Source organism: Streptomyces sp. D2-8, from assembly GCF_023184515.1.
Classification (GTDB): Bacteria; Actinomycetota; Actinomycetes; order Streptomycetales; family Streptomycetaceae; genus Streptomyces.
On record NZ_JAAHBP010000015.1, the window covers coordinates 56,506 to 242,245 of the forward strand.

General features: G+C 71.8%; 164 protein-coding genes, 1 tRNA gene and 5 pseudogenes (1 of these 170 cut by a window edge). 72 read left to right on the plus strand and 98 right to left on the minus strand.

What is annotated here, in order from left to right:
- The 5 genes from prcB to arc form a co-directional block, all read right to left on the minus strand.
- A protein-coding gene (gene prcB / locus G3I77_RS25405) for a proteasome subunit beta (RefSeq protein ID WP_248507433.1) crosses the window boundary here: on the minus strand, positions 1 to 221 show its 5' portion. It extends 625 nt beyond the left edge of the window; 221 of the gene's 846 nt are visible here — the first part of the coding sequence; the start codon lies at positions 219 to 221; its stop codon lies off the left edge, out of view.
- A complete protein-coding gene (locus G3I77_RS25410) occupies positions 173 to 784 on the minus strand; it encodes an endonuclease VII domain-containing protein (RefSeq protein WP_248507435.1) in 612 nt (203 codons plus the stop codon). The genes prcB and G3I77_RS25410 overlap by 49 nt, the downstream gene beginning before the upstream one ends.
- Positions 785 to 827: 43 nt before the next feature.
- Entirely contained in the window at positions 828 to 1,046 is a 219-nt protein-coding gene (locus tag G3I77_RS25415) for a ubiquitin-like protein Pup (protein WP_248507437.1), read from the minus strand.
- Between the two features lie 178 nt (positions 1,047 to 1,224).
- Positions 1,225 to 2,736: a depupylase/deamidase Dop gene (gene dop, locus G3I77_RS25420; RefSeq protein WP_374386641.1), complete on the minus strand. Its 1,512-nt coding sequence runs from the start codon at positions 2,734 to 2,736 to the stop codon at positions 1,225 to 1,227.
- 234 nt (positions 2,737 to 2,970) lie between these two features.
- Positions 2,971 to 4,737, minus strand: a complete 1,767-nt coding sequence (gene arc, locus G3I77_RS25425) for a proteasome ATPase (protein ID WP_062925901.1) — start codon at positions 4,735 to 4,737, stop codon at positions 2,971 to 2,973.
- A gap of 245 nt (positions 4,738 to 4,982) precedes the next feature.
- Here arc and G3I77_RS25430 point away from each other — a divergent pair, with 245 nt between their 5' ends.
- Positions 4,983 to 5,288: a ferredoxin gene (locus G3I77_RS25430; RefSeq protein ID WP_248507439.1), complete on the plus strand. Its 306-nt coding sequence runs from the start codon at positions 4,983 to 4,985 to the stop codon at positions 5,286 to 5,288.
- A gap of 59 nt (positions 5,289 to 5,347) precedes the next feature.
- On the opposite strand, the gene G3I77_RS25435 is transcribed toward G3I77_RS25430, so the two are convergent.
- The 3 genes from G3I77_RS25435 to G3I77_RS25445 all read right to left on the minus strand — a co-directional run bounded on the left by G3I77_RS25435 (position 5,348) and on the right by G3I77_RS25445 (position 8,922).
- Positions 5,348 to 5,926 (minus strand): hypothetical protein, encoded by a 579-nt coding sequence (locus tag G3I77_RS25435; RefSeq protein WP_248507441.1) that lies wholly within the window; start codon positions 5,924 to 5,926, stop codon positions 5,348 to 5,350.
- Between the two features lie 318 nt (positions 5,927 to 6,244).
- Positions 6,245 to 7,147: a tRNA (adenine-N1)-methyltransferase gene (locus G3I77_RS25440; protein ID WP_031141913.1), complete on the minus strand. Its 903-nt coding sequence runs from the start codon at positions 7,145 to 7,147 to the stop codon at positions 6,245 to 6,247.
- Between the two features lie 38 nt (positions 7,148 to 7,185).
- A complete protein-coding gene (locus tag G3I77_RS25445) occupies positions 7,186 to 8,922 on the minus strand; it encodes a site-2 protease family protein (RefSeq protein ID WP_248507443.1) in 1,737 nt (578 codons plus the stop codon).
- Between the two features lie 198 nt (positions 8,923 to 9,120).
- On the opposite strand from G3I77_RS25445, the gene G3I77_RS25450 reads away from it, so the two are divergent.
- On the plus strand, positions 9,121 to 10,104 hold the full coding sequence (locus tag G3I77_RS25450) for a RecB family exonuclease (protein WP_248507445.1): 984 nt from the start codon (positions 9,121 to 9,123) through the stop codon (positions 10,102 to 10,104).
- A 54-nt stretch (positions 10,105 to 10,158) separates the two neighbouring features.
- Positions 10,159 to 10,830: a response regulator transcription factor gene (locus G3I77_RS25455; protein WP_037670515.1), complete on the plus strand. Its 672-nt coding sequence runs from the start codon at positions 10,159 to 10,161 to the stop codon at positions 10,828 to 10,830.
- A 70-nt stretch (positions 10,831 to 10,900) separates the two neighbouring features.
- Here G3I77_RS25455 and G3I77_RS25460 read toward each other — a convergent pair whose 3' ends face one another.
- The 4 genes from G3I77_RS25460 to metH all read right to left on the minus strand — a co-directional run bounded on the left by G3I77_RS25460 (position 10,901) and on the right by metH (position 18,996).
- Positions 10,901 to 12,487: an ABC transporter substrate-binding protein gene (locus tag G3I77_RS25460; protein ID WP_248507447.1), complete on the minus strand. Its 1,587-nt coding sequence runs from the start codon at positions 12,485 to 12,487 to the stop codon at positions 10,901 to 10,903.
- A gap of 107 nt (positions 12,488 to 12,594) precedes the next feature.
- Positions 12,595 to 14,199, minus strand: coding sequence for an ABC transporter substrate-binding protein (locus G3I77_RS25465; protein ID WP_248507449.1), 1,605 nt, complete (start codon positions 14,197 to 14,199; stop codon positions 12,595 to 12,597).
- A gap of 409 nt (positions 14,200 to 14,608) precedes the next feature.
- The gene (locus G3I77_RS25470) at positions 14,609 to 15,310 is read right to left on the minus strand and encodes an HAD family phosphatase (protein ID WP_248507451.1); all 702 of its coding nucleotides are present in this window, start codon (positions 15,308 to 15,310) and stop codon (positions 14,609 to 14,611) included.
- A gap of 170 nt (positions 15,311 to 15,480) precedes the next feature.
- Positions 15,481 to 18,996 carry a methionine synthase gene (metH, locus tag G3I77_RS25475; protein ID WP_248507453.1) on the minus strand — a complete coding sequence of 1,172 codons (3,516 nt, stop codon included), beginning with the start codon at positions 18,994 to 18,996 and terminating at the stop codon, positions 15,481 to 15,483.
- Positions 18,997 to 19,299: 303 nt separating this feature from the next.
- On the opposite strand from metH, the gene G3I77_RS25480 reads away from it, so the two are divergent.
- From G3I77_RS25480 to G3I77_RS25505, 6 genes are all read left to right on the plus strand, one after another.
- A complete protein-coding gene (locus G3I77_RS25480; protein ID WP_248507455.1) occupies positions 19,300 to 20,073 on the plus strand; it encodes an IclR family transcriptional regulator in 774 nt (257 codons plus the stop codon).
- 262 nt (positions 20,074 to 20,335) lie between these two features.
- Positions 20,336 to 21,130: an MIP/aquaporin family protein gene (locus tag G3I77_RS25485; RefSeq protein WP_248507457.1), complete on the plus strand. Its 795-nt coding sequence runs from the start codon at positions 20,336 to 20,338 to the stop codon at positions 21,128 to 21,130.
- A gap of 85 nt (positions 21,131 to 21,215) precedes the next feature.
- Entirely contained in the window at positions 21,216 to 22,754 is a 1,539-nt protein-coding gene (gene glpK / locus G3I77_RS25490; RefSeq protein WP_248507459.1) for a glycerol kinase GlpK, read from the plus strand.
- A gap of 8 nt (positions 22,755 to 22,762) precedes the next feature.
- On the plus strand, positions 22,763 to 24,379 hold the full coding sequence (locus tag G3I77_RS25495) for a glycerol-3-phosphate dehydrogenase/oxidase (protein WP_248507462.1): 1,617 nt from the start codon (positions 22,763 to 22,765) through the stop codon (positions 24,377 to 24,379).
- A 128-nt stretch (positions 24,380 to 24,507) separates the two neighbouring features.
- Positions 24,508 to 25,179, plus strand: a complete 672-nt coding sequence (locus G3I77_RS25500) for a FadR/GntR family transcriptional regulator (RefSeq protein WP_248507464.1) — start codon at positions 24,508 to 24,510, stop codon at positions 25,177 to 25,179.
- 158 nt (positions 25,180 to 25,337) lie between these two features.
- Positions 25,338 to 26,321 (plus strand): PAC2 family protein, encoded by a 984-nt coding sequence (locus G3I77_RS25505; RefSeq protein WP_031141885.1) that lies wholly within the window; start codon positions 25,338 to 25,340, stop codon positions 26,319 to 26,321.
- Between the two features lie 65 nt (positions 26,322 to 26,386).
- Here the strand turns inward: G3I77_RS25505 and mshC are convergent, their stop codons facing one another.
- From mshC to G3I77_RS25525, 4 genes are all read right to left on the minus strand, one after another.
- Positions 26,387 to 27,616: a cysteine--1-D-myo-inosityl 2-amino-2-deoxy-alpha-D-glucopyranoside ligase gene (gene mshC / locus G3I77_RS25510; RefSeq protein WP_248507467.1), complete on the minus strand. Its 1,230-nt coding sequence runs from the start codon at positions 27,614 to 27,616 to the stop codon at positions 26,387 to 26,389.
- Between the two features lie 94 nt (positions 27,617 to 27,710).
- Positions 27,711 to 28,541 carry an SCO1664 family protein gene (locus G3I77_RS25515; RefSeq protein WP_248507469.1) on the minus strand — a complete coding sequence of 277 codons (831 nt, stop codon included), beginning with the start codon at positions 28,539 to 28,541 and terminating at the stop codon, positions 27,711 to 27,713.
- Positions 28,505 to 29,092, minus strand: a complete 588-nt coding sequence (locus tag G3I77_RS25520; RefSeq protein ID WP_248507471.1) for a DUF3090 domain-containing protein — start codon at positions 29,090 to 29,092, stop codon at positions 28,505 to 28,507. Before G3I77_RS25520 ends, G3I77_RS25515 begins: the two co-directional genes overlap by 37 nt.
- A 78-nt stretch (positions 29,093 to 29,170) precedes the next feature.
- Complete coding sequence (locus G3I77_RS25525; protein WP_248507473.1) at positions 29,171 to 29,857, minus strand: histidine phosphatase family protein; 687 nt, start codon at positions 29,855 to 29,857, stop codon at positions 29,171 to 29,173.
- Between the two features lie 61 nt (positions 29,858 to 29,918).
- Between G3I77_RS25525 and corA the strand changes: the two genes are divergently transcribed.
- Entirely contained in the window at positions 29,919 to 30,914 is a 996-nt protein-coding gene (corA, locus tag G3I77_RS25530) for a magnesium/cobalt transporter CorA (protein ID WP_248507475.1), read from the plus strand.
- An 11-nt stretch (positions 30,915 to 30,925) separates the two neighbouring features.
- On the opposite strand, the gene G3I77_RS25535 is transcribed toward corA, so the two are convergent.
- Both G3I77_RS25535 and G3I77_RS25540 read right to left on the minus strand, forming a co-directional pair.
- On the minus strand, positions 30,926 to 31,714 hold the full coding sequence (locus G3I77_RS25535) for a ferritin-like domain-containing protein (RefSeq protein ID WP_248507477.1): 789 nt from the start codon (positions 31,712 to 31,714) through the stop codon (positions 30,926 to 30,928).
- Between the two features lie 262 nt (positions 31,715 to 31,976).
- Positions 31,977 to 33,032 carry an LLM class F420-dependent oxidoreductase gene (locus tag G3I77_RS25540; protein ID WP_248507479.1) on the minus strand — a complete coding sequence of 352 codons (1,056 nt, stop codon included), beginning with the start codon at positions 33,030 to 33,032 and terminating at the stop codon, positions 31,977 to 31,979.
- 209 nt (positions 33,033 to 33,241) lie between these two features.
- Here G3I77_RS25540 and G3I77_RS25545 point away from each other — a divergent pair.
- The 3 genes and pseudogenes from G3I77_RS25545 to G3I77_RS25555 form a co-directional block, all read left to right on the plus strand.
- Positions 33,242 to 34,342: pseudogene (locus G3I77_RS25545) on the plus strand (polysaccharide lyase family 1 protein); the annotation flags it as partial.
- 112 nt (positions 34,343 to 34,454) lie between these two features.
- A complete protein-coding gene (locus tag G3I77_RS25550) occupies positions 34,455 to 35,441 on the plus strand; it encodes an aldo/keto reductase (protein ID WP_248507482.1) in 987 nt (328 codons plus the stop codon).
- Entirely contained in the window at positions 35,438 to 37,690 is a 2,253-nt protein-coding gene (locus G3I77_RS25555; protein WP_248507483.1) for an ATP-dependent RecD-like DNA helicase, read from the plus strand. The genes G3I77_RS25550 and G3I77_RS25555 overlap by 4 nt, the downstream gene beginning before the upstream one ends.
- A 63-nt stretch (positions 37,691 to 37,753) precedes the next feature.
- Here the strand turns inward: G3I77_RS25555 and G3I77_RS25560 are convergent, their stop codons facing one another.
- A complete protein-coding gene (locus G3I77_RS25560) occupies positions 37,754 to 38,452 on the minus strand; it encodes a hypothetical protein (RefSeq protein WP_248507484.1) in 699 nt (232 codons plus the stop codon).
- Between the two features lie 47 nt (positions 38,453 to 38,499).
- Between G3I77_RS25560 and G3I77_RS25565 the strand changes: the two genes are divergently transcribed.
- Positions 38,500 to 38,688: a DUF5703 family protein gene (locus G3I77_RS25565; RefSeq protein ID WP_010045410.1), complete on the plus strand. Its 189-nt coding sequence runs from the start codon at positions 38,500 to 38,502 to the stop codon at positions 38,686 to 38,688.
- 76 nt (positions 38,689 to 38,764) lie between these two features.
- On the opposite strand, the gene G3I77_RS25570 is transcribed toward G3I77_RS25565, so the two are convergent.
- From G3I77_RS25570 to G3I77_RS25580, 3 genes are all read right to left on the minus strand, one after another.
- Positions 38,765 to 39,643, minus strand: a complete 879-nt coding sequence (locus G3I77_RS25570) for a chaplin (RefSeq protein WP_248507485.1) — start codon at positions 39,641 to 39,643, stop codon at positions 38,765 to 38,767.
- A 131-nt stretch (positions 39,644 to 39,774) separates the two neighbouring features.
- Positions 39,775 to 40,008, minus strand: coding sequence for a chaplin ChpH (gene chpH, locus G3I77_RS25575; RefSeq protein ID WP_248507486.1), 234 nt, complete (start codon positions 40,006 to 40,008; stop codon positions 39,775 to 39,777).
- A 150-nt stretch (positions 40,009 to 40,158) separates the two neighbouring features.
- Positions 40,159 to 41,484 (minus strand): M20/M25/M40 family metallo-hydrolase, encoded by a 1,326-nt coding sequence (locus tag G3I77_RS25580; RefSeq protein WP_248507487.1) that lies wholly within the window; start codon positions 41,482 to 41,484, stop codon positions 40,159 to 40,161.
- A gap of 195 nt (positions 41,485 to 41,679) precedes the next feature.
- Between G3I77_RS25580 and G3I77_RS25585 the strand changes: the two genes are divergently transcribed.
- Both G3I77_RS25585 and G3I77_RS25590 read left to right on the plus strand, forming a co-directional pair.
- Positions 41,680 to 41,764: transfer RNA gene (locus G3I77_RS25585), tRNA-Leu, on the plus strand.
- Positions 41,765 to 41,989: 225 nt separating this feature from the next.
- Positions 41,990 to 42,190, plus strand: coding sequence for a hypothetical protein (locus G3I77_RS25590; protein ID WP_142164887.1), 201 nt, complete (start codon positions 41,990 to 41,992; stop codon positions 42,188 to 42,190).
- Positions 42,191 to 42,220: 30 nt separating this feature from the next.
- On the opposite strand, the gene G3I77_RS25595 is transcribed toward G3I77_RS25590, so the two are convergent.
- Positions 42,221 to 45,934: an AAA family ATPase gene (locus G3I77_RS25595; protein ID WP_248507488.1), complete on the minus strand. Its 3,714-nt coding sequence runs from the start codon at positions 45,932 to 45,934 to the stop codon at positions 42,221 to 42,223.
- Positions 45,935 to 46,025: 91 nt separating this feature from the next.
- Between G3I77_RS25595 and G3I77_RS25600 the strand changes: the two genes are divergently transcribed.
- On the plus strand, positions 46,026 to 46,433 hold the full coding sequence (locus tag G3I77_RS25600) for a YchJ family protein (RefSeq protein ID WP_248507489.1): 408 nt from the start codon (positions 46,026 to 46,028) through the stop codon (positions 46,431 to 46,433).
- 3 nt (positions 46,434 to 46,436) lie between these two features.
- Here G3I77_RS25600 and G3I77_RS25605 read toward each other — a convergent pair whose 3' ends face one another.
- Complete coding sequence (locus G3I77_RS25605) at positions 46,437 to 47,138, minus strand: FadR/GntR family transcriptional regulator (RefSeq protein ID WP_248507491.1); 702 nt, start codon at positions 47,136 to 47,138, stop codon at positions 46,437 to 46,439.
- Positions 47,139 to 47,276: 138 nt separating this feature from the next.
- Here G3I77_RS25605 and G3I77_RS25610 point away from each other — a divergent pair, with 138 nt between their 5' ends.
- The 4 genes from G3I77_RS25610 to G3I77_RS25625 are packed head-to-tail and all read left to right on the plus strand — an operon-like array spanning position 47,277 to position 51,068.
- On the plus strand, positions 47,277 to 47,795 hold the full coding sequence (locus G3I77_RS25610; RefSeq protein WP_248507493.1) for a gluconokinase: 519 nt from the start codon (positions 47,277 to 47,279) through the stop codon (positions 47,793 to 47,795).
- Positions 47,796 to 47,843: 48 nt separating this feature from the next.
- Positions 47,844 to 49,241, plus strand: a complete 1,398-nt coding sequence (locus G3I77_RS25615; protein WP_248507495.1) for a gluconate:H+ symporter — start codon at positions 47,844 to 47,846, stop codon at positions 49,239 to 49,241.
- 13 nt (positions 49,242 to 49,254) lie between these two features.
- The gene (locus tag G3I77_RS25620) at positions 49,255 to 50,019 is read left to right on the plus strand and encodes an SDR family oxidoreductase (protein ID WP_248507497.1); all 765 of its coding nucleotides are present in this window, start codon (positions 49,255 to 49,257) and stop codon (positions 50,017 to 50,019) included.
- A gap of 17 nt (positions 50,020 to 50,036) precedes the next feature.
- Positions 50,037 to 51,068, plus strand: coding sequence for an L-idonate 5-dehydrogenase (locus tag G3I77_RS25625; protein WP_248507499.1), 1,032 nt, complete (start codon positions 50,037 to 50,039; stop codon positions 51,066 to 51,068).
- A 79-nt stretch (positions 51,069 to 51,147) separates the two neighbouring features.
- On the opposite strand, the gene G3I77_RS25630 is transcribed toward G3I77_RS25625, so the two are convergent.
- The 4 genes from G3I77_RS25630 to G3I77_RS25645 form a co-directional block, all read right to left on the minus strand.
- On the minus strand, positions 51,148 to 51,771 hold the full coding sequence (locus G3I77_RS25630; RefSeq protein WP_248507501.1) for a cytochrome b/b6 domain-containing protein: 624 nt from the start codon (positions 51,769 to 51,771) through the stop codon (positions 51,148 to 51,150).
- Entirely contained in the window at positions 51,755 to 52,504 is a 750-nt protein-coding gene (locus G3I77_RS25635; protein ID WP_248507503.1) for a molybdopterin-dependent oxidoreductase, read from the minus strand. The genes G3I77_RS25630 and G3I77_RS25635 overlap by 17 nt, the downstream gene beginning before the upstream one ends.
- Before the next feature lie 87 nt (positions 52,505 to 52,591).
- A complete protein-coding gene (locus G3I77_RS25640) occupies positions 52,592 to 54,127 on the minus strand; it encodes an APC family permease (RefSeq protein WP_248507505.1) in 1,536 nt (511 codons plus the stop codon).
- 34 nt (positions 54,128 to 54,161) lie between these two features.
- Positions 54,162 to 55,112, minus strand: a complete 951-nt coding sequence (locus G3I77_RS25645) for a hypothetical protein (RefSeq protein WP_248507508.1) — start codon at positions 55,110 to 55,112, stop codon at positions 54,162 to 54,164.
- A gap of 365 nt (positions 55,113 to 55,477) precedes the next feature.
- Between G3I77_RS25645 and G3I77_RS25650 the strand changes: the two genes are divergently transcribed.
- The 4 genes from G3I77_RS25650 to G3I77_RS25665 are packed head-to-tail and all read left to right on the plus strand — an operon-like array spanning position 55,478 to position 57,707.
- The gene (locus G3I77_RS25650; protein WP_248507510.1) at positions 55,478 to 56,383 is read left to right on the plus strand and encodes a DMT family transporter; all 906 of its coding nucleotides are present in this window, start codon (positions 55,478 to 55,480) and stop codon (positions 56,381 to 56,383) included.
- A 45-nt stretch (positions 56,384 to 56,428) separates the two neighbouring features.
- Positions 56,429 to 56,944: an NUDIX hydrolase gene (locus G3I77_RS25655; RefSeq protein ID WP_248507512.1), complete on the plus strand. Its 516-nt coding sequence runs from the start codon at positions 56,429 to 56,431 to the stop codon at positions 56,942 to 56,944.
- Positions 56,945 to 56,982: 38 nt separating this feature from the next.
- The gene (locus G3I77_RS25660; protein WP_248507513.1) at positions 56,983 to 57,375 is read left to right on the plus strand and encodes a DUF202 domain-containing protein; all 393 of its coding nucleotides are present in this window, start codon (positions 56,983 to 56,985) and stop codon (positions 57,373 to 57,375) included.
- Complete coding sequence (locus G3I77_RS25665) at positions 57,372 to 57,707, plus strand: DUF202 domain-containing protein (RefSeq protein WP_248507514.1); 336 nt, start codon at positions 57,372 to 57,374, stop codon at positions 57,705 to 57,707. Before G3I77_RS25660 ends, G3I77_RS25665 begins: the two co-directional genes overlap by 4 nt.
- A 39-nt stretch (positions 57,708 to 57,746) precedes the next feature.
- Here the strand turns inward: G3I77_RS25665 and G3I77_RS25670 are convergent, their stop codons facing one another.
- On the minus strand, positions 57,747 to 58,691 hold the full coding sequence (locus tag G3I77_RS25670; RefSeq protein ID WP_248507515.1) for an NADP-dependent oxidoreductase: 945 nt from the start codon (positions 58,689 to 58,691) through the stop codon (positions 57,747 to 57,749).
- A gap of 199 nt (positions 58,692 to 58,890) precedes the next feature.
- On the opposite strand from G3I77_RS25670, the gene G3I77_RS25675 reads away from it, so the two are divergent.
- From G3I77_RS25675 to G3I77_RS25690, 4 genes are all read left to right on the plus strand, one after another.
- Positions 58,891 to 59,925, plus strand: coding sequence for a phosphotransferase family protein (locus tag G3I77_RS25675; RefSeq protein ID WP_248507516.1), 1,035 nt, complete (start codon positions 58,891 to 58,893; stop codon positions 59,923 to 59,925).
- 5 nt (positions 59,926 to 59,930) lie between these two features.
- Positions 59,931 to 61,154 carry an acyl-CoA dehydrogenase family protein gene (locus tag G3I77_RS25680; protein WP_248507518.1) on the plus strand — a complete coding sequence of 408 codons (1,224 nt, stop codon included), beginning with the start codon at positions 59,931 to 59,933 and terminating at the stop codon, positions 61,152 to 61,154.
- A 289-nt stretch (positions 61,155 to 61,443) separates the two neighbouring features.
- Positions 61,444 to 63,060, plus strand: a complete 1,617-nt coding sequence (locus tag G3I77_RS25685) for a PP2C family protein-serine/threonine phosphatase (protein WP_248507520.1) — start codon at positions 61,444 to 61,446, stop codon at positions 63,058 to 63,060.
- Positions 63,057 to 64,163, plus strand: a complete 1,107-nt coding sequence (locus G3I77_RS25690; RefSeq protein ID WP_248507522.1) for a B12-binding domain-containing protein — start codon at positions 63,057 to 63,059, stop codon at positions 64,161 to 64,163. Before G3I77_RS25685 ends, G3I77_RS25690 begins: the two co-directional genes overlap by 4 nt.
- Positions 64,164 to 64,338: 175 nt before the next feature.
- Here the strand turns inward: G3I77_RS25690 and G3I77_RS25695 are convergent, their stop codons facing one another.
- Genes G3I77_RS25695 through G3I77_RS25705 form a run of 3 tightly spaced genes read right to left on the minus strand, consistent with a single transcriptional unit; the run spans position 64,339 to position 67,395 of the window.
- Complete coding sequence (locus tag G3I77_RS25695) at positions 64,339 to 64,932, minus strand: TetR/AcrR family transcriptional regulator (protein WP_248507524.1); 594 nt, start codon at positions 64,930 to 64,932, stop codon at positions 64,339 to 64,341.
- Between the two features lie 28 nt (positions 64,933 to 64,960).
- Positions 64,961 to 66,625 carry a class I adenylate-forming enzyme family protein gene (locus G3I77_RS25700; protein ID WP_248507526.1) on the minus strand — a complete coding sequence of 555 codons (1,665 nt, stop codon included), beginning with the start codon at positions 66,623 to 66,625 and terminating at the stop codon, positions 64,961 to 64,963.
- Positions 66,622 to 67,395, minus strand: coding sequence for an SDR family oxidoreductase (locus tag G3I77_RS25705; protein ID WP_248507528.1), 774 nt, complete (start codon positions 67,393 to 67,395; stop codon positions 66,622 to 66,624). Before G3I77_RS25705 ends, G3I77_RS25700 begins: the two co-directional genes overlap by 4 nt.
- Positions 67,396 to 67,567: 172 nt before the next feature.
- On the opposite strand from G3I77_RS25705, the gene G3I77_RS25710 reads away from it, so the two are divergent.
- Positions 67,568 to 68,803, plus strand: a complete 1,236-nt coding sequence (locus tag G3I77_RS25710) for an exo-beta-N-acetylmuramidase NamZ domain-containing protein (protein ID WP_248507531.1) — start codon at positions 67,568 to 67,570, stop codon at positions 68,801 to 68,803.
- Positions 68,804 to 68,896: 93 nt separating this feature from the next.
- On the plus strand, positions 68,897 to 70,213 hold the full coding sequence (locus G3I77_RS25715) for a serine-threonine protein kinase (RefSeq protein ID WP_248507533.1): 1,317 nt from the start codon (positions 68,897 to 68,899) through the stop codon (positions 70,211 to 70,213).
- Positions 70,214 to 70,232: 19 nt separating this feature from the next.
- Here G3I77_RS25715 and G3I77_RS25720 read toward each other — a convergent pair whose 3' ends face one another.
- Positions 70,233 to 73,031: a penicillin acylase family protein gene (locus tag G3I77_RS25720; protein ID WP_248507535.1), complete on the minus strand. Its 2,799-nt coding sequence runs from the start codon at positions 73,029 to 73,031 to the stop codon at positions 70,233 to 70,235.
- Between the two features lie 264 nt (positions 73,032 to 73,295).
- Between G3I77_RS25720 and G3I77_RS25725 the strand changes: the two genes are divergently transcribed.
- On the plus strand, positions 73,296 to 73,898 hold the full coding sequence (locus tag G3I77_RS25725; RefSeq protein WP_248507536.1) for a hypothetical protein: 603 nt from the start codon (positions 73,296 to 73,298) through the stop codon (positions 73,896 to 73,898).
- A gap of 75 nt (positions 73,899 to 73,973) precedes the next feature.
- Positions 73,974 to 74,741, plus strand: a complete 768-nt coding sequence (locus G3I77_RS25730) for a 3-keto-5-aminohexanoate cleavage protein (RefSeq protein ID WP_248507697.1) — start codon at positions 73,974 to 73,976, stop codon at positions 74,739 to 74,741.
- Here G3I77_RS25730 and soxR read toward each other — a convergent pair.
- Entirely contained in the window at positions 74,698 to 75,165 is a 468-nt protein-coding gene (gene soxR, locus G3I77_RS25735) for a redox-sensitive transcriptional activator SoxR (protein WP_248507539.1), read from the minus strand. The genes G3I77_RS25730 and soxR overlap by 44 nt on opposite strands.
- Positions 75,166 to 75,274: 109 nt before the next feature.
- Here soxR and G3I77_RS25740 point away from each other — a divergent pair, with 109 nt between their 5' ends.
- Entirely contained in the window at positions 75,275 to 75,736 is a 462-nt protein-coding gene (locus G3I77_RS25740; RefSeq protein ID WP_184913200.1) for a MaoC family dehydratase, read from the plus strand.
- An 18-nt stretch (positions 75,737 to 75,754) separates the two neighbouring features.
- On the opposite strand, the gene G3I77_RS25745 is transcribed toward G3I77_RS25740, so the two are convergent.
- From G3I77_RS25745 to G3I77_RS25755, 3 genes are all read right to left on the minus strand, one after another.
- Entirely contained in the window at positions 75,755 to 76,390 is a 636-nt protein-coding gene (locus tag G3I77_RS25745; RefSeq protein ID WP_248507540.1) for a TetR/AcrR family transcriptional regulator, read from the minus strand.
- Between the two features lie 70 nt (positions 76,391 to 76,460).
- Complete coding sequence (locus tag G3I77_RS25750; protein WP_248507541.1) at positions 76,461 to 76,727, minus strand: YiaA/YiaB family inner membrane protein; 267 nt, start codon at positions 76,725 to 76,727, stop codon at positions 76,461 to 76,463.
- 59 nt (positions 76,728 to 76,786) lie between these two features.
- Positions 76,787 to 77,938 carry an acyl-CoA dehydrogenase family protein gene (locus G3I77_RS25755; protein WP_248507542.1) on the minus strand — a complete coding sequence of 384 codons (1,152 nt, stop codon included), beginning with the start codon at positions 77,936 to 77,938 and terminating at the stop codon, positions 76,787 to 76,789.
- Between the two features lie 78 nt (positions 77,939 to 78,016).
- Between G3I77_RS25755 and G3I77_RS25760 the strand changes: the two genes are divergently transcribed.
- The 3 genes from G3I77_RS25760 (at position 78,017) to G3I77_RS25770 (ending at position 80,484) form a co-directional block, all read left to right on the plus strand.
- On the plus strand, positions 78,017 to 78,658 hold the full coding sequence (locus G3I77_RS25760; RefSeq protein ID WP_248507543.1) for a TetR/AcrR family transcriptional regulator: 642 nt from the start codon (positions 78,017 to 78,019) through the stop codon (positions 78,656 to 78,658).
- An 85-nt stretch (positions 78,659 to 78,743) separates the two neighbouring features.
- Complete coding sequence (locus G3I77_RS25765; RefSeq protein WP_248507544.1) at positions 78,744 to 79,454, plus strand: helix-turn-helix transcriptional regulator; 711 nt, start codon at positions 78,744 to 78,746, stop codon at positions 79,452 to 79,454.
- A 70-nt stretch (positions 79,455 to 79,524) separates the two neighbouring features.
- Positions 79,525 to 80,484, plus strand: coding sequence for a DMT family transporter (locus G3I77_RS25770; protein ID WP_248507698.1), 960 nt, complete (start codon positions 79,525 to 79,527; stop codon positions 80,482 to 80,484).
- On the opposite strand, the gene G3I77_RS25775 is transcribed toward G3I77_RS25770, so the two are convergent.
- The 10 genes from G3I77_RS25775 to G3I77_RS25820 all read right to left on the minus strand — a co-directional run bounded on the left by G3I77_RS25775 (position 80,473) and on the right by G3I77_RS25820 (position 92,949).
- Positions 80,473 to 81,852: an MFS transporter gene (locus G3I77_RS25775; RefSeq protein ID WP_248507546.1), complete on the minus strand. Its 1,380-nt coding sequence runs from the start codon at positions 81,850 to 81,852 to the stop codon at positions 80,473 to 80,475. The two genes, G3I77_RS25770 and G3I77_RS25775, sit on opposite strands and share 12 nt — an antisense overlap.
- 192 nt (positions 81,853 to 82,044) lie before the next feature.
- Positions 82,045 to 83,127, minus strand: coding sequence for a Zn-dependent alcohol dehydrogenase (locus tag G3I77_RS25780; protein ID WP_248507548.1), 1,083 nt, complete (start codon positions 83,125 to 83,127; stop codon positions 82,045 to 82,047).
- A gap of 22 nt (positions 83,128 to 83,149) precedes the next feature.
- The gene (locus G3I77_RS25785; RefSeq protein WP_248507550.1) at positions 83,150 to 84,538 is read right to left on the minus strand and encodes an aldehyde dehydrogenase family protein; all 1,389 of its coding nucleotides are present in this window, start codon (positions 84,536 to 84,538) and stop codon (positions 83,150 to 83,152) included.
- Between the two features lie 144 nt (positions 84,539 to 84,682).
- Positions 84,683 to 86,023, minus strand: coding sequence for an ABC transporter ATP-binding protein (locus tag G3I77_RS25790; protein ID WP_248507552.1), 1,341 nt, complete (start codon positions 86,021 to 86,023; stop codon positions 84,683 to 84,685).
- 197 nt (positions 86,024 to 86,220) lie between these two features.
- Positions 86,221 to 86,574, minus strand: coding sequence for a sortase domain-bontaining protein (locus G3I77_RS25795; protein ID WP_374386768.1), 354 nt, complete (start codon positions 86,572 to 86,574; stop codon positions 86,221 to 86,223).
- Positions 86,567 to 87,862 (minus strand): MFS transporter, encoded by a 1,296-nt coding sequence (locus G3I77_RS25800; RefSeq protein WP_248507553.1) that lies wholly within the window; start codon positions 87,860 to 87,862, stop codon positions 86,567 to 86,569. Before G3I77_RS25800 ends, G3I77_RS25795 begins: the two co-directional genes overlap by 8 nt.
- A gap of 23 nt (positions 87,863 to 87,885) precedes the next feature.
- Positions 87,886 to 89,337, minus strand: coding sequence for a CitMHS family transporter (locus tag G3I77_RS25805; RefSeq protein WP_248507555.1), 1,452 nt, complete (start codon positions 89,335 to 89,337; stop codon positions 87,886 to 87,888).
- A 135-nt stretch (positions 89,338 to 89,472) separates the two neighbouring features.
- Positions 89,473 to 91,740 (minus strand): molybdopterin oxidoreductase family protein, encoded by a 2,268-nt coding sequence (locus G3I77_RS25810; RefSeq protein WP_248507557.1) that lies wholly within the window; start codon positions 91,738 to 91,740, stop codon positions 89,473 to 89,475.
- 109 nt (positions 91,741 to 91,849) lie between these two features.
- A complete protein-coding gene (locus G3I77_RS25815; protein WP_248507559.1) occupies positions 91,850 to 92,470 on the minus strand; it encodes a TetR/AcrR family transcriptional regulator in 621 nt (206 codons plus the stop codon).
- Positions 92,467 to 92,949 carry a hypothetical protein gene (locus tag G3I77_RS25820; RefSeq protein WP_308311417.1) on the minus strand — a complete coding sequence of 161 codons (483 nt, stop codon included), beginning with the start codon at positions 92,947 to 92,949 and terminating at the stop codon, positions 92,467 to 92,469. Before G3I77_RS25820 ends, G3I77_RS25815 begins: the two co-directional genes overlap by 4 nt.
- Positions 92,950 to 93,217: 268 nt before the next feature.
- Here G3I77_RS25820 and hmgA point away from each other — a divergent pair, with 268 nt between their 5' ends.
- The 3 genes from hmgA (at position 93,218) to G3I77_RS25835 (ending at position 96,585) form a co-directional block, all read left to right on the plus strand.
- A complete protein-coding gene (hmgA, locus tag G3I77_RS25825; RefSeq protein ID WP_248507563.1) occupies positions 93,218 to 94,564 on the plus strand; it encodes a homogentisate 1,2-dioxygenase in 1,347 nt (448 codons plus the stop codon).
- A gap of 90 nt (positions 94,565 to 94,654) precedes the next feature.
- Positions 94,655 to 95,404 carry a GntR family transcriptional regulator gene (locus tag G3I77_RS25830; RefSeq protein ID WP_248507565.1) on the plus strand — a complete coding sequence of 250 codons (750 nt, stop codon included), beginning with the start codon at positions 94,655 to 94,657 and terminating at the stop codon, positions 95,402 to 95,404.
- A 26-nt stretch (positions 95,405 to 95,430) separates the two neighbouring features.
- Positions 95,431 to 96,585, plus strand: coding sequence for a type ISP restriction/modification enzyme (locus tag G3I77_RS25835; protein WP_248507567.1), 1,155 nt, complete (start codon positions 95,431 to 95,433; stop codon positions 96,583 to 96,585).
- On the opposite strand, the gene G3I77_RS25840 is transcribed toward G3I77_RS25835, so the two are convergent.
- A complete protein-coding gene (locus tag G3I77_RS25840; RefSeq protein ID WP_248507569.1) occupies positions 96,582 to 97,298 on the minus strand; it encodes a TetR/AcrR family transcriptional regulator in 717 nt (238 codons plus the stop codon). The genes G3I77_RS25835 and G3I77_RS25840 overlap by 4 nt on opposite strands.
- A 63-nt stretch (positions 97,299 to 97,361) precedes the next feature.
- Between G3I77_RS25840 and G3I77_RS25845 the strand changes: the two genes are divergently transcribed.
- Together G3I77_RS25845 and G3I77_RS25850 are read left to right on the plus strand one after the other, a co-directional pair.
- Positions 97,362 to 98,327 carry an ATP-binding cassette domain-containing protein gene (locus G3I77_RS25845; RefSeq protein ID WP_248507572.1) on the plus strand — a complete coding sequence of 322 codons (966 nt, stop codon included), beginning with the start codon at positions 97,362 to 97,364 and terminating at the stop codon, positions 98,325 to 98,327.
- Between the two features lies 1 nt (position 98,328).
- Positions 98,329 to 98,859: pseudogene (locus G3I77_RS25850) on the plus strand (ABC transporter permease); the annotation flags it as partial.
- A gap of 178 nt (positions 98,860 to 99,037) precedes the next feature.
- On the opposite strand, the gene G3I77_RS25855 reads toward G3I77_RS25850, so the two are convergent.
- The 3 genes from G3I77_RS25855 to G3I77_RS25865 form a co-directional block, all read right to left on the minus strand.
- Positions 99,038 to 99,304, minus strand: a complete 267-nt coding sequence (locus G3I77_RS25855) for a hypothetical protein (RefSeq protein ID WP_184844402.1) — start codon at positions 99,302 to 99,304, stop codon at positions 99,038 to 99,040.
- A gap of 126 nt (positions 99,305 to 99,430) precedes the next feature.
- A complete protein-coding gene (locus G3I77_RS25860) occupies positions 99,431 to 100,249 on the minus strand; it encodes an anti-sigma factor domain-containing protein (protein WP_248507576.1) in 819 nt (272 codons plus the stop codon).
- A complete protein-coding gene (locus tag G3I77_RS25865) occupies positions 100,246 to 100,788 on the minus strand; it encodes a sigma-70 family RNA polymerase sigma factor (RefSeq protein ID WP_033312815.1) in 543 nt (180 codons plus the stop codon). Before G3I77_RS25865 ends, G3I77_RS25860 begins: the two co-directional genes overlap by 4 nt.
- A gap of 227 nt (positions 100,789 to 101,015) precedes the next feature.
- Here G3I77_RS25865 and G3I77_RS25870 point away from each other — a divergent pair, with 227 nt between their 5' ends.
- The 4 genes from G3I77_RS25870 (at position 101,016) to G3I77_RS25885 (ending at position 107,488) form a co-directional block, all read left to right on the plus strand.
- Positions 101,016 to 102,548: a DUF4331 domain-containing protein gene (locus G3I77_RS25870; protein ID WP_248507579.1), complete on the plus strand. Its 1,533-nt coding sequence runs from the start codon at positions 101,016 to 101,018 to the stop codon at positions 102,546 to 102,548.
- A 102-nt stretch (positions 102,549 to 102,650) separates the two neighbouring features.
- Positions 102,651 to 104,159, plus strand: a complete 1,509-nt coding sequence (locus tag G3I77_RS25875; protein ID WP_248507581.1) for a lipopolysaccharide assembly protein LapB — start codon at positions 102,651 to 102,653, stop codon at positions 104,157 to 104,159.
- Positions 104,156 to 105,742, plus strand: coding sequence for a nickel transporter (locus G3I77_RS25880; protein WP_248507582.1), 1,587 nt, complete (start codon positions 104,156 to 104,158; stop codon positions 105,740 to 105,742). Before G3I77_RS25875 ends, G3I77_RS25880 begins: the two co-directional genes overlap by 4 nt.
- 114 nt (positions 105,743 to 105,856) lie before the next feature.
- Complete coding sequence (locus tag G3I77_RS25885; RefSeq protein ID WP_248507584.1) at positions 105,857 to 107,488, plus strand: serine/threonine-protein kinase; 1,632 nt, start codon at positions 105,857 to 105,859, stop codon at positions 107,486 to 107,488.
- 4 nt (positions 107,489 to 107,492) lie between these two features.
- On the opposite strand, the gene G3I77_RS25890 is transcribed toward G3I77_RS25885, so the two are convergent.
- Positions 107,493 to 108,299 carry an SGNH/GDSL hydrolase family protein gene (locus tag G3I77_RS25890; RefSeq protein WP_248507586.1) on the minus strand — a complete coding sequence of 269 codons (807 nt, stop codon included), beginning with the start codon at positions 108,297 to 108,299 and terminating at the stop codon, positions 107,493 to 107,495.
- A gap of 338 nt (positions 108,300 to 108,637) precedes the next feature.
- On the opposite strand from G3I77_RS25890, the gene G3I77_RS25895 reads away from it, so the two are divergent.
- From G3I77_RS25895 to G3I77_RS25920, 6 genes are all read left to right on the plus strand, one after another.
- Positions 108,638 to 109,843, plus strand: coding sequence for a S8 family peptidase (locus G3I77_RS25895; protein ID WP_248507588.1), 1,206 nt, complete (start codon positions 108,638 to 108,640; stop codon positions 109,841 to 109,843).
- Between the two features lie 479 nt (positions 109,844 to 110,322).
- Complete coding sequence (locus tag G3I77_RS25900; RefSeq protein ID WP_248507590.1) at positions 110,323 to 111,144, plus strand: glycosyltransferase family 2 protein; 822 nt, start codon at positions 110,323 to 110,325, stop codon at positions 111,142 to 111,144.
- Positions 111,141 to 112,208, plus strand: coding sequence for a glycosyltransferase family 2 protein (locus tag G3I77_RS25905; protein WP_248507592.1), 1,068 nt, complete (start codon positions 111,141 to 111,143; stop codon positions 112,206 to 112,208). Before G3I77_RS25900 ends, G3I77_RS25905 begins: the two co-directional genes overlap by 4 nt.
- The gene (locus tag G3I77_RS25910) at positions 112,205 to 113,005 is read left to right on the plus strand and encodes a polysaccharide deacetylase family protein (protein WP_374386705.1); all 801 of its coding nucleotides are present in this window, start codon (positions 112,205 to 112,207) and stop codon (positions 113,003 to 113,005) included. Before G3I77_RS25905 ends, G3I77_RS25910 begins: the two co-directional genes overlap by 4 nt.
- Positions 113,006 to 113,080: 75 nt before the next feature.
- On the plus strand, positions 113,081 to 114,175 hold the full coding sequence (locus G3I77_RS25915) for a DUF5925 domain-containing protein (protein WP_248507594.1): 1,095 nt from the start codon (positions 113,081 to 113,083) through the stop codon (positions 114,173 to 114,175).
- Between the two features lie 50 nt (positions 114,176 to 114,225).
- The gene (locus G3I77_RS25920; RefSeq protein ID WP_248507595.1) at positions 114,226 to 115,002 is read left to right on the plus strand and encodes a DUF72 domain-containing protein; all 777 of its coding nucleotides are present in this window, start codon (positions 114,226 to 114,228) and stop codon (positions 115,000 to 115,002) included.
- 6 nt (positions 115,003 to 115,008) lie between these two features.
- Here G3I77_RS25920 and G3I77_RS25925 read toward each other — a convergent pair whose 3' ends face one another.
- Positions 115,009 to 115,377, minus strand: coding sequence for a GntR family transcriptional regulator (locus G3I77_RS25925; RefSeq protein WP_248507596.1), 369 nt, complete (start codon positions 115,375 to 115,377; stop codon positions 115,009 to 115,011).
- A gap of 71 nt (positions 115,378 to 115,448) precedes the next feature.
- Here G3I77_RS25925 and G3I77_RS25930 point away from each other — a divergent pair, with 71 nt between their 5' ends.
- Entirely contained in the window at positions 115,449 to 116,378 is a 930-nt protein-coding gene (locus G3I77_RS25930; RefSeq protein ID WP_248507597.1) for a GNAT family N-acetyltransferase, read from the plus strand.
- The gene (locus G3I77_RS25935) at positions 116,359 to 116,859 is read left to right on the plus strand and encodes a DUF402 domain-containing protein (RefSeq protein ID WP_248507598.1); all 501 of its coding nucleotides are present in this window, start codon (positions 116,359 to 116,361) and stop codon (positions 116,857 to 116,859) included. The genes G3I77_RS25930 and G3I77_RS25935 overlap by 20 nt, the downstream gene beginning before the upstream one ends.
- On the opposite strand, the gene G3I77_RS25940 is transcribed toward G3I77_RS25935, so the two are convergent.
- Positions 116,818 to 117,450, minus strand: a complete 633-nt coding sequence (locus tag G3I77_RS25940) for a bifunctional 2-polyprenyl-6-hydroxyphenol methylase/3-demethylubiquinol 3-O-methyltransferase UbiG (RefSeq protein WP_248507599.1) — start codon at positions 117,448 to 117,450, stop codon at positions 116,818 to 116,820. The two genes, G3I77_RS25935 and G3I77_RS25940, sit on opposite strands and share 42 nt — an antisense overlap.
- 139 nt (positions 117,451 to 117,589) lie before the next feature.
- Here G3I77_RS25940 and G3I77_RS40700 point away from each other — a divergent pair, with 139 nt between their 5' ends.
- Positions 117,590 to 117,724 carry a hypothetical protein gene (locus tag G3I77_RS40700; protein WP_282573930.1) on the plus strand — a complete coding sequence of 45 codons (135 nt, stop codon included), beginning with the start codon at positions 117,590 to 117,592 and terminating at the stop codon, positions 117,722 to 117,724.
- A 48-nt stretch (positions 117,725 to 117,772) separates the two neighbouring features.
- Here G3I77_RS40700 and G3I77_RS25945 read toward each other — a convergent pair.
- Positions 117,773 to 118,054: pseudogene (locus G3I77_RS25945) on the minus strand (GNAT family N-acetyltransferase); the annotation flags it as partial.
- Positions 118,055 to 118,237: 183 nt separating this feature from the next.
- Here G3I77_RS25945 and G3I77_RS25950 point away from each other — a divergent pair.
- Positions 118,238 to 119,239, plus strand: a complete 1,002-nt coding sequence (locus G3I77_RS25950) for a lytic polysaccharide monooxygenase (RefSeq protein WP_248507600.1) — start codon at positions 118,238 to 118,240, stop codon at positions 119,237 to 119,239.
- A gap of 141 nt (positions 119,240 to 119,380) precedes the next feature.
- On the opposite strand, the gene G3I77_RS25955 is transcribed toward G3I77_RS25950, so the two are convergent.
- Both G3I77_RS25955 and G3I77_RS25960 read right to left on the minus strand, forming a co-directional pair.
- Positions 119,381 to 120,241, minus strand: a complete 861-nt coding sequence (locus G3I77_RS25955) for a triacylglycerol lipase (RefSeq protein ID WP_248507601.1) — start codon at positions 120,239 to 120,241, stop codon at positions 119,381 to 119,383.
- Positions 120,242 to 120,413: 172 nt separating this feature from the next.
- The gene (locus G3I77_RS25960) at positions 120,414 to 120,860 is read right to left on the minus strand and encodes a MarR family winged helix-turn-helix transcriptional regulator (protein WP_248507602.1); all 447 of its coding nucleotides are present in this window, start codon (positions 120,858 to 120,860) and stop codon (positions 120,414 to 120,416) included.
- Positions 120,861 to 120,939: 79 nt separating this feature from the next.
- On the opposite strand from G3I77_RS25960, the gene G3I77_RS25965 reads away from it, so the two are divergent.
- On the plus strand, positions 120,940 to 121,314 hold the full coding sequence (locus G3I77_RS25965; protein ID WP_248507603.1) for a cupin domain-containing protein: 375 nt from the start codon (positions 120,940 to 120,942) through the stop codon (positions 121,312 to 121,314).
- Between the two features lie 16 nt (positions 121,315 to 121,330).
- On the opposite strand, the gene G3I77_RS25970 is transcribed toward G3I77_RS25965, so the two are convergent.
- Positions 121,331 to 122,314 (minus strand): hypothetical protein, encoded by a 984-nt coding sequence (locus G3I77_RS25970; protein WP_248507604.1) that lies wholly within the window; start codon positions 122,312 to 122,314, stop codon positions 121,331 to 121,333.
- The gene (locus G3I77_RS25975; protein ID WP_248507605.1) at positions 122,311 to 125,805 is read right to left on the minus strand and encodes a DNA polymerase III subunit alpha; all 3,495 of its coding nucleotides are present in this window, start codon (positions 125,803 to 125,805) and stop codon (positions 122,311 to 122,313) included. The genes G3I77_RS25970 and G3I77_RS25975 overlap by 4 nt, the downstream gene beginning before the upstream one ends.
- Before the next feature lie 154 nt (positions 125,806 to 125,959).
- Here G3I77_RS25975 and G3I77_RS25980 point away from each other — a divergent pair, with 154 nt between their 5' ends.
- Positions 125,960 to 126,964, plus strand: a complete 1,005-nt coding sequence (locus G3I77_RS25980) for a DUF3533 domain-containing protein (protein WP_248507606.1) — start codon at positions 125,960 to 125,962, stop codon at positions 126,962 to 126,964.
- A gap of 256 nt (positions 126,965 to 127,220) precedes the next feature.
- Here G3I77_RS25980 and G3I77_RS25985 read toward each other — a convergent pair whose 3' ends face one another.
- The 4 genes from G3I77_RS25985 to G3I77_RS26000 form a co-directional block, all read right to left on the minus strand.
- Complete coding sequence (locus G3I77_RS25985) at positions 127,221 to 128,303, minus strand: S1 family peptidase (protein WP_248507608.1); 1,083 nt, start codon at positions 128,301 to 128,303, stop codon at positions 127,221 to 127,223.
- Between the two features lie 366 nt (positions 128,304 to 128,669).
- Entirely contained in the window at positions 128,670 to 129,575 is a 906-nt protein-coding gene (locus tag G3I77_RS25990) for a S1 family peptidase (protein ID WP_248507610.1), read from the minus strand.
- 299 nt (positions 129,576 to 129,874) lie between these two features.
- A complete protein-coding gene (locus G3I77_RS25995; RefSeq protein ID WP_374386725.1) occupies positions 129,875 to 130,192 on the minus strand; it encodes a hypothetical protein in 318 nt (105 codons plus the stop codon).
- A 29-nt stretch (positions 130,193 to 130,221) separates the two neighbouring features.
- Positions 130,222 to 131,463 (minus strand): DUF5685 family protein, encoded by a 1,242-nt coding sequence (locus G3I77_RS26000; protein ID WP_248507612.1) that lies wholly within the window; start codon positions 131,461 to 131,463, stop codon positions 130,222 to 130,224.
- Positions 131,464 to 131,753: 290 nt separating this feature from the next.
- On the opposite strand from G3I77_RS26000, the gene G3I77_RS26005 reads away from it, so the two are divergent.
- A complete protein-coding gene (locus G3I77_RS26005) occupies positions 131,754 to 132,191 on the plus strand; it encodes a cell division protein SepF (protein WP_248507614.1) in 438 nt (145 codons plus the stop codon).
- A gap of 49 nt (positions 132,192 to 132,240) precedes the next feature.
- On the opposite strand, the gene G3I77_RS26010 is transcribed toward G3I77_RS26005, so the two are convergent.
- Both G3I77_RS26010 and G3I77_RS26015 read right to left on the minus strand, forming a co-directional pair.
- Positions 132,241 to 133,431, minus strand: a complete 1,191-nt coding sequence (locus tag G3I77_RS26010; RefSeq protein WP_248507616.1) for an acyl-CoA dehydrogenase family protein — start codon at positions 133,429 to 133,431, stop codon at positions 132,241 to 132,243.
- A gap of 240 nt (positions 133,432 to 133,671) precedes the next feature.
- On the minus strand, positions 133,672 to 135,273 hold the full coding sequence (locus tag G3I77_RS26015; protein WP_248507618.1) for an MFS transporter: 1,602 nt from the start codon (positions 135,271 to 135,273) through the stop codon (positions 133,672 to 133,674).
- Positions 135,274 to 135,537: 264 nt separating this feature from the next.
- Here G3I77_RS26015 and G3I77_RS26020 point away from each other — a divergent pair, with 264 nt between their 5' ends.
- On the plus strand, positions 135,538 to 136,725 hold the full coding sequence (locus tag G3I77_RS26020) for a hypothetical protein (protein WP_248507620.1): 1,188 nt from the start codon (positions 135,538 to 135,540) through the stop codon (positions 136,723 to 136,725).
- A 227-nt stretch (positions 136,726 to 136,952) separates the two neighbouring features.
- Entirely contained in the window at positions 136,953 to 137,948 is a 996-nt protein-coding gene (locus tag G3I77_RS26025) for a phosphatase PAP2 family protein (protein WP_248507622.1), read from the plus strand.
- Positions 137,949 to 138,024: 76 nt separating this feature from the next.
- Here G3I77_RS26025 and G3I77_RS26030 read toward each other — a convergent pair whose 3' ends face one another.
- On the minus strand, positions 138,025 to 138,240 hold the full coding sequence (locus G3I77_RS26030) for an I78 family peptidase inhibitor (protein WP_248507624.1): 216 nt from the start codon (positions 138,238 to 138,240) through the stop codon (positions 138,025 to 138,027).
- A gap of 425 nt (positions 138,241 to 138,665) precedes the next feature.
- Between G3I77_RS26030 and ctaD the strand changes: the two are divergent.
- A pseudogene (ctaD, locus tag G3I77_RS26035) lies at positions 138,666 to 140,351 on the plus strand (cytochrome c oxidase subunit I); the annotation flags it as partial.
- On the opposite strand, the gene G3I77_RS26040 reads toward ctaD, so the two are convergent.
- Genes G3I77_RS26040 through G3I77_RS26050 form a run of 3 tightly spaced genes read right to left on the minus strand, consistent with a single transcriptional unit; the run spans position 140,236 to position 143,139 of the window.
- Positions 140,236 to 141,276, minus strand: coding sequence for a YafY family protein (locus G3I77_RS26040; protein WP_308311418.1), 1,041 nt, complete (start codon positions 141,274 to 141,276; stop codon positions 140,236 to 140,238). The pseudogene ctaD and the gene G3I77_RS26040 overlap by 116 nt on opposite strands.
- Positions 141,277 to 141,314: 38 nt before the next feature.
- Positions 141,315 to 142,601 carry an ABC transporter substrate-binding protein gene (locus G3I77_RS26045; protein WP_248507628.1) on the minus strand — a complete coding sequence of 429 codons (1,287 nt, stop codon included), beginning with the start codon at positions 142,599 to 142,601 and terminating at the stop codon, positions 141,315 to 141,317.
- Positions 142,576 to 143,139, minus strand: a complete 564-nt coding sequence (locus G3I77_RS26050) for a hypothetical protein (protein WP_248507629.1) — start codon at positions 143,137 to 143,139, stop codon at positions 142,576 to 142,578. Before G3I77_RS26050 ends, G3I77_RS26045 begins: the two co-directional genes overlap by 26 nt.
- A 145-nt stretch (positions 143,140 to 143,284) precedes the next feature.
- Between G3I77_RS26050 and G3I77_RS26055 the strand changes: the two genes are divergently transcribed.
- Genes G3I77_RS26055 through G3I77_RS26065 form a run of 3 tightly spaced genes read left to right on the plus strand, consistent with a single transcriptional unit; the run spans position 143,285 to position 147,128 of the window.
- Positions 143,285 to 143,761 carry a hypothetical protein gene (locus G3I77_RS26055; protein WP_248507630.1) on the plus strand — a complete coding sequence of 159 codons (477 nt, stop codon included), beginning with the start codon at positions 143,285 to 143,287 and terminating at the stop codon, positions 143,759 to 143,761.
- Positions 143,761 to 146,490 carry a branched-chain amino acid ABC transporter permease/ATP-binding protein gene (locus tag G3I77_RS26060; protein WP_248507631.1) on the plus strand — a complete coding sequence of 910 codons (2,730 nt, stop codon included), beginning with the start codon at positions 143,761 to 143,763 and terminating at the stop codon, positions 146,488 to 146,490. Before G3I77_RS26055 ends, G3I77_RS26060 begins: the two co-directional genes overlap by 1 nt.
- Positions 146,487 to 147,128: an ABC transporter ATP-binding protein gene (locus tag G3I77_RS26065; protein ID WP_248507632.1), complete on the plus strand. Its 642-nt coding sequence runs from the start codon at positions 146,487 to 146,489 to the stop codon at positions 147,126 to 147,128. Before G3I77_RS26060 ends, G3I77_RS26065 begins: the two co-directional genes overlap by 4 nt.
- 72 nt (positions 147,129 to 147,200) lie before the next feature.
- Here the strand turns inward: G3I77_RS26065 and G3I77_RS26070 are convergent, their stop codons facing one another.
- Positions 147,201 to 147,833 (minus strand): transglycosylase family protein, encoded by a 633-nt coding sequence (locus G3I77_RS26070; protein ID WP_248507633.1) that lies wholly within the window; start codon positions 147,831 to 147,833, stop codon positions 147,201 to 147,203.
- A 545-nt stretch (positions 147,834 to 148,378) separates the two neighbouring features.
- Between G3I77_RS26070 and G3I77_RS26075 the strand changes: the two genes are divergently transcribed.
- Both G3I77_RS26075 and G3I77_RS26080 read left to right on the plus strand, forming a co-directional pair.
- Positions 148,379 to 149,161 carry a hypothetical protein gene (locus G3I77_RS26075; RefSeq protein ID WP_248507634.1) on the plus strand — a complete coding sequence of 261 codons (783 nt, stop codon included), beginning with the start codon at positions 148,379 to 148,381 and terminating at the stop codon, positions 149,159 to 149,161.
- An 85-nt stretch (positions 149,162 to 149,246) separates the two neighbouring features.
- On the plus strand, positions 149,247 to 149,624 hold the full coding sequence (locus G3I77_RS26080; RefSeq protein WP_248507636.1) for a hypothetical protein: 378 nt from the start codon (positions 149,247 to 149,249) through the stop codon (positions 149,622 to 149,624).
- 60 nt (positions 149,625 to 149,684) lie between these two features.
- Here the strand turns inward: G3I77_RS26080 and der are convergent, their stop codons facing one another.
- The 5 genes from der to aroH form a co-directional block, all read right to left on the minus strand.
- Positions 149,685 to 151,178 (minus strand): ribosome biogenesis GTPase Der, encoded by a 1,494-nt coding sequence (gene der, locus G3I77_RS26085; protein ID WP_248507638.1) that lies wholly within the window; start codon positions 151,176 to 151,178, stop codon positions 149,685 to 149,687.
- 78 nt (positions 151,179 to 151,256) lie between these two features.
- Positions 151,257 to 151,904, minus strand: coding sequence for a lysophospholipid acyltransferase family protein (locus G3I77_RS26090; protein ID WP_248507640.1), 648 nt, complete (start codon positions 151,902 to 151,904; stop codon positions 151,257 to 151,259).
- Complete coding sequence (cmk, locus tag G3I77_RS26095) at positions 151,901 to 152,563, minus strand: (d)CMP kinase (protein ID WP_374386740.1); 663 nt, start codon at positions 152,561 to 152,563, stop codon at positions 151,901 to 151,903. The genes G3I77_RS26090 and cmk overlap by 4 nt, the downstream gene beginning before the upstream one ends.
- Before the next feature lie 180 nt (positions 152,564 to 152,743).
- The gene (locus G3I77_RS26100) at positions 152,744 to 153,829 is read right to left on the minus strand and encodes a prephenate dehydrogenase (protein WP_248507644.1); all 1,086 of its coding nucleotides are present in this window, start codon (positions 153,827 to 153,829) and stop codon (positions 152,744 to 152,746) included.
- Entirely contained in the window at positions 153,826 to 154,188 is a 363-nt protein-coding gene (aroH, locus tag G3I77_RS26105; protein ID WP_031106761.1) for a chorismate mutase, read from the minus strand. The genes G3I77_RS26100 and aroH overlap by 4 nt, the downstream gene beginning before the upstream one ends.
- A 179-nt stretch (positions 154,189 to 154,367) precedes the next feature.
- On the opposite strand from aroH, the gene G3I77_RS26110 reads away from it, so the two are divergent.
- The gene (locus G3I77_RS26110) at positions 154,368 to 154,781 is read left to right on the plus strand and encodes a Rieske (2Fe-2S) protein (RefSeq protein WP_248507645.1); all 414 of its coding nucleotides are present in this window, start codon (positions 154,368 to 154,370) and stop codon (positions 154,779 to 154,781) included.
- A gap of 24 nt (positions 154,782 to 154,805) precedes the next feature.
- Here G3I77_RS26110 and G3I77_RS26115 read toward each other — a convergent pair whose 3' ends face one another.
- The 11 genes from G3I77_RS26115 to G3I77_RS26165 all read right to left on the minus strand — a co-directional run bounded on the left by G3I77_RS26115 (position 154,806) and on the right by G3I77_RS26165 (position 167,917).
- Positions 154,806 to 155,825: an ADP-ribosylglycohydrolase family protein gene (locus tag G3I77_RS26115; RefSeq protein WP_248507646.1), complete on the minus strand. Its 1,020-nt coding sequence runs from the start codon at positions 155,823 to 155,825 to the stop codon at positions 154,806 to 154,808.
- The gene (locus G3I77_RS26120) at positions 155,822 to 156,541 is read right to left on the minus strand and encodes an NUDIX domain-containing protein (RefSeq protein ID WP_248507647.1); all 720 of its coding nucleotides are present in this window, start codon (positions 156,539 to 156,541) and stop codon (positions 155,822 to 155,824) included. The genes G3I77_RS26115 and G3I77_RS26120 overlap by 4 nt, the downstream gene beginning before the upstream one ends.
- Positions 156,542 to 156,622: 81 nt before the next feature.
- Positions 156,623 to 157,684, minus strand: a complete 1,062-nt coding sequence (locus G3I77_RS26125) for a pseudouridine synthase (protein WP_248507657.1) — start codon at positions 157,682 to 157,684, stop codon at positions 156,623 to 156,625.
- Positions 157,684 to 158,370 (minus strand): SMC-Scp complex subunit ScpB, encoded by a 687-nt coding sequence (scpB, locus tag G3I77_RS26130; RefSeq protein WP_248507659.1) that lies wholly within the window; start codon positions 158,368 to 158,370, stop codon positions 157,684 to 157,686. Before scpB ends, G3I77_RS26125 begins: the two co-directional genes overlap by 1 nt.
- The gene (locus G3I77_RS26135; RefSeq protein ID WP_374386747.1) at positions 158,367 to 159,347 is read right to left on the minus strand and encodes a ScpA family protein; all 981 of its coding nucleotides are present in this window, start codon (positions 159,345 to 159,347) and stop codon (positions 158,367 to 158,369) included. The genes scpB and G3I77_RS26135 overlap by 4 nt, the downstream gene beginning before the upstream one ends.
- 510 nt (positions 159,348 to 159,857) lie before the next feature.
- Positions 159,858 to 160,439 carry a hypothetical protein gene (locus G3I77_RS26140; protein ID WP_248507663.1) on the minus strand — a complete coding sequence of 194 codons (582 nt, stop codon included), beginning with the start codon at positions 160,437 to 160,439 and terminating at the stop codon, positions 159,858 to 159,860.
- Positions 160,424 to 161,551 carry a ParA family protein gene (locus G3I77_RS26145; RefSeq protein WP_248507665.1) on the minus strand — a complete coding sequence of 376 codons (1,128 nt, stop codon included), beginning with the start codon at positions 161,549 to 161,551 and terminating at the stop codon, positions 160,424 to 160,426. The genes G3I77_RS26140 and G3I77_RS26145 overlap by 16 nt, the downstream gene beginning before the upstream one ends.
- Before the next feature lie 413 nt (positions 161,552 to 161,964).
- A complete protein-coding gene (gene ald, locus G3I77_RS26150) occupies positions 161,965 to 163,089 on the minus strand; it encodes an alanine dehydrogenase (protein ID WP_248507667.1) in 1,125 nt (374 codons plus the stop codon).
- Positions 163,090 to 163,227: 138 nt separating this feature from the next.
- Positions 163,228 to 165,267, minus strand: coding sequence for a tetratricopeptide repeat protein (locus G3I77_RS26155; protein ID WP_248507669.1), 2,040 nt, complete (start codon positions 165,265 to 165,267; stop codon positions 163,228 to 163,230).
- A gap of 270 nt (positions 165,268 to 165,537) precedes the next feature.
- Positions 165,538 to 166,164: an NUDIX hydrolase gene (locus G3I77_RS26160; RefSeq protein WP_248507671.1), complete on the minus strand. Its 627-nt coding sequence runs from the start codon at positions 166,162 to 166,164 to the stop codon at positions 165,538 to 165,540.
- A 94-nt stretch (positions 166,165 to 166,258) separates the two neighbouring features.
- A complete protein-coding gene (locus G3I77_RS26165; protein WP_248507700.1) occupies positions 166,259 to 167,917 on the minus strand; it encodes a CTP synthase in 1,659 nt (552 codons plus the stop codon).
- A gap of 526 nt (positions 167,918 to 168,443) precedes the next feature.
- On the opposite strand from G3I77_RS26165, the gene G3I77_RS26170 reads away from it, so the two are divergent.
- Entirely contained in the window at positions 168,444 to 170,246 is a 1,803-nt protein-coding gene (locus G3I77_RS26170; RefSeq protein WP_248507673.1) for a glycoside hydrolase family 15 protein, read from the plus strand.
- Positions 170,247 to 170,270: 24 nt separating this feature from the next.
- On the opposite strand, the gene G3I77_RS26175 is transcribed toward G3I77_RS26170, so the two are convergent.
- Entirely contained in the window at positions 170,271 to 171,227 is a 957-nt protein-coding gene (locus G3I77_RS26175) for an LLM class F420-dependent oxidoreductase (RefSeq protein WP_248507675.1), read from the minus strand.
- A gap of 126 nt (positions 171,228 to 171,353) precedes the next feature.
- Here G3I77_RS26175 and G3I77_RS26180 point away from each other — a divergent pair, with 126 nt between their 5' ends.
- The gene (locus G3I77_RS26180; protein WP_248507676.1) at positions 171,354 to 172,997 is read left to right on the plus strand and encodes a PucR family transcriptional regulator; all 1,644 of its coding nucleotides are present in this window, start codon (positions 171,354 to 171,356) and stop codon (positions 172,995 to 172,997) included.
- A 7-nt stretch (positions 172,998 to 173,004) separates the two neighbouring features.
- On the opposite strand, the gene G3I77_RS26185 is transcribed toward G3I77_RS26180, so the two are convergent.
- The 5 genes from G3I77_RS26185 to G3I77_RS26205 form a co-directional block, all read right to left on the minus strand.
- On the minus strand, positions 173,005 to 174,147 hold the full coding sequence (locus tag G3I77_RS26185; RefSeq protein WP_248507677.1) for a glycosyltransferase family 4 protein: 1,143 nt from the start codon (positions 174,145 to 174,147) through the stop codon (positions 173,005 to 173,007).
- Positions 174,148 to 174,351: 204 nt separating this feature from the next.
- Positions 174,352 to 176,070 carry a DNA repair protein RecN gene (recN, locus tag G3I77_RS26190; RefSeq protein WP_248507701.1) on the minus strand — a complete coding sequence of 573 codons (1,719 nt, stop codon included), beginning with the start codon at positions 176,068 to 176,070 and terminating at the stop codon, positions 174,352 to 174,354.
- A gap of 171 nt (positions 176,071 to 176,241) precedes the next feature.
- The gene (locus G3I77_RS26195; protein WP_030850991.1) at positions 176,242 to 177,147 is read right to left on the minus strand and encodes an NAD kinase; all 906 of its coding nucleotides are present in this window, start codon (positions 177,145 to 177,147) and stop codon (positions 176,242 to 176,244) included.
- On the minus strand, positions 177,144 to 177,959 hold the full coding sequence (locus G3I77_RS26200) for a TlyA family RNA methyltransferase (protein WP_248507678.1): 816 nt from the start codon (positions 177,957 to 177,959) through the stop codon (positions 177,144 to 177,146). Before G3I77_RS26200 ends, G3I77_RS26195 begins: the two co-directional genes overlap by 4 nt.
- 55 nt (positions 177,960 to 178,014) lie before the next feature.
- Complete coding sequence (locus tag G3I77_RS26205) at positions 178,015 to 178,293, minus strand: hypothetical protein (RefSeq protein ID WP_248507679.1); 279 nt, start codon at positions 178,291 to 178,293, stop codon at positions 178,015 to 178,017.
- Between the two features lie 42 nt (positions 178,294 to 178,335).
- Here G3I77_RS26205 and G3I77_RS26210 point away from each other — a divergent pair, with 42 nt between their 5' ends.
- Positions 178,336 to 178,683, plus strand: a complete 348-nt coding sequence (locus G3I77_RS26210) for a sterol-binding protein (RefSeq protein ID WP_248507680.1) — start codon at positions 178,336 to 178,338, stop codon at positions 178,681 to 178,683.
- On the opposite strand, the gene G3I77_RS26215 is transcribed toward G3I77_RS26210, so the two are convergent.
- From G3I77_RS26215 to G3I77_RS26230, 4 genes are all read right to left on the minus strand, one after another.
- On the minus strand, positions 178,667 to 179,551 hold the full coding sequence (locus tag G3I77_RS26215; protein WP_248507682.1) for an ABC transporter ATP-binding protein: 885 nt from the start codon (positions 179,549 to 179,551) through the stop codon (positions 178,667 to 178,669). The genes G3I77_RS26210 and G3I77_RS26215 overlap by 17 nt on opposite strands.
- The gene (locus tag G3I77_RS26220; RefSeq protein WP_248507684.1) at positions 179,548 to 180,588 is read right to left on the minus strand and encodes an iron chelate uptake ABC transporter family permease subunit; all 1,041 of its coding nucleotides are present in this window, start codon (positions 180,586 to 180,588) and stop codon (positions 179,548 to 179,550) included. Before G3I77_RS26220 ends, G3I77_RS26215 begins: the two co-directional genes overlap by 4 nt.
- Entirely contained in the window at positions 180,585 to 181,628 is a 1,044-nt protein-coding gene (locus tag G3I77_RS26225; protein ID WP_248507686.1) for an iron ABC transporter permease, read from the minus strand. Before G3I77_RS26225 ends, G3I77_RS26220 begins: the two co-directional genes overlap by 4 nt.
- Positions 181,629 to 181,722: 94 nt before the next feature.
- On the minus strand, positions 181,723 to 182,754 hold the full coding sequence (locus G3I77_RS26230; RefSeq protein ID WP_248507688.1) for an HAD hydrolase-like protein: 1,032 nt from the start codon (positions 182,752 to 182,754) through the stop codon (positions 181,723 to 181,725).
- A 72-nt stretch (positions 182,755 to 182,826) separates the two neighbouring features.
- On the opposite strand from G3I77_RS26230, the gene G3I77_RS26235 reads away from it, so the two are divergent.
- Positions 182,827 to 184,119, plus strand: a complete 1,293-nt coding sequence (locus G3I77_RS26235; RefSeq protein WP_248507690.1) for a DUF1015 domain-containing protein — start codon at positions 182,827 to 182,829, stop codon at positions 184,117 to 184,119.
- 104 nt (positions 184,120 to 184,223) lie between these two features.
- On the opposite strand, the gene G3I77_RS26240 is transcribed toward G3I77_RS26235, so the two are convergent.
- Complete coding sequence (locus G3I77_RS26240) at positions 184,224 to 185,030, minus strand: tetratricopeptide repeat protein (RefSeq protein WP_248507702.1); 807 nt, start codon at positions 185,028 to 185,030, stop codon at positions 184,224 to 184,226.
- Positions 184,967 to 185,740 (minus strand): annotated as a pseudogene (locus G3I77_RS26245) (hypothetical protein); the annotation flags it as partial. The gene G3I77_RS26240 and the pseudogene G3I77_RS26245, both read right to left, overlap by 64 nt.

The window sequence follows — 185,740 nt, forward strand, 5'->3', positions numbered from 1 at the left end:
GTGGCCCGGCGGTCACCGGCGAGGACCACACCGCCGGGGAACGTCACAGCGACGATCGTGGTCCCGTGCGGTGCCTCGATCACGCCCTGGGTGGGGGGCAGTTGCCGATTGCCGGGCAGGATCTCCGGCTGGTGCTCGGACAGGAAGTCCATGAAGGAGGAAGACCCTGGCGTCAGGAAGGCAGCTGGTAGACGCCCGGTGCTACGAGTGTTGGCTTCCACGCGATTCCTTCCACGTATGCGGCAGCCCGCCTTATGGCATCGGGCCGATCCTTGAACTGCCCCAGTGCAGCGTTGCAGCTGAAGCACAGTACGCCTCGGACCCTACCCGTCTTGTGGCAGTGATCCACATGCTCGGGCACGGCCGACAGACAAATACAACACACGCCCGCTTGAGAGGCGATCAGACCTTCGCGTTCGGCTTCCGTGATGCCGTACTGGCGCTTCAGATGCCCCTGCCGACCCTGCACCGCCCGACATGCCTTGCAGCGCGTCGACAGACCGTCGGAAGCGGTCGCGTTGCGGTGCCACTCGCTGTGAGGCTTGATCTCGCCACACATCCGACAGAGCTTGTATCCAGCCGGAACGTCCACCCGCTCCCGGACCGGCTTCCCCAGAGCCTCCCGGCGGCGCCGGTAGCGCGCGGCGCTGTATTTCGCCACGCACTCCCGGCAGTGCACCTGGAGGCCGTCGCGCCGATTCTTGTCACGGGCAAATGCAGCAAGAGGCAGACCCCGCCGACACTTCCTGCATTGCTTCACGTTCGGCTCGCTGGCCGCTTCCATCCCCCGCCACCTTCAGATCAAAGGCTAGAGCGCGCCATACCCTTTACTGTCCACCTTTTTGCACGAAGCTCCGAACGAAATCCTCTGCGTTCTCCTCAAGTACGTCGTCGATCTCGTCCAGAACCGAGTCCACGTCGTCGCTCAGCTTCTCCTGACGCTCCTTGAGGTCCTCGGAAGCCTGCGTCTCCGCCGACTGCTCCTCGACCTCCTCGGTGGACCGGGTGGCCTTCTGCTGTCCGCCGCCGGTGTCCTTGGTCGCCATATCCCTCACCCCGCTCGGTTCGCCCGACACAGTTGCTCGGTCAAGATCAGACCCTACTCGCCGGGTCTGACAATGGCCCCGCAGTTGCTCCAACGTACGGGGACCACCTCGATGATTCCCGGACCAGGGACTTTCCACCCTGTCCGGCCGGCTCCCGACGAGTACCCGCTCAACGCGGTCACCCGCCCGACAGCACCCTGACCAGGTCTTCCGCGGTGCGGCAGCGGTCCAGGAGCTCCTTGACGTGATTACGCGTTCCGCGAAGCGGTTCCAGGGTTGGAACGCGCTGCAGCGAGTCCCGGCCCGGCAGGTCGAAGATCACCGAGTCCCAGGAGGCCGCCGCGACATCGTCCGCGTACTGCTCCAGGCAGCGGCCGCGGAAGTACGCCCGGGTGTCCTCCGGCGGCACCGTACGGGCCCGCTCCACGTCCGCGTCGGTCAGCAGCCGCTTCATGCGCCCGCGGGCCACCAGACGGTTGTACAGGCCCTTCTCGGGCCGTACGTCGGCGTACTGGAGGTCGACCAGGTGCAGCCGCGCCGCGTCCCAGTCGAGGCTGTCCCGGCGCCGGTAGCCCTCCATGAGCTCCCGCTTGGCGACCCAGTCCAGCTCTCCGGCCAGACTCATCGGGTCGTGCTCCAGACGGGTGAGGGTGTCCTCCCAGCGGGACAGGACGTCCTTGGTCTGGTCGTCGGCGTCGGCCCCGAACCGCTCCTCCACGTACTTGCGCGCCAGCTCGTAGTACTCCATCTGCAGCTGGACCGCCGTGAGCGTACGGCCGCTGCGCAGCGTGACCAGGCGCTTCAGGGAGGGGTCGTGCGAGACCTGGTGGAGCGTGCGGACGGGTTGGTCGACGGCGAGGTCGACGGCGATGAACCCGTCCTCGATCATCGACAGCACCAGCGCGGTCGTGCCCAGCTTGAGGTAGGTCGAGATCTCCGACAGGTTCGCGTCACCGATGATCACGTGCAGGCGCCGGTACTTCTCGGCGTCCGCGTGCGGTTCGTCGCGGGTGTTGATGATCGGGCGCTTGAGCGTCGTCTCGAGGCCGACCTCGACCTCGAAGTAGTCGGCTCGCTGGCTGAGCTGGAAGCCGTGCTCGTGCCCGTCCTGGCCGATGCCGACGCGGCCGGCACCGGCGAAGACCTGGCGGGAGACGAAGAACGGCGTCAGATGGCGCACGATGTCCGAGAAGGGGGTCTCCCGCTTCATCAGGTAGTTCTCGTGCGTGCCGTAGGACGCGCCCTTGTTGTCGGTGTTGTTCTTGTACAGGTGGATCGGCTGGGCACCGGGAAGCTGGGCGGCCCGTTCCGCGGCCTCGGCCATGATCCGCTCGCCGGCCTTGTCCCAGAGGACGGCGTCCCGGGGGTTGGTCACCTCGGGGGAGCTGTACTCGGGGTGTGCGTGGTCGACGTAGAGCCGTGCACCGTTGGTGAGGATCACGTTGGCCAGGCCGATGTCCTCGTCGGTGAGCTGGCTGGAGTCGGCGGCCTCGCGGGCGAGGTCGAAGCCTCGCGCGTCCCGCAGCGGGTTCTCCTCCTCGAAGTCCCATCGGGCCCGGCGGGCCCGGTGCATCGCCGCCGCGTAGGCGTTCACGATCTGGGACGAGGTGAGCATGGCATTGGCGTTGGGGTGGCCGGGGACGGAGATCCCGTACTCCGTCTCGATGCCCATTACTCGCCGTACGGTCATGCGGCCCTCCTTGCCCGGCGGCACCCTCGGTCGTGGGCGCCACTCAGATACCGCTGGCGCTCGGTTGCGTGTGCGGTGCCCGTCCCCGCACTGCGCGACGTGGCGGTACGCAAGAGCCTAGAACGCCTTTGCGCTGGTGGGGAGATCATTTGCGTCATTGCGTTGCTCCAGCCGTGGCCTGAAAAACAGTCGGCTGCGGGTACCCGCCGAGGGCACCCGCAGCCGCCCTGCCTTTTACAGGTACTGACCGGTGTTCGCCACCGTGTCGATGGAGCGTCCGGTGTCCGCGCCCTGCTTTCCGGTGATGAGCGTACGGATGTACACGATCCGTTCGCCCTTCTTTCCGGAGATGCGGGCCCAGTCGTCCGGGTTGGTGGTGTTCGGCAGGTCCTCGTTCTCCTTGAACTCGTCCACGCAGGCCTGGAGGAGGTGGGAGACGCGGAGGCCCTTCTGGTTCTTCTCGAGGAAGTCCTTGATTGCCATCTTCTTGGCGCGGCCGACGATGTTCTCGATCATGGCGCCGGAGTTGAAGTCCTTGAAGTAGAGGACTTCCTTGTCACCGTTGGCGTAGGTGACCTCCAGGAAGCGGTTCTCCTCGGACTCGGTGTACATGTGTTCCACCGCCGTCTGGATCATGCTCTGGACGGTGGTGGCCTTGCTGCCGCCGTGCTCACCGAGGTCGTCGGAGTGCAGCGGGAGGCGCTCGGTGAGGTACTTGCCGAAGATGTCCTTGGCCGCCTCGGCGTCGGGACGCTCGATCTTGATCTTCACGTCCAGGCGGCCGGGCCGCAGGATGGCGGGGTCGATCATGTCCTCACGGTTGGAGGCGCCGATCACGACCACGTTCTGCAGGCCCTCCACACCGTCGATCTCGGCGAGCAGCTGCGGGACGATGGTGTTCTCCACGTCCGAGCTGACACCGGAGCCACGGGTGCGGAACAGGGACTCCATCTCGTCGAAGAAGACGATGACGGGGGTGCCCTCGCTGGCCTTCTCCCGGGCGCGCTGGAAGACCAGGCGGATCTGCCGCTCGGTCTCGCCGACGTACTTGTTCAGGAGCTCGGGGCCCTTGATGTTGAGGAAGAAGCTCTTGCCGGCGGCCTGGCCGGTGACCTCGGCGACCTTCTTGGCCAGCGAGTTGGCGACGGCCTTGGCGATGAGCGTCTTACCGCATCCGGGAGGCCCGTAGAGCAGGACACCCTTGGGCGGGCGCAGCTCATGCTCCTTGAACAGGTCCGGGTAGAGGTACGGCAGCTCGACCGCGTCGCGGATGGCCTCGATCTGGCCGCCGAGACCGCCGATCTGCTCGTAGCCGATGTCGGGGACCTCTTCGAGGACGAGTTCCTCGACCTCGCTCTTGGGGACGACCTCGTAGACGTATCCGGAGCGGGGCTCCAGGAGCAGGGCGTCGCCGGGGCGGATGGTGACGTCCAGCAGCGGCTCGGCGAGCCGCACCACCCGCTCCTCGTCGGTGTGCCCGAGCACCAGGGCCCGCTCGCCGTCTTCGAGGATCTCCTTGAGGGTGACGATGTCACCTACGCGCTCGAACTCCATGGCCTCGACCACGTTGAGCGCTTCGTTGAGCATCAGTTCCTGGCCGCGCCGGAGCTCCTCGAGCTCGACGCTGGGGCTGACGTTCACCCTGAGCTTGCGGCCGCCGGTGAAGATGTCGGCGGTGCCGTCCTCGTTGGCCGTCAGGAAGACGCCGAAGCCGGCCGGCGGCTGCGCGAGCCGGTCGACCTCCTCCTTGAGGGCCACGATCTGGTCGCGGGCCTCACGGAGCGTGTTGGCGAGTCGCTCGTTCTGCGCGGACACGCCGGCCAGATTGGTCTGCAGCTCGACGATCCGCTCTTCGAGAATCCTCGTGTGTCGCGGAGAGTCGGCGAGCTTGCGTCGCAGGACGGCGATCTCCTGCTCAAGGTAGGCAATCTGCCCGGCCGGGTCGTCGGACCCGCGTCCCGGGCGGATGCCGCGGTTCATGTCGTCGTCGTGGGCTGCCACGGTCCTCACCTCCTCCAAGGGGAGCTGGACGCTTCCAGACCCTACCTGGGCGGGTGTCGATTGAAACCCCTAGATCACAAAGACGGTCGGGGTGTGTCCGATCTTCACCCTTGCGCTCTCCCTCACGCCAGGGGAATACCCAGCGAACATGATTGGAACCCAGCCGCAGGTAGGGTCGAACTGTTCAACACCCGCCAGAGCTGGCCGGATTCCCGATACGGCTCTGCGGAGAAACGGCAGGAGAGATGAGCGTGCAGCAGGTGGCCGGGGCGGACGGCGAGGAGCTGGAGGTCTGGATCGACCAGGACCTGTGTACCGGCGACGGCATCTGCGCCCAGTACGCGCCCGAGGTGTTCGAGCTGGACATCGACGGTCTGGCCTATGTGAAGAGCACCGACGACGAGTTGCTCCAGGACAAGGGAGCGACAACGCCCGTTCCGCTGCCGCTCCTCACGGACGTGATCGACTCCGCGAAGGAGTGTCCGGGCGAGTGCATCCACGTACGTCGGGTTTCGGACAGGGCCGAGGTCTACGGACCGGACGCGGAGTGACTATTTCTCTACGTTCCGTTACTACTGTCTGACATCTCACACGCGCCGTCGCTCGCGCTTCACACGCTGCGAGCTTCGGACGGCGTCGAGCGGACGAAAGAGCCGCCGCGCCAACGCCATTTCGCGTCACTCTTCTCGTCGGGGCAGCAACGCGGCACGTCGGCCGACGAGTAGCCGAGGACCGTGGCCGTGACGGCCCCGTCGCGAACGGCGAAGTCGGTGACGGTGGTGCTGTCCTTGGGGTCGAGCAGGGTGGCCACGACGCGCGGCTTGCCGCCGTCGGCGTCGCGCGTGAGGACGTACACGCCGTCCGGCGGCGTGCCCATCGGGGAGTCGCAGTGGACCACGGCCACCGTCTCGGGCCGGCCGTCGCCGTCGAGGTCTCCGGAAGCCCGCTTCTTCACCACGGCCTTCACCGGGCCGCATTCGATCGGGAACGTCACCGCGGCCGGGTCGGGCGGAGTCATGGGCGCCGGAGCGCTCTTGGTCTCGGGGGCAGCGGGCTGGGCCGCCGTCGCCGCGCCGGGCTGCAGGACCGAGGAGAAGGCCAAGACGCCCGCGACGGCCGTCGCGGTGGCGAGCCAGTGGATGGGGCGGGTGTGGGTGTGGGCGAGCTCCGGGACGGCGGAAGACTGCACTAGGAGTGTCTCCTGAGGCTGTGCCGGTGGGGTGGCCAGCATGGTGCCACACGTCACACCGCGAGGGAACGGCGGGGTGTGCACGTCCTGTGCCGGGGCAGTCAGAAGGGTTACGGTTCCTGCCGTTGTGTCAGCGGGCCTGTGCGGCCCTGCTCCCGCCGCACCACGACATGGGCCTACACGGCCTCCGCGGCAGGTCACCGCCGTTGGGCGAGGGTTCACCCGGGGCGGCAACGGAAAGGCGCCGTGGCGGAGTTCCGGTACGGATCCGGGAACTCCGCCACGGCGCCGGTGCGTTGGACGCGGTGACGGGCTGCCTCAGCGGGCGGTGCCGCCGTCGGCGTTGGGACCTGCGTAGTCCTCGCCGTAGGCGCCCTTGGCGGGGCGGCGGCGGCGCATGGGCGGCTCGACGCCGTCCGCGAGGCGGCGGGCGGTGAGCAGGAAGCCGGTGTGGCCGATCATCCGGTGGTCCGGGCGGACGGCCAGGCCCTCGATGTGCCAGTTGCGGATCATCGTCTCCCAGGAGGTCGGCTCGTTGAAGCAGCCGATCTCGCGGATGGACTCGACGGTCCGGGCGAGCTGGGTGGTCGTCGCCACGTAGCAGCACAGGATGCCGCCGGGGACGAGCGCCTTGGAGACGGCTTCCAGGCACTCCCAGGGGGCGAGCATGTCGAGGATGACGCGGTCGACGTCGGCGTCGGACAGGTTGTCCTGGAGGTCACCGACGGTGAGCTGCCAGGCGGGGTGCGGGCCGCCGAAGTAGCGCTCCACGTTCGCCTGGGCGATCTCGGCGAAGTCCGCCCGGCGCTCGTAGCTGTGCAGCATGCCCTGGTCGCCGATGGCCCGGAGCAGGAAGCTGCTGAGCGATCCGGAGCCGACACCCGCTTCGACGACGCGGGCGCCGGGGAAGATGTCGGCGAAGGCGAGGATCTGCCCCGCGTCCTTGGGATAGACCACGGCGGCGCCGCGGGGCATGGACAGGACATAGTCGGGGAGCAGGGGGCGCAGCGCGAGGTAGGCGACGTTCCCCGTGGTGCGGACAACGCTGCCCTCGGGAGCGCCGATCAGTTCGTCGTGGGGGAAGGAACCCTTGTGGGTGTGGAAGTTCTTCCCGGCCTCGAGCGTGAACGTGTAGTGGCGGCCCTTGGGGTCGGTCAGCTGAACCTGGTCCCCGACCTTGAAGGGCCCGCGCCTGCGGGCGGCACCGGTCGGTTCGGACATGTGACCAGCCTACCGGCCCCGGAGAGGGCCACCGACCACTAGGACGGCCTCGCCATCGCCTTCACGAAGGCGCGCTCCACGTCGGCCGCCGACAGGACGCCGTAGATCTCGCCGGTGTCCTCCACCACCAGGTACTCGGTGGCCGGGGTGGCGCGCAGGGCGTCCAGCAGCTCCTCGCCCGACAGTTCCGCCGAGACGCGCATGCCGTCGGTGAGGTCCTGCGCGAGGCCGCTGACGGCGACCCAGGGGCGGCGGTGCTCGGGTACGCCGACGATGGCGGCCTCGCGGACGAGGGAGAGGGGCTTGCCGTCGGTGTCGACCACGACCAGGGCGCGGGCTCCGGCGGCGTTGGCGCGGCGCAGGGCCTCCGAGAGCGGGGTGCCGGTCTCGACGGGGACCGCGCGGCGGGTGAGGCTCCGGGCGCGCAGCTCGGGGAGGTGCTCGCGCAGGCGGGCCATGCGCAGGCTGTTGCCGGCGCCGGTCCAGATGATCGCGGCGAGGATGGCGGCGAGCAGGGCGTCGAGGACGGTGTCCATGCCGACGCTGTCGGTGGCGTTGGTGCCGAGGGCGCCGGACTGGGTCAGCAGGGGCAGTCCGATGAGCACGGAGACGGCGAGGGCGCGGCCGACCCAGGCGGCGGCGATGGTGCCCTTCATGGGCTTGCCGGTGATCTTCCAGACGACGGCGCGGAGCATCCGGCCGCCGTCGAGGGGCAGGCCGGGCAGGAGGTTGAACGCGGCCACGATGAGGTTGGAGATCATCAGGCCCGCGAGCAGGACGCCGGGGACGGTGCCGGGTTCCACGGCCTGCACGGCGGCGTAGAAGACGCCGGCGAGGACGAGGGAGAGCAGGGGCCCGACGAAGGCGAGCACGAACTCCCGGCCGGGGGTCTCGGCCTCCTTCTCGATCTCGGAGACGCCGCCGAAGAACTGGAGCCGGATGCGGCGGACCGGGAGCTTGAAGCGGAGGGCGGCGACCGTGTGGGCCAGTTCGTGGACGAGCACGGAGGCGTAGAAGGCGACCGCGAAGAAGAGGGAGACCAGGTAGCGGGCGGCACCGAGCTCGGGCAGCACGCGCTCCAGCTGGCCGCCGAACACCCAGGTGATCAGCGCGGCCACGAGGAACCAGCTCGGCGCGACGTACACGGGCACCCCGAAGGGCCGCCCCATGAGCAGCCCGCCGCGGGGCTCGGGCCGCTGGGGGGCGGGGCCCTTGCCGTCGGCGGAGTGGGCGAGGGGGCGGTCGCCGTGGTCGGGGACGGAAGGGCCGGGGTGATGCTTCGCGCGGCCGGGATCCGGGGCGGGGGCCGAGGGCGGGCCGCTGGCGTAGCCGCGGTCGGGGTGCGTGTCGCTCTCCGGTGAACCGCCGCCGCCGCGCTCGCCGGGGGCGGGGGCGGCCTGCGGTCCGTCGGCGTCGGCGCGGGCCGGGGCCGGGTGCGGGCCGTCGGCGTAGCCGCGGTCGGGGTGCGGGTCCGGACGGCTCGCGTCGCGCTCGGTGGGGGCGGATGCCGCGTCGTCCGGAGTCCGCGGGGGGTGCGAGGCGCCGGCGGCGGAGTCCCGGTCCGCTGCCGAGTCGCCCCTCGTGGTGTCTGCGGGTGCGGCCGGACCGGTCGGCTCGGGGCCGGGGGTGGGCTGCTCGGGGGTGAAACCGTGCTCGTCCGTGGGCTGTTGGTCGGCTGGGGTCGGGTCGGTGGCCCGGGCCGGAGGCCCCGCGTGACGCTCGGCCGGCTCGTCGTTGCCGGACTGCGGCCGCCCGCGCCCGCCGCTCTCGTCCACCGGTGTCCCCTCGATCGAAGCGTCTCCCGCGCCTGGCGGACGGGAGGGTCTCGAGTCGATGGTATGCGTCCGTCGCGGTGCGTTCCGCCCCGGCACCCCTGTGTTTCCCGTACCTCCTCTCCCCTCACGGCTTCTGACGTCGCACGCGGCGCGACCGCGGCTGGGTCACTGTCAGTGGCGGGCCGTATGGTCTGGGGCATGGAGACGAGCACCGAGGGCGAAGCGCAGCCCGAGAGCAGCCCTGCCGCGGCGGTGGATCCGCCGGTCCCGGCAGGGCCCGCGGCGACGGCAGTGGAGACGGCCACCCCGAGCGGCACCGCGACCGAGTCCACCGCCATAGCGCCCGCCTCGCTGTCCCCCTCGCGTGCCAGTGACTTCATGCAGTGCCCGCTGCTGTACCGCTTCCGGGTCATCGACCGGCTGCCGGAGAAGCCGAGCGAGGCGGCGACCAGGGGCACGCTGGTGCACGCCGTCCTGGAGCGGCTCTTCGACGCCCCGGCCGCCGAGCGCACGGCGCCCCGGGCGAAGTCGCTGATCCCCGGCCAGTGGGACCGGCTGCGCGAGACGCGGCCGGAGGTCGTGGAGCTGTTCGCCGACGATCCGCAGGGCGAGCGGCTGGCGCGCTGGCTGGGCGAGGCGGAGCAGCTCGTCGAGCGCTGGTTCACCCTGGAGGACCCCAGCCGGCTGGAGCCTGCCGAGCGGGAGCTGTTCGTCGAGGCCGAGCTGGAGTCCGGGCTGCGGCTGCGCGGCATCATCGACCGGGTCGACGTGGCTCCCACGGGCGAGGTCCGGATCGTCGACTACAAGACGGGGAAGGCGCCCAGGCCCGAGTACTCCGAGGGCGCGCTGTTCCAGATGAAGTTCTACGCCCTGGTGGTGTGGCGGCTGAAGAACGTGGTCCCCCGGCGGCTCCAGCTGGTCTACCTCGGCAGCGGCCAGGTGCTGACGTACGACCCGGTCCTCGCCGACCTGGAGCGGGTCGAGCGCAAGCTGCTGGCGCTGTGGGAGGCGATCCGGCTGGCCACCGAGACGGGCGACTGGCGGCCGCGCCCCACGAAGCTGTGCGGCTGGTGCGACCACCAGGCCCACTGCCCGGAGTTCGGCGGCACTCCCCCGCCCTATCCCCTGCCTGTGGGCGCGGCGGAGCTGCCGGTGCAACCCGTCGCCGGTGAGGGCGGCTGAGTCCGGCGAGCCCGCGCAGGGCAGAATGTGGCCGGACTAGCGAAGGAGACTTACGTGGCCATCCGCGTCCTACTGGTCGACGACCAGCCGCTGCTCCGTACCGGCTTCCGGATGATCCTGGAGGCCGAGCAGGACATCGCGGTCGTCGGCGAGGCCGGAGACGGCCTCCAGGCGCTCGACCAGGTGCGGGCCCTGCAGCCCGACGTGGTCCTGATGGACATCCGCATGCCGCGGATGGACGGTGTGGAGGCGACCCGGCAGATCACCGGGCCCGGGCGGGACGGCCCGGCGAAGGTGCTGGTGCTGACGACCTTCGACCTCGACGAGTACGTGGTGGAGGCGCTGCGCGCCGGTGCCAGCGGGTTCCTGCTGAAGGACGCGCCCGCCAACGAGCTGGTGCAGGCCATCAGGGTCGTGGCCGCCGGGGAGGCGCTGCTCGCGCCGAGCATCACCCGCCGGCTGCTCGACAAGTACGCCACGCATCTGCCGTCGGGTGACGAGCCGGTGCCGGACACGCTGCACACGCTCACCGACCGCGAGGTCGAGGTGCTGAAGCTGGTGGCGCGCGGGTTGTCCAACGCGGAGATCGCCGCCGATCTGTTCGTCAGCGAGACCACCGTCAAGACGCACGTCGGGCATGTGCTGACCAAGCTGGGCCTGCGCGACCGCGTGCAGGCGGCGGTGTACGCGTACGAGAGCGGACTGGTGCGCCCCGGGGCGCAGTAGCGACCGCGAGCCGATACGCGAGAGGGCGCCCCCCGCCAAGGCGGGGGGCGCCCTTCTTCACACCGGTGTGTCAGGAGGCGTCCTTGCTGAGCTCCCAGAAGCGGAACACCGTCGACGCGTCGAGGCAGTACTCCAGGCCGTAGACGCCGTCGCGGACGACCGCGTACTGCTTGGCCTGCCACACCGGCAGGACGGGGAGTTCGTCGGCGACGATGTCCTGCAGCTCCCCGAACTCCTTGTCCGTGGCGGCCCGGTTGGTCAGCGCGGCGGTGCGCGGGATGAGCGAGCCGGTGATCGTGTCGTTGTCGTAGTTGTTGCTCAGCACGTTGCCCTCGCCGAAGAAGGGGGCCGTGAAGTTGTCGGCGTCCGGGTAGTCCGGCACCCAGCCCTTCACGTAGACGCCGTACTTGCCCGCGGCGATGTCCTTCTCGTACTGGCCGAAGGAGACGGACTTGACGTTGGCGTCGAACAGGCCGCTGGCGTTGAGCTGGCCGGCGATGGCGTTCAGCTCCTGGTCGGTCGCGGGGCCGTAGCGGGACGGGGTCGACCAGAGGGTCAGCTTCACCTTGCCGGTGATGCCGTCCTTGCGCAGCGCGGCCTGGGCCTTGGACTTGGAGGGGCGGGCGCCGTAGGTGTCGAAGAAGGCCGTGTTGTGGCCCGCGATACCGGCCGGGATGATCGAGTACAACGGGGTCGCGGTGCCCTGGTAGACGTCCTTGATGAGGGCTTCGCGGTCGAGCAGGTGGGCGATGGCCTTGCGGACGCCGAGCTTTCCGGCGACCGGGTCGTCCATGTTGAACACCAGGTGCTGGACCTCGGCGCTGCTGCCCTCGACGACCTCGACGCCGGTGCCGTCGTCGGCCTTCTCGGTGTCGGCGATGTCGCCCGCGGTGAGACCGCGGTAGGCGATGTCGACGTCCCCGTTCTGGATGGCCTGCTTCAGGGCCGTCTGGTCGCCGTTGAAGAACTTGAGCGTCACGCCGGTGTTGCTCACCTTGGCGGTGCCCTTGTAGTTCTCGTTGACGGAGAAGACCGCCTGCCCGTCCTCGAAGGAGTCGAGCTGGTAGGGGCCGGAGCCGACCGCCTTGCCGTCCTTGCGGAGCCCGTCCGCGTCGTACTGGCCGTGGTCGACGATGGAGCCGGCGCCGGAGGCGATCTTGCTCGGGAAGGTGGCGTCGGCCGTGTTGAGGCGGAAGACGACCGTCTTCTCGTCGGGCGTCTCGACCTTCTCCAGCGTGGGGAACATGATCGCGGGCCCGTCGGGGTCGTTGATCTTCAGCATGCGGTCGAAGGAGAACTTGACGTCCTCGGAGGTGAGCTCGTCACCGTTGCTGAACTTGAGGCCGTCCTTCAGCGTGCACTTGTAGACCGTGGTCTGCGAGTCGGTGAACACACAGCTCTCCGCGGCCTCCGGCTGCGGTTCCGTGGCGCCCTTGGGGAAGCTGAGCAGGGACTGGAAGACGTTGTTGAACAACAGCCAGGAGCCGGGGTCGTAGCCGGAGGCCGGGTCCGTGGCCAGGACGTCGTCGGACATCCCCACCACCACGTTGGAGCCGTCCCCCGCGGAGTCACCGCTCTCCGTGCCGCAGCCGGTCAGCAGTCCGGAGGCGAGCCCCACCACGAGGGGAAGGACCGGCCACTGGTTGCGTATGTTCACGTGTGTGCCTTGTCGTCGGTTCTCGAGAACACCCGGAGCATGTCCCTGGCTCCGGGGCACGGATCCCCGGGGCCGCGGTCAGGGGCTCCGGGTTTCCAGCGGGTCCGTCAGTTGCTCACACCGCGGCCGAGCTCCCACAGCTGGAGAGTCGAGGCGGAGTTGAGCGCGTAGGCGGTACCCGTGATGTCATCGCGCGCGGCGACGTACTGCTTGCCCTGCCACAGCGGCAGCACCGGAACGTCGCCGGCGACGATGTCCTGAATGTCCGTCAGGCTGGTGGAGGCGGACAGCCGGTCCGCCTCACGGCGGGATTCCGGGATCAGGGTGTTGCGGATCTGGCTGTTGTCGTACGGCGAGCCGAGGGTGTTGTCCGTGTCGAGGAACGGCGCGAGGAAGTTGTCGGCGTCCGGGAAGTCCGGGAACCAGCCCATGCCGTAGACGTCGTAGTCGCCCTTCTTCTCGGCCGGGCGGAACGTGTCCCAGGGGGTGCCCTTGATGCCGACGTCGAACAGGCCGCTGGAGTTCAGCTGGTCGCGCAGGACCTCGAACTCCTTCTTGGTGGCCGGACCGTAGTGGTCGGTGGTGTAGTGCAGCGTCAGCTTCACCGGGGTGGCGATGTTCGCCTGGTTGAGCAGGGAACGGGCCTTGGTGACGTTCGGCTCGCCGTACTTGTTGAAGAACGAGTTGGAGTGGCCGGTGACGCTGGCCGGGACCAGCGAGTACAGCGGCTCGGCCTGGGAGCCGTAGACCTTGGAGACCAGTTCGCCGCGGTTGACGATCTGGGCCATCGCCTGGCGCACGGCCTTGGACTTCACCGTCGGGGCGTCGGTGTTGAAGCCCAGGTAGCGGATCTCGAGACCGGGCATCTCGACGAGGTCGATGTCGGTGTCGGCGTCGCCCGAGAGCTCGCGGATCTGATCCGGCGACATGGCGCGGGTCATCAGGTCGATGTCGCCCTCGTCCAGCGCCGCGCCCATGGCGTCGGCGTCCTTGAAGGAGACCATGTCGACCTTGTCGTTGTTCACCTCGATGGTCCCCTTGTAGTCGGGGTTCCTGGTGAACTCGGCCTTGACCAGCTCGCCGTCCTCGACGTCGGCCTTGAGGGTGTACGGGCCGGAGCCCTCCAGGTCGAAGCCGTCGCGCAGCTTGTTCTTCGGGTAGTCGTCGGGGTCGACGATGCCGGCGACCGGGGTCGACAGCTTGTACGGGAAGGTCGCGTCGGCGGTCTTGAGGTGGAAGATGACCTCGCGGTCACCCTGCGTCTCGACGGTGTCGATGGTGGACAGCAGCGCGAACACACCGCTGTCGGCCTTGAGGGAGCGGGCGCGGTCGATGGAGTACTTCACGTCGGCCGCGGTGACGGCGTCGCCGTTGGCGAACGTCAGGCCGTCGCGCAGGGTGCAGGCGTAGCGCTCGTTGCCGGTGTCGGTGAAGCCGCAGCGCTCGGCGGCCTCCGGCACCGGCTCGCCCTCGCCGCGCGGCTGGATCATCAGGGTCTGCACGGTCTGGCGCAGGATGTTCCAGGTGCCGACGTCGTAGGCGTACGCCGGATCGAGGGGCGCGGGAGCGTCCTTCGAGGCGGTGAACCGGTCCGTGGTGCCGACGACGATCGCGCCGCTGCCGCCGCTCCCGCCGTCGGACCCGCCGCAGGCGGCGAGCACCGGCGCGAGCAGACCGATCACGGCCGGCAGCGCCAAGGTCTTGCGGTTCATGCTCGAGTTTCTCCAGAGCTGTCGACTCCGTGTACCCGGCATGCAGGGGTGGCGCAGCGGATCACGGGGGTGGGGCGAGGTTCTCGCGACGAGATTAGTCGCGGCCGACAGGAAGCTTCGCAGCCACCGGAGTTGAGCGCCCATCACGCTGCGGAACCGGGCGTGGACAGACCGAAAACCCGACAGTGGAAGCTTTGGTACAGCATTCCATCAATCGGGACACAAGGGCACACCGGCGACCCCCCGAAGGGGGTGCGCAGCACACGCCGGTTCGACTGTCGACCCCGGATCGCGTGGGGAACGTCACATGCGTAAACGGGTTCGAAGGTACGGGAATTCGCTCATCCGGAGGGGCTCGAATTCACCTTCGGAATTACCGCCCTAACGCCGCTGCACGCTGGGTGAACGCCTAGCGCATTTCCGTCATCAGGCCGTGCAGAAATGTCAGGTCCACCTCTTCGAGGGAGGTGACGACCGTGCGGCGCAGGGACGGGGCGATGGGCGCGACGGAGGGCACGGCCACGACGTGGCAGCCCGCGGCCTCGGCGGCGGCGACTCCGGTCGCGGTGTCCTCGATGACGGCGCACCGAACCGGGTCCGCGCCGAGTCCGGCGGCGGCGGCGAGGTACGGGTCGGGGTGCGGCTTGGTGCGCGGCACCTCGTCACCGGCCACCGTCAGGCTGAAGTGGTGGGCGCCCAGCGAGGTCAGCACCCGGTCGATGATGCGCCGGTGCGAGGCGGAGACCAGGGCCGTGGGGATCTCGTACGCGTACAGCTCGGCCAGCAGCCGGCCGGCGCCCGGCATCAGCGGCAGGGCGCGGTCGATGCGCTCCTCGAAACCGTCGTTCAGGAGCACCGTGAGCTCGTCGAGGGCGATGTCGGCGCCGGTGGCCTCGATGAGGAACCCCGCACTGCGGGTCATGGGGCCGCCGACCACGACATGCCGCCAGGACTCGTCGAGCGTGTGGCCGAGGGAGGCGAAGACCTCGGCCTCGACCTCCCACCAGAAGCCCTCCGTGTCCACCAGGGTGCCGTCCATGTCGAGGAGCACGGCCTGCAGGGCCGACCCTTCGGCCGACCGGGTACCGAGCGCGGGGACCGTACTGGTCATCCACCTACCTCCTTGAGGGACGATCAGGCCGGTTCCCACGTGGGAACCGGCCTGCAGTGGACCGACCAGTCTACGTCGTCCGTGGGCGAAGTGCCTCGTTTAGCGGCTGTGCCGGAGGGCACACCGTGTATACGCCGGGGGTCGCCGTGACGTGCACCGGGAAGCGCCCCTCAGCGGGCGTTGAAGTACTTCGCCTCCGGGTGGTGGATCACGATGGCGTCCGTGGACTGCTCGGGGTGCAGCTGGAACTCCTCGGACAGCTCGACGCCGATGCGCTCCGGCTGGAGCAGGTCGGCGATCTTGGCGCGGTCCTCCAGGTTGGGGCAGGCGCCGTAGCCGAGGGAGAAGCGGGCGCCCCGGTACTTCAGCTCGAACATGCCCTGCATCTCGTCCGGGTCCTCGCCGGCGAAGCCGAGTTCGGAGCGCACGCGCGCGTGCCAGTACTCGGCGAGCGCCTCCGCCAACTGCACGGACAGCCCGTGCAGTTCGAGGTAGTCACGGTAGGCGTTGGCCTCGAAGAGCCGCGCGGTCTCCTCGCCGATGCGCGAGCCGACGGTGACGACCTGGAGGCCGACGACGTCCGTCTCGCCGGACTCCTCCGGGCGGAAGAAGTCGGCCAGGCACAGGCGGCGGCCCCGGCGCTGGCGCGGGAAGGTGAAGCGGGTGCGCTCGTTGCCCTGCTCGTCGAGGATGATCAGGTCGTCGTCCTTGGAGACGCACGGGAAGTAGCCGTAGACCACGGCCGCCTCCAGCATGTTCTCCGTCTGGAGCCGGTCCAGCAGGCCGCGCAGCCGGGGCCGGCCCTCGCTCTCGACGAGTTCCTCGTAGGACGGGCCCTCGCCGGTGCGGGCCTGCTTCAGGCCCCACTGGCCCTTGAACAGAGCGCCCTCGTCGAGCCAGCTCGCGTACTCCTTGAGCTGGATGCCCTTGATCACGCGGGTGCCGCGGAAGGGCGGCTCGGGGACGGGGTTGTCGGTGGCGACGTCGGAGCGGACGTGCCCCTCCTCGGGGCTCTCCTCCGCGGCGGCCGGGGCCGCGGCCCTGACCCGGCGCTGCTTGAGCTCGGGCAGCTTCGCTCCGGGCACGCCCCGCTTGACGCCGATGAGGGCGTCCATCAGGCGCAGCCCCTCGAAGGCGTCGCGGGCGTAGCGGACTTCACCCTCGTAGATCTCGTGCAGGTCCTGCTCGACGTAGGCGCGGGTGAGGGCGGCGCCGCCGAGGATGACCGGGTAGCCGGAGGCCAGGCCGCGCTGGTTGAGCTCCTCCAGGTTCTCCTTCATGATCACCGTGGACTTCACCAGCAGTCCGGACATGCCGATGACGTCGGCCTTGTGTTCCTCGGCGGCTTCCAGGATCGCGGAGACCGGCTGCTTGATGCCGAGGTTGACGACGTTGTAGCCGTTGTTGGACAGGATGATGTCGACGAGGTTCTTGCCGATGTCGTGCACGTCGCCGCGCACGGTGGCGAGCACGATGGTGCCCTTGCCGGCCTCGTCGGTCTTCTCCATGTGCGGTTCGAGGTGGGCGACGGCCGTCTTCATGACCTCGGCGGACTGCAGGACGAACGGCAGCTGCATCTGACCGGAGCCGAACAGCTCGCCGACGACCTTCATGCCGTCCAGCAGGGTCTCGTTGACGATGTCGAGCGCGGGCCGCTCCTGGAGGGCCTCGTCGAGGTCCGCTTCGAGGCCGTTGCGCTCGCCGTCGATGATGCGCCGCTTCAGGCGCTCGTCCAGGGGCAGGGCGGCCAGTTCCTCGGCCTTGCCGGCCTTGAGGGACTTGGCGGTGGCGCCCTCGAACAGCTGCATGAGCTTCTGCAGTGGGTCGTAGCCCTCGGCGCGGCGGTCGTGGATGAGGTCCAGGGCCGTCTGGACCTCCTCCTCGCTGAAGCGGGCGATCGGCAGGATCTTCGACGCGTGCACGATCGCCGAGTCCAGGCCCGCCTTGACGCACTCGTCGAGGAAGACGGAGTTCAGCAGGATGCGGGCGGCCGGGTTGAGGCCGAAGGAGATGTTGGACAGGCCGAGCGTGGTCTGCACCTTCGGGTGGCGCCGCTTCAGCTCGCGGATGCCCTCGATGGTGGCGATGCCGTCCCCCCGGGACTCCTCCTGGCCGGTACAGATGGTGAAGGTCAGGCAGTCCACGAGGATGTCCTCCTCGTGGATGCCCCAGTTGCCGGTCAGGTCGTCGATGAGCCGTTCGGCGATCTCGACCTTCTTCTCGGCGGTGCGGGCCTGGCCCTCTTCGTCGATGGTGAGCGCGATGAGGGCGGCGCCGTGCTCCCGGGCGAGCGCAGTGACCTTGGCGAAGCGGGACTCGGGGCCGTCGCCGTCCTCGTAGTTGACCGAGTTGATCACCGCACGGCCGCCGAGCTTCTCCAGGCCGGCCCGGATGACGTCGACCTCGGTGGAGTCCAGCACGATCGGCAGGGTGGAGGCGGTGGCGAAGCGGCCGGCCAGCTCCTCCATGTCGGCCACGCCGTCGCGGCCGACGTAGTCCACGCACAGGTCGAGCATGTGCGCGCCCTCGCGGATCTGGTCGCGGACCATCTCCACGCAGTCGTCCCAGCGGCCTTCCAGCATGGCCTCGCGGAACTTCTTCGAGCCGTTGGCGTTGGTGCGCTCGCCGATGGCCAGGTAGGAGGTGTCCTGCCGGAACGGCACGGACTGGTAGAGGGAGGCCGCGCCCGGCTCGGGCTGCGGGCCGCGCTCGGTCGGGGCGGCGTCCCGGACGCGCTCGACCAGCTGGCGCAGGTGCTCCGGGGTGGTGCCGCAGCAGCCGCCGACGAGGGAGAGGCCGTAGTCCCGGACGAAGGTGTCCTGCGCGTCGGCCAGCTCGGGCGCGGTCAGCGGGTAGTGCGCGCCGTCCTTGGTCAGCACCGGCAGGCCCGCGTTGGGCATGCAGGACAGCGGGATGCGCGAGTGCCGGGACAGGAAGCGCAGGTGCTCGCTCATCTCGGCAGGGCCCGTGGCGCAGTTCAGGCCGATCATGTCGATGCCGAGCGGCTCCAGCGCGGTCAGGGCCGCGCCGATCTCGGAGCCGAGCAGCATGGTGCCGGTGGTCTCGACGGTCACCGAGACGATCAGCGGCACGGACTGGCCGGTGGCCTCCATGGCCCGGCGGGCGGCGATGACGGAGGCCTTGGTCTGGAGCAGGTCCTGCGTGGTCTCCACGAGCAGCGCGTCGGCGCCGCCGGCGAGCAGCCCCTCGGCGTTCTGCTGGTAGGCGTCCCGGATGGCGCCGAAGGTGGTGTGGCCGAGGGTGGGCAGCTTGGTGCCGGGTCCCATCGAGCCGAGCACCCAGCGCTGCTGCCCGGTGCTGCGGGTGAACTCGTCGGCCACCTCGCGGGCGATCCGGGCACCGGCCTCGGACAGCTCGGTGACGCGCTCGGGGATGTCGTACTCGCCGAGGGCGGTGAGGTTGGCGCCGAAGGTGTTGGTCTCCACGCAGTCCACACCGACGTCGAAGTATGCGGAGTGGACCGAACGGACGATGTCCGGGCGCGTCTGGTTGAGGATCTCGGTGCAGCCCTCGAGATTCTCGAAGTCCTCGAGCGTGGGGTCCTGCGCCTGGAGCATGGTGCCCATCGCTCCGTCGGCCACGACCACGCGGGTGGCCAGGGCTTCTCGGAGCGCGGACACACGGGCCCGGCTGTCTGCGGAAGGGGTCGGCGGCAACGAGGCCATGAAAAGGGCTCCCTCGGATGCGACGGCTGTCGGCTTTGCGGCTTCCCGGACAGCGGAGGGCATCCGGGATGGGCGCACCGCGCCAGCGTAACCGGGAGTGGGCTTGGATGGGCAGCGCGTCCACGGGACGGACTGCGAGGGCACCGGAACGGCCGCCCGGGCGACGCGGCGGCCCCCGGCGGAGTAACAAATGGCGACCGGCCATTAGCGAGAGGTCGGCATCGACCGGTAGTGTTCGACATTGCCGAACGAGGGCTGTGGTGCCGCTTGTCGGCGGTCGAAGGGGACGGAGGCAGTACGGCGATGGCACGGAACATCCAGTCGCTCGAACGGGCGGCCGCGATGCTGCGGCTGCTCGCGGGCGGCGAGCGGCGGCTCGGCCTGTCGGACATCGCCTCGTCGCTGGGCCTGGCCAAAGGCACCGCCCACGGCATACTGCGCACCCTCCAGCAGGAGGGCTTCGTGGAACAGGACGACACCTCCGGGCGCTACCAGCTGGGCGCGGAGCTGCTGCGCCTGGGCACCACCTACCTCGATGTGCACGAGCTGCGGGCGCGCGCCCTGGTGTGGGCCGACGACCTGGCCCGCTCCAGCGGCGAGAGCGTCTACCTCGGCGTCCTGCACCAGCAGGGCGTGCTGATCGTGCACCACGTCTTCCGGCCCGACGACAGCCGGCAGGTCCTGGAGATCGGGGCCATGCAGCCGCTGCACTCCACGGCCCTGGGCAAGGTGCTGTCCGCCTACGACCCGGTGGCGCACAGCGAGGCCCTGGAAGCCGACCGCAAGGCGTTCACCGACCGGACGGTGTGCGAGCCCGAGGATTTCGAGCACCTCCTCGACGTGACCCGCGCGCGGGGGTACGCGGCGGACGTCGAGGAGACCTGGGAGGGCGTGGCCTCGCTCGCCGCTCCCATCCACGACCGGCGGCGCATGCCGGTCGGCGCGGTCGGCATCACCGGCGCCGTGGAGCGGCTGTGCCGGTCCGACGAGGAGGGCGCGCTCCGGCCCGAGCTCATCGCGGCGGTCCGCGACTGCGCCCGCGCGGTCTCGCGGGACCTGGGCGCCGGGCGGTTCTGACGGCACACGAGCGGACCGGGGCGCCGTACGGCGTTCCGGTCCTCGGCATGTCCGCGCTCACCTGCGGCGAAGATCCTTCAGCCCGCGGCGATCAGTAACGATCGTGTTATCGACTACACAGCTCTTGACGTGCTCGTAACCCCGAAGCAAGACTCCCGTCCATCGGTCGACATTGTCGAACAGCTACCGGCAATACGCGCTAGAGTGTGACAACGCCAGGCCGGTATCGAACTTCCCTGGACGTAGGACAAAGGAGTCGCGGGTGTCCAGCTCCGACATCTTCATCGGCGAGACCATCGGTACCGCCATACTCATCCTCCTCGGCGGCGGCGTCTGTGCCGCCGTCACGCTGAAGGCTTCCAAGGCCCGCAACGCCGGCTGGCTCGCCATCACCTTCGGGTGGGGCTTCGCGGTGCTCACGGCCGTCTACACTGCGGCGCCGCTGTCCGGCGCCCATCTGAACCCGGCCGTCACCATCGCGATCGCGATCAAGGACGGCGACTGGAAGAACGTCCCGGTCTACTGGGCCGGACAGATCCTCGGCGCCATGATCGGCGCGGCCCTGGTCTGGGTCGCCTATTACGGCCAGTTCCACGCACACCTCACCGACCGCGAGATAGTCGGCGGTCCGGGTGCGCAGGACACGGCGGTCAAGGCCGTCGAGGCGCAGGAGAAGGGCGCCGGCCCCGTGCTGGGCGTCTTCTCCACCGGCCCCGAGATCCGGGTCGCCTGGCAGAACATCGCGACGGAGGTCATCGGCACCATCGTGCTGGTGCTCGCCGTGCTCACGCAGGGCCTGAACGACAAGGGCAACGGCCTGGGCACCCTGGGCGCCCTGATCACCGCGCTCGTCGTGGTCTCCATCGGCCTGTCCCTCGGCGGCCCGACGGGGTACGCGATCAACCCGGCCCGTGACCTCGGTCCGCGCATCGTGCACGCCCTGCTGCCGCTGCCCAACAAGGGCGGCTCCGACTGGGGCTACGCCTGGGTTCCGGTGGTCGGCCCGCTCCTCGGCGGGGCCATCGCCGCAGGCATCTACAACGTCGCGTTCGCCTAGGAGCGGCATTTCCCGCCGCTTCGCGAAACTCTCGGCACGCGCCGTACGTAAAGCCCCATAAACACGGAACTTCCAGGAGCACACAGTGACCGACGCGCACACCGCCGGCCCCTTCATCGCCGCCATCGACCAGGGCACCACCTCCAGCCGCTGCATCGTCTTCGACCGGGACGGCCGGATCGTCTCCGTCGACCAGAAGGAGCACGAGCAGATCTTCCCGAAGCCGGGCTGGGTCGAGCACAACGCCACGGAGATCTGGACCAACGTCCAGGAGGTCGTGGCCGGAGCGATCGCCAAGGCCGGCATCACCCGTGACGACATCAAGGCCATCGGCATCACCAACCAGCGCGAGACGACCGTGCTGTGGGACAAGAACACCGGTGAGCCCGTCCACAACGCCATCGTCTGGCAGGACACCCGCACCGACGCCCTCTGCCGCGAGCTCGGCCGCAACGTCGGCCAGGACCGCTTCCGCCGCGAGACGGGCCTGCCGCTGGCCTCCTACTTCGCCGGCCCGAAGGCCCGCTGGCTGCTCGACAACGTCGACGGCCTGAAGGAGCGCGCCGCGGCGGGCGACATCCTCTTCGGCACCATGGACACCTGGGTCATCTGGAACCTGACCGGTGGTGTCGACGGCGGCAAGCACGTCACGGACGTCACCAACGCCTCGCGCACGATGCTCATGAACCTGCACACCATGGAGTGGGACGACAAGATCTGCGAGTCGATCGGCGTCCCGAAGCAGATCCTGCCCGAGATCCGCTCCTCCGCCGAGGTCTACGGCGAGATCACCGGCGGAAAGCTGGGCGACCTGCTCGGTGGCATCCCGGTCGCCTCCGCGCTCGGCGACCAGCAGGCGGCCCTGTTCGGCCAGACCTGCTTCGCCGAGGGCGAGACCAAGTCGACCTACGGCACCGGCACCTTCATGGTGATGAACACCGGTGACAAGATCATCAACTCCTACAGCGGCCTGCTGACCACGGTCGGCTACAAGATCGGCGACCAGAGGACGGTCTACGCCCTGGAGGGCTCGATCGCGGTCACCGGTTCGCTGGTGCAGTGGATGCGCGACCAGATGGGCCTGATCTCCACCGCCGCGGAGATCGAGACCCTCGCCCTGTCGGTCGAGGACAACGGCGGCGCCTACTTCGTGCCGGCCTTCTCCGGCCTGTTCGCCCCGTACTGGCGCTCCGACGCCCGCGGTGTGATCGCCGGCCTGACCCGGTACGTCACCAAGGCGCACCTCGCGCGTGCCGTCCTGGAGGCCACCGCCTGGCAGACCCGCGAGATCGCCGACGCCATGACGAAGGACTCCGGCGTCGAGCTGGCCACCCTCAAGGTCGACGGCGGCATGACCTCCAACAATCTGCTGATGCAGACCCTCGCCGACTTCGTGGACGCCCCCGTGGTGCGCCCGATGGTCGCCGAGACCACCTGCCTCGGCGCCGCCTACGCCGCCGGTCTCGCCGTCGGCTTCTGGAACAGCACCGACGACCTGCGCGCCAACTGGCGCCGGGCCGCCGAGTGGACCCCCCGCATGGACGCGGAGACCCGCGCCCATGAGTACAAGAACTGGCTCAAGGCCGTCGAGCGGACCATGGGCTGGCTCGAGGACGAGGAGTAAGAAACAGCATGACCACCAAGTCCACCCTGCAGTCCGTGCCTGCCCTGGGGACGCACCCGGCCTCCGGCTCGAACCCGAGCCGAGCCGAGACCAGGGAGCAGCTCTCCAAGGCGTCGTACGACCTTCTCGTGATCGGCGGCGGCATCCTGGGCATCTCCACCGCCTGGCACGCCGCGCAGTCCGGCCTCAGGGTGGCTCTGGTGGACGCCGGCGACTTCGCCGGTGCCACGTCCTCCGCCTCCTCCAAGCTGCTCCACGGCGGTCTGCGCTACCTGCAGACCGGCGCGGTGAAGCTGGTGGCGGAGAACCACTTCGAGCGCCGTGCGGTCTCCCGCCAGGTGGCTCCCCACCTGGCGAACCCGCTCACGTTCTACCTCCCCGTGTACAAGGGCGGGCCGCACGGCGCGGCGAAGCTCGGCGCGGGCGTCTTCGCCTACTCCGCGCTCTCCGCGTTCGGTGACGGCGTCGGGCACCTGCTCTCGCCGGCCAAGGCCGCGCAGGACGTGCCCGAGCTGCGCACCGAGAACCTCAAGGCCGTGGCCGTCTACGGCGACGACCAGATGAACGACGCCCGCATGGCGCTGATGACGGTCCGCGGGGCCGCCGAGGCGGGTGCGGTCGTCCTCAACCACGCCGAGGTGACGGGCCTGCGCTTCACGCAGGGCCGCGTCACCGGCGCCGAGCTGAAGGACCGGCTGTCCGGCGACGAGTTCGGCGTCAGCGCCCGGCTCGTGCTGAACGCGACCGGCCCGTGGGTCGACCACCTGCGGAAGATGGAGGACCCGAACGCGGCGCCGTCCATCCGCCTGTCGAAGGGCGCGCACCTGGTCCTCAAGCGCACCTCCCCCTGGAAGGCCGCGCTCGCGACCCCGATCGACAAGTACCGCATCACCTTCGCCCTCCCCTGGGAGGACATGCTGCTGCTCGGCACCACCGACGAGGAGTTCGAGGGCGACCCGGCGGACGTCTCGGTCACCGACCAGGACATATCCCAGATCCTCGACGAGGCCGCCTTCTCGGTCCGCGACCAGCAGCTGAGCCGCGACCTCATCACCTACTCCTTCGCGGGCCTGCGGGTGCTGCCGGGCGGCCCCGGCGACACCTCCAAGGCCAAGCGGGAGACGGTCGTCACCGAGGGCCGGGGCGGCATGCTGTCCGTCGCGGGCGGCAAGTGGACCACCTTCCGGCACATCGGCCGTACGATCATGAAGAAGCTGGAGGCGCTGCCGGGCCACCCGCTGGGCGACGACTTCGAGCCGATCAGCGCGCTGCCGAAGAAGCTTCCGCTGCCCGGCATCGCCAACCCGCGTGCGGTCGCCCACCGGCTGCTCACCGACCGGCCGGCGCCCGGCCCGCGCATGGCGGCCGACACGGCCAGGCACCTGGCCACCCACTACGGCTCGCTGGCGTTCGACATCGCCCGGCTGGCCAACGAGAGCCCCGAGCTCGCCGAGCGCGTCCACCCCGACGCCCCGGAGATCTGGGCGCAGGTCGTCTGGGCCCGGGACCACGAGTGGGCCGAGACGCAGGACGACGTGCTGCGCCGCCGCACGACGCTGACGATCCGCGGCCTCGCCACGGACGACGTGCGGGCCAAGGTGCAGGACGTGCTCGACAAGAAGTAGGCACGGGTACGGATGACCCCGCTTCCGGAAGGGGCGGCTCCACGCCGACGGAGCCGCCCCTTCCGCGTTCCCGCGCACGCATAATGACCTGATACGTCGGAGGTTTTGAGCACACTGGGAGGCCTGCCATGGCAGTCACCGACGAGGCGATCGAGAAGATCAAGGGAATGATCGTCTCCGGCGCGCTGCGCCCGGGCGACCGGCTGCCCAAGGAGAGCGAACTCGCCGCCGACCTCGGGCTGTCCCGCAACTCCCTGCGGGAGGCCGTGCGTGCCCTGTCGCTGATCCGGATCCTGGACGTACGGCAGGGCGACGGCACCTACGTCACCAGCCTCGACCCGCAACTCCTGCTGGAGGCGATGAGTTTCGTCGTCGACTTCCACCGTGACGACACGGTCCTGGAGTTCCTGGCCGTACGCCGCATCCTGGAGCCGGCCGCGACCGCGATGGCGGCCGCGCGGATCAGCGAGCAGCAGCTGGACGCGCTGTCGGCCCAGCTGGACCAGCTCGGCGAGTCCCCGTCCGTGGAGGATCTCGTCGCCTGCGACCTGGAGTTCCACCGGGGCATCGTGCACAGCTCCGGCAACTCCGTGCTGTGCTCGCTGCTCGACGGTCTTTCGGGTCCCACCACCCGGGCCCGGATCTGGCGCGGCCTCACCCAGGAGGACGCCGTCGCCCGCACCCTGCGCGAGCACCGCGCGATCCTCGCCGCCCTGCGCGACCGGGACGCCGAGGCGGCCCGCTCGTGGGCGACCGTGCACATCGCGAGTGTGGAGCAGTGGCTGCGCTCCACGCTGTGACCAGGGCGTCACGGACTGCTCGGATGAATCCGGGGTGTTCAGGGGTGGATCGCGGGGCAGTGATGGGGTCACTCCCCCTGCAAGGGGGCTGCGGGCGCCCCCGCGGCACGCCGTAAGGTTGGGTGGTCAAGCGAGGGCACGTCGGAAGGAGGCGCTGGGTGATCGAGCTCGAGGGGGTTCCCGAGCTGATCGACCCGGTCATGGTGGCCGCGTTCGAGGGCTGGAACGATGCCGGCGACGCCGCCTCCACCGCGGTCGCGCATCTGGACAGGGAATGGAAGGGCGAGGTGTTCGCGGCGCTGGACGCCGAGGACTACTACGACTTCCAGGTGAACCGCCCCACGGTGTTCATGGAAGCGGGCGTCCGCAAGATCACCTGGCCCACGACCAGGCTGTCGGTGGTCCGGGTCGGAGGCGAGAAGCCGCGCGACCTCGTCCTCGTCCGGGGCATCGAACCGTCCATGCGGTGGCGGTCGTTCTGCAACGAACTGCTCGGCTTCGCGCACGAACTGGGCGTGGAGCTGGTGGTGGTCCTGGGCGCCCTGCTGGGCGATACCCCGCACACCCGTCCGGTGCCGATCAGCGGGACGACGTCCGACCCGGACCTGGCCCGCCGCATGGACCTGGAGGAGACCAAGTACGAGGGCCCCACGGGCATCGTCGGCGTTCTCCAGGAGGCGTGCACGCACGCGGGCGTGCCGGCCGTGTCCCTGTGGGCGGCGGTGCCGCACTACGTGTCGCAGCCGCCGAACCCGAAGGCCACGCTGGCCCTGCTGAACCGGCTGGAGGACCTGATCGACGTGCGGATCCCGCTGGGCGAGCTGCCCGAGGACGCCCGCGCCTGGCAGGTCGGCGTGGACCAGCTGGCCGCCGAGGACAGCGAGGTCGCCGAGTACGTCCAGTCGCTGGAGGAGGCCCGGGACACCGCCGAGCTGCCGGAGGCGTCCGGCGAGGCCATCGCCCGGGAGTTCGAGCGCTATCTGCGGCGCCACGACGGCGGCGGGCCGCCCGCGGCCGGCGGTCACGCCACGGCGGACGGCAGCGACAGCACGTCGTACCTGCGCGACAACCCCAGCGGCCGCACCCGCCCGCCGAAGCCGCCCAAGCCGGGCACGGACGACGACGAGTCGTCGGAGGACTGAGGCACCGCACGAACGCTTCAGGGGCGTCTCCCGGCCGGGAGACGCCCCTGAAGTCTGCTTCTCGGCTACAGCGCCACGCCCAGCAGCGCGTCCACCGCCCGGGAGACCACCCCGGGCGCGCCGATGTCCGTGCCGCCGCTCCGTTCCTGGAGCGCGACCCAGCGGTCGACCGCGCCGAGCGCGGCCGGGGCGTCCAGGTCGGCGGCGAGGGCCTCGCGGATCTCGTCGACGAGCGCCTCCGCAGGCGGCCCGTCGGGCCGGGACACGGCGGCCCGCCAGCGGCCGAGCCGTGCGACGGCGTCCTGGAGGACCTGGTCGGTCCACTCCCAGTCGGCACGGTAGTGGTGGGCGAGCAGCGCGAGCCGGATGGCGGCCGGGTCGACGCCGTCGTGCCGCAGCGTGGAGACGAAGACCAGATTGCCCTTGGACTTGGACATCTTCTCGCCGTTCAGGGCGACCATACCGGCGTGCACATACGCCTTGGCCATGGGGAACTCGCCGGTGAGCGCCTGGGCGTGCGAGGCGCCCATCTCGTGGTGCGGGAAGGCGAGGTCGGAGCCGCCGCCCTGGATGTCGAAGCCCATGCCGAGGTGGTCGAGGGCGATGGCCACACACTCGATGTGCCAGCCGGGCCGTCCGCGCCCGAGCGATGCGCCGTCCCAGCTGGGCTCGCCCTCACGGGCCGCCATCCACAGCATCGGGTCGAGCGGGTTCTTCTTGCCCGGGCGGTCCGGATCGCCGCCGCGCTCGGCGGACAGCAGCCGCATCGCCGCGGCGTCGAGGTTCGAGACCTTGCCGAAGTGCGGGTCGGACTCGACGGAGAAGTAGACGTCCCCCTCCAGTTCATAGGCCGCGCCGGCGTCCCGGAGCCGCTCGACGAGCGGAACGATCCCCGGTATGGCCTCGACGGCGCCTATGTACTGCCGCGGCGGCAGCATGCGCAGGGCCGTCATGTCCTCGCGGAAGAGGGCCGTCTCCTTCTCGGCGAGCGCGGCCCAGTCGAGGCCGTCGCGCTGCGCCCGCTCCAGGAGCGGATCGTCGACGTCGGTGACGTTCTGGACGTAGTGAACCTGCCGCTTGGTGTCGAGCCACACGCGCTGCACGAGGTCGAACGCGTTGTAGGTCGCCGCGTGTCCCAGGTGCGTGGCGTCGTACGGGGTGATGCCGCAGACGTAGAGACGGGCGACGGGACCGGGGTCGAGGGTGACCAGACCGCCGGTCGCGGTGTCGTGGATCCTCAGGTCGCGGCCCTGACCAGGCAGGGCGGGGACCTCGGAAGCGGGCCAGGCATGCATGCCTTGAGCCTAACCGGACTGAAGTTCCATATACGAATGGGAGCGGGCCGGACGGCCGAGAAGGCGCTCTTGCGGCAAGCCGGCGACTGTGCTGCTACACGGGCGGCCAGGGAATCGCCGGCCACTCCCCGCTCGGCTCCGGGTGGGTCCCCGAGGCGAGCAGCGCGCCGACTCGCGCGCGGGTGGCGTCGATCTCGGCGCCGGTGATCAGCGGTTCGAGCCGCGCGGCCAGCGTCCCGCCCTCGGCCAGGCCCTCCCTGAGGCCTTCGAGGACGTCGACGGCCTCCTGGGTCAGGGGCTCCCCGGCCCAGCCCCACAGCAGGGTCCGCAGTTTGTTCTCGGCGTTGAACGTGACCCCGTGGTCGATGCCGTACAGCCGTCCTTCGCCGGTGGGCAGCAGGTGCCCGCCCTTGCGGTCGGCGTTGTTGATGACCGCGTCGAGGACCGCGAGCCGCCGCAGCCGCTCGTCGTCGGCGTGCACGAGCAGCGCGGTGCGTCCCTCGCCGACCTCGGCGAAGCCGATCGCCTTCCAGCCCGGCTCGGGCTCCTCGCCGTCGACCAGGGCGAGCAGTTCCGCCTCCGGCGTCACCTCGACCCACAGCTGGCACATGCCCTCGCCGTAGGGGCCGTCGCGCAGCACGGTGGGCGGCACGAGGCCCCAGCCGGTCGCCTCGGAGACCTCGTGCGCGCCGACCTCGCGCTGGGCCAGCGTCCCGTCGGGGAAGTCCCACAGGGGCCGCTCCCCCGCGACCGGCTTGTAGATGCAGGCCGCGTCCTCGCCGTCGTACGACACCGTGCAGTACAGGGCCGCGTTGGAGGCCTCACGGATGCGTCCGCGTACGGTCAGTTCGCCCCGGGCGAGCAGCCCGGCGGCGTCCGTGGGAGGCGTCACGCTCCGCGGCGGTATCCGTTCTGGCGCGGACATACGTGTCCTTCCGGGTCGAGCGGGAGGCTGCACAGCGGGCACGGCGGCCGCCCGGCGTTGACGACGTCGAGTGCGCGCTTGGCGAAGGCCCTGGCCTGCGTGCCGGTGAGCCGGACCCGCAGCATCGGGGGCCCGTTCTCCTCGTCCTGGAGCAGCCGCTCCTCGGCCTCGGCGAGGTCCTCCTCGGATTCCGCGTCGAGCTCCACGAGCGCCTGCGCCTCGACGATCATGAGCTGCTCGTCGCCGTCCCAGGCGAGCGCCATGGTGCCGACCCGGAACTCCTCCTCGATGGGGGTGTCCAGCGGGGCGGTGTCGGTGTCCGACGGCGCGACGGCCGGGACATGGGCGCTGCCGCCGCTACGGCGTACGACCTCGTCGAGCAGTTCGTCCATGCGTTCGGCGAGCGCGGCGACCTGGGTCTTCTCCAGGGCCACACTGGTCACCCGGGAGCCGGCGGAGGCCTGGAGGAAGAACGAACGGCGCCCGGGCAGTCCGACCGTACCGGCCACGAAACGCTCCGGATGGTCGTAGAGGAACACCTGACGGGACACGTCCTGTCTCCATTGAAATCGTGGGAACCGTGTGACCACGGCACTGCTGCGACCGCTTCACCCTACTGCGGCGAACGATCACGGTGCGCCCGCACCACCCCCGACTTCGGCCTCGCCGCCCGGCGGTTCCTCGCGCGGCGCCAGGGACGTGAAGTCGCCGGTGTCGCCGAGCCGGACGAGAAACGGCCGCAGTCGTGTGTAGCGGATCGCGGTGATGGAACACGGTTCAACGGAAATCCGCTGGAAGAGGTCCAGGTGAAGTCCGAGTGCGTCCGCGATGAGCGACTTGATGATGTCGCCGTGCGAGCACATGAGATAGACGGCGTCGGCGCCGTGGTCGCGCTCCACGCGCGCGTTCCACTCGCGTACGGCCTCGGCCGCGCGCGTCTGCATGGCCCGCATGGACTCCCCGCCGGGGAACGCCGCCGCGGAGGGGTGCGACTGCACCACCTCCATCAGGGGCTCGTCCTTGAGCTCGGCGAGCTTGCGTCCGGACCAGTCGCCGTAGTGGCACTCGCCGATGCGCTCGTCGGTGTGCGCGCTCAGCTCCGGCCTTGCCTCCAGCAGGGGGCGCATCGTTTCCTGACAGCGCTGGAGGGGGCTGGTGACGATCTCGGCGAGGGGCAGTTCGGCGAGCCGTCCGGGCAGCGCGGCGGCCTGCGCGGCGCCGCGCTCGTCGAGGGCGACACCGGGCGTCCAGCCGGCGAGCAGTCCCTCGGTGTTGGCGGTGGAGCGTCCGTGCCTGACCAGGATCAACGTGGGCATGCGGTCCAGCGTAGGCGCACGCGCGCGTGCGGTGTCGTTCGAGTGACGGGAGACTCGCTTCGTGATCGTCGACTGTGCCATCTACCGCGACGGACAGCGGACGGAAGGGCCCGGGGACCTCTCCGACGCCCTGGGTGAAGCCCGCACCGCGGGCGGATTCGTGTGGATCGGGCTGCACGAGCCGACCGAAGACGAATTCGACCATGTGACCCGGGAGTTCGGGCTGCACCCGCTGGCCGTCGAGGACGCCCTCAAGGCCCACCAGCGGCCCAAGCTGGAGGTGTACGACGACTCGCTCTTCGTGGTGCTCAAGCCGGTGGCGTACGAGCCGCAGAGCGACACCGTCTCCTCCGGCGAGATCATGATCTTCCTCGGCGACTCGTTCGTGGTGACCGTCCGGCATGGCGAGGGCGCCCCGCTCAAGGCCGTACGCCACCGGCTGGAGCACGAGCCGGAGCTGCTGGGCAAAGGTCCCACGTCCGTGCTGTACGCGGTCGCCGACGCCACCGTCGACCACTACCTGGACGTGGCGACCGAGTTGCAGACCGACCTGGAGGGGCTGGAGGCGGAGGTCTTCTCGCCGGACGGCGGGGGCTCACGGAACACGGCGTCCCGCATCTACGACTTCAAGCGGCAGGTCCTGGAGTTCCGCCGGGCGACCGGGCCGCTGGCCCCGCCGATGAGCCGGCTGGCGGGCACGGCGTCGACCGGCGTGGCCGTTCCGTTCGTGGACGACCGGGCCCGGCCCTTCTTCCGCGACGTCAGCGACCACCTCACACGCGTGAACGAGTCCGTGGAGAACCTGGACCGGCTGGTGTCGGACATCCTCTCGGCGCATCTGGCGCAGATGAGCGTCCGGCAGAACGACGACATGCGGAAGATCTCCGCGTGGGCCGCCATGGCCGCGATCCCCACGATGCTGGCGGGGATCTACGGCATGAACTTCGAGCACATGCCCGAGCTGCGGTGGAGCTGGTCCTATCCGGCGCTGATCGCCCTGATGGCCGTCCTGGAGATGATGGTCTTCCGGCTGTTCAAGCGCCGGGGCTGGCTGTAGGGCGGGTCGGCTCAGGCGAACTCGGGTTCCGGGGTCGCGGGGCCGCCGAGGGCGTTGCGGCGCTCGGGCGTCGTCAGCGACACCATCCGGCGCCACCCGACGGTGCGTTCATAGGCGTACGCCGCGTGGATGCCCGCCGCGAGCACCGCAGACTTCGCCCTGGACCAGCCGAGGATGCGGCCCATGTGTGCCATGACCGCGAGGCTGACGTCCCGGTAGATCCGGATCTCGGCGAGCGCGCACTCGCGCAGGGTGCGCTGGATGGCCCGGCCGTGGCCCGCGTAGGCGAAGCGCAGCAGTTCCTCGTGGCAGTAGGCGAGGTGGTTGTCCTCGTCGTTGGAGATCTGCTTGACCGCGCGGCCGATGCCGGGGTGGTCGGCGAAGTGCTTGCGGAGCAGGACCATCTGATCGGTGGCGCGCTGCTCGGTGACCCTGCTGTGCGAGAGGTAGGTGACGATGTCCTGGACCGTGAGCCGCTCGTCGCGCTTCAGCTTCTCGTGGGCGAGACCGATGCCGTTCTTCTCCAGGAGCATGGTGTAGTCGGTCTCCGGCGGGACCGGGACGGGGTCGAGGCCGCGCTTCTTCATCAGGGCGTCGAAGATCCGGCCGTGCTTGTCCTCGTCGGCGCCGTGCCGGCTGATCTTGGGGGCGAGTTCGCGCTCGGACTCGGGCACGAGCGCGGCGATACGGGCGTTCTCCCAGCCGCCCTGGGACTCGCCGCTCGCGGCGATGGAGCAGAACAGGGCGAAGGACTCGTCGTTGTCGAGGATCTCCTGGAACAGACTCTTGGCCGAAAGCATCGTGGGCACCTCTCCCGCGCGCGTGGGCGTCCTGCGGTATTCCGCAGGTTTCCGCGAAGAACGAGTCAAGTGCGGGACGGAGGGTGCTGCAACAGGTGTGAGGGACAACTCCGCCGAATGGAGGACGCGGGGGGAGGCATGCCGGGCCGGGCGAGGGCGCTGTGCCGTAACCGCCGGCGGCCCTGCGCGTTGTTCTGCGTGACGGCCGTGGCGGGGAAGACCCCCGAGCCCCCACCACGGCCGCTGAAAACTCCCGGTCGGTTCAGGCGAGCCCGGCGCGCTCCAGGGCCTCCGTGCCGGCCCTCAGGGACGCGAGCCGCTCGTCGAGCGTGAAGCCCGCCGGGGCGAGGGACAGGGTGGTGACTCCGGCCGCGGCGTAGGCCTTCATCCGGTCCGCGATCCGGTCCACGGAGCCGAGCAGGGTCGTCTTGTCGATGAGGTCGTGCGGCACGGCGGCCGCGGCGCCCTGCTTGTCGCCGGAGAGGTACTTGGTCTGGATCTCGGCGGCTTCCTTCTCGTAGCCCATGCGCTGGGCGAGCTGGTTGTAGAAGTTCTGCTTGGGGCTGCCCATGCCGCCGACGTACAGCGCGGTGTAGGGGCGGAAGGTGTCGGCCAGCGTGGTCACGTCCTTGTCGTCGCCGACGGCGAGCGGCAGGGTCGGGCAGACGTCGAACCCGTCGAGGGTCTTGCCGGCCTTCTCGCGCCCGGCGCGCAGGTGCTTGATCGTCGTGTCCTCGAGGTGCTCGGCGGACGGGAAGATCAGCAGGGCGCCGTCGGCGATCTCGCCGGTCTGCTCGAGGTTCTTCGGGCCGATCGCGGCGATGTACAGCGGGATGTGCTCGCGCTGCGGGTGCACGGTCAGCTTGATCGGCTTGCCCGGGCCGCCGGGCAGCGGCAGGGTCCAGTGCCGGCCCTCGTAGCTCAGGCGCTCGCGGGTCATGGCCTTGCGGACGATCTCGACGTACTCGCGGGTGCGGGCGAGCGGCTTGTCGAACTTGACGCCGTACCAGCCCTCGGAGACCTGCGGGCCGGAGACGCCGAGGCCGAGGCGGAAGCGGCCGCCGGAGAGGGAGTCGAGGGTGGCGGCGGTCATCGCCGTCATCGCGGGCTGGCGGGCCGGGATCTGGAAGATGGCGGAGCCGACGTCGATGCGCTCGGTCTGGGCGGCGACCCAGCTCAGCACGGTGGCGGCGTCGGACCCGTAGGCCTCGGCGGCCCAGCAGACGGCGTATCCGAGCCGGTCGGCCTCCTGGGCGACGGCCAGATTGTCCGCGTCCATTCCGGCACCCCAGTAGCCGAGGTTGATACCGAGCTGCATGCCGCATCCCCTTACTGATCAGTAACGTTCCTTGTGCGGAGACCTTAGCGCGGAGGCCCTGGCGAGGTACACGGCCGCAGCCGTCCCGTGGTTTAGATGAGTGAACAGAAATCATGGACGCGACCATTGACGCGTCCACGGCAAGTTCGTACCTTTCGCTGGAAAGCGCTTTCCATCACCACCTTCCGAGGACGAACGGAGAGGCAAGGATGAAGCGAGCACTCCCTCTGGGACTCCCCGCGGCACTGGCCACGATGGCCCTCGCCGTCGCGACCGGCACGCTCGTGTCGATGCCCGAGGCGTCGGCCGCGACCGGCAGCGCCACCGGCTACGCGACCCAGAACGGCGGCACCACCGGCGGCGCCGGCGGTCAGACGGTCCGGGCGACGACGGGAACGGCGATCCATCAGGCCCTGTGCGGCCGGGCGAGCACGAGCACCCCGATCACCATCGAGGTCACGGGAACCGTCAACCACGCCAACACCAAGAAGGTGTCGGGGGACAGCTGCGACACCGCCGACGGCGTGATCGAGCTCAAGAAGGTCAGCAACGTGACCATCATCGGAGTCGGCAGCGGCGCCCTCTTCGATCAACTGGGCATCCACATCCGCGAATCGAAGAACATCATCATCCAGAACGTCACCGTCCGGAACGTCAAGAAGTCGGGCTCCCCCACGTCCAACGGCGGGGACGCCATCGGCATCGAGCGCAACGTCCGCAACGTCTGGATCGATCACACCACCCTGGAGGCATCGGGCGGCGAGTCGGAGGGCTTCGACGGCCTGTTCGACCTCAAGGACAACACCCAGTACGTGACCCTGTCCTACAGCGTGCTGCGCAACTCCGGGCGGGGCGGTCTGGTCGGGAACAGCGAGAGCGACCGGACGAACGGCTACATCACGTACCACCACAACCGGTACGAGAACATCGACTCCCGCGCCCCACTGCTGCGCGGCGGCATCGCACACATCTACAACAACCACTACGTGCGCCTCAACGAGTCCGGCATCAACTCCCGGGCCGGCGCCCGCGCCAAGGTGGACAACAACTACTTCGAGGACTCCAAGGACGTCCTCGGCACCTTCTACACCGACGAGGCCGGCTACTGGCAGGTCGGCGGCAACGTCTTCGACAACGTGACCTGGTCCAGCCCCGGCAGCGAGAACCATCCGGCGGGCCCCGACCCGAAGTCGAACACCACCGTGAGCATCCCGTACGCGTTCAGTCCGGACGCCGCCAACTGCGTGCCGGACGTCGTCAACCGAACCGCGGGCGCCAACAAGGGCCTTCAGGTGTCGGACGGCAGGTGCTAGCCCAGGGCTCCGGGCACCATCGGATCGGGGCACCTCATGGTCCCGCCCCCGGAAATCCGTGGTCCACAGCCACCCACACCGTAGGTTCTGGCCAGTAATCTCGGCGTTCATGGAGCAGAGGCATCTCGGCCGCACCGGCCTTCGTGTGTCCCGGATCGGTCTCGGCACCCTGACCTGGGGTCGGGACACGGACGAGCACGACGCCGCGGACCTCATGAAGACGTTCTGGGAAGCGGGCGGGACCCTCGTCGACACCGCGGACGTCTACGGCGACGGTGAGGCCGAGTACCTGCTGGGCAAGCTCATGGACGGCCTGGTGCCCCGCCGCGACCTGGTCATCTCGACCAAGGCCGGCAGCGTGCCGGACCCCGACCGCCGCTTCGACGGCTCCCGCGGCCATCTGCTCTCCGCGCTGGACGGCTCGCTGTCCCGGCTCGGCACCGACCACGTCGACCTGTGGCATGTGCACGCGTTCGACCCGGACACCCCGCTGGAGGAGACCCTCCAGGCTCTCGACCTGGCGGTCTCCAGCGGGCGTGCCCGCTATGCCGCCGTCTCCAACTTCTGCGGCTGGCAGCTGGCCAAGGCCGCGACCTGGCAGCTGGCGGCCCCCGGCACCCGGACCCGGCTGGCAGGTACACAGCTCGAGTACTCCCTGCTCCAGCGCGGTGTCGAGCGCGAGGTGCTGCCGGCCGCGCTGGACCTGGGCATAGGCCTGCTCCCGTCCTCGCCGCTCGGGCGCGGGGTGCTGACGGGCAAGTACCGGGGCGACACGATGCCGCCGGACTCACGCGGGGCCTCGGAGCACCTCGCGCCCTTCGTCGCGCCGTACCTCGACGACACCGCGAGCCGCATCGTGGACGCCGTGGCAACCGCGGCCGACGGGCTGGCGGTGACGCCGCTCCAGGTGGCCCTGGCGTGGGTCCGCGACCGGCCCGGCGTGGCCGCCCCGATCGTCGGCGCGCGCAACGCGCAGCAGCTCACGGCGGCATTGTCAGTGGAGACCCTTAGTCTTCCTGACGAGATCTGCCGGGCGCTCGACGATGTGTCGGCGCCCGTGCACCGCTATCCCGATCACGACTGGAGCACGCTGTGAGCACGGAGCCCGAGACCACGGAGGACACCGAGCCGGGGACGCCGGGCGCCGAGAGCACACCGGCCGGCGGGGCCGGGGCCGGCGGTGGTGAGGCCGGCACCGAGCAGGTGGCCGACGAGGCCGAGGGAGGTGACGCGGGAGTCGGGCAGGTGTCCGAGGCGGAGAGCGCTGAAGCGGACGCCGGGCAGGTGTCCGAGGCCGAGGCCGAGTTGCGGGCCCAGCAGGCCGAGCGGGAGCGCATCGAGCAGCGCAAGGCCGAGAAGAAGACGCCCATCGAGGCGGGCGCCAAGCTGAGCGGCAAGGCCGCCGATCTGCTGGCGGCCGTACGGGCCGTGGAGAGCGGCGAGAAGCCTGCGGCCACGGTGTTCGAAGAGCCCCGGCCCGCCCCCCGGCGCTCCGCCCCGGAACCGGAACGGCGGCCCCAGCCGGTGGCGCCCGAGCCTCTCGCCGCGCCGGCGGCTCCCGCGCCGGCGGCGGTTCAGGCCGTGCGGCAGGTGCTCGGCGAAGGCGGTGCCCCGGAGGTGCTCGCGCAGCAGGTCGCCGGGACTCTCGGCGAGGGCGCGGCCGACCAGTTGCGCGCCGACCCCTGGCAGTTGCTGCGGATCCCCGGCGTGCGTCCCGAGCAGGCCGACGGTTTCGCGCGGGCCCTGCTCGGCGCCGAGTGCGGCCCGGACGACGAGCGGCGGGGCCGGGCCGTCACCGGCTGGCTCCTGGAGCAGGCGGCGCTGGCCGGGCACACCGCCCTGGAGATGCCGGCGCTCCTCGCGGCCCTGGCCCAGCGGGGCGTTCCCGATCCCGACAGTGCCGTGCAGGACGCGATCGCGGAGGGTGAGGCGCTCGTCTTCCAGGACGCCCTGGAGGAGCAGGCCGGTGCCCCGGCCCGGACCGACGAGGACGACACGGAGGGGGACGAGGAGCGTCCGGTCCGTGTCCTGGTCGGGCTGGAACGCTATGCGCTGGCGGAGGAGAGCCTGGCCGACGGTCTGGCCCGGCTGGTCAACTCGGTGCCCAAGCAGGACGGTTCGGCCGAGGACTGGGAGCGGGTCGCCGCCGCGGTCCAGGGATCGACGGCGGACCTGATCCGCGCCGTCGCCGGTCAGGGGCTGGTGCTGCACACCGGCGGGGAGGCGTCCCTGGCCGAGCCTGCGGCCCTGCTGAACGCCGCGCGGTCCCTCGGGCTGCGGGCCTGGGCGGCCGCGCACGGCCCGATCGGCCGCAACCGTTTCGCGGCTCTGGTGCGGCGGTCCGGCCCGGCGGCGGACGTCTCCGAGCGAGCCGACGAGACACCCGCGGGCTTTCCCGTCGCCACCGTCTCCGGGCTGCTCGCCGGCCTCGAAGGTCCGGGCCGGGACGCGGACGGGGCTCTCGATCTCGATCTGCTCGTCGTGCTCGACGCGCCCCAGCTGGATGTCGAGACGGCGGCTCTGCTGACGGAGTCGCTGCCCGACGGGGCGCGGCTGGTACTGGCGGGGGATCCGGCGGTGCTGTGGTCCGTGGGGCCGGGTCGGGTGTTCGCGGATCTGCTCGCGGCGCGGATCTGCCCCCAAGTGGCCTCGCGGCGGCCGGATCCGGGGCCGCTGGGCGAGCTGGTCTCCGGTATCGGCATCGGCGAGCTGAACCAGGTCGAGGCCCCCGGCAAGGAGGTCGTGATCGTGCCGGTGCGGGACGCGGGCGAGGCCGTGCACCGGACGGTGCAGCTCGTCGTGGACTCGGTGCCGCGGGCGATCGGTGTACCGGCCGAGGAGACACAGGTGATCACCCCCGGGCACGGCGGGGCCGTCGGGACGCGAGCGCTCAACGCGGCGCTGAAGGAACGGCTCAATCCCGGCCCGGGCCGCTTCGGCGGCTTCGACCCCGGTGACCGGATCGTCTACTCCCCCGTCCCGGGGCGGGCGCTGCCCGGTCGTGTGGTGACGGCGGACGCCGAGGGGCTGCACCTGTCGTGCGAGGGCGAGGCCGTCGTCGTGCCGAAGGAGCGAGTGGAGCAGTCCGTGCGACCCGGGTGGGCGCTGACCGCACACCAGGCCGTGGGGGGCCGGTGGCCGGCGGTGGTCGTGGTGCTGCCCGGCGATGCGGCGCAGGCGCTGAGCCGACCGTGGGTGTACACGGCGTTCGGGCGGGCCGACCGGCATCTGTCGGTGGTGCACGGGGTGGAACAGGCGCTGCCCCGAGCCGTGGCCGAGGTTGCCGCGAAGCCGCGGACGACCCGGCTTCCGGTGCTGCTCGCGCCGCAGATCAGCGGCACGTGACGGGGGTGGTGGTCACAGGCCCGGGCCTGTGACCACCACCCCCGTGGCCGCCCGCGTGTGAGCTCAGCGGCGGTCCGCGTCCAGCGGCTCCAGATCCTCGTCCTCGTCCAGGTCGCTGTCGAGATCGTCCCCGTCTTCGTCCTCGTCGTCGACGTCGTCGATCTCGTCGTCGAAGACGGCACTGACGTCGAAGCGGCAGACCACCTGCTGCGGATCGACCTGCTCGAACGGCGCCTCCAGCCACTCGCCGGGGTCGGCCGGTTCGTCCGCCGCCGTCACCCAGAGCGTGGAGTCGCCCTCCTCCAGCCCGAACTCCTTGTGCCGGGAAGCGATCTCGTCGGGCTCGAACTCGCCGAACAGCAGCCCGAGCGCGCCGTGCACCGTCCCGGAGGCAGAGGCGCCGTCATCGCCCTCCGCCGCCTCGATCCGCTGTGCGTGCGCCAGCAGGCGCTGCGGTTCGACGACGGCGTAGTCGCGGCGGATCAGTACGCTCAGCGCGTTCGGTTCCTCGGGGCCCGTGTACGGCGGCAGCGCGTCCTCCGCACCAGGGATCTCGAAGGGCGTGACCTCGTCGTAGCGGTCGTAGAGCAGTTCGTCGTACACCTCTGCGGCCGCGGCCAGCTGGTTGAACGCCTCGAACACGGCCGGGTCGTCCTCCCCCGACCTGCGTTCGACCGCGGCCAGGTGGCGGTCGAGCGCGGTCTTGACCGCCTCGGCGGCGGCGCGTACCTCGGCAGCGGTGGGCTGCGCAGCATCAGACATAGTGCAGACGCTATCCGTACCAGGCCCCAGCCCGCACAATAGATGCGATGCCGGAATACGAATTTGTCGACGTGTACGTACCGCGCGGGGTCTCCCGCAAGGAAACGGCACGTCTGCTGACGGACCACGCGGAGTACGGACACTGGGAGTTGCACCGTCTGAGCCTGCTGCGCGACGGCAGCCGCAAGGTGCGGTTGCGTCGGCGGATCATCCGCCAGGTGCGGGCTACGTGGTGAGCTGAGACGGCGCACTGGGAGAAGGCACACACGGGAGCGGGCCCCGCATCGGCGGGGCCCGCTCCGTTTGCGGGTGTCAGGCCGAGGCGCGCGCCCTGCGGTAGAGGATCGCGCCCGCGAGCAGCGCGCCCGCGCCGGCCGGGAGGACGAGGCCGAGCGGCAGGTCGCTGCCGGTGCTGGCGAGCTGCGACTCGCCCTTGGGCTGGGTGACGAACTGGCCGCCCGGCTGGTTGCCGTGCGAGGAGCCGCCCGGGTTCTCGCCGCCGGTGGAGGGCGGGGTGCCCGGGGTGGGGTGACCGGGATCGCCGGGCTCGCCGGGGTGACCAGGGTTGCCGGGGTCACCAGGGTTTCCAGGGTCCCCCGGGTTTCCAGGGTCCCCCGGGTTTCCAGGGTCCCCGGGGTTGCCGGGGTTGCCGGGGTTCCCCGGATTGCCAGGGTTCCCCGGATTGCCGGGGCCGCCCGGATAACCCGGGGTCTCGTGGCCGCCGCCCGGCGTGGTGCCGTGGTGGCCGCCGCCCCCGTTCGCGCAGTCGTTGCCCGTGCTGGGGTTGCCGACGCCGATGACGTCGACGCTGTTGCCGCAGACGTTCACCGGCACGTGGACCGGCGCCTGGACGTGGTTGCCCGAGCCGACACCGGGCGAGTCGGTGGCGTGCCCGCCCGCGTGCGAGCCGCCGCCGTGTTCGCCGTATCCCCCCGACGACGATCCACCGCCCTTGTTGGCGCACGAGTTGCCCACCGACGGGTTGAGCACACCGACGACGTTGACCGTGTTCCCGCACACGTTGACCGGCGCGTACACCGGCGCCTGCACCGAGTTCCCGGACAGTACGCCGGGCGAGCCCGACGCCGAGCTCTGGGCGCCCGAGTCGGCGTGAGCGGAGCCGCCCGCGGCGGCGATCACGCCGGTCGCGGCCGCCACGGTCATCAGACCCTTGCGGGTGACCTGTCGCATTTACTGAATACCTGCCTTCGACCCTGTCTCGAATTCTTCTCGAATTCCCCGAAAGAAGCGTTCGGTCCCGGCGCGCATGGCACGCACTCCGGGACCGATGGCTTTGTACTCCCCTCAGTGAGGGGAAAGCATCAATTGTTGATGCAGGTGTTGCCGAAGGCGGGGTTCAGCAGCCCGATCACGGAGACCGTGTTGCCGCAGACGTTCACCGGGACGTGAACGGGCACCTGGACAACGTTGCCGGACAGGACGCCCGGGGAGTGCACGGCGGCACCCTGAGCACCCGAATCGGCGACGGCGAGACCCGCGCTCGCGAGAACCAGCCCACCGGTGGCAGCCGCAGCAGCGACGACCTTCTTGATCATTATTCCTCCTAGTTGGCAAAGCGACCCATCTTGCGATCGCATTACCTGTAACGAGGAGGGAGTAATGAGGCTACGAGCTTATGGTCGCATTCACTCTTCCCAGTCGGTTCCGTACGCGCGACCGAATACCAGCGTTTCGCAGGGCTGGTTTCAGGACGCGTCGATGAAGCGGTCGAGCACGCGCACGCCGAACTGCAGGCCCTCCACCGGCACACGCTCGTCCACGCCGTGGAACATGCCGGCGAAGTCCAGCTCCGGCGGCAGCTTCAGCGGCACGAAGCCGAAGCCGCGGATGCCCAGGTCGTCGAAGGACTTGGCGTCCGTCCCGCCGGAGAGCATGTAGGGGATCGCCTTGGCGGTCGGGTCCTCGGCCAGCAGCGCGGACTGCATCGCCGCCACGAGCGCCCCGTCGAAGGTGGTCTCGACGGCCTTGTCGGCGTGAACGTCCTCGCGCCGCACCTTCGGGCCGAGGATCCGGTCGAGGTCGGTGAGGAACTCCTCCTCGTGTCCGGGCAGGAACCGTCCGTCGACGTGAGCGGTCGCCTCGCCCGGAATGACGTTGACCTTGTAACCGGCACCGAGCTGCGTGGGGTTGGCCGTGTTGCTCAGGGTCGCGCCGATGAGCTTGGCGATGCCGCCGAGCTTCTCGAGGGTCGGCTCCATGTCCTCCGGGTCGAGCTCGGTGCCGAGCGCGTCACCGAGCTCGTCGAGGAAGGCACGGGTGGTCTTGGTGACCCGCACCGGGAACTTGTGCCGCCCCAGGCGCGCGACGGCCTCGGACAGCTCGGTGATCGCGTTGTCCCGGTGGATCATCGACCCGTGCCCGGCCGTGCCGGCCACGGTGAGCTTCATCCAGTGCATGCCCTTCTCGGCCGTCTGGATCAGATAGAGCCGCCGCTGCTCGCTCACGGTGAACGAGAATCCGCCCACCTCACTGATCGCCTCGGTGACGCCCTCGAACAGGTCGGGGTGGTTGCGCACGAGGTGCTTGGCGCCGTACGTGCCGCCGGCCTCCTCGTCCGCGAGGAACGCGAGGACGATGTCGCGCGGGGGCTTGCGCCCGCTGCGCAGCCGGTCGCGGACGACCGCGAGGGTCATCGCGTCCATGTCCTTCATGTCGACGGCCCCGCGGCCCCACACGCAGCCGTCGGCGACCTCGCCGGAGAAGGGGTGGTGGGTCCAGTCGTCCGCGTTGGCCGGCACGACGTCGGTGTGGCCGTGGATGAGGAGCGCGGGCCGGGAGGGGTCCTCGCCCTCGATCCGGGCCACCGTGGAGGCGCGGCCCGGGTGGGACTCGAAGATCTGCGGCTCGAGCCCGACCTCGGCGAGCTTCTCGGCGACGTACTCGGCCGCCTTGCGCTCGCCCGGACCCGAGTGGTCGCCGTAGTTGCTGGTGTCGATCTGGATCAGCTCGCGGCAGAGGTCCACGACCTCGTCCTCGCCGGTGACGCTCCTGGCCGTGTCCGTCTCGCTCACGTGCTTCCTCCCGGTGTCACTGCTGGTGGGTCCCCCTCATCCTCCCTCTCCCCGGCGCGCACCCCAAGAGCGCTCCCGGCCCGTCACACGCCGTTCACGCCCCGCCGGGGTGCGGACGGGGGTGATCGGCCACCCCGGAAAGCCTGGTAATGTTTACGTCGTCGCCGCGGGGAGAACCCGCGCGACAGACACCTTGTCCGGGTGGCGGAATGGCAGACGCGCTAGCTTGAGGTGCTAGTGCCCTTTATCGGGCGTGGGGGTTCAAGTCCCCCCTCGGACACATGAAACTGAGGGCCGTGACCGCGAGGTCACGGCCCTCAGCTGTTGTCCCCCGTCGCCGAGGCGTGGCGTCCGGCGTTCGGGACGGTTCGGCGAACCGGTGCCGGGCATCCTTCCCACCTGCGGTTTTGCGTCCGGCTTCGGAGCAGTTCGGGGTTCGGCCACCCGGGGACCGCGCGGAGTCACGGTGATGTCACCAACCAGTCGCGGAATCCGGGAGGACGGCATGCGGAAGATCATCACCTTGAGGAGCGCGGTCATCATGGGCGTGGCGGTGGCCACCGGCGCGGCCGCGGGCGGAGCGGTGGAGGCCGTGGCCGGGATCGGGGAGGCGGGGCCCGTGGTGACCGGAGCGGTGGCGCTCTGGTTCGCGGAGAAGCTGGACCGGATCATCGGCGACGACAGCGGCGAGGAGTCCCAGGGCTGAGAACCGGCCGGAGCGCCGAGGGGGTGCCCGTCAGGGGTGCGCTGCTCGGCGCTCCGCGTCCAGTCGGACGGTCAGTGACGAACCGAGATAGTCGGCCTCGAAGGGCAGCAGGCGGCGCCGGAGGTCGGGTCTGAGGCCCCGCAGACCCCGTTCCGCGTACTGGCGGCACCAGGAGCCCAGGTCGAGAGCCACCGCGAGTTTGAGGAGCCTGAGCAGGGCGACGTCCCTCGTCTCCTCCTCGGCCGCGTGGATCAGGAGGTGGAAGAAGGCCTCGATGAGCGGCCGGGTGATGCCCGCCTCGTTCGTCCGACGCTTCTGCCAGTCCCCGTGGAGAAGCTGCTCCTCCACAGCAAGGAGATCCAGCGAGGAGCCGTCCGCTCCCAGGAGCGTCGCGATACGGCCGACCAGTCCCTTGCTCCGCGTCCGGTCGAGTAGGCGGCAACTGATCACCAGCAGGGAGATCCGAGTCCTGTCGAAGGCGTCGCCCTCGTGCTGACCGGCGCAGATGATGCCGCGCCGCGTCAGTTCCTGGACGATCTCGTCCACGGTGTCGGTCGGCAACGATTCACTCTCCGTCGCCAGCCGCCGGCTGACCAGGTCCACCATGCGCGTACCGGGTTCACCACCCACTGCCCCGAGCACGGACATGCACGTCTCGTAGCGGGCGAGCACATCCTGGTGCGGAGCGGGCGGGCAGATCAGGAGGGCGATCAAGGCATGAGCCGCTGAGACATGGCGTCCGTGGCCGTCGAGGGCGAAGCTCGACGTGAGAGAGGTGAGTTCGTCGAACACGGGCAGCGCGGGCTCGACGAGACGTTCGGCGTCCCGGTCGTGCAGCGGGCGCGTGCGGCGCAGCGCACTCAGCGGTTCGTCGTCCTTCACCAGCGGCATGTCCACCCCCAGCAGCCACGACATGTTGTGCGCTGCCGGGTCGGCATCGTGCTGCCCCAGCCGGAGAACGATGTCCGGGGGCCCGTCGCGCTCCCTGGCCCTCGACACCGGCATCGTGCCCACGGCGCTGACGAAGGCGTCCCAGGAGGCCTGGGACAGCTGGGACTTCCAGAGCGTCGCGTGAGTGCGCCAGACCTCCGCTGGGAGCCCATCGCCGGTGACCAGCTCGGAGAACCTCAGGAGCCGGCCGGCGGCCAGAGCCACCAGCAGCAGGTTGGCGCTGTAGCAGGCGTGGCGGAAGGTGACCGGTGTCGGGCCCATCGTGTAGCCGGTGTCGCTGCCGGGCGGCAGTGCGTGTGTGGCCGTCGGAAAGAGATGGGCGACCGGGTCGGTGCCGGGCAGCAGGTCGCCGAGGTAGTCGATGATCTGGGCCCGGTCGGTGAGCGGCGTGAACGACAACAGGGCGAACAGCAGTCCGTCGTGCGGCCCTTGATCGGGGCAGTGCCGCAGCGTGAGGGCGATCTTGCGGGCCACGAGGTACTCGCCGAACGTGGCGTGCAGGAACTCGTACCAGATACGGTCCTCGGCGCCCTCGAATGTCGCCTTGGCTTCGTGAATGAAGAAGAAGAACTCCCCGAAGAGGAGTCGTGTGGGTCTGCGGGTCCGCCTGCGACCAGGGGCGCGCAGGAAGGCCAGGTCGTGATCGGCCTCCTCGGCGGTCGCTCCCTGGCTGCCCCGGTTGAACATGCCGACGGCTATCACGGAGAGAAGATCGAGTTCTTCCTCGACCCTCTCCTCCACGGCTTCGGGGCGCATTTTGCAGTGGTGCTTGCGAATCTGCCGACGGACGAACAGGGTGAGCAGGCGTTCGTAGAGGGTGGTGACCCTGCTCATCGGCGCCGCCGGTTCGGCATCCCCTTCGTCGCGCATGGCGTAGTAGAGCGTCAGCATGAGCAGCAGCAGTGGCTGGGGCGCCAGATCGGGGTGGAGGGAGCCCAGGTCACGGGGGAGCGGGGGGATGCCGCGGCCCGCGTTGAGGGTGTTCCAGACGTCCGACCAGCGGGCGATGCGGGCTGCGTCGAACGGCTCCAGACGGATGATGACGGTCTCGTCCGGGATCTTGGCCTGGTCGGCGACCACGGTGCGGCTGGTGACCACGGCGGCCACCGGGAGTCCGGCTTCGGCCGACCTCTCCTGGAAGTCGGCGATCTCCTCGAGGTAGTACCAGTGGTCGGCCCCGCCTGCCTGGAGGAGTTCATCGAAGCCGTCGAAAATCAGGACGGGCAGCACACCTGCGCTGGAGGAGGTGACGGTGTCCCAGGTGATGTCCTTGTGTGTGACGTGGCGCAGGGCCTGAGCGATCTGGTCGAGGATCTCGGCGTCGGCCGTCACGTTGCGCAGTTCGATCCTGATGGGCAGGTAGTCGGTGGGAGGGAGGCGCGCGGCCAGCAGACGGGTGAGCAGCGACTTGCCCGCGCCCGGGTCGCCCAGGATGAGCAGCGGCCGGTTGACCGTGGGGAACCCGCTGAAGTGCCCGGCCAGGAAGCCCTGAATCTCCTGCCTCAGCGGTCTGGTGCTCCACCAGGCTTCGACGTGGGGTCTGCTGTCGGAGTGGTGGACGGCCGTCCGGAAGGCCGGATTCACGTATCCCCTGGACAGCGACGGGACGCGGGGGACGAAGTTCGACCGGCCCTGGTGCGCTTCGCTGATCGGTGAGACGGGGTGGCTGAGCGCACTGCGGTGGATCTCTGACAGCCGGGCGGACCAGGCCGGCGCCGGTACCTGTCGGGCCAGGGCCTTCAGCAGCGTTTCCAGGCCGTCGAGTCCTCTCTTCTGGGTGTGCAGATCGCGGTACAGCTCCTGGAGCCGGTCGCGTGCCTCACCGTCGACACAGGCACCGAGTGCCCCCGCCGCGTCCGAGCCGTCCTGCATCCCCGCCCAGACGAACAACTCCGGGCATTCGGCCGCCAGTTCCGCCAGTCGGCTCTCGTAGATCGAGGCGCAGCGGACGGTCTCCTGTCGGGTCGGCGGCTGTCCCCTCAGACCCGCCCAAACCCTGGCGTAGTGGTCGACGACACGGCCGTGATGGTCGTCGTAGCGGGTGTTGGCGACCGGCAGCGGTGCGGCGGCGAAGGTACCGTCGTCCAGACCGTTCTCGAAGACGAGGTCAAGGTCGATGGTGACGCCGGGGGCGAGGACGGCGTCCAGCAGGGGGCCCTTGACGCACCCCTCGATCACCACGATCGTGTGCGCGGCATGCAACAGGCGGATGCGGTGGGGGTGGCAGGCGCGGCGCACTCTGCGTCCGAGGCCTGCCATCAGGCCTCGGGTGAGGTCATCGAACTGGTCCCGGAAGGCGGACAGCCCCTCCGCGGATTCCAGGAGGCCCACTCCCAGGGCCTGCATCTCACCCCGTAATTCACCATTCCGTCCGGCGAGCACCTCGGCCGCACCGTAGGGCATCGCCGGATCCCATTCGTCACCCAGCCCGACGGCGTACTCCTCGAAGCGCTCCGCCTCGTAAGCGTCCTGGCAGACCGGACAGCCCGCCTGCTCTCCGGGATCCTTGCGTTCGCGGCCGGAGCGCCCTTTCAGGGCCCGCTGTGCGTCGAGTTCGCGCGCCAGCTCGTCGAGTCGCCGTCGCCAGTAGGCGAGGGACCCACCGCAAGCGGTCACGACGGCTCGTACGACATCCCAGTCGGGAGCCTTCGCCCGCTTGCCGTTCAGCAACTCGGAGAGGGCCGACGCGCTCAGGTCGAGCCGGTCACAGAGTTCCTGCCGGCTGATGCCGCTTCTGGTGACCTCCTCCTTCAGCGGGCGCCAGAAGGCAGCCACCGGGTCGCTGCCCGCCACGTCGCGCTCCCCCTCGTCGTGCAACTCGTCCCTGCGACGGAGGATAAGGGCGCCAGGGACCGCGGGGGGCCCTGTCGGCACAATGGGGACCATGACCCACCGCATCACCCGCCCCACTCGCCCCGCACAGCCGGCCGCCTGCCCCTGCGGGCTCCCCGAGTCCTACGAGGCGTGCTGTGGCCGGTTCCACTCGGGATCCGTGGCCGCGCCGACCGCCGAGGCGTTGATGCGGTCGCGGTACTGCGCCTTCGTGAAGGGGGACGCCGGGTATCTGCTGCGGACCTGGCATCCGCGCACGCGGCCGGCCCGGCTGGAGCTTGATCCGGGGATGCGGTGGACCGGGCTGGAGATCCTGGGCGCGAGCGACGGGTCGGCGTTCCACTCCACCGGGACCGTGGAGTTCCGGGCGTCGTACCGGGGCGGGTCTCTGCACGAGCGGAGCCGGTTCGAGCGGGTCGACGGGGCCTGGGTGTACGTGGACGGGGAGTTTCCCGCGTAGCCGCTACGGCGCCAGGATGTCGAGTTCCTGGAGGGCGCCGACCGTGATCTCGCGGGTCAGTTCCTCCGCACGGGTGGCGTCGCCCGCGCGGACCGCCTCGGCGACCTGGACGTGCAGGGTGACGGCGGCCGGGTCGGGGTCCTCGAACATCACGTCGTGCTGGGTGCGGCCGGTCAGGACCTCGGCGACGACATCGCCGAGGCGGGCGAACATCTCATTGCCCGACGCGGTCAGGATGACGCGGTGGAAGGCGACGTCGTGGAGGAGGTACCCCTCCAGCTTGTGACCGCGTGAGTGGGCGACCATGCCGAGGGCGCACTCGGTGAGTTCGGCGCACTGCTCGGACGTGGCGTGCCGGGCGGCGAGGCCGGCCGCGACCGGTTCGACCGCCGAGCGCAGCACCGTGAGCGAACGCAGCTGCCGGGGGCGGTCGGCGCCGGCCAGACGCCAGCGGATGACCTGCGGGTCGTAGACGTTCCACTCGGACTTCGGGCGGACCGTCACGCCGACGCGGCGGCGGGACTCGACCAGGTACATGGACTCCAGGACGCGGACCGCCTCGCGCATCACGGAGCGCGACACGTCGAAACGCTGGGCGAGTTCGTCGGTGCGCAGGACACTTCCCGGCGGGTACTCCCCTGCCGTGATCTCGGGGCCGAGGGTGTCCAGTACATGGCCGTGCAGCCCCCGGCCCGGTGTGCTCATGCACTCAGCGTACGGGGTAGATCACGGAGACAAAAAGTCAGACTTATTCATGACGGCCTCTTGAATTCGTCATACCTAATGGGTTTCAGTTGCGTCGACATCACGTGTCGACCTCGGACAGCAGACAGTGAGGCAGCGATGAACACCCCCCATGTCGTCGTGGTCATGGGCGTTGCGGGCACCGGCAAGACCACCATCGGTCCCCTGCTCGCGGCCCGGCTCGGCGTTCCGTACGCCGAGGGCGACGACTTCCACCCGCAGGCCAACATCGCCAAGATGTCGGCCGGAACTCCGCTCACCGACGAGGACCGCCTGCCCTGGCTCGACGCCATCGGCGCGTGGGCGCACGGGCGGGCCGGGCTCGGCGGAGTGGTCAGCTGCTCGGCACTGAAGCGGTCGTACCGCGACCGGCTGCGGGCCGCCGCGCCCGGCGTGGTCTTCGTGCACCTCACGGGTGACCGCGCGCTGATCGAGGACCGGATGTCGCACCGGCAGGGGCACTTCATGCCCACGGCGCTGCTCGACTCCCAGTTCGCCACGCTCCAGCCCCTCGCGGCGGACGAGGCGGGGGTCGGGGTGGACGTCGCGGGCAGCCCGGAGGAGATCACCGAGCGGGCGGCGCACGCCCTGCGGGACCTCCCCGAGCCCGTCCAGTAGCCCCTGGCGGCTTCCCCTCCCCCGCTCCCCAACGCAAGGGAACCCACCGTGACCAGACTCAGCGTCGAGATGCTGGCAGCGGACGCACCCGAGCCGATCACCTCGGCCGGCCACGCTCAGCTGGGCATCGCCGTCCTGGCGGGCATCGCCGTCATCGTCCTGCTCATCACCAAGTTCAAACTGCACGCCTTCCTGTCCCTGACCATCGGGTCGCTGGCGCTCGGCGCGATCGCCGGGGCGCCGCTGGACAAGGTGCTCCTCAGCTTCAGCACCGGACTCGGCTCCACGGTCGCCGGCGTCGGTGTGCTCATCGCCCTCGGGGCGATCCTCGGCAAGATGCTCGCGGACTCCGGCGGCGCCGACCAGATCGTCGACACCATCCTCGCCAAGGCCGGCGGGCGGTCGATGCCGTGGGCGATGGTGCTGATCGCCTCCGTGATCGGACTTCCGCTGTTCTTCGAGGTCGGCATCGTGCTGCTGATCCCGGTCGTGCTGATGGTCGCCAAGCGCGGCAACTACTCGCTGATGCGCATCGGCATCCCGGCGCTCGCGGGCCTGTCCGTGATGCACGGCCTGGTGCCTCCGCACCCCGGTCCGCTGGTCGCGATCGACGCGGTCGGGGCGGACCTCGGTATCACGCTGGCCCTCGGTGTCCTCGTCGCCATACCCACGGTGATCATCGCCGGTCCGGTGTTCTCGAAGTACGCGGCCCGCTGGGTCGACGTCCCGCCCCCCGAGAAGATGATCCCGCAGCGGGCCTCCGACGAGCTCGACAGGCGCCCCGGCGTCGGTGCCACCCTCTTCACGGTGCTGCTCCCGGTGATCCTCATGCTCGCCAAGGCGCTGGTCGACATCGTCGTGGACGATCCCGAGAACCCGGTGCAGCGCGTCTTCGACGTCATCGGCGCCCCGATGATCGCCCTGCTCGCCTCGGTGCTGGTCGGCATCTTCACGCTGCTGCGGCCCGCCGGGTTCTCCAAGGAGCGGATCTCACCGCTCGTCGAGAAGAGCCTCATGCCGATCGCGGGCATCCTGCTGATCGTCGGTGCGGGCGGCGGTTTCAAGCAGACGCTGATCGACACGGGCGTGGGCCAGATGGTCCTGGACATCTCCGAGGACTGGGCCATTCCCGCGCTGCTGCTGGCCTGGCTGATCGCGGTGGTGATCCGGCTCGCGACAGGTTCGGCGACGGTGGCCACGGTCTCGGCGGCCGGGCTGGTCGCCCCGCTCGCGGCCGACATGTCGAGCACGCACACCGCTCTCCTCGTCCTGGCCATCGGCGCCGGCTCGCTCTTCTTCAGCCATGTCAACGACGCCGGGTTCTGGATGGTGAAGGAGTACTTCGGGCTGAGCGTCGGCCAGAACATCAAGACCTGGTCCGTCATGGAGACGATCATCTCGGTGGTCGCCGGTGGCCTGGTCCTGCTGCTGTCCCTCGTGATCTAGGAGTGCCGCGGCGATGACGGCTCATCCCCTCTTCGACATCGGCGGCCGTACGGCCCTGGTCACCGGCTCCATCCGGGGCATCGGACTCGCCCTCGCGCGCGGTCTGGCGGAGGCCGGCTGCACGGTCGTGCTGAACGGACGCGACAAGGACCGGCTCGCCGAGGCCGCCGCCGGACTGCCCGGTGACCGGGTGCACACGGCCGCGTTCGACGTGACCGACGGACCCTCGGTGGCCTCGGGGGTCGCCGAGGTCGAGGAGCGGGTGGGCCCGCTCGACATCCTCGTCAACAACGCGGGCATGCAACTGCGCGCCCCGCTGCTGGAGTTCGCCGACTCCGACTGGCACCGGATCCTGGACACCAACCTGACCAGTGCCTTCCTGGTCGGGCGTGAGGCGGCGCGCCGGATGACGGAACGCGGCCACGGGAAGATCATCAACATCTGCTCGCTGCAGAGCGAGGTGGTACGGCCCGGGATCGCGCCGTACGCCGCCACCAAGGGCGCGCTGAAGATGCTCACCAAGGGCATGTGCGCGGACTGGGGGCCGTACGGGGTGCAGGTCAACGGCCTCGGCCCGGGCTACATCGAGACCGAGCTGACCAAGCCGCTCGTCGACGACGAGGAGTTCAGCGCCTGGGTGCGGCGGCGTACCCCGGCCGGGCGCTGGGGCCGTACGCAGGACCTGGTGGGCGGGGTGCTGTTCCTCGCCTCCCCCGCGGCGGACTTCGTCAGCGGGCAGGTGCTGTATGTCGACGGCGGTATGACGAGCGTGCTGTGACCTGCCGGGAGGCTGTGATGCGGGGTTGTGTGATCCACGGTCAGGGCGACCTGCGGGTGGCGGAGCTGCCGGTGCCGGAGCCCGGGCCGGGGCAGGCGCTGATCGCCGTGCGGTACGGCGGGGTGTGCGGGTCCGATCTGCACTACTGGCGGCACGGCGGGGTCGGTGACTTCCGGCTGCGGGAGCCGATGGTGCTCGGGCACGAGGTGGTGGGGACCGTCGTGGCGTACGGTGCCGGCGCGTCGGGACCGGCACCGGGCAGCGCCGTCGCCGTGCATCCGGCCACTCCGTGCGGGGTGTGCCCGGAGTGCGCGGCCGGACGGCGGAACGTCTGCCGGGACACCCGGTATCTCGGGAGTGCGGCGCGGTTTCCGCATGTCCAGGGGGGGTTCTCGGCTCGGGTGACCGTGCCGTGTGAGCAGGTGCGGGCGTTGCCGGACGGGCTGGAGCTGCGGCGGGCCGTGCTGGCCGAGCCCTTGTCGGTCGCTCTGCACGCGGTGCGGCGGGCCGGGGAGGTGGCGGGGCGGCAGGTGCTGGTGACGGGCGCCGGGCCCATCGGGTGTCTGGTGGTCGCGGCGGCGAAGGCGGCCGGGGCCGCGCACGTCACGGTCTCGGATCTGCTGCCCGAGGCGCTGGAGTACGGGCGGATCGCAGGGGCCGGGACGGTCGTACGGGCCGATGATCCGGATGACCGTGGGTGGCCCGACGAGGTCGATGTGGCCGTCGAGGCGTCCGGGGTGGCCGCGGGGCTCGACACGTGTCTGCGGCGGGTGCGGCGGGGTGGGGTCGTCGTGCAGCTGGGGATGTTGCCGGCGGGGCACAGTCCGTTCGCGGGGAACCTGGTGGTGAGCCGGGAGATCGAGCTGCGGGGGGCGTTTCGCTTCGACGGTGAGTTCGACGAGGCGTTGGCGCTGCTGGCCGGGGAGCCGGCGTTCGACGGGCTGATCAGTGCGGTGGTTCCTGTGGGGGACGCCGCGTCCGCGTTCGCGCTGGCCGCTGATCGGAGTCGGTCGTGCAAGGTGCTGTTGGATTTCGCCCCCGCGCCGTAGACCTGCCCGTCGGTACGTGCGTGCGGGTGCGTCGTGGTGCGTCGTCGTGTGTCGCGCAGTTCCCCGCGCCCCTGAAAACTCAAGGGCGCCACAGAGGGTGCTCCCGGTCTGCCCAGTCTCTGCTGACGTTGCCCGTGCGCATGCCCCTTCTCGATTCCGGGTCCGCCAGGGCCATGCCGATGTGGCCGGCCAGGACGATGCCGATGGTGAGGGCCAGCCAGTCGTGGACGAAGGTCGCGCTGGTGCGCCAGAGCAGGGGGGTGAGATGGGTGAACCACATCATCAGACCCGTGGCGAGCATGACCAGCGTGGCGCCGGCGATCCAGGCCGCGTAGAGCTTCTGGCCGGCGTTGAACTTGGCCGCGGGGCGGGACGCGTGGCGCTTGTCGCGGTGCAGGGCGGCGCGCAGCCAGGTGCGGTCGTGCGGGCCGAAGCGGTTGAGGCGGCCGAGGTCGGCGCGGAAGGCCCGGGAGGCGAGGCCGGCCAGGGCGGGGACGGGCAGGGCGAGACCCGACCACTGGTGCAGGGTGACGACCAGGGCGCGGCGGCCGACGAGTTCGGCGAGCTGGGGGATGTAGAGGCAGGCCGCCGTGACGACGCAGAGGCCCATCAGCGCGGCCGTGGTGCGGTGGATCCAGCGCTGCGGTGGGGTGAAGCGGCGCACTTCGGCCGTGGCCGGCGGCGTGTCAGCTCGTAGGGTCATCGTCCCGTCCGTTCGAGCGGCCCACCCAGGCGTCGACGTCGTAGCCGCGCTCCTCCCAGTAGCCGGGCCGGACCTTGTCGGTGACGGTGATGCCGGAGAGCCACTTGGCGGACTTGTAGAAGTACATGGGCGCCACGTAGAGGCGGACCGGGCCGCCGTGGGAGTGGCCGAGGTCCTTGTCCTGCATGCGCAGGGCGACCAGGACGTCCGCGCGGCGGGCCTGGTCGAGGGTGAGGCTCTCGGTGTACGTGCCGTCGAAGCAGGTGAAGCGGATGGCCTTGGCCGTGGGGCGGACCCGGGCGGCGTCCAGGAGCCGGGACAGGCGGACCCCCTCGAAGGGGGTGTCGGGGACGCGCCAGCCCGTGACGCACTGGACGTCGCGGACCATGCGGGTCTGGGGCAGGGCCCTGAGGTCGTCGAGGGTGTAGGTGGTGGGGCGGTCGACCAGGCCGTCCACGGTGAGGCGGTAGTTGCCGGCGTTCTTGCGCGGGACGGACGAGGCGACCGAGTAGTAGCGGAAGCCGCCGCCGTTGGGGAGCAGGCCGGTCAGGCCGGTGGGGTCGTTGTCGGCCGCGCCGCCGAGGAAGGCCTCCAGGCCGCGTTGCAGCGGGGGCGCGGCGACGACGCCGGCGGCGCCCAGGGCGAGGGTGCCGAGGAAGACGCGGCGGCCGATCGGGGTGCCCCGCTCTTCGGGGTGGTCGTCGTCCACACCCTTGGGTTGGTCCTCGTTCACGTCCTCATTCGAACACCCGCGGCCCCGGCAGGACAGGGATCGCGGGTGCTCGTCAGATTTCCGTAACCACTTCTTACGCGGGCCGCCTCAGGAGGAGGCCGCCTTGTCCAGCTGGAACGCCTCGTTGCCGAGGCCGATCCGGGCGTGCTTCTCGGGGGCGCGGGCGCGCAGCACCAGGCCGAGGACCACGCCGGCGAGCGCGGCGAGGCCGATGATGCCGGGCAGCACCCAGCTCAGCGAGGAGTCGGGTCCGGCGCCGACCAGCACCTCGAAGTCCTTCACCGTGTAGCCGGCGATCACCAGCAGGGCGATGCCCGCCAGCGCGGACGTGACGAGTCGCCAGGCCTGGGCGCCCGCGGCGCCGCGGCGGAGGAAGAAGACGACGACGGACAGGGACGCCGCCGCCATCAGCACGATCACGCCGAGGGCGCCGATGTTGCCGAACCAGGTGAACAGCTGCAGGACGGGCGCGGTCGGGTCGCCGGCCGGCTTGTCGTCGGCGATCGCGAAGGCGACCACGACCACCACGGCCACGACGGTCTGGAGCAGCGAGCCGGTGCCCGGGGCGCCGCTGCTGCCGCTGGTGCGGCCGAAGGCGGCGGGCAGCAGGCCCTCGCGGCCCATGGCGAAGGCGTAGCGGGCGACGACGTTGTGGAAGCTGAGCAGCGCGGCGAACATGCCGGTGACGAACAGGACGTGCAGGACGTCCGTGAAGGTGCCGCCGAGGCGGGACTCCGTGAGGAAGAACAGCAGCCCGGCGCTCTGCTTCTGGGCCGTGCCGACGATGGCGGAGGGGCCGGTGGCCACGGTGAGGGCCCAGCTGCTCAGCGCGAAGAAGACGGCGACCCCGCCGACGGCGAGGAACATCACGCGCGGCACCAGCACGTGCGGGCGGCTGGTCTCCTCGGCGTACACCGGGGCCTGCTCGAAGCCGAGGAACGCGGCGATGCAGAAGCACAGCGCGGTGCCGACACCGGCGCCGGTGAGGGTGTCGGGGTTGAAGGCGTGCAGCGACAGGCCCTCCTTCCCGGGGTCGGCGAGGGCGGCCACGTCGAAGACGACGACCAGGAGCACCTCGATGACCAGCAGCACGCCGAGCACGCGGGCGTTGACGTCGATCTTGAGCCAGCCCAGCAGACCGACGGCGAGCGCGGCCACGAGTGACGGTATCCACCAGGCGATCTCCACGTCGGCGTAGGTGGCGAGGAGCCCGGAGACCTCGAAGCCGAAGATGCCGTAGATGCCGACCTGGAGCGCGTTGTAGGCGACGAGGGCCACCAGGGCGGCGCCCGCGCCGGCGGTGCCTCCGAGGCCCCGGGAGATGTAGGCGTAGAAGGCGCCCGCGTTGTGGACGTGGCGGCTCATCTCGGCGTATCCGACGCTGAACAGGATCAGGACGATGCCGAGGACGACGAACAGCAGCGGCTGGCCGACGATGCCCATCACCGCGAATGTGGTGGGCATGACACCCGCGACGACCATGAGCGGGGCGGTCGCGGCGAGGACGGAGAGCAGCAGCCCCCCGGTGCCGAGCCGGTCGGCGCGCAGGGCGCGCTCCTGCCCCTTGAACGTACTGATGCCGCCGGCGGCGGGTGTGCTCGTTCTCGAACTGTCCGTGGTCATCGGGAGAGCGTCCTCACTCTTCGGGTCGGAGGTGTCAGGCCGTGCCGAGCGCCCCGGCGCGGGCGGCGGCGAAGGCGGTGTGCGGATCGCGGTCCGGGTACGACCAGGGCGCCGGAGTGGCGTGGCGGCCGATCCGGTGGAACAGGGCGGCGGCCTCGGCGCCCCGCCCCTCGCAGAACTTGGCGTGGGCGAGGAAGTTCAGATCGATCAGCCGCCGCGGATGCCCCTCCAGTTCCCATTCCAGCCACCAGTCGAAGGCGGCCTTCATGACCTGCCGGGCACGGCGGCCCGTCCAGTGGCCGGAGGCGGCCGGATCGGCGGGTTCGTGACCGGCGGCGGCCAGGACGCGGTAACGCTCGGCGTGCGCGATGACCGGCAGGATCGCGAGCGGGGAGTCGGCGGGTGCCTGTTCGGCGGCCCAGTTGGCGAAGTCGTAGACCTCGTGCAGCGGGTCCGGGCCGGCCTCGGTGCGGCGGCCGGCGAGCCGGGCGACCATCAGATGGTGGGCGTGGTGGTGGTCGGCGTAGCGGCCGCGTACCGACTCGAAGCCGCGGACCACGTCCTGGTCGCTGCCGACCGCGCACTCCAGCATGAGCAGGCCGAGCCACGGGGTGGGGTCGGCCGGGGCACGGGACACGGCGGCCTGGCAGGCCTCGCGGGCGTGGACCGGCTTGGCCTTGCCGTGCAGGGCGCGCCGGACCTGGGCGAGGGCGAGCAGCACGGAGGCGTCGGCGGACTCGGGTTCGGCGAGCAGCCACTCCCTGGCCCACGCGGCGCAGTAGGACTCCCGGGCGAGGACGGTGACGCGGTGGCCGCGCCGGTCCCAGTCGTCCCCGGTGCGCACCAGCAGGGAACGGGCGTTCTGCCAGCGGCCCTGCGCCAGTGCGGCACGCGCGGCCACGAGCTCGGCGTCGTCGAGGGCCTCGTCGAAGGCCTGCGCCGCACGTCTGCGGCCACGGCCGAGGGGAGGCGGGGGTGGGGACACCGCGGAACTTCCTCACGCGCTCTTCTTGTGTTTCGGCTCACGGCGGTGAAGGAAGCACGGGTGTGCGCATTGCCATGAACTGATCACACACAGCAAACCCCCAGCCAAGGGTTGGCGTCAAGGGCCGCCTGAGCGTTACACGCGTCAACTGCCGTTACTTGCGCGGGTCTTGTGATTCAGGTGACAGCAGAGGCAGGTGTGACCGGCATCCGATTTTTCCGTTTCGCCCTTTGTGACGTACGTCATAGCGTGGGCTGCCGTCGCCCCCGACGATGGCATGACGTACGGGCGCGCCGGGCGGAGCCGGCCGGTACAGTCGGCCCCTACGCAATCGTGAACCCGACCTGACGATCGAGGTACACCGCGTGTCGGTTCTAGTTCTGGCGCTCGCCCTGGGTGCCGCCTGCTGTCTGGGCTTCGGCTTCGTCCTCCAGCAGAACGCGGCTCAGCGGGCCCCGCTGAGCGACTTTCTCTCCTTTCGCCTGCTGATCGACCTGGTGAAGGTGCCGCGCTGGCTCGGCGGCATCGCGCTGATGGTGGTCGGCATGGGGCTGGGCGCCGCCGCGCTCGGGCAGGGCGAGCTGTCGCTGGTGGAGCCGCTGCTGGCGACGAACCTGCTCTTCGCGCTCGCACTCTCCCGCAAACAGACCCGGCAGCCGCTGGGCCGCCAGGGCTGGGCGGGCCTCTTCCTGCTGGCGGGCGGCGTGACCGCGTTCATCGTGGCGGGTCGGCCGGAGGGCGGCGCCGCGACGGCCGACCCGATGCGGCAGTGGCTGATCATCGGGGTCATGATCGGCCTCGCCCTGCTGCTCACGACGCACGGCAAGAGGTCCCGGCTGAGCTCCGGTCCGGTGCTGCTGGCACTGGCTGCCGGGCTGCTCTACGGCGTGCAGGACGCGCTGACCCGGGTCAGCGGGCAGAAGGTCGCCGAGGGCGGCTTCGCCGACCTGCTCACCGGCTGGGAGCCGTACGCGGTGCTCGCGCTGGGCGTGACGGGGCTGGTCCTCGTGCAGAGCGCGTTCGAGACCGCGTCCCTGCGCAAGTCACTGCCCGCCCTGACCGCGGCGCAGCCGCTGGCCGGGATCGTCTGCGGCGTCGGCTTCCTGGGCGACCGGCTGCGCACCGACGCGGCGGCCCTGAGCTGGGAGGCCGGTGGCCTGCTGGCCGTGGTCGCCGGGATCGTGCTGCTGGGTCTGCACCCGGCGATGCCGCAGGGGGCACCGGAGCGGGCACGGGTGGCCGCGCCCGCGGTGAGCCCGGCCTCGTCCTGACGGGCCCTGCCCTGCCCGGGGCGCCTGCCCTGCTTGGATGAGGGCATGAGCGCTGCTGACGAGATCCTCGACATCGTCGACGAGAACGACCAGGTCATCGGGCAGTCCCCCCGCGGCGAGGCCTACGCCCGGGGTCTGCGCCACCGCTGTGTGTTCATCCAGGCCCGGGACGCCGAGGACCGCGTGTTCGTGCACCGACGCACCCCGGCCAAGCTGGTCTTCCCCTCCCTCTACGACATGTTCGTCGGCGGAGTGGTCGGCGCGGGCGAGTCCTACGACACGGCGGCCCTGCGCGAGGCCGAGGAGGAACTCGGCGTGAGCGGCCTGCCGCAGCCACAGCACCTCTTCACGTTCCTCTACGACAACGGCGCGGGCCGGACCTGGTGGTCGGCCGTCTACGAGGTCCGCTGCGAGCTCCCCGTGCGACCGCAGGTCGAGGAGGTGGCCTGGTACGACTTCCTGGCCGACGCCGAGGTCGAGCGACGCCTGGGCGACTGGGAGTGGGTGCCGGACGGACTGGCCGCGTACGAGCGGCTCAAGGCGTTCCGGTCGGCCGGCTGAAGCGGAGCCGGACCGGGGGCCCGGGTAGGGTCGCGCACGTGATCGAGTTCGTACGGAACGTCCGGTTGTGGTTCGCGCCCGCCGAGGTCCGGGAGGACGGCGAGACGCCCGACTACCGGTTCTCGCTGGCGAACGAACGCACCTTCCTGGCCTGGCTGCGCACCGCGCTCGCACTGATCGGCGGCGGCTTCGCCGTGGACCAGTTCCTGCCGGACCTGCGCTGGGCCTGGCGGGTCGGACTGGCGCTCGCGCTGCTGGCCGCGGGCGTGCTGTGCTCCCTGCGGGCCGTCAACCACTGGCTGCGCTGCGAGCGGGCCATGCGGCGGGGCGAGGACCTGCCGGTGTCCCGGTTCCCGGCGCTGCTGAGCCTGGTCGTCGCGGTCGTGGCGGTCGCCATGGTCCTGGTCGTGCTCGTGGGGTGGGAGGGGTGAGCGCGCCGGCCGCCCGGCAGCGCGACCCCGACCGCGATCCCGGACTGCAACCCGAGCGGACCCGGCTCGCCTGGCGGCGGACGACACTGTCGGGGACCGTCGTCGCCGTGCTCGCGGTGAAGACCGTGCTGCACGGCGGGGCGTCGGCGGCCGGGGTCGTCGCGGGTGCCCTGTGCTGTGTGCTCTGGCTGGGCTTCCTGAGCGTCGCCCACCGGCGTATCCGCACCCTCGCGGCCACCGCGCGCCCCGCGGCGTTCGCGCCCCGGCACGCGGCGGCCGCGGTGCTGTGCACGGTGGCGATGGCGGCGTGCGGGGCCGCCCTCGTGCTCTAGGGCACCCGGACACCCCGTTCCTCACTCGCACCCCGTTCCTCACTCGCCGTCGCTCCCCCAGTCCACCGTCACGACGATCTTGCCGCGGGTGCGGCCCTGGTGGTTCAGCCGGTGGGCGTCCGCCGCCCGCTCCAGGGGGAACGTCTCGTCGACGTGCACGCTCACCACGCCCTGCTCCGCCAGGTCGGCCAGGCGCTCGAGGTCCTGCGCGTCGGGGCGGACGAAGTAGTAGCGGCCGCCGTAGGTCACGACGTCGTTGTCGGCGATCGACACCAGGCGGCCCTCGGGGGCCAGCAGGTTCGCCGACACCTTCAGCGCCTCTCCGCCGACCGTGTCGAACACCGCGTCCACGCCCTCCGGAGCCAGTCCGCGCACCCGCTCGCCCAGGCCCTCGCCGTACACCACCGGCTCCCCGCCGAGCCCCCGCACGAAATCGTGGTTGGACTCGCTCGCCGTACCGATCACCCGGGCGCCGAGGTGGGTGCCGAGCTGCACGGCGATCGAGCCGACGCCGCCGGCCGCGGCGTGCACCAGCACGGTCTCGCCCCGCTTCACCTGGAGCATCTTGACCAGCACCTGAAAGGCGGTGAGCCCGACCAGCGGCAGCCCGGCCGCCTCCTCGAAGGAGAGATTGCGCGGCTTGCGCGCGAGGGTGCGCAGCGGCGCGGCCACGTACTCGGCGAAGGTGCCGCGGGAGAGGAAGTCCTCGCGCACGTACCCGATGACCTCGTCCCCGACGTCGAACTCCGACACGGCCACACCGGGCCGTACGACGACGCCCGAGACGTCCCAGCCGGGCACCACGGGGAAGACGGGGGCGAGGGTCCCGTCGAGGTATCCCTCACGGGCCTTCCAGTCGACGGGGTTCACGGCCGCCGCCCGCACCTTCACCAGCACCGCGTCCGGGCCGACCTTCGGATCGCGGACCTCCCCGAACGCCAGCACCTCGGGTCCGCCGTACCGTGAGTAGCTGATGGCCTTCATGGCTTTGACCTTCCGGGCTCGTCGCGGGGCACGCAAGCCGGATGGCCTGAACGAAGCGGCCGAAACCTCCCCGTTCGCCCCGTGGGAGGAGTCGTCGGCCTATCGTGGCTCCGATCACGTTTCGGCCCCGCTCTGGACGACATACCGACCGGTCGGCATCATGAGTCGGGAACTGTTCACCTGCCCGTAGGAGCGACGCATGAGCCCCGACCACCCGCCCGGACTCGATCTCGACCGGTTGCGCGGCCTGCTCGACCGCGAGCGGCCCGGCCTGGTGAACGGCCCGCTGTCCGGCCGACTGATCGAGGGCGGACGGTCGAACCTCACCTACGCGGTCTCCGACGGCACCTCCCGGTGGGTCGTGCGCCGGCCCCCGCTCGGCCACGTCCTGGCCACCGCGCACGACATGAAGCGCGAGCACCGGGTGATCAGCGCGCTGCACCCGACCGCCGTGCCGGTGCCGGAGCCGGTGCTGCTGTGCGAGGACGAGGAGGTGCTCGGCTCGCCGTTCTACGTCATGGAGTTCGTCGACGGCACCCCCTACCGCACGGCCGACCAGCTCGCCCCGCTCGGTCCGGAGCGGACCCGGGGCGCGGTGCTGAACCTGGTCGACACACTGGTGGAGCTGCACGCGGTCGACCCGGGCGAGGTGGGTCTGGCCGACTTCGGCCGGCCCGAGGGCTTCCTGGACCGGCAGCTGCGCCGCTGGGGCAAGCAGCTGGACGCCTCCCGCAACCGCGACCTGGACGGCATCGACGAGCTGCACGCCGCCCTCGGGCGCGAGCTGCCCCCGTCCCCCGCCCCGGCCGTCGTGCACGGCGACTACCGGCTCGACAACGTCCTCATCGGCGAGGACGACCGGATCAAGGCCATCCTCGACTGGGAGATGTCGACGCTGGGCGACCCGCTCACCGACCTCGGCCTGCTGGTGATGTACAGCATGCCGCTGAGCATGCCCGACTCCCCCGTCTCCACGACCGCCGAGGCCCCCGGGCATCCGGCGCCGTCGGAACTCATCGAGCGGTACGCCGCGCGCTCGGGGCGCGACGTCTCCGCGGTCTCCTGGTACACGGCGTTCGCCTGGTTCAAGCTCGCCGTGATCCTCGAGGGCATCCACTACCGCTACACGCTGGGCCAGACGGTCGGACGCGGCTTCGACCGCATCGGCGACCTCGTCCCCGTCTTCGTCCGGCACGGACTGACCACGCTTCACGAAGGCCTCCAGGAGGGCTGATCCGTATGGACTTCGCTTTCGACGCGCGCACCGAAGAGCTGCGCGCCAAACTCCTCGCCTTCATGGACGAGTACGTCTACCCGGCCGAGGCCGTCGCGGACGAGCAGCGTGAGCGGCTCGCCTCGCCGTGGGAGACCGTGCCCGTGGTCGAGGAGCTCAAGGCCGAGGCCCGCAGGCAGGGCCTGTGGAACCTCTTCCTGCCGGACTCCGAGTACGGGGCCGGGCTCACCAACCTCCAGTACGCGCCGCTCGCCGAGATCATGGGCCGCTCCCCGCAGCTGGCGCCGACGGTGACGAACTGTGCGGCGCCCGACACCGGGAACATGGAGGTGCTCACCCAGTTCGGCGACGAGCGGCAGCGCAAGCAGTGGCTGGAGCCGCTGCTGGCCGGCGAGATCCGCTCGGCGTTCGCGATGACCGAGCCGGAGGTGGCCTCCTCGGACGCCACGAACATCACCACGCACATCGAGCGAGCCTCCGATGGCACAGACGAGTACGTCATCACCGGCCGCAAGTGGTACATCTCCGGTGCGATGCACCCCGACTGCAAGATCTTCATCGTGATGGGCAAGACCGACCCGGACGGGGCGGACATCCGCCGTCAGCAGTCGATGGTGCTGGTGCCGCGGGACACCCCGGGCGTCACCGTCAAGCGGGCCATGCGGGTGTTCGGGTACGAGGACCACTACCACGGCGGTCACGCCGAGGTGATCTTCGACCACGCGCGCGTGCCGGTGTCGAACCTGGTCGGTGAGGAGGGCGGCGGTTTCGCCATCGCGCAGGCGCGGCTCGGCCCCGGGCGGATCCACCACTGCATGCGGCTGATCGGCATGGCGGAGCGGGCGATCGAGCTGATGTGCCGGCGGGCCGTGTCGCGGACCGCGTTCGGGAAGGCGCTGGCGCAGCAGGGTGTGGTGCACAACTGGATCGCGGACGCGCGGGTGACGGTGGAGCAGTTGCGGCTGCTCGTGCTGAAGACCGCGTGGCTGATGGACACGGTGGGCAACCGCGGTGCGCACACCGAGATCCAGTCCATCAAGATCGCCACGCCCCGGGCGGTCGTGGACATTCTCGACCGGGCGATTCAGCTGCACGGCGCCGGCGGGGTGAGCCAGGACTTCCCGCTGGCGGAGCTGTACGCGGGGGCGCGGACGCTGATGATCGCGGACGGGCCGGACGAGGTGCATCAGCGGTCGCTGGCGCGGCGGGAGCTGAAGCGGTACGTGTGACGCGGTGCGGGCGGCGGGGGTTCCGGCCCCGCCGCGCCGTGCGTCCCGGTGGGCGGATGCGCCCGCCCCGGGTTGCGGACGGGATGTGAACCTTCGCACGGTCTCGTGTCCGGCCGTCTGGGTAGGGAGACGGTTTCCGGGGGGACTCGCGCCCCGGACTCGCTCGTCGTGGGGCCGTAGGCGAGTCCGGTGCTTGCACCACGCACCCGGACTGCGGGACTGTGCATCGAGAACAGTTCTCTTCCGTCTTCGCAGAGTGAGGTGTGGGTCACGCGTAGGGACCCCGTACATGACTTCTTCCCCGACCAGGCCCCGAACCGGTGCGGTGAGCACGGTGAGCGTCGCTTCCGCCCCCTGCCCGGTGGTGGTCCTGGACGCGGACGGGCACCTCGCGGAACTCAACGACGCGGCCTGCGCTCTGCTGCCCGCCGCGCAGGTCGGGCAGCCGCTGTCCTTCCCCACCTGGCTCGCCACAGCTGACCGGACGCGGCCGGTCCCCGTCAGCGGGGAGGTGGGCGATCGGTCGTTCGCGGCGCGGCCATCCGTCCTGGCCGGTGGCGGCACGGTCTGGTGGCTGATGGAGGACACCGCCTACCGCTCAGCGGTGGGAGAGCTCCAGGCCGAGCGCGGACGCAGCCGGTTCCTCACCGAGGCCTCCACCGCTCTGCTGGCCTCGCTGAACCTCGAGCGGTGCATGGAGGTCACGGCGCGCCTCGCCACCGAGCATCTGGCCGATGCCGCGCTGGTCATCGCGCCCTCCGCCGCCAGGACACTGCCGGTGGTCGCCTGCGACCACCGGGGCGAACTCACCCGCCGCGCCGTGTCCGAGGCGCCGGATTCCGTGCCGGGGCTCACCGAAGCGCTGCGGGGCTTTCCGCCGGTGCCCTCGCGGTGGATAGACCCCGCGACAGCCCCGGACTGGCTGATTCCGGCAGGGTTCGGCGAGGTCGGCTCGCTGGTGATCACACCGCTTCCGGGTCTCGGCGTACCGGCCGGGGCGCTGATCCTGCTGCGCCGGGCCCAGCAGGACGCGTTCACGGAGGCGGAGGAGTCGCTGGCCAGGCTGTTCGCCGCCCGGGCCGGCGCGGCCATGTCGGCCGCCCGCCTCTACGCGGAACAGAACTCGATCTCCGACACCCTCATGCGGGAACTCCTGCCGCCCACCCTGCGGCAGGTGGAGGGCGTGGAGTTCGCGGGCGGCTACCGGGCCAGCCAGGACACGGAGCGCATCGGCGGCGACTTCTACGACGTGCACCCGCCCGGCGAGGACTCCCCCGAGACCCTCGTCGTACTCGGGGACGTGGCCGGCAAGGGGCTGGAAGCCGCGGTCCTCACCGGCAAGATCCGCAACACGCTGCACGCTCTGCTGCCCATGGCCGACGACCACGCCAGGATGCTGCGTCTGGTGAACAACGCCATGCGGACCAGCCGCCACACGCGTTTCGCCACCCTCGTGATGGCCTCGGTCCGCCGGGAGGAGCGCGAGGTGGTGCTGAGGCTCACGTCGGCCGGGCATCCCGCGCCGCTGATCATCCGGCGGGACGGCACCGTGGAGGAGGCCGACACGGGCGGCACCCTGATCGGCGTCCTGCCGTCCATCACCTCTCGCACCGCGCAGGTCCGGCTGGCGCCCGGGGAAACCTGTCTGCTGTTCACCGACGGCGTCACCGAAGCCAGGGGCGGCCCGCTGGGCGACACCCTGTTCGGCGACCTGCGCCTCAGGCGCGCGGCGGCCGAGTGCGCCGGCATGCCGGCGGAGGCGGTCGTGGAGCGCGTCCAGATGGTCACCTCACAGTGGATCGGCAGCGGGCGGCACGACGACATCGCCGTCCTGGCCATCACCGCCCCCCGCGGTGCCCACCTCAGTGCCGTGGACGGCGCGACCCGGGGCAGATGCACGGCATGACCGGACGCGTCACCGACCTCGACGACGGGCCGGGCCGCCACAGCGTCGGCGCCCGCCTCTCCCCGCCGCACGGCGACGGCGATTCCGCACCGTGGGCGGACAAGCTGTGGGCCGCTGCCCGGGCGGGAGACGAGTACGCGGCCCTCGACGTCGTCACCGACGCCCTGGCCGCGGGGCTGGAGCCCGAGTCGATGCTGCTGGACGTCATCGGCGCCGTTCAGCACAAGGTCGGCATCGAGTGGGCGGCCAACCGCATGAGCGTGGCCGACGAGCACGCCGCCACCGCCATCAACGACCGTGTCATCGCCGTCCTGCCGGCCCGGCGTCCGGCGCACAGCCGGGGCCGGATCACCGTCGCCTGCGTGGACCAGGAGTGGCACGCCCTGCCCGCGCGCCTGGTGTCCGAGACGCTGCGGCTGCGCGGCTGGCAGGTGGACTACCTCGGCGCACAGGTCCCCACCGCTCACCTGATCAGCCACATCCACCGCACCGGCCCGGACGCGGTGTGCCTGTCCAGCTCGCTGCCCACCCGGCTGCCCCTCGCGCACAGCACGATCACCGCCGTCCAGGCCGCCGGCACCCCGGTCATGGCCGGGGGGCTCGCCTTCGGTGCGGACGGCCGCTACGCGCGCCTGCTGGGCACCGACGCCTGGGCACCCGACGCACGCGCGGCCGCTGACCGGCTCGCGGCCGGTCCCCTGACCCGGCCGGTGCCCGCCCACCAGACGATCGACGATCTGCCGCATCTGGGCGACCAGGAGTACACGCTGGTCGCCAAGTCCTCCACCCGGCTGGTACGCGACACCTTCCAGCGTCTCGAGCAGCGCTTCCCCGCGATGCGGGACTACAGCGACGAGCAGCGGGAGCGCACGGCCGAGGACATCGCCCACATCGTCGACTTCCTGACGGCCGCCCTCTACGTCGACGCCGACGACGTCTTCACCGGCTTCCTCCTCTGGACCGCCGAGGTACTCACCGCCCGCCACGTCCCGGCGCGCTCGCTGCTGCCGTGCCTGGATCTGCTGGAAGAGCGGCTGCACGACTTTCCGCGCGCCTGCCGGCTCCTCGCCGCCGGGCGCACCGCGCTCGCCTCCTGCCCCTGACCCCAGGGACGCCTGCCGCGACGGCATCGCCTTCCACCCGGACGGCGTCGGACCGGCACGAAGGCGCCTGCTCGAACTCACCGGCGCCTACGAGGCCCTGACGACTCCCCAGCACTCCGGGCAGCCCGTCGAGAGCCGCCGCGGCCTCACCTGAACCGAGGGGGTGCGACGGCTGCTACGGGCGCAGGGCGCGCAGCAGCAGGTCGGCCAGGTGGTCCGCGACCTGCTGGGGTGTGAGGGGGCCGTCGGGGCGGTACCACGTCGACAGGTGGTGCACCGAGCCGAAGTGGTAGTCGACCACCAGGTCCGCGGGGGTCGCCCTGGAGAAGATGCCCGACTCCTGGCCCTCCTCCACGAGCGCGCGGAAGCGTTCGTGGTAGCGGCGGCGTTCGGCGCGGACCTGCTTGTTCTTCTCGGGGCTGAGGTGGTGCATGGAGCGCCAGAAGATCATCGCGTCGTCGAGGTTGTCGATGGTCGTCACCACGACGTCCGCGGCCGCGGCCCGAAGCCGCTTCTCGACCGGCTCGTCGGCACCGGCCACGGCGTCCAGCCGCTCCTGCTGGATGCGCAGCACGCGTGCGTACACCTCGTGCAGCAGGTCGTCCTTGGAACCGAAGTAGTGGTACAGCGCCCCCTTGGTGACGCCGGCCGCCTCGACGATCTCCTGCACCGAGGTTCGGTCGTAGCCCTGCTCGGCGAAGAGCCGGGTGGCGGCGGCCAGGAGCCGCTGAGGCACGGGCGTGCCGTCCGAGTCCGTGGTCCTGGGCACTGCCGCCACCTGCCTTTCCGTTCTGCTGTCAGTTGCCTTGCGTACGGGAACGGAGTTCCCGACGGAGGATCTTCCCACTGGCCGTCTTCGGCAAGTCCGGAAGGATCTCCACCTGGCGCGGATATTTGTAGGCGGCCAGTCTCTCCTTGCAGTAGGCGGCGAGTGCATCCGGGTCCGTGTCGGCGTCCGGACGCAGGCTGATGTACGCCTTGACGGTCTCCCCGCGATACCCGTCGGGCACGCCGACGACGGCGGCCTCGCGCACGGCCGGGTGCGTGTAGAGGACGTCCTCGACCTCGCGCGGCCACACCTTGAAGCCGGACGCGTTGATCATGTCCTTCTTGCGGTCGACGACGTACAGCCAGCCCTGCTCGTCCATGAAGCCGATGTCGCCGGTGCGCAGTTCGGCACCGGGGAACGTGGCGGCGGTGGCGTCGGGGCGGCGCCAGTAGCCGGGCACGACCTGCGGGCCGCTGACGACGATCTCGCCCTGCTCGCCGAAGGGGACTTCCTCTCCGGAGTCGTCGACGATCCGCACGACCGTGTCGGGGCCGGGCAGTCCCACGGCGAGGGTCCCGGACACCGGGTCGACCGGCGCCTGATGACCCGGCGGCACGGAGGCGCAGGGCGCGGTGCACTCGGTCAGCCCGTAGCCGTTGCGAATGTAGGGCCCGAACCCGGCCCGGAACTTCTCCACCAGCGCGGGCGGCAGCGGGGCACCGCCGGAGGAGATCACCCGGAAGGAGGAGAAGTGGTCACGGGTGACGGAGGGGTGGGCCGCCAGCGCCATGAAGGCCGTGGACGGCCCGACGGTGTAGTGCGGGCGGTGTTCGGCGAAGGCGTCCAGCACCACGCCCGACTCGAAGCGGTAGGCCAGCACGAGCGTGCCCCCGCTGTTCAGGCAGGCTCCGAACTGGCAGACCATGCCGGTGATGTGGAACAGCGGCGCCATCGCGAAGTACACGGGCCGCTCGGGCAGGCCGAGCCCGGTCCGCTGCCGCTCGGCGTTGTACATGATGTTGCCGTGCGTGTTGGTGGCGCCCTTGGGCGTGCCGCTCGTGCCCGAGGTGTAGCTGATCAGCGCGATGTCGCCGGGGCCGGGGTCCCGGCCCTCGGGCGGCTTGTGCCCGGCCCGTGCCACGGCGGTCAGGTCGTCGGCGTCCGGGGCCTGCGGCAGGCGCTCGAAGGTCAGCACGCGCGTGTCGCCACGGCTCTGGAAGTCCAGCTCGCAGCCGGTGAGCACGATCCGCACGGGCGAGTCGGCAGCCGTCTCGCGCAGATACGAGTCCCAGGCCCGGTCCGAGCAGATCAGCGCGGCCACCTCGCCGTCCCGCAGGACGTGGGCCACCTCGCCCGACTTGTACATCGGATTGACGGGGACGACGACCGCGCCCGCCTTCCACGCGCCCAGCACGGTGAGCACGAAGTGCGGGGAGTTCTGCAGCAGCACCGCGACCCGGTCGCCGCGCCGGAGACCGCGCGCCGCGAGGTGCCCGGCGACGGAGTCGCTGAGTTCGTCGACCTCCCGGTAGGTCAGTCGGCCGTCGAAGTAGGCCAGGAAGTCGCTGTCGGGATTCTCGGCCACGGCAGCGCGCAGGGCGTGCACGAGGGAGCCGGCGGGGCTGATCGCGCCCTTCTGGGCCTCGTTGAGCAGGCCGAGCCAGGGCTTGGCCGCGTAACGGGACTCGGTCATCGGGCCTCCTCCCACTGCTGCTGGATGCGGTTCATCCCGGACAGCCACCGGTCGGGGTCACCGGCCCGGGCCTGGTAGTACGCGGCGACCTCGGGGTGCGGCAGGATCAGGAAGCGGTCCTCCGCGACGCCCTTGAGCAGCGCGTCCGCCACGGCCTCCGGCTCGATCGCGGTCGGCTGGAGCACCAGGTCGCCCGCGCTGCCGGTGGCGGCCAGCATGTCGGTGCGGACGCCCTGCGGGCAGATGGCGTGGACCTTCACGCCGCGGTGCCGGTACGTGAGCGACAGCCATTCGGCGAAGGCGAGCGCGCCGTGCTTGGTGACGGCGTAGGGCGCGGCCCCGATCATGGTGAGCAGCCCGGCTGCGGACACGGTGGAGACGAACCGGCCGCTGCCGCGCTCCAGCCAGCTCGGCAGCAGCTCCTCGGCGGCCCGGACATGAGCCATGACGTTGACGTCCCAGGAGGTCGCCCACGCCTTCTCGTCCAACGCCTGACCGGAGTCGACGCCGTCGAAGGCGACACCGGCGTTGGCGCAGTACACGTCGATGGTCCCACCGAGCGCGTCCCGGGCGTCCCCGACGATCGCCGAGGCATCACCGGGCACGGCGATCCCCCCGACCTCGTCCGCGACGTGCTTGGCCCGCTCGGCGTCCAGGTCGTTGACGACGACCCGGGCCCCCTCGGCGGCGAAGCGCCGGGCGAGCGCGGCTCCGATACCCCCACCGGCCCCCGTGACAACGACTCCGGCCCCCTGAAAGGCTCCCACCATCGGTCTCCTTAGACGCGGCTCAGCAACAGCGCCAGACTAACCGGTCGGTATGTTTCAAGGAAGAGGGAGGAGCAGCACCCTAGGAGCGCGGGGCTGTGCCGATCTGCGGCTCCGCCGCGTGGGCGCGACCAGCCACGACGAGGGGTACAAAACGGACCACGGAGGCCACCGCATGCGCCCTTCCAGACGAGCCGTACTCACAGCGACCACGGCGGCGGCCCTCTCAGCCGCACCCACCGCCGCAGCAGCCCGGCGCCACATGAAACCACGCACCGGCTTCGAACGACTCGCCCACGACGGCTACGCCCTGCTCGACGGCCAGAAGGCCGGCATCGTCACCAACCCCACCGGCGTCACCCGCGACGTCCGCCACATCGTCGACGTCATGCACGCCGACGACCGCGTCGACCTCACCGCCGTCTTCGGCCCGGAGCACGGCTTCCGCGGCACCGCCCAGGCCGGCGGCTCCGAGGGCCGCCACGACGACCCGGCGACCGGCCTGCCGGTCTACGACACGTACCTCAAGAGCGGCCGGCCGCTCGCCGACATCTTCACCGCGTCCGGCGTCGACACGGTCGTCTTCGACATCCAGGACGTCGGCGCCCGCTTCTACACGTACATCTGGACGCTGTACGACTGCATGGAGGCCGCCCGGCTCGCCGGCAAGCGGTTCGTGGTCCTGGACCGGCCCAACCCGGTGACGGGGCGGGCCGCGCTGGGGCCGGTGCTGCACAAGGAGTTCGCCACGTTCATCGGGCGGCAGCCCATCGCCCAGGCCCACGGGATGACCGTCGCCGAGCTGGCGCGGCTGTTCAACGAGGAATTCCTGACCGAGCCCGTACCGCTGGAGACCGTGCCGATGTCGGGCTGGAAGCGCTCGGAGTTCTACGACGCCTCCGGGCTGCCCTGGGTGCCGCCGAGCCCCAACATGCCGACGCCGGAGACGGCGCTGGTGTACTCGGGAACGTGCCTGTTCGAGGGCACGAACCTGTCGGAGGGGCGCGGCACGACCCGGCCGTTCGAGCTGCTGGGCGCGGAGGGCGTCGACCGGCGCTGGGCGGCAGCGGCGAACGAACTCGCCCTGCCCGGGGTGCGGTTCAGGGAGGCGTACTTCGCGCCCACCTTCTCGAAGTTCCAGGGGAAGACGATCGGCGGTGTGCAGGTGCATGTGCACGACCGGGCGGCGTTCGATCCCGTACGGACGGGGATCGCCCTGCTGATCACGGCCAAGCAGGTCTGGAGCGGTTTCGCCTGGCGCCCGGACAACTGGATCGACAAGCTCACCGGCTCCGCACGGGTACGGACGATGATCGACGCGGGTGCGGACACCGACGAGGTGGTGGCCGGGTGGCAGGAGGACCTGGCGGCGTTCCGCAGGACGCGGCGGGCGTACCTCCTCTACCGCTGAGCCCGAATGCGCCCGTGACGTATGGCCAAGCTCCCCCGTTGGCAGGACGATGCGCCCACATCGTGGCGTCACCGGGGGACCAGGGGGCCTGTCATGGCGGATCCGGCGATGAGTGTGACTCCCTACTGGGAGCTGGCCTTCGACGCGGACGGAGACCCGGAGGGCCGTCGGCGCGACCGGCTGCTCGCCGGGGTGACCGAGCGCGGCGTGCGCGACCTGATCGTCTTCGCGCACGGCTGGAACAGCGACCGCTCGGGCGCGACCCGCCTCTGCGACCGCTTCTTCGCCCCCGTGCCGCGGCTGGCTCCGGCGGCCCGGGTCGGGTACGTCGGCGTGCTGTGGCCGGCGATGCGGTTCTCCGACGAGCCGACCCCGGACTTCCCGCGGGCCGTGGCGGCCGAGCCGCCAAGACGCCCGGTGCTGGACAAGGACACTCGGCACGCGCTGCTGGAGACCTTCCCCGGCCGGGCGATCCTGGTCGACCAGATCGCCCGGCTGCTGGAGCAGCAACCCCCGGAGGAGGCCGAGCTGGAGGAGTTCGGCCGGCTGGTGCGGACGCTGGTGGAGGTGGTGGCGCCCGGGCCGCAGGCGCTCTTCGCGGCGGACACGGTCGCGGAGGGCGTGCCGCAGAGCGAGCCGGAGATGTTCGCCGGATCGTCGGCGGCGGCCTGCGAGGAGTTCGCGCGGGCGCTGGCGGAGCTCGAGGCGTCCGGGACGCGGCAGGGGCTCAGGATCCCCAACCCCTGGGACGGTGCGCACGAACTGCTGCGGCAGGCGACGTACTACGCGATGAAGCGGCGCGCGGGGACCGTCGGGGAGCGGGGTCTGGGCCGGGTCGTCGGGCAGCTCGCCGAGGCGGCCCCGGGCGTGCGGGTGCACCTGGTCGGGCACAGCTTCGGCGCGCGTCTGGTGTCGTTCGCGCTGCGGGGCCTTCCCGAGGGCGTGCGCACCGTGAAGTCGGTGACGCTGCTCCAAGGGGCCTTCTCGCACTACGCGTTCGCGGCCCGGCTGCCGCACGACGCCCGGGCCGGAGGGGTGCTCCAGGGGCAGCAGAACCGCATCGACGGGCCCCTGGTGTGCTGCCACTCCCGGCACGACGCCGCCCTGGGCACCATGTATCCGCTGGCCTCGCGGATGGTGGGCGACAGCCGGTCGGCCGGCGGACCGGACCTGGGGCGGGCCCTGGGCGCCAAGTGGGGCGCGATGGGCCACGACGGGGTGCAGGCGGTGCCCGGCACGCGCGCGTACACCCTCGCCAAGGCCCTGGAGGCGAAACTGCCCGCCTCGGGATGCGTGAACGTCGACGCGGCGGCGGTGGTCAGACGCGGGGGGCCACCGGCCGGTGCGCACAGCGACATCCTGCACGCGCAACTGGCCCGGCTGGTCCTGGCGGCGGGCCGCGTGCGCTGACCCGCCGCCGGACGGTGCGTCACCGGTGTGAGGTGAACTCCACGACCTGCTGGTAGGTCGGCCGGTTCTGCCAGCCGATCTTGCCGTGCTTGATGCCGCCGAGGGTGCGGTGGTTGATCGAGTCGGCGCACCACTGGTCGCCCACCGCGCACACCTCGTCGCCGGGGTAGACCTGGGCCGCGGTCCTGCCGGCCGCCTCCTTCAGGGTGCCGATGAGGGTGTCCCGGCAGGCGCCGAGGCTGCCGTCGCCGCAGTACTTCAGGGCCAGCGGCCCCTTCACCTGTTCACCGAGGACGGACCGGATGTCCTTGTCGACGTAGCTCCACCAGCCGTACTGGAAGGAGCTTCCCGCGTGCGAGCCGGTCGGGCCGTGCGCGGCCGACGGGGCCTCGTCGACGGGGAGGTTGGCCGTGACGGCCGTGTACAGCTCGCTGCCGAGGCCCGGTTCGAACTCGGCCTTGACCAGCAGCGGCCACCAGGCGTCCAGGATGCGGACCGCGTCGGCGTCGGCGTACTTCTTCGAGCCGGCGGCGGTCTCCGTGCGCTTGCCACCCGCGGCGACCCAGGCCTGGAGCCTGCTCACGGCGGCCGCGGCGGCGGGGTCGGTGACCGGCGCGCTGGTGACGACCTTCAGGAGCCTGGGCAGGACGTGCTGCGCCCGGAGGTCGGTGAGGCCCGCGTCGGCCATGGCCTTCACCAGGGCGGCCCGGGTCACCCCGCCCTGCTGGACGAGCTTCTTCACCCGGTCCTCCAGGAGGTTGCCGCGGTGCACGGACCCGTTGCCCCAGGGGGCGGTCGTGTAGTCCCTGGCCTGCTTGTTGTTCCAGGAGACGTAGTAGTCCTGGTCGGTGGAGTGGGGGTGGGCGGAGGGCGGGGTGTAGTCGGCGGTGTTGGTCGCCGGGTCCCAGCCGCGCCACTCGTACGCCGGCCGCGCCCACACCGGGAACTCGGCGTCGACGCGGGTCGCGCGCACCGGGTTGTCGCCGCTGTTGTAGTACGCGGTGTGCTCGGAGTCGGCGTAGAACCAGTTGAAGGTGTAGTTGATGTGCTGCACCGCCTTCTGGAAGGAGTCCGGGCCCTTGACGTAGTCCGGGTCGTTCAGCATCTGGAAGCCGATGATCGAGTCGGCCTCGTGCAGGAAGGACGAGCGCAAGGTGGTGTAGGCGACCTTCTTGCCGTCGACCGTCGCGCGGTACTCGACGGGGCCGTACTTGGTGCGCCAGACGCGCATGGTGTACGAGCCCGCCGCGGTGCCGTCGGCGACCGTGGGCTTCCAGGCGTTCTTCTGCTCGATCTTCTCCATCGGCGTGCAGGTGCCGCGGTACAGGTAGTGGTAGTCGTCCCGGCACAGCTCGACGGCGTAGGAGTCGATGATGTCCTGGCCGGAGGTCGTGGCGCTCCACGCGTAGTCCTGGCCGCGGCCGAGCTCGACGTACATGCTCAAGCCCGCGAAGGAGGCGCCGCGGGCGCTGATGCCCGGGCCCTGGATCTCCTGGAGCAGGAGCAGCTGGGGGGCGAAGTAGCCGGTCTGCGGGCCGAACACGGCGACGGGGTGGCCGCTCGCGGTGTGCTTGCCGCTGACGACGAGGGCGTTGGACATGCCGCGCTTGGCGGACGACGTGGCGGTCTTCGCGGCTTCACCGGAGGCGCCGGTCGCACCGGCCGTGGTGGCGCTGCCGGTGCGGTCGTACACGAGCGGCTCCGGTTCCACCGAGCCGGCGTCGGGCAGGGCGGTGCCCTGCGGGTCGTCGGGCTTGGTGCCGTACGGGAAGCTGCCGTCGTGCTGGGTGAGGACGGCCTCCGGGTCGTTGCGCATCCGGAAGGATTCCCAGACCTTTGTACCCTCGGCGACTCCGTACTTCTCCTGGGCGGCCATGAGCGAGAGGGCGTTGTTGACCTCGCCGCCTCCGCCCGCGCCGAACAGCGCGCCGATGACGGAGGCCAGCGCGACCAGGTCGGTGATCTTGAAGTGCTCGATCGTGCCGGCGTTGGTGACTGAGTCCTTGTGCCCGGTGAGTACGTACTCACCGGGGAAGGTGCGTTTGCTGTCGGAGGCGTCGATGTAGGAGTTGATGCCGTCGAGGTAGGCCTTGACGTCGGCGAGGGCTTGGCGTCCGCGCTCGCCGTTGGTGGCGACGGCGTTGTCGATCTGCGCCTGCAGATCGGCCTCGGTGTAGGGGGCGTGCCTCCAGAACTGCTGCTCGAGGCCCTGGTTGGAGGGCGCACCACCCGCGAAGGAGGTCAGCTGACCACGCCCGACGTGCCGGAAGACGTCCATCAGCCACAGCCGGTCCTGGGCTGCCGCGTAGCCGGCGCCGAACTCCGTGCCGTATCTGGTGGTACCGGTGATGTGCGGCACACCGGTCTTCTTGTCCCGGACGATCGTCACGTCACTGCGTCCGGCGGGTCTGACGCTGGAGGCGACCTGGTCGGCGGGGACCCCGAACGACGCGTCGTTGAAGAAGTTGTTGATCTTGTCGTTGGTGAGGCCGGGGTAACCCTTGGCGAGGTTGGCGTAGGGCCCGAGCTGGTCCTCCGCGTGCTCGGGCTGGGTGCCGAAGGCCTGGTTGAGGAGGATCTGGGCGAGGGTGGCGTTGCCGTTCTGACCGGGCGGGAGGATGTCCGAACACTGGTTGCCGCAGTGGTCGTTCGCCGCGGCCGTGACCTGCGCGGCCGCTGTTTCCGATGCGGCGGCCGGGGCAAGCGGCGACAAGAGACCTGCGATCAGGGCGCATACCGAAGCTGTCTTCAGGAACCCGGGGATTCCGCTGGGAGTTCTCATTCTGTCGAGAACGGTGCGTGGGGCACGCCGTGGCATGGGGGCTCCTCCCGACGAGGGATGGGCGGGATGTTACCGCCGGTATCCCCCGGCTTGAAGATGAACAAGCGTCACTTTTTGAAGTCGGCACAACAGACACACGGACCACGGCAGTCGACTCGCGAGCCTCTCGGGGCCGCTTATGGAGGCCATTTGAAATCGGATGGAGCCGATTCGCTTGTCGATACGTCTATTCGGCGACGTCCGTACGACGACGCCGAAGTGACCGGATTACAGGTGCAGGTGTGACGGAGGTGCAGGACGATGGCCGGTTTCCGGAGTCTGGCGAGACAGGTCCGCGATCCGCGGTGCGATCTGGCCTTGCGGCGCTATTCGCTGCGCAAGTGCCTTGAGAGGTTCGCTCCTTACGGACACAGGGCGACCTGGGACCATCTGTGCTCCCGGGCAGGGTTCGGTCCCGAGGACCGCTCCCCCGATCCAGTGCGGCTCGTGGCCGCACTGGACGAACTGGAGGAGGCGCGGGCGGTCTGGCTGGCCTACGAGGTCGAGTTCGCCGAGCGCCGCAAGAAGGAGAAGCACGACGGGCTGCGCAGGCCGGGCAGTGTGGACGACTGGCACCGGCTCACCTGGGGCGGTTTCGGCGTGGCGTGGTGCGACGACCCGGCGGTCCATCCCCGTGAACCGCTGGCCGAGGTGCTGCGCCGACTGATCGCCGCGCTGGAGCGCGAGCCGGGCTCGGAATGCCCGGTGTGCGGCGGAGATCGGCTCGTCTGGAGGTACGACCTGGACCACGAACCCTCGTCCGGTCCGGTCTGCACGGACTGCGGAATCCTGGTGCCGCGTCCGGTGCTCACGCCCGAGTCGCTGGCGTACGCCAGGCGGGCGAGGCTGTTGGTGTCGGCTTGACGGATGCGGGTGCGCGGGGGGTGCGCCGGGGATGCCGCACCCCCACTGTCGGTGGTGACTGGCACCATCGACGCCATGATGCAGGTGTGCCTGAACGGTTCGCGGACGGCCGCTGACGGTGTGGCCGTGCCGCTGACACCCGAGTCGATGGCCGACTCGGCCGCCGGGGCCGTGGCCGCGGGGGCGACGGACATCCATGTCCACCCCAAGACGCCGTGCGGGCGGGACACGTTGTCGCCGCGGGTGCTCGCGATGACGCTGCCGGCGGTCCGGGCGCGGGTGGCGGTGCCGGTCGGTGTGACCACGGGCGCGTGGGCGGAGCCCGACCCCGCCGCCCGGCTGGAGCGGATCCGCGAGTGGACCGTGCTGCCCGACCACGCCTCGGTCAACTGGCACGAGCCGGGGGCGGAGGAGACGGCCGCGCTGCTCATGGAGCGCGGCGTGGCTGTGGAGGCAGGCATCTGGTCCGGGACGGACGGGGCGGAGCGGTTCGCGGCCTCGCCGCTCGGGCCGAAGGTGCTGAGGGTGCTGGCGGAGGTCACGGACACGGACCCGCTGAGCGCCGTTTCCTCCGCGCGTGCGCTGCTGTCCGGCATCGGGGCCGCCCATGGCCGCCCGGTCCTGCTGCACGGCGAGGACGGGGGCGCCTGGCCGGTGCTGCGGCTCGCGGGCCGGCTGGGCCTGGCCACGCGGGTCGGGCTGGAGGACGTCCTGCTCCTGCCGTGCGGGGAGCGGGCGAGGTCGAACGGGGAACTGGTCGCGGCCGGGCTGACGGAGTACGGGGCGGGCCGGGCAGACGCTACCCGCGACCGCCCCGGTCGACCATCAGGCGGGAACCCGTGAGGCGTTCGCCGAAGATGTCGTCGGGGTTGGACAGGACGCAGGTGTCGAGGGAGAGGCAGCCGCAGCCGATGCAGTCGGTGAGGTGATCCCTGAGGCGGTTCAGCTGCTTGATGCGTTCCTCCAGTTCGGCGCGCCAGACCTCGGAGAGGTGCGCCCAGTCCTCCCGGGTCGGCGTGCGCTCCTCGGGGAGTTCCGCGAGCGCGTCGCGAATCGTCGCCAGGGGGATGCCGACCCGTTGCGCGGCCCGGATGAAGGCGACCCGGCGGAGCGTGTCACGGGAGTAGCGGCGCTGGTTGCCCGAGGTCCGGCTGCTGCTGATCAGGCCCTTGGACTCGTAGAAGTGCAGGGCGGAGACGGCGGCGCCGCTTCGCGCCGCGAGCTGGCCGACCGTGAGCTCATGGATCTTCTCTGGAATCTGGGGCACCCCTCGAACCCTACCGAGTCCGTTGACACAGCCCCTGCGGCCGACCATGCTAAGCAGTCGCTTAGAGATTGAGCGCGCAGACCCCCTGCACACGAGAGGCCTGGAAGACATGGCAGAGCCGAGGATCTTCACGTCCGTCGACGACCTGAAGTCGGCGGTGGGCGAACAACTGGGGTACACCGACTGGCTCGACATCGACCAGAAGCGGATCGACCTCTTCGCGGAGGCCACCGGTGACCACCAGTGGATCCACGTCGACCCGGAGAAGGCCGCCGCGGGGCCCTTCGGCACCACCATCGCGCACGGCTATCTGACGCTGTCGCTGCTGCCCCTCTTCGGGCCGCAGCTGATCGCCGTCGAGGGCGTGAAGATGGGCGTCAACTACGGCACGAACAAGGTGCGTTTCCCCGCCCCGGTCCCCGTCAACTCCCGTCTGCGCGCCACCGCGACGATCAGCGCCGTCGACGAGGTGCCGGGCGGCGTGCAGGTGGCCGTCGCCTTCAGCGTCGAGCGCGAGGGCGGCGACAAGCCGGTCTGCGTCGCCGAGTCCGTGGCCCGCTACTACCTCTGAGGCACCGGCTCCCGAACCTCAGGCCGCCGGGCCCTGGGCCCCGACCATCCGCAGCACGAGGTCGGCGTACAACTCGCCGACCTCCTCCGGCGTCCGGGGCCCGTCGACGTTGAACCACCGCGCCACGTCGATGCAGAGCGACAGCACGGCCAGCGTCGTGCCGTGCACGTCGACGACCTCGAACTCGCCCGATGACGCGCCTTCCTCGATGATCCCGCGCACTTCCCCGTCGACCTGGCGCCGCAGCGCGAGGATCTCGGCGCGGGCGTCGGGCCCGAGCGATTCGAGTTCGTACTGCACGACCCGCGCGGTGGTACGCCCGCCCGCGTGCCAGCGCACGAAGGAGCTCACCGCGTCGGCGAGCCGCTGCGTGGGGCTGCCCTCGCGCCGGGCGGCCGTCCGCAGGATCTCCAGGGCCTTCTCGTGCCCGATCCTGCTGATGCGGTGCAGCAGCTCTTCCTTGGTCTTGTAGTGGATGTAGAGCGCGGCCGGGCTCATCCCGGCGCGGCCCGCGATGTCGCGGGTCGTCGTGGCGTGGTAACCACGCTCGGCGAAGGCCTCCACCGCGGCGACCAGCAGCCGCCGCGCCGCGTCGGGCGTGACCTCGCCCCACGCCTGCGCCTCGCCGCCGGCCGTCTCCTCCGCCGTACTCATCACGTGCCCCTCTCCACTGGCAGGAGCAACACCATACCGCCGAAGGTGAGCGGGCGCTTAGTGTGGCCGCTCAGTGCTTCTCGAAGGGGGTGTACGAGGGGGCCGCGGGGGTGTACGAGGAGGCCGCCCCCTCCTGCCGGTCCCGGATCACCTTGGCCAGGGTGAAGGAGGAGGTGACCAGGTACAGGACGGCGATGGCGAGGAAGGCCCGCACCCAGGCGTCGGCGCTCAGCTGGTAGATGCCGATGGCGGTGGCCGCCATGGCGACGGCGAAGGAGGCGACGGCCTGGCCGTAGAAGGCGGCCGTGTTCTGCTGCTTGCCCGGTGTGTCACTCATGGGGAAAGCATCGGCGGACGTGGCCCGCGCCACATCCGCCGAAGTACTCAGGCACGTACTCAGAACGCCGAAACCCCCGTCAGCGCCCGCCCGATGACCAGCTTCTGGATCTGGCTCGTGCCCTCGTAGAGGGTCATCACGCGGGCGTCCCGCAGCAGCTTGCCCGCCGGGTACTCGTCGATGTAGCCGTAGCCGCCGAAGACCTGGAGCGCGTTGTTCGCGGCGCGGACGGCGGCCTCCGAGGCGAACAGCTTGGCCTTGGACGACTCGACGGCGAACGGCTGTCCCCGGTCGATCAGATCGGCGACCCGCCAGGTCAGCAGCCGGGCGGCGTCGACATCCAGGGCGATGTCGCTGATCAGCTCTTGGACGAGCTGGTGGTGGGCGATGGTCCTGCCGAACTGTTCCCGCTCCCCCGCGTAGCGCACGGCCGCGTCGAGGGCGGCCTGGGCTATGCCGACACAGCCCGCGGCGACCGACATCCGGCCCTTGGCGAGAGCCGACATGGCGATCGAGAAGCCCTTGCCCTCCTCTCCGAGCAGTGCGGAGGCCGGTACGCGCACGTCCTCCAGGACGAGTTCGGCGGTGGCCTGGCCGCGCAGCCCGAGCTTGCCGTGGATGGTGCGGCGGGTCAGGCCGGGCGTGTCGGTGGGGACGAGGAAGGCGGAGACGCCCTTGTGGCCGGGGGCGTCCGTGGAGCGGGCGAAGAGCAGGACGACGTCGGCCCAGGTGCCGTTGGTGATGAACATCTTGGTGCCGTTGAGGACGTAGTCGCCGCCGTCCCGTACCGCCCGGGTCGCGAGACTGCCGGCGTCCGAGCCCGTGCCCGGCTCGGTCAGGCCGAAGCAGCCGATCGACGCGCCGGAGGTGAGCCCGGGCAGCCAGCGCCGCTTCTGCTCCTCGCTCCCCCGGGCGGCGACGGTCTTGGCGACCAGTCCGAGGGAGACCGAGACGATGCCGCGCACGGACGAGTCACCCCGGCCCAGTTCCTCCGTGACCAGGCAGTACGCGAGGTGGTCGCCGCCGGAGCCGCCGTACTCCTCGTCGATCGTCAGGCCCAGGAAGCCGACCTCGCCGAGCTTCTTGACGATCGCCCGGTCGACCTCCTCGGCGCGGTCCCAGGCGACGACGTGCGGGGTGATCTCGCGCTCCACGAAGTCCCGCGCGAGCTGCCGGACCGCGCTCTGCTCCTCGCTGAGCTCCAGATTCACCACGAGTCACCCCATTTGAAAAAAGTCTACATTTAAATTAGCACTGCTAGTTTTGTGCCCAGCCCTACTATGTGCGCCATGGCCCGACCGCGCAAGCCCCTGCTCAGCACCGACCGGATCGTCGAGACGGCCCGCGCGCTCGTGGACGCGGAGGGTCTGGCCGCCGTCTCCACGCGGCGGCTCGCCGCCGAACTGGGGGTCAGCGGGCCCTCGCTGTACAACCACTTCCGCACCAAGGACGAGATCCTGGAGGCGGTCGCCGACTCGGTGAGCGGCCAGGTGGACCTGTCGATGTTCCAGGACGTCCGGGACTGGCGGACCGCGCTGCACGACTGGGCCGTCTCCTACCGGACCGCGCTGCGCGACCACCCCAACATCGTGCCGGTCCTGGCCCGCGGCCCCGGCCGCCGCCCGGCCGGACTGCGCCTCGCGGACGCCGTCTACGGCGCGATGGTCGCCGCGGGCTGGCCCCCGGCGCAGGCCACGTCCATCGGCGCGCTGATGCGGTACTTCGTGATGGGCTCCGCGCTCGGCTCCTTCGCCGGGGGCTTCGTGGACGACGCGAGCGCCTACGACCCCGCCGACTACCCCCACCTCCAGCAGGCCCACCTGCTCGCCGAGCAGCAGGAGAAGATCGACGAGCGCGCCTTCGAGACCGGGCTGACAGCGCTGCTGGACGGGCTGGCGCGGCAGTACGAGCAGGTGCGGCGGACCGCGTAGGGACACGCCTGCCGGCCACTTCGGCAGCACTCTTCAGCACGACACTTCGGCGACGGCCGAACCGTCCGTGTTCCATGCTGGGGACATGACGACGAGGGACCCCCGGGCGACGGCCCTGGCTCGGCTCGCCGCGCTGTTCGCGGACGAGACCCGGGCCGCCTGCCTGCTGGCCCTGCTGGACGGACGGGCCTGGACCGCGAGCGAGCTGGCACGGCACGCGGGTGTGGCTGCGTCGACGCTGAGCGAGCACCTGAGCCGGCTCGTCGCGGGCGGTCTGCTCGCCGAGGAGCGGCAGGGCCGTCACCGGTACGTCCGGCTCGCCGACGCCCGCGTCGCACAGCTGGTGGAGGACCTGGCCGCCCAGGTCTCGCCCGGCTCGGCCGTACGGCCGAGGAACCTGCGGGAGTCGAGCGCCGGCTCGGCCATGGTCCGGGGCCGCACCTGCTACGACCATCTCGCCGGGCGGCTCGGCATCGCGGTCACCGACGCGCTGACGGCGCGCGGGCTGCTCCAGCAGGAGACGGGGTTCGCGCTCACCGACGCGGGGCTGGCGTGGTTCGCGTCGGCCGGTATCGACCTCGAACGGCGGGGCCGGCGTCCCCTGGCCCGGGCCTGTCTCGACTGGACCGAACGCCGTCCTCACCTGGCGGGCGTCGCCGGCGCGGCCCTGTGCCGGCACGTCCTGGACACGGGGTGGTGCGTGCGCATCGGCTCGGAGCGGGCCGTGAAGGTGACGGCCGCCGGTGAACGCGCCCTGTTCGACCTGCTGGGCGTGGAGGCGGCGGCGTTGCGGTAGCCGGGTCCGCCCGCCCCGTCCGAAATCCGCGAGCCTCCGGGCCCCTCCCCCTCCTAGCCTCAGGAGCATGATGAACAACTCCCCGTCCCGTCCCGCCCGCCGGGCGGAGCTGCTGGCCGCCGGGGCGGCCGCGGTCACCGTCGTGCTGTGGGCGTCCGCCTTCGTCTCGATCCGCAGCGCGGGGGACGCGTATTCGCCGGGGGCGCTGGCGCTCGGGCGGCTGCTGGCCGGGGCGCTGACGCTGGGGGTGATCTGCCTGCTGCGGCGGGAGGGGCTGCCGCCGCGCTCGGCCTGGCGCGGGATCGCGATATCGGGGCTGCTGTGGTTCGGCTTCTACATGGTCGCCCTCAACTGGGGCGAGCAGCAGGTCGACGCGGGAACGGCCGCCCTGGTCGTGAACACCGGGCCGATCCTCATCGCGCTGCTCGGTGCCCGGCTGCTCGGCGACCCGATGCCGCCGCGGCTGCTGGCGGGCATGGCCGTGTCGTTCGCCGGTGCCGTGACGGTGGGCCTTTCGATGTCGCGCGAGGGCGGTTCCTCGGTGCTCGGGGTGGTGCTGTGCCTGCTGGCGGCGATCGCGTACGCCGGTGGTGTCGTGGCGCAGAAGCCGGCGCTGGGTACGGCGAGTCCGTTGCAGGTGACGACGTTCGGCTGTCTGGTCGGCGCGGTGGTGTGCCTGCCGTTCGCGGGGCAGCTCGTCCAGGAGGCCGCCGCGGCGCCCGCCTCCGCCACGCTCAACATGGTCTATCTGGGCGTCTTCCCGACCGCCCTCGCCTTCACGACGTGGGCGTACGCGCTGTCCCGGACGACCGCGAGCCGGATGGGCGCGACGACGTACGCGGCGCCCGCGCTGGTCGTCCTGATGTCCTGGCTGTTCCTCGGCGAGGTGCCGGGGCTGCTCACGCTGGTGGGCGGTGCGCTGTGCCTGGCGGGTGTGGCGGTGTCGCGGTCGCGGGCGGCGGCCCGGGCCGCGGCTCCGGGAGCGGTTCCGGAGCCGCGGCCCGAGGAGGCCAAGGACTCAGCCCGCTGACCCGGCCTTCGTCTCCGGCTCGGCTCCGGCCTCCGGCTGGGCCTGCGCTTCCGCCGCACGGGCCCGGTCCGCGAGGACCTTGATCGACGCCAGGGCGATCACGGAGAGCACGATGATGTACCCGGACACCGCCATCGACGTGCCCGTCGCCTCCAGCAGCAGCACCATCATGAAGGGCGCGAGCCCGCCGCCCGCCACGGCCGCGATCTGGTAGCCGAGCGAGGCGCCGGTGTAGCGCATCTCGGGCGTGAACAGCTCGGCGAACAGGGCGGCCTGGGGGCCGTACATGATGCTCAGGAAGCAGCTGGCGACGAACGTGCCGACGGCGAGCCACAGCAGCGAGCCGGTGTCGATCAGCAGGAAGAGCGGTACGGCCCACAGGGCGATGCCGACCGCGCCGATGGCGTAGATCCGGATGCGGCCGACGCGGTCGGAGAGCGCGGCGGCGGCCGGGATCAGCACGAGCTGGGTGAGGCTGACGCAGAGGGAGACGGTGAGCACCGCGCTCTTCTTCATGTCCAGCTCGCGGGTCGTGTAGTCGAGGACGCCGGTGATGAGGATGTAGAAGGTCGCGGTGTTGACGGCGAAGGAGCCGCCGGCGAGGAGGACCGTGCCGAGGTGGCCGCGCAGGATCGTGCGCAGCGGCGAGTTCTGCTCGGACTTCTCCTTCTCGGCGAGCGCCCGCTCGGCCTCCCGGAACGCCGGGGTCTCCTCGACGCGCGTGTGGATGTACCAGGCGAGGCCGAGGACCAGCAGGCCCACCAGGAACGGCACCCGCCAGCCCCAGGCCGCGAACGCCGAGTCGGTGGTGAGGGCGCCGGCCAGCAGGAAGACGGTGTTGGCGGTGACCACGCCGATGGGGACGCCGAGCTGGACGACGCTGCCGTAGACCCCGCGCTTGCCCTCCGGGGCGTACTCGGTGGCCAGGAGCATCGCGCCGCCCCACTGGGCGCCGACGGCGACGCCCTGGGCGACCCGGAGCAGGACGAGCAGGATCGGGGCGGCCACACCGATCGTGTCGTACGTCGGCAGCAGGCCGATGCCGGTGGTGGCCACGCCCATCAGTGTGAGCGCGAGGACGAGCATCGGCTTGCGGCCGCGCTTGTCGCCGAGGTGACCGGCGACGATGCCGCCGATGGGGCGGGCGAGGAAGCCGACGGCGAAGGTCGCGAACGAGGCGAGGACGCCTGCCGTGGCGCTGCCGGAGGGGAAGTAGAGGTCGCCGAGCACGAGGGCGGCGGCGATGCCGAAGACGAAGTAGTCGTACCACTCGACGGCCGAGGCGAGCGCCGCCGCGGTGGCCACCCGGCGGCGGCTGCCGGCGCCGGGTGTGGTCGTGACGGGCTGAGCGGAAGGTGCCGTGTCCATGTGGTGCACGCTCCGGGGGTGCGGGGACGGAACGGGGGGGTGGCTCGAGTTCCGGGGAACGTACTGACCGGACGGTATGTGCGTCAACGGGTCGCGCACCAGGACTTTTGCCTGTACTTGGCATCGACCGCCGGCCCGGGCACGCCGAAGACCCCGGCCTCGCGAGGAGGCCGGGGTACCGGAATCTTCGGGCTAGAAGACGACCAGGGCCCGGCCGCCCTTGCCCGCCAGCATGTTCTCGAAGGCCGCCGGAATGCCGTCCAGGGAGATGCGTTCCGTCACCAGCGCGCTCAGGTCGAGGCGGCCGGCCCGGACGTGTTCGGCCAGGACGGGGAGGTCCTGCGCCGGGTCGGAGTTGCCGTAGACGCAGCCGGAGAGGGTGCGGCCCCAGTGGAAGATCTCCAGGGCGTTGAAGGTGACCTGCTGGTCCTTGCCGCCGATGCCGACGACCGTGGTGCGGCCGCCGCGGCGGGTGGAGTCCCAGGCCGTGCGGATGCTGACCGCGCGGCCTGCGCACTCCACGGCGACGTCGACGCCCTGCTTGCCGGTGAGGCCGCGGATCTCGCGGGCGGTGGTGTCGGAGGCGACGACGTAGTCGGTGGCGCCGGCCTCCCTGGCCAGCTCCTCCTTCTCGGCGGACACGTCCACCGCGACGATCTTCGAGGCGCCCGCGATCCGGGCGGCCTGCAGGGCGGAGAGGCCCACTCCCCCGACGCCGAACACCGCGACCGTCTCGCCCCGCCGGACGCGGGCCGAGTGGTGGACGGCGCCGTAGCCGGTGAGGACGGCGCAGCCCAGGAGGGCCGCGTCGGTGAGCGGGACGCCGTCCGGGACGGGCAGCACGCAGGACGCGGAGACGACCGTCTCCTCGGCGAACGCGGCGACGTTCAGGCCGGGGTGGAGGTCGGTGCCCTCGGTGGTGCGGGCGTAGACGTCGGCGGCGCCGTTCAGGGCGTTGGCGCACAGCCACACCTCGCCGAGCGAGCAGGCGTGGCAGGCGCCGCAGGACGGGGCCCAGTTGAGGACGACCCCGTCGCCGGGCGCCACGTGGGTGACGCCCTCGCCGACGGCGACGACCGTACCGGCGCCCTCGTGGCCGAGGACGGCGGGGACGGGCACGCGCATGGTGCCGTCGGACAGGGACAGGTCGGAGTGGCAGACCCCGGCGGCGGCGAGCCGGACGCGGACCTGGCCGGGGCCGGGGTCGGGCAGGTCGATGCCGGTGATCTCCAGCGGGGAGCCGATGGCGGGCAGGACGGCGGCGCGGACAGCCATGACGGAAGGGACTCCCCTGGGACTAGAACTGGAGGGACTTGGTCTGGAGGTACTCGGCCAGGCCGTGCACGCCGAGTTCGCGGCCGACGCCGGACTGCTTGTAGCCGCCGAAGGGCGCGAGAGGGTTGAAGCGGCCGCCGTTGATGTCGACCTGGCCGGTCTCCATCCGGCGCGCGAAGGCCACCGCCTCGGCCTCGTCCCCGGCCCAGACGGCACCGGCCAGGCCGTACACCGTGCCGTTGGCGATGCGCAGGGCGTCCTCCTCGTCCTCGTACCTCAGGATCGACAGGACCGGGCCGAAGATCTCCTCCTGCGCGATGGTCATGTCCGGGGTGACGTCGGCGAAGACGGTCGGGCTGACGAAGTAGCCCGTCTCGCGCGGGGCTTCGGGGCCCCCGGCGACCAGGCGCGCGCCTTCCGCGACGCCCTTCTCGATGTAGCCGCGCACCCGGGCCTGCTGCCCCGCGTTGACGACCGGGCCGATGCGGTCGCCGTACTTGGCGGCGGCGGCCGCGGCGAGCTCGACGGCCTCGTCGTACCGGTCGCGGTGGACCAGCATGCGCGTCCAGGCGCTGCACGTCTGCCCGGAGTTGGACATGACGTTGGCGACGCCGACGTTGACCGCCTTGGCCAGGTCGGCGGTCGGGAGGATGACGTTGGCGGACTTGCCGCCGAGTTCGAGGGCGACCTTCTTGACCTGCCCGGCGGCGATCGCGGCGATCCGCCGGCCGACGGCGGTGGAGCCGGTGAAGGAGACCAGGTCGACACCGGGGTGCTCGGCGAGGGCCTGGCCGGCGACCGGGCCGAGACCGGTGACGAGGTTGAAGACGCCCGCCGGGAACCCGGCCTCGTGCACGGCGTCGGCGAAGAGCCGGGCGACGAGCGGGGTGTCCTCGGCGGGCTTCACGACGACCGTGCAGCCCGCCGCAAGGGCCGGGGCGACCTTGGCGACGATCTGGTGCAGCGGGTAGTTCCAGGGCGTGATCGCGGCCACGACACCGACCGGCTCCTGGTGCACGACCGAGTTGCCGGTCTTCTCCTCGAAGGCGTACGTCGCCGCCAGCTCGGCGTACGAGCCGGTTACCGCGATCGGTACGCCCGCGTGGACGGCCTGCGAGAACTTCAACGGCGAGCCGAGCTCGGCCGTGACGGTCCCGGCGATCTCGTCCGCGCGGGTCACGAGCACGTCCCGCAGCGCGGCCAGGCGCGCCGCGCGCTCGGCGGGCGGGGTCGCGGCCCAGTCCGGCAGGGCGGCGCGGGCGGCCCGTACGGCGCTGTCGACGTCCTCGGCGGTACCTGCCGGGACCGTGCCGATGACCTGCTCGTCGACCGGGTTCACGACCTCGATCACGTCCTGGCCGGCGGCGGGACGCCAGGCGCCCCCGATGTACATGCCGTCGTGTGCCTTCATCGCGCTTCCTCCGGGGGCGGGGCGTCGTCGTCCGACACATAAACTAGCGACGATAGTTTTCCGGCGCCAGACGTCCCGGGGTGCCGGGCCCCGGATGCCGGGCCATCACAGCACGGCGCGGGCCCCGCCCGGGTGTGCGGCTCCTCACTCCCCCAGGTCGGGCAGGCGCTCCGGGTGCGGGCAGATGCGGTCGCCCTGCTGGTCGAAGACGAAGAGGTGGGCGAGGTCGACCAGGAGCGGCACCTGCATGCCCTGGCGCAGGGCCAGGTCCGGGGTGGTGCGGACGATGAGGTCCCCGGGCAGGCGGGATTCGGCGGTCACCGCGCTGCTCCCGGCGTCCTCCGGGTGGTCCAGGGTGACGACGGGTCCGGCCCGCCCGGCCGTGGTCCGCTCCCGCAGCCGGGTCAGGACCGAACCGTCGCGGCGGCGCCGCCGGGCGGGGCGGCCGGGGCGGGGGCGCGGGGCCTCCAGGTCGGGGACGACGGCGGGGCTGGAGCCGGTGTTGAAGTGGACGAGGATCTCGTGCCCCTGGAACTCCACGTGCTCGACCAGGCCGGTGATCGGCACCTCGCCGGGGCGGGCGGAGCTGTGCTTGGCGATCCGGACGGCTTCCGAGCGCAGGCCGACGATGACCTCGCGGCCCTGCTGGACGCGCAGCAGCTGGTGGTCCAGGGAGAGCGGCTCGGGCAGGCGCAGGAACTGCTTGCCCAGGCTGATGGTCATCGCCCCGTCGAGCGGAGCGCGCACCAGGCCGCGCAGCAGGTTGATGCGCGGGGTGCCGATGAAGGCCGCGACGAAGACGTTGCTGGGCAGCGCGTAGACCACGCGGGGGCTGTCGACCTGTTGCAGCACACCGCCGCGCAGCACCGCGACCCGGTCGCCGAGCGACATGGCCTCGGCCTGGTCGTGGGTGACGTAGATCGTGGTGACGCCCAACTCCGCGGTGAGCCGGGAGATCTCGGCCCGCAGATGGGTGCGGAGCTTGGCGTCGAGGTTGGACAGCGGCTCGTCCATCAGGAAGGCGGAGGGGTGCCGGGCGATGGCCCGGCCCATGGCGACCCGCTGGCGTTCGCCGCCGGAGAGCTGGCCGGGCAGGCGGTCGAGGAGGTCCTCGATGCCGAGCATGCGGGCGGTGGCGTCGACGCGGGGACGGGGGTCCGTGCCCGGGTCCTCGATGCGCAGCGGGAAGCCGATGTTGGCGCGGCTGGTCATGTTCGGGTAGAGGGCGAAGTTCTGGAAGACCATCGCCATGTCCCGGCCGGACGGCGGCAGGTCGTTGGCGTACTCGCCGTCGAGCAGCAGTCGGCCCTCGTCGATCTCCTCCAGCCCGGCGATCATTCTGAGCACGGTCGACTTGCCGCAGCCGGACGGGCCGAGCAGCACGAGGAACTCGCCGGGCGTGATGTCCAGCGACAGCCGGTCCACCACGCGGGCGCCCCGCGTGTAGGCCTTGCTCACGTCGTGCAGGGAGATGGCGCGTGTCATGGGGTGCCCCCGAGGGGTCATCAGGGCGCTGGTGCTCCGCGGTCGGAAGCCCCGTGCGGGTCGTACGGGGCTGTGGGTCACGGAAGTTAACGGAATGTGTGCGGCCTGGGGAAGACACCGGGCAGGATCGGAGGCTTCCGTCCATCTGGTGAGAAGGCGGACGGCCCGGTTCAGCCGACGAACGGGACCGGTCCGGGTCAGCGGATGCCGGTCAGGTGGGCGAAGACGACCACGTTCCCGGAGTAGCCCTTCCTGCGGTCGTAGCTGCCGCCGCAGGTGATCGGACGCAGCTCGGGGCGGCCCCGGGCGCCGTACACCTCCTGGCTCGGGAAGTGCGCCTTCTCGTACGACTTGATCTGGTCGACCGTGTGGACGGCGATCCGCCCGTCGGCCCGGCGGGCCTTGACGATCCGGCCCCGCTTCAGTTCGGTCAGCCCCGCGAAGACGGCGGGCCCCTTGTCCGTGTCGAGATGTCCGACGGCCACGGCGGTGCCCTGCTCGCCGGGCGAGGCGCCGAGGAGTGCAGCACCGCCCTGCGACCCGTCAGATATCGCTCTTCCGGCGCAGCGGAACCCGGCGCCCGAGGCCCCTGCGCTCCCTGCGGACCTCGCCGCCCGCCTCCTCCGAGCAGCCCGCCTCCTCCGACCCGCCCTCGCCGTCCGGCTCGTCCCCCTCACGTGGTGACCGCACCGCGACCCCGGAGGACAGCAGCAACAGCACCCCCAGCATCACGAACGGCGCCGCCACGCCCGCGGCTCCGGCGATCAGCCCGGCCGCGGCGGGTGCGGCGACCTGGCCGAGCCGGTTGCCGGTCAGGCGCAGCGCCAGGGCCGTGGAACGGGCGTCGTCGGGAGCGGCCTGGACGACCGTCGTCATGGACAGCGGCTGACCGACCCCGAGGCAGAAGCCCAGCGCGGCCAGCAGCAGTCCGAGCACCCACACCGGCACCGGCAGGGCGATGCCCGCGCACAGCAGGGCCGCCAGCAGACAGGTGAGGGTCAGCAGCAGGGTCCGGCCGAGCAGCCGCAGCAGGGGCGTGAGCACCAGACGGCAGGCGATCGTCGCCGCCGCGCGCAGACTGAGCAGGATGCCGATCACGGACGGCGCGATGCCCCGGTGCTCGCCGACCACCGGCAGGTACGCGGTCAGGATGTCGGTCGCGGACAGCACGGCGAGGCTGATGAAGATGCCCGCCGGCACCCCCCGGGTGCGCAGGATGCCCCGGACCGGGACCCGGTCGCCCTTGTCCGGGCGGGACGTGGAGGTCGTACGGCGATCCTCGATGCGCCACAGCGAGGTGAACGCGACCGCCGCCGTCACGCCCGCCACGATCAGGGCGAGCGCGCTGCTGCCGGCCATGTCCTCGCCGCCGATCAGCGCGCCCGCGGCGACCGGGCCGACCAGCTGGCCGAGGGCGGCGCCGATGGTGAAGTGGCCGAAGTTGCGGTCCTGTTCGTGCGGCGCGGACTGGCGGGCGACGAGGGACTGGGAGCCGATGACGAAGCAGAGGTGCCCGAGGCCCATCACCCCGCTCCACAGGGCCATCGTCCACAGGGAGCCGGCGACGCCGCTGAGGGCGCAGCCGCCGGCGATGAGCACCACGCCGACCGGCAGCAGGGGCGCGCAGCGGCCGTGGTCGGTGCGGCGGCCCAGGGGGACTGCGGCGAACAGGGGCAGCAGCGCGTACACACCGGCGATCACACCGACAGCGCGCTCGTCCGCGCCCAGCGCGAGGGCCCGGTAGGAGACGGCGGGCCGGGCCATCGACACCGCCCCCTGCGCGAAGCTGAAGGCGATGACGAGGCGGAGCAGCCAGCCGCGGTTCCCACCGGGCCTCACGATGACGTCCTCCAGGTAGGGGCTCAGATGATCCCGAACAGCATGCCCGCACCGAGGATGACCAGGCAGGTGAGGGCGGCCCACTTCACGACGAACTTGGTGTGGTCGCCGAACTCGACCTTGGCCATGCCGACCAGGACGTAGACGGCCGGGACGAGCGGGCTGGACATGTGCAGCGGCTGGCCGACCAGGGAGGCGCGGGCCATCTCCAGCGGGGTGACCCCGTGCGCGGCACCCGCCTCGGCGAGGACGGGCAGGACACCGAAGTAGAAGCCGTCGTTCGACATGAAGTAGGTGAGCGGCAGGCTCAGGATGCCGGTGACCAGGGCCATGTGCGGACCCATGCCGGCGGGGATGACGTCCACCATCCACTTGGCCATGTTGTCGACCATGCCGGTGCCCTGGAGGACGCCGGTGAAGACGGCGGCGGCGAAGACCATGCCGGAGACGTTCAGGACGTTGTCGGCGTGGGCGGCCAGACGGGCCTTCTGGTCGGGGATGTGCGGGAAGTTCACGGACAGGACGAGCGCGGCGCCGATCAGGAACAGCACCGGGATCGGCAGCCACTCCATGATCATGGCGGTGAGCAGGCCGACCGTGAGCAGCGCGTTGAACCAGTAGAGCTTGGGGCGCAGGGTGGACCGGTTCGGGTCGAGGCCCTGGAAGCCGTCGTCGTCCCCGGAGGCCGCGGAGGCCGTGCCTTCCTCGGGAGCGTCCGTGCCGGAGCCCGCGCCACCCGCGACGCCCGCACCGGCGGTGCCGCCCTTGCGCATCGAGACCTTGCCGTCGCCGGAGCCGCCGGAGCCGACGAGGACCGTCTCGGTCTCCTTCTCCTCCTCCAGCACGTCGTCCAGCGTCAGCACGCCCAGCCGCCGGCGCTCGCGCACACCGAGCACGTACGAGAGGACGAAGACGAAGGCCAGGCCCACCAGGAGGGCCGGGATCATCGGGACGAAGATGTCACTGGCGTCGAGCTTCAGCGCGGTCGCGGCGCGGGCGGTCGGGCCACCCCAGGGCAGGGTGTTCATCACGCCGTTGGCCATGGCGGCGACACCGGTCATCACGACCAGGCTCATCTTCAGGCGCTTGTACAGCGGGTACATCGCCGAGACGGTGATCATGAAGGTGGTGGAGCCGTCGCCGTCCAGCGAGACGATCGCCGCGAGCAGGGCGGTGCCCACGACGATCCGCATCGGGTCGGCTTTACAGAATTTGAGGATGCCTCGGACGATCGGGTCGAAGAGACCGACGTCGATCATCACACCGAAGTAGACGATCGCGAACATGAGCATCGCCGCGGTGGGGGCGAGGTCGGTCACGCCGTCGAGGACGTAGTCGCCGAGCTTGGCGCCCTCGCCGACGAACACGCAGAACAGCGCGGGAATCAGCACGAGCGCCGCGATCGGCGACATCTTCTTCATCATGATCAGGACCAGGAAGGTCGCGATCATGGCGAAGCCGAGGATGGTCAGCATGAGTGGATACCTAACGTTCGCCCTTGAACATCCCACCAGGGCCGGCGGTGTCCGAGACGTTAGGTCCCGTCAAGCAGCGTTAACAAGACGTTGACGTGCGAGCAATAAGCGCAAAACTGCTGGTCACAGCTTTGCTCAGGTCAGAGCGGTGAGCTTTTCGGTCAGCGAGGGGTCCTGTGGGGCGGTCCCGGGGGCGATGTCGACCGGCACTCCGTTGAGGACCGCGTTGCCCGACAGCGGGTCGAGCAGGCGGCCGTCGAGGAGCTGGTTGACGTTGACGCCGGGGTCCGTGGAGGCGTGGCTGAGGCGGGTGCCGGGACGGTCGTGGCCCCAGCCGTGCGGCAGGCTCACCACACCCCGGCGGACCGTGTCCGTGACCTCGGCCGGAGCGGTCACCTCTCCCCCGGCGCCCTTGACGCGCACGGCGGCCCCGTCCTCGACGCCCAGCCGCTCGGCGTCCTCGGGGTGGATGTGCAGGGTGCAGCGGTTCGAGCCGCCGGTGAGGGCGGGCACGTTGTGCATCCAGCTGTTGTTGGAGCGCAGGTGGCGGCGGCCGACCAGGACGAACCCGTCGGGGCGTTCGGCCAGGGCCGCGCGCAGCCGGGGCAGGTCGTCCGCGATCGGGCCGGGCAGCAGCTCCACCATGCCGCTGCGGGTCTTCAGCGGCTGCGGCAGGCGGGGCTGGAGCGGGCCGAGGTCGATGCCGTGCGGGAGCGCGAGCAGCTTCGCCAGGCTGAGTCCGTCCGGGCGTGCGCCGAAGCCGTCGCCGTAGGGGCCGAGGCGCAGCATCATGTCGAGCCGTCGCTCGGGGCCGGTGTCGCCGGTGAGCCGGGTGGCGAGCTCGCGCGGGTCGCTGCCGTGGACCGGCGAGTGCGGCTCCTCGACCGCCTTGCCGAGGGTCTGGTCGATGACCATCTGGTCGACGGCCGTCGGATCGGCCCCGTGCATGCCCGTGACGGCCAGGATCAGCCGGGCCAGGATCTCCGTCTCCGCCATGCGGCCGGGTTCCAGGGGGATCGCGGGGCGGGTGTAGCGGACCTGGTTGCGTACGGCGAGGGTGTTGAAGGCGAAGTCGTGGTGGGGGCTCTGGGAGGGCGGGGGCGGGGGCAGGACCACGTCCGCGTGGCGCGAGGTCTCGTTGAGGTACGGGTCGACGCTGACCATGAAGTCGAGCGAGTCGAGCGCCTTGTCGAGCCGGTCGCCGTCGGGCGCGGACAGCACGGGGTTGGCCGCGACGGCGATCAGCGCGCGCACCGGCTCGCCCTCCTCGGTGGCGGTGTCGATCTCCTCCGCGAGGGCCGAGAGGGGCAGTTCGCCCTTCGCCTCGGGGTGCCGGCTCACCCGGGAGTGCCAGCGCCCGAGGGCGAAGCCGCGGCCGGGTCCGGCGGGGCGCGGGGTCTTGTCGGTGGCAGCCTGCGGGAAGAGCGCGCCGCCGGGCCGGTCGAGGTTGCCGGTGAGGATGTTCAGGACGTCGACGAGCCAGCTGGCCAGCGTGCCGTGCGGGACGGTGCAGCTGCCGATACGGCCGTAGACGGCGGCGGTCGGGGCGGCGGCCAGGTCGCGGGCGAGGGTGCGGATGACGCCGGCCTCGACGTCGCAGGCCTCCGCGACCGCCTCGGGCGTGAACTCCCCCAGTTCACAGGCGAGTTCCTCGATGCCCTGGACGTGCGGGGTCGGGCCGACGAGGCCCTCGTCGAGGAGCACCCGCGCCATCGCGGCCAGCAGCAGCGCGTCGGTGCCGGGCCGGACGGCGATGTGCCGGTCGGCGAGCTTCGCGGTGCGGGTGCGCCGCGGGTCGATCACGACGAGGGTGCCGCCCCGGGCCTTGAGGGCCTTCAGCTTGCCCGGGAAGTCGGGGGCGGTGCACAGACTGCCGTTGGACTCCAGCGGGTTGGCGCCGATCAGGAGCAGATGGTCGGTGCGGTCGAGGTCGGGCACGGGGATGGCGTTCGCGTCGCCGAAGAGGAGGCCGCTGGAGACGTGCTTGGGCATCTGGTCGACCGTGGAGGCGGTGAAGACGCTGCGGGTGCCGAGTCCGGCGAGCAGGACGGGCGGGTAGAGGGCGCCGGCCATGGTGTGCACGTTGGGGTTGCCGAGGACGACCCCGACGGAGTTCGGGCCGTGGCGCTCCACGACGGGCCGGATACCGGCGGCGACCGCGTCGAAGGCCTCCTCCCAGGTGGCCTCGCGCAGCTCGCCGTCTCGGCGCACGAGCGGCGTGCGCAGCCGGTCGGGGTCGGAGTCGACGGCCCCGAAGGAGGCGCCCTTGGGGCAGATGAACCCCTGGCTGAACACGTCGTCGCGGTCACCGCGGGCGTGGGTGACGCGCGTTCCCTCGATGGTGAGGGTCAGGCCGCAGGTGGCCTCGCACAAAGGGCAGATACGCAGGGCGGTGCGGGACACGGGTCCTCCCGGGGCGGCGGCTACGGTGACGCACTGACACACCCGAGCATACCGACCGGTATGCACGGCGGGGAGGCCCTGGCGGAATCGAGGTCGATCGGGATCGAGGTCAGTCGAGGGCCCGGGCCAGATAGGCGCGCAGCATCTCCCGGGCCTCGTCGATGATCCGCTCATCCCCCTGGGGCGCGACCCGGAACGCCAGGTGCACGAGGGTGTCGGCGGTCTCGACGGCGATGAGGAAGACGCGGCGAAGATCCTCGTCGGGCTCGCGGTCGAGGTACCCGGAGAGGAGTTCGGTGAGGCGGTCGGCGACCCGGTGGTTGGGTTCGGCGTGCCGGGATCCGACCGGGATCTGGTTGCCGAAGTCGACGAGGGAGAAGCCGGGCGCGGTGCGCTTCATCTCCAGGTACTCGTCGAGCACGGCGTCCATGGCCGTGCGCCAGTCCCCGCCCTCGCCGGCCTGCTGGAGGCGCTGGGTGACGCGCACGGAGTACCGCTCGAGGTTGCGCTGCGCCAGCGCGTCGGCCATCTGCCGCTTGTTGCCGAAGAAGCGGTAGACCGAGCCGATCGGGACCGAGGCCCGCTGGGCGACGGCACGGGTGCTCAGGGCGTCGTAGCCGACCTCGTCGAGGAGGTCGGCGCAGGCGTCGAGGATCCTGGTCAGGCGTTCGGCACTGCGCCTCTGCACGGGCGCGCGGCGGAGCGATGTCGCGTGGGGCACGGGCTTCATGATGCCCCTCCGGCGCCACCCGGTGAACCTCGCCCCCCGGCGTCCGTCCCCTGCGTCCGGGCCTTGCGCCGGGAGGCCGTGTCCGGCGTCGCCCCCGGGCCGGGCTCCGACGCGGTGATGTCGGCCGTGCTCTCCACGGGCTTGCCGTCCACCACCCACACGGTGCCGTCGTCGGCGTAGAGGCGGGCCGTGACGTGGTGTGTGCCGCGCGGCACGAGGCGGGTGTCCAGCCGGTAGGCGGGGGCGCGGAGCCGGGCGACGGGACGGCCGTCGACGAAGAGGTGCGCGAGACCCCGTCCGGCCACCGCGCGGGCTGCCGCGCCGGTCGGCGAGAAGCGGAAGTTCCGCACGGTCAGGCGCACGTCCCAGCCGCCGGCCGCGTCGGGCTGCACCTCGATCCCGACGCCGGGGGCACCCTCCTGGCCGACCTCGCGATAGGGCCGCCCCTCCGGGTCCCGGTCCTCCAGGATCTTGCCCACCGGTGCGGGTGACGCACCGTCTTCCGGGGCATCACCGGAGCCACAACCCGCGGATCCGGCCAGAAGGAGGACACAGACCGCGAGCGCGGCACAACGTCTCCGTGTCCACGACATATCCGGGAGCGTAGAACACACGTCCGGCCCGGCGGATCGTTCTCAAGTCGGGTTCCGGTCATCCGCAGAGAGGATGCCGCGCGCCCCTCTTGCGTCGGGGAAAACGCAATCCTACGGTACTGCAGAGGAATCGGACCGCAAGGGAGCAGCGATCATGGGCGATGGGGGCACCACCCGCGCGAGCGGGTTCGAGCACGGGGGAGCGCGGAAGACCGCCGAAGGGCTGACCTATCTCTCCGGCTTCGGCAACGAGCACAGCTCGGAGGCCGTCCCGGGCGCACTGCCCGAGGGCCGCAACTCACCCCAGCGGGCCCCGCTCGGGCTCTACGCGGAGCAGTTGAGCGGGTCGGCGTTCACCGAGCCGCGGGCGGACAACCGCCGCTCGTGGCTGTACCGGATCCGCCCGTCGGCCGCGCACCCGGCGTTCACCCGGATCCACAACGGCTCGATCCGCACCGCCCCCTTCACCCAGACCGTGCCCGACCCCAACCGCCTGCGCTGGAACCCGCTGCCCGACCCGGCGCCCGAGACCGACTTCCTGGCGGGCCTGTGGACCCTGGGCGGCAACGGCGACGCCACCCAGCGCACCGGCATCGCCGTGCACCTCTACACGGCCAACGCCTCGATGGACCGGGTGTTCAGCGACGCCGACGGTGAGCTGCTGATCGTCCCGGAGCACGGCGGGCTGCTGCTGCACACCGAGTTCGGTCTGCTGCATGTGGAGCCGGGACATGTGGCGCTCGTTCCTCGTGGGGTCCGCTTCCGTGTGGAGCTGCTCGACGAGTCCGCCCGCGGCTATGTGTGCGAGAACTACGGGGCGCCCTTCCGCCTCCCCGACCTGGGCCCGATCGGCGCCAACGGGCTCGCCAATCCCCGGGACTTCCGCGCTCCCGTCGCCGCGTACGAGGACGTCGAGGGACCGGTGGAGGTGGTGAACAAGTTCTGCGGCAACCTGTGGACGGCCACCTACGACCACTCCCCCCTCGACGTGGTGGCCTGGCACGGCAACCACGTGCCCTACGCCTACGACCTGCGCCGGTTCAATGCGCTCGGCACCATCACCTACGACCACCCGGACCCGTCGATCTTCACGGTGCTGACGTCCCCGTCGGACACCCCGGGCCTGGCCGGTGTCGACTTCGTGGTGTTCGCCCCGCGCTGGCTGGTGGGCGAGGACACCTTCCGCCCGCCGTACTTCCACCGGAACGTGATGAGCGAGTACATGGGCCTGATCGAGGGGGCGTACGACGCGAAGGCGGAAGGCTTCGTGCCGGGCGGCGGCTCGCTGCACAACATGATGTCGGCGCACGGCCCGGACCGGGAGACGTTCGACCGCGCGAGCGCCGCCGAGCTGAAGCCGCAGAAGATCGACGACGGTCTGGCGTTCATGTTCGAGACGCGCTGGCCGCTCACCCTCACCCCGCACGCGGCCCGCGCGGAACACCTCCAGCAGCGCTACGACGACGTCTGGCGGGGCATGGAGCGGCACTTCCGCCCCTAGGGGGCTTCTGACGGAACGCCGCTCCTTCTTCCACGGAGATCCGTCAGAAGCCCCCTTGCACTGATCATTTCCTACCGGTACGGATGGCCCGTGACCTCCTTCGCCCCGGACTCCATCGTCCTGAACCGCAAGCTGCCGCTCTGGTACCAGGTGTCGCAGTCGCTGCGCGCCTCGATCCTCGGCCGCTCGCCCCAGGACCCGCTGCGGCTGCCCACCGAGGAGCAGCTGGCCGGGCACTACGGCGTGAGCGTGCTGACGATGCGGCAGGCGCTGAAGGAGCTGGAGGACGAGGGGCTGATCTCGCGCCACCGCCGACGGGGCACGTTCATCGAGCCGCACGCGCGCCGGGGTTCCCCGGTGCGCCTGCTCGGCTCGGTCGACGCGATCGTGGCCCAGCAGTCCGGCATGACGACCGAACTGCTGGAGCACGGCAGCGCACCCGTGCCGGGCGAACTCGCCGAGTTCTTCCCGGATGTGCGGGAGGTCTCGACGTACCACCGGCTGCGGAGCGACGAGAAGACCGGTGAGCCGACGAATCACGCCCGCAACTACGTGCGGCCCGAACTGGCCGCGCGGATCGACCTGGACGACCTCGTCCGGTGGCCCATGACCAAGGTGCTGCGGGACGTGGTGAGGGCGGACATCAGCCGCATCACGGACACGGTGGAGGCGCGGCTGGCCGACCCGGAGACCTCGAAGCTGCTCCAAGTGCCCTTGCTGAGCCCGATCCTGCACTACACGGGCGTGACGTACGACGCCGAGGGACGCCCTCTGGATGTGGCCGTCATTCACTACCGCGGGGACCGGTTCTCCTTCACGGTGACGCTGGACGCCACCTGACCCGCCGGTCGGCGCCAGGTCGTACGATGCCCAGCGTGACGCACGACGACGCTCCGCTGCTGGCGGACCTCATGCCGTGGTCCGTCGCACCGCCGCGGCTCGGCCGGGGCTGGCCGGCGGCGCCCGACGCGGCGTCCCTGAAGGCCCGCTGGGACGCCCTGGTGAAGGCCGAGGGTCCCGACCGCGAGCCCCTGTTCGAGCCGACCCGCTCGCGCACGCTGCACTCGGCGGTCGGCCGGCTGCCCGGCCGGACCGGCAGCGGCACGGAGAAGCTGGTGCGCGCCTCGGGGCCCTGCCCCGAGCCGGTGCGCGTCCTGCTCGCGCCCTACGACGAGCAGTGGCTGATCCCCGACCAGCGGCTGATCGACGCGGCCCGCCCGGAACTGTGGCGGGTGGCGGACGAACGGCAGGCTTTCGTGGTGGAGACACCCGAGGCCACCCCTCCCCTGCTCGTCACCTCGCTGCCCCCGCTGCTCCGCCCCGGCCGGATCCGCCCGCTGTTCCGCCGCCCGGGCGGCCGCGAGCCGAACCTGGCCCCGGGCCTGCTGGAGCACCTCGGCACCCGCCTGGGCAGCGACCCGGCGCCGCTGGACGTCCTGGCCTGGATCACGGCCACGGCCCGCCCGGACCTCACCGTCCCGCTCACCGGGGACGCCGACGCGTGGGAACGCGGCATCGAGCTGGGCCACCGGACGCTGTGGCTGATGCGCCGCGACGGCGAACGCCCGAAGCTCCCCGGCGGCCGCCGCCCCTACGTCCGTGCCCCGCTGCCCTCCCGGCCCGTGACGCTGCGCTACGACCGGGACGAGGAAGCCCTGTTCCTGGACGAGGGCCGCATCTCGCCGGTGCCGCCGGAGGCCTGGGACTTCGAGGTGGGCGGAGTCCGTGTCCTTCAGCAGTGGTTCGAGACCCGCGTCGCCGTCCCCGAGCCGGGCACGCTGGCGGCGATCCGTCCCGCGACCTGGCCGCAGAGCTGGACGTCGGAGCTCCTGGAGCTGATCACCGTCCTCGCGCTCCTGGCCGAGCTGCGCCCCCTGGATGAGCCGGCGCTCCCCGACCCGATCACGGCGACGGACCTGCGCGGGGCCGGCGTCCTGCCGGTGCCGAGAGCGGCCCGCCGGCCGGCGACCGTGCTGGAGGGGCCCGAGGAGGGCCCGGAGGGGCAACTGGCGCTGCTCTAGCGCAGGGCGGGGTCGAAGGCGTCCAGGACGCGTTCGAGTGCCCGTCTGAACACCGCCTCCAGGTCGACCGGCCCGCTCTGCTCCGTGAAGGCCGCGGTCAGCCGCGGATACGCGCCGGTGGCGATCCGGCTGCCCAGATAGGCCATGCGGACCGCGTTCTCCTCTTCAGCCGACCACGGCATGGAGCGGGCGCGTTCGGCGGTCGCGATGTCGTTCCCGGTGTACGTCGTCACAACGCCGTTGAGCAGCGCGATCAGCTCCGTCTTCGTGCCGGCCGGCACGTCGAGCGGTTCGAGGCAGGCCAGGCAGTGCTCCAGGTAGCGCAGGGTGTTGGGGCTGAAGCCGAACACTCCCGGCATCAGGCGCGGCACCCAGGTGTGGCGGTACATGATGGCGCGCGTCTCCTCCGCGTTGCGGAGCATGTCGGCGCGCCAGTCGCCCGTGGGCTCGAACATCTCGTGCTCGGCACCGACGGCGTCGATCATCAGCTCGTACAGGTCCTCCTTGCGGGGGACGTAGTTGTACAGCGACATCGTGCCGCAGCCCAGCTCCGCGGCGACATGCCGCATGGTGACCCCGTCCAGCCCCTGCTCGTCGGCGATCCGCACCGCCGCCGCCGCGATGCCGGCGCGCGTGAACGCCGGTTTCGGCCCACGTCCGGTGCGCTCGGGGCGCGCCCAGATCACTTCGGGTACGGCCGCTCGGCCCGCCATCGCTCATCACCTCGGCCACCATCCTAGTTACGTACAGCGTACGTAGTGCGCTATGGTCATGCCATGACTTCTACGTACGCTGTACTTAGTGAAGGTCTGGCGAAGCGGTTCGGGGAGGTCCATGCCCTGCGCGGGCTGGACCTCGCGGTCGCCGAGGGGACGGTCTGCGGGGTCCTCGGGCCGAACGGGGCGGGGAAGACGACGGCCGTACGACTGTTGACCACGCTGCTGCGGCCGGACGCGGGCTCCGCCCGCATCGCGGGGCACGACCTCGTCCGCGAGGCCGCCGCCGTACGCCGCCGGATCGCCGTCACCGGGCAGGACACCTCGATCGACGGGGACCTCACCGGACGCCAGAACCTCCAGCTGTTCGGCCGGCTGCACCGGGTGCGCGGTCCGGCCGGCCGGACCGCGGAACTCCTCGACCTCTTCGGCCTGACCGAGGCCGCCGACCGCCCCGCGTCCACCTACTCCGGCGGCATGCGCCGCCGCCTGGACCTCGCGGCGAGCCTGGTCCGCCGCCCCGACGTGCTGTTCCTGGACGAGCCGACGACCGGCCTCGACCCGGTCAGCCGCACCCTCATCCGGGACGTGGTGCGCGGCCTCACCACCGAGGGCACGACCGTGCTGCTCACCACGCAGTACCTGGAGGAGGCCGACCAACTGGCCGACGACATCGCCCTGGTGGACCGGGGCCGGGTCACGCACACCGGGTCTCCGGCGCAGCTCAAGTCGCTGGTCGGGGCGCACGCCGAGGTCGTCGTGCCGGACGCGGACATCCTCGCGAAGGCGGCGGGCGTGCTCGACCGGCTGACGGGGGCACAGCCCTCGTTCGACCACGAGCGCAACGCCGTGGGCGCGGTCAGCAGGGACCCGACCCTGACGATCCCGCTGCTGGTGCGCGCCCTGGACACGGCCGGGGTGCCGCTGCTCGACGTGAGCCTGCGCCCGCCGACCCTCGACGACGTGTTCCTGCGCCTGACGGAGACCACGACCGGGACCACCGACGAGAAGGAGCGTGTCGCATGAGCATGCTGGCGTACGACGGGACCGCGATGCTGGGCCGCCAGCTGCTGCGGATGCGGAACAACCCGGGGCGGCGGATGTGGTGGCCGCGGCCGCCGGGGCCGTGCCGTTCCTGCTGGTGGGCCTCGCCGTGGGCTGGCGGGTCGAGGGGAGCCCGCTCGACGCGGCGGGGGCGTTCGCGCTGCTGATGCTGTTCCGCTTCGCGTGCACGTGGGCCGGGATCTACCTCGGCCTGCTCACCCGCAACGAGGAGGCGTCCGGCCAGTTGGGCGGTGCGACGTTCCTGCTGCCGCTGCTCTCCAGCGCGTACATCCCGACGAGCGGACTGCCGGGCTGGCTGCGGACGGTCGCCGAATGGAATCCGATCAGCGCGGTGGCGACGGCCCTGCGGGACCTGCTCGGCAACACTCCGGTGCCCCACGGGGCGGCCTGGCCGGTGGCCCACCCCGTCGCGGGGTCACTCCTGTGGTGCGCCGTGCTGCTCGGGGTGTTCGTGCCGCTCGCCGTGCGTCAGTACGCGCACGGCGAGCGGTGAACGGGCGGCCTCAGCCGCGGGCGTCGCCCCCGGTCACTGCCGGGCGGGGATGTGGCACCGACAGGGGGCGTGCCGCGCTCGGGAACACACCTGGCGCCGCTGCGTGCCGCGGGGATGACGGACGACGGGTGTCGCAGCGCCGGCGCCGGGGGCGGTGCGACCGCCCGAGCGCGGACCCCTACCTGCTGCCGAACAGCGTGCGGCGCAGCCGGCGCAGCGGCGCGAAGAGCGACACACGACGCACGCGCGCGCCCCTGCCACTGCGGTCGTGCGGCTGACGCGCGGTCAGTTCCCGCATCAGCGAGGTCGCCTCGACCGTCTCCCGCTGGGGGACGGCAGGGCCGCCCAGCACCGAGAGGTGGCGGTCGAGGCGCGAACTGGTCGCGCTGCTCCCGCAGGTGATCGCAGGGACCCTGGCCCTGCTGCGCACTGTTATCTGATCCATGTCACTCCCCACCCGTACGAGTCCACCCGGCCCGGGCAGGTTAACCCTATCGCCCCGTCCGGGCACTCGTGTATCTCGGTCACAGGATTCACCTTCCCCATAAGGGGGTTGACGATGTATCTCCGATTACTCTCCGAATCCAACAGATTTCAGGGCGAGTTGGACGATCGGCTGGGTAGTGGGCTGCGGCGATCCCCCGGCGGGCTCGACGGTCACCGCCAGTGACGTCGCGGAGGCGCCCAGACCCGTTGCGACCAGGGGCGTGTCGCCCTCGAAGAGCCCGAGGGAGCGTGGTTGCGCGCCCGGGCGCATGAGCCACAACTGGTGCACGCGACTGCCCGACGGGGCTCCGTATCCGCCGAGGGTGACCACCGCGCTCCCCTCCGTGGCGGAAGCGATCACTCCGATGGTGCGCCCCCGCCCGTCCCGGCCGCTGCTCGCACGGGCGTCCGGAGCCGCCAGAACGTGGGCGATCTCACGTGACCGATCTTGCTCGGCGGTCAGCCGGTCCTGGGTCCGGTTCGCCTGCACGGCGAACAGCGAGGCGACCACGAGGGCCGCGGCGGCGGTGGCCGTCGCGAAGGGCACGAACAGCGGGATCCGGCGCCGTTGCCGCTGCCGTGGCGGCGGCTGGGCACCCCACACGTGCGGCGGCAGCTGCGTCGCACGCGCCCGTACCGGCTCGCGCCCCGCACCCTGCGGCGCCGGGTCCTGCGGAGTCGTCCGTACGGCGAGCATGACCCGGTCGCGCATCGCGGCCGGGGGCGGGGCGGTCGTGGACCAGGCGAGCCGGACGGCGTCCTCGGTCAGGGCGCGCACCTCGGCGGCGCAGCGGTCGCAGTCCCTCAGGTGCTTCTCGAAGCGGACCCGCTCCGGGGGCTCCAGGGCGTCCAGCGCGTAGGGCGCGGCGAGCGAGTGCAGGTCCTCGCGGCCAAAGAGGCTCATGCCACACCTCCCAGGCACTCGCGCATACGGGTCAGTCCGTCCCGCATCCGGGTCTTGACGGTACCCAGCGGCAGGGAGAGCTGCTCGGCCACCTCACGGTACGTGTAGCCCTCGTAGTAGGCGAGGGTGACCGACTGGCGCTGCAGGACGGTGAGCCGGTCGAGGCAGCGGCGCACCCACTCGCGTTCGAGGCCGGCCTCGACCTCCTCGGTGACCTGGTCGAAGGCGGGCTGGTTCGCGCGGAGCGCCTCGCGCTGCTCGCGCTCCCCGGCCGCCCGGGCGCTGCGGACCCGGTCGACGGCGCGGCGGTGGGCGAGGGTGAGGATCCACGACATCGCACTGCCCCTGCCCGGGTCGAACTTCGCTGCGGACCGCCACAGTTCGAGCAGCACCTCCTGAGCCACCTCCTCCGACTGGGCGGGGTCGCGCACCACACGCCGTACGAGACCGAACACGGGACCGGACACCAGTCCGTACAGCTCCTCGAAGGCCTTCTGGTCCCCACCTGCCACGAGCAGCAGCAGCTCGTCCGCCTCCACTCGGTCCCCCTCTCCGAGGCCGCACCGGGCCTGTCCCCTCACACGAGGCATTCGCAACGCACACACCTCCGGACGGTGTTACGGATCAGCGCGTCGAAAACGCGGGTCGCCCGGCGATGAAACAACTTCGCCGCCTCGCCGTAAGAACGTTTGAGATTCGACCAATCCGCTTCGCCGACCGCTCCGAATGGCGTGTGTCAGGCAAGTTGGCACGGAGGACGGACGGCATGACACCTATCTCCAGGACCGGTGCGGGACGCACGAGCATCGCGACCGTGATCTGTGGCGCGCTGGCCGCCGGCGGGCTCGCAGCCGCCGGTGTGACCGCGCTGGAACCTGAGGCGGCCTCCGCCTCCAGCCACCGCGAGGCCCCGCTGATCTCGGGGACCCCCCAGTACGACAACACGGACGTGTACGCGTTCGTCAGCCCGGACAAGCCGGACACGACGACCATCGTCGCGAACTGGATCCCCTTCGAGGAACCGGCCGGAGGGCCCAACTTCTTCACGTTCGCCGAGGACGCCCAGTACGACCTGCGCATCGACAGCAACGGTGACGCGAAGGAAGACCTGCTCTTCCGGTACACGTTCAAGACTCATACGAAGAACGACAAGACGTTCCTGTACAACACGGGCCCGGTCGAGAGCCTCGACGACCCCGACCTGAACATCACGCAGACGTACGACCTCGAACTGATCAAGCTGCGGAACCTGAAGGCCGTCTCGAAGACCAAGGTCGCCGACGACGTGCCGGTGGCGCCGTCGAACGTCGGCAAGGCGTCAATGCCGGACTACAACACCCTGCGCAAGCAGGCGGTCCACAAACTGGCCGGCGGCGCCCAGACGTTCGCCGGGCAGGCCGACGACCCGTTCTTCCTGGACCTGCGCGTCTTCGACCTGCTGTACGGCGGGAACCTCTCCGAGGTCGGCAACGACACCCTCAAGGGCTACAACGTCAACTCGATCGCCCTGCAGGTGCCCAACAGCTTCATCACCGAGTCGCACGAGCAGCCGATCGTCGGCATCTGGTCGACAACCCAGCGCAAGAACGCCAAGGGCTACTTCACGCAGGTCTCGCGCCTCGGCAACCCGCTGGTCAACGAGGTCGTCAACCCGATCAAGGACAAGGACAAGTTCAACGCGTCCACCCCGCGCGACGACGCCCAGTTCCTGGAGAACGTCACCAACCCGGAGCTGCCCAAGCTCATCGAGGCGATCTACAAGATCCCGGCGCCGGCCGAGCCGCGCAACGACCTGGTCGACGTCTTCCTCAAGGGCGTCAAGGACCTCAACCAGCCGCCGCACGTGACGCCGTCGGAGCAGCTGCGGCTCAACACGTCCATCAAGCCGGCCGCCAAGCCCAAGCGGCTGGGCGTCCTGGACGGTGACAACGCGGGCTTCCCGAACGGCCGTCGCCTCACCGACGACGTGATCGACGCCTCGCTCCAGGTCGTCGAGGGCGAACTGCTGGGCGCGAAGAACGACCTCGGTGACGCGGTCGACAAGAACGACAAGAAGTTCGAGAAGGCCTTCCCGTACGTCGCTCTGCCGACGGAGGGTTCGCGCGGTCCGCTCGCCAAGGGCGTGGACGGCGGCAACGACGTCCGCAGCCAGCTGGGCGACGCGCTCCAGCCGGCCGGCGCGCAGGGCTCGGACGACATGCGCCTGATCGCCGCGTCCGCGGGGGCCGGGGCGGGCGGCATCGTCCTGATCGGCGCGGCCCTGATGTGGTGGCGCCGCATGCGGAACCGGGCCTACTAGACCCGCTCCGCTCCCACCGACTGGCGCGGCCCGTTTCCCGTCCCCCACGGCGCGGGCCGCGCCGCCGACTCCCGCACCAGCACATCCGATCGAGGAGAGGTCATGCCTCCGCGTACCACCGACAGCACACCGGCCAGGCGCGACGACGACCGAGCGCCGTCGGCGGACCCGGAGCACCCGGAGCCCGGCACCGCCGGGGAGCGGGACGGTGGTGCGGCTGAGTCCGGCGCCGGTCGGCGGGTCGCCGCCATGCGGCGGGCCGCCGATGGGGGCCGTCGGTGGCGGGCCCTGCATCTGGCCGGTTGTGCCGTGCTGCTGGCGGTCGCGGTGACCGGTGGGGCCATCGCGGTCGGGGGCGTGCAGGACCGCGGGGCCGGTGTCGATGCCGTGTCGGCGTCCGGGGCGTTGTCGCCCGGCGATCTCGCCCGGGGGGATCTCGACGCGGGGATCGCGTCCCTGCAGCAGCATCTCCGGGCCCAGCCGAGGGACTTCGGCAGTTGGACCACCCTCGGGGTCGCCTACGTCGAGCAGGCCCGTACGAAGGGCGACCCCTCCCGGTATCCGCAGGCCGAGCGCGCCCTGAAACGGTCTCTCGCGCTGGAGCCCGGCAACGACCAGGCCCTGGCCGGGCAGGCCGCCCTCGCCGCCGCCCGGCACGACTTCCCCGGCGCCCTGGCCCACGCCGACCGGGCCCTGAAGCAGAACCCCTACAACGAGCGCGCCCTGTGCACCCGTATCGACGCCCTGGTCGAACTCGGCCGGTACGACGAGGCCGCCGAGGCCGCCGAGACCGCCGACGACAGGCGCCCCGGCGTGCCCGTCTTCACTCGGTACGCGTACGTGCACGAGCTGCGCGGCGACGTCCGCACGGCGCGTGAGGTGCTGGAGCGCGCCCTCAGCTCGGCCGCCGCGCCCGCCGACGTCGCGTACGTCGCCACCGCCCTCGGCCAGCTCGCCTGGAACCAGGGTGAGTACAAGACGGCGCTCGGCCACTACGCCCGTGCCCTCGCCGCCGACGACGAGTACCTGCCCGCCTTGGAGGGCCGCGCCCGCGCCCAGGCCGCGAGCGGTGACCGGGCGGCCGCCCTGAAGGGGCTGGAGCAGGTCGTCGCCCGGTTCCCGCTGCCCGGCCCGCTCGTCGCCCTCGGCGAGCTGTACGAGGACCGCGACGCCGACGGCGACCGGGCGAAGGCCGGCGACCAGTACGCCCTCGTCGACGCCTGGACGGCCCTCGCCCGCGCCGGCGGTGTCAACGCCGACCTCGACTCGGCCATGGCCGCCGCAGACCACGGCGACAAGAAGGAGGCCCTGCGCGCCGCCCGCGCCGAGTGGGACCGCCGCCACAGCGTCCACACCGCCGACGCCCTCGCCTGGGCCCTGCACGTCAACGGCCGTGACGAGGAAGCCCTGCCGTACGCCCGCCGGGCGACCGCCACCGGCTATGACAACGCCGTCTTCCTCTTCCACCGCGGTGTCATCGAGCGCGCCACCGGCGACGATCGCGGGGCCCGCGCGCATCTGAAGGCCGCGCTGGACCTGAACCCCGGCTTCTCGCCCCTCGGCGCGCGCGAGGCCCGTACCGCACTCGAGGACCTGGAGGGGAACCGGTGACCCTGCGCCGGCTGTTCGCGTCCGGCGCCGCCGTCCTCACGGCCGCCTGCGCGCTCACCCTGCTGCCCGCCGCCACGGCGAGCGCCCACCCGCTGGGCAACTTCACCGTCAACCGCTACGACGGCCTGGTCGCCGCCCCCGGCGAACTGCGGGTCCACCACGTCGAGGACCTCGCCGAGATCCCGGCGACCCAGGCGGGGCCGGACATCGAGCGGCTGGGCATCGCCATGTGGGCCCGCGAGCGGTGCGCCACGGCCGCCGAGGACAGCCACGCGACCGTCGGCGGACGCCGGGTCACCCTCACCGCCGAGCGCAGCCACGCGCGCGTGCGGCCCGGGCAGGCGGGGCTCGACACCCTCCGTGTGGAGTGCGAGCTGACCGCTCCTCTGCCGTCGGGCGAGAAGACCCTGGCCCTCGGCTTCCGCGGTGCGGGCGCCTCCAGCGGCCCGGGCTGGCGGGAGATCACGGCGCGCGGCGACCGTATGACCCTCGCCGCGTCGGATGTGCCGGAGAAGTCGATATCGGCCGAACTGACCAGCTACCCCGAGGAGTTGCTGTCCTCCCCGGCCGACACCGCGTCGGCCGCCCTGCGGGTGCGCCCCGGCGGCGCCGCCCTGGACGGGGAGGATGCGGACGCCCCCGCGGCCTCCGTGCTCCCGCGCGGCGCGGACCGCTGGACACGGGCCCTGGACGACCTGGTGGCCCGGCAGGACCTCACCGCCGGCTTCGCCGCGCTGGCCCTCCTCATCGCCGTCGTCCTGGGTGCGATGCACGCGCTCGCCCCGGGCCACGGCAAGACCATCATGGCCGCGACGGCGGCGGCCCGGGGCGGCCAGGCCCGGATGAAGGACGTCCTGCCCATGGCCGCCTCGGTGACCGTCACGCACACCCTGGGCGTGGTCGCCCTGGGCCTGCTGGTCACGGCCGGCTCTGCGGCGGCGCCCTCGGTGATCGCCTGGCTCGGCGTCGCCAGCGGCCTCCTGGTGGCCCTGGTGGGCGCGAGCCTGGTCCGACGCGCCCTGCGCAACCGCGCGCACAGCCAGCCGCACGGCCATCATCACGACCACGGAAGCCACACTCACACCCACGACAGCCACACCCACGACCACCACGACCACACCCACGACCACGACCACGACCACCCGCACGGCCACACCCACGACCACGACCACCCCCACTCCCACCCCCACACGATCGAGCACACCCACGGCGGATTCACCCACAGCCATGCCGTCGCCCCCACCCTGCGCGGCACGATCCTCATGGGCTTCGCGGGCGGGCTCGTGCCCAGCCCGTCCGCCGTGGTGGTGCTGGTCGGCGCCGCGGCCCTCGGGCAGGCCTGGTTCGGTCTGCTGCTCGTCGTCGCCTACGGCGTCGGCCTGGCGCTCACCCTCACCGCCGCCGGGTACGCCGTCGTCAAGGCGGGCAGCGGCATGACCCGGCTGCTGGACCGGCGCCCCCGATGGACGGCGGGCCCGATGGCGGCCCTGGTGCGCCGGACCGCCCCGCTCGGTTCGGCCTTCGCCGTGGTGGTTCTCGGGGCCGGACTGGTGTTCAAGGGGGCGGCATCCGCACTCGGCTGAGTTACGTTCGACAGGCATCGGACGTCAGGAGAAAAGCGGACGTCGTGAGGAAAACCGACCTCATGGGGAAAACACTTCCCATGGAGATTTCGCCCGGCTGCGAATGGGGGCGCCGTGTTCGAAGAACCGGGCCATGAGCGTGTGATCGCGGGCCGCTACCGGCTCCTGGCGCCGCTCGGCGAGGGCGGCATGGGGACGGTGTGGCGCGCCCGCGACGAGGTGCTGCACCGCGAGGTCGCCGTCAAGGAGGTGCGCGCCCCCGCCGGACTGGCGGGCGACGACGTGCAGCGGATGTACGCGCGGCTGGAGCGGGAGGCGTGGGCGGCGGCCCGGGTCGCCAACCGCAACGTGGTGACGGTGTACGACGTGGCGACGGATGAGGGCCGGCCCTGGATCGTCATGGAACTGGTCCGCGGCCTCTCCCTGGCGGAGGTCCTGGACGCCGAGGGCCCGATGACACCGCAGCGTGCCGCGCACATCGGCGCCGAGGTGCTGGCCGCGCTGCGGTCCGCGCACGAGGCCGGGGTACTGCACCGGGACGTGAAGCCGGCCAACGTGCTGATCTCGAACGACGGCCGGATCGTGCTCACCGACTTCGGCATCGCCATGGTCGAGGGCAGCTCCGCGCTGACCATGACGGGGGAGGTCATCGGCTCGCCCGAGTTCCTCGCCCCGGAGCGGGCGCTCGGCCGTACGCCGGGCCCGGAGTCGGACCTGTGGTCGCTCGGGGTGCTGCTCTACGCGGCGGTCGAGGGCCACTCCCCCTTCCGTCACGACACCCCGCTGAGCACGCTGCGGGCGATCGTCGACGAGGAGCTGCCGCCGCCGTACCGGGCCGGTCCGCTCGCCCCGGTGATCGAGGGGCTGCTGCGCAAGGATCCCGAGCAGCGGCTGCCGCCCGAGCGGGCCGAGGAGGAGCTGCGGGTCGTCGCCGCGGGCGGTTCGCCGCGCACGGGCACCACGCGGGCGGTTCCGTTCCCTCCGACGGTCGCGGGCCACCCCGCACCCGCTCCCACGCCCCCGATGCCGTTCCCGGGCCGGTCTGCGGCGTCCGGTCCGACCGCGGCCACGACGGCCACGGGCCGGGGCGGGGACCGAAGGGCCGGGCGGGTGCTGGTCGTGGGCGTGATCGCGCTGGCGCTCGCGGTGGGCGGCCTGACGTACGCGCTGCTGAACAACGGGGACGGCTCCGGCGACAACGACCAGGGGGCCGGGGACAGCACGCCCACCGCGACCAAGAGCCCGCCGCGGAACACCGGGACCGAGAAGTCCAGCCCGTCGCCGTCCCCGAGCAGGACGAAGGAGAGCAGTCCGCCGCCGCAGTCGGTGCGGGTCGCCCTGGAGGGCCGGCGCACGGACTACTCGGGCACCTGTCCGCCGCCGAACGCCCAGGCACCCGAGTTCACGGCGACGCTCACGGTGGGGCGGCTGCCGGCCGAGGTGAGCTACCGCTGGGTGACCGAGGACGGCCAAGTGCTCGACGGGGGCTGGAAGACGCTGTCGTTCCCCGACGGCGGTGGCCGTGCGAAGCAGGACACGGTGCGGGTGACGACCGAGGCGGAGAGCGGGACGTTCGAGAACGAGATCAGCGTCGAGGTGCGGGAGCCGGTGCGGGCGACGTCCGAGTCGGTGCCGTTCTCGGTGACGTGCGAGACGGAGACCCCGACGGACGGGGCCTCCCCTTCTCCTTCCGGCACGGACCCGGACCCGGACTCGGGCCCGGACTCGGACTCGGACTCCGGCTGAGCGGTCAGTCGTTGGCGTTGAGCACGGGCAGATAGCCGCCCGACTGGCCGGGTGCCTTCGGGTGGTACGACTCGCCGATGTTGAGCCAGCTGACGCTGTGCAGCCAGGAGTCGCCGGAGCAGATCTCGTGGCCGGTGAAGGTGGTGCGTACGTCGCCGAAGGCGTAGCCGTGGTTCGCGGCGCGCTTGGCGAGGGCGGTGTTGAGGTGGTCGGAGGCGTCGTTGATGGCCTTGCGCTTGGTCTCGGACAGACCGAGGCAGGTGGCGCCGAGCTTGTAGAAGCGGGGGTAGCCGAGGACGACGACCCGGGCGGTGGGGGCCTTGGAGCGGATGGCCGAGTACACGCTGTCGAGCTTGCCGGGCAGCGTGGAGTCGACGTACGCCCGGGCGGTGTTGATGCGGGAGACGCAGGCGCTGTCGGACTGGGTCACACAGGTCGTCATGACGTCGGCGAATCCGGCGTCGTTGCCGCCGACGCTGATCGAGACGAGGGCGGTGGAGGCGCCGAGCGGGGCGAGCTGGTTTGCCAGAACATCACCCGTTCGGGCGCCCGAGCAGGCCGTGAAGTCGAAGGTCGAGGGTGAGTGGGCGGCTGCCCAGAGGTAGGGGTAGGCCTTGGTGCTGCGCTTGCAGTCGCCGCTGGAGCTGATGTAGCTGCCGGCTCCGACTCCGGAGGAGTAGGAGTCACCGAGCGCCACATAGCCGCCAGTTGCGGCGAGTGAGGACGCCTGCGCCGTCGCTGCCCCGGTGAGGGCGGTGCCGACGGCGAGGAGGAGCGAGCTCACGAGGACGACAAATCGGGAACGTCTCATGGAACCTCCCTTTAGCAGGATCTCTGCCATAACCGTCGTAGCAGCTACGCGTGTTGACAGGAAGTGTCCATGCCAAGTCTTTTCGGCCTTCCGTGAATGCCCATGGCTTGTTCACAGCGGGTCGTGTTACACGCCCACCTCCTGTTGTTGCGCGTGCATGACAAATTTGTTGACAGACGCTCAGCTCTCTTGTTCTACGCCGGTAGTTGGCCGACGCTTTACTCCGGCCGGGAGCGGAACACGACACTCCCCGGCCCGTGTGCGCGAGCACGCGCACATCCCCCACAGGACGCGCGCCCCACCCAGGCGTGCGCCGCCTAGAGGAGGAATCCCTCGTCATGGCACAACTGCGCAGCAAGAGACTCGGGTTCGCCGCACTCACCTCGCTGGCCACCGCAGCCCTCGTGGGCGGGCTCACCGCCCTTCCCGCCCAGGCCGCACCCGCCGAGGGCCGGGTGCTCGCCGCGGACTCCCCGACCGCGATCAAGGACAGCTACCTCGTCACGCTCAAGAAGAGCGCGGGCCTGAAGGCGTCCTCGGCCGCGGGCAAGGGGCTGGTGAAGGAGTACGGCGGCTCGGTCGAGAAGACGTTCGGCAAGGCGCTGAACGGCTACTCGGCCACCCTCTCCGCGACCGAGGCCCGGCAGCTCGCCGCCGACCCGGCGGTGGCCTCCGTCGAGCAGAACCAGCGCGTCACGCTGGCCGCCACCCAGACCAGCGCCCCCTGGGGCCTGGACCGCATCGACCAGGCCTCCCTCCCGCTGTCCGGCACCTACACCTACCCGGACAGCGCGGGCGGCGGGGTGACGGTCTATGTGATCGACACCGGTGTGCGCATCACCCACCAGCAGATCAGCGGCCGCGCCTCGTACGGCTACGACGCCGTCGACGGCGACACCACCGCCTCCGACGGCAACGGCCACGGCACCCATGTGGCCACCACGATCGCGGGCTCGACCTACGGCGTCGCCAAGAAGGCGAAGATCGTGGGCGTGCGGGTGCTGAACAACAGCGGCTCCGGCACCACGGCCGGTGTGATCGCGGGCATCGACTGGGTGACGCAGAACCACTCCGGCCCCTCGGTCGCCAACATGTCGCTCGGCGGCGGCGCCTCCGCGACCCTGGACGCGGCGGTCCGCAACTCCATAGCCAGCGGCGTCACCTACGCCGTCGCCGCGGGCAACAGCAGCACCACCGCCTCCTCGTCCTCGCCGGCCCGGGTCGCCGAGGCGATCACGGTCGGGGCCACCACCCGCACGGACGCCAAGGCGAGCTACTCCAACTACGGCTCCGTGCTGGACATCTTCGCGCCCGGGTCCTCCATCACGGCCGGCTGGCACACCGGCGACACCGCGACCAACACCATCTCCGGCACCTCGATGGCGACCCCGCACGTCGCGGGCGCGGCGGCGGTCTACCTGGCGGGCCACACCTCGTCCACCCCGGCCCAGGTCGCCACGGCCCTGGTGAACGGCGCCGTCACCGGCAAGGTCACCAGCGCGGGTTCGGGCTCGCCGAACCGGCTGCTGCAGATCGTGCAGTGACCGGCATCCCCACCGGCACCTGAACATGCGTTCCCCGGAGGCCCTGATCGCCTCCGGGGAACGCATGCTTATGTGACGGGAACTCGCAACTTGGGTCCCACAAGGCGCCTGTCGCAACGTACAAACCAACAAAAACGTGAGAGGCCGTTCCAGGTCTTGCCATACGGGTTCAATCGTCAATACCGTCATACATCTCACCCGCATCGGTCCGTCAGTACGCGGCTCTAGGGGAGGGCTCAAGGACCGCGACGAACCGGCGCGGGGCGCGGTAGGGGGGTGCCGTGCTCGGTGACCGCACCGGTCTCCGGGCCGTGCCGCGCGGTCGGCTGCCGTTTTTCGCTGCCGACCAGCTTTGCCAGCTCACCCGGCGTGCCCGAAGCTCCATCTCGGCGTGCCACGGGTGAGAACCCCCCTTTCGAACCGGACTGGATCCGGACTGCCCTGGGGGGGCGGTCCACCGGACGAGAGGGACCAGACTCATGAGCTCAGTTCTGCAGCCGGCCGCGACGGACCCGTATCCGCCGACCGCCGGGAAGTACCGGCCCGTCTCCTCGCACCTGGCCATAGCGCCGCCGGTGAGCGTGGTCATCCCGGCGATGAACGAGGCGGATAACCTTCCGTACGTCTTCAAGTCCCTGCCCGACTGGATCCACGAAGTGGTCCTGGTCGACGGCAACTCCACCGACAACACCGTTGAGGTGGCCCGCGAGCTGTGGCCCGAGGTGAAGGTCGTCGAGCAGCGCGGCAAGGGCAAGGGCGACGCCCTGATCACCGGGTTCCAGGCCTGCTCCGGCGACATCATCGTGATGGTCGACGCGGACGGCTCGGCGGACGGCGGGGAAATCCTGTCGTACGTCTCCGCCCTGGTCTCCGGCGCGGACTTCGCCAAGGGCTCCCGCTTCGCCAACGGCGGTGGCACCGACGACATGACCTTCATACGCAAGCTCGGCAACTGGGCGCTGTGCACGGTCGTCAACCGCAAGTTCGGCGCCCGTTACACCGACCTCTGCTACGGCTACAACGCGTTCTGGCGCCACTGCCTCGACAAGATCGACCTCGACTGCACCGGCTTCGAGGTCGAGACGCTGATGAACATCCGGGTCGTCAAGGCCGGGCTCAAGGTGCAGGAGATCCCGAGCCACGAGTACCTGCGCATCCACGGCACCAGCAACCTGCGGGCCGTGCGGGACGGGCTGCGCGTCCTGAGGGTGATCCTGCAGGAGCGCTCCAACCGCCGCGCCCTGCGCCGCCGTTCGCCCCAGTCGCCGATGCTGGACGCGATGCGGGGAGAGGTGTCTTGAGCGGTCCCGGCATCTCCGTCGTGATCTGCGCGTACACCGAGGACCGCTGGGAGGACATCCTCGCCGCGGTCTCCTCGGTCCGCGCGCAGTCCCGGCCGGCCCTGGAGACGCTGCTGGTCGTCGATCACAACGAGACGCTCCGGGAGCGTCTGGCCAAGGAGTACAAGGAGTCCTCCGACGGCAGGGAGTCCTCCGACGGCGCTGTGGTGCGGGTGCTCGCCAACGCGGGCCCCCGCGGCCTGTCCGCCGGCCGCAACACCGGCATCGCCGCCGCGCGCGGCGAGGTCGTGGCCTTCCTCGACGACGACGCCGTGGCCGAGCGCGACTGGCTGTGGCACTTCGCCGAGGCGTACGGCGACCCGCGGGTGATGGCGGTCGGCGGGCGTACGGTTCCGGTCTGGGCGTCGGGGCGGCGGCCCGACTGGTTCCCGGAGGAGTTCGACTGGGTGGTGGGCTGCACGTATCTGGGCCTGCCGCGCGGCCGGGTCCGGGTGCGCAACGTGCTCGGCGGCAACGCCTCGTTCCGCCGCAGCGCCTTCGACGCGGCGGGCGGCTTCGCCACCGGCATCGGCCGGGACGGCGACAAACGCCCGCTGGGCTGCGAGGAGACGGAACTGTGCATCCGCCTCAGCCGCGCCCGGCCCGACGCGGTACTGCTGATCGACGACCGGGCGGTGATCCACCACCGGGTGCCCGAGATCCGCGAGCACTTCCGCTACTTCCGCACCCGCGCCTACGCCGAGGGCCTGTCCAAGGCCCTGGTGGCCCGGAGCGTCGGCGCCGAGAAGGGCTTGGAGTCGGAGCGCCGGTACGCCACCCGGGTCCTGCCGGCCGGGGTGGCCCGGGGGCTGCGGGACGCCCTGCTGGCCCGGCCCGGAGGTGCGGGACGGGCCGGCGCGATCGTGGCCGGGGTGCTGACGGCGGCGGGCGGTTACGTCGTCGGCAGCGTCCGGGCACGCCGCGGCGGAACGACGTTCTCGGTGCCCGAGGTGGAGGCGGCGCCGGGTGCGGGACCGTCGCGCGTGCCGGCCGAGGGAGCGGCCAGGGGAGGGGCGAGTCCGTGAGCGACGCCCGCGTACCGATCCTCATGTACCACGCGGTCGCGACCGACCCGAACGAGGCGACCCGCGCCCTGTCGGTCACCCCGGAGGCGTTCGCCGAGCAGATGGCGGTGCTCGCGGACCGGGGTCTCAGGCCGGTCACCACGGCCGGACTGGCGGCGTGCTGGCGCTCCGGCCGCGCACTGCCGGAGCGGCCGGTCCTCATCACCTTCGACGACGGCTACGAGGGCGTGCACCGGCACGCCCTCCCCGCGCTCGCCAAGCACGGCTTCCCGGCCACCCTGTTCGTCTCGACCGGGTGGCTCAGAGGGCCGTACGACACCGGGGGCGGCCTGGACACCATGCTGGACTGGGACCAGGTCCGCGAACTCGCGGCGGGCGGCGTCGAGATCGGCGGGCACAGCCACAGCCACCCGCAGCTCGACCAGGTCTCCGACGCCACCCTGCGGTTCGAGCTGATCCACTGCAAGGAGATCATCGGGGACCAACTGGGCACCGTCCCGGCCTCGTTCGCCTACCCCTACGGCTACTCCAGCCGCCGGGTCCGGCAGACGGTGCGCGAGACGGGCTACGCCCAGGCCCTCGCCGTCGGCAACGGCCTCGCGCGCCGCGCGCAGGGGCCGTACGCGCTGCGGCGGGTGACGGTGCGCCGCAGCACGGGTATCGAGGAGTTCGAGCGGATCGTCGAGGGCCGCGCGATCGCCCGTACGTTCGCCGGGGACCGTGCCCTGACCCAGGGATACGCCCTGGTGCGCAGGGCCCGGCAGGCGCGCGGGCTGGTCTCCCGCTCCGGGGGCTGACCTGCACCGGGGCAACATGCCGCGTGCACCTGGAAACCGGGTGCACGCGGCGTCCCCGTGCCGGATCATGGCGGCATGTCTGGAAACCCGCACGAGGCGCTGCCGATCCGGCTCAACGTCGACGACTCCGACTCCCCGTCCGACGTCGTCGACGCGCTGTTCCTCGGCCGCTTCGCGACGGGCGAGCAGCCGTACTCCCACGCGGTGAACATCGACCGCGTGCGGTCCGGGGCGACGCTGATGCCGTCCGGCGCCCGGGTGCTGCGCGTCGCCCGGGACGACGACCGCAGCGCGACCCTCGCCGAGGGCGACGGCTGGACGCTGCTGGTCTCCCGCTGGAACCGGGGCGCCGACGTCACGGTGACGGCGACCAGCGAGGAACTGGCGAAGAAGGTCCTCGACCAGGCCACGGACGGCGCGGCGGACGAGCCCGAACCGCAGCCGGAGAACGTCACGATGGGCTTCTGGTACGTCTCCCCGCGCCGCGGCCCGCACCGCACCACCCGCCAGATCGCGGCGGGCACCTGGGACGAGGTCCGGCCCAACTACACCGCGCCGGTGGCGGACGCCATGGACCGCCTGATGAAGACGACCCCCGAGGACATCGCGGGCCGTCTGCTGCTGCTGCACGGCCCGCCGGGCACCGGCAAGACGTCGGCGCTGCGGACGCTGGCCCGTTCCTGGCGCGACTGGTGCCAGGTGGACTGCGTCCTGGACCCCGAGCGGCTCTTCTCCGACGTCGGCTATCTCATGGACATCGCCATCGGCGAGGAGGACGCGACGGGCAAGGGCCGCTGGCGGCTGCTGCTCCTGGAGGACTGCGACGAGCTGATCCGCGGCGAGGCCAAGCACACGGCGGGCCAGGCGCTGTCGAGGCTGCTGAATCTGACGGACGGACTGCTCGGCCAGGGCCGCAACGTCCTGGTCGGCGTCACGACCAATGAGGACCTGGAGCGCCTGCACCCCGCCGTGGTCCGGCCCGGCCGCTGCCTCGCCCGGATCGAGGTCGGTCCGCTGACCCGTTCCGAGGCGGTGAGCTGGCTGGGCCACGAGGACGGCGTGGGCCGTGAAGGCGCGACGCTGGCGGAGCTGTACGCGCTGCGCCGGGGCACGTCCCCGACGGCCCTGCCGGAGCCGCGCGGGGGCGTCGACGCGGGGCTGTATCTGTAGGAGCTTCACATCTGTAGGAGCTCCACGCTCGCTGGTGTTTTGATGGGTGTATGACCCTGTTCGTCGGCACGTCCGGGTGGCAGTACAAGGACTGGCGGGACGTCCTGTACCCGTCCGGGCTGCCGATGCGGCTCTGGCTGGAGGAGTACGCGCGGCACTTCGCCACCGTCGAGATCAACAACGCCTTCTACCGGCTGCCGGCCCGGGAGACCTTCGAGGGCTGGCGGGGGCGGGTGCCCGGGGACTTCGTCGTCGCGGTCAAGGCGAGCCGCTATCTGACCCACATCAAGCGGCTCAAGGACCCCGAGGAGCCGGTGCACCGCCTGATGAGCCACGCGGCGGGCCTCGGCGAACGGCTCGGCCCGGTCCTGCTCCAGCTCCCGCCCACCCTGCGCGCCGACCCGGGCCTGCTGGACGCCTGTCTGGCCTGCTTCCCGGCTTCGACCCGGGTCGCGGTCGAGCCGCGCCACGACTCCTGGTGGACACCCGAGGTCCGCCGCGTCCTGGAGTCCCGGCGTGCCGCCCTGTGCTGGGCCGACATCCTGGCCCGCCCCGCGACGCCCCTGTGGCGCACCGCCGACTGGGGCTACGTCCGCTTCCACCAGGGCCGCGCCCGGCCCTGGCCCCGCTACGGCCGCCGCTCCCTCGCCACCTGGCTCGACCGCATCACCACGACCTGGCCCGGCGGCGAGGACGTCTACGCGTACTTCAACAACGACCCGGGCGGCGCGGCGGTGGAGGACGCGATGGCGTTCTCACGGGCGGGGAGGTCGGCGGGACTGGACATCACACGGACACCCGAGCGACTGGCGCAGCAGTCCGGTTAGGACGCCCTACTCCCCGTAGACCGCCCGCAGGGCGTCCCGGACCGCGGCGAGCGCGGCGTCCTCGCCCAGCCCGAGCCTCCTGGCCCGCTCCGCATAGGCCTGTGCGGCCGAGGCCAGCTCGCGGTCCGCCGCCGAGCCGGCGGCGGCCACGAACGTGCCGTTGCGGCCCCGCGTCTCGATCACCCCGTCCGCCTCCAGCGCCCGGTACGCCTTGGCGACCGTGTTCGCGGCGAGTCCCAGTGACTCGGCCAGCCCCCGCACGGTCGGCAGCCGGTACCCCACCGGCAGCGCACCCGACCGCGCCTGCTCGGAGATCCGCGCCCGCACCTGCTCGTAGGGCGGAGCACTGTCGTCGATGTCGATCTTCAAGGTCACAGGCCGATTGTCGCGCACCCGGCGGAAAATGAGAGGCACCCCGGACTTGTCCACGCGTAGCGTGCGCCACCATGACCGTGATCGTGCGCGACCTGCGCCCCGACGTCCGAGCCGACGCCGAGGGCTTCTCCGACACCCGCCGCCTCGCCCTGCCGTACATGCTCTCCACGCCCGAGTCGGTGGTGCACACCCTGACGCACGCCCACCCGGACGCCCGCTTCGGGCAGCTCGTCGCCGAGGAGGACGGCGAGATCATCGGCACGGCCCAGGTGCATGTCGCCCACGACAGCCCGGAACCCGGCCAGGGCTCCGCCAACATCTATGTGCGCCCCGGCCGCAGGAACCGCGGCGCCGGTTCGCTCCTGCTGCGCACCGCCGAGGAGCGCCTGGGACGCCTGGGCGTCACGAAGCTGTTCACCTGGGTGCTGGACGAGCCGGACAACCGCGCCTTCGCCGAGCGGCACGGCTTCCGGGCCAGCCGTTCCGCCTGGTTCCTGCGCCTGGACCTGAAGGCCGGTGCCCTGCCGCCCCGCCAGGACCTCCCGGCGGGCGTCGAGCTGCGCACGGCCGCCGACTTCGCGGACGACCCGCGCCCTGTGTTCGAACTGGACGCGGAGACCACGTCGGACGAACCGAGCGACATCGACGTGGAGTTCACGGACTACGACGCGTGGATCGAGGAGACCTGGAGGCACCCGCTCCTGAACCGCGACCTGACCACGATCGCGGTCGTCGACGGCCGCCCCGCCGCCTTCAGCGTGGCGTACACCGACGGCGACTCCCGCTACGGCACCGCCATGACCGGCACCTCCCGCGCGTTCCGCGGCCGGGGCCTGGCGAAGCTCGCCAAGAACGACTCCCTGCATCGCGCCCGCGCCGCGGGGTACACGGAGGCGTTCACCGGCAACGACACCGGCAACGAGCCGATGATCGCCATCAACAAGTGGTTCGGCTACGAGATCTGCGCGAAGGAAGTGCGTTATGTCCGCGAACTCGGCTGACCTGCCCCCGCAGCTGGAGGTCGTGCTCGTCAAGGCGGGCCGTACGAAGATCCGTTACACCGGAGAGCTGCTGACGGACGACGGCACGCGCGTCGCGGTCCGCGCGCCGTGGGCGGGCTCCGGCGTCCGCGACTTCGGCTTCGTCCGCTTCGAGCCCGGGGACGTCTTCACCGAGTACTACTGGCGCGACCGCTGGTACGCGGTGAAGGAGGTCCGCTCCGCCACGGGCGCGCTGAAGGGCTGGTACTGCGACGTCACCCGACCCGCGCGGCGCTCCGGTCCGGAGCTGGTCGTGGAGGATCTCGACCTGGACCTGTGGCGCTCCGCGGACGGCACGGACGTACGGCGCCTCGACGAGGACGAGTTCGCCGCGAGCGGCCTCGGCGAGTCGGACCCGGAGGCGGCGTCCGCCGCGCTGGCGGCGCTCGACGAGCTGGAGTCACTGGCCCGCGGCGACGGCTTCACCGCGCTCCTGGCCTGACGCCCCGGGCTGCGCGACCACCGCGTACCGCTCGTCCGTCACCGCCCTGCCCCACAGCAGCGGGTCGTCCGAGAGCCGCTCCACGCGCACCCGCCCGGCGATCGGGGCGAGCAGGCCGGTGAGCCGCCCGGCGGATATGCCGACCGGCTCGACGCTCCCCCACACGCCCTCGACCAGCACGAGCCGCCCGCCCGGCCGCAGCAGCCCGCACCAGTACCTGAGGGCGCGGCCGGGGTCGGGCAGGGCCCACAGGACATGCCGGACGAGCACGGCGTCGAAGCGCTGTTCCCCGACCGGGGGTGCCGCGGCGTCACCGACGAGGAACACCGCGTCACGCCCGGCGAGCTTCTCCCTGGCGAGCGTCACCATCGCCGGGGAGAGGTCGACGCCCGTCACCCGGTGCCCTTGCTCGGAGGCGAGGAGTGACAGGCTGCCGGTGCCGCACCCGAGGTCGAGGACGTCGCCCGCCCGTCCGGGCAGCCAGCCCCGCAGTCGCCCGGCCCAGGCGCGGCGCACCTCGGGATCGCGCAGGCCGTGGTCCGGCTCCTCGTCGAAGGAGGCTGCCTCGGCGTCCCAGTCCACGTTCGTCATGGGCCCAAGAGTGACACCCGCCACTGACACTCGAATCGTGACTGCCGCCACTGACAGACCAGGAGCGATGAGTAACTCTCCCCCGAAAGGTCTACCTCCGTGAGAACGCGGAACCCGGTAGACCCTGAAGGAGGCAGCCATGCGCCGTGTGACCGTGCAGAAGCCCCTGAAGAAGACGGACGTCCGCCGGGTCCGCGAAGAGGCCGAGGAGTGCCCCGCGGGGCGCCCCGAGGTGCGCAAGGACATCGCCCGCACCTGGTGGCCGGACGCCTGAACGGCCGGTGCCGGTCATAAGGCGCGCAGGAGCTGCCGCCCGCGGGGGTCGGAGCAGCGGCCGCCCCACTCCCCCGCCGCGCGCGGTGGGGTGGACGGCGATGATGTCGAGGAAGAGATGGTCCTCGAACGCCTCGACCACGACGAGCCCGGTCACGGGCTCTCCCGTCACGAACACCTTGCCCGCGGCCACGTTCGCCTCGTGGTCCTCCTCCATGGGCTGCGGCACCCGCCCGATGCGCTCGACGTAGGGGCGGAGGGCCGCGTCGATCACGTCCTTGGCGACCGGTACGTCGGCGGCACCGGCCGACCGGATCTCCTCGCCTGCCATGCCCGCGACGGTACCTACCTGATGCCAGCCCGAACACTCCCTTAAGCGGGCCATAAGGATCTCCTCCACCCGCCCTCAGCAGGCGATTTCACGGTTCTCAGGGGCTAGCTTCGGACCACCCCACGGGGATCCGGCCCAGTCGGGCCCGGACCTGTCCCATGAACCGTTTCGAGGAGTTCCCGCATGCCCGCACGCCGCAAGGTAGCCACCGTCGCCGCCCTCGGCAGCCTCCCGCTCGCCCTGACCGCGCTGACCGCCGCACCGGCCGCCGCGCACGGTTCGATGGGCGACCCGGTCAGCCGGGTCTCGCAGTGCTACGCCGAGGGCCCCGAGAGCCCGAAGTCGGCCGCGTGCAAGGCGGCGGTCGCGGCGGGCGGCACCCAGGCCCTCTACGACTGGAACGGCATCCGCATCGGCGACGCGGGCGGCCGGCACCAGCAGCTCATCCCGGACGGCAAGCTGTGCAGCGCGAACAGTGAGGAGTTCAAGGGCCTCGACCTGGCCCGCGCCGACTGGCCGGCGACCGGCGTGAGCAGCGGCTCGCACACCTTCAAGTACCGCGTGACGGCCCCTCACAAGGGCACCTTCAAGGTGTACATCACCAAGCCCGGTTACGACCCGGCCAAGCCGCTCGCCTGGAAGGACCTGGATCTCGCGAACCCGGTCGCGACGTCCACCGACCCGGCCGCAGCCGACGGTTTCTACACCTTCTCCGGCACCCTGCCCCAGCGCTCCGGCAAGCACCTGCTGTACGCGGTCTGGCAGCGGTCGGACAGTCCGGAGGCCTTCTACTCCTGCTCGGACGTCAGCTTCGGCGGTGGTGGCGGCCCGGCGGGCGGCGCCGCCCCGGCCCCGTCCGCCTCCGCACCCACCAAGGAGCAGATCGAGGAGGGCAACGACAAGTCGACGGTCGAGCACCACGGGCACGGCGACAACGACCCCAGCACCTCGGCGGAGCCGGCCGCGGCCCCGCAGGAGAGCACGCCGGACCGGCCGAAGGCCGCCGCGCCCGCTCCCAACCGGCCCGAGGCGGCCGGTGCCACCGGGAACCTCGCCGAGACCGGCGGCGACAGCGGCACCACGTACCTCGCGATCGGCGGCGCGGCCACGCTGGCGCTCGGCTCGTCGGCCCTGTTCCTGTCGGCCCGGCGCCGGACGGTGAGCGTCGGGCGGCACGGCCGGTGAACCACGGTCCGGTGAAGAACGGCCCGGTGAAGAACGGGCCAGTCAACCAAGGCCGTTGACTCGGTCCACCACCGCCCCATGACCCGGGGCCTGTCCGGCGGCTCAGGCCGGACAGGCCCCGGAACGTTTCGCTGACACGTGTCAGTCGAACACCGAAGCGCAGGTGGTGGGCCTGGCACGCCCCGGATCAAGGGCGTTGGCCACCTCGTGGAAGACGACCCGGTCCAGCAGTCCGACGGCCACGTGCTCGGACAGGTCGAGGGGGCAGAGGTCCTGGAGCAGGACGTTGCGCACGTCCGGCCCGCTCAGATACTGGCTGCGCCACGGCGTGACCACCTCGTCGTACCGGGTGGCGATGACGGTGTAGCGCACGCCGGGCACGGTGTCGCCGCCCGCGTTGAGCTTGGCGAGGAAGGCGGAGCCGGCTACCTGGTCGGCGAGGGCGGGGGTGTTCTTCGCCAACAGGTCGGCCGCGCCGGGGAAGTACGGCAGCAGGTTGGTGAAGCCGCTCAGGGTGGTCCCGTGGTTGCTGGGCGCGATGCCGACCAGGGCGTTCACCTTGGCGGCTCCGCCGAGGAACTTCAGGTAGTAGCGGGGCATCATGCCGCCCTGCGAGTGCCCGACGATGTCGGTCTCGGCTGCGCCGGTGGCCGCGAGGACCTTGTTCACGAAGTCCTTCAGCTGTCCGGCGGACTTCTCGACGGGTCCGAGGCCGTGGAAGAAGGGGACTCCGTCGAGCTGACCGTAGTCGAGGGAGAAGACGCAGTAGTCGCGGACCTTCAGGTAGGGGGCGAGGCCCAGCCAGTTGTCGACGGAGTTCCCGAGGGTGCCGTGGACGAGGACGACGGGGCGGGGGTGGGCGGCGGAGGGCTTGCAGGAGTAGTTGTTCCAGCCGGAGCTCGGGGCGCCGGCGGCCTGGGCGGTGGTGGCGGGGACGGTGACGGCCGCGACGGTCAGCAGCAGCGCGGCCAGGGGTCTGAGTACTCGTTTCCAGGGCAGCATCGGGTGATCTCCTTGCGGCTCAAGGGAGGTGCGACGGCACGAGGCCCTGTGATCCGGATCACGAGGATGCTGTTCACTCGTCAAGTTACGAGCGAGTAGTCGAACTGGGAAGTTACGCGTCAGTAAAAACTTGCAGCGATAGTTGGCGCCAAGGGCCCCGGCCGACGCCCCCTCACCAGGCGGGCCGAATGGGCCCGTGTGGAGCGATCCGCAGCAACTGCCCCCCGAGCGACCGCACTTCCCGCTCCCCCAGCAGGTCCGCCCATTCCCGCACAGCCTCCGCAGCCGCCTCCTCCGCGGCCCGCGTACAGTCCCGGCCCCGCCCGGTCAGCACGACCAGCCGCGCCCGCGCGTCCCCGGGATGCGGCCGCCGCTCGGCATACCCCTTGCGCACCATCTCGTCGACGAGCTGGCTCGCGGCCTGCTTGGTCACCCCGAGATGGACGGCGAGGTCGGTGACCGTCGCGCCGTCCGGGGCGAGCCGGGCGAAGGCGAACCCGTGCGCGGGCCGCAACCCCTCGAAGCCGCGAGCGATCACGCCCTCGTGGATGCGTTGCGTGAGCCCGCCGGCGACGGCGAGCAGGGCGGCGGACAGGGTCATGGCCTCGGAGTTCTGCACCCCTGCATTGAAACACCCTTGACGCGATGGTCAAGCTGCTTGACTATACCGTCAAGCAGCTTGACCACTTGGAGGCCTCATGCCCATCGTCCGCTCGTCCGAAGCCGTCACCCACGAGATCCACGGCGCCCGTTTCGTCTCGTACGCCACCCCGAGCAGCGGCAGCAAGGAGCTGTGCGCCTGGCGCGGCGAGATCCCGGCCGGCCTCAAGGCACCCGCGCACACGGTCAGCCGGGAGGAGATCTTCCATCTGCTCGACGGCGAGCTGCTGATCACACTCGACGGCCGCACCGAGCGGATCGCCGCGGGCGACACGGTGATCGTCAACCCCGGCGCCACCCTGACCGTCGAGAACCCGACCGACCGGACCGCGTCCTCCTGGGTCACCACCGCGATCGGCCTGGAGGCACGGCTGGCGGACGGCACCCGCATCGTGCCGCCGTGGGCCAACTGACGTCACACGGAAGGCTCTACGCCGCCCGCCCCCCTAGCCCCCCGGGCATCACCGCCCGCGGCCCGAACTTCGCCCGCGCGCGGTCCGCGACCTCCTCGATACGGCGGACCTTCTCGTCCACCGGGTCGAAGGTCAGCTGATGGGAGGCCTGGTCGGCGGGGTCGAGCCCCTCGGCGCGCAGGGCGATCGCGCGGACCCGGGCCCGCTGGAGTCCGAGCGCCTCGTACATGCCGTACGCGGCCCTGGTCAGCACCGGGGAGTGCGCGGTCGGTTCGGGCAGGGTGCGGCTGCGGGTCGTGGCGGACCTGTCGGCGTAGCGCACGGTGAGGGTGAGCGTGCGGCAGACCTTCTCCAGGGCGCGCAGCCGGGCGCCGATCTCCTCGGCGGCGGACAGCAGCGCCCGGCGGTGCCGGTCCGGGTCCAGCTCGTCGCGCCCGAAGGGGCGTTCCGTCGCGAGGGACCGGGAGACCGCGTTCGGTACGACCCGGCCGCGGTCGATGCCGTTCGCCTTCTCGCGCAGCTCGCGGCCGGGCTTCGCGCCGATCAGCCGCTGCAGCGTGGACAGCGGCGCTGCGGCGACCCGGCCGAGGGTGTCGAGGCCGTAGTCGCCCAGCGTGCGGGCGGTCGCGGTGCCCACACCGGGCAGCGCGGCGAGGGGCTTGTCCGCGAGGAACTCCGCGATGGCGTCCGGCTCGTCGGGCACCGTGCACGTCACCCCGGGCACGGCGTCGCGCAGCGCCATCCGGGCCAGCATCGGCCCGGGCCCGGCCCCGATCACACAGTCGACGCCGTGGAGCGCGAGCGACCGCACCCGGATCACCGAGGCCAGTTCGACGGCGTCCCGCCGGAAGTACCGCTCGGCGCCGCGCAGATCGGCCAGCGCCCCGTCCGGTGGCAGGGCCTGGACGACGGGGGTGAACTCCTCGAGCATCCCGAGCAGCTGGGGCAGATCCGCCTCGTTCGCCGGAGGCGGCTGGAAACGTACGCAGAGGATGGTCATCCCGCACTCCCCGGACTCTGGTGCCACAACTTCCTTGTGTTCGCGGGCCCTTCGCCCGCCGGACGCAGATCGGCCCAGGGGTGCATCTCGTACCCCGTGGGCATGCGGATCTTCCGCTGCTCCATCGGATCCTTGGCCGCGGAGCCCGTAGGCGCGGGCACTCCGTCCGACCCGGCGAGCCGCCGACGCGCGGCCCCTTCACCGTCGCCGCCGGAACCGTCATCGCCGGGGCCGGCCAGCCGGGCCGCGACCCCCTCCAGCCCCTCCTCCCGGCGCACTTCCAGCAGGTCCGCGAGGTTCCAGGCGGCGGCACCCACCACGCTGAGGCTGCGCGGGCCGCGGCGCTGCACCACCCCGCGCACCAGCAGCAGCCAGGAGTGGAAGACGGTGTGGGCGCAGGCATCGTGGGAGTCGTCGAAGAAGGCGAGGTCGACCAGGCCCGTGCCGTCGTCCAGGGTGGAGAAGATGACGCGCTTGCCGGACCGGATCGGCGGCGTCTGGGTGGCCGCCTTGGCGCCCGCGACCAGCACCGTCTCCCCGTGCCGGGCCTCGCGCAGGCGCCGCGCCGACACCACGCCCAGCTCGTCGAGGAACTGCCGGTGATCGTCCATCAGATTGCGCGATGCGTCCATGGACAGCACGCCCAGCTCGGCGCTTAGCCGCTCCGAGGAGGTGAGGTCGGGCAGCCCGGCCGGTGCGGTCCTCCGTCCCCCGGCCAGCGGCAACTGGCCACCGCCCCCGCCCCGGGCACCCCGGTGCAGCTCGGTCAGATGCAGTTGCAGATCACGGCGGTTGGCGCCGAACGCGTCCAGCGCTCCCACCTGAGCGAGCCGCTGGGCCAGCGGACGGCTGGGCCGGCCCCGCTCCCAGAAGTCGACCAGCGAGGCGTACGGCTGCCCCTCGGCGATCCGCGCCGCCTCGGCCTCGCGGATGCCGTGCACATCGGAGAGGGCCAACCGCAGCCCCCATTTACCGGACACCAGTTCGATACGATGTGCGACCCCCGACGTGTTCACATCCAACGGCAGCACGGGCACCCCACGCCGCCGCGCGTCCGCCAGCAGCAGCCGCTTCGGGTACATGCCGGGGTCGTGCGTGAGCAGCCCCGCGTAGAAGGCGGCCGGGTGATGCGTTTTCAGCCACGCCGACTGGTACGTCGGCACGGCGAAGGCGACCGCGTGCGCCTTGCAGAAGCCGTACGACCCGAAGGCCTCGACGATCTCCCAGGTCCGCTGAATCGTTTCCGCGTCATAGCCGTTCGCCGCCGCGTGCTGCGCGAACCACACCTTGATGCGCTCCTGCGACTCCGGATCCGACAGCCCGCGCCGCACCCGGTCGGCCTCGCCGCGCCCGCAGCCGGTCATGATGTCGACGATGTCGATGATCTGCTCGTGGAAGACGACGACCCCGCAGGTCTCCTTCAGCGGACCCTCCAGATCCGGGTGCGGATACCGGATCGGCGCCCGTCCGTGCCGTGCCTCGATGAACGGCCGCACCATGTCGGCGGCGACCGGCCCGGGCCGGAACAGCGAGATGTCGACGACGAGATCGTGGAAGGTGGCCGGCTGGAGCCGCCCGACCAGGTCCCGCTGTCCGGGCGACTCGATCTGGAAGCACCCGAGGGTCTCGGTGGACTGGATCAGCCGGTACGTCTCCGGATCCCCCGGCGGCAGCCCGTCCAGATCGACCCCGGCCCCCGTCGCCCGCTCCACTTCCGCCACCGCGTGCGCCATGGCCGACTGCATCCGCACGCCCAGCACGTCCAGCTTGAGCAGCCCGAGGTCCTCGACGTCGTCCTTGTCGAACTGCGACATCGGAAAGCCCTCGCCGCTGGTCGGCATGACCGGCGTACGCGCCAGCAGGGAGGCGTCGGACAGCAGCACCCCGCACGGGTGCATGGCCATCCCGCGCGGCAGGGCGTCCAGTGCCTCGACCAGCTCCCACAGCCTCCCGTACTTCTCCTTCTCCCCCGCCAGGGCCCGCAGCTCGGGCAGCTCCTCCAGCGCGGCGCGGGCGTCCCGCGCCCGGATATGGGGAAAGGACTTGGCGATGCGGTCGATCTCGGCCGGGTCCATGGACAGGGCCGCCCCCACATCCCGGATCGCATGCCGCACGCGATACGTCTCCGGCATCGCGACCGTCGCGACCCGCTCGGTGCCGAACCGGTCGATGATCGCGCGGTAGACCTCCAGCCGCCGCGCGGACTCCACGTCGATGTCGATGTCGGGCAGCACGACCCGCTCCTTCGACAGGAACCGCTCCATCAGCAGCCGGTGCTCGATCGGATCGGCATGCGCGATACCGAGCAGGTGGTTGACGAGCGACCCGGCCCCGGACCCCCGGGCGGCGACCCGGACGCCCATCTTCCGCACGTCCTCCACCACCTGGGAGACGGTCAGGAAGTAGGAGGCGAATCCGTGGTGGGCGATGATGTCCAGCTCGTGGTGCATCCGCTCCCAGTACTCCCGCCGCCGGTCGTATCCGCGCAGCACCATCCCGGCCGCCGCCCGCGAGGCCAGCGTCCGCTGGGCGGTGCGGTGTCCGGCGCCGACCAGATGCGGCTCGGGAAAGTGGACGGTGCCGATCCCGAGATCGTCCTCGGGGTCGACCAGGCACTCGGCAGCCGTGGCCTCCGTCTGCTCCACCAGCCGGTGAGCGGTCTCCCGCCGGAACCCCGCGGCCTCCACGATCCGCTCCGCCGCCCCGAGCATGTCCCCGGCGCCCTTGAGCCAGGCCTCACCGGAGTCCAGCCCCTTGGCCGGGTCGATGGGCACCAGCCGCCGGGCGGCGTCCAGCACGTCGGCGACCGGCCCCAGCCCCGGGTCGGCGTACCGCACCGCGTTGGTGAGCACGGGCCGGATCCGCTGCTCGGCGGCGAACCCGACGGTACGGGCGGCCAGCCGCAGCGACCCGGGCCCCGTGCCCTTCCGGCCGTGCCAGACGGCCTCCAGCCGCAGGTCGTCGCCGTAGACGTCCCGCCAGGGCGCGAGCAGCCGCGCCGCACGGTCGGGCCGCCCCGCGGCCAGGGCACGCCCCACGTCCGACGCAGGCCCGAGCAGCACGGTCAGCCCCTCGGCGTGATTGCGCTCCCAGGGCAGCAGGGGCGTCCCCTCCCCTTCATGGGCGGCCGAGACGAGCCGGCACAGCTCTCCCCACCCCCGGGCACCGTCCCGGGCGAGGAAGACCGCACGAGGAGCCGACTCGTCGACAAAGGCACCACCCCGCACCGGGGTCCGGCGCCGCCCCGGCCGCTCGGTTCCGGCCCCGGGCTCCGCGGCCGCCACGGCCAGATCGGCTCCGAACAGCGGCCGGACCCCCGCCTTGCCGCAGGCCTTCGAGAACCGGACCGCGCCGGCGAGCGTGTCGCGATCGGTCAGCGCCAGAGCGTCCATGCCCCGCTCGGAGGCACGCTCGGCCAGCCGCTCCGGGTGGGAGGCTCCATAGCGCAACGAGAATCCGGAGACGGTGTGCAGATGCGTGAACCCCGGCACACGCACCTCCCGCACTCGTGAGCCACACCAGCTCTCGAACATCTGTTCCCAGTAACCTCACCCCCACCATACCCCCAACCTCGAATGTATGTGCGACATCCGTTCGGCCCCGCCCCACCTGCGGAAACACCGCACACCGCCCGACCGTGGAGGCATGCCGCACAGCTCGTTCCTCGCCGAGGTGAGAGACGCCGTCACGCCCCGGGCCACCCTGCTCATCGTCGGCGTGATCGCGCTCCAGCTGCTGTTCATCGCCTCCTATGTGGGGGCGCTGCACGACCCGAAGCCCAAGGACGTGCCCTTCGGCCTGGTCGCCCCACAGGCCGCCGCCCCACAGGCGGTCACCCGGCTGGAACGCCTTCCCGGCTCCCCCCTGGACCCCCGCGCCCTGCCCGACGAGGCCACAGCCCGCACCCAGCTCGCGAACCGCGACATCGACGCCGCGCTGATCATCGACCCCAGGGGCAGCACCGACACCCTCCTGGTCGCCTCCGGCGGCGGCAGGGTCCTCTCCACCACGCTGACGGCCCTCGTCACCACCCTGGAGAAGTCCGAGCGGCGCACCATCCGGACGATCGACGTGATCCCGTCCGCGCCCCACGACCCCAACGGACTCTCGTCCTTCTACCTGGTGATCGGCTGGTGCGTGGGCGGCTACCTGGGCGCGGCGGCCCTGGCCATCAGCGCCGGGGCGAAACCCTCCAACCCCACCCGCGCCGCGATCCGCCTGGGGGTCATGGCCCTGGTCGCGATCACCGGCGGTCTCGGCGGAGCCCTCATCACCGGCCCGATCCTGGACGCCCTGCCCGGCAGCACCGCGGCCCTCTGGGGCCTGGGCACCCTGATCATCTTCGCGGTGGGAGCAGCCACCCTCGCCCTTCAGGGCGTCTTCGGCACGATCGGCATCGGCCTGGTCATCCTGCTGGTGGTCATCCTCGGCAACCCCAGCGCCGGCGGAGCCCTGCCCCCACCCCTCCTCCCACCCTTCTGGAAGGCGATCGGCCCGGCCCTGCCCCCAGGCGCCGGCACATGGTCGACGCGCTCCATCGCCTACTTCGACAACAACGCGATGACCGGCCCTTTGCTGGTCCTGGCGGCATGGGCGGCGGCGGGAGCGGCGATCACCATGGCATCGGCCGCACGCCGAAAGGCGCCGTAACCCCCGCCCACGGGGCCCGCACCCGCGCACGGCGAGTAGGGGACGGGTCGGGGGGGGTGTCCGCCCGCAGAGGTCGGCGCGTCAACGAACAGTCAGTCGGCACGCGACCCCATCGCGCCGTTCCGAGGACGGACACCCCCCGACGCGGCCCCGACCCACACCCGGCGAAGAGGCGCAGACGACGCGCACCCCCACCGGAGGTACACGCAAAAGTCCCGCCCCTCGCACAAGGGGCGGGACTTCACACACTCACATGTCAGCCGATCTGCGTCCCGGTCGCCGACAGCGCCTCGGTCACCGGCTGGAAGAACGTCTCCCCGCCCGAGGTGCAGTCACCGCTGCCACCGGACGTGAGCCCGACCGCCTTGTCCCCGGAGAACAGCGACCCGCCACTGTCACCCGGCTCCGCGCACACGTCGGTCTGGATCAGCCCGTTCACGATGTCGCCGTTGCCGTAGTTCACGGTGGCGTCCAGCCCGGTGACCTTGCCCTCGTGCACCTGCGTGGTCGACCCGCTCCGGGTGACCGCCATGCCGACGGTCGCGTCCGCGGCGCCCGAGATCGCCTGGGTGGAGCCGTTGTAGAGGTTCACCTCACTCGGGTGAGCGACCTCGGCGGTGTACTTGACCAGCCCGTAGTCGTCGTCCGGGAAGCTGGAGTCCGCGTTGGTGCCGATCTCCTTGCCGCTGGAGTCCGACCACGTGGAGATGCCCTCGGTGCAGTGACCGGCGGTCAGGAAGAACGGCTCGCCGCCCTTGACCACGTTGAAGCCCAGCGAGCAGCGCCCGCTGCCACCGGTGATCGCGTCGCCACCGGCGATGAAGGGCTTGTACTCCCCCTTCGACCGCTTGAGTTCGGCCTTCGCGCCCAGCCCGTCCACGACCTTCGTCAGCGTCGCCCACTCGGCCTTGGAGACCGTGCGGTCGGCGGTCACGACGACCTTGTTCGTCGTCGGGTCGGTCACCCAGGCGGTGCCCGGGATCGTCGCGTCCTGCTTCAGCGTGCTGCGGGCGCTCTTGAGCTCGGCGAGGGAGTTCGCCACGACTCTCGCCTTGGCGCCGGCCTTCTCGACGGCCTGCGCGGCGGCCTCGTCGAGCACGTTCACCACGAGGCTCTTGCTCTTGGTGTCGTAGTACGTCCCGGCGGCGTCGCCGCCCAGGTCCTCGGCCAGCGTCGAGGCGAGCTTTCCGGCCGCGGTGACCGACAGGGTCCGGGGTGCGGACGCCTCAGGGGTCTCACTGGCGTTCGCGGTCTGGAACGTCACTCCCGCGGCGACCAGCGCGGCGATGCCCGCACCTGCCACGGCTGCACGCCGCTTGGGTATGCGTCGGTGCTTCAACTTCTGTCCTCCTGTGGGGGGTCGGCACGCGAGGTTGTGGGGACCTCACTAGCCGGAAGGCTTCGTTGACGAGCGCCCACTATTCCGAGGACAACGGGGAGCACACAAGGGTGAGTTCGAGACGCGCGTAGACAGCGCTTCGCACGCCCTCCCATTCTGACCGTCCACGATCAAATCGGACCCAACTCCCGCGCGTTCACAGTGCAAATATTACGCGTGAGTAATGTGTACCCACTCTGCGAGGTCTGCCCGTGGCTGGATTTCGCCCCTCCGGCGCCCGGTTCAAGAAGGGAGCCGCGCGCAGCGCGAAGCCCCCGCACGCGGCGCGTGCGGGGGCCGGAAGTGCTGCGAACTGCCGCCAGGGGCCTAGTAGACGCTGACGCCGTAGGCGCTCAGGGCCTCCGTGACGGGCTGGAAGAACGTCGTACCACCGGAGGAGCAGTTGCCGCTGCCGCCGGAGGTCAGACCGTATGCCGTGCCGTTGCTGCCGTAGAGCGGGCCGCCGGAGTCACCGGGCTCGGCGCAGACGGTCGTCTGGATCAGGCCGGAGACGATGTCCCCGCCGCCGTAGTTGACGGTGGCGTTGAGGGCGGTGACACGGCCGCTGTGCGTACCGGTCGTGGAGCCGTCACGGATGACGGTGGTGCCCACGCTCGGGGTGGCCGCGCGCGTGATGTCCACGCCGTTCGCGGTGCCGGGGCGGCTGACGGACCCGCTGTAGCGCACGATGCCGTAGTCGTTGCCCGGGAAGCTGGAGCCGGCGGTGGAGCCGATGACCGTGGTGCGGCCGGAGTTGGAGTACCAGGTACCCGCGCCGTCGGTGCAGTGACCGGCGGTCAGGAAGTACTCGGTGCCGTTGCTGGCACGGACGTTGAAGCCGAGCGAGCAGCGCCAGCTACTCGCATAGATGGCGTCGCCGCCCTGGATGAGCTTGTTGAACTTGCCGGGGGTGCGCTTGATCGTGAGCGCGTCGGCGTTGCCGCCGGCCTGCTGCTTGATCTTCGCTATCTCGGCCTGCGTGACCGTGCTGTCCACGGTCAGGAGCACGCGGTTGGTCTTGCTGTCGACGGCCCAGGCGGTGCCCGGGATGTCAGCCTTCAGCAACGAACCGCTGGCGCTCTTGAGCTCCGCGGCGCTGAAGGTGGTGGGGGCGTCGGAGGCGTTCGCGCTGGGGATCGCGATCGCTGCGGCGGCAACGAGGCCGGTGGAAACGGCGATCAGCCGGGTCCGTCTCGAAATGCCACTGCGGGGGGTGGTGCGCTTGATCCTCACTTTTCGTTCCTCCACAAAGGAAGTCGGGGGCCCTCGTGGGGTTTCGGGCCCGTGAGGCGCAGTCAGAGACCAGCTGTCCGGATTCCGAACCCGCCGTGCCCCTGACAAGCGCTGAGGGGGAGTATTCGGCCGAACGGCCGGTCGGCGCAAGAGTGCCTTTCGGACTTCAACCTTTGAGAGGTCTTTACGAAGCCGCCCCGCGGCCGGCATCCGAGCCCGCGCCCGTCGGCGTTCGGCACCCGGGCCGTACGGCCGGTGTCATACGGCGTGAACCGTCCCGGCACCGCCCGACGCGGGTCCTACGGCGTGACCCGGAGGCCGCGGAATGCCCGGCGCGCGGAGGATTCCGGGTCGAAGTCCCGCACGCCCCACGCCCCCTCGCGCATCAGCACGACCAGCCGCCGCTCGCCGTACACCACCCGGGTCCTGCTCGCGAGGCCCGGGTCGCCGTCGGCCCGCCAGGACCCGGGGATGTCCGGAAGTCGACCGTCCGGATAGCTCCCGAGCCAGTGGGCGCCGATGAGCGCGAGCGGCCCGTGCGGCCCGTACGGCACCGACACCGTCGCGAGGCGCCGCTCGTGCCACCGCTGCCGGTCCTCGGATACGTCCGTCGCCATAAAGGCGACCCCTGTCACACGGGGCCGGGTCAGCCGCCGCAGGGGCAGCAGCAGTCGCACCCGTCGCAGTCGCAGTCCCGGCAGACGCCCTCGCGCTTCTTACGGGACCACGGCCCCTCGTACTCCTTGGCGCAGCACAGCTTGCAGGTGCAGCACAGGAGCCAGAACATCCCGCAGCCGGCCCAGAACCCCCGCCGGCGGGGCGGCTGCGGCACCGGTGCGCCCCCGCCGAAAGCGCCGCCGCCGAATCCGCCCCCGCCGAACCCGTCACCGCCGTACGCGCCTCCCCCACCGGCGTACGGATGTCCGCCGCCCGCGTACGGGTGCTGCGGGGAGCCGTAGGGCCCCTGGGGCTGCTGTCCGTGGGGTCCCTGCGGTCCGTAGGGCCCGCCGCCCTGGTGGGAGGCGCACACCGGCACCGTCCCGAATGCCCGGTCCACCGAGCGCCGCAGTTCGTGCACGAGCAGCAGATGCACGAGCCGCGCGTCGGTGAACTCGGCGTCGCGCAGCGCGAGCCGCACCCCGTGCACGGCGTCGTCGGCGAGCCGCCGGACCTCCGGGAGGGAGGCACCGGTCGCCGCGATCGGGTTCCAGGCGCCTGACGCGGCGTCAGCGTGCAGGTCCTCCACGGCGTCCAGGAGGTGCGCGAGGCGGCCGAAGAGCCGCCCGGCCTCGGCGAGCGGCTGGGCGTTGTGCGGCCGGCCGGCGAGGACGGCCGTGTGCGCGAAGGCCGCGGCGGTCGCGGTCTCGGTCGGTTCGGTGACGGTCAGGAGCGGCGTCCCGGGCCCGGCCAGCGCCTCGATCCCGGCCTGCCGGTCCACGGCGTCGACCAGGAGAGCGGTGTCGAATCCCACTGCGGTGCCGGTCCGGGCGCCGGCCGTGTCCCAGCTCGCGGCGACCCGGCGCGCGGCATGCGCCACCGGCCTGCGGGCCAAGAGCCCGTCACCGTCGATGACGTGGTCGCGCACCTTCGCCGAGGCCAGCACCAGGGAGACGGCCGCCGCGAGCCGGGCTCCCTCGCCGTGCGCGACGGAGGCGGTGCGCATGCCCCGCAGCGGGCACGGACCGGCCGTGCGCCGGTAGGTCCCGGCGCTCTCCGCCTGAGCCTCCGTCAAAACAGATATGAGCAGCCCGTCATAGTTCGTCACTATCCGGGCGAACTGTCCGTGGTCACCGCGCAGTGCGAGGCAGAGCCCGCACAAATGCGCCATCCACTGGCTCGCGAGCTTCTCCCCGAGCCGGTGACTACAGGGCCTGACGATTCCGAACACAACGCTCCCCCGAGCTTCGTAACGACGTTGAGCTGCGGCATCGTATCGGCCTCCGCATTCACCCGTACGCCCCGGCCGTCACCCGTACGCCGAGAAGAATCATATTTCACTCACAGTCAGCAGCCGTTTGGGAAACGCCCCTTGGGACACACGGACTCTCGACGGATTCGCTGTGCACCAGTACCGTCACAAACCCCCCGTGCGGCGTCTATCCACTTGGCGCGCCATCCGCATCATGGACGACCATAGGGATGCGGAAAGCAGAAAGACCGCTGTGAGAGGAGGCGTCCATGGGATCGGTACGCAAGGCAAGTGCCTGGCTTGGCCTCGTCGACGACAACGAAGACGAGCGTTACTACGACGACGACTACTCCGACGGGACCGAGCCCGGGGAGGCCTGGGTCACCGATCCGCGTGTCAAGGTGGCCTCGGACGTCGCCGAGGAGAAGGGCCGCCGCATCGGCACGGTGACCCCGGACAGCTTCCGGGACGCGCGCGCCATCGGCGAGCTGTTCCGCGAGGGCGTGCCGGTGATCATGAACCTCACGGCCATGGAGGCCTCCGACGCCAAGCGCGTGGTCGACTTCGCGGCCGGGCTGATCTTCGGCCTGCGCGGTTCGATCGAGAGAGTGTCGACCCGCGTGTTCCTGCTGACCCCGGCCAACACGGAGATCGTCAACGGCGATCCGGCCGCGCACCGCACGGACGGCTTCTTCAACCAGAGCTGAGGCAGGGCCGCTCACCGGCCCTGCCCCCGCGCAGGGTTACCGGACCGGCCTACCGGAAGGCATCGAGTCCGGTGAGCGCCTTGCCCAGCACGAGCTGGTGCATCTCGACGGTGCCCTCATAGGTGAGCACCGACTCGAGGTTCGTCGCGTGCCGCATGACGGGATATTCGAGCGAGATCCCGTTGGCGCCGAGAATGGTCCGGGCCGTGCGGCAGATCTCGATCGCCTCCCGGACGTTGTTGAGCTTGCCGAAGCTGACCTGCTCGGGACGCAGACGGCCGGCGTCCATACGCCGCCCCAGATGATGGGCGAGCAGAATCCCCTTGTGCAGTTCGACCGCCATGTCGGCGAGTTTGGCCTGGGTGAGCTGGAAGCCGCCGATGGGCCGCCCGAACTGCTCCCGTGACTTCGCATAGTCGACCGCGGCCTCGAAACTGCTGCGGGCCGCGCCCATGGCGCCCCAGACGATTCCGTACCGGGCGTGGGACAGACAGCCGAGGGGTCCGCGCAGGCCGGTGACCTCCGGGAGGACGGCGTCGGCGGGCAGCCGTACGTCGTCGAGCACGAGCTCGCTGGTGACCGACGCCCGGAGGGACCACTTGTGCTTGATCTCGGGTGCGGAGAATCCGCCGCTGTCGGTGGGCACCGCGAACCCGCGGATTCCGTCGTCGGTCTGCGCCCATACGACGGCGACGCCGGCGACCGACCCGTTGGTGATCCACATCTTGCGGCCGTTGAGGACCCAGTCGGAGCCGTCGCGCTTGGCGTACGTCCGCATGGAGGCGGGGTCGGAGCCGTGATCGGGCTCGGTGAGCCCGAAGCAGCCGATGACCTCGCCGGCGGCCATGCCCGGCAGCCACTGCTGCTTCTGCTCCTCGCTGCCGAACCGGTGGATCGCGTACATGGCGAGGGAGCCCTGCACGGAGACGAGGGAACGGATGCCGGAGTCGGCGGCCTCCAGCTCCAGGCAGGCGAGCCCGTACTGCACGGCGGACGCACCGGCACAGCCGTACCCGTCCAGGGACATCCCGAGGGCACCGATGCCGCCGAGCTCCTTGGCCAGCTCCCCGATACCCGGCAGCTCCCCCTTCTCGTACCACTCGGCGACATACGGCAGCACCCGGTCCGCGGCCCAGGCCCGCACGGTGTCCCTGATCCCGAGGTCCTCCGGCTCCAGCAGGTCGTCCAGGCCGAGGGGATCGGCAGGATCAAAGGGAGGCAGCTTGGACGAACCGGACATGATCGACACCCTCCGAGACTCTTTAACTAGCACCGCTAGCCAAGACGCTACGGCGTCCACCCACCCACGCACCACCCGTAGTGCCAACTGAGACGTGAACCCGCCCGTCGGGCGCAGCCCAGGAGGGCCCCGTGCCCGAAGACCGCGCCACCGTGAGCCGCCGACGGTGTGGTACCACCACGGGCGCCCCCTGCCCCTCGGCCGACCGTTACGGGCGGCGCGTGGGAGGGCGGAGGGGCGTCACACCGAGACGCGTGAGTCCGCCGCGTCCCTCGGGGCGGGAAGCTCCACCGACTCCGACTCACACTGCATGACCCGCGGCAACCGCAACGCCATCGCCGCCCCCAGCAGCAACAACCCCGCGCTCACCAGCAGCGTCACATGCAGCCCGTGCACGAACGCATCCCGGGCGGCATGCCGCAGAGCGGCACCGGCAGACCCGCCCAGCTGCGCGGCAACCTCGTACGCCTCCCCCAGCGAATGCCCCGCCGAGGAGGACGCCGACGCCGGAACCCCCGCCACACCCGACAGCCCGGGCGCGTACGCCGCGTTCATCACCGTGCCGAGCAGCGCGATCCCGATCCCGGCCCCGAGCTGGTACGACGTCTCCCCGATCGCCGCCGCCCCACCGGCCTGCTCCTGCGGAGCCTCGCTCAGCATCGACTCGTACGCCCCGAACAGCGTCGTCTCCAGCCCGAAGCCGAGCAGCACGAAACCACTCAGCATCAGCGCACAGTCGTCCGTCCGGCCCAGCGCCGTCAGCAGCACCACCGCGAACGCCGTGAGGCAGAACCCGGCGCACACCATCCGCCGCGGCCCGAACCGCCGCAGCATCCGCGCCCCGGCCAGCCCGGCCGCCATCGCCGCGAACGTCAGCGGCAGCAGCCGCAGACCGGTCTCCAGCGGCGACAGCCCGAGCACCAGTTGCAGGTACTGGGCCGCGATCAGCTCCAGCCCCACCAGCGCGAGCATCGCGAGAACGATGCACCCGACAGACGTGCTGAACGCCGGCCGCGCGAACATCCTGAGGTCCACCAGCGGATACGTCCGCCGCCGCTGCCGCCGTACGAAGCCGGCCAGCAGCCCGGCACCCACCACCAGCGGCAGCACCGTGAGCAGACTGCCCACCGACTCCCCGCTGCCGAGCCGCTTCACGCCCAGCACGACACCGAACAGCCCGGCCGCCGCCATCAGCGCACCGACCACGTCCCAGGGGCCCTTGCCGTCACCCTTCGACTCGGGCAGCAGCAGCCGTCCCACCGGGAGGCTGACCAGCATCAACGGAATGTTGACGAGGAACACCGAGCCCCACCAGAAGTGCTCCAGCAGGAAGCCGCCGAGCAGCGGACCGACCGCCGCGCCCACCGCGGCCACGGCACTCCAGATGCCGATCGCGAGCGCCCGCTCGCGCCGGTCCGGAAAGACCTGCCGCAGGATCGACAGGGTCGCGGGCATGATCATCGCGCCGCCCACGCCGAGCAGCGCCCGCGCCACGATCAGCACATGGGCGGTGTCGGCCAGGGCCGCGAGGCCGGAAGCGACGCCGAACAGCGCGTAGCCGAGGAGCAGGACTCTTCGGCGGCCGATGCGGTCGCCCAGCGTGCCGAAAAGGATCAGCAGCGAGGCGCAGACCAGTGGGTAGACGTCGACGATCCAGAGCAGCTCCATCCCGCCGGGCTTCAGGTCCTCCGTGACGGCGGGGACCGCCACGTGCAGCACGGTGGCGTCGACGGCGACCAGCAGCAGGCTGACGCAGAGGACGACGAGAACCACCCAGCGGTTGGCACCGGCCCCGGCCGCCCGACGGCGCAGCGCAGCACCGGCCGTGGTCGTCCCGGACATGTACGTACCTCCCAGATGTTCCCTCGCGATCGGCGGGCTAGCGGGGTGGGGGACGCCCCCGCGACTCGGCCGGAGAGGAGCGGTGGTCTCCGGCCCGCGCAAAACGAAAAGCGAGTGACACGTCAGAGTACGCGAGTCCCGGTGGGAGACCAGTGGCGGACCTCTCACACCTCCGGCGGAAAGATGTGGCGTACGCCACTCTCCCCTACGTCGTCCACGCCCCACCCGGCCGGGTGGTTCCGGACCGGGTCGATAATCGGGCGCGTGACCGATCTTGAGACGCGCGCGGTCCCGTCCCGTGCCGGGGCGCTGCGCCGGGCGGCCCCGGCGCTCGCCGGGTACGCGGCCGTCCGCGCCCTGGGCCTGCTCGCCCTGTTCGTGTGGAGCGCGGCGCGGGACAAGAGCGCGTACACGCTGCTGACCGCTCGCTGGGACGCGCTCTGGTACGCCAGGGTCGCCGATCTCGGCTACGGCTACGAGGTGCGGCTGGCGAACGGAGACGTGCACTCGAACCTGGCGTTCTTCCCGCTGCTGCCCTGGCTGGAGCGGCTGGTGGCGGCGGTGTCGCCGCTGTCGTACGCGGACGGGGGCTTCGTCGTCAGCCTGTTCGCCTCACTCGCCGCGGCCTGGGGGATCTTCGCGGTGGCGGACCAGGTGTACGGCCGCCGGGCCGGGGTGTGCGCGGTGCTGCTGTGGGCCGTCCTGCCGGTCGGAATCGTGCAGTCGATGGCCTACAGCGAGTCCCTGTTCACGGCGCTCGCCGCGTGGTCGCTGTACGCGGTGCTGACCGGCCGCTGGGTGACGGCGGGCACGCTGGCCCTGCTGGCGGGCCTGACCCGTCCGGTGGGACTGGCCGTGGTGGCGGCGGTGTGGGTGGCGGCGGTGGCCTCCTTCGTACGGGAAAGGCGTGCGACCGGCCCGGACGCGCCCGACGCCCCGGTCGGCCCCGGAACCCGGGCCCGGCGAGTCCTCGGCATGCTCCTGGCCCCCCTCGGCACCGCCGGCTACGTGCTCTGGGTCGGCCACCACACCGGCAAGGGCCCGCTGGGCTATCTGGACGTCCAGGCCGGATGGCGCAACGGTTTCGACGGCGGCTACGCCTTCGCCCGGTTCGTCGCCGAGAAGTTCACGTCGTTCCCGGCGGCTCTGGCCGGCGTGGGACTGATCCTCGGGGTCGCGTCAGTCGTCTGGCTGTATGTGACCGGAGTACGTCAGCGCCAGCCGCTGCCACTGCTGGTCTACAGCGGGGTCGTGACCGCGCTCGCCCTGTGCGCGTCGAGCTACTTCGGCTCGAAACCGCGTCTGCTGCTGCCCGCCTTCCCCTTGCTGCTGCCCCTCGCTCTGGCTCTGGCCAGGGCGCGTATCCGCAGGTCAGCGGCGGTGCTCGGGTGCGTGGCGGTGGCCAGTGCGCTGTACGGGGCGTTCTGGCTCAACGGCTCCGGTCCGCCCTGACCCGCTGTGAGCGTCAGGGGAATTCAGCGCCATCCCCCGGTGAACGAATTCAAAAGCGCAATAAAACCCGCTTCCGGAATGATCAAAGGAATTGAAGGCCGCAGCGGCCGACGATTGCGGATTCGCTGGAAATAAACCTCCTCCTGAGAGGAATCCCACATCACATCGTCATCACAAAGCCGTTGATTCGCCCGGGATCCGAGCTCACTCGCTGTAACGTCGATTGGGTGCGTACCGAACCGAAGCTCACCCGTCTGGACCGGGTGTTCGCCCGGCTGGACCGTGAGCCGGAACGACCGGCCCACATCGATGTGCCGAAGATGAGCAGGCACCGCATCGTGCTCTTCGCGGCGACCCTGGCCTTCTACGGCGCGATCGTGTGGGCCGTGGTGATCACGTCCTGGCTGGTCCGGCTCGACTGGCAGGTCATGTTCTTCCGCCCGTACCAGCAGTGGTCGGAGATCCACTGGTTCGTCGACTACTACGTGGTCCTCGGCCAGCGCGGCCCGACGGCGGTGATGGTCGCGGCCTGGCTGGGCTGGCGCTCCTGGCGTCAGCACACCCTGCGGCCGCTGCTCGCGCTCGGCGTCTCGCTGCTGCTGCTCAACATCACGGTCGGCGCCGCCAAGTACGGCATGGGCCGCCTGGGACCGCACTACGCGACCTCGATCGGCTCGAACGAGATGTGGCTCGGCGGCGATATATTTCCGAGCGGTCACACCGCCAACGCCGTGGTGACCTGGGGAATCCTGGCCTATCTGGCCTCCACCGCGAGAGCGCAGCGCTGGCTGTCCGCGGTGTCCGCGGTGACGTCGCTCGGCGTCGGGATGGCCACCGTCTACCTCGGTACGCACTGGCTGAGCGATGTGCTCCTCGGCTGGACCGCGGGTCTGCTGATCCTGCTCGGCCTGCCGTGGTTCGAGCCGCTGATCGCCCGCGCCGAGGACGCCATCTTCGACCTGCGCGACCGTCTGCGGGCCCGCAGGCGCGGCACCCCGGCCGTCCCGGCCGGCGCGCCGCCCGTGGTGGTCACGCCGCTTCCCGCCGACCGTGACGACGTCGCGGCCCGCTCGTCCCGGGCCACGGCCTGCCTGGCGCCGGGGCCGCACACGGTCCGCTCGGAGCGCGTGCCGATCACCCCGGCCGGCAGCTGCCGCACGCCGCACGCGGAGCGCCACCCACGCGGTTCCACCCCGTCGGCCCGGCCTCTGACGGGCGGCTGACCAGGGGCCGGTGCGCGCCCCCGTCCGGCATGGCGAAGGCCCCGGATCCGTTCGGAACCGGGGCCTTCGCCGGGTATCAGCCCTTCCAGGCCCGCGCCACCCGGCCGCCCTTGACCTCGAAGTTCAGCCGGCCCACGCGGTACTCCATCGTGATGATCGCCCCCGGCTGCAGCGCACGCACCGTCGCCCAGCCGCGCTCGCGCGCGAGGCGTTCGGCCCTGCCGGCCTCCAGGCCGACATAGGTGTCCGGGCTGTCGTCGGGTTCCGCGGAAGGTGTCGGAGTCGGTGCCATGCCGCCACGCTATGTCCTGGCCGGCCGACCAGGGAAGTCCGGGTCCGTGGCTGGTCACTGTCCGCCTCCGGTCACGCTTCTGTCACAAGATCACGACAGGAGTTTCGGGCGCTGCCCGTCACACGGACGAGCGGTTCCGTACGCCTTCCGCAGGCATTCGATCGTAATTCCCGCGTGTCACATGAGCTCATGGAAAAGCCCGGCGGAAAATGCCGGGAGAAGGGCCTGCGGGGCTCCGTTCCTTTCCGGTGCCGCACCGACCCGGCGGAGTCGGCGCGGCAGAGAAAATGCATGGCTTCGGCACTCAGAGGCCGGTACGCCCCCTGTCGGAGCGCGCGGCGGCGCGAGCATCATGGCGTGAGCTCGCGGGTAGGGCGCGGGCTGCGGCGGGCCCGGTACGCGATGAGCGAAGGGGCGAGCGAGCGATGGGGACGCAGACCGTACAGGCGGTGGCGCCGCCCGCGCCGCGCAAGCGGCACGGGCGGGTGGTGGTCGACTGGCTGACGACGACGGACCACAAGAAGATCGGCCATCTCTACCTGCTCACGTCGTTCCTGTTCTTCCTGGTCGCCGGGGCGATGGCGCTGCTGATGCGCGCCGAACTGGCCCGCCCCGGCCTGCAGATCATCGACAACCAGCAGTTCAACCAGGCGTTCACGCTGCACGGCACGATCATGCTGCTGCTGTTCGCGACGCCGACCTTCGCGGGCTTCGCCAACGAGCTGATGCCGCTCCAGATCGGCGCGCCCGACGTCGCCTTCCCGCGGCTGAACATGCTCTCGTACTGGCTGTTCCTGTTCGGCGGGCTGATCGTGCTCGGCTCGCTGCTGGTGTCCTCGGGGCCGGCGGACTTCGGCTGGACCGCCTACGCCCCGCTCAACAGCGCGGAGCGCACGCCGGGGATCGGCGCCGATCTGTGGATCATGGGGCTCGCGCTGTCGGGCTTCGGCACGATCCTCGGCGCGGTCAACTTCATCACCACCATCATCGGGATGCGCGCCCCCGGCATGACGATGTTCCGGATGCCGATCTTCGTCTGGAACACCCTGTTCACGTCGATCATGATCCTGATGGCGTTCCCGGTGCTGGCGGCGGCGCTGCTGGTGCTGGAGGCGGACCGGCGGTTCGGCTCGCAGGTCTTCGACGCGGCCAACGGCGGGGCGATCCTGTGGCAGCACCTGTTCTGGTTCTTCGGCCATCCCGAGGTGTACATCATCGCGCTGCCGTTCTTCGGGATCATCACGGAGATCCTCCCGGTCTTCAGCCGCAAGCCGATGTTCGGCTATCTGACGCTGGTCGGCGCGACGATGGCGATCACCGGTCTGTCGATGATCGTATGGGCGCACCACATGTTCGCCACGGGCGCGGTGCTGCTGCCGTTCTTCTCCTTCATGAGCTTCCTGATCGCGGTGCCGACGGGCGTGAAGTTCTTCAACTGGACCGGCACCATGCTCAAGGGCTCGCTGTCCTTCGAGACGCCGATGCTGTGGGCCACGGGGTTCCTGGTGACGTTCCTGTTCGGCGGGCTGACCGGGGTGATCCTGGCATCGCCGCCGATGGACTTCCACGTGACGGACACGTACTTCGTGGTCGCGCACTTCCACTACGTCGTCTTCGGCACCGTCGTCTTCGCGATCTTCGCCGGGTTCTTCTTCTGGTGGCCGAAGTTCACCGGGAAAATGCTCGACGAACGGCTCGGCAAGATCCAGTTCTGGGTGCTCTTCGTCGGCTTCCACACCACGTTCCTGGTGCAGCACTGGCTGGGCGCCGAGGGCATGCCCCGCCGGTACGCCGACTACCTCGCGGCCGACGGGTTCACCGCGCTCAACACGGTGTCGACGATCGGCGCGTTCCTGCTCGGCATGTCGACGCTGCCGTTCCTCTACAACGTGTGGAAGACCGCCAAGTACGGCGAGAAGGTCGAGGTCGACGACCCCTGGGGCTTCGGCCGCTCCCTGGAGTGGGCGACCTCGTGCCCGCCGCCGAGGCACAATTTCACGACGCTGCCCCGGATCCGCTCCGAGTCGCCGGCGTTCGACCTGCACCATCCGCAGTACGCGGAGGTGACTGCGCAGCCCGAGCCAAAGCGCCATCAAGCCGGTCCCGAGTCCTCCTGATCGCGTCGATCAGCCCGTCCGGCTCCAGCACCTCGAACTCGAAGCCCAGCATCACCACGTGGATGACCATCACGTCGAGGCTGCCGGCGCCGCAGCGCAGCAGGCAGCTGTCCGGGCCCTCGGCCTCCAGCACCCCCGCGGAGGGCGAGATGTGTTCGGCGGCCTCCTCCAGTGGCACCAGGAGCCGCACGACGGCGTGGGTGGCGTACGCGCGCGTGGAGACGCCCTGGGAGACGTAGGCCGCGAGGTCCTCGGCGGGGGGCGTGCGCGGCGTGAAGCGCGGGCCGTGCGGCGGCTTGGGCGTGACGCGGTCCACGCGGAACGTGCGCCAGTCGTTCCGGTCGAGGTCCCAGGCGACCAGGTACCAGCGGCGCTCGGTGCACACCAGGCGGTGCGGTTCGACGCTGCGGCGGCTGGGGGTGCCGTCGTGGCCGCGGTACTCGAAGCGCAGCCGCTCGGCGTCCCGGCACAGGTGGGCGAGTTCGGTGAGCACGGCCGGGTCGACCGAGGAGGGCAGCGTGCTGCGCAGCATCGGCACGGTGACGGCGTTCAGGGCGCCCACGCGGCGGCGCAGCCGGTTCGGCAGTACCTGCTCCAGCTTGGCGAGGGCCCGGACCGAGGTCTCCCCGATGCCGTCGATGCCCTGCCCGGCGGCGGTGCGCAGTCCGACCGCCACGGCGACGGCCTCGTCGTCGTCCAGGAGCAGCGGCGGCAGTTCGGCGCCCGCGCCCAGCTGGTAGCCGCCCCCGGTGCCGGGGCTGGCGTTGACCGGGTAGCCGAGTTCACGCAGCCGGTCGACGTCGCGGCGCAGGGTGCGGGCGCTGACGCCGAGCCGGTCGGCCAGGTCGGCGCCGGCCCACTCGCGGTGGGCCTGGAGCAGGGACAGCAGACGCAGCAGGCGGGCCGAGGTCTCCAACATGGGGCGAGTCTGCCAGGCCTTGCGGACAGCCACTGTCCTCAAGGCTCGTAGGCCAGTTGCGGGACGGTGAAGCAGGTGCGGTTCATGTCCCCCTGGCCCGCCCAGCCCTTCCCGTCCCGCCAGCGGGCCACCGACAGGCACGTCCTGCTGCTCCGCGGCGGCTCAGGCAGGCGTTCGAACCGGACGGGGAGCAACAGCCCTCCGGCGGTGTAGCCCTGGCTGCGGTTCATGAAGGTGTCGACGCACGCGCGCGTGATGCCCGTCGTCGTGCAGGACGTCGCCGCGTCCGTGAACCACCGCGCGGCCGCCCACCCCTCCAGCTGCCACTGGGAGTGTGTCTTCAGGTCCTTCGTCGCCTCGCGGAACTCCCGTACGGCCGGGTGGCCGGTGTCCTCGAAGTTGCGGCTGGCGCCGGTCGCCCACAGGGCGTTGCGGCAGCGCGGGGCGTCCTTGTAGTCGTCGGCGACGGTGGACGTCCAGTTCTGCACGTTGGTCACCTTGGCGGTGACGTCGGCTCCGGCCTCGTCCATGGCCTGGCAGAGCCGGGCGTTGCCGTGCCCGTCGATGGCGTCGAACACCAGGTCGGCGCCCTGTTCCTTCAGGTCGGCGGCGACGGCGCGGAAGTTGGGCAGGGCGAAGTCGACCTGCTCGGTGACGACCTTGTAGCCCTCGGCGCGCAGACCCCGCTCGACGAGCCGGGCGTAGGCGGCCGAGGCCGACTGGTTGTAGGAGACGACGGCGGCGGTGCGGGCGCCGTGCTCGCGTTTGAAGTAGCGGTAGACCTCGGTGCCGCCGTACAGCTTTCCGTCCCAGCCGGGGGTGCCGTCGCGGGGCGCGAGGCTGCCGTAGATGCCGTAGAGGTGCGGGTAGGTGTCGAAGGCGGTGCCGATGGGCTGGCCGCCGATGTCGGGCACGCGCGCGCGGGAGACGCGGGAGGCGCCCGCGTAGTCGAGGGCGGTGGTGGCGACGAGGGCGACGACCCTGTCCTCCTCGACGAGCTTGTGCACGCACTCGTTGTTGCCGACGCCGCTGCCGCCGTCGTCGCACAGCCGCACCTCGACCGGGCGACCGTCGATGCCCCCGCGCGCGTTGAGCCGGTCGAACCAGGCCCGGGCGCCGTCGCGCGGGCCGGTGAAGGCGCTGCCGCCGACCGGGCTGGTGGCGCTGGTGATGATGCCGACCCGCAGGGGCGCGGAGTCGCGGGGCGCGGGGGTGCGGTCGTCGTGCTCGAAGTCGCTCTCCGGGACCCGGCTGCCGCAGGCCGCGCTCAGGGCGAGCAGCAGCACCGCGGCTACGGCCTCAGCAGCCCGGGACCGGTGACGCATTGCCGCTCAGTTGCACCAGCGCGCACAGCGTCTTCGCGGACAGCTTCCAGGTGCCGTCCTGCTCGACGGCGCTTCCGGAGGCGTCGGGCAGGACGGTGGCGCCCTTCAGGGTGAGCGTGTACGTCACGTCCGCCCCGGTCGCCGAGGTGAACTCGATCTTGGTGACGTTCGCCTGGACCTGCCCGCCGCGCTCGTCACCGCTGAAAGCCTGCAGGACCGGGCCCAGCCGGTCGCCGTTCTCCAGAACGGCCTGCTTCTCCTCGGTCGACGTCTTCGGGTCGAAGAACTTCTGCCAGTTCTGCTTGATCTCCGCCTCCGCGGCGGCCCGGTCCGCCGGCGCGGTGGCCGGCGCGCTCGTGGTCCGCTCCGCGGTCGGTGTGGGGGGCGTGGACTCGCTGCCGCCGCCGCTGTCGTCGCTGCAGGCCGCCAGGGCCGGGGCGAGGGCCAGGACCAGGGCGGCGGCGATCGCCGTACCCCGTCCCGCGGTGCGTGGACCCCCCGTCGCGTTCCCCCGCTTGAGGTCGCTGCCGAGAACCATCTGGCTCACCACCGGGTGTCGGTCCGGGCCATGGGCGCCCGGTGCTTTCAGGGTCAGCTTCCACAGGGCATAGTGCAAGCGATCGGCGGACTTGAACAGGCAGCAGGACGCGCGCACAGCCGAATCCGACGTGTGGGAGCCAGCGATGCGGACCAGCCGACTGAGGACCGTGCATCCCGTCCTGTGGGCCGGCTGGGCGGCCCTGGCCGCCGGCGCGGTGCTGTGCGTCGTCGGCTGGTACGGAGTCTCCGGCGAGCGCTACGCCGAACGGCAACTGCCCTACCTGGCCTCCTGCACGATCCCCGGCGCCGCGCTGATCATCGCCGGGGCGATGCTGCTGACCCACGGCCGGGGTTCGATCGCCGCCGCGCGCGTGGAGGAGCTCTACGGCCTGCTGGTGGCGGCCGAGCCGGCCGAGACGGAGGAGACCGGCCGGGCCGCGCCCGCGCCGCTCGCGATCAGCGGCGACCTGCTGATGGTGCCGGGCGGCACGCTGTGGCACCGCGCGGACTGTCCCCTGGTCGCGGGCAGGGCGGAAGCGGTTCCGGTGGACTCCGGGCTGGTGGCGAGCGGGGAGCTGGATCCCTGCCCGATCTGCGAGCCGGCCGAAGAAACCGACTGATGTCCTCGCTGACGTACGACCTCACCCTCGCCGGGCTCTCGGTCGGCAGCGCGGCGGCACTGACCGGGATCGGCCTGATCGTGACGTACCGCGCGACGGGGGTGCTCAACTTCGCGCACGGCGCGATCGCCATGGTGTGCGCGTATGTACTGCGCAATTGCGTGGTCGAGTGGGGCTGGCCGCTGTGGCTCGGGGCGGCGGTGACGCTGCTGGTGGTGGCTCCGGGGCTGGGTGTGGTCCTGGAACGCTTCGTCTTCCGGCCCCTGGCGGTCCTGGGCGGCGACCCGGCGCAGACGCTGGTGGCGTCGATCGGGGTGTTCGTACTGCTGGTGGGCGGGGCGGCGCTGCTGTGGGGGCAGGGGGCGCGGGACGACGCGCCGGTGCTGGTGCCGGACGAGCCGTGGGGGCAGCTGGCGGTGGTGCTGGTGCTGGCCGCCGGGGTCGCGGCGGTGGTCCGCTGGACGCGGTTCGGGCGGGAGCTGCGGGCCGTGGTCGACGACCGGCGGCTCGCGGTGCTGAGCGGTATCGACGCGGACCGGGTCGCGGCCACGGGCTGGGCGTTCGGTTCGTTCACGGCCGGCCTGACGGGTGTGCTGCTGGCGCCGTACGTGCGGCTCGACCCGTACGGGCTGTCGCTGCTCGTGATGGAGGTCGTGGCGGTGGCGGTGGCCGCGCGGATGCGGCGCCTGCCGGTCGCGGTGGTGGTGGCGCTGGGTATCGGGGTGGCGCAGAGCCAGCTGACGCGGCTGCACCCGTCGGGCTGGGCCGAGCCGCTGCTCCAGGCGGCCGCCACGAACCTCTTCGTCGTCGCGCTGCTGGTCGCTGCGCTGGTCCTGCCGGGTGCCGGGGAGCGGGACGCGCTGCCGCGCACGGCCACGGCGCGGGTGCCGACCCCGCCGGGCGCCTGGATCGTGGTGCTCGTGCTGTTCCTGCTGCCGCTGGGTCTCGCCGGCCGGGACCTGCACACCTCGGTCCAGGTCCCGGCGCTGGCCGTGATCCTGCTGTCCCTGGTGGTGGTCACCGGCCGCGGCGGCCAGATCTCGCTGGGGCAGGCGGCGTACGCGGGCCTGGGCGCCCTGTTCACGGCGCTGCTGGCGGCGGGCCGCTTCCCGGGACTGCCCGCCCTGCCGGAGCTGGCGGCCCTCGCGGTGTCGGTGGTCCTGGTGGCGCCGCTCGGCCTGCTGACGGGCTGGCCGGCCATCAGCCGCCGGGGCCTGGCGCTGGCGCTGGCGACGTTCGCGGTCGGCGTGGGGGTGAGCCGCTTCGTCTTCGCCCAGCCGTACGCCACCTCGGGCCTGTCGCTGCGCCGCCCCGCGGGCTTCGACGGGGACCGGGCGTACTACGTCCTGGAGCTGCTCCTGCTGGCGGTCGCGCTGCTGGCGACGCACGCGCTGCGCCGGGGGCGGACGGGCCGGGCCCTGGCCGCCATGCGGGATCACGAGCGGGGCGCGCAGGCGGCGGGCATCGGCGTGCCCTCCCTCAAGCTGCTGGCCTTCGTCGCGGGCGCCGCGCTGGCCGCGCTGGGCGGCGGCATGCTCGGCATGGGCCTGCGGGCCTTCGACGCCGCCGCCTACGACCCCGTGCGCGGCCTGCTGTGGTTCGCCGCGGTGGTGGTGCTGGGCGCCGACAGCACGCTCGGCGCCCTCTCCGCCGCGGCCCTCCTGGTCGGGCTGGACGCGGGCACCCGCGGCGGCGTCGCGGCGGCCCTCATCGGCATCCTGGCGATCCTGGTGGGCCGCTTCCCCGGCGGCCCGTACGAGGCCCTGCGCACAGCGGCGGAACGCCTGAGGCCGCGCCGCACCCCGGCCCTGGCGCCGGCGGGCGTGCGGGCGTGCGGGCTGCTGCGCCCGGCGGAGCCGCAGGCGGCCCGGAGGGTGCCGGTGCCGACGGGGGCGACAGGGGTGGCGCGGGACGCCGGGGGCACGGGGGCCGAGCGGCGCGGCGGCAGACGGTACCGACCGCCCGCGTGCGAGGCCGCAGCCGCACCCCGCGCGGCGCAGACCCGGCCGGCCGCCGGAGAGCCCACGCCCGCCGCCCCCCTCCTGACCGCCCGCCGGCTCCAGGCCCACTACGGCGGCTTCACCGCCCTCGCCGGCGTGGATCTGGACCTCTCCCCCGGCCGGATCACCGCGGTCGTCGGGCCCAACGGGGCCGGGAAGAGCACCCTGTTCCACTGTCTGGCCGGGACGCTGCGGCCCGCGCGCGGGACCGTGCGTCTCGGCGGGCGGGACATCACCACACTGCCCGCCCACGCCCGCGCCCGGCTCGGTGTCGCCCGGACCTTCCAGCAACTGGCCGTCTTCCCCTCGCTGACCGTGGCCGAGAACGTCCGGGTGGGCGCCGAGCAGGGCCGGGTGACCGACCCGGGCGCCGTGGAGCGCACCCTCAGGCTGCTCGGGCTCGACGGGCCCTTGCGCGCCCTGCCCGCCGCCGGGCTGCCCACCGGGACGCTGCGCCGCGTCGAACTGGCCCGGGTCCTCGCCGGCAGCCCTCGCATCCTCCTCCTCGACGAGCCCGCCGCCGGTCTCGACACCGCCGAGGTGACCGCCCTGGCCCGGGTCCTGAAGGCCCTGGCCGCCGACGGCACGGCTCTCCTCGTCGTCGAGCACGACCTGGACCTGGTGGCCGGCCTCGCCGACGTCGTGCATGTGATGACCGCGGGCCGGATCGTCGCCTCCGGTCCGCCCGGGCGCGTCCTGGGCGCCCTGGAATCGGGGGCCGACCGATGACGACCGTCTCCCTGCGCCACGCGCGCGTGCGCTACGGCCCCCTGGAGGCCCTGCACGGCATCACGCTCGTCGCCCCCGGCCCGGGCCTCACCGTGCTGCTGGGCCGCAACGGCTCCGGCCGCACGACCGCCCTGCGCGCCCTGGCCGGCACGGTGCCCCTGTCGGGCGGCTCGGTGATGTGGGACGGCGCCGACGTGACGCGCGTACCCGCCCACGAACGCGCCCGGCGCGGGCTGTGCCTGGTGCCGGAGCGGCAGGCCGTGTTCGGCTCGCTCACCGTGCGCGAGAACCTCGGACTCGCCGCGCGCGACCCCGCCGTGGCCCTCGACGCCTACCCGCGGCTGCGGCCCCTGCTGGAGCGGCGCGCCGGCACCCTCTCCGGCGGGGAGCAGCGCATGCTCGCCCTCTCCCGGGCGCTGCTCGCACGCGCGCGTGTGGTGCTCGTCGACGAGCCCGCCCAGGGCATGTCGCCCTCGGTCGCGGCCCGGACGTACGAACTGCTGGGCGCGCTCGACGCGTGCGTGGTGATCGCCGAGCAGCGGTTGCCGCCCGCCCTGCGGGACCGGCGGGCGATCGTCTACGAACTGCGCCGCGGGGCCGTCGTGTTCGCCGGGGAGGCGGGCGAACTCACCGGCTGATCCGGGACGCCGAGACCCCGTCCGGTCGGTCGACCGGACGGGGCCCGTGTCCCGGCAAGGGGGAGCAGCGGCTCAGAATGCGAGGCGCAGGCCGGGCACGATCACATCGGGATCCGCACCGATGGCGGCCTTGTTGGCGGCGTAGAGGCGCTGCCAGGTGGTCCCGTGCCGGGCGGCGACGCCGCTCAGCGTGTCGCCCGCACGGACGGTGTAGTCGCCGCGGGAGGCGCCGCGGTCCGCGCGTTCCGTGGAACGCGCCGGCGCCTTCGGCGGCTTCGCCGGAACCGGCTTGGTGGAGGTGACCGGGTCGGCGGCGGGTGCGCCGCCGCTCGCCCCGGCGCGTGCCGAGCAGACCGGCCAGGCGCCCCATCCCTGGGCGCGCTGGACCTTGGTGGCGACGGCGATCTGCTGGGACCTACTCGCCCGGTCGGCGGTGGCCGCGTAGGCCGTGCCGCCATAGGCGCGCCAGGTCGAGGGGGCGAACTGGAGTCCGCCGTAGTAGCCGTTGCCGGTGTTGATGTGCCAGTTGCCGCCGCTCTCGCACTGGGCGATGCGGTCCCACACTCCGCTGTCAGCCGCCGCTGCGTTTCCGGTCGCGGCGAGCAGTCCGAGGGGCGCGAGCAGTGCCGCCCCGGCGAGGACCGCCGTCGTACGAACCTGGTTCTTCCGAGCGTCGGGGCGAGTGGTATCGGCACATTCGGACATGTAGGTCCCTCTCGAAACACCCGGGGATCCCCCAAGGCGGAACGCCACTCCCGCGCCATGGGGCGCGGGGGTCGCGCTCGCCCCGTCCACCGGAGCGGTGCTGCGCCCGGTTCCTGGGAACCCGGCGGCCGGCGGACGTACCCGAGCGGTGCTCGTTGCACACGGCCGAGGAATCTAAGGAGGTGGACGGCTCGGCATCAACCAGTCACCTGTCCGGGCAGGCCAGTTCACCAATACCTCGGGTAACGGCGATTTCCGGACACCCACTTCATTCGCGGATTTCCGGATTTATCGACCAGCCCCCCTGACGATCTGTGACCCACTTCACCCTCCCAACAGCCTTTACACAGAGGCGAGTTGACGGTGAGTGCGCGATTCCGCGCCGAGCGTGACCCTGAGCGCTGGATGGTTCGATTCCGTTCGCTCCGGGGCGTGACTCCCGCCACAGATCGCCCGTTGTCTCCTTCATGAGCCGGGACCTCCCCGGACCACGGGCCGGGAGCCACCCGGCTTTGCCACGCACCGCATCCCCGAGGGAGCCACCCGTGCCGCGCATGCTCGACGTCAGCGACGAGGTACGCGCCGAGATCGGCGACGAAGAAGCCGACCGCCTGCTCGCCGGAGAGACCGCCCCGGGCAGTTACGACTGCACGTCCTGCCGCACTCCGGGCGACTCCGAGCAGGAGCGCACCAGCACCGTCCTGTTCATCGGGGACGAGACCGCCGTCCTCGCCTTCGCCCACGCCGGCTGCCTGCCCTCGCAGGTCGTGCAGGTCACCGAGGAGCAGCTGCGGGGCGCCGTGAAGTCCATCACCGGCGACACGGTCGATCTGGAGCCCGACAAGGTGGTGCCCCAGCAGGCGGTGCTCGGCGTGACCAGCGGGCTCGTCCTGATCGGCGGGGAACTGCACCCGGCCCTCGTGGTGGAGCCGACCGGGCCCATCGCCCGGCCGGGCACGACCGGCGCCGGCGACGACTTCCTGCCGCTGCTCATCGAGCAGGGGTTCATGCCGCTGACCGAGCTGTCGGCCGTACCGCCGGTGCTGCACGGCTGGTCGGTCCTGCTCGCCGTGGGCCGGCTGCACGCGGTGCTCCAGCCGGGCGGCAACGGCGGCCAGCCGGTGGCCTGGTGGCAGGCGCACCAGCCGCTCCAGGTGACCGAGGGCTGGCGCGCGGCCGCCAACAAGCACCAGCAGGTGCTGATGTTCGCCGCGCCCGTCGGCTCGATCGGCCGCCAGCCGCGCGAGGACCTGCTGCGCGACGCGCTGGACAAGGCGGCGGCGAACGGAAAGCTGGTCGCCTCGGCGCTGCCGCTGGCCGGCATCTGAGCCGCGCGTCACCCGTGCACGCCGTAGACCTGCGAAAGCCGTACCCGGGCCGCATCCCTTGACCCGCGGGGTCGTTTGGACATACGTGCACGCATACGACGTTCCCCGCCGCCAGTCCTTCTCGCCGATCCCGTCCGCGCGATCGGCTCAGGACTCCCAGGGCGGCCCATCGGCCACGCCGATCTACGACGCGCTCTACGCCGAGTACGTCAAGTCCTTCCGCGCACTGCCCGGCGACCGCAGCGGCGAGGAGAAGCTGGGTTTCACCGCCTTCGGGAACACCCCGCACGGCTCGGGCTCGTACGGCGGGTCGTACAGTGCCTACAGCGCGGGCGCCCAGAGCGCCCGCCATGCCGCCGGGCAGCAGCCCCAGTGGCAGCGCGTCGGGACCATCGGCTCGCACGCCACAGGGATGCACTACGTACCGGCCGCGCTGCCGCCGGTACGGCGCGGCGGCATCTGAGCGAGCACCGGACACTGGAAAGGGCGGCCCCGGCGGGGCCGCCCTTTCCAGTGCTTCGCGCTACTTCTTCCTGCCGCGCTTCTCGCGCACCCGCACGGAGATGTGGATCGGCGTCCCGTCGAAGCCGAACTCCTCGCGCAGACGCCGCTCGATGAAGCGCCGGTAGCCCGCCTCGATGAAGCCGGAGGCGAACAGCACGAACCGCGGCGGCTTGGTGCCCGCCTGCGTGCCGAACAGGATGCGCGGCTGCTTGCCGCCCCGGACCGGGTGCGGGTGGGCGGCGACCAGCTCACCGAGGAAGGCGTTCAGCCGGCCCGTCGGGACCCGGGTCTCCCAGCCCGCCAGGGCCGTCTCGATCGCCGGGACCAGCTTCTCCATGTGCCGTCCGGTGCGCGCCGAGACGTTGACCCGCGGCGCCCACGCCACCTGGCCGAGCTCGGTCTCGATCTCCCGCTCCAGGTAGTAGCGGCGCTCCTCGTCGAGGGTGTCCCACTTGTTGTACGCGAGGACGATGGCGCGGCCCGCCTCGACGGCCATGGTGACGATCCGCTGGTCCTGCACCGAGATGGACTCGGAGCCGTCGATCAGGATGACCGCCACCTCCGCCTTCTCGACGGCGGCCGCGGTGCGCAGCGAGGCGTAGTAGTCGGCGCCCTGCTGAAGGTGGACGCGCTTGCGGATGCCCGCCGTGTCGACGAACTTCCAGGTGACGCCGCCGAGTTCGATCAGCTCGTCGACCGGGTCGCGGGTGGTGCCCGCCAGCTCGTTGACGACGACGCGCTCCTCGCCCGCCACCTTGTTCAGCAGGGAGGACTTGCCGACGTTCGGGCGGCCGATCAGGGCGATGCGGCGCGGGCCGCCGAGGCCGGCCCCGCCGAACGTCTGGCGCGGCGCCTCCGGCAGCACCTCGAGGACCTGGTCGAGCATGTCGCCGGTGCCGCGGCCGTGCAGCGCGGAGACCGGGTGGGGCTCCCCCAGGCCCAGCGACCACAGGTAGGCCGCGTCGGCCTCGCCGCTCGGGCCGTCCACCTTGTTGGCGCACAGCACGACCGGCTTGCCGGCCTTGCGCAGCAGCCGGACGACGGCCTCGTCGGTGTCGGTGGCGCCGACCTTGGCGTCGACGACGAAGACGACCGCGTCGGCGGCCTCGATGGCGTACTCGGCCTGGGCGGCCACGGAGGCGTCGATGCCGAGGACGTCCTGCTCCCAGCCGCCGGTGTCGACGACCTTGAAGCGGCGGCCCGCCCACTCGGCCTCGTAGGTGACGCGGTCGCGGGTGACGCCGGGCTTGTCCTCGACGACGGCCTCGCGGCGCCCGATGATGCGGTTCACCAGAGTCGACTTGCCGACATTGGGGCGGCCGACGACGGCGAGCACGGGCAGCGGGCCGTGGCCGGCCGCCTCGATGGCGCCCTCGACGTCCTCGAGGTCGAAGCCCTCCTCCGCGGCGAGCTCCATGAACTCCGCGAACTCGGCGTCGCCGAGCGCCCCGTGGTCGTGCTCGTACGCGCCCTCGGACGCGTCCGAGCCGTCGGGCTGGATGTGGTCGTTCATGAAGTCCGTACCTCGTCGTTCATTGTGGTGGTCGGTGGAGTACCCGCTGTTCCGGGCTGATCCACTACTCAGTGTCGCCTAGCGCCCGGTGAGGCGCCTGGCGTTTTCCAGGTGGGCCGCGAGCTGCTTCTGGATGCGCCCGGTCGCCTCGTCCAGCGCCGTGCGCGTCCGGCGACCGCTGCCGTCGCCCGCCTCGAAGGGCTCGCCGAAGACGACGTCGACGCGGGAGCGCAGCGGAGGCAGCCCCTTTATCAACCGTCCCGGCTTCTCGGAACTTCCCATCACGGCCACCGGGACGATCGGGGCGCCGCTGCGCACCGCGAAGTACGCGAGGCCGGCGCGCAGCGAGGCGAAGTCGCCCTCGCCCCGGGTGCCCTCCGGGAAGATGCCGAGCACGCCGCCGCCCGCCAGGACGCCGAGCGCCCGGGTGATCGCCGTGCGGTCGGTGGTGTCGCGGTCGACCTTCACCTGCCCGATGCCGAGCAGGAAGGGGTCCAGCGGCCCGATGAACGCTTCCTTCTTGATCAGGAAGTGCGTCGGCCGGGGCGCCACGCCCATGACCATCGGACCGTCGATGTTGTGGGAGTGGTTGACCGCGAGGATCAGGGGGCCGCTCGCGGGCACCCGCCAGGCGCCGAGCACGCGCGGCTTCCACAGCCCGTACATCAGGCCGACGCCGATGCGCCGCCCGACCTCGGCACCCCGCGCCGAAGGCAGCTCGGTCACTTTCCGGCCCGCTTCTCCTCGACGAGGGTGACGACGCACTCGATGACCTGGGCCAGCGTGAGCTCGGTGGTGTCCACCTCGACGGCGTCGTCCGCCTTGGCGAGCGGGGAGGTCTTGCGGCTGGAGTCGGCGGCGTCCCGCTTGATCAGGGCCTCGCGGGTGGAGTGGACGTCGGAGCCCTTCAGCTCGCCGCTGCGGCGGGCGGCGCGCGCCTCCGGGGAGGCGGTGAGAAAGATCTTGAGGTCGGCGTCCGGGAGGACGGTCGTGCCGATGTCCCGGCCCTCGACGACGATGCCCTTCTCCGCGGAGGCGGCGATCGAGCGCTGCAGCTCGGTGATCCGGGCCCGCACCTCGGGCACCGCGCTGACCGCGCTGACCTTGGAGGAGACCTCCTGGGTGCGGATCGGGCCGGCCACGTCCACGCCGTCGACGGTGATGGCCGGCCCCTCCGGGTCGGTGCCGGAGATGATCTCGGGCTTGCCCGCGACGGCGGCGATGGCGGACGGGTCGTCGATGTCGATGCCGTTGCTCACCATCCACCAGGTGATCGCCCGGTACTGGGCGCCGGTGTCCAGGTAGCTCAGCTCGAGCTGGGCCGCCACGGCCTTCGAGGTGCTCGACTTGCCGGTGCCGGCGGGGCCGTCGATGGCGACAATCACTGGCGTGGCGCTTTCCACAGTGGGGACCTTCCTGAACCGGGCTCGGCGGGGTGAGGGCGCGACTGCCCCGCACAAGGTTACTGGGTGCGGGTCACTCGTCCGGCCGCGCGTCCACGCCGGCGGCACTCGACGGCCGGCGGCCCAGGGCCGAGCCCCCGGGAGCGGCTCGCCCCGTACCTCCTACTGCCGGATCGCCCAGCCCCGCTCCCGCAGCGCGGCGCTCAGTACCGGGGCCGCCTTCGGCTCCACCATCAGCTGCACCAGACCGGCCTGCTGCCCCGTGGCGTGCTCGATCCGTACGTCCTCGATGTTGACGCCGGCCATGCCCGCGTCGGCGAAGATCCGGGCCAGCTGTCCCGGCTGGTCGTCGATGAGCACGGCCACGACCTCGTAGACCCGCGGCGCGGACCCGTGCTTGCCGGGGACGCGGACCTGCCCGGCGTTGCCGCGCCGCAGCACGTCCTCGATCCCGCCGGCGCCCTCGTGGCGCTTGTGGTCGTCGGAGGACTGCAGGGCGCGCAGGGCCCGCACGGTCTCCTCCAGGTCGGCCGCGACATCCGTGAGCAGGTCGGCGACCGGCGCGGGGTTGGCGGAGAGGATGTCGATCCACATCCGGGGGTCGGAGGCGGCGATCCGCGTCACGTCCCGGATGCCCTGCCCGCACAGCCGTACGGCGGCCTCCTCGGCGTGCTCCAGGCGTGCGGCGACCAGGCTGGAGACCAGGTGGGGCATGTGGGAGACGAGGGCGACGGCACGGTCGTGGGCGTCGGCGTCCATGACCACCGGCACGGCCCGGCAGTGCGAGACCAGTTCCAGGGCGAGGTTCAGCACCTCGGTGTCGGTGTCCCGGGTCGGGGTCAGCACCCAGGGGCGGCCCTCGAAGAGGTCCCCGGTCGCGGCCAGCGGGCCGGACTTCTCCCGGCCCGACATGGGGTGCGTGCCGATGTACGCGGACAGGTCGAGGCCGCGGGCCTCCAGCTCGCGGCGCGGCCCGCCCTTGACGCTGGCGACGTCGAGGTAGCCGCGTCCCGCACCGCGGCGCATGGCGTCCGTGAGCACGTCGGCCACGTGCGCGGGCGGGGCGGCCACGATCACGAGGTCGACGGGCCCGTCCGGCGCCTCGTCCGTGCCGGCGCCGAGCGCGGCCGCCGTGCGGGCCTGCTCCGGCTCCGGGTCGGCGAGGTGCACGGTGACGCCCCGCTGGGACAGGACCAGGGCGGCGGACGTGCCGATGAGGCCGGTGCCGATGACGAGTGCGGTCCTCACTGGGCGATGTCCTTGCGCAGGGCGGCCGCGGCGCCGAGGTAGACGTGGGCGATGTCGGCCCGGGGCCGGTCGGACTCGATGTGCGCGAGGACCCGGACGACACGCGGCATGGCGCCCTCGATGTCCAGTTCCTGGGCGCAGATCAGCGGCACGTCGACGATGCCCAGCTTGCGGGCCGCGGCCGCCGGGAAGTCGCTGTGCAGGTCGGGCGTGGCCGTGAACCAGATGCTGATCAGGTCGTCGGCGGCGAGATCGTTGCGCTCCAGGATCTCCGTGAGCAGGGCTCCGACCTGCTCGTCCATGTGCCCGGCCTCGTCCCGTTCGAGTTGGACGGCGCCCCGGACCGCTCGTACCGCCACGGCGATGCTCCTTGCTGACGTGCGTGTCGCTCTACGTCCGACCAGCCTAGTCAGCCTGGGCGGCCCGGGTGCGCGGCGCCCGCCCGGTGAGACGCCGGGATCGGCACCTTTGGGTAAGTTCGCTGCCAAGATGACGCATGTTCCGATTCACCCCCCTTCGACACTTTCGGAGTGACGACATGACCCACGAGACCACGCGCCGCACGGTTCTCCTCGCGACGGGTGCGACGGGCGCGGCGGCGCTCGTCGCGGCCTGCGGCGGGGGCGGCGACGACAGCGGTTCCGCGTCGACGAGCGCCACCGCGGGCCAGGCCCTGGCCGAGACCGACGAGATCCCGGTCGGCGGCGGCAAGATCTTCAAGGACGAGAAGGTCGTGGTGACCCAGCCGGAGCAGGGTCAGTTCAAGGCCTTCTCGGCGATCTGCACCCACCAGCGCTGCACACTGGCGTCCGTCTCCGACGGCATGATCAACTGCCCCTGCCACGGCAGCAAGTTCCGCATCGCCGACGGCGCGGTGGCCCACGGCCCGGCGACCCGGCCGCTGCCCGCCGAGGACATCGTCGTGGAGGGAAACTCGGTCCGCCTCGCCTGAGGGCCCGCGACCGGCCCCGCGGCGTCACGCGTCCCAGAGCGCCCCGAGGGTGAGCAGGTCGCTCCGGTACTCGACACGGTCGGCCCACTCGGCGGGCCAGGCCTCCGCGCCCAGATGCGCGCCGGCGAAGGCACCCGTCAGGCAGGCGATCGAGTCCGAGTCACCGGCGGTGCAGGCCGCGCGGCGCAGGGCCGTCACCGGCTCGTCCACGAAGAGCAGGAAGCACAGCAGCCCGGTCGCCAGGGCCTCCTCGGCGATCCAGCCCTCGCCGGTGGCCAGACACGGGTCGGTCTCCGGCGAGACGGTGCGCACGGCGTGCCGGAGCCGTTCGAGGACCTCCAGGCACTCGTCCCAGCCGCGCGCGATGAACCGCTCGGGGCTCGGGTCCCCGGCCCGCCGCCACAGGTCGCCGAGCCAGCGCTCGTGGTAGTGGCTGCGGTTCTCCAGGGCGTACGAGCGCAGCAGGCCGATCAGCCCGGTCGGCTCGGCGCCCTGCGCGAGCAGGCGTACGGCGTGTGCGGTGAGGTCGGAGGCGGCGAGCGCGGTGGGGTGCCCGTGGGTGAGGGCGGACTGCAACTGGGCGGCGCCCGCACGCTGTTCGTCACTGAGTCCGGGGACCAGCCCCAAGGGCGCGACCCGCATGTTGGCGCCGCAGCCCTTGGATTCGATCCGACTGGCGTCCTGCCAGGGGCGGGCCTCGTCCTTCAGCAGCATGCAGGCCTCCATGCAGGTGCGGCCAGGGGCCCGGTTGTTCTCCGGGGACCGGTACCACTCCACGAACTCCTCCCGCAGGGGCCTGGCCAGGCGCAGCGGGGTGAGCAGCCCCCGGTCCATCGCCGTCCGCACCGCCCGGCCGAGCGCCAGTGTCATCTGGGTGTCGTCCGAGACGAGGGCGCGCTCGGGCAGCTCCATCTGCCGCCAAGGCCCGCACGTGGCGAGGATCGAAGGGACGTCGTCGAACTCGGTCGGAAAGCCCAGCGCATCCCCGAGCGCGAGACCCGTGAGCGCTCCGGTGGCGGCCTGCTTGTGGACGAGCGTGGTCATGCGGGGCGTCCTTCCCGGGTGGGCCGCAGGAGAGGCGGGTGGAGGGCGGTGGCGGTTCCGACGCGGTACAGCGCGGCGGGCTTGCCGCGGCCACCGGTCAGTCGTGCGGCGCCCGGGACGGGTTCGACGAAGCCCGGCGTGGCGAGCACCTTGCGCCGGAAGTTGGGCCGGTCCAGCTCGGTGCCCCACACGGCCTCGTAGACCTGCTGGAGCTCGCCGAGGGTGAACTCGGGCGGGCAGAAGGCGGTGGCGAGGCAGGTGTACTCGAGCTTGGCGCCGACGCGGTCCCGGGTGTCGGCCAGGATGCGGTCGTGGTCGAAGGCGAGCGGCCCCGCCGTGCCGTACGGCACCCAGCGGGCCTGCGCGGCGTCGCTGCCGCCGTGCGCCTCGGGAGCGTCGGGCAGCAGGGCGGCGAAGGCGACCGACACGACCCGCATCCGGGGGTCGCGGCCGGGCTCGCTGTACGTCCGCAGCTGCTCCAGATGCAGGCCCGAGACGTCGGACAGGCCGGTCTCCTCGGCGAGTTCGCGCCGGGCGGCCGTCTCCGCGGACTCGTCCGGCTGCACGAACCCGCCGGGCAGGGCCCAGTGCCCGGCGTACGGCTCCTGCCCGCGCTCGACGAGCAGCACGTGCAGCGCGCCCTCCCGGAGTGTGAACACCGCGAGGTCGACGGTGACGGCGAAGGGTTCGTGGGCGTACTTGTCGTAGCCGTCCATGCACCCGCACCCCCTTTTATAGTCAGCACGACTATAAAAGGGGGTGCGGGTGGCTCACAAGCCCTGAGAGACGCGCGATCCCTAGAGGTCGACCTCCTGCATCAGCATCCCGACCTCCGTGTTGGACAGCCGCCGCAGCCAGCCCGACTTCTGGTCGCCCAGGGTGATCGGCCCGAAGGCGACCCGGACCAGCTTGTCGACCGGGAAGCCGGCCTCCGCGAGCATCCGGCGCACGATGTGCTTGCGGCCCTCGTGGAGGGTGACCTCGACGAGGTAGTTCTTGCCGGTCTGCTGGACGACCCGGAAGTGGTCCGCGCGGGCGTAGCCGTCCTCCAGCTGGATGCCGTCCTTGAGCTGCTTGCCCAGGTCGCGCGGGATCGGCCCGACGATGTGCGCGAGGTAGGTCTTCTTCACGCCGTACTTCGGGTGGGTCAGCCGGTGGGCCAGCTCGCCGTGGTTGGTGAGCAGGATGACACCCTCGGTCTCGGTGTCGAGCCGGCCGACGTGGAAGAGCCGGGTCTCGCGGTTGGTGACGTAGTCACCGAGGCACTGCCGGCCCTCCGGGTCCTCCATCGTCGAGACGACACCGGCGGGCTTGTTCAGCGAGAAGAACTGGAAGCGCTGCGTGGCGACGGTCAGCCCGTCGACCTTGATCTCGTCCTTCTCCGGGTCGACGCGACGCCCCTGCTCCAGGACGATCTCGCCGTTGATCTCGACCCGGGCCTCCTCGATCAGCTCCTCGCAGGCACGCCGGGAGCCGAAGCCCGCGCGGGCGAGGACCTTCTGCAGCCGCTCACCCTCCTGCTCGGCGCCGGGGAAGGTCTTCGGGAGCTTGACCTCCTTCTTCCCGGCGTACCGGTCGCGGTTGCGCTCCTCGACCTGCGCCTCGTACTCACGCGGGCGCGCCGGGGCCGTACGCCCCTGCTTCTGGGGCTGCTTGGGCCCGCCCTTGGCGCCGCCTCGGGCGGAGCCGCCGCGCCCGGACTTGGGGCCCTCCTTCGTCGCCCCGGGGCCCACGTCGTAGCGGCGCTCCTCGGGGCGGGGCTTGCTGGGGCGGCCCTGCCCCTGCTTCTGGTCCCTGTTGTTGCCGGCGCCGCGGTGGTTACCGCGTCCGCCGCTCTTGCCGCTGCCGCTGCTTCGCATCAAAGTTCCGTCTGGTCGTCTTCGTCGTCGGTACCCGGGGTGGCCGGGCGGCTGCCCGGCACGTCGTCAGGCGCGTCCGGGTCGAACGACGGTACGCCTTCCTGGGTCTCGGCCTCGATCGCCTCCGCCTCCGGGAGGAAGGGCGCGAGCTCCGGGAGCTCGTCCAGACCGCGCAGGCCCATCCGCTCCAGGAAGTAGTTCGTCGTCCTGTACAGGATCGCACCTGTTTCGGGTTCCGTGCCCGCCTCCTCTATCAGACCGCGCTGGAGGAGGGTGCGCATGACGCCGTCGCAGTTGACTCCGCGGACCGCCGAGACCCGGCTGCGGCTGACCGGCTGGCGGTAGGCGACGACGGCCAGGGTCTCCAGGGCGGCCTGGGTGAGGCGGGCCTGCTGGCCGTCCAGGACGAAGCGCTCGACGGCCGGCGCGTACGCGGCCCGCGTGTAGAAGCGCCAGCCGTTCGCGACGTACCGCAGCTCGAAACCGCGGCCCTGGACGGTGTAGTCGTCGGCCAGCTCGCGCAGGGCGTCCGCGATCTGGCGCTTCGGCCGCTCCAGTATCTTCGCGAGGTGTTCCTCGGTCGCGGGCTCGTCCACGACCATGAGGACGGCCTCCAGGGCCGGTTTCAGATCCAGATCGGCGACGGTACGCAGTCCTGCCGGCAGGCCGGTCGTTGGCTCGCTCACGCCTTCCTCTCCTCCTTCGGCGGCTCGGGCGGCCGGTCGAACTCGTCGGTGACGGTCGGTGTCTCGTCCCCGTCCCCGCCGGTCCAGCGCACCAGCAGTTCCCCGAGCGCGTCCTCCTGCTCCAGCGCCACGGCCTTCTCGCGGTACAGCTCCAGCAGGGCGAGGAACCTCGCCACGACGGTCAGGGTGTCGTCGGTGTCCGCCACGAGGGCCCGGAAGCCGGCCTCGCCGAGCTCCCGGAGCCGGGCCACGACGATCTGTGCCTGCTCCTGCACGCTGACCAGGGGGGCGTGGATGTGGTCGACGTAGACCTGCGGCTTGGGCCTGGGCTGCATCGCCTTCACCGCGAGCTTCGCGAAGCCCTCCGCTCCGATGCTGATGACGACGTCGGGCAGCAGCTCCGCATGGTGCGCTTCGAGCCCGACGGTACGGGGGTAGCGCCGGGCCTCGTCGTCGAGGCGCCCGCTGAAGATGTCGGCGATCTGCTTGTACGCGCGGTACTGCAGCAGCCGGGCGAACAACAGGTCCCGCGCTTCGAGCAGCGCGAGATCGCCCTCGTCCTCGACCTCGGCGGCGGGCAGCAGCCGCGCGGCCTTCAGGTCGAGCAGAGTGGCGGCGACGACCAGGAACTCGGTCGTCTCGTCCAGGTCCCAGTCCGGCCCCATCGCCCGGATGTGGGCCATGAACTCGTCGGTCACCTTCGACAGCGCGACCTCGGTGACATCCAGCTTGTGCCGCGAGATCAGCTGCAGCAGCAGATCGAAGGGCCCCTCGAAGTTGGCGAGCCGGACCTTGAAGACCCCGTCGTCGGCCGCCTCGGCGTCACCGGCCGGGGGTTGGGGGCCCGGGGCGGTGCCGGAGGACTCCTCGGACGCGGCCGGCGGACCGGCGGACCGCGTCTCGGCCGCGGTCCCGCTCAATTCCCCCACGCCCACCGGCCCGGCCACGTCCACAGGCAGTGCCGTGGGCCCGGCCACGCCCGAAGGCGGCGCCGTAGGTCCGGCCACGTCCACAGGCGGCGCCATGCGCCCGGCCGGCTCCGCAGGCGGTGCCGTGGGCTCGACCGTGTCCACCGGCCCGGGGGCGGCGGCTTGCAGGGATCCGGCCGGCGAAGCCGCAGGCCCGGCGCTGTGGGGCGGGAAGCCCGGCTCGGCCACCGGGGCGGAGGGCCCCGCATGCGCGGCAGCCGCGCTCGCAGGCGATGCTCCGTACTGGACCGTCTCCGCCCGCAGCTCAGCCGACGGAGCCGTCCCGACACTCGCCGCGGGAGGCATGGGCGACTCGGCCGCCTCGATCCCCGGCCGCTCAGCAGGCAGAGCCGCGGGGTCGGCCTCCTCCGGTGAAGGGAGCGGATCGACCTCAGGCGGCTCAGCCGGCGGAGCCGTCCGCGGAACCGCCGGCCCCCTCCCCAGCGCACGCCGGCGACCGGCCGGGCCGCCGGGGGGAGGTGGGGAAGCGTTCGAGGTCATGGCCCCCGCAGGCTACCGCTACCGCCCGCGCAGTCGTCGTACGAGGATGCTGGCGTCTCCGCGGGTCTCCAGGTCGGCGAGGACCACCGCGACCGCCTCGCGGACGATGCGCCCGCGGTCGACGGCCAGGCCGTGCTCGCCGCGGAGCACGAGACGGGCGTGCTCGAGGTCCATGAGCTCCTCGGCCGACACGTACACCGTGATCTTCTCGTCGTGCCGCTCACGGCCGCTGGGGCGGCGCGAGGGGTTCCGCCCGCGCTTGCGGGGCGCGGCCCCGGCGGCACCGGCGGCAGAACCTTCCTGCGCCGTCTGCCGACGGGCGGAGCCGGAGCGCTCGGCGGCCGCGGAACGGCTGTGGGCCTCCCCGGCCTCGCCCGGCTCCGCATCCGCCGCGACATGCTCCGCGCCCTCGCCGTCACCGCCCTGCGCGGGCACCGACTGCGGGGCGTCCTCCGCGGCCGCCGCGTCACCCTCCCCCGCCGGAGCGGGCACCCGGGCGTCGCCGTTGGCCTGACGCCTGGGCTGGGACGACTGAAGCGCCATCCCCCCTGTCGTACGGAAGAGTTCGTCGGCCCCCGGCAGACTCACTCGGCGTGACACCGGGCGAGCACCTCCCTGGCGAGCTGGCGATAGGCGGCGGCACCGACGGAGTTGGAGGCGTACGTGGTGATCGGCTCACCGGCGACCGTGGTCTCCGGGAAGCGGACCGTGCGCCCGATGACCGTGTGGTAGACGTGATCGTCGAACGCCTCGACCACACGCGCGAGCACCTCACGGCTGTGCACCGTGCGCGAGTCGTACATCGTGGCGAGGATGCCGTCGAGCTCCAGCTCCGGGTTGAGCCGTTCCTGGACCTTCTCGATGGTCTCCGTCAACAGGGCCACACCACGCAGCGCGAAGAACTCGCACTCCAGAGGCACTATCACCTTGTGCGCGGCCGTCAGGGCGTTCACCGTGAGCAGGCCGAGCGAGGGCTGGCAGTCGATGACGATGAAGTCGTAGTCGGGCAGCAGCGGCTTCAGGGCGCGCTGCAGCGTCGACTCACGGGCGACCTCGGAGACGAGCTGGACCTCGGCCGCCGACAGGTCGATGTTGCTGGGCAGCAGGTCCATGTTGGGGACCGCCGTCTTCAGCAGCACCTCGTCGGCCGCCATCCCCCGCTCCATGAGCAGGTTGTAGACGGTGAGGTCGAGTTCCATCGGGTTGACGCCGAGTCCGACCGACAGCGCGCCCTGCGGGTCGAAGTCCACGAGCAGGACCCGGCGTCCGTACTCCGCGAGCGCGGCACCCAGGTTGATGGTCGACGTGGTCTTGCCGACGCCGCCCTTCTGGTTGCACATCGCGATGATCTTCGCGGGTCCGTGGTCGGTCAGCGGGCCCGGGATCGGGAAGTACGGCAGCGGACGCCCGGTCGGGCCGACACGCTCACGGCGCTGTCTGGCCGCGTCGGGCGCGAGAGTGGCCGCGTACTCGGGGTCGGGCTCGTACTCGGCGTCGGGGTCGTAGAAGTGCCCCTCGGGCAGTTCGTCGTAGTCGGCGAAGTGGTTGTGGGGCGCGCCACTTCCGTCGCCGGCCATGGCGTTCACGTGATGGCCATCCATCTTCTGGTGTGCTGTGTGAGTCGCCTGCTGACTCTGGTGGGCTGCGAAGGTGCGCACAGCGACGGAGCCGACAGCCTCGAACCCCGCGGGCCCCTGGCCCGGTGCAGGCATTCCTGGTTGACCACCCCCGGGAGTAAATGTCGACTCATTCACAAGTCGTCTTACCTCCTTGGTGACCAGGAAACTTCTAGACAGGTCAGCGTGGCACCATGCCGACGGTTGGCGACTCTATGGCGTGTCGGGCGTCCGCAGCAACACAATCCGCCGGACCCGGCCCGATGTGTCGGCAATGAAACATCCCGCTGTCAAGGGCGTACGGCCGTCGCACGGCAGGTTTCACCGGTGTGCGAATCGGTTGAAGGGTTACGTTCGAGGCGAGTTGCTCGAGAATCGCGAAGTGACCATACACACATCCGGCCGGACCTTGTCGGGCAAGGTCCGGCCGGGTGCGGGGCGTTGACGACGTGTGTTGACGTATCGCCTTTGCCTGTTGGTCACTTAGCCGACTTTCCGGCGGTGCGGGCTCAGCCGAGCAGCGAGGACAGCTCCACGTGCTCCACGCCGTGCGCCTCGGCGACCTCGCGGTACACGACCTTGCCGTCATGGGTGTTGAGACCCTTGGCCAGCGCCGGGTCACGGCGCAGCGCGTCCGCCCAGCCGTGGTTGGCCAGCTCGACGATGTACGGCAGCGTCGCGTTGGTGAGCGCGTAGGTGGAGGTGTTCGGCACCGCGCCGGGCATGTTGGCGACGCAGTAGAAGACCGAGTTGTGGACCTGGAAGGCCGGCTCGGCGTGGGTGGTCGGGCGGGAGTCCTCGAAGCAGCCGCCCTGGTCGATCGCGATGTCGACAAGGACACTTCCGGGCTTCATCCGCGAGACGAGCTCGTTGGTGACCAGCTTCGGGGCCTTGGCGCCGGGGATCAGCACCGCGCCGATGACGAGGTCGGCCTCCAGGCAGGCCTTCTCCAGCTCGAAGGCGTTCGAGACGACGGTCTGGATCTTCGTGCCGAAGATCTTGTCCGCCTCGCGGAGCTTGTTGATGTCCTTGTCGAGCAGGGTCACGTGGAAGCCCATGCCGATGGCGATCTGCGCGGCGTTCCAGCCGGAGACGCCGCCGCCGATCACGACGGCACGGCCGGCCAGCACGCCGGGGACGCCGCCGGGCAGCACACCGCGGCCGCCGTTGGCGCGCATCAGGTGGTAGGCGCCGACCTGCGGGGCGAGCCTGCCCGCGACCTCGGACATCGGGGCGAGCAGCGGCAGCGCGCGGCTGGGCAGCTCGACCGTCTCGTAGGCGATCGCGGTGGTGCCGGACTCCAGGAGGGCGTCCGTGCACTCCTTGGAGGCGGCCAGGTGCAGGTAGGTGAAGAGCGTCTGGTCCTTGCGGAGGCGGTGGTACTCCTCGGCGATGGGCTCCTTGACCTTCAGCAGCAGGTCGGCGGCGGCCCACACCTCGTCGGCGGTGTCCAGGATCTGCGCGCCGGCGGCCACGTACTCGGTGTCCAGGATCGAGGAGCCGGCGCCGGCGCCGCGCTCGATGACGACCTGGTGGCCATGACGCACCAGCTCGTGCACGCCTGCGGGGGTGATGGCCACCCGGAACTCGTTGTTCTTGACCTCGCGGGGGATGCCGACCTTCACGTCGATCACGGTCCTTGGCTCAGAGGGTATGGGGGGTCTTACTAAGACATACCCGGGCACACACGGGCACACCGGGAGAGACCGCAGGAGAACGTGCGGCAGAGCCAGTCTAATGAAGGCGTTCTCGCTGTCTAGCCTTTCATTGCATCAATCTTCGACTGATGCGGTACGGATTTCGCAGGCGTCAGGGTCGTTTTGAAGGTTTGAGTCTCCGAGAATCCGCTCGGCGGCACCCCGGTGCAGCCCCGCCGAGGCGGGATCACCCAGGTGTTCGAGGGTGTCGGCGACCCGCAGGTGCAGGGCGGCCTGGAGCCGCGGGTCCTCGGCACGCCGCGCCCACTCCACGGCCTCCCGGCAGGTGCGCAGCGACTCCTCGGGCCGCCCCGCGTACTCCTGGACCCGCGCCAGCTCGCTCAGGGCCCGCGCCTGGGCGGCCAGGTCGCCGTTCTTGCGGTGGCCCGCGATCGCCGCGCGCCAGTTCCGCAGGGCCTCGCCGTAGCGGCCCGCGAAGGTGTGGGCGGCGGCGATCCGCCCGTAGAGCCGGGCGGCCTCCGCGCGCTCGTCCCGGGCGAGCCGTTCGACCAGGGCGCGGCCGAACCAGTCGGCGGCCCGGTCGAAGTCGCCGAGCTCCAGGTGCGCGCCGCCTACGGATTCCATCGCGCGGCCGGTCGCGTACGGGTCGTTCACCTCGCGCCCGGCGTCCAGCGCGGCCCGGTAGCGCGCCAGGGCGTCGGCCGTGCGGCCGGTGCGGGCGTCGAGGTCGCCGAGGTTGAGCAGGGCCGCGGCGCGCTCGCGGGGCAGGCTCCGGCGCTCGGCGACGTCGAGGACCAGGCTGTGGATGTCGTAGAGGTCGGGGGCGGCGGCCTGGGTGCCGATGTGCGCCGCCATCGCTCTGACCAGCTGGGACATCAGCCGCCTGGCCAGGGTGTCCAGCTCCCCGTCGGCGACCGCGAGCCGGGCCGAGGCCAGCAGGGCGGGCCGGGTCAGGCGCAGCCAGTCGGCGGCGTCCCGCGGGGTGGGAAAGCGCAGGGCGCGCGGCATGTCGAGGAGCTTCTGGCGGGCCTGGGGGCTGTCGGTCTCGGTGATCGCCCGGCAGGCCTGGAGCAGCCGTACGGTCCGTTCCAGCATGCGGGCGCGGGCCAGCTGGAGCTCGGCCGGGCGTTCGTGGTGCTCGGCGAGGATCCGCAGCTGGGGGTGCAGACAGCCGGGCACCTCGTACTGCGGCAGCGGGGAGTCCACCGGGTGCAGGAAGCCCAGGGCGACGAATTCGTCGAGGGTGGTGCGGGCGCTGCCCACCGAGCAGCCGACGAGCGCGGAGGCGGTCTGCGGGTCGATCAGTCCGGCCGGGGCGAGGGCGAGCAGGCGCAGCATCCGGGCGGCGGTGGCGGGCAGGGCGGCGTAGGCGAGCCGGAAGACCCGGGTCAGGGCGGTGCCCTCGGTGTCCTCGGCGCGCAGCTGCTTGGCCAGGTCGGAGACGGCGGCCTTGGGCCGGGCCGCGAGCCAGCCGCCCGCCAGCATCAGCGCGGCGGGCTGCCCCTGGCACTCCTCGGCGAGGCCCTCGGCGGCCCGGGGGTCGACGGTGATGCGGACCGAGCCGGTGTGCCGGGTCAGCAGCTCCACCCCGGACTTGGCGTCCAGGCCGCCCAGGGTGCAGGGGCGGACATCCGAGATGCCGGTCAGCGGGCCTTCGGAGACCGCGACGACGAGGCAGTCCGGGGTGTCGGGCAGCAGGGCGTCGACCTGCTCGGCGTCGGCCGCGTCGTCCAGCAGGAGCAGGGCCCGGCGGTCGGCCAGGGCGGTGCGCAGGGCGTCGGTGAGGTCGTCCTCGCAGGCCCCGGCCGGTGCCTGCTCGTCCAGGGCGGTGAGGAGGTCCCGGGCGGCGCGTCCGACGGGGACGGGGGTGCCGTCGGGGTCGGTCAGGCTCGCGCGCAGGACCCCGTCGGGGTAACCGTCTGCGACGAGCCGTACGAGTTCCTCGGCGAGCGCGGTACGGCCCGAGCCGGGGCGGCCGGCGATGAGCAGCACCCGCGCGCGGGGTGCCTTGCGGCCGGCCAGCGTGTCCAGTCCGGCGCGCTCGATGTCGGCGCGCAGTTCCTTCAACTCCCGTGTGCGGCCCAGGAACTCGCTCGCCCCGGCAGCGCGCCCGGCCGGCCGCACGTCGCCTGTCTCCACGACCTGATCCGTCACGGGCCACACTCCCGTCCCACCGCACACGCAAGCCCGCCGGGACTCCGGTTCGGGCGTGCTCCAGAGCCTAGTTCACGCTCTGCAACGTCCCGGGTGGAGCACGGCGGGCGGGACGACCACTTCCCCCGATCGGATCAGCAGATGGTAGGACCGACAGCGTCAGGGGCGCGCCTCGAAGGGGCGCGGGGAACTGCGCGACCAGCCACGACGGTGCCGCACCCGGCCGACGACCTCCGCGGCACCCACCGTCGCGGCACCCCTCGCGGAGCGCTACGCCTCGAACGGACGCGCCGGCCAGGGCGCCTGTGCCGGACGCAGGGCGTCCAGGCCGTCGCCACCGCGCGCGGCGACCAGGGACAGCACGCCCACGACGAGGCAGTTGTTGTGGAGCTCGCCGGCCAGGACACCCCGGACGAGGTCCGCCACCGGCACCCGGTCGAGTTCCATGTCGGCCTCTTCCTCCGCGACCGCGAAGCGCTCGCCCTCGGCCGCGGACAGTTCGCGCGCGAGGAAGATCCGGACCGCCTCGTCGCAGCCGCCGGGCGTGGTGTAGACGTCGGTCAGCACCCGCCAGTCCTCGGCCTTGACGTGCGCCTCCTCGTACAGCTCGCGCTGCGCGGCGTGCAGCGGGTTCTCGCCGGGGACGTCGAGCAGTCCGGCGGGGATCTCCCACAGCTTGTGGCGCACGGGGTGGCGGTACTGGCGCAGCACCAGCACCCGGTCGGCCTCGTCGAGGGCGAGGACGGCCACGGAGCCGGGGTGGACCTGGTAGTCGCGGCCGACCACGGTGCCGTCGGGCATGACCACGTCGTCGGTGCGGACGGAGGTCTTGTTGCCCACGAAGGGGGTCTGAGTCGCCCGGATCTCCCACTCCTCCGGGGTGTCCTTGATCGTCATGCCTGTCCTTCCACGTGCCACACGACCTGCCGAAACGAAACCGGGGTGCACACCCTTTGAAGGGATGCACCCCGGCCACCGTACAACTGGTGTGTTACTTCGAAGTCTTCCGCTCGACCGAGGCCTTGACCAGCCCGGCGAACAGCGGGTGCGGACGCGTCGGGCGCGAGCGCAGCTCCGGGTGGGCCTGCGTGGCGACCAGGTACGGGTGGACGTCGCGCGGGTACTCGACGTACTCCACGAGCTTGCCGTCCGGCGAGGTGCCGGAGAACAGGATGCCCGCCTGCTTCTCGAGCTCGGCGCGGTAGGCGTTGTTCACCTCGTAGCGGTGCCGGTGGCGCTCCTCGACGTACTCCTTGCCGTCGTACACCTCGCGCACGATCGAGCCCTCGGCCAGCTTGGCCGGGTACATGCCGAGCCGCATGGTGCCGCCCATGTCACCCTCACCGGCGACGATGTCCATCTGCTCGGCCATGGTGGAGATGACCGGGTGCCCGGTGGCGGGGTCGAACTCGGTGGAGTTTGCGTCGGAGATGTCGGCCAGGTTGCGCGCGGCCTCGATCACGATGCACTGCAGGCCGAGGCAGAGGCCGAGCAGCGGCACCTTGTTCTCGCGGGCGTAGCGGATGGCGCCGACCTTGCCGTTCACGCCGCGCTCGCCGAAGCCGCCGGGGATGCAGATGCCGTCGACGTCGCCGAGCTGCTGGGCCGCGCCCGCCGGGGTCTTGCAGTCGTCGGAGGTGACCCACTTGATCTTCACGCGGGCCCGGTTGGCGAAGCCGCCGGCGCGCAGCGCCTCCGTGACCGACAGGTAGGCGTCGGGCAGGTCGATGTACTTGCCGACCAGCGCGAGGGTGATCTCGTGGTCGGGGTTGTGGACGCGGTCGAGCAGATCGTCCCAGGTCGTCCAGTCCACATCGCGGAACGGCAGGTCCAGCTTGCGGACGACGTAGGCGTCCAGGCCCTCGCCGTGCACGGTCTTCGGGATGTCGTAGATCGAGCGGGCGTCGGGGCAGGCCACCACGGCGGCCTCGTCGACGTCGCACATCAGCGAGATCTTCCGCTTGATCGCGGTGGGCACCTCGCGGTCGCAGCGCAGCACGATCGCGTCAGGCTGGATACCGATGTTGCGCAGGGCCGCAACCGAGTGCTGGGTGGGCTTCGTCTTCAGCTCACCCGAGGGGCCGATGTACGGCAGGAGCGAGATATGGACGACGAAGACGTTGTCACGGCCGACTTCGTGACGGACCTGGCGGACGGTCTCCAGGAACGGCAGCGACTCGATGTCGCCGACCGTGCCGCCGACCTCGGTGATCACGACGTCGACCTCGTCCGTCGCCATGCGGCGGATACGGTGCTTGATCTCGTTGGTGATGTGGGGGATGACCTGCACGGTGTCGCCCAGGTACTCGCCGCGCCGCTCCTTGGCGATCACGGTCGAGTACACCTGGCCGGTGGTGACGTTCGCGGAGCCGTCGAGGTCCCGGTCGAGGAAGCGCTCGTAGTGGCCGATGTCCAGGTCGGTCTCGGCGCCGTCGTTGGTGACGAACACCTCACCGTGCTGGAAGGGGTTCATCGTGCCCGGGTCCACGTTCAGGTACGGGTCGAGCTTCTGCATCACGACGCGCAGACCGCGGGCCTTGAGCAGCATGCCGAGGCTGGAGGCCGTCAGGCCCTTGCCGAGCGAGGAGGCGACACCCCCGGTGACGAAGATGTGCTTGGTCGTCGAATTACGAAAAGCGGCGGGCGGCATGGCCAAGACGGGGCTCCCGTGGTCGCGGTCTGGGGGTGCGGTGCGGCTGCCTGCCGGAAATTTCCGGGGCGCCGTCGCTGCGGTTCGGGGGTTCCCTGTCGGGAAGGGGCCCACCGGTCCACGGGCTACCAGCGTATCAGCGCCGCGGGGCGATGGCTTCCGGCCACGCTCCGCACACATCCCGACACGGAGGCGATCACCGTCACCGGTCCCTCACCCGTTGCTCACTCGTTCGGCGTACCCGCCTTGCCTCGACGGGCCCCCGGATCATCTGCGTGCGTCGTATCCTGCTCGGACACTCGCTGCCGAGCCCGTCCGGCCCAACGGCACCACCCCCCGCCCGTAAGCACCGGAACAACGTGAGCTCGTCAGTTCGTTGAGCAACAATTGGCGCTTTGCATCACGGTTGAGTGACCTGTTTTGCTTCATCACTCAACGACGCATTGCTAGACCTGCTGAAACCCCCCTTGACCGCACTAGCGACAGCCCCTCGTGGGGTGACGTGGCCGTTCGACTGGAGTTGCACGTGGCCGGGCGCATCGAAGATTACGCACTCATCGGAGACATGCAGACCGCCGCACTGGTCTGCCGGGACGGCACAGTCGACTGGCTGTGCCTGCCCCGCTTCGACTCGCACGCCATCTTCGCCGGCCTGCTGGGCACCGAGGAACACGGCTTCTGGCGGCTCGGCCCCGCGTACGCCTCCGACCAGCAGCCCCCCACCGCGGCGCGGCGCAGCTACCGGGGCGACTCGCTGATCCTGGAGTCCGAGTGGGACACCCAGCGGGGCACGGTCCGGGTGACCGACTTCATGCCACCGCGTGACGGCGCCCCGCAGCTGATCCGGATCGTGGAGGGCGTTTCGGGCCGGGTGCCGATGCGCTCGGCGCTGCGGATGCGGTTCTCCTACGGGCGGGTGGTGCCGTGGGTGCACAAGCACGAGGGGCGGACGGTGGCCGTCGCGGGCCCCGACTCCGTGTGGTTCGACACATCCGCGGAGACCTACGGCAAGTCGCTGACGACGTACGCGGACTTCACGGTCGCCCCGGGTGACCGGATCGCGTTCACGATCTCCTGGGAGCCCTCGCACAAGGAGCCGCCGCCGCTGCCCGAGCCGGAGCAGTCGCTGGAGGCGACGGAGGACTTCTGGCGCGAGTGGGTCGACCACTGTACGTACCACGGTCCCTACCGGGAGGCCGTCGTCCGCTCGCTGATCACGCTGAAGGCCCTGACGTACGGCCCGACCGGCGGCATCGTCGCCGCGCCGACCACCTCCCTGCCGGAGGACATCGGCGGCGTCCGCAACTGGGACTACCGCTACACCTGGCTGCGCGACGCGGCGATCACGCTGTCCTCGCTGCTGCGCACCGGCTACCGCGAGGAGGCCCGCGCCTGGCGCGAGTGGCTGCTGCGCGCGGTGGCCGGCGACCCGGAGAACCTGCAGATCATGTACGGCATCGCCGGCGAGCGCGAGCTGGGCGAGGCGGAGCTGGACTGGCTGCCGGGCTACGAGAACTCCGGCCCGGTCCGGGTCGGCAACGGCGCGGCCCACCAGCTCCAGCTGGACGTGTACGGCGAGGTCACCGAGGCCCTGCACCTGGCCCACATGACGGGCCTGGCGCGCAACGACTACGCCTCGCTGCTCCAGCTGAAGCTGATCCGCTACCTGGAGGACCACTGGCAGGAGCCGGACGAGGGCATCTGGGAGGTGCGCGGCCCGCGCCGGCACTTCGTGCACTCCAAGGTGATGGCCTGGGTCGCAGTGGACCGCACGATCAAGCTGATCGAGTCCGGCGACGCGGACGGCCCGCTGGAGCGCTGGCGGGAGCTGCGCGACGACATCCACCGGGACGTGTGTGAGAAGGGTTACGACAAGGAGCGCAACACCTTCACGCAGTCGTACGGCTCGAAGGAGCTGGACGCCTCCCTGCTGCTGATCCCGCAGATGGGCTTCCTGCCGCCGGACGACAAGCGGGTCATCGGCACGATCGAAGCGATCCAGCGTGAGCTGTCCACGTCGGACGGCTTCATCCTGCGCTACCCGACCACCAGCGGCGACGAGAACGTCGACGGTCTACCCGGCGACGAGGGTGCGTTCCTGGCCTGCTCGTTCTGGATGGCCGACGACCTGGCGATGATCGGCCGCGTGGACGAGGCCCGCAAGCTGTTCGAGAAGCTGTTGTCCCTGCGCAACGACCTGGGCCTGCTGGCCGAGGAGTGGGACCCGCGCCTGCAACGCCAGGTGGGCAACTTCCCGCAGGCGTTCAGCCATGTGCCGCTCATCGACACGGCTCTGCGTCTGACGGCTTCGGGCGCGTACGGCGGCTGAGCGGGGCGGCCCGCGGGGGGGGTGTCACATCGGCCTGAGGGCCGTGAGCGTGCGCTCCCCCGCGGGGTCTGCGGCCGTGGCCGGGACCAGGGCGATCTCGTCGAGTCCGGCCTCGACGTAGGCGGCGATGCGGGCGCGGACGGCGTCGGTGTCGCCGACGAGGGCGACCGTGCCGGCGGCCTCGGGCGGCAGGGCCCGCAGCAGGGTGTCCGGGTCGGCGCCCTTGGCGGCCAGCTCGACCACCTCGGCGAACCCCGCGTCGACGAACATGTCGCTGTAGCCCGGCACGGCGAGGTAGCCGACGACGCTGCGCAGCACCTGGGTGAGCGACTCCGGCTCCGGGTCCACGGCGGCGGGCAGCCAGGCCGCCAGCCGCGGCGGTGTACGGCCCGCCTTCTCGGCGGCCGCGAGCATCCGGGCCCGCACCATCCGGACCTGCTCGGGCGAGACGAGGTCGAGCAGCATCCGGTCGGCGTGTGCCACGGCTGCGGCGACCGCCCGTTCCCCGAACGCGGCGACGGTGACCATGCCCCCGGGCGGCGGCAGCCGGCGGCGGAAACCGCTGCCGGGCACGATCGGCTCGCCGGGCGCACTGTGCATCAGCGCCCGCACGGCCGCCGCCGACTCCGCGAGGGCGGCGGCGGGCCGAGTGCGCGGCCGGCCGTGCACGCCCTCGACGACGCGCCTGCTGGAGGTGCCCAGGGCCACGCCGACGGGCCGGCCGGTGACGGCCGCGGTGGAGGCGGCGCCCCGGACGACGGTGAGCGGGTCGCGCACCGACACCGGCACGGGTCCGGCGGTCAGCGCGACCTGCTCGGTGGCCGCGCCGATCGCGGCCGCCAGGACGAACGAGTCCCACGTCGGCCCCTCGCCCGCCCACACCTCCCGGTACCCGAGCCGGTCGGCGAGCGCCGCGACCCGCAACGGCTCCTCGACCGGACTGTCGTCCTCCCGCCCCACCGCGACCACGCTTATGTCCATGACGGCGTCCGTACCCGGCCGATCACGCCGTAATCCGGGGGGATCCACGGCGAGACCCGAGCGGTGATCGTCCCGGTGCCCGTCCGGAGATGTCCGTAGGGCACCCGCGCGGGTAGCGTCCGGCACATGGACAGCGCGACGGACAGCGGTTACGACACCCAGGGCGCCGGGATCACCGTGCAGCGGGCGCTGGAGCTGCCGGGGCTGCGCAGCGGGCTGCCCGAGGTGCTGGCGGGCGCCGAGCGGCTCGGGCGGACCGTGCGCTGGGTGCACGCCGGCGAGGTGCCGCACATCGCCTCCCTGCTCAAGGGCGGCGAACTGCTGCTGACCACGGGCTACGGCCTCGGCACCCGCCCCGCCGAGCAGCGGGCGTTCGTGCGCACCCTGGCCGAGCGCGGTATCGCCGCCCTGGTCGTGGAGCTGGGCCCGCGCTTCACCCGGCTGCCCGCGGCCCTCGTCGACACGGCACGCGCGGCCGGGCTGCCCCTCGTCCAACTCCACCGGGAGGTGCCGTTCGTCACGGTCACGGAGGAGGTCCACACCGAGATCGTCAACGGCCACTACGCCCTGCTCCAGCGGGCCGAGGAGGTGCACCGGCGGTGCACGCAGGCCGTGCTGGGCGGCGGCGGTGTGCCCCAAGTGCTCGGCATCCTGGCCGACTTCGCCGGGAACCCCGTGTTCCTGGAGACGGCGGACGGGCAGTTGCTGTACGCGGCCGGGGCCGGTCCCGAGGGCGCGGACCCGCTCCAGGTGTGGGAGGGGCTGCGCGGCCAGCACAAGGACGAGCCGCCCCTCGCGGGGTCGGTCCTGGTGGACGTGCCGGGCGGCGGGCCCGGCAGCGGGGGCGTCAGGGCGCGCCTCGTCCTGCTGCCGGTGCGGACTCCCCTGGCGCCGGTGCACCGGATGGCGGCCGAGCGGGCCGCGGGCATCCTGGCCGTGGTGCTGATGCAGGCCCGTCAGGAGGAGGAGTTGGCGGCGCGCGGGCGCGGCGACTTCCTCACCGACCTCGCCGAGGGCCGGGTCACGGCCGAGGACGCCCCGGCGCAGGCACGCGTGCTGGGCTTCCGGCCGGGCGAGGGTCCGCTGCTGCCGGTGGTGATGCGGCTCGGGGACGTCCTCTCCCCGGGCGGAGGCTGGGCCGTGCTGGCCCGGGCGATCTCGGAGGAGCTGGCGTCGGTGGGTGTGCCGGTGCTGCTCGGGGTGCGGCCGGTGGAGGGGCGGGTGCTGGTGCTGCTCGGGCTGCGTGCGGAGCCGGAGCGGGCGGCGGTCGCGGACCGGGTCGCGGCGGCGCTGCGGGCCGGTGTGAACCGGGCCGGGATGCCGCGACCGGGCGGGCAGCCGCCCGTGGTGGTCGTGGGGATGGCCGGCGGCTGGACGGCGGCGGCCTCGGGGCTGCGGCACGCGGCCGAGACGGCCTCGGCGGCCCAGGGCCTGCCGGACCGGCCCTGGTACGACGCCCGCCGCCTCGACATCGACCTGCTGCTGTGGCGGCTGCGCGACCATCCGGACCTGTCGGCCTTCGTCGACCGCGCCCTCGGCCCGCTCCTGGAGCACGACCGCCGCTCCCGGCCGCCGCTGCTGCCCACGTTGGCGACCTATCTGGCCCACGCGGGGCGCAAGGCGGAGACGGCCCGGGAGCTCCACCTCAACCGGCAGACCCTGTACAACCGCCTGGGCCGCATCGGGGAGTTGCTGGGCACGGACCTCGACGACCCGCAGACGGTCCTGGCCCTGAGCCTGGCCCTGCGGGCCCGCAGACACGTGCCGTAGGGGGCCTCTAGGTGAGGGGGCGGGGCTGGGTCAACTCGTCGTACACGCTCAGCACTTGGGCGACGGTCTCGTCCTCGGTCGGCCAGGTGGCCGCCTGCCGGGCGCCCTTGGCCGTCAGCACCTCCCGGCGGCCCTGGTCGCCGAGCAGCCGTACGACGGAGTCCGCGAGGGCCTTCGCGTCGCCGTACGGGATGAGTTCGGCCGCGTCACCGACGAGTTCGGGGATACCTCCGACCTCCGTCGCGACGAGCGGCACGCGCGCGTGGAGGGCCTCCTGGGCGAGGACGGAGCGCGCCTCCCAGCGGCTCGGCAGCAGGGCGAGGTCGGCGGCGGCGAGGAGGTCGGTGATGTCGTCGCGCCGCCCGAGGAGCCGGACCGGCAGCCCTTCCTCCTCGATACGACCCTGGAGTTCACCGCGCAGCGGCCCCTCCCCGGCGATCACGACCAAGGGCACGGGATCGAGCCGGCGCCAGGCGCGCGCGGCGTCCAGCAGCACGTCGTATCCGCGGTGGCGTTCCAGGGAGCCGACGGCCATCAGCAACGGCCTGCCGATGGCGCCGAGTTCGGCGCGCACCTTGGGCCGCAGCCGGTCGGGATCGTCGGGCTCGAGGGGCCTGCGGGGGCCGGGCAGCGCGACGGCCGCGAGCCGTGCGTCCCGCGCGCCGGTGAGCCGTGCCCGGTCCACGAGCGCCGAGGTCGTCCCCAGCACCACGGTGGCCGCCTTCACGACCCTTCGCTCCAGCACCCGCAGCATGTGGGCCCGCGCACCGTCGGCGTGCGCCCGGTCGTGCCACGTCACGACCAGCGGAGTACGCACGCGCCGCCCGCTGAGGGCGAGCACGGTACGAAAGGAGGCGTGCAGCCCGTGCGCGTGCACCAGATCGGCATGGGCGCAGGCCGCCCGCAGGGCCGCCACCGACACCGGGTCGCTGCTGCGCGGCACGTGCACATGGTCGGCCCCGACACCGCTGAAGTCGTAGGCGCGATCGGCCTCATAGGGGGCGCACACCGTGACTTTCACACCCCGCGCGACGAGCCCCGCGGCCAGCGAACGCACATGCGCACTGCTGGCGGCATTGCCTCCGCCCAGCACCTGCACGGTGCGCAGCGGCAACTGGCCATGCGGTGAGTGGCTGCTCACGGGGGTCACGTGGCCGGGCTCCTGGTTCGGGTCGGGCGGTCACGACGCGTACTCCGCCAAGGATGCCAGGACAGACGGGGGTTCCGGGAACGCCCGAACCCCTGCGGCGCGACAGCGGGGCGCGCCATCGGGGGAATGCGCCGGGCCAGGTCACCCACACGAGTGAAATCGGGCGCCCCGCCCGGCCTTGCCGCACCGCTGCCCGGTGCGCCTCTAGCCGTCCGCCCGGGCCGCCGCGAGCAGCTCCTCCGCGTGTGCCCGGGCCGTCTCGGAGTCCTCCTGCCCGGCGAGCATGCGGGACAGCTCCCGGACCCGGTCCTCCCCTTCGAGGACCTTGACGCCGGAGCGGGTCACGGACCCGTCGTTGGTCTTCTCGACCAGCAGCTGCCGGTCGGCGAAGGCGGCCACCTGGGGCAGATGCGTCACGACCACGACCTGCGCGGTCTTCGCCAGTCGCGCGAGCCGCCGGCCGATCTCGACCGCCGCCTTGCCGCCGACCCCGGCGTCCACCTCGTCGAAGAGGTACGTCGGCACGGGGTCCGTCCCCGCGAACACGACCTCCACGGCCAGCATCACCCGCGACAGTTCGCCGCCGGACGCGCCCTTGGCGATCGGCCGGGGCGGCGCGCCCGGGTGCGGGGCGAGCAGCAGCTCGACCTCGTCGGCGCCCGCGGGACCGTAGGCCACCGGACGCCCGCCGACCTCGACGCCCTCCGGGTCCTCGGTCTGCCGGATATCGAAGGACACGCGCGCGTGCGGCATGGCGAGCGAGGCCAGCTCGGCAGTGACAGCCGCGGCGAACCGCTGGGCGGCCTCCGTCCGGGCGTCCGTCAACGCCTGTGCCAGCCCGCCCAGTTCGGACCGCAGCGCGTCCCGCTCGGCCGTCAGCTCCCCGATCCGCTCGTCGTCGCCGTCGAGATCGGTCAGCCGGGCGGCGCTCTGCTCGGCCCAGGCCAGCACGGTGGCGATGTCCTCGCCGTACTTGCGCGTCAGCCCGGTGAGCGCGGCCCGCCGCTCCTCGACGGCCGCCAGCCGCAGCGGATCGGCGTCCAGGTCGTCGGCGTACCCGGCCAGGTCGCCCGCCGCGTCGCGCAGCAGGATCCCGATCTCCCCGATGCGGTCGGCGAGCGCGGCCAGCGCCGGGTCGTGCGACCGTACGGCGTCCAGGGCCCGCTGTGCGCCCGCGACGAGCGTCCCGGCGTCGACGCCCTCCGGGTCCTCCGGGTTGCCCGCGACAGCGGCGTGCGCGGCCGCCGCGGCCGATGCCAGCGCCTCGGCGTGCCCGAGCCGCTCGGCCTCCTCGGCCAGCTCCACGTCCTCACCGGCGCGGGGTTCGACGGCGGCGATCTCGTCGAGCCCGAAGCGCAGCAGGTCGGCCTCCTGGGCCCGGTCACGCGCCCGGGTGGTGATCTCTTCGAGCTCGGCGGAGACGGCCCGCAGCCGCTTGTACGCCTCGCCGTACTTGGCCAGCGGCCCGGCGACCGCGTCGCCCGCATACCGGTCGAGCGCCTGCCGCTGCCGGGACAGCTTGAGCAGCCCCTGCTGGTCGGTCTGCCCGTGCACGGCCACCAGCTCGTCGGCGAGCTCGGCCAGCACGCCCACGGGCACGCTGCGCCCGCCCAGGTGCGCCCGCGAGCGCCCCTCGGCGGAAACGGTACGGCTGATCAGCAGGGCACCGTCGTCGAGCTCGGCCCCGGCCTCCTCGGCGCGTACCGCGGCCGTGGCGTCCCGGGGAACGGTGATCCGCCCCTCCACGACGGCCTTGCCGGCCCCGATCCGCACGAGCGCGGGGTCGGCCCGCCCGCCCAGCAGCAACCCCAGGCTTGTGACCACCATGGTCTTGCCCGCACCCGTCTCACCGGTGACCGCGGTGAACCCGGGCGACAGCTCGACGACGGCATCGTCGATCACGCCCAGCGACCGTATCCGCATCTCCTCCAACACGGACACGACCTTACGAGGTCCGGGCCACGGATTGCGACTGGCCCACTCTTGTCACCCGCGAGTGTGGCGGCGCCCATTCCTTGGGGGCGCGGGGAACTGCGCGAACAGCCACAATCCACCCGCACCCGCCGACGAAGCGGAACCACCCCCTGCAAACCGCTAGTGAGGCGCTCCCCGCCACCCGGAAACAGGCAGCGCGAACTTGGCCACCAGCCGGTCCGTGAACGACGCGTGATGCAGCCGGGCCAGCCGAACCGGCACGGCCCCCCGCCGCACCTCCACCCTCGCCCCCGGCGGCAACTCCACGGTCCGCCGCCCGTCACACCACAGCACACCTGGGGGAATGTGGGGCAGAACCTCCACAGCCAACACGGAATCCGGCGATGTCACCAACGGCTTCGCGAACAGCGCGTGCGCGGAGATCGGCACCATCAGCAGCGCCTCGACCTCCGGCCACACCACCGGCCCGCCCGCCGAGAACGCGTACGCCGTCGACCCCGTGGGGGTCGCACACACGATCCCGTCACAGCCGAACCCGGTCACCGGCCGGCCGTCGATCTCCAGGACGATCTCCAGCATCCGCTCGGCGGACACCTTCTGCACGGCCGCCTCGTTCAGCGCCCAGTCCGTGTGCACGATGTCCCCGTTGCGGTGCACGACGACGTCGACGGTCATCCGCTCCTCGACCTCGTACGCCTTGGTCACCACCCGGTCGACGACCTTGTCGAGGTCGTCCCGCTCGGCCTCCGCGAGGAACCCGACGCGTCCGAGGTTGACGCCGAGCATCGGCACACCCGACGCCCGCGCGAACTCGGCACCGCGCAGCAACGTGCCGTCGCCGCCCAGCACGATGAGCAGCTCACAGCCGTCGAGGCACTGCGGCGTGGCTTCCCTGACCAGCTCCACCTCCGCCGGCAGCGGCAGGTCGCGGGCCTCGGCCTCCAGGACGCGCACGCCCAGCCCGGAGCGCAGCAGCCCCTTCACCACGAGCTCGGCACTGCGCACGGCAGCGGGCCGCCCCGTGTGGGCGAGCAGGAAAACAGTACGAGCTCGGTTCTCGGTCAACGCGGCCCCTCCGCCACTGCACGGTCTGCGTCGGCCGGGTCCAGTTCCGGTGCCCCGGACCGCAGCCACAGAAAGTATTCGACATTCCCCGACGGCCCGGGCAGCGGACTGGCCGTCACGCCCTTCACCCCGAGCCCCAGCCCCCAGGCCTTCTCGGCCACCCCCCGTACCGCTTCGGCCCGCAGCTGGGTGCTGCGTACCACTCCCCCGCTCCCCAGCCGCTCCTTCCCCACCTCGAACTGCGGCTTGACCATCATCACCAGGTCGGCGTCCGGCTTCACGCACCGCACGAGGGCGGGCAGGACCAGCCCGAGCGGGATGAAGGACAGATCCCCCACGACAAGATCCACTGGCTCCCCATCGATCGCTTCAAGCGTCAACTCGCGTACGTTCGTACGGTCCTTGACGGTGACGCGTTCATCCTTCTGGAGGGACCACGCGAGTTGTCCGTATCCGACGTCCACGGCGACCACATGGGCGGCGCCCGCCCGCAGCAGGACGTCGGTGAAACCGCCGGTCGACGCGCCCGCGTCGAGCGCCCTGCGCCCCTCGACGGCGAGCCCCCGCGGACCGAACACCGCGAGCGCGCCGGCCAGCTTGTGGCCGCCGCGCGAGACGTAGTCGGGGTCGCCGTCGTCCCGGGCCACCACGATCGCCGCCGCGGTCTCCACCTGCGTGGCCGGTTTGGTCGCGACGGTCTTGCCGACGGAGACCCGCCCGGCGGCGATCAGCTGCGCGGCGTGCTCGCGCGAGCGCGCGAGCTTCCGGCGGACCAGCTCCGCGTCCAGACGGCGGCGTGCGACTCCTGCCACGTTCGGTTCAGCTCCTAGGTCCAGGCGGCGATCAGAGGGGGCGACCCGAAGGGTCTCATTGAGGGGTGGTGGTCGGGTGACGGGCGGGAGCCGGAGGTCCCGGGCGGGCGTCGAGCGCGGTGAGCGCGTCGCGCAGCCCCCGGTGTACATCCTCGTACACCTCGACATGCCCGTCCGTGGCGAGGTGGTCCGCGTCGCCGAGCCGGCCCAGGGCCGCGTCCACACAGGCGTCGCCGGTGGGCGTGCGGGGCACGTTCAGGGGGGCGGGAGCGGCGGGGTCGTACGCCGGCTCTTCCTCCGCCGCGGGCGGGATCTCGGGAACTGCGTCGTCCATGCCCCGACGCTACCGCGAACCGCTGCGGTACCGTCGGTCGCGATGGCCACGATCGAGGAGTGCCGCAGCGCACTCGACAAGCTCTCGGACAGCATGCAGCGCGCCGAAGGGGACGTCCGCGAGGCCGCGGCCCTGGACCGCTCGGTGAGCTGCCACATCACGGACCTGGACGTCACCTTCGTCGGCCGGATGCGCGGCGGGCGGATCGAGGTGCACGACACCGTGCAGGGACCGCCGCACGGCAAGGCGGAGATCAGACTCGCCATGACCGGCGACGACCTGGTCGCACTGGTCGGCGGCGAGCTGCACTTCGCCAAGGCCTGGGGCTCCGGCCGGGTGAAGCTGAACGCGGGTGTGCGGGACCTGCTCCAGCTCAGGAAGCTTCTGTAGCGGCGACCTTCCCGCCCGCGTTCCCGACACGGGCCTTGCGCGCCGCCGGCACGACCAGCGGTGTGCCCGTCTCCGGGTCGTCGATGACCTGGCAGCGCAGCCCGAAGACCTCCTCGACGAGTCCGGCCGTGACGATGTCCTTCGGCGCGCCCTGGGCGATGACCCGGCCCTCGCGCAGGGCGATGAGGTGGGTGGCGTAGCGGGCGGCGTGGTTCAGGTCGTGCAGCACGGCGACGAGCGTGCGTCCCTGCTCCTCGTGCAGCTCCGCACACAGGTCGAGGACGTCGATCTGGTGCTGGATGTCCAGGAATGTCGTCGGCTCGTCGAGGAGGAGCAGCGGCGTCTGCTGGGCGAGGGCCATGGCGATCCACACGCGCTGGCGCTGGCCGCCCGAGAGCTCGTCGACGTAGCGGTCGCCGAGTTCGGCGACGCCCGTCTGCCGCATGGACTCCTGGACGATCCGCTCGTCCTCGGCCGACCACTGGCGCAGGATGCCCTGGTGCGGGTAGCGGCCGCGGCCGACCAGGTCGGCGACCGTGATGCCGTCGGGCGCGATGGACGACTGGGGCAGCAGGCCGAGGGTCCGCGCGACCTTCTTCGCGGGCATCGACTGGATGACCTGCCCGTCGAGCAGCACCCGGCCCTCGCTCGGCTTGAGCATCCTCGACAGCGCCCGCAGCAGTGTGGACTTGCCGCACGCGTTGGGGCCCACGATCACGGTGAAGGAGTTGTCGGGTATCTCCACCGACAACTGCTCCGCGATGACCCGCTGGTCGTAGGCGAGGGTGACGTTCTCGGCGGACAGGCGGTTCACGGTGCTCCCTTGGTTGTTCAGTCCGCTGGTGCTCTTCTCCACCCCGGGGCTCATATCCGGCCCGCCCTGCGCTCGCTGACCAGCAGCCACAGCAGGTAGACCCCGCCGAGCACACCGGTGACCACGCCCACGGGCAGCTGCTCGGCGCCGAACGCCCGCTGCGAGACCCAGTCGGCGACGACCAGGAGGGCGGCGCCCATGCACAGCGAGGGCAGCAGGTTGGGCCCGGGCGAGCGGGTCAGGCGCCGGGCCAGCTGCGGCGCGGTGAGCGCGACGAAGCTGACGGGACCGGCCGCGGCGGTGGCGGACGCGGTGAGCAGCACGGCCGCCACCATGAGCAGCAGCCGTACCCGCTCGACCCGCACCCCGAGGGCGTACGACACGTCGTCGCCCATCTCCATCATCCGCAGCCCGCGCGCGTTGACGAGGACGAGCGGCACCAGTACGGCGGTCAGCGCGAGCAGCGGCCATACCTGGTCCCAGTCCCGGCCGTCGAGGGACCCGGTCATCCACACGACCGCGCGGGCCGCGTCCACGATGTCGGACTTGGTGAGCAGGTAGCCGTTGACCGCCGTGACGATCGCGGAGACGCCGATACCGACCAGGACCAGCCGGTAGCCGTGCACACCCCGCTTCCAGGCGAGCACGTAGATGGCGAGGCCGGTCACCAGCCCGCCCACCAGCGCCCCGGCGGCGACCTGGTTGGCGCTGCCGGAGGTCAGCACGATCACCACGAGCGCGCCCGCTGTCGCCCCCTGCCCGAGGCCCAGCACGTCCGGACTGCCCAGCGGGTTGCGGGAGATGGCCTGGAACAGCGCACCGCCGAGTCCGAGCGAGGCGCCGACCAGCAGCCCGACCAGGACCCGCGGCAGCCGCAACTCGTTGACGATGAACTCCTGGCCCGGGTTGCCCTCGCCGGCCAGCGTCCGCAGCACGTCGGCGGCCGGGATCGGGAAGTCGCCGGTGCCGATGAGCACGACACTCGCCGCGAGCGCCGCGACGAGCAGCAGGAGCACGACGGTGACGGCCCGCACGTCCAGGCGTATCGAGAGCCCGCCCGGGGTCCGCACGGCACGGTTGGTGGTCTTCACAGCTGCGCCGTCCTCCGCCGTCGTACGAGAAAGATGAACACCGGGCCGCCGAGGATCGCGGTGACGATGCCCACCTGGAGCTCCGAGGGCCGGGCCACGATCCGGCCGATGACATCGGCGCCGAGCAGCAGCACGGGCGACAGGATCGCCGCGTACGGCAGGATCCAGCGCAGGTCGGGCCCGGTGAAGGAGCGCACGACGTGGGGCACCATCAGCCCGACGAACACGATGGGCCCGCAGGCGGCGGTCGCGGCCCCGCACAGCACGGTCGCGGCCAGCATGGACAGCGCCCGGGTGCGGTTGAGGTCGGCGCCGAGGGCCTTGGCGGTGTCGTCGCCCATGGCCATCGCGTTGAGCGGCCGGGCCAGGGCGAGCGCGAGGACCGTGCCGGTCAGCAGGAACGGCAGGACCTGCGTGATGGTCGAGTCGGTCGCCGAGGCCAGCGAACCGACCGTCCAGAAGCGCATCTTGCCGAGCGCCGCCTCGTCCATGATCATCACGGCCTGGAGGTAGCCGTACAGCGCGGCGCTGATCGCCGTACCGGCCAGCGCGAGCCGGACCGGGGTCGCGCCCCGGCTGCCGCCGAGAAACCAGACCAGCGCCCCGACCGCGGCCGCGCCGAAGAACGCGAACCAGACGTAGCCGCTGAGCGAGGTGACCCCGAAGTACGTGATGGCCGTGACGACCGCGGCGGACGCACCCGCGTTGATGCCGAGCAGCCCCGGGTCCGCCAGCGGGTTGCGCGTGAGGGCCTGCAGCACCGCCCCGGCCAGGCCGAGAGCGGCACCGGCGAGCAGCCCGAGCAGGGTCCGCGACAGCCGCTCCGCGACGACGACGTCCCCGTAGGTCCCCGAGTCCTCGAACAAGCCGTGCCAGACCTGCCCGAGGGACAGCTCCTTCGCTCCGATCGCGATACTCGCCAGCGCGACGAGCACCAGGATCGCCACGGACAGAAGCAGCCCGAAGGCTCGTACCGCCCGTCGGTCCGGGGGCGCGGGGGCGGTCTCCGCGCGCTGTTCGGGGGGACTCTCGACCAACACGCAGTTAGGTTAGCCTACCCTCGCATTCGAGCAAGATTCGGATTCCCGGCGCCGCCTCGAGGTGCGCGGCTGCGCGACGGGCACTGACAGGAGCTCAGATACCCAGCCGTGCCAGCCCCTTCCCTCCGTCCAGCTCGCACACACCCTCACCGGCGGTGGTCCACGCCACGGCGCACAGCGCGCGCAGCCCGTCCAGCGCCTCGCCCTCGCCCTCCAGCTCCAGCCGGTCGGCACCGGCCGTCGCCGTCCAGCCACCGCACCGGAACCCGCCCTCGCCCACTGCGACGACGTCCGGCTGACCGCCGAGCATTCCGCGCAGATCGGCGTCCACATATGTCGGCCGGTGCTGCGGCGGCGCGGCCAGCAACTGCGCACCGTCGGTGACACCGGTGAGGACGAGCAGCGAGTCGACCTCCCCGTTGAACGCGCCCTCGATGTCCGTGTCCAGCCGGTCCCCGACCACCAGCGGCCGCTTCGCCCCGGTCCGCAGGATCGTCTCCCGGTGCATCGGCGGCAGCGGCTTGCCGGCGACCTGCGGCTCGGCTCCCGTGGCGATCCGCACGACCTCCACCGCGGCGCCGTTGCCCGGCGCGATCCCGCGCCCGCTCGGAATCGTCAGGTCGGTGTTGGACGCGAACCACGGCACGCCCCGCGCCACCGCGTAGGCAGCCTCGGCGAACCGGCCCCATGGCAGATCGGGCCCGCCGAACCCCTGCACCACCGCCGCCGGATCGTCGTCCGCCGACTCCACGGGCACCAGCCGGCGTTCGCGCAGCGCGACCCGCAGCCCCTCACCGCCGATCACCAGCACCCGGGCGCCCTGCGGCACCTGCTCGCTGATCAGCCGCGCGACCGCCTGCGCCGAGGTGATCACATCGTCCGCGCCCGTCGGTATCCCCAGCTCCGTCAGATGCCCGGCCACGGTGTCCGGGGTCCGCAGCGCGTTGTTCGTCACGTACGCCAGGTGCATACCGCCCTCCCGGGCCCGGGCCAGCGACTCGACCGCGTGCGCGATCGCGCTCCCGCCCGCGTACACGACACCGTCCAGATCGAGCAGAGCCGTGTCGTACGCCTCGCTCAGGGCCTGCCCACTGGCCTCGGGCCTCGTCCTGACGCTCCGGCTCATCCCGCATCGCTCCTCGTTCGACGGCTTTCCCCCGATCATCCCCCATGCCACCGACAGCCGTACGATGCCGGGATGAACACAGCAGGTCACTCGGAGGCAACGACGCACCGAGGCCTGGAACTCACCCCGTTCCGAGGCCTTCGTTACGACCCCGACCGGGTCGGCAGCCTTGCCGCCGTCACATCTCCGCCGTACGACGTCGTGGTGCGCCCCGACGGCCTGCACCACCTCGAATCCTCCGACCCGTACAACATCGTCCGTCTGATCCTGCCCCAGGCAGCCACGCCCAGCGCCCGCAACGAACGGGCCGCCGACACCCTGCGCCGCTGGCTGTCCGAGGGCATCCTCACCACCGACCCGGAGCCCGGCCTCTACGTCTACGAGCAGCAGGACGGCAACGGCATGCTGCAACGCGGCATCATCGGCGCCCTACGCGTCGCGGACCCCGACGAGCAGGTGGTGCTGCCGCACGAGGACGTCATGCCGCACATCGTCGCCGACCGCGCGGCCCTGATGCGGGCCACCTCGGCCAACCTCGAACCCCTCCTGCTCACCTACCGGGGCAACGGCTCGACGACGGCCACGGCGGACCTGATCGAGCGCACAGCCGACCGGCCACCGCTCCTCGCCACCACCACGGAGGACGGCTTCCGCCACCGCCTGTGGTCGGTCACCGCCCCCGACGACCTGGCCACGATCCAGACCGACCTCGGCCGGCACCAGGCCCTCATCGCCGACGGCCACCACCGCTGGGCGACCTACCGCCGCCTCCGCTCGGAGCACCCTTCCCCCAGCCCGTGGGACGACGGCCTGGTCCTCCTCGTCGACACGGCCCGCTACCCCCTCCGGGTCCGCGCCATCCACCGCCTCCTGCACGACCTGCCGGCCGGCGATGCCGTGGCCGCCCTGGACGGCCACTTCCGCGTGCGCCGCCTCGACGTCCCACTGGCCGAGGCTCTGGGCACACTGGCGGACGCGGCCTGCGCCGGCAACGCGTTCCTCCTGGCCGGCGACGGCGCCTTCCACCTCGTGGACCACCCGGACCCGGATCTGCTGGCCCGGACGATCCCCGCCGACCGCCCCGCGGCCTGGCGCACCCTGGACGCGACGGTCCTGCACGCCACGCTCCTCGAGCACGTCTGGCGCATCCCCGAGGACTCCCCCGCCCACATCGCCTACATCCACGACACGGCCGCGACGGTCGAGAAGGCGGAACGCGACGGTGGTACGGCCGTACTGATGCATCCGGTCCGCGAGGAGGTCGTCCGCGACCTGGCCCGCCAGGGCGTGACGATGCCCCGCAAGTCGACGTCGTTCGGCCCGAAACCGGCGACGGGTCTGGTGCTGCGGGCGCTGGACCTCTGACAGCACCGGCGGTGCCGGCCGTGCGGACACGAAGAAGCGGACACGAAGAAGGGGCGGGACCCCGAGGCCTCACAGCCGGGATCCCGCCCCTTCTCCTACGGACGTCAGTCCTTGTCGTTCTCGGCCTTGTCGTTCTCGGCCTCGTTCTCGAGCTCGTCCGCGACCTCTTCCGCGACCTCTTCCGCCTTCGGCGAGGACGGAGCCTGGGCCTCGCCGTCCTCATCATCGACCTCGACCATGGCATCCATGAACTCCACGCCGTCCAGCTCGGCGAGCCGGTCCGACGCGTCGGTGCTGCCGTCGCGGTCGGCCTCGACGGCCTTCGCGAACCACTCCCGCGCCTCGCTCTCCCGCCCGGCGGCGAGCAGGGCGTCGGCGTAGGCGTACCGCAGGCGCGCGGTCCACGGCTGCACGGAGTTGGCGGCCAGCTCAGGGCTCTGCAGCGTCACGATGGCCGCGTCCAACTGCCCCAAGTCCCGCCGGGCGCCGGCCGCGACGAGCCGCATCTCGACCTGCCCGGCCTTGTCGAGCTTGTGCACCTCGGGCGCCCCGGCCATGTCCAGCGCCTTCTCCGGCCGCCCGAGCCCGCGCTCGCAGTCGGCCATGACAGGCCACAGGTCGATGTTGCCGGTCATCCGCTTGGCGGCCCGGAACTCGGCCAGCGCCTCGCCGTACTTCTGGCTGGCGTACGCGGCGAACCCGGCGGCCTCCCGTACGGCGGCGACACGCGACGCCAGCCGCAGCGCCACCCTGGAGTAGCCGTACGCGCCCTCGGGGTCCTCGTCGAGGAGCCGCGCGACCATCACCAGGTTCCTGGCGACGTCGTCCGCGAGCGTCTTGGGCAGGCTCAGCAGCTCCTGCCGTACGTCCTTGTCGATCTCGTCGCCCGTGACGTCCTCGGGGATCGGCAGCCGCTTGATCGGCTCCCTGTCCCGCTCCCGCTCCTCACGGAACCGGCCGGGGCCACGCCGGTCGTCACGGCCACGGAAGCCGCCCCGGTCGCTGTCACGCCGATCACCGTCGCGCCGGTAGCCACGGTCGCCCCGGTCGTCCCTGCGGGGACCGCGCCCGCCACGGTCATCACGGCCACGGAAGCCGCCGCGGTCGCCGCGCTCACCGCGGTCGCCTCGGTTGTCGTCACGACGGAACTCGCCACGGTCGCTACGGGGGCCGTCCTCGCGGCGGAACCCGGGGCGCCCACCGCGACCGGCGTCGTCGCGACGGAAACCGCCACGCTCCCCGCGGTCGTCCCCACGGCGGTCGTCACGCCTGTCATCACGGCGGTCGTCACGGCCCCGGAACCCACCGCGGTCGTCACGCCGGAAGCCGCGGTCACCGTCCCTGGGCCGGTCTCGATCGTCGCTGCGGAAGCCACGGTCGCGGTTGTCGTCGCGACGGAAACCGCCACGGTCGTCGCGGCGAGGGAACCCACCCCGGTCGCCCTCGCGCCTTTCGCCACGACGGTCATCACGTCGGTCATCGCGCCGGTCGTCACGCCTGTCGTCCCGACGGTCGTCGCGACGGAAGGCGGGACGGTCACTTCGGTCGTCGCGACGGAAGGCGGGACGGTCACCGCGGTCGTCGCGACGGAAGGCGGGACGGTCACCGCGGTCGTCGCGAC

Bases quoted from the DNA above. Each gene is read 5' to 3' on its own strand.
- G3I77_RS25785 (WP_248507550.1), bottom strand. From the start codon at position 84,538: ATGAAGGCACACGACGGCATGTACATCGGGGGCGCCTGGCGTCCCGCC.
- G3I77_RS25570 (WP_248507485.1), bottom strand. From the start codon at position 39,643: ATGCGACAGGTCACCCGCAAGGGTCTGATGACCGTGGCGGCCGCGACC.
- G3I77_RS25835 (WP_248507567.1), top strand. From the start codon at position 95,431: ATGCCCAGCGTGACGCACGACGACGCTCCGCTGCTGGCGGACCTCATG.
- G3I77_RS25775 (WP_248507546.1), bottom strand. From the start codon at position 81,852: ATGGACACGGCACCTTCCGCTCAGCCCGTCACGACCACACCCGGCGCC.
- G3I77_RS26125 (WP_248507657.1), bottom strand. From the start codon at position 157,684: ATGCGAAGCAGCGGCAGCGGCAAGAGCGGCGGACGCGGTAACCACCGC.
- G3I77_RS25675 (WP_248507516.1), top strand. From the start codon at position 58,891: ATGAGCCCCGACCACCCGCCCGGACTCGATCTCGACCGGTTGCGCGGC.
- G3I77_RS40700 (WP_282573930.1), top strand. From the start codon at position 117,590: ATGCGCCGTGTGACCGTGCAGAAGCCCCTGAAGAAGACGGACGTCCGC.
- G3I77_RS25805 (WP_248507555.1), bottom strand. From the start codon at position 89,337: ATGCTGACCATCCTCGGCTTCGCCATGATCGCGACCTTCCTGGTCCTG.
- G3I77_RS25540 (WP_248507479.1), bottom strand. From the start codon at position 33,032: ATGCAGCTCGGTATCAACCTCGGCTACTGGGGTGCCGGAATGGACGCG.
- G3I77_RS25965 (WP_248507603.1), top strand. From the start codon at position 120,940: ATGCCCATCGTCCGCTCGTCCGAAGCCGTCACCCACGAGATCCACGGC.
- G3I77_RS25590 (WP_142164887.1), top strand. From the start codon at position 41,990: ATGCGGAAGATCATCACCTTGAGGAGCGCGGTCATCATGGGCGTGGCG.
- G3I77_RS25525 (WP_248507473.1), bottom strand. From the start codon at position 29,857: ATGCCCACGTTGATCCTGGTCAGGCACGGACGCTCCACCGCCAACACC.
- G3I77_RS26115 (WP_248507646.1), bottom strand. From the start codon at position 155,825: ATGACCACGCTCGTCCACAAGCAGGCCGCCACCGGAGCGCTCACGGGT.
- G3I77_RS26165 (WP_248507700.1), bottom strand. From the start codon at position 167,917: ATGCCGCCCGCCGCTTTTCGTAATTCGACGACCAAGCACATCTTCGTC.
- G3I77_RS25690 (WP_248507522.1), top strand. From the start codon at position 63,057: ATGACCGGACGCGTCACCGACCTCGACGACGGGCCGGGCCGCCACAGC.
- G3I77_RS26235 (WP_248507690.1), top strand. From the start codon at position 182,827: ATGAACACAGCAGGTCACTCGGAGGCAACGACGCACCGAGGCCTGGAA.
- dop (WP_374386641.1), bottom strand. From the start codon at position 2,736: ATGACCGTACGGCGAGTAATGGGCATCGAGACGGAGTACGGGATCTCC.
- G3I77_RS25760 (WP_248507543.1), top strand. From the start codon at position 78,017: ATGGCCCGACCGCGCAAGCCCCTGCTCAGCACCGACCGGATCGTCGAG.
- G3I77_RS25465 (WP_248507449.1), bottom strand. From the start codon at position 14,199: ATGAACCGCAAGACCTTGGCGCTGCCGGCCGTGATCGGTCTGCTCGCG.
- G3I77_RS25790 (WP_248507552.1), bottom strand. From the start codon at position 86,023: ATGACACGCGCCATCTCCCTGCACGACGTGAGCAAGGCCTACACGCGG.
- G3I77_RS25605 (WP_248507491.1), bottom strand. From the start codon at position 47,138: ATGAGCACACCGGGCCGGGGGCTGCACGGCCATGTACTGGACACCCTC.
- G3I77_RS25750 (WP_248507541.1), bottom strand. From the start codon at position 76,727: ATGAGTGACACACCGGGCAAGCAGCAGAACACGGCCGCCTTCTACGGC.
- G3I77_RS25890 (WP_248507586.1), bottom strand. From the start codon at position 108,299: ATGAGACGTTCCCGATTTGTCGTCCTCGTGAGCTCGCTCCTCCTCGCC.
- G3I77_RS26030 (WP_248507624.1), bottom strand. From the start codon at position 138,240: ATGGCACCGACTCCGACACCTTCCGCGGAACCCGACGACAGCCCGGAC.
- G3I77_RS26180 (WP_248507676.1), top strand. From the start codon at position 171,354: ATGGACAGCGCGACGGACAGCGGTTACGACACCCAGGGCGCCGGGATC.
- hmgA (WP_248507563.1), top strand. From the start codon at position 93,218: ATGGGCGATGGGGGCACCACCCGCGCGAGCGGGTTCGAGCACGGGGGA.
- G3I77_RS25920 (WP_248507595.1), top strand. From the start codon at position 114,226: ATGACCCTGTTCGTCGGCACGTCCGGGTGGCAGTACAAGGACTGGCGG.
- G3I77_RS25515 (WP_248507469.1), bottom strand. From the start codon at position 28,541: ATGTCCGCGCCAGAACGGATACCGCCGCGGAGCGTGACGCCTCCCACG.
- G3I77_RS25815 (WP_248507559.1), bottom strand. From the start codon at position 92,470: ATGAAGCCCGTGCCCCACGCGACATCGCTCCGCCGCGCGCCCGTGCAG.
- G3I77_RS25700 (WP_248507526.1), bottom strand. From the start codon at position 66,625: ATGACCGAGTCCCGTTACGCGGCCAAGCCCTGGCTCGGCCTGCTCAAC.
- G3I77_RS26060 (WP_248507631.1), top strand. From the start codon at position 143,761: ATGTCCTCGCTGACGTACGACCTCACCCTCGCCGGGCTCTCGGTCGGC.
- G3I77_RS25610 (WP_248507493.1), top strand. From the start codon at position 47,277: ATGAACACCCCCCATGTCGTCGTGGTCATGGGCGTTGCGGGCACCGGC.
- G3I77_RS25940 (WP_248507599.1), bottom strand. From the start codon at position 117,450: ATGACGAACGTGGACTGGGACGCCGAGGCAGCCTCCTTCGACGAGGAG.
- G3I77_RS25470 (WP_248507451.1), bottom strand. From the start codon at position 15,310: ATGACCAGTACGGTCCCCGCGCTCGGTACCCGGTCGGCCGAAGGGTCG.
- G3I77_RS25970 (WP_248507604.1), bottom strand. From the start codon at position 122,314: ATGACCATCCTCTGCGTACGTTTCCAGCCGCCTCCGGCGAACGAGGCG.
- G3I77_RS26065 (WP_248507632.1), top strand. From the start codon at position 146,487: ATGACGACCGTCTCCCTGCGCCACGCGCGCGTGCGCTACGGCCCCCTG.
- G3I77_RS25930 (WP_248507597.1), top strand. From the start codon at position 115,449: ATGACCGTGATCGTGCGCGACCTGCGCCCCGACGTCCGAGCCGACGCC.
- G3I77_RS25855 (WP_184844402.1), bottom strand. From the start codon at position 99,304: ATGGATCAGATAACAGTGCGCAGCAGGGCCAGGGTCCCTGCGATCACC.
- G3I77_RS26145 (WP_248507665.1), bottom strand. From the start codon at position 161,551: ATGCCTGCACCGGGCCAGGGGCCCGCGGGGTTCGAGGCTGTCGGCTCC.
- metH (WP_248507453.1), bottom strand. From the start codon at position 18,996: ATGGCCTCGTTGCCGCCGACCCCTTCCGCAGACAGCCGGGCCCGTGTG.
- G3I77_RS25625 (WP_248507499.1), top strand. From the start codon at position 50,037: ATGCGGGGTTGTGTGATCCACGGTCAGGGCGACCTGCGGGTGGCGGAG.
- G3I77_RS25950 (WP_248507600.1), top strand. From the start codon at position 118,238: ATGCCCGCACGCCGCAAGGTAGCCACCGTCGCCGCCCTCGGCAGCCTC.
- G3I77_RS26120 (WP_248507647.1), bottom strand. From the start codon at position 156,541: ATGGACGGCTACGACAAGTACGCCCACGAACCCTTCGCCGTCACCGTC.
- G3I77_RS25620 (WP_248507497.1), top strand. From the start codon at position 49,255: ATGACGGCTCATCCCCTCTTCGACATCGGCGGCCGTACGGCCCTGGTC.
- G3I77_RS25685 (WP_248507520.1), top strand. From the start codon at position 61,444: ATGACTTCTTCCCCGACCAGGCCCCGAACCGGTGCGGTGAGCACGGTG.
- G3I77_RS26110 (WP_248507645.1), top strand. From the start codon at position 154,368: ATGACCCACGAGACCACGCGCCGCACGGTTCTCCTCGCGACGGGTGCG.
- G3I77_RS25725 (WP_248507536.1), top strand. From the start codon at position 73,296: ATGGCCGGTTTCCGGAGTCTGGCGAGACAGGTCCGCGATCCGCGGTGC.
- G3I77_RS25670 (WP_248507515.1), bottom strand. From the start codon at position 58,691: ATGAAGGCCATCAGCTACTCACGGTACGGCGGACCCGAGGTGCTGGCG.
- G3I77_RS25480 (WP_248507455.1), top strand. From the start codon at position 19,300: ATGGCACGGAACATCCAGTCGCTCGAACGGGCGGCCGCGATGCTGCGG.
- G3I77_RS25565 (WP_010045410.1), top strand. From the start codon at position 38,500: ATGCCGGAATACGAATTTGTCGACGTGTACGTACCGCGCGGGGTCTCC.
- G3I77_RS25780 (WP_248507548.1), bottom strand. From the start codon at position 83,127: ATGGCTGTCCGCGCCGCCGTCCTGCCCGCCATCGGCTCCCCGCTGGAG.
- G3I77_RS26215 (WP_248507682.1), bottom strand. From the start codon at position 179,551: ATGAGCCCCGGGGTGGAGAAGAGCACCAGCGGACTGAACAACCAAGGG.
- G3I77_RS25715 (WP_248507533.1), top strand. From the start codon at position 68,897: ATGGCGGATCCGGCGATGAGTGTGACTCCCTACTGGGAGCTGGCCTTC.
- G3I77_RS25875 (WP_248507581.1), top strand. From the start codon at position 102,651: ATGCCTCCGCGTACCACCGACAGCACACCGGCCAGGCGCGACGACGAC.
- G3I77_RS25710 (WP_248507531.1), top strand. From the start codon at position 67,568: ATGCGCCCTTCCAGACGAGCCGTACTCACAGCGACCACGGCGGCGGCC.
- G3I77_RS25995 (WP_374386725.1), bottom strand. From the start codon at position 130,192: ATGGCGACGGACGTATCCGAGGACCGGCAGCGGTGGCACGAGCGGCGC.
- G3I77_RS25980 (WP_248507606.1), top strand. From the start codon at position 125,960: ATGCCGCACAGCTCGTTCCTCGCCGAGGTGAGAGACGCCGTCACGCCC.
- G3I77_RS25450 (WP_248507445.1), top strand. From the start codon at position 9,121: ATGGAGACGAGCACCGAGGGCGAAGCGCAGCCCGAGAGCAGCCCTGCC.
- G3I77_RS25840 (WP_248507569.1), bottom strand. From the start codon at position 97,298: ATGGCGGGCCGAGCGGCCGTACCCGAAGTGATCTGGGCGCGCCCCGAG.
- G3I77_RS25415 (WP_248507437.1), bottom strand. From the start codon at position 1,046: ATGGCGACCAAGGACACCGGCGGCGGACAGCAGAAGGCCACCCGGTCC.
- G3I77_RS26040 (WP_308311418.1), bottom strand. From the start codon at position 141,276: ATGTTGGAGACCTCGGCCCGCCTGCTGCGTCTGCTGTCCCTGCTCCAG.
- G3I77_RS25640 (WP_248507505.1), bottom strand. From the start codon at position 54,127: ATGACCACGGACAGTTCGAGAACGAGCACACCCGCCGCCGGCGGCATC.
- G3I77_RS25630 (WP_248507501.1), bottom strand. From the start codon at position 51,771: ATGACCCTACGAGCTGACACGCCGCCGGCCACGGCCGAAGTGCGCCGC.
- G3I77_RS25915 (WP_248507594.1), top strand. From the start codon at position 113,081: ATGTCTGGAAACCCGCACGAGGCGCTGCCGATCCGGCTCAACGTCGAC.
- G3I77_RS26010 (WP_248507616.1), bottom strand. From the start codon at position 133,431: ATGTCCGGTTCGTCCAAGCTGCCTCCCTTTGATCCTGCCGATCCCCTC.
- G3I77_RS26050 (WP_248507629.1), bottom strand. From the start codon at position 143,139: ATGGTTCTCGGCAGCGACCTCAAGCGGGGGAACGCGACGGGGGGTCCA.
- G3I77_RS26055 (WP_248507630.1), top strand. From the start codon at position 143,285: ATGCGGACCAGCCGACTGAGGACCGTGCATCCCGTCCTGTGGGCCGGC.
- G3I77_RS25560 (WP_248507484.1), bottom strand. From the start codon at position 38,452: ATGTCTGATGCTGCGCAGCCCACCGCTGCCGAGGTACGCGCCGCCGCC.
- G3I77_RS26015 (WP_248507618.1), bottom strand. From the start codon at position 135,273: ATGTCCGGGACGACCACGGCCGGTGCTGCGCTGCGCCGTCGGGCGGCC.
- G3I77_RS26160 (WP_248507671.1), bottom strand. From the start codon at position 166,164: ATGACGATCAAGGACACCCCGGAGGAGTGGGAGATCCGGGCGACTCAG.
- G3I77_RS25410 (WP_248507435.1), bottom strand. From the start codon at position 784: ATGGAAGCGGCCAGCGAGCCGAACGTGAAGCAATGCAGGAAGTGTCGG.
- der (WP_248507638.1), bottom strand. From the start codon at position 151,178: ATGAACGACCACATCCAGCCCGACGGCTCGGACGCGTCCGAGGGCGCG.
- G3I77_RS25680 (WP_248507518.1), top strand. From the start codon at position 59,931: ATGGACTTCGCTTTCGACGCGCGCACCGAAGAGCTGCGCGCCAAACTC.
- G3I77_RS25770 (WP_248507698.1), top strand. From the start codon at position 79,525: ATGAACAACTCCCCGTCCCGTCCCGCCCGCCGGGCGGAGCTGCTGGCC.
- G3I77_RS26005 (WP_248507614.1), top strand. From the start codon at position 131,754: ATGGGATCGGTACGCAAGGCAAGTGCCTGGCTTGGCCTCGTCGACGAC.
- G3I77_RS25495 (WP_248507462.1), top strand. From the start codon at position 22,763: ATGACCACCAAGTCCACCCTGCAGTCCGTGCCTGCCCTGGGGACGCAC.
- G3I77_RS25935 (WP_248507598.1), top strand. From the start codon at position 116,359: ATGTCCGCGAACTCGGCTGACCTGCCCCCGCAGCTGGAGGTCGTGCTC.
- G3I77_RS25655 (WP_248507512.1), top strand. From the start codon at position 56,429: ATGAGCGCTGCTGACGAGATCCTCGACATCGTCGACGAGAACGACCAG.
- G3I77_RS25535 (WP_248507477.1), bottom strand. From the start codon at position 31,714: ATGCTTTCGGCCAAGAGTCTGTTCCAGGAGATCCTCGACAACGACGAG.
- G3I77_RS25730 (WP_248507697.1), top strand. From the start codon at position 73,974: ATGATGCAGGTGTGCCTGAACGGTTCGCGGACGGCCGCTGACGGTGTG.
- G3I77_RS25900 (WP_248507590.1), top strand. From the start codon at position 110,323: ATGAGCTCAGTTCTGCAGCCGGCCGCGACGGACCCGTATCCGCCGACC.
- G3I77_RS26230 (WP_248507688.1), bottom strand. From the start codon at position 182,754: ATGAGCCGGAGCGTCAGGACGAGGCCCGAGGCCAGTGGGCAGGCCCTG.
- G3I77_RS25745 (WP_248507540.1), bottom strand. From the start codon at position 76,390: ATGAGTACGGCGGAGGAGACGGCCGGCGGCGAGGCGCAGGCGTGGGGC.
- G3I77_RS25705 (WP_248507528.1), bottom strand. From the start codon at position 67,395: ATGGTGGGAGCCTTTCAGGGGGCCGGAGTCGTTGTCACGGGGGCCGGT.
- G3I77_RS25500 (WP_248507464.1), top strand. From the start codon at position 24,508: ATGGCAGTCACCGACGAGGCGATCGAGAAGATCAAGGGAATGATCGTC.
- G3I77_RS26045 (WP_248507628.1), bottom strand. From the start codon at position 142,601: ATGCGTCACCGGTCCCGGGCTGCTGAGGCCGTAGCCGCGGTGCTGCTG.
- G3I77_RS25600 (WP_248507489.1), top strand. From the start codon at position 46,026: ATGACCCACCGCATCACCCGCCCCACTCGCCCCGCACAGCCGGCCGCC.
- mshC (WP_248507467.1), bottom strand. From the start codon at position 27,616: ATGCATGCCTGGCCCGCTTCCGAGGTCCCCGCCCTGCCTGGTCAGGGC.
- G3I77_RS26175 (WP_248507675.1), bottom strand. From the start codon at position 171,227: ATGGACATAAGCGTGGTCGCGGTGGGGCGGGAGGACGACAGTCCGGTC.
- G3I77_RS25870 (WP_248507579.1), top strand. From the start codon at position 101,016: ATGACACCTATCTCCAGGACCGGTGCGGGACGCACGAGCATCGCGACC.
- G3I77_RS25440 (WP_031141913.1), bottom strand. From the start codon at position 7,147: ATGTCCGAACCGACCGGTGCCGCCCGCAGGCGCGGGCCCTTCAAGGTC.
- G3I77_RS25550 (WP_248507482.1), top strand. From the start codon at position 34,455: ATGGAGCAGAGGCATCTCGGCCGCACCGGCCTTCGTGTGTCCCGGATC.
- G3I77_RS26210 (WP_248507680.1), top strand. From the start codon at position 178,336: ATGGCCACGATCGAGGAGTGCCGCAGCGCACTCGACAAGCTCTCGGAC.
- G3I77_RS25860 (WP_248507576.1), bottom strand. From the start codon at position 100,249: ATGAGCCTCTTTGGCCGCGAGGACCTGCACTCGCTCGCCGCGCCCTAC.
- G3I77_RS25430 (WP_248507439.1), top strand. From the start codon at position 4,983: ATGAGCGTGCAGCAGGTGGCCGGGGCGGACGGCGAGGAGCTGGAGGTC.
- G3I77_RS25895 (WP_248507588.1), top strand. From the start codon at position 108,638: ATGGCACAACTGCGCAGCAAGAGACTCGGGTTCGCCGCACTCACCTCG.
- recN (WP_248507701.1), bottom strand. From the start codon at position 176,070: ATGCGGATACGGTCGCTGGGCGTGATCGACGATGCCGTCGTCGAGCTG.
- G3I77_RS25740 (WP_184913200.1), top strand. From the start codon at position 75,275: ATGGCAGAGCCGAGGATCTTCACGTCCGTCGACGACCTGAAGTCGGCG.
- chpH (WP_248507486.1), bottom strand. From the start codon at position 40,008: ATGATCAAGAAGGTCGTCGCTGCTGCGGCTGCCACCGGTGGGCTGGTT.
- G3I77_RS26205 (WP_248507679.1), bottom strand. From the start codon at position 178,293: ATGGACGACGCAGTTCCCGAGATCCCGCCCGCGGCGGAGGAAGAGCCG.
- G3I77_RS25765 (WP_248507544.1), top strand. From the start codon at position 78,744: ATGACGACGAGGGACCCCCGGGCGACGGCCCTGGCTCGGCTCGCCGCG.
- G3I77_RS25720 (WP_248507535.1), bottom strand. From the start codon at position 73,031: ATGCCACGGCGTGCCCCACGCACCGTTCTCGACAGAATGAGAACTCCC.
- G3I77_RS25955 (WP_248507601.1), bottom strand. From the start codon at position 120,241: ATGCTGCCCTGGAAACGAGTACTCAGACCCCTGGCCGCGCTGCTGCTG.
- G3I77_RS26070 (WP_248507633.1), bottom strand. From the start codon at position 147,833: ATGTCCGAATGTGCCGATACCACTCGCCCCGACGCTCGGAAGAACCAG.
- G3I77_RS25845 (WP_248507572.1), top strand. From the start codon at position 97,362: ATGACTTCTACGTACGCTGTACTTAGTGAAGGTCTGGCGAAGCGGTTC.